The sequence below is a fragment of the Pseudomonas sp. LF020 genome (assembly GCF_053456425.1).
The window spans coordinates 399763-629052 of sequence record NZ_JBRFIX010000001.1; the positions used below are offsets into that span (position 1 = coordinate 399763).

Below are 229290 nucleotides of genomic sequence, written 5' to 3' on the forward strand. Positions count from 1 at the left end.
CTGGGATTCGTACCTTAGACTCCTCGCTTTCATATCCACGCCAAGATTTAATGCATCTCCCTACGGCTATGGCGGCTTTTTCTGCGGAGATGCCTTTCGATTTCCTCAGCGCCTTTAATTGTTCAGGTCGGATCTTCTGTACCATCGTGTTTGCCCTCGTTTGATGTGCAAAATATACGGCAATCAACTTCGAGCCGAATAGAGGAAACGGCTTCCTCTTGACGATGCTTTGGAATTGTGGGTGAAAAATCTATTCGTCATGAACACCATGTCGAAAGCTAGACTAAGCTGCGGCGCAACTCCACCAGCCCCGAGTAAATTCGCAACATGCCAATCACCGCTTTTTCATCGTCCCGTGGTTTTTAGTTTGACGTGGAGCAGCTCCCGGCTCGCATGTCAGAGGAGTGAGCGCAGTCTGGCTTGGACAAGGGCGTGGCCATTACTGAAGTGTGGAAGTCCCACATTGCGACTGACCTCGAATGCGCGTCGTGCTTTCGCTACGGTGCCGAGGTTGTTCGGGCCGGCAGGTCATAATAGACGGACAGGTCGTTCGCCCCCGGCATATTTGCTGCTGCATAAAGGTCTGTCAGAATATTTTCAACAGGGCCAGCACCTGCCGAGTCACGGGGAAAAGGATCATCAGGGATATGGATCTAGTTGATACGCTGCGAAACAAAATTCAAGTGCTGGGCAACGAGGAGTGCGTCCCAGGTCTCAAAGCGGTTTTGCTACATATCGAAACGGCTTTCCAGCATTTATCAAGAGGTCAAGAGCAGGGTGAGGATACTGCGTTTACCGACTCGATTTATCGTACCAATCAAGCCTTTGAAGGCAGTGTCAAAGAAGCTTACAGGGTTCTCGCTGGAAAAGATCCTGACCGAAAAAAGCCCTTCGAAATTGAGCGCTACCTCGAAAAAACAAGTCTATTTAGGCCACGGGTACTGTCGCAACTGACGACCTATCGAACGGAGTGGAGGAACCCTTCGGCTCATGACTACAAATTGAATTTTGATGAGAGCGAGGCGTTTCTTGCGATCGTATCCGTCTCTGCTTTTTCATGTCTTCTACTCGATCAAATCACTGAGCGAGTCGCGTTCAATGCCGCTCAGGCTGAAGCCGAACGGGAGCTACAAGCCGCCATCGAGGCTATTCAGGCTGCGAAACATGCAGGGCTATTGGACTGGGTAGCTGAGCTGTTTGCGCGTTTCCTGTCCCACTCGGCCGAAGATTCTAAATCTGGCCCAGCGCTTCGCGAGGCGCAGTTGATCGGTGGCGTTTCAGGTTATATGAGCACCGTATCACCTGAGCTCGTAGTCCGATCCCAAGAGCGTATGGGCCATACGCGAGCAGACCTAATTGTGGAGTTCGGTGAAGACAGGGTGGTGGTCGAATTTAAAGCAAGGTATCACCCAGAGCTTTTACGATCGGCGCTGATGCAGCTGCAGGCGATCATGCGCTCGCATAAGGGAGGGCTGACAAAGGGTCTAATTGTCATGGGCTCTCACGGTACGATGAAGCACATACATCTCGCACCAGTCATCGCAGGAGCTGAGTTCATTGCGCTGGTGCCCATTGACGCTAGAGTACCCGAGGAAATGCAAGCATCTTCAGGGCAAGGTAGCCTTTTGTAGCCTGAATCAGCCAAGCACCTGATCCTTTCCCGATCTATTATCGAAGTGTCCCCTTCGGCCATCTAAGGGGGCATCACCCACGATAGGCTAGACCCCCGCTTGCCAAGCTACAGATTTAGACGACACCACCCTTTAGTTTCTGGTGTGAGTCGCCCATGCAGGTTTATATGAGGAAACCCGCCATTTGCCGAAAACGAATCACTCTAGCGTTCAATGTCGCTATCGCTTCTTCGGGCCTCGAGCCCCGGCTCACCTAATCAGCCGAGTATTTCCTTAATGATGGATGCAACGTTCCTAGCATCGTCTATCCCCCGGTGATAGATACCCTGCCAAACCAAGCCCAACGACTCTACTGTTTGCTTAAGGCTTTTCGGCTGATCGTCGTATAGGCCTTTATGCCACTTCCTGACGTTGAAGTGCTGCAGACCGGCGAGCAGGGAAGGGCACGCAGCGAATCCGGCATCACGCTCAAGCTGTCTTGCATCATAGTCACCCCATGACGCCCAAGCCGCATCCGGATAACGCGCAGCAAACGTTCGTAGTTCTTCACCAACCTCTTGATAGGTTAAAGCGTCGTCCACGTCCGCCTGCTGAATGGATGTCAGCCTCTTACAGAAATCAGTAAGGGTAGGGTTGATCTGCGGTCGAACGAAGCGTTGGAGTTCATCGACGATCTCAAGCGTTTCCAAGTCGATTACCACCAGGCCAATCTCGATCGTCTCCATCTGATCAGGGACGACTGCGAGCGGCCTTGGTGATTCCGAGTCGCCCACTTCATCACAGGTTGCCTCAAGGTCAACGCAATAGAGGTGGCGGTATGGCGCGAGGAGGTTCTGGATTGCTTGGAGGTGAAGGAGCTTTGCTTCAATGCTCATGACAAAGGAGACCTTGCTTGGAGCTTGTTGAGATTAACCGCCCCATCTCTGCTTGCCTGCCAAGCCATCGCACTTAACCTTGCTGTGTTGGATCGGCCTTGGTATATCGCTCGCGCCATTTTCGCTCCTCCTCTTTTAGATCGATTCCGTCGACGCTCAAAAAAAACTCATACTGGCTATATCTTCTAATTCGGATGAGTTCTGGGGCGTGACGACAAGGTAAGCTGAGATCCAGCTTTTCACCGCCAAATGCCTCTACTGCCACAGATAGGAGTTCACCTAGGTTACTCCACGCCTCAAACGCAATGTCTAGAAGGTCTCGGTTCGGAAATTGTGGAATCATCCATGTGCGCCAAAGAGCCGGGGCGGAATCGCAATCGGGGCCTAGTCCGCGTAAGACTTTATTCGTTTTGCACAAGGCTTTATAACGCTCGTAAGCTGCATCCGAAGTTTCCCAAGGATGCACCTGAAACGGAAAGACGACCTTGATTTTAGCCCCTTCCGTTGTACCAATCCGTCCATGGCTATTTAGGTTCAGCGCTCCATGGTGGACGATAAAATCCCGCTGCTTACCCAGTGTGTATATGAAGTCATTTTTTGAAAAAATATCGAATTTCGGTTTGATTTTTGCCTTTACCTCACGGTGTTTCTGCAGGTCATTACTCAATGCGTCAGGCACTTCCTTAACCGCGCGCAAAAAAGAGTTGCACGAATAGCGGAATGGCTCCGGTTCGTGATAGTGAGCTTCCATCTGATGTAAATGCCAGTGACATTCATTCCATCGGTCGAGAGAAAGCTCTAGATATCTATGCGGGCAATTTTCCATTGTCGATAGCTCCTCTTACCGGTAGGTATGTCCGTTTGACTTTGTCGGTTTTACTCAGGCGTCATTAGCACCGCAAGCGTCATATTGAAGAACTCTTCGTTCTTGCTGATTGTGTCCAAAGCGCCGCGCACGTTGCCGGCGACTTCTGCTGAGCCACGCTGCTCAATCCAAAGCGTTAGTTCCATGATCGTGGCTTCGAGGGCGAGTTGGTTATGATTTGATCTTGAATAACAGGGAAGGGAGTAGCTCAGAGTTCGACATTGTGATTCCTCCGTGGAAGAGCTCAGCGTAGCAGCACGAAAAGCAGAGGATGGAAAAGGGTTAATGACGTTATGGACAAGCTGTAAGCACCCCTCCGATAGACGATCGATTATTGCAGTTCTATAGTCTGCTTTCTGAACGCGCCAAGGGTCGCTACCCAGTTACGTGAGATCAAGTGAAGCTTATTGGCAAGGTCGCAGCAGCACTCAGGTGTGAAGAATGCCGGCAAATCCTCTTGAGCACTAACATACTCAAGAATGTTGCCGTGGCACAGGGTGTGCCGAACCCTGACGAGTTCCACGTTCTGGCGGGTAGGCAAATTGGCTTCGAAATCGTGCTCATCTGGAAATGCTAATGCGTCGATTGATATGCCATTGGCCCTAGCTTGGCGCAGCAGTGAGTTACTGAGCAGCGAGATATCGTCAACGTTGTCGATACGGGCAGGGATCTTTACTTGAGCCATCGTATTGCGAAGCGAGCCCTCGATTCCGGTCAGAAATCCAGAGCAAGCCGGCAAGTAGAGTTCATGCTTCAGGGCGTCATACGCCTGGATAAAAAGCCAATGCGTTTCCGCGCCCAGCGAGTGCTGAAGCCAATAGCTACGCTCTTCGAAGTCCGCCTGCTGTTTTTGCAGGAAACTCTCTAGCTCTTGCTTGTCACCCGACAGCTCACGGTGGTCATTCATACCGGATACCTCGTTTCAGCCGACTGATTATGGGGCATCTGCCCCGCCACAGACCTAGGAATCTACAGCGTATCCACGAAACAGAACATCAAAGGGTGTCGGGCTTGGAGATCCATTGCAGCACTTCGTCTACGCCAGCTCGATTTGCCTGCGCACGCACTGTCTTGCCAATTTTGAACGGTGCATCCTCTCTACAACGCTCTGCAAAGCGGACGAAATTCTTATCGGCCGATATGATTATGTCCGCATCAACCAGATGGGTCGCCAGTCGAGTGTCGCCAGGGGTGCCGGTAGTGACTTTGTGCCAAGCTTGAAGAAACTCAAACGATCCACGTAGCCATTGCCGCGGGACTGCTGCGGGATCTAACTCGTGCAGCCATAATCGATTCATCGACTCCGGTGATGAAAGCATAGCGGGCACGTTAATTTCGCTATCGAGCCATTCTCTCACCGCACTCTCATACACCTGCAGTTCCGACTTGAACATATGCAGACTGGGCACCCGCCAGTAATGCACGGGCTTTCCAGTCCAGCCTGGAGTGCCAGCCTCCGGGACATGCCCGACGTACTCTAGGTGTGTATCTCCGCAAGGCTTGGTTTTCTTCATGCGCTCCCTTATGGCGAACGATTGCTCCACTGCCAAGCGTTCTTCTTCGTCCCTTCGAACACTTTCATTAGCTGGTGGAGTTGCGATCTCCCGGCGCGCACGATCCCAGTAGCCACCGGTTCGCCTTACCCAGTCATATCTGACCCGATTGAACTCCCTCAGGTTAGGCTCGGCTATGACCCACTCAGGCCGAAGTTTGAAGATCTCTGACTTGAGCTCAGCGCATTCGCTGAACACCTCAGGCATCAGTCGCTTCCAGTCTTTTTTTGTCAATAGTTGGATAACCTTGCGGCGGGCTTCCGGAACCGGCAGTTGCTGTACCTCATCCACCACGGCAGGGGAAACGACAATCTCAACGCCTGCAGCCCTAGCGACCGCTGCAAGCTCACGGCCAGCATCCTCATTCGCGATGTAGCTCCAGATGTTTGTATCCAAAAAGAATCGCATCAATGCTGTCTCAATCCTGAAGTAGTAAGCGTACTACGCTGTAAAAGCCGCCAAATATTGGATCACTCTAGGTCAAACATCCACTGGAATCCTTCGACTGCGCCTACCTTTCAGAAAGCGTGTCTGCGAGGTATATGCATCTGCAACCACGTCTTCGGCTGGCCCGAAGGGGCGAGCGCTTTGGTACGCAAGAGCAGGGCGGGCAGTTGAGTTTAGGTCGGCATCGCCGCCCGCGTTCACCGCATGGAGTCGCACGTTTCGATAGCTCACCGAAAAGGCTAAGCTAGGCTTCGCGACGTCGGCTATCAGCCTCAGAAGTTTTGGTCAGTCGCAGCAAGGATAGAGTGATGACCGCGATCTCCCCCTTACTACTTGAAGGCCGATTAGGGCTCCCCGGTTTCGAGATCCTCTAAGTTTCTGCATCGGCAAAGCCAGCAGATTAGATTCACTACAGAATGAGATTACTGGGATGGGCAGAGTCCAAAGGATGTGGGAAGAGGAAATGGAGCGCGGCTATTCAAGCGTTGAGGATACCTATGTCTGCGAGAGGTGCATTCAAGACGCGGGGCTGAAAAAATTCGTAAGGAGACACCGTAGTCCCGGTACCTGCTCCTACTGCGATAGATCAGTCAAAGTGTCCGCCATGGATAATGTGATAGAGCACGTGGTGAACAGCCTTTGCTTGGAGTGGGGCGATCCAGCCAATGAAGGACTTCCCTACGAGACCCGAGAAGGTGGGTGGCAAGGTAATGTTTACAACATTTATGAGCTGCTTTACGACGTAGGCCCCGATTGCCCAGAAGAGATTCTAGATACGATTGCCGGGTCAATTCATGACACCGGATGGTGCGAGAAAGACCCGTATTCTCTCCCTCTTCACAAGATATTGGTCTACGGTTGGCAGAGCTTCAGTAAATTCATCACTCACACCGCGCGGTTCGTATTTTTCAGGGCGGTCAACCCAGCATACGATCGTGACCAGCACGACGAAATGAACCCGGTTGACATCCTGGAGACCTTGGGCCGGGTTGTGGGAAGTCTAGGTCTTATCGATACGGTTCCGGGCGGGAAAAAAATTTATCGCGTTCGGATCGTCGACCAAGACGAGTTGATAACGCAGGCCAAGGATCTTGGCCCACCTCCAGCCGAACGAGCAAATATGCCTAATAGGATGAGTCCAGTAGGCATTCCGATGTTCTATGGTGCATTCGATCTCAATACAGCCATTCGTGAGATTTACGAGCCTGACAATGCGAAGGGGAAGAAGATCGCCTCGGGCGAGTTCACTGCTCTTCGAGATCTTAGAGTGGTGGATCTATCGAAGTCGCTTCCTGTTCCCAGCCTCTTCGATCCAACACTCCAGAAGCTGCGTAACTATTACCGCTTCATGAATAACTTTATCGACGATTTCACCAAGCCTATTGAGCGTAGTGATAGAGCACACGCTGAGTACGTGCCCACCCAAGTGGTGACAGAGTATTTTCGACATGTGTATCGGACTGGAGATGGAGCTCAGATAGACGGAATCATCTACCCCAGTTCAAAGACTGGGCAGAAGGCGATCGTGATTTTCGCTGATTCTACTGCATGCATTGATGCCGGAGAAACGCAGGGAAGTGGAGCGCTTCTGAGGTTGGACAGGGCGGTCGATGTCAGCTTGGATGTATATGCAAATGTTGAAGGCATCGAAAATTTTTGACCGGAATAGGCGTTTTGCGCTGGTTGATAATGCCTGGAGTCTGGTGCGCCGGAGCTTCAAGGAAGCGCATTGCGGTCTTCTCATTTATCCTTAGCGTTGCCGAGCTGTCCGCTATCCCATGCTTCCGTGAGTTCGTCTATCCGATCCGCGATCTGAGGCTTTTTCGATAGGACAAGGCAGCGTGTGTTGCCGAAAAATTCCTCCACCAGACTAGCTGACTATATGGCTGCGGCCGCCTGGAACTCAGGTAACATGCGAGTCGCGGCGCATTGCGCTTTGACTGATGGAGTAGTTGCGTGGGAAGGACGTTCGCATTCGTCGATGAGTCTGGCAATCATGACCTGGATACGTCGAAATCGGGAAGCTCAGGCTTCTTTGTGATCTGCTCGATCATCATAACCGAGAAAAATCTGTCGGGGGCCTACGAGCGAGCAGAAGCGCTGCGCTTACAGCACTTTCAAACGGGTGAGATCAAGTCCAGTAAGCTCAAAGCCAAGGATTCGGATCGCCGTCGGAAAATCCTGCTAGATCTATCCGAACTGCCCCTGAAGCTTTATTTCACGGTCGTGGACAAAAGCCGCGTGCACAAGGATGGCGGGCTGCAATTCAAGCAGTCCTTTATCAAGAGTGTGAATAACCTCCTGTACGAGCGCCTGTTCAATCACTGCACCGATTTGCACAGACAGTGGATGAGCATGGAGGGGCTGAGTTTCAGGCTAGCCTGCGGGAGTACGTGGCGGCACGATACTCCGATGATCTTTTTGGGGACTCGGCTTTTCAGAGCAAGAGCAGCGATAGCGATGTCCTGATCCAGGTAGCAGATTTCTTCGCCGGCACCGTGGCCCACATCTATGAAGGCAAGGCTTCAGACGATGTAGTCGAGGTATACAAGAACATCCTGCGTAACCAAACCTTGGGTTTACTGGAATGGCCGCCGAAGTATCAGTCGCTCATCCCCCCGCCGATGAACGAGTCTGCGTATGCGGACTATCGAGTGCATCAGCAAGCATTGAAGCAGGCAGATCAGTTTCTGGCCAAGATTGGAAACCATCCGAACGAGGATGAGCGCCTACAGCTTTGCATCCTTGACTTCTTACGATTTAGAAGTGAATTCGTCAGTGATGAGTACGTATCTACTGATGATATCGTCAAGCACCTAGCGAATAGAGGATTTCAGGGGCTCGGGGATCAGAAAATCCGATCCAGTGGAATCGCGAAGCTGCGTGACTCCGAGGTGATCATTGCTAGCGCTACTAAGGGGTACAAAATTCCCCGAAGCCGCGCAGACATCAATGATTTCCTGGAGCTCGCATCGAGCCAGATTCTGCCGCTTCTTGATCGAGTCAAGAAAGCTCGGGATGTTTATCGACTTAGCAGCGTAGGGGAGTACGACATCCTGGCAGAAGACCAATTCGCCCAGATCAGGAAGTTGCTCTTATCGCTTGAGCCCTTGTAGATTAGGGATTTACGGCGTTGGAGGTCGTGGGACGGGCGTCTGGGTGATCGTACCGTGCTTGATCTCGATGCCCACTCATCCTCGATCTGCCTCACCTCAGCCATGAGCTCTGGGGACAGGTCGTGCTGACGAGGCTCGCTTAGATGGCCCCAATTTGCACCATCCCGCTCAGAGCTGATAGGTATGGAGCTTATTGGTTATGTAGCTGGTCAATCACTGCCAAGTAGCGCTGGAATGGCTCCGCGAGACGTTTGGGCAAAGTGCGGTGCCAAGTACCACGTCGATACTCATTCCAGACGTCTTCTTCAGGACGATGGTTAGTGATACCAAGCCGGTTTTTGTACCCCACCAACGCATTGCCTTTGCCAGCCAGTAATGTGGCAATGGCAATGTGCATAAGGTGACTCGGCACGTCCTGCGGTGTTCTGGGGCGATCCAAGGTAATCGTCAGGCAGCGGTGCTCGTGGAACTCACGCCAATCCGGCCCCGCGATGTCGCCGAGGTTTGCAACTTGCTTGGCTGCTGACTCGCTTTTTCCGTTGACGATTCCCAATAGAACTGTAGGGCTCTGAAGACCGAGTGCCGAACTCACCTGGGCCAACGTCGCTTTTACCCGCTCCAGATGCTCATCAGCGGCAAAAACAATGAACTGGTGCCGGAAGTCATCCCTCTCGATTAACGTAGAGGGCAACTGAACATAAAGCGGATAGAGCAGGTCATTCAGGTAGATGAACGTCTTGCGTCGGCCCTCATCATCGCTGGACTTTGTTGCTGTCAGCGCTTGTCTGGCCCACTGCGGTGTCAACTGATCCAGACTCATGTCGGTGATGTCGATGGATATGAGTGGAAAGCCCATTGAGCGGGCAGCCAAAGCCTTTCGCCCATCAAATGCGTGGCCAAGCTCAATTTCGATACCCGCCAGCACCATCGGATGCCGAAGAATGGGCTTACCGAGCACCGCCACATCAAGGCGGTAGGTGTTGCCAAACGGTGTTTTGATGCTCTGTTCTTGAGTAACGCAATTAGCCCCGAGCAGGAGATTGCCGGCCAGATGATACTGGCTGATCGTTTCATCCCTGTAGTACCAAGGCATGGCGAGCCCTGCGTCGAGTCGGCGCTGAAGCTCATCGGCTATCAGCTGCTTTGCTCGCCTGTGCTCCTCGCTTTCGCCAATATGACGTTGCCGAGCTTGTTCCTGGCTGTCGAAATAGTCCGCGGCTCGAGCACCGCGTTTGCCGGTGTACTTTCTGAAATAGCTGCGCGTTTTCAGCTTTCCATCATCATCGAAACAAGGGCTCACCCAGCTTACGAGGTGGTGGGGTTTGTCCACAGTGACCAAAGGCCACATCTTTCGATAATGCTCCCGGCTTTTAATTTCATAAGCCGTAATCGGAGTTTGGAAGAGGCCTTTCCTTGAAAAGACCACCAGCGCGTCATCCATAGCAATGCAATCCGAAGGTGTATAGCCAAAGAGAATAGCGCTTCGCTATTAGGCCTGAAACGTTTGAATCTGGAAAATGTGAAGTGGTGGGTCAGGGCCGCGACGATAAGTCGGCTTCTTCGGCGTCCATCAGCACCTAGCAGACTTTGAAGGTGGTAAGAGGAGCGGTTGTGTTCAAAACATTCTACGCACGAATTATCACCTGCCCAGCTAAGGGGTGGTGTGCAGTGAATGGAGAGATCGCTCTTTCGGGCAATGAGCCCGGCTACCTGCGCGGCTGGGATGAAACCAGTTCAACTACGCTCCGGTCTTTCAGCTTGGCCTTAAGCACACGGTTCTCTTCTAGCAACACCTCATTTATGGATGCAATGCTCGCGAGCTTGGCTTTGAGTTCATCAATCTCTTGACGGTAGCCTGCAGACTTTTGACGCTCGGCGCTAAGATCTTGATGTTTGACATCCCGCATGGCTCGGCTGGATCGACCCTGCTTCTCTCGTATTGTCTCTGCGATTGCCGGATAGTGATTGTGGATCAGCGCGGTCGACACACCGGCCTCTCGGGCGACGGCAGCGATGGTCAATTTGGCTTCCTTAGTATTAGCGCGTCCATGCTCGATCCGGGAGATGGCCAGCCTGAGATCCTTTTTTCGATCCTCGGCAGGCTTATAGTTGGCTGCTTTGCCCTTGCTCTTCATGCGGTCAGCGCCTCTGGAGGCATGCCAAGTTGTACCAATACGTCCCGGCAGCGATTCAGGTCGCGCTCAACGCGTTGGCGCCCGCCCTCACCAATGTCTTTGCAGTTCAGCAGTCCTTTGAGGTCATCGTAGAGTCGGTGGTAGATGGGCCCATGGATACTCCCGATCACAGAGTGATCGCAACCACTGCAGCGGGTACGCTCAAGGGTGTTGCCGACACAACCGTCGTTGTCTGCCGTACACCAGGCATGGCCATTGCTGCGGATCGCTGTGCTCTCAGAGATGGACTTCAGCATGGAGGCACGATCTTTGAAGATCAGCAGGTTTTCCGATTTTCGTTGCCACCCCTTGATGGAGCGTCCGTAGCCTCCTGCCAAGGATCCATCACCAATCCATCCGTCGACGATACCGAGCTTGATGTCTTCCAGCTCATCTTGAATTTCAGCGTACAGATCAAGATCCAGATGTTGTCCCCAGCTTTCGTCCATGGCGTATCCCAAGGTCATATCCAGCGACCAGTGAGCAAAATGCTCCTTGAGGTAGCGCAGGTCGCCAAAGCGGCTGTGTGCGGCGTAATTAGCGAATTTGCGTCTGAATTGGTGGCTGGTGAGCTTCCATTTCAATCCGCAGTCCTTGGAAAATGCCTTTAAAAGACTGTCCCAACCCGCGTTAGAGAGAGTACGAACTCGATTATCTTCTTTGGGGTAAAAGCCTAGAAACAGAGAGTTACGATGCGCACGCGCTTCAGTGATCTGTGGATCTTGCGCGTTTATTAGACGTCGTTTATTGATTTCGTCGGAAATCATCGCTTGGTACGGCGTAGCCCAGCGCTCCATGACGCGGAGGGCTCGAACTCCTGCCTCTGGGATCATCCAGTCATGGATTCCTTCATCAGTCTTCTCTGATTTAGATCGCATCCAGTGGTAAATCGTCGCGTCATCATCCTCAGTGCGCCGATGCGCCCCCGATTGCAGGTTAGCCAGTTCGTGATTACGGCAGCCTGAGGTGCTCGCCAGAACGATGTAGCAGGCTGTGCGTAGGTCTAATAACGATTTGTTGTACTTCCTAAGTCCACCCTCCCAGCCCATCTCACGCAAGTGTTGGTTTTTAGACCGGATTACGTCGAATCTATTCTGAAACCCGGCTTTCGAGGCGATACTGTCCAAGTCATCGCGCAGATCTAGCAGGAGCTTACCTCGCTCCACCTGCTGATGAGCTTCCTCGAACAAGATGCAGAACTCATCATCGGGAATCAGTAGTGTCTTCACCCCTTTGGGCGTGCCAAGTGTTCCCGACATTGCTCCTGCAGAAGTCTCAGGCCAAGGATGTTGTGGAAGCTTGTCCTCGGTGTATTGGCTCAACTCATACAACGCCTCTACGGCCTTGTATCGAGAGTGCAAGCCCTCTGCTGATAACGGCTTACCGTTTCGAGGCTGTAAATGAGCCTCACAGGCCGTGACATACGTGGCGGCGATCATAGGTGTCACACTACCGAGCTGGCTAAGTTTCAGTCCGTCCAAGTGCCGTAGGAATGGTGACAGGCCAGTGAAGAGACCGGTAATTGTCGCTCCTCTAGGCCGATCAGATCCGTCCCGACCTCGTCTCAGATAACGATAAAACACAGCCTTCACAACCTGACGAAACACTGGTGGCACCGTATCGAAATCAATCCGTCTATCGCTGATCGCAACATTTTTAGGGAAACCAGTGAGATACCAAACGTCATCACAATATCTGCTGATAATCACCCAATGCCCATCAACTTGATTTGCGCTGATGATCAGATTATCTCGCTCTGAATCGGACAGGCCGCGCACCTCTCCAGGTTGAGCGGTGAAGGTCGCAAAAGGTAGTTCTTCTACGATATCGTCAATCATGAGAAGACCTCCAAGCTGCCAATAAAATCAACAGACCAGAACGGGTGCGGTTGGGCACGAGCGCGCTGCTTCGCGGCCTCCACGGCTGCAGGCTTGAAGGTGCCACGGCGAAGTCCTTCCGCAATGATGTAGTCGTCGATCAGTCGAGGGATGTGGGCAAGCTCACGTGCCCACCGACGTTTGTCCATACGGGAGCGTTCAGCCAGAACGCGGAAGTAGAAGCTGAACAGTTTGTAGAGGTCTTCGGCGGTCACTGCGTAGTGCTTACAGCGCACGCAGTTGATGAAGTTCATGCAGGTTGCACCTTCGCGTTTCGGGGCAAACTGACCGTTTACAGGATCTGCACAGCGGCCCGAGGGAATTTCTTTGTAGGTTGCTCCGATAGTCGCAGTTAGAAGCTCCTCCACCAATAACTCTCCCATGAACCGCCAGTTTCGCCGAGCGTCCTCGCTGGGGGCCAGATAGTTCTGGTCGGCTACCCGTGGGGTGTTGCCGAGAGCGTATGCGGTGGTTGCGAGGTCTCCATCACTTAGGTCAAAGATGCGGTTTGCAAAAGTCTTACGCAAGCGAGCGATGTTGATGCGCAACGGCTTTCCGTCGGTGTCCTTCAATCCATACTCAGCTACAAGGCTGGCCGTGCCTGTTTCTAACATGCTTTGAGATAGTGACGTGATCTGACTCGTTGATTTAGCCCGTTTGCGGTACAGCCACACGCGACCCTTGAGGTCGTCCGGAGCTTCTGAATCCAGTGGTTCAGTTAACGTCATCACGCGACGGATCAGCCGTTCCACGTTGACCCTGACGCTGGGCATTGCCTCCAGCACGCGCTCGGTCTTCGACTCAGCTCGAATAGCCACCTTGTTGGTGTTGTAGCCACGGCGCTTCCATAGCGTCAGGAAGACGGTGTCGTCTTTTGGGTGTGGACGTAAGCAATTGCGGCCCATCTCTAGCAATGGAGTGGCATTACGACCGGTATGCAGAGCCACGACCAACAAACTATAGGCCAATAGGTCACTGGTAGGCGGCGTATCACTGATAAAAATGGGTTTTATGGCCTGTCGCAATGCCGTTGCGAACTGTTGTCGCTCACGTTTGGATAGGGGCGTCTCGCCCTTGGACTTGCGATTGACGTTTGGAAAAGGGTTGCGCGGAAAGGTGGCATTATCGCCAGACGTGACTAATCGAAAAATGCCCCGCCTCCCAAGGGCATGAAGCACCGACTTAGCACGCGAGTAATTGCTTTTCTGTGAAGGTGACGATAATGCCTGTCCAGCGAGATGGCCTAGAAAACCGTCGATAAGGCCTCGATTCAAATCAGTCAGCGTCAACTCACGCTCTAAGGCCATCGCTTGGAGTACGCAAAAATCAAGGAGTTTCCCTAATCCATTGTTGCAATAACCCACGACGGTGGTAACCGAAAGGGTGCCCTCTTGCCCTGCTAAGAAGCGCTCAATTTGTCGCTGACAGGCGTAGGTGATGGGGTCAATACCTGAACCGTACCACCGAGCAAAATCGAATGCTCGAGTGTTGGATGAGTTGCGCCCAAATGAGACCACTGTGCTTGCTGGAGGGATAGCCTCAGGCAAGATGATCACGTTGCCTGCCGTGTCGACGCTGTGTTCGACCTGTGGGACGCTGAGGTCAGTCTTGGAGAATACTTTGCGTTTACTCATCAGGCTTCTCCCGCCACTTCGTTCAGCTCGTCGTCGTACGCCAGCACCGCTTCATCAGCCATTTCGTTGACCATGTGCAGATAGATCATGGTGGTTTGTATCGAGCTATGACCAAGCTGACGCTGGAGGAACACCAGCGGATCGATCCCTTTCTGTGGGTTGCGTTGAAGGTTTACCAGGGTGTGGGTCGCGTAAGTGTGCCGCAGCATGTGGGTGTGCACTTCAACGCCCGCTCGCTCTCCTGTCTCTACAATGATCCGATTGAGGCTCTTGCCGTTGCTTCCATAGGGCTCTCCGAGGTGGTTTAGGAGAAGTGCCCTCTGATCCTTACCCAGAGACGCCCGCTCCCCGCGTAGCTTCGTCACGTACCGATAAAGTTCGGCCATGAACTTGCTACTGATCCAGATATCTCGCACCTTGCTGCCCTTGGTTTCCATCCCGCTGCCGTCGAAAGGGTCAAGCCGAATGCGCAGATTGCGTTCGGTGCGCCCAGCCTTGTCCGGGTCGAAAACGTACTCCACCGGGAAGGTAGCCAGTTCGTTACGACGTAGGCCTGTGCGCAGGGCCAGTTGAATCATGATCCGGTGATGTGGATTATCCACTACGGACATAAGTGACTTGGTCTGGGACATACTCAGAAACTTGGGTAGAGGCTTGTGACGACGCGGCATCACATCGTTTACCAAGGCTTTGCCACCACTCGCATTAACGTGCTCAAGGAAGCTTGATTCGCGCTTTACAGTCCGCTCCTCGTGACCGAACGGCAGGCGCTTAACCCAGCCGTTCTCCAAGGCGAACTCGTAGAATTTGCAGATGTACGTCAGTCGCTGGCGGGTAGTGTTGGGGGCCAGTTCGCAAGCCACCAGGCAGTAGTTCCTGTAGGCAGCTACAAGGCTCTTGGCCTCACCACGATCTACGTCCCGCCAATCAAGGTCATGGGCTTGCAGGAAACTGAAGAAGTCGTACAGCGCTCTTCCTGTACTGGGCCAGGATTGCTTCGAGCCGATCTCGCCACGAAGGAGGTAACGACGGAAGAATAGATTGGCCTGAGTGCAGCTCTCCATCGAGTCCCACAACAGAATCGGAAACCCCTGATAGGGTTGCCCTGCGATCTTGAAATCTTTGGTTCCCCACACTAGCTCCATCTTGCTTCCTGTCGTCGACCAATCGCTATGTGACTGTGTAAAGGCTACTGCTGCGACCCTTCACTCCCCATGAACAGATCTATGGCTTCAATAGCACAGAGATCTAACGACTACAACGCTCCAGATCATAGCGTGTTCCTCAAGGTTTGCAGGTGGGCCACCTGGCGACTGAAATCAGCGCTGCTCATGCGCTGTTTCGGCACCGGGCTCAGGGCCTGGCTGATGGCGCGGGTCGGCTGGCGGGTCAGGCGCGACAGCACCAGCCATTGCTCGGCCACGTTCAATTGGTCGAAGCCGGGATAGCGGCGGCGGGCGCGGCGCAGCACGTCCTGTTGCAATGCTTGCAACAGCGTGTGCTGACCGTTGTGGCGCAGAATGAAATCGGCACTGGCGCGCAGGTGCTCCTGCAGCTGCCGGCGGCCACTCGCGGCGGGCGCCTGCAATGGCCCGTGGCGCACAGCAACGTGCCACAGGCCGAGGCCGATCAGCGCCAGCAGGGCGACGATGGCTTGCGGGAAGTAACGCCAGAGCAAGGTCAGCAGACCATCATGCACCGTGTTGAAAATCAGCGTGACGTCAGTGTCGGCGCTCAGGTACCAGAGCAGCCAGGCGTTGTCGTGCTGGCTGATGGCCGGGGCTTTCCACAGTTCGGCATCGGTGACCACGGTGATCGAGCCGAGGCCGTACGGCAGTTGCATCATGTGCGTGGCCTTGGCGCTGTTGGCCCAGGCCTGGGCGAGATTTTTCGGATCCTCCAGATGAAACGCGGTGTCGAAACCGGCGTAGGCGGGAGCGTCCTCGTCTTCCAGATAGAGTTTGGTCAGGTTCGGGTACGGATCATCCGCCAGCTCCGCCGGCGGCTCCTTGAGATCCTTGCTCAGGGACTGGTGCAACTGCACCCGGTCCAGCAACAGATCATCGCTTTGTCTGGCCTGCTTGTCCCACAGCGCTTCGGCCACGAACACCAGGCGCCCACCGGCGCGGGCCCAGTTCAACACCTGATCGACCTGACGCGGGGTCATGCGCGAACGTTCGCCGAACAACAGCAGCGTGTGTCGACGCGGATCGATCTCTGGCAGCACTGCCAGCGTTTCGGCATGGCCGACGTTGAGCCCGCGTTCACGCAAAAACATCTCTGCCGCCAGATAAGGATTGGCCTGGGCCTGGGGCGAAGGGCCGTGATCGATCACTTCCTGATAAGGCCGGGCCTTGAGGTACAGATAAATGCTCAACGCCGCGAGCAAGGCGACGATCAGCCCGCCGAGCAGCCACGCGCTACGCCGGTTCAAGTGCGCGCTCCATGGTCGAACAAGGCGCGCCAGCCGTCACACAATTCCTGTTGCAGATGCGCCGCCGGTACGCGGTGCCCGTAGGCCATGTTCTGCCAGTGCTGCGTCAGGCTGCGACTGAACGCCAGCAGTTCAGGGCGCTGCAGTTGCTCGACCCGCAGCAGCACTTGATGCTCGGTGTCAGCGGGTTTCAAGGTCAGGGCAAAGTCGTGCAGCAGACGGCTGAGCAATCCGCGATAGAGCAGGCCCAGCGCGGCGCGCGGCTGGGTGTGCCAGAGTTGTTCGGCACTGGCGGCGATATCGTCGGGCAGGGTTTGCGGGCTCAGGTCCAGGCCAAACGCTTGCTGCGGTGCAGGTGGCCTGATGCGGGCGGGCAGCTTCGGCCGACGGCTGACGAAGGTGCGCAGGAACTCGCGATAGCGCCAGATCAGCCAGCCCACAGCGGCGATCAACGCTCCCCACAACAGCACTTCAATCAGGCCGGCCAGCGCATTGAAGCGCTGACTGTCCAGCCAGCCGAGCAGGGTTTTCAGCCATTGCGGCGCCTCACCGGGTTTACCCTCGGCCGGGGCTGCCGGGTCGTCGCCAAAGCGATAGCGGGTCACGCTTTCCTTGTTCTTGAACGGTGGTTGTTCGAGCAGCGCCTTGATGCTGTCGTGCGCAGCCTGACTGGTCAGCGGTTGGTGCAGCAGGCGGGGTGCCTCCGGTGCGCTGGCGGGATCGGCCGCAGCCCATACGGGTGGCACCGCCGGCAGCAACAGACAGACCGCCAACAACAAACCCACCGCGCTGCTGTTCAGGCGCTGGCGCAAACGGCGGAATACCAGCTCGATGTCCCACGCTTCCAGTGTGGTGCGCCGGTTCAGATACAGGCTGAAACCGCAGGCGACATAAATCGGTTCCCAGACCACCAGCACCAGCGCGTAGAAGGCGTTGGTCAGGTGCTCCAGCCAACGCCAGTGGTGATCGGCGTCGAGGATCAGCGATTGCCAGTCCCAGTCGGTTTCAATCTGCTGTGGCAGCAACATGTAGAACAGCACCATCAGGCCGATCCACAGTGCGGTTTCCAGATGCATGCCGATGATCGTCAGCCATTGCGCGGCGCCGGCATTGCGTTGCAGCAACACCTGCAGGCGTTGCTGACGGGCGGTACCGTCGAGGCCTTCGAGTTGCAGCACCGGCAGCAGGAAACTGCGACTCAGGCTCAGGCGGCGCCAGGTCAGACTGGCCAGCCATTGCGGTTTGAGCAGCCGCGGGAACTCACGCAGGGCTTGTTTCAGTGTCGGTGTTTCGCCGAACAGGGCCTTGGACAGGATGTACAGCGGCAGGCGTTCGTAGATCGGTTTCAGCCACCAGAAAATCAACACCGCCAGCGACGGCGAATCCCACAGCAACAAGGTCAGCACGGCGAACAGCGGCAGGGTGACGATGGCCCAACTGGTCATCAGCAGGCGTCGATGCTGTTGGCTCATGAGCACGCCCAGGTCCATGGCTTCCCAGCTGGTGCGCGGGCGGATCGCCACCGTGGCGTCACTCAGGCGCATGGCGTGTCCTTCCGGCGAACAGCAGATAGACCGCCACTGCGATCCATAACGCGGCACCGACCGCATATTTGATCGGCGGTGTGACCCCGGTCTTTGACGACCAATACGCTTCGATGAACGCCGCGATCAGCAGGAACAGCATGACGCCGCACACCAACTGCACGCTTTTGCGCGCCGCCTGCACCAGCGCTTCACCACGGGTCAGCCGCCCCGGTGCAATCACTGCCCAGCCGAGCTTTAGCCCCGCCGCGCCCGCCAGGGCAATGGCGCTCAGCTCGAAGGCGCCGTGGCCGATCACGAACGACCAGAACGTCTGCCCGAAACCGATTTCAGTCAGATGCCCGGCCACCGCGCCGATGATCAATCCGTTGTAGAACAGGAAGAACGCGCTGCCGACGCCCAGCAGCAAACCGCTGGCGAAGGTCTGAAAGGCGATGCCGATGTTGTGCATCACGTAATAACCGAACATCACCCAGTCTTCGCTGGCGGCCCGTTCGGCCGAGCGCCCGAGGTGCCCGGCCACCGGGTCGTACATGCTCTGCATGTCGCGCACCTGTTCGGCGGGGATCAGGTTGTAGACCAATTCGGGAAAGACATACACCAGCAAGGCAAAGCCTATCAGGCTGCCGAAAAACACCAGACCGGCGGCCAGCACGAACGGCCATTCGGCGCGCACCAGCCGGGGAAAGTCAGCGAGGATGAAACCCAGCAGGTTGGCGCCGAAACGACTGCGGTGGCGATAAAGCTGCTGGTGGCCGCGCAACACCAGTTGTTGCAGCGAGTCGATCAGAAAACTGCTGTAACCACGCTCCTGTGCCAGCGCCAGATGCTGGCAGAGGCGTCGATAAGCTTTGGGGAAACTGGCCACCTGCGAGGTGTCCTTGCCGTGTTCGAGGCGTTCGAGGGCCAGGGTGAAGCGCTCCCATTCGGCCTTGTGGCGAGTTTCGAAAAGACTCTGCTTCATGTCGGACCCAACAGGCCACGGGCGATGCCGTTGAGCTCGCTGACCGCTTTAGGCGCCGAGAGGTGCAGCGGCTGGGCGAGCAGGGCGGCAAGCTCGTTGACCCGCGCCGGCGACAGTTCAGCCTGGCGTTCGGCGAAGGCGAGCAGGGCGCGTTGTTCGCCGAGGTTGAGCGGCACCGGTGAGCGGCGTGGCTGGGCGTCAGGCAATTGCGGGCGGAGCAGGGCGCGTTCGCTGTAGACCACCAAAGTGCCGGCGGCGATGTCACCGAGGCGTTTGAAGGTGGGATGTTGCAGGCAACTGATGGCGCCGAAGGCATAACCGAACGGCAGCAGATCGACAAAACGCAGCAGGTTGCGCAGCAGCGAGGCCGACCAGCCGATCGGTGTGCCGTCATCGTGGATCACCCGCAGGCCCATCCATTGCTTGCCCGGCGAACGGCCCTGACGCAGCACTTCGAACAGCACCATGTACCACCAGCTGACGGCAAACAGCAGCAACGAACCGAGACCGATGCCGAGCTTGCCGAGAAACGCCAGCACCAGGAGCAGCACGCCGAGGATGGCCCCGCGAATGCCCAGGTCGATGCCGAAGGCGAGGCTGCGCACCATCAGACCGGCCGGGCGCAACGGCAGGTCGATGCCCTCCGGCGTTTCCACTTGATAGCGGGTATCGAGTGGCGGGTTCAGCGGTGCTTTCCGTGGCAGTGCTGTGTTCTCGAGCATGGGCTACCTGATGGGGCCGGATCGGGATGCGAAGTCCGTCCGATGCTAGCAGCCTCTTGGGGGAAAACGACATCACTATGTATTGCACATCGTGTGATGCGCGGTGGTTGAATGACACAGCGCTGGCCGCGACGGCCGTTCAACGCCTAGACTTTGCCGATCTTCAGTTCAGGAACCGCCCGTGACTTCAATCTTCTGGTACGACTACGAGACCACCGGCATCAATCCGCGCAACGACCGTCCGCTGCAGGTCGCCGGGATTCGCACCGACCACGACCTCAATGAAATCGACGAACCGGTCAACCTCTACTGCCAGCCCAGCGAAGACATCCTGCCGCACCCGGCGGCGTGCGCGATCACCGGCATCACCCCAAGTCGTCTCGCCGAACAGGGTTTGAGCGAAGCCGATTTCATGACCCGCGTGCACGCACAACTGGCGGCGCCCGGCACGTGCGGCGCGGGTTACAACACCTTGCGTTTCGACGACGAGATGACCCGCTACAGTCTCTATCGCAATTTCTTCGATCCGTACGCCCGTGAATGGCAGGGCGGCAACAGTCGCTGGGACCTGATCGATGTGGTGCGTGCCGCGTATGCGTTACGCCCGGAGGGGCTGGTCTGGCCAACCGATGACCAAGGCAAGGTCACCCTCAAGCTCGAACGCCTGACGGCCGCCAACAACATCGACCATGGGCATGCCCACGAAGCACTCTCGGACGTGCGCGCCACCATCGCGCTGGCGCGGTTGATCCGCGAGAAACAGCCGAAGTTGTATGACTGGCTGTTTCAACTGCGCAGCAAGCAGAAGGTCATGGATCAGATTCGTCTGCTGCAACCGCTGGTGCATATCTCCGGACGCTTCTCGGCGGCGCGGCACTATGTCGGTGTGGTGCTGCCCTTGGCCTGGCATCCGCGCAATCGCAATGCGCTGATCGTCTGTGACCTGCACCTTGATCCGCAAGGTTTGCTGGACCTGGATGCGGAAGCCCTGCGCCAGCGCCTGTATACCCGCCGCGACGATCTCGCCGAGGGTGAACTGCCGGTGCCGCTCAAACTGATTCACATCAATCGCTGCCCGGTGGTGGCGCCGTTGTCGGTGTTGCGCGCTGACGATCAGCAGCGCCTGGGTCTGGATATGGCGCTGTATCAGGCGCGTGCACTGCGGCTAAGTGACGCACAACAAGTCTGGAAAGATAAAGTCGCGGCGATTTACGCCAGCGAAGACTTCACGCCGAGCGAAGATCCGGAACAGCAGTTGTACGATGGATTCATCGGTGATCGTGACCGGCGTCTATGCGAGCAAGTGAGGACGGCTGATCCGGCGCAATTAGCGCAAGAACACTGGCCGTTCGATGATGAACGTCTGCCGGAATTACTCTTTCGATATCGCGCACGTAACTTTCCCGATACGTTGAATTCCGAGGAGCAAGAACGCTGGAGAATATTCTGCCAGCAGCGTTTGTCCGAGCCGCAAATGGGCGCGCCTAATACCCTGCAATCTTTTGCCGAGGCCGCGCAGCAATGGGTGCTTAGTGCTACGCCGATACAGAATCAAGTGCTCAATGAGTGGCAGAATTATGTCCAGGCATTGCGCAAACGTTTGAATCTTTGAAATCGAACATAGTGTGCCCGTGAAATGCCGGGCATAAAAAAACGCCAGCATATGCTGGCGTTTTTCATGGGCCGCAGAAGCAGTCTGCGACAGGCGTTGCGGCTTAGCCCAGCAGGGTAGCCCAGCCTTCAACCACGTCACCGCCCCACTTGGCTTTCCACTCTTTCAGAGTCTTGTGGTTGCCACCTTTGGTTTCGATGACTTCGCCGTTGTGCGGGTTTTTGTATTGTTTAACTTTGCGCGCGCGCTTGGTGCCGGTAGTTTTGACTGCGGCGCCACGGGTGCCCTTGGTTTTCGATTCCGGATCCAGCAGGGCGATGATGTCGCGCAGGGACTTGGAGTATTCGCCCATCAGGGTGCGCAGTTTGCCTTCGAATTCCAGCTCGGCTTGCAATTTGTCGTCTTGCGACAGGTTCTTCAAACGCGCTTGCAGCTCTTTGATTGCTTCTTCGGTGGCGCGATATTCGTTGATCAAGGACATGGTAACTACCTTATGCGGATGTGTTGAATGGCAGGGACAGTGCCGCAATAATAGTCAGGCTGTTTCATCAAGTAAACATTTAACCGGTTTTTTTATTTGAATTAGTTACGTGGAATAACCGTTGAATTGAATGGTCATTTAAATAATGTGATGCAGTCATCACGAGTATTCACAATTATCTGGCCGAACAGCTTCACTGCAGGACTATAGTTTTGCCGCGCGTGACGTCAGACGCCGCGAATCGGGCCTGCCTGCGGGGATGTGGTCATCAATACTGCAGTTTCCGCGCACAGTCGCTAGAATGGCCGCCTTTGCGAAGTTCTGGAGTTTCCCCCCCATGCGCACCTTTCGGTTGGTGATTTCCTGCCCTGACCGCGTTGGCATCGTTGCCAAAGTCAGTAACTTTCTGGCATCCCACAACGGTTGGATCACCGAAGCGAGCCACCATTCGGATAATCAGAATGGCTGGTTCTTCATGCGTCACGAGATCCGCGCCGATTCGCTGCCGTTCGGTATCGAAGTGCTGCGCGAGAAGTTTGCGCCGATCGCCGAAGAGTTTTCGATGGACTGGCGCATCACCGACACCGAGCAGAAGAAACGCGTGGTGCTGATGGCCAGCCGCGAATCCCACTGCCTGGCCGACTTGCTGCACCGCTGGCACAGCGACGAGCTCGATTGCGAAATCTCCTGCGTGATTTCCAACCACAACGACCTGCGCAGCATGGTCGAGTGGCACGGCATTCCTTATTACCATGTCCCGGTCAACCCGCAGGACAAGGAGCCGGCCTTCGCCGAAGTCTCGCGTCTGGTCAAACAGCACGATGCCGAAGTGGTGGTACTGGCGCGCTACATGCAGATCCTGCCGCCGGCGCTTTGCCGCGAATACGCGCACAAGGTGATCAACATTCACCACAGCTTCCTGCCGTCGTTCGTTGGTGCCAAGCCATACCATCAGGCGTCGCTGCGCGGCGTGAAGCTGATCGGCGCAACCTGCCACTACGTGACCGAAGAGCTGGACGCCGGTCCGATCATTGAGCAGGATGTGGTGCGTGTCAGCCACAGCGACAGCATCGAAGACATGGTGCGTTTCGGCCGTGACGTCGAGAAGATGGTGTTGGCCCGTGGCCTGCGTTATCACCTCGAAGACCGCGTGCTGGTGCACGGCAACAAGACCGTGGTGTTCTGATCGAACCTGCGCGTACTTGAATAAAGAAGGGCCTGGGCGTTCAATCGTCCCAGGCCCTTTTTTCGTTTCAGCCGTTGAGGAACTGCCCGTGAGCGATCCACTGGACAAAGCCACTTCGAAAGCACCTGCCACATTGGGCGAAGGTTGTCTGAGCCGCTACGACCCGGATGACCTCAGTCCGGAAGATGGCACCGAGTTTCCCGGGGCTGCCGAGTTGTGGGAGCAGGTAAAGCCCGAACCGGAGGGAGAAGCCTGAAAAGATCGCAGCCTGCGGCAGCTCCTACAGGGATCGCATTTCTATGTAGGAGCTGCCGCAGGCTGCGATCTTTTCAGGCTTGTCGAATCTCCAACAGTTTCTTGAGCAATGGCCGCCCGAGCATAAACAGAAACACCGGCCCGCCCACCACCAGATAGAAATAGAACGTCACCACCCGCCAGATCAGGATCGCTGCCGCTGCAGTGGATTTGCCGACCATCGGCGCCAGCAGCGCCGCCGAGGTCAGTTCTGCCGCCCCAGCGCCACCGGGTAGCAGGCTCATTTGACCAGCCCCCAGCGACAGCATCTGCACCAGAAAACTCCAGGCCCATTGCAGGTCCGCGCCCAGCCCGCGCAAGGCCAGGTACAGCACGCTGTAGCGCAGCAGCCAGTGCACGCAGGTCAGGGCGAAGACTTTGATCAGGGTCTGCCACGGCAACTTGAGCGTATCGATGAACGCGGCGAGAAAATGCAGCAGCTTGCGTGCCCAGCGCCGGCGAGTGGCGGGCCGCACGTTCAGGCGAGCGAGCAGGCGCCCGCTTAAAAGGATCAGGCGGCGGTGGTAGCGCGCCAGCAGCACGCAACTGAACAGCCCACCGAACAGCGACACCGCACTGACCATCAGCAACCATTCGAGGCGGTCACTGAGGTGCTGAAACAAGGCGTAAATCAGGATGCCGCTCAAGGCACAGAGAAAGAACAGCAGATCGCTCAACTGATCCATGGCAAACACCGCACTGCCACGGGCCGGGCGCACACCGCTGCGCGCCAGCAACGCCATGATCGTCAGCGGCCCGCCACTGCCGCCGGGCGTGGCGCAGTAGGCAAACTCGGCGGCCATCACCACGCCGAGGCTTTTCAGCGGCGTGACCCGCTCGCGTTGATCGCCCAGCAGCAAGCGCAAGCGCAGGGTGTTGATACCCCAGCAGAGCAGAATCATGCCGAACATGATCAGCAGCCATTGCAGCGGGAAGTTTTGCAGGCGCGCACCGATCTCGCCGCCGCCGAGCAACACCGGGATCAGTACAGCAGCGAGCAGGCCGATCAACAGCACAATGCCGCGACTCATGCAGCGCGCTCCATTCGCCCGCGTTGCTTGCTGAGCCAGTCGATTTTGGTCATGGGCGTGCGTCCTTCTGCCAGCAGCCGTTCAAGGGTTCGTAGCCAGTAATCACGCGCGAAAGCGTGGCGCATGTCTACCGGGTGCAAGCCTAGACGAATCACCGCGGCGTCGCGCCATTGCTGTTCGCGTTGCTCGCTGACGATTTTTGACAGGCCCCGGCGCCAGGCGCTGCGCGCACTCCACACCAGACCCGGGGCGTTGATGGCGGTGAAATCCGGCAATTGATAAAAATGTTGCGGGTCGCTGGTGTAGCTCAATGGTGTTTCGCGAAGGGCCTGGCGCGTGCCCTCGCTCATCAACCAGGCCGGGGCGACGAAGCCGTGCAACGGCCAGCCATTGCGCCGGAACAGTTCGATGCCGTCGCGCAGTCGCGCCAGGGCGGCTTCGCGGGACAGGCGATAAAACTCCCCTTCGTGGGTATAGATTCGGCGCATGAACCAGTCGCGCGGCGTGGTTGGTGCCGGCTCGCGGTCGTCATGGTAATAGCCGTGCAAGGCCAGTTCATCGCCACGGGCCAGCCGCTCGCCGAGCATTCGGCAAAACACGGGATGATCCTCAAGTGCGTCGTGACCATGGAAATCCGGTACGACCAGCCAGGTCATCGGCACGCCACCCATTGCGTCGACCGCCTCGACAAATGGCTGATAATCCGCCCACGTCGACGGTGCCACGTCGTGCAGCACCAGCAGCACTGCGCGGTCATTCAAGGAATCAGCCATTGGCCACCCTTGGCAGCGAGTGACCGAGCACCGCGTGGTAATGGCCGAGCAGGCTGTCAACCACGCTGTCCCAGGAATAACGCCGTTCGACGTGTTGCCGGGCTTGTTGGCCGAGTTTTACGCAGCCGCGACTGAACAGCTCGCGCACCGCATTGGCCATGGCTTGCGGGTTGTTCGGCGCACAGAGCAAGCCACAGTCTTCGGCGACGATTTCTTCAAATGCTCCGGCCGCCACCGCGACCACCGGAATCCCGCAGGCCATGGCTTCGAGGATCACCAGACCGAAGGTTTCCTGATCGCCGGCATGCAGCAGGGCGTCGGCGCTGGCCATCAACCTTGCGACGGTGGCGGCGGGACAGAACCCGTCGATCACGCTGACATTGTCCGGGACCACAGCGGGCATCGATGAACCGACCAGCAGCAGGTGGTAGCGCGGGCCGAGACGTTGCATGCATTTGAGCAGTATCGGCAGGTTCTTCTCTTTGGATCCGCGCCCGGCGAAGATCAGCAGGCGGGTGTCTTCGGCAATCCCCAGTTCGGCGCGCAAACCGTTGTCGCGGGCGTCAGGATGGAAGGTTTGCAGATCGACCCCGAGCGGTTGCACGAAGACGTTGCGCACCCCCAGGCCCCGGAGCTTGTCGGCCATCACCTGACTCGGCGCCAGCACCCGGTCGAAGTTGCCATACAGTTTGCTGACGTACGCCTCGACATTCGGCGTGACCCAATGACCCATGCGGTTACCCACCAGCAACGGCAGATCCGAGTGATAAAAGCCGATCACCGGCACGTCCAGTTGCCGTCGTGCATCCAGCGCCGCCCAGGCCGTCAGGTACGGATCGCCGACTTCGATCAGCTCCGGCTGCAAATCCTGCAGGACGTTGCGCCAGGGGGCGAGACGCACGGGGAAGCGGTAACCCTTGCCAAAGGGCAGGGCGGGAGCAGGCACCGTGTAGACGCCATCGTGTTCACTCAAGTGCGCGCCGGGGATCAGCAGGCTGTGGCGAATCCCGGGTTTGACGCCCAGCCGACGATGCTTGGCGTCCAGGTAGGTGCGTACGCCGCCGCTGGCCGGGGCGTAGAACATGGTGATGTCGGCGATATGCACAGTGATCAACCCTCCGCTGCGTTGCACTCCCTTGGTTGACCTTTATCCAGAATAGATGTTCGGTCGGGAATACGCGGTGGGTCTCCAGGGCAAAAAGATCGCAGCCTGCGGCAGCTCCTACAGGGGATTTCTGTTCACCCTGTAGGAGCTGCCGCAGGCTGCGATCTTTTGATCTTAGATGCGGAAACTGCCGACCAGCTGCTTCAGGCGCGAAGCCTGCTGCTCCAGATCCGAACAGGCGCGCAACGTCGCCTGCAGGTTCTCGACACCTTCCTGGTTCAGCGTGTTGATCTCGGTGATGTCGACGTTGATCGACTCGACCACCGCCGTCTGCTCCTCGGTCGCGGTCGCCACCGACTGGTTCATCCCGTCGATTTCGCCAATGCGCTGGGTCACGCTGTTGAGGCGTTCGCCGGCGAGGTTGGCGATTTCCACGCTGTCCTGGCTGTGGCGCTGGCTGTCGCTCATGGTGCTCACCGACTCTCGGGCGCCGACTTGCAGCTCCTCGATCATGGTCTGCACCTGCTGCGCCGATTCCTGGGTGCGGTGCGCCAGGTTGCGCACTTCGTCGGCGACCACGGCAAAACCACGTCCGGCCTCACCGGCACGCGCCGCTTCGATGGCGGCGTTGAGTGCCAGCAGGTTGGTCTGCTGGGAGATGCTGGTGATCACTTCGAGGATCTGCCCGATGTTCACGGTTTTGCTGTTCAGCGACTCGATGTTGGTGCTGGAGGCGCTGAGCATGCTCGACAGTTGATTCATCGCCTTGATGCTGCGATCCACCACTTGCTGGCCGTCTTCGGCCAGACCACGGGCGTCACTGGCCTGGTTCGAGGCTTGCGCGGCGTTGCGGGCGATTTCCTGGGCGGCGGCGCCCAGTTGATTGATCGCGGCGGCGACGCTGCTGGTGCGTGAGGCTTGCTGGTCGGAGTTGTACATCGACGAGTTGGACGCGGCGACCACGCGCAACGCGACCTCGTTGACCTGCCCGGTGGCCGACGACACTTCACGGATCGAGCCGTGAATACGCTCGACGAAACGGTTGAATGCGGTACCCAGCACGCCGAACTCATCGTTATTGACGATGGTCAGGCGCTTGGTCAGATCGCCTTCGCCGTCGGCGATGTCTTCCATGGCGCGGGTCATGACGTGCAGCGGCTGGATCAGCAGGCGAATCAGCATGCCCAGCAGCGCGATGATGATCACCACCGCAATCACCGTGGCAATCACCGCCGAGGTGCGGAACTCACTGAGCATCGAGAAGGCTTTGTCCTTGTCCACCGACAGCCCGATGTACCAGTTCACCGACGGCAGGCCTTTGATCGGGGTGAAGCTGACGATGCGAGTCTTGCCATCGACAGTGATTTCACTGAAGTCGCTGCTGATGTGCGGAGTGTCCTGCGGATAGGCTTCTTTCAGTGACTTCATCACCAGCGCCTTGTCCGGGTGCACGAGGATCTTGCCGTCGGCGCTGACCAGGAACGCGTAGCCCATGCCGGAGAAGTCCCGCGCGGTGAGGGTGTCGACCAGGGTTTGCAGGCTCAGGTCGCCGCCCACCACGCCGACGCTCTGGCCGGCCTTTTTCGAGGCGGTGGCGATGGAGATGATCAACTGGCCGGTGGCGGCGTCGATGTACGGTTCGGTCAGGGTCGAGGCGCTGCTGCTCTCGGCCCCTTTATACCAAGGGCGCACCCGTGGATCGAAGCCGTCAGGCATCTTCACGTCCGGGCGGATGGTGAAGTGACCGGTGGCATCGCCCAGGTAAGTGGCCATGAACGTCGAGGTCAGGGATTTCTGTTCCAGCAGGCTGGCGACGTTGGCCGGTTCCGGATTGATGGCGATGTTCTGGGCGGCGTTCTCGACCAGCAGAATGCGCCCGTTGAGCCAGGTCTGGATGTTGTCGGCGGTGACTTCGCCCATCTCGTTGAGATAGTTGTTCAGGTCATCGCGGATCGCGTTGCGTTGCAGCCAGTCGTTGTACAGCGTGAACGAGGCGAAAGCGGCGATGACGATGAGGGCGGCGGCAAGCAAAATTTTATGGCTGAAGCGCAGGTTTTTGTTCATGGCTTGGGGTTCCGCTAAGGTCTTAATGTCCTGGGCGTGCTTTTATAAAGACGCGCAAAATGGGCAAGGGTGAAACAAACTGATATTTCCGACTCTCCTTAGGGAAATGTCCGACCGACTTTTCAGCAGGTTCTCGCCCTTAGCTATCGGCCACAGCGGATTAAAGATTAACCATAGGTGACAAAATGCCTGACACATCGCAACTCGTTATCGGCGCCGATCTGGCGGGGCAACCGATTGCTCAGGCCATGCGCCTGGCTAACCGCCACGGGCTGATCGCCGGTGCGACCGGGACCGGCAAGACCGTAACTTTGCAACGCCTTGCCGAAGCATTCAGTGACGCCGGGGTCGCGGTGTTCGCCGCCGACATCAAGGGCGACCTGTGCGGCCTGGGCGCCGCCGGCAATCCGCAGGGCAAGGTCGCCGAGCGTATCGCCGGGATGCCCTGGCTCGATTACAAGCCGCAGGCTTATCCGGTGACGCTGTGGGACATTCACGGTGAATCCGGTCATCCGTTGCGTACCACCTTGAGTGAAATGGGCCCGTTGCTGATCGGCAGCCTGCTGGAACTGACCGACAGCCAGCAGTCGGCGCTGTACGCAGCCTTTAAAGTGGCGGATCGCGAAGGCCTGTTGCTGCTGGATCTGAAAGACCTCAAGGCGCTGCTCAATCACCTCAAGGACAACCCGCAGTTGCTGGGCGAAGACGCGGCGCTGATGACCACCGGTTCCAGTCAGGCACTGTTGCGCCGGCTGGCGACCCTGGAACAGCAGGGCGCTGAAGCCTTGTTCGGCGAACCGGCGCTGCAACTCGAAGACATTCTGCAACCGGCCGCCGATGGCCGTGGACGGATTCATTTGCTCGATGCCAGCCGTCTGGTGCACGAGGCTCCAAAGGTCTACGCGACGTTCCTGCTGTGGCTGCTGGCCGAGCTGTTCGAGCAGTTGCCGGAGCGCGGCGATGCCGACAAGCCGCTGCTGGCGTTGTTCTTCGATGAAGCGCATTTGCTCTTCGGCGATACGCCCAAGGCGCTGCAGGAGCGTCTGGAGCAGGTGGTGCGGCTGATTCGCTCGAAAGGTGTCGGCGTGTATTTCGTCACCCAGTCACCGGGGGATTTGCCGGATAACGTGCTGGCGCAACTCGGTCTGCGCATCCAGCACGGTTTGCGTGCGTTCACCGCCAAGGAGCAGAAGTCCCTGCGCGCGGTGGCCGATGGCTTCCGGCCGAATCCGGCATTCGACACCTTGTCGGTGCTGACGGAATTGGGTATCGGCGAAGCACTGGTCGGGACGCTGCAGGAAAAAGGCACGCCGGAGATGGTCCAGCGGGTGCTGGTGGCGCCACCGCAGTCGCGGATCGGGCCGCTGAGCGAAACCGAACGCACAATGCTGATTGCCGGGTCGCCGTTCAAGGGCCGATATGACAAACCGATCGACCGCGAATCCGCGTACGAAATCCTCATGGGCCGCAAGGATCTGGCACCGGATGCGCCAGCGGGTAAGCCGGCAGCCGAAGAGCCGAGCCTGGCCGATCGGGCCGGAGAATTTCTGGGCACGGCGGCGGGGCAAGCCTTGAAATCGGCGATGCGCCAGGCCGCGAACAATCTGGGCAAGCAACTGGTGCGCGGTTTGATGGGCTCGTTACTTGGCGGCAGCAAACGCCGCTAAAAGCAAAGATCGCAGCCTTCGGCAGCTCCTACAGGGGAACGTATTTTCAACTGTAGGAGCTGCCGCAGGCTGCGATCTTTTGCTTTTGCTTCAGGCCTTGTCTTTAGCGTGCGCCGCCAGTCGTTCAAGCGCCGCGCGCAGGCCAGGATCGCTGATCCCGTCGGCCGTGGACTGAATGGTCGCCGCCGCATCGCTCGACAGGTCCATCGTGTGCCCGGCAGCCCCAGGCTGGATGATCGGTGGTCGCACGCTGAACTTGATTCGCGTCAGGTTGGCGAACTCTTCGAACAGCTGCAGTTGCCGTTGCAAGCGTTTTTGCTGGTAGCGCAGGCGTGTAGCCCAATGGCCGTCAGTGACCACCAGCGACAGTTCGCCTTCACGCCACTTGGCCACATGACAGTGTGCGCGGGCGGCGGGTTGCAGCTGGCTTTCAAGCAGGCGTTGCAGATGAGCGAGGCGTTGGGCATGGCCGAGGATGGCTTTGAGCGGCTTGGCTTCGCGTAGCAGAACGGCGGGCGCTCTGGCTGTAAGGGGGCGAAATGCCATGATCGAACACCTGAAGTAACAGAGGCGTCATGGTAGCAGAAAGCAACGGAACCACTCGCCCATTGCTTTTGTCCCTGCTTTACCCATTAAATCAACAACTAACTTCTTGCCTTGATGGGTTGAAGTTGAGCAAAACGCCCTTATTTTAAGTGAGCCCCGTCAAAGCGCAGTGCCAGCATCGTGGAATATCGCCACTTTCCTCACCACCGTTTCCGGGTAGAATGCTCGTTCGCATGCGGCCATGAGGGCTGCACGGGCGACTCACGGGGCCGCCCTCCATCCCTTTAGTGTGGAAGATCCTGCCGATATGTTTGCGCCTTTGTTAAAGAAACTTTTTGGAAGCAAGAACGAGCGTGAAGTCAAACGCATGCTCAAGACGGTGCAGCTCGTCAATGCCTTCGAAGAGCAAATGGTGGCCCTTTCGGACGATCAGTTGCGCGCCAAGACCAATGAGTTCAAGGCCCGTATCGCCAAAGGGGAATCCCTCGACAAGCTGTTGCCTGAAGCCTTCGCGGTCGCCCGTGAAGCCGGCAAGCGCGTCATGGGCATGCGCCACTTCGACGTCCAGTTGATCGGCGGCATGACCCTGCATGAAGGCATGATTGCCGAAATGCGTACCGGTGAGGGTAAAACCCTCGTGGCGACCTTGGGCGTTTACCTCAACGCGCTGTCCGGCAAGGGCGTGCACGTTGTAACCGTGAACGACTACCTGGCCCGCCGTGACGCCAACTGGATGCGCCCGCTGTATGAATTCCTCGGCCTGACCGTCGGCGTCGTGACGCCGTTCCAGCCGCCGGAAGAGAAGCGCGCCGCCTACGCTGCCGACATCACCTACGGCACCAACAACGAATTCGGTTTCGACTACCTGCGCGACAACATGGCGTTCAGCATGGAAGAGAAATTCCAGCGCGAACTCAATTTTGCCGTGATCGACGAAGTCGACTCCATCCTCATCGACGAAGCCCGTACCCCGCTGATCATTTCCGGTCAGGCCGAGGACAGTTCCAAGCTGTACATGGAGATCAACAAGTTGATCCCGCAGCTGGAATTGCACGTCGAAGAAGTCGAAGGCCAGGTCACCAAGGCCGGTCACTACACCATCGACGAGAAGACCCGTCAGGTCGAACTCAACGAAGCCGGTCACCAGTACATCGAAGAAATGCTCACCGGTGTCGGCCTGCTGGCTGAAGGCGAGAGCCTGTACTCGGCGCATAACCTGGGCCTGCTGACCCACGTCTATTCGGGTCTGCGTGCGCACAAGCTGTTCCACCGCAACGTCGAATACATCGTGCAGGACGGTCAGGTCGTACTGGTCGACGAACACACCGGTCGTACCATGCCGGGTCGTCGTCTGTCCGAAGGCCTGCACCAGGCCATCGAAGCCAAGGAAGGTCTGAACATCCAGGCCGAGAGCCAGACCCTGGCTTCGACCACGTTCCAGAACTACTTCCGTCTGTACACCAAGCTGTCCGGCATGACCGGTACCGCCGACACCGAAGCGTTCGAATTCCACCAGATCTATGGCCTGCAGGTCATGGTCATTCCGCCGAACAAGCCGCTGGCGCGTAAAGACTTCAACGACCTGGTGTTCCTGACCGCCGAAGAGAAATACGCGGCGATCATCAACGACATCAAGGAAGGCATGGCCCAGGGTCGTCCGATCCTGGTGGGTACCGCGACCATCGAAACTTCCGAGCATGTGTCCAACCTGCTCAACAAGGAAGGCATCGAGCACAAGGTGCTGAACGCCAAGTTCCACGAAAAAGAAGCCGAGATCATCGCGCAAGCCGGTCGTCCGGGCGCCCTGACCATCGCCACCAACATGGCCGGTCGTGGTACCGACATCCTGTTGGGCGGTAACTGGGAAGTGGAAGTCGCGGCGCTGGAAAACCCTAGCCCCGAGCAGATCGCCCAGATCAAGGCCGACTGGCAGAAGCGTCACCAGCAGGTGCTGGAGTCCGGCGGTCTGCAGGTGATCGCCTCCGAGCGTCACGAATCCCGTCGTATCGACAACCAGCTGCGTGGCCGTGCCGGTCGTCAGGGTGATGCCGGTTCCAGCCGCTTCTACCTGTCGCTGGAAGACAGCCTGATGCGCATCTTCGCCTCTGACCGGGTGAAGAACTTCATGAAAGCCCTGGGCATGCAGCCTGGCGAAGCGATCGAGCACCGCATGGTGACCAATGCGATCGAGAAGGCGCAGCGCAAGGTCGAAGGTCGCAACTTTGACATCCGCAAGCAGCTGCTTGAGTTCGATGACGTCAACAACGAACAGCGTAAAGTGATCTATCACATGCGTAACACGTTGCTGGCCGCCGACAACATCGGTGAAACCATCGCCGACTTCCGTCAAGACGTGCTCAACGCCACCGTCAGCGCACACATTCCGCCGCAATCGCTGCCGGAGCAGTGGGACGTGGCCGGTCTGGAAGCTTCGCTGGAAAGCGACTTCGGGGTGAAACTGCCGATCCAGCAATGGCTCGACGAGGACGATCACCTGTACGAAGAGACGCTGCGCGAGAAGCTGATGGTCGAGCTAATGGCGGCGTACAACGAGAAAGAAGATCAGGCCGGTGCCGAAGCACTGCGCTCGTTCGAGAAACAAATCGTTCTGCGCGTGCTGGACGACCTGTGGAAAGACCACCTGTCGACCATGGATCACCTGCGTCACGGCATCCACCTGCGTGGCTACGCCCAGAAGAACCCGAAGCAGGAATACAAGCGCGAGTCGTTCACGCTGTTCTCCGAGCTGCTGGATTCGATCAAGCGCGACTCGATCCGTGTGCTGTCGCACGTTCAGGTGCGCCGCGAAGATCCGGAAGCCGAAGAGCAACGTCTGCGTCAGGAGGCCGAAGCACTGGCCGCCCGCATGCAGTTCGAACACGCCGAGGCCCCTGGTCTGGAGCAGCCGGAAGTGCTGGGTGAAGAGGTCGATGTAGCCCTCGCCACCGCGCCGGTACGCAACGAGCAGAAGCTGGGTCGCAACGAACTGTGCTACTGCGGTTCGGGCAAGAAATTCAAGCATTGCCACGGGCAGATCCAGTAACTCCCGTTTCAATCGCTGAAATACCCGCGCCGCGACCGGCTTCTGCCGTCGCGGCGTTTTGCCATTTACACCACCGCCATCCCTGTGAGCGGTGCTGACATCATTGAGTAAGGAGCGCATTCATGGCTGTTGGTCTTGGTCCTTTGCCAACGTTGCACCCGGTTGCCGGTTTTGAACTCGGTATCGCCTCGGCCGGCATCAAGCGCCCCGGGCGCAAGGATGTGGTAGTGATGCGCTGCGCAGAAGGTTCGACCGTGGCCGGTGTGTTCACGTTGAACGCGTTTTGCGCCGCGCCGGTGATCCTGGCGAAAAAACGTGTGCAGAACGACGTGCGTTACCTGCTGACCAACACCGGTAACGCCAACGCCGGTACCGGTGAGCCGGGCCTGGCGGCTGCCGAGCGCACCACGGCTAAACTGGCCGAGCTGACCGGTGTCGATGCCAGCCAGATCCTGCCGTACTCCACCGGCGTGATCGGCGAGCCACTGCCGGTCGAGAAGATCGAAGGCGCGTTGCAAGCGGCGCTGGACGACCTGTCGGAAAACAACTGGGAAGCCGCCGCCACTGGCATCATGACCACCGACACCCTGCCCAAGGGTGCCAGCCGTCAGTTCGAGCATGACGGCGTGACCATCACCGTCACCGGCATCAGCAAAGGCGCAGGCATGATTCGCCCGAACATGGCGACCATGCTTGGCTACATCGCTACCGACGCCAAAGTCTCCCGCGACGTGCTGCACAACCTGATGCTCGACGGTGCGAACAAGTCGTTCAACCGCATTACCATCGACGGCGACACCTCGACCAACGACTGCTGCATGCTGATCGCCACCGGCAAGGCTGCGCTGCCGGAAATCACCCGTGCCGAAGGCGAGCTGTTCAACAAGCTCAAACAAGCGGTGTTCGAAGTGTGCATGGACGTGGCCCAGGCCATCGTGCGTGACGGCGAAGGCGCGACCAAATTCGTCACCGTTGAAGTCAACGGCGGCGGCAATCATCAGGAATGCCTGGACGTCGGTTACACCGTGGCCCACTCGCCGCTGATCAAGACTGCGCTGTTCGCTTCCGACCCGAACTGGGGGCGCATTCTGGCCGCTGTCGGCCGTGCCGGCGTGCCGAATCTGGATGTGAGCAAGATCGACGTGTTCCTCGGTGACGTGTGCATCGCCAGCCGTGGCGCACGCGCAGCGACCTACACTGAGGCACAGGGTTCGGCGGTGATGCAGCAGGAAGAGATCACCATCCGCATCGAGCTGGGCCGTGGCGATTGCAGCGAAACCATCTGGACCACCGACCTGTCGCATGAATACGTGAAGATCAACGCCGAATACCGGACCTGATCCAACCTGAGACCGAGTCGCCGCCATCGCGAGCAGGCTCACTCCTACAGGGGATCCGTGTCGTTCACTCATCTACTGTAGGAGTGAGTCTGCTCGCGATGGCGTTGTGTCAGGCAACATCAATGTTGAATGAGCCGGCCTCTTCGCGGGCAAGCCCGCTCCCACAGGGTTCTGTGGTCTACACGACATTTGTGCACGACCGAAACTACTGTGGGAGCGGGCTCGCCCGCGAAAGCGTCGGCCCGGTCACTACAAGTCTTGAAGCTTTCCACTGACGACAAGGCGCCACACCATGTCCCTGCACCTGATCATCGGCGACAAACTGCTTTCTTCCTGGTCGCTGCGTGCCGCACTGGCCGTCGAGCTGACCGGCGCGCCCTACAGCGAAGAACTGATCAAACTCGGCAAGCCCGACACCCGCGAGCGGCTGCTCAAGCATTCGCCGACCGCCAAGGTGCCGTTGCTGCAAACCTCTCGTGGCACTATCGCCGACTCTCTGGCGATCGCCGAATACCTGGCCGAACAGTTCCCGTCCGAGCAGCTCTGGCCAAGTGATCTTTTCGCTCGCGCTCAGGCCCGTTCCGCCTGCGCGCAGATGCACAGTGGCTTTTTCGCCATGCGCAATCACATGCCGTTCAACCTGAGCCACGACGCACCGCTGAACCCGGTGCCGCCGGAAGTGAAGGTCGATATCGAACGCATGCTCGCGCTGTGGGCCGAATGCCGCGCTGCCGCCACAGAGCCTGGACCGTATCTGTTTGGCCGGGTGAGTCTGGCTGATGCGTTCTTCGCCCCGATTGCCGTGCGCCTGCGGACTTACCAGGTGCAGTTGTCGGCGGTTGATCAGGCCTATGTTGAAACCGTCTACCAATGGCCCGCTTTCAAGGCGTGGCAAAAGGCTGGACTGGAGGAGTTGAATCCGTGAAACGCGTACACGTCGCGGCTGCCGTCATTCGGGACGACAGCGGCAAAATCCTCATCGCCCGCCGTGCCGACACCCAGCATCAGGGCGGCTTGTGGGAGTTTCCCGGCGGCAAGGTCGAGGCTGACGAATCCGTCGAAAGCGCCCTGGCTCGCGAGCTTCAGGAAGAATTGGGCATCGTCGTGGGCGCCGCTCGTCCACTGATCAAGGTTCGCCACGACTACCCGGACAAGCAGGTGTTGCTGGATGTCTGGGAAGTCTCAAGCTTCAGCGGTGAACCCCACGGCGCCGAAGGTCAGCCACTGGCCTGGGTCAGCGCGAAAGAACTGACCGGCTACGAGTTTCCGGCCGCCAACCAGCCAATCGTCGCCGCCGCACGCCTGCCCGCTGAATACTTGATCACCCCGGAAGATCTGGAAGCCCCGGCCTTGCTACGCGGCATTCAGAAGGCGATTGCCGGCGGGATCAAACTGATCCAGCTGCGTGCGCCCAACGGCTACGACCCCAAATACCGCGATCTGGCGGTGGATGCAGCCGGTCTGTGTGCCGGCAAGGCGCAGTTGATGATCAAGGGGCCGTTCGAATGGCTCGGCGATTTCCCGTCCGCCGGCTGGCACATCACCGCCGCGCAATTGCGCAAATACGCCGAAGCGGGGCGACCGTTGCCGGCGGAGCGCTGGTTGGCGGCTTCGTGCCACAACGCCGAAGAACTGGCGCTGGCCGAGCAGATGGGCGTGGATTTCGTCACCCTGTCACCGGTTCAACCAACCTTGACCCACCCGGACGCGCAACCGTTGGGCTGGGAGCAGGCTGCTGCGTTGATCGAGGGCTTTGGCAAGCCGGTGTTCATGCTCGGCGGGGTTGGCCCGGCGGAGCGCGAGAAGGCTTGGGGTGTCGGGGCTCAGGGTGTGGCGGGGATTCGGGCGTTCTGGCCAGTAGCTTGATTATGTGCTGAGGCTGATGGCCTCATCGCTGGCAAGCCAGCTCCCACAGGTGTCGGGTGCACCGCAAATGCGGAGAACGATACAAAACCTTGTGGGAGCTGGCTTGCCAGCGATGGCGGCCAATAAAACACTACATTTCTATTGGTTTTGCAGCAGGTTGCCACAAAATCTCTGCAATCCCCTGCCGCCGCGCAATCAACCTTGCGGCCACGAACAACAGATCCGACAGCCGATTGATATACGCCAGGCCAACCCCGGCCAATGGCTCGATCGCATTCAAATGCTGACAACGCCGCTCGGCACTGCGCGCCAGACTGCGGCACACATGGGCCTGGGCAATCAACATCGAACCGCCGGGCAGGATGAAATTCTCCAGCGGCCCCAATTCCTCGTTCCACACATCGATGGCTGCTTCCAGGCGCTCGATTTCCGCCGCATTCAGCGCCTGATATTGCGGCATCGCCAGTTCACCGCCGAGGTCAAACAGGCGATGCTGGCAAGGCGCGAGCACGTCGATCAGTTCATTTAAACCCGGGAATGCCTCACGTTCGGCGATCAATCCGGCCAGCAGCACACCGACCTGACTGTTCAGCGTGTCGACTTCGCCAATCGCTTCGATCCGCGGGTGATCCTTGGGTACGCGGCGGCCATCGCCCAGGCCGGTTTCGCCTGTGTCGCCGGTGCGGGTGTAAATCTTCGACAGGCGAAAGCCCATGGGTTACCTCGGTAGTTGATTGGTTTCGGCGGCGATGGCCGCCGGTTGGGTCAGTGGCAGGCGCAAGGTGAAGCAGGTGCCCTGGCCCGGCGCGGATTGCACTTCCATCTGGCCTTTATGGTTGTTGGTGATGATGAAGTACGACACCGACAGCCCCAGCCCTGTGCCCTGGCCGATTTCCTTGGTGGTGAAGAACGGCTCGAAAGTACGTTTGCGCACGTTCTCGCTCATGCCGATGCCGTTGTCCTCGACCTGGATCTCGGCCCATGGCGGATTGAGCTTGGTGCGCAGGATGATCCGCCCCGGCTCGCTGTCGTCTTCGCGCTGGTGAATGGCTTGCGCGGCGTTTTTCAGCAGGTTGAGCAGCACTTGCTCCAGTTCGTTGGCGGTGCCCGGCACCGGGCCGAGCGCCGGATCGAACTGGCGGATGATCGCCTGGCCCTTGAAGTCGAAACCGATCGCCAGATCGAAGTCGTTGCCGGCAATTTCCACCGCCTGATCAATCAACGCCGGCAGATCGCAGGGCGCCATTTGCCGGGTGCTGCGGCGGCTGAAACTGAGCATGTGGGTGACGATTTTTGCCGCGCGCGCGCCGGCCTGCTGGATGCCGTCGAGTAGTTTCGGCACTTCACGGCTTTGCAGGTAGCGGTTGACCGTGTCCAGTTCGATGCCGAGCTGCTCGGCGGTTTCGAGGTTCTTCGGCAGATCCGCCGACAGCCGCCGACGAATGTTCTGCACGTTGTGCAGGATCGCGCCGAGCGGGTTGTTGATCTCATGGGCCATGCCGGCAGCGAGGCCACCGACCGAGAGCATTTTTTCCGACTGCACCATCATTTCTTCCAGCGACAGGCGCTGGGTGATGTCGTCGATGCGGATCACCACACCACGCCCGGCACCGCCCATCAGCGGGTAAAAGGTCAGGGCGTAATGCTTGGGTTCGTCATCCTTGAACCAGGTCACTCGCTCGATTTTCGCCACCGTGTGCTCTTCCACGGTCTGCTTGAGTTGCGGCAGAAACGGCTTGAGCGGTTCGAAGGCGAGGAAGATCGGCTGGTTCAGCGCTTCATCCAGACGCGTCCCGGAGAGGGCGCTGGCCTCCTGGTTCCACTGGGTCACGTAGAGCTGCTCGTCGAGGGCGATCAGCGCCGAGGGCATGGAGTCGATGATGCTGTTGAGGTAGTTCTGGAATCCGGTGAGCTTCTTCTCGATCTTGCTCCGCACCTGTACTTCCAATTCCAGTTTGCGGTTGGTGTGGCGGGTTTCTTCGGCCAGGCCCTGCGCCTGATCGTAAGCGGCCTGTGAGTCATCGCGGGCGCGCTTGAGTTGCTGTTCGCGGGCCTCGATACGCGAGAGCATGGTGTTGAACGCCTCGGCAAGACTGCCGATTTCATCGTGGTTGCCGCGTGAGGCACGCAGGGCATAGTTCTCTTCACGGGTGACCTGACGCGACAGCTCTTCCAGCTCATGGATTGGCCGGGTGATCAGGCGTTTGATCTGCCGGGCAATCACCAGCCACAGCAGCACACTGAAAATCAGGATGCCGAGGCTGGCAGTCAGGGTGCCGGTGTAGAACGCCATCGGCAGTTCACTGCTGGCCACCAGCAGCAGATGCCCCGGCGCGGTGCCGGGGCGGGGCAGGGTGATCAACTGGTTGCTGCGAAACTCGGTCAGTTGCCAGGCTTCGACGTGCCGATAGCGTTCCGGCAGATTGAGCTTGTCGCCACGCTGCACCTGGGCGATGCGGTCACCCTTGCCGTCATACAGCGCCGCCGCGCGCAACGGCGAATAGCTGTCGAGTTCCTTGAGCAGGCGTTCGGCGCTTTGTGGCGACTCGAGGGCTTGTGCGACCAGGCTCGGGTTGGAGATCAGTCGGCCGATGGTCTGCAGGGCCTGCGGCGCCATGCTTTCCTGGGAGATGTAATAGGCGGCGCTGATAAAGGTCAGGTTGGCGACCAGCAGGACGGTGGTCAACAACACCAGCAGGGCGGCCAGCAGTTTCTGGCCGACCGGCAGGTTTTCAAGGCGCTGGCGCAATGGCATCAGGTTTATCGCAGCAAAGGAACAAGTGGGCAGCGTAGCCGCTGCTCAGTCGCTGGGCAATCCAAGGCTGCGCAGATGGCCGACCAGCCGTTGCTGCAATTGCTTGAGGTGCGGCAGGTTCAGTTGATGACGGCTGGCGACTTTGCAGGCGTGGCCCAGCAGATAGCTGATTTCGGTGCGGCGCTGGTTGGCCACGTCCTGATACATCGACGAGTAATTGGCCGCCGTGGCGTGGATCACCCGTTCGACTTCCTGTTGCAGATCGAGCGCCGCCGCCGGTTGACCGCAACGCTCCAGCAATTCGGCAAGCTCTGCGCACAGCGTGGCGACTTCGCATTGATGCAGTTTCAGCCCGCCGTTACGGCAATCGTGGAGCACGGTCAGTGGATTGATCGCGCAATTGAGCGCCAGTTTGCGCCACAGCCGGGTGAGAATGTCGGTGCTCCATTCGTGGGGGATGTTCGCCGCTTGCAGGTCGTCCAGCCAGATCGGCGCTACCGGATGGCCGGCATCGCCCAGCCAGGTGAAACCGTGGCCGGCAAACACCACGCGCCAGTCGCCGTCGCGGAACGCGCCTTCGGTGCTGGAGGCGCTGATGCAGCGTGCCTGCGGAACCACCGCTGCGACCGCGTCCTGACTGCCGAGGCCGTTTTGCAGCAGGATCAGCTCGGCATCTGCGCTCAGGCGCGGGGCGAGGCGGGCGACGGCGCTTTCGGCGTCATAGGCCTTGCAGGCGACCAGCAGGCGGCGGATCGGCTCTGGATCGTCCACCGTTTGCGCGGGGACAGCATAGGCAGTGGCTGCGCCGTGTTCGACCAGCGTCAGACCGCCCGCCGCCTGATAGCTGCGCAAGCGCTCGGCATCCCGCACGATCAGGCGCACCGGCAGACCGGCCCGCGCCAGACGCGTGGCCCAGAGGGTGCCGAGGCTGCCGGCGCCGAGAACGTGCCAGGGGGTGGACATCAGTTTTTCACTCGGTAAGGTACTGGCATGCAAGGCTCGCCGTATCGGTGGGAAAAGACCCGTTATAATGAGCCGGATTTTAACCGCAAGCCAAGCGCGCTCCATCCTCATCGAGCGCGCCTTTTTATTGGAGAGATTACATGCCGTCGTTCGACGTGGTATCCGAACTGGACAAACACGAGCTGACCAACGCGGTCGAGAACGCCGTGAAGGAACTCGATCGTCGCTATGACCTGAAAGGCAAAGGCAGCTTTGAGTTCAAGGAAAAGGACCTGACCGTCAACCTGACCGCTGAAGCCGGGTTCCAGCTGGAAGCGATGATCGAGATCCTGAAGCTGGCCCTGACCAAGCGCAAGATCGATGTGCAGTGCCTTGAAGTCAAAGATGCTTACGCTTCGGGCAAGCTGATGAAGCAGGACGCCATTCTCAAGGAAGGCATCGACAAGGAACTGGCGAAGAAGATTGTCGCGCACATCAAGGACGCCAAGCTCAAGGTGCAGGCCGCCATCCAGGGCGAGCAGGTACGTGTGACCGGCAAGAAGCGCGATGATCTGCAGGAAGCCATCGCGGCCCTGCGCGCCAAGGAATTCGGCATGCCGCTGCAGTTCAACAACTTCCGCGACTAAGTCCGGTCAGATGATCTGTGGGAGCGAGCTTGCTCGCGAAAGCGGTATGTCATTCAGCCATGAGTTGACTGGCACACCGCCTTCGCGAGCAAGCTCGCTCCCACATTGTTTTATGTATACCTGGCGGTTTCTGCCGCTGATTTTTTACAGCCCGGGTAGCCGGAAATCAGGAGATGGATGATGGATTTGAATGCTGAGGTAGACAACCTGGTCAAGGCGTCCCAGGCGTGGATTCCGATGATCATGGAATACGGCAGCCGCGTGCTGCTGGCGGTGATTACCCTGGCGATCGGTTGGTGGCTGATCAACAAGGTCACGCAAAAGCTTGGTGGCCTGCTGGCTCTGCGCAATGCCGACCTGGCGCTGCAAGGCTTCATCAGCAGCCTGGCGAACATCATCCTCAAGGTGTTGCTGATCGTCAGCGTCGCCTCGATGATCGGCGTGGAAACCACCTCGTTCGTGGCTGCGATCGGTGCTGCCGGCCTGGCCATCGGTCTGGCGTTGCAAGGCAGCTTGGCGAACTTCGCCGGCGGCGTGTTGATTTTGCTGTTCCGTCCGTTCCGTATCGGTGACTGGATCGAGGCGCAAGGCGTGGCGGGTACGGTCGACAGCATCCAGATTTTCCACACCGTGCTGCGTACCGGTGACAACAAGACCATCATCGTCCCGAACGGCAATCTGTCGAACGGCATCATCACCAACACCAACCGTCAGCCAACCCGCAAAGTGGTGTTCGACGTGGGTGTGGATTACGAAGCGGATCTGCAGAAAGCCCGTCAGGTGCTGCTGGATCTGGCCAAGGATGAGCGCGTGTTGCAGGACCCTGCGCCACAAGCGGTCATTTCGACATTGGGTGACAGTTCGATCACGGTTTCCCTGCGAGTCTGGGTTAAAACTGCAGACTATTGGGATGTGATGTTCATGTTTAACGAACAGTCGCGTGATCGTTTAAAGACTGCCGGTATTGATATTCCCTTTCCACAGCGCGTAATTCGTGTGGTTCAGGAATCGGCAACACAATGATAGGTTGCTAATTAAATGCCTGACTTGCTGGTCAGGCATTTATTACAAGTGACAGGCAATAAAAAGGCCCATCCGTAGATGGGCCTTTTTTTATGCTTCGAAACTAACCACTGACAATTACAGGATGTTCAGTGGGTATTCGGTGATCAGGCGGAACTCTTTAACGTCGCCTTCGCCTTCGTCAGCGTTAGCAACGTGCCAGGCTTGACGGATGCGGAAGGACAGATCTTTCGCTGGGCCAGACTGAACAACGTACTTGGCTTCGAAGTTGGTTTCGTGGTGTTTACCGTCTTCACCGTACAGGCCGGCGTAAGCGCTACCCGCTGGAGTGTGGGTACCGTCGATATCCCAACCTTTAACGTAACGAACCATGAAGCTCAGGCCAGGAACGCCGTACTCGGCCATTTTCAGGTCGTAACGGGCTTGCAGGGATTTCTCGCCAGCACCGTTGAAGTCGGAGTACTGGATGGAGTTGGCGAGGAAGATCGAGTCGCCACCACGGTTGTTCTTGCCCACGCCGATGTAGTCGAACGGGGTGTCGCCGTTGACCTTCTGGAAGGCCAGGGTGAAGGTGTGTGCCTTCAGGAACGACAGGGCGGTTGCCAGCGAGAAGGCGGTGTTGCTGATGTCGCCCGCTTTGGCGCTGCCGGTGTCGGTGGTGCGGTAGATGTTGAAGTCGGTGTTCAGCGAAGTGTCACCACCAAACGGGGTAGTGAGGTTCACGTTGGCGTAGTACTGGTTCCAGATGTCTTCCAGCTTGGCGCCGTACAGCGATGCAGTCAGGTTGTCAGTGATGCCGTATTTACCACCGAAGTAGTCGATGTTTTTGGCTTCAACACCCGCGTAGGTGGCGTAAAGGCCGCCTTCACGAGCGTTTTTGTCCTGGCTGGTAGCCGAGTAGAAGTGACCCGCTTCGAGGTCCAGATCTTTGACTTCGCTGCTCTGCAACTGGAAACCAGTGGCAGTTTGCGGAAGGATACGGGAGCCGCCAACAGCGAATACCGGAGCGGTGCTTGGCTGCATGTCGCCGAATTTCAGCTCGGTTTTGGAGATGCGGAATTTAACGGCTGCGCCGGCTTTGCCTTGGCTGTCGTTAACGTCGTGGGCATAACCGTTGGCCTTGACGGTGTCGCTACGGCTCATGTTGCCAGTGCCGGTAGTACCATCACCGCCATCCAGCTTGACCGCGAGGTAACCGAATGCATCGATACCGACGCCTACGGTGCCTTGGGTGTAACCGGAAGTGAAGTTACCGAGAAAGCCCTGGGTCCAGTCTTTCTGGTCGTGGCCACCGTTCTTGTTGTCGCGGTTGAAGTAGTAGTTCTTCAACGTCTCGGTGAGTTTCGCGCCTTCAACAAAACCTTTGGCTTCTGCCTGGTCATCTACAAACGGGGCGGCCGTAGCCAACTGAGTACTGGCTGCTGCTGCAACTGCCAGTGCGATTGTGCTCCACTTCATCACGCGCATCGTGATTTGCTCCTTTGGTTTTAGAAGAGTACTGCCGTCCCACCTGTTTTATTATCTGGGCGGCTCTTTCTTTTTGTGTCGGCGCAAACTTATATCACGCCGACATTGTTGGCGATACTTGCACATACAACCTTTCATGTTCTTTACGACGAGGTCGCAAATAGCTTGGTCGATGTCGCAAATTCACATTACCCATGCAGCCGGGCTGACAACTTTATCGCTGTTTCTGGGCCTTTTTGCATCGGTAAAAAAGAGTCCCTGGCAAAACACTTGAATCTCCATTGGGGCAACCCTGCCACCGTATTTGGTTGGTCTCAAGCTGCCACTTCACGTGCTGCGCTTATAGACCATGTGTGTCTGAATGCAACAAGCGTGCACAAAGTGCAGGGTTGCCACGTTTATTTTTCTGAACACCCGCCTGTAGCCGTAAAAACCTCATAAAAACGGGGGTTCAAGCCCTTTTGTATCAGGGGCTTGACGCATACCTTTACATCGTGTTGTCACGTTCGAAGGGTGGCGTGGCAACCAAAAACGTTACCGGTTCACCCCATAAGTGAGTATTTGGCGGATGCCCGACGCACTGAGCGTAGACGCACTGTGCGCTTTTGGTGCAAAAAATTTACAGGCTGTACCGGATTCATACAGTGTGTGGTCACTCTGCTGTCGGGTTGATCTGGGCGTCTCGGGCATTTGTTCGTGCTTGAGGGCAAACCTGGCGCTGTGATGGTGCACGGTCCGTATGAATGCCTCTTGCAAGGGCCTGAGTGGGCTGGCTTCGTGAACCTCGGCGCATTCGCAGGTATGCTGCCTGCCTGTCGCTTGGTGCGTCGCCCGTCGGGATGGCCACTAAGCTGAATTGTGTAGATCAGCCGGGAGTGCATGCAGTGTTTGCTTTAGATTCACGACTTCAACAGGACACCCTGACCATCGGCGACTTCCCGCTCTGCCGGCTGCTGTTGTCCAACGATGCCAATTACCCGTGGTTCATCCTGGTGCCACGCCGCGACGATATCAGCGAGTTGTTTCAGTTGGATGTCGCCGACCAGCAGCAGTTGTGGCAGGAAACCACCGCGCTGGCCGAGTTGCTCAAGGACTTGTTCGACGCCGACAAGCTGAACGTCGCAACGCTGGGCAACGTCGTCAGCCAACTGCACATGCATGTGATCGTGCGCAAGCGTGACGATGCGGCATGGCCGGCGCCAGTCTGGGGCAAACATCCGGCAAAGCCCTACAGCGCCGAGCAGGTAGCGGCCATTCGTGAGCGGTTGCGACTGGTGTTGACCGAACACTTCACGTTTCTGGAGAGCTGAACCATGAACCTTGAAGAACGCGTTACCGATCTGGAAAGTCGTCTGGCCTTCCAGGACGACACCATTCAGGCATTGAACGACGAACTGGTGGCGCAGCAGCGGGTGATCGAGCGCCTGCAGCTGCAGATGGCCGCCTTGCTCAAGCGTCAGGAAGAGATGGTCGGGCAGTTCGACTCTTTCGAGGAAGAGGCGCCACCGCCGCATTACTGATGCCAGGCACGTTTGTGCAGGCGTAAAAAAACCGCGATCAGCCTGGCTGCTCGCGGTTTTTTATTACCTTGGATCAGCGACGCGGCAGGGCGGCGATCACGTCCTCGGCTTGCAGGCCTTTGTCCCGGTTCATCACCGAGAACTCCACGCGCTGGCCTTCGACCAGTACGCGGTGGCCTTCGCCACGGATTGCACGAAAGTGCACGAAAATATCATCGCCGGAATCCCGGGAGATAAAGCCGAAGCCCTTGGAGGTGTTGAACCACTTGACGGTACCGGTATCACGATTGCTCATGTCATAGCTGACAGGTGCGGCAGCCGGTGAAGATTTGTAGAAGCTCACAGCCAGATGCACAACCACGGCAACCAGGGCGATCACCAGGCTGAACAACACGGCAGGTTGACCGGCGATGACTGGCATCGGTGCGATCAGGGTCAGGGTTTGCAGGACGACAGTCAGCACGAGAAGAGCGCTGACCAGATTTTGCAGATGCTGGCGCGGGCCTTTGTTCCAGTAAGGAATCACTGGAGCGATGACCAGGTTCAGCAGGCCGAAAAAGGCCAGGTAAAGTGCATCGGGTTGTTGCAGGTAAGGAACGGCTTCGGATTTCAAGCTAGGTATGAACGACAGCAGCAAGGCCGCTGCGCCCATTAGCAGGTGGACGATCTTCAACATTTTGATTGGCTCACGTTATGACGGCTCACAAGGAAGAGCTGAAGGCGCACGGTTCGCTTCGGAACAATAAAGAGGCGTTGGACACGTGCCCGGCATCAGCCTATGCGCGACACCCCCGAAAAACGGGGCTTAGCGACACACTGCCTATTTAACAGCAAAGCCTGCAGCGACTCAAATTACCCCGGCCAGCGGCACCGGCCCGGTCGATTTGTCGCACGGCGAGTGAAGATTGCCGGCTGCGAGGTGGCGGCTGTCTTGCTAGAGTGGGGCTGCACCTGTTGGATGAATTCAATCGCCTTAGGGGGTAAACATGGCAATCGATATCGGTATCAGTGAAGAAGACCGCAAGTCCATCGTCGAGGGGCTGTCGCGCCTGCTGTCGGACACCTACGTGCTGTATCTGAAAACCCATAACTTCCACTGGAACGTCACCGGGCCCATGTTCAGGACCCTGCATCTGATGTTCGAAGAGCAATACAACGAGCTGGCGCTGGCGGTGGATCTGATCGCCGAGCGCATCCGCGCTCTGGGTTTTCCGGCGCCGGGTGCCTACGCGACTTACGCACGTCTCTCCTCTATTAAAGAAGAAGTCGGCGTGCCAAGTGCCGAGGACATGATCAAGCAGTTGGTCGACGGCCAGGAAGCGGTCACGCGCACCGCTCGCGGCATCTTCCCGTTGCTGGACAAAGTCAGTGACGAGCCGACGGCCGACCTGCTGACCCAGCGCATGCAAGTACACGAGAAGACTGCGTGGATGCTGCGCGCGTTGCTCGAGGCCTGATAATCCGGTGCGCGGATATCCGGGGGTAATGGATGTCCGCGTGCTGTTTCAAATCTTACTGAACATGTCGGCTTATCCTACGTTGCTGGGCAACTAGTCATCTGGCGCTGGCTCTGCGTCTGCGTTTTTATGAAGGCACAGGATGTTGTCTTTATAAAAGCAGCGATGACAAAGGAGTGTCAGCGATATGGTGGGTGCAGACAGGCAAAGCGAACATGGCGTTTCGCAGCAGGCTCTGAAGGTTGATCCGTTTGTCAGCGATTTCGACTTCGAGCTGATCCGGCCGCTGGCGAGATCAGTGCGGTTGAACGGGTTTGCCACGTGCTTGAGGCTCGAGCAGGTTTACTGGAACATTCTCGGTGACATGGCCGGGCACAACGGCTGTTCGGTTAGCACGCTGCTGTCCCATGTGGACCGCGAAGTGCACCTGCGCCACGGCGGGGTGAAAAACTTCAGTGGTCTGGTGCGGGTGGTGTGCGTGATGAATAGCCTGCGCGATACCCCGGCGGCCGTCATGCCCTGAACGGGCAATACTTGAAATGACGTGGCGGGCTGTGCAGTCTTACGGCTGCACAGCCCGCATTTAATGGATATAATCCCGCTCTTTCGCCGCAAAGCCCTGCGCGCGGTGGCAATCTGATCGCCGAGACACCCCCATGCCGATGTACGATTATCAATGTGCTTCCTGTGGTCATCAGTTGGAAGCCATTCAAAAGATCAGCGAGGCACCGCTGGTCGACTGCCCTGCCTGTCAGGCGCCAGAGCTCAAGAAACAGCTGTCCATGCCGGGTTTTCGCCTCAGCGGCAGCGGTTGGTACGAAACCGATTTCAAGACCGGAGCCAAGAAGAATCTGGCCGGTGGCGACAAATCTGACTAGGGTTCAAACCCTGGTCGAACGACACGCGTGAGATTTCGCAGTGCTTGAGTGCGACGGAATCTCCACCGAATTTCGAATTACGAGAAGCGAAACCACTACCATGATGCGCAGCCATTATTGCGGCCAACTGAACGAAAGCCTGGAAGGCCAGGAAATTACCCTTTGCGGATGGGTTCACCGTCGTCGCGACCACGGCGGGGTGATTTTCCTCGATATCCGTGATCGTGATGGTCTGGCTCAGGTGGTGTTCGATCCGGATCGCGCCGAGAGCTTCGCCGCCGCCGATCGCGTGCGCAGCGAATACGTGGTGAAGATCACCGGCAAGGTACGTCTGCGTCCGGCCGGTGCGACCAACGCCAACATGGCGTCGGGCATGATCGAAGTGCTGGGCTACGAGCTGGAAGTGCTGAACGAGTCGGAAACCCCGCCGTTCCCGCTCAACGAATACTCCGACGTCGGCGAAGAAACCCGTCTGCGCTACCGCTTCCTGGATCTGCGTCGTCCGGAAATGGCCGAGAAGCTGCGTCTGCGTTCGCGCATGACCACCAGCATCCGTCGCTTCCTCGACGAGAACGGCTTCCTCGACGTCGAAACGCCGATCCTGACCCGCGCGACTCCGGAAGGCGCCCGTGACTACCTGGTGCCGAGCCGTACTCACGCCGGTTCGTTCTTCGCGCTGCCGCAATCGCCTCAGTTGTTCAAGCAACTGCTGATGGTGGCCGGTTTCGACCGTTACTACCAGATCGCCAAGTGCTTCCGCGACGAAGACCTGCGTGCCGACCGTCAGCCTGAGTTCACTCAGATCGACATCGAGACCAGCTTCCTCGACGAAAAAGACATCATGGGCCTGACCGAAGGCATGATCCGCAACCTGTTCAAGGAAGTGCTGGATCTGGAATTCGGCGAGTTCCCGCACATGACCTTCGAAGAAGCCATGCGCCGTTACGGTTCCGACAAGCCGGACCTGCGTAACCCGCTGGAACTGGTCGACGTTGCCGATCAGTTGAAAGAAGTCGAATTCAAGGTGTTCAGCGGCCCGGCCAACGATCCGAAATGCCGTATCGCGGCACTGCGCGTTCCAGGCGGGGCGAGCATGCCGCGCAAGCAGATCGACGACTACACCAAGTTCGTCGGCATCTACGGGGCCAAGGGCCTGGCGTACATCAAGGTCAACGAGCGCGCTGCCGGTGTTGAGGGTCTGCAATCGCCGATTGTGAAAAACATCCCTGAAGCCAACCTGAACGTGATCCTCGATCGCGTCGGTGCGGTTGACGGCGATATCGTGTTCTTCGGCGCCGACAAGGCCAAGATCGTCAGCGAAGCCTTGGGCGCGCTGCGTATCAAGCTGGGTCACGACCTCGACCTGCTGACTTGCAAGTGGGCGCCAATGTGGGTCGTCGACTTCCCGATGTTCGAAGAAAACGACGATGGCAGCTTCTCGGCGCTGCACCACCCGTTCACCGCGCCGAAGTGCTCCCCTGAAGAGCTGGAGGCCAACCCGGCCGGCGCTCTGTCCCGCGCCTACGACATGGTGCTCAACGGCACCGAGCTGGGTGGCGGTTCGATCCGTATCCATCGCAAGGAAATGCAGCAAGCGGTGTTCCGTCTGCTGGGTATCAATGAAGCGGAACAGGAAGAGAAGTTCGGCTTCCTGCTTGACGCGCTGAAGTACGGTGCACCGCCGCACGGTGGTCTGGCCTTCGGTCTGGACCGTCTGGTGATGCTGATGACCGGCGCCCAGTCGATCCGTGAAGTGATCGCCTTCCCGAAAACCCAGAGTGCTGCGGACGTCATGACCCAAGCGCCGGGTGTGGTGGATGCCAAGGCACTGCGCGAGCTGCACATTCGTTTGCGCGAAACGCCAAAGGCTGAGTAAGACGGGCCTGAAGGCGCATCTTCGGATGCGCCTTTTTTCTTTCTAGAGAGAGCAGGTCGAGATTTTTTGTTTGCTGGCCGCTGCGTGAGCAGGGCGGGCAACGTTTCAAGAGAATTCGGAGCGAGTTATGGCAGGTCATTCCAAGTGGGCGAACATCAAGCACCGCAAAGAACGTCAGGATGCCAAGAGAGGCAAGATCTTCACCAAGTGGATCCGTGAACTGACCGTTGCGGCCCGCCAGGGCGGCGGTGATCCGGGTTCCAACCCGCGTCTGCGTCTGGCCCTGGACAAGGCCCTTGGCGCGAACATGAGCCGCGACATCATCGATCGCGCCGTGGCGCGTGGCGCCGGTGCGACCGAAGCGGACAACGTTGAAGAGCTGACCTACGAAGGTTACGGCCCGGGTGGCGTGGCGGTGATGGTCGAATGCATGACCGACAACCGCAACCGTACCGCTGCAGCCGTCCGCCATGCATTCAGCAAGTGTGGCGGCAACCTCGGCACCGACGGGTCGGTCGCGTACCTGTTCGAGCGCAAGGGACAGATCAGCTTCGCCCCGGGCGTCGACGAAGACGCCCTGACCGAAGCGGCGCTGGAAGCCGATGCCGACGACGTCGTTAGCCATGAAGACGGCTCGATCGACGTGTTCACCTCGTTCACCAGCTTCTATGCGGTGCGTAACGCGCTGGAAGCGGCCGGGTTCAAGGGTGACGACGCGGAAATCGTCATGCAGCCGACCACCAGCGCCGAACTGGATCTGGAAGGCGCGGAGAAGGTGCTCAAGCTTATCGACATGCTCGAGGATCTGGATGACGTGCAGAACGTCTATTCAAACGCAGACATTCCGGAAGACGTGGCCGCTCAGCTCGGTTAAGAGCGACTACGATTCAATGTGGGAGCTGGCTTGCCAGCGATGGCGTCGGCACATCAGGCAATGATGGCGCCTGACACTCCGTCATCGCTGGCAAGCCAGCTCCCACATTTGTTTTTGTGTTATTTCGAACCAGCAGGCGTTATGACTTTAATTCTGGGTATCGACCCCGGCTCGCGCATCACCGGTTACGGGATTGTTCGCGATACCGGACGCGGCGGCTGCATCTATGTGGCCTCGGGCTGCATCCGAACCGGCGCCGGCGAGCTGCATGAGCGGCTGCAAATCGTTTATCGCGGCGTGCGTGAAATCATTCAGACCTATGGCCCGGTGACCATGGGCATCGAAAAAGTGTTCATGGCGAAAAACGCCGACTCGGCGCTCAAGCTCGGGCAGGCTCGCGGTGCGGCGATTGTCGCAGGCGCCGAGGAAAGCCTGGAGATTGCCGAATACACCGCCACCCAGGTCAAGCAAGCCGTGGTCGGCACCGGCGCTGCCAATAAGGAGCAGGTGCAGATGATGGTCATGCACATGCTCAAGCTGACCAGCAAACCGCAGATCGATGCCTCGGATGCCCTGGCCATCGCCATTTGTCACGCGCATACACGTTCCAGCCTGCTGCCGCACGGCTTGGGAACCGCACGCAGTCGTGGCGGGCGCCTGCGTCTCTGATAGCATCAGCAATCATTTTTGCGGAATGCGGATTTCGCGCCTGGGTCGTCGGCCCGATTTTCGCCTTCCATCTGTCGCCAGCCCTTGGCTGGTCAACGCTCAAGGATCTGAAACGTGATTGGACGCTTGCGCGGCACCCTGGCTGAGAAACAGCCGCCGCACCTGATTCTGGATGTAAACGGCCTCGGGTATGAGCTGGAAGTGCCCATGACCACCCTTTATCGTCTGCCGTCGGTCGGTGAACCGCTGACGCTGCACACCCATTTGGTCGTACGCGAAGACGCGCAATTACTCTATGGCTTCGCCGGCAAGCGCGAGCGAGACTTTTTTCGCGAGTTGATCCGTCTCAATGGTGTCGGGCCGAAATTGGCCCTGGCCCTGATGTCGAGTCTGGAAGTCGACGAGCTGATCCGCTGCGTGCAATCCCAGGATACTTCGGCGCTGACCAAGGTCCCGGGTGTCGGCAAGAAAACCGCGGAACGCCTGCTGGTTGAACTGAAGGATCGCTTCAAGGCCTGGGAAACCTCGCCGGCCATGTTCGCCCTGGTGCCGAACCAGCCGGACGGCCCGGCGCCGGTCAACACCGCTGAAAACGATGCGGTCAGTGCGTTGATTTCCCTGGGCTACAAGCCGCAGGAAGCGAGCAAGGCGATTACCGCCATCAAGGACAAGAATTTGAGCAGTGAAGACCTGATCCGCCGCGCCCTGAAGGGAATGATTTAAGTGATTGAAGCTGATCGTCTGATCGCCGCCGCGCACAGCCCGCGCGAGCGCGAAGAAGTCCAGGACCGGGCCATTCGCCCGGTCAGTCTGGCCGACTATATTGGCCAGCCGACCGTGCGCGAGCAGATGGAACTGTTCATCCAGGCGGCGCGTGGTCGCAGTGAATCGCTGGATCACACGTTGATCTTCGGCCCGCCGGGTCTGGGTAAAACCACGCTGGCCAATATCATTGCCCAGGAAATGGGCGTGTCGATCAAGAGCACGTCCGGTCCGGTGCTAGAACGTCCGGGGGATCTGGCGGCACTGCTGACCAATCTTGAGCCGCACGACGTATTGTTCATCGACGAAATCCATCGTCTGTCGCCCATCGTTGAAGAAGTGCTGTATCCGGCGATGGAAGACTTCCAGCTCGACATCATGATCGGCGAAGGGCCGGCGGCGCGCTCGATCAAGCTTGATCTGCCACCGTTCACCCTTGTCGGCGCCACCACCCGTGCCGGCATGCTGACCAACCCGTTGCGTGACCGCTTCGGTATCGTCCAGCGTCTTGAGTTCTACAGCACGGCGGATCTGGCGACGATTGTCAGTCGGTCGGCGGCGATTCTCGGTCTGCCACTGGATCCGGAGGGTTCTTTCGAAATCGCTCGTCGTGCCCGTGGTACGCCGCGGATCGCCAACCGTCTGCTGCGTCGGGTGCGCGATTTTGCCGAGGTCCGGGCCAAGGGTCATATCACCAAGTCGGTGGCCGATCTGGCGTTGAATCTGCTGGATGTCGATGAGCATGGCTTCGATCATCAGGACCGGCGCTTGCTGCTGACCATGATCGAGAAGTTCGATGGCGGTCCGGTGGGCATCGACAGCCTTGCGGCTGCCATCAGTGAGGAACGCCATACCATCGAAGACGTGCTGGAGCCGTACCTGATTCAGCAGGGTTACATCATGCGTACGCCACGCGGCAGGGTGGTGACGCGGCATGCGTACCTGCATTTCGGTTTAAACATTCCGTCACGAATGGGCGAGATGCCCGTGGCAGACGAGTTTCTCGATGCCGTGGACGATTGATACACATTTTTTCGCGATTTATTCAGCGTTTGTACTGTCACAGGACGGTACTTTTGCGGTAAAGCCTTAAACACTGAAAAAACAGTTGCCTGGCCGGATTGGCAACCCGAGGAGTAAGCACTAGAGTATGCGCGCGCAAAACGGGCTTGAGCCGTTCGCACATCGTTGTCGCGTTTATTACGAGGACACCGATGCGGGCGGCATCGTGTATTACGTTAATTACCTCAAGTTTATGGAACGGGCTCGAACCGAGCGGCTCCGGACGCTGGGCTTTGCCCAGTCGGAACTGGCCGGAGAGGACCTGTTGTTTGTCGTGCATTCCAGCGAAGCGCGCTACCACGCGCCGGCGCGACTGGACGACGAACTGCTGGTAAGCGCTGATGTAATCGAATTGAACCGTGCCAGCCTGCGCTTCAAACAGCAGGTCAGGCGGGCCACGGATAATGTGCTGCTCTGTGAAGGGCAGTTTCTGGTGGCCTGTGTGCGCACCGACAGTTTGAAACCCCGGGCCATGCCCGAATCCTTGCGTGCGGCCTTTGCCGACGCGGGCGGCACGGGTACACACTCAAAGCAGGAGATAAAGCGTGGAAGCTAACGTCGTCGACCATTCCTCCATGTGGAGCCTGGTCAGCAATGCCAGCATCGTGGTGCAGTTGGTAATGTTGACCCTGGTGGCCGCATCGGTGACCTCATGGATCATGATCTTTCAGCGCAGCAATCTGCTGCGCGCCGGTCGACGCGCCCTGGAGAGCTTCGAAGAGCGCTTCTGGTCGGGTATCGATCTGTCCAAGCTGTACCGTCAGGCCGGCAGCAACCCGGATCCTGATTCGGGCGTGGAGCAGATCTTCCGTGCCGGTTTCAAGGAATTCTCCCGTCTGCGTCAGCAGCCAGGTGTTGATCCGGAAGCGGTGATGGAAGGTGTGGCCCGTGCCATGCGCGTTGCCATCTCCCGTGAGGAAGAGAAGCTGGAGCAGAGCCTGCCGTTCCTTGCCACCGTTGGTTCGGTCAGCCCGTACATCGGTCTGTTCGGTACCGTGTGGGGCATCATGAACTCCTTCCGCGGTCTGGCCAGCGCCCAGCAGGCGACCCTGGCCACCGTGGCCCCGGGTATCGCCGAAGCCCTGATCGCCACCGCGATCGGCCTGTTCGCCGCGATCCCGGCCGTTATCGCTTACAACCGTTTCTCTGCCCGCAGCGAAACCTTGCTGAGCCGCTACTACACCTTCGCCGATGAGTTCCAGGCGATCCTGCACCGCAAAGTGCACACCAGCGAAGAATAAGCAGGTATTTCCCGATGGCTTTAATCGCTCGAGCCCGAAACAAGCGCAAGCCGGTCGCCGAGATGAACGTGGTGCCATACATCGACGTGATGCTGGTGCTGCTGGTTATCTTCATGGTGACCGCGCCGATGCTCAATCAGGGCGTGAAAGTGGATCTGCCCAAGGTTTCCAGCGAAGCCTTGCCGCAGGACAACAACACTCAGGTGCTGACCATTTCGATCAAGGCTGACAAGACCTACTACTGGAACCTTGGCAGCGAAGTCGATACTGAAAAGCAGCAGGACAGGGCCATGACGCTGCCACAGATGACTGACGCGGTGACCAAGATCATTCGCGCCGGTACCGAAGGCGGCAAGCGTACCCAGGTCTTCATTCGTGGCGACAAGTCGGTCGACTACGGCGCCGTCATGGGTGCCATGGGCGGGTTGCAGAAAGCCGGGGTCGGTAATGTTGGTTTGATTACCGAGGCCCCCTGATGCAGCAACAGCGAGAGCCGTCCGCCTCGGAAAGCTACTTCTGGCCCAGTGTTCTGGCGATTGTCCTGCACGTGCTGGTGTTCGGCATGCTGTTCGTCAGTTTTGCCTTCACACCCGAGTTGCCGCCGGCCAAGCCGATCGTCCAGGCGACCCTGTACCAGCTGAAATCGAAAAGTCAGGCAACCACCCAGACCAATCAGAAGATTGCGGGTGAGGCGAAGAAATCCGCCGCGCGCCAGACCGAAGTCGAGCAGATGGAACAGAAAAAGGTCGAGCAGGAAGCGGTGAAGGCTGCGGAACAAAAGAAAGAAGAAGCGGCTCAAAAGGCCGAGGAAGCCAAGAAGGCCGACGAGGCGAAGAAAGCGGACGAGGCGAAAAAGGCTGATGAAGCCAAGAAAGCCGACGATGCGAAGAAAGCCGAGGCCAAGAAGGCAGAAGAGAAACAATTGGCTGATATAGCCAAGAAGAAAGCCGAAGAAGAGGCCAAGGAAGAGGCCAAGAAAGCGGCCGCTGAAGAAGCCAAGAAGAAGATCGTCGAAGACGCGAAGAAGAAAGCCGCCGAAGACGCCAAGAAAAAAGCTGAAGCTGAGGAGGCGAAGAAGAAAGTCGCCGACGAAGCGAAGAAGAAAGCTGCTGCTGATGCTGCGAAGAAGAAATCGCAGGAAGCGGCACGTAAATCCGCCGAAGAGAAAAAGGCTCAGGCCCTGGCAGATTTGCTTTCCGACACGCCACAGCGTCAACAGGCCTTGGCCGATGAGCAGGGTGACGAAGTTGCGGGCAGTTTCGATGACCTGATTCGTGCGCGGGCAGCGGAAGGTTGGGCGCGTCCTCCTTCGGCACGCAAAGGCATGACGGTCGTGCTGCAAATCGGCATGTTGCCGGACGGTACGGTGACTTCGGTCAGCGTGGCCAAGTCCAGTGGCGATGGTCCGTTCGATGCGTCGGCAGTCGCGGCAGTGAAGAATATTGGACGTTTGACAGAAATGCAGGGAATGAAGCCGAGCGATTTCGCTCCGTATCGTTCATTCAAGATGACATTCACACCTGAGGATCTAGCCTTGTGAGAAACCTTCTTCGAGGAATGCTGGTCGTGATCTGCTGCATGGCAGGGATCGCGATGGCTGATGAAAAGAACATTCTGGTCACCAGCGGCAGCGATCGGGCCACCCCGATCGCCGTCGTACCGTTCGGCATGCAGGGCGGTGCCGTGCTGCCGGACGACATGGCAGAAATCATTGGTAACGATTTGCGGAACTCGGGCTACTACTCGCCGATTCCAAAGCAAAACATGATCAGCCAGCCAAGCCAGCCGAGCGAAATCATCTTCCGTGACTGGAAGGCGGTGGGTGCTCAATACATGATGGTCGGCAGCATTGCTCCGGCAGGCGGTCGTCTGCAGGTGCAATGGGCACTGTTCAACGTGGCCACCGAGCAGAAAGTGGCTGACGGCAGTGTTTCCGGTACCACCGAGCAACTGCGTGACATGGCGCACTTCATCTCTGACCAGTCGTTCGAAAAACTCACCGGTATCAAAGGTGCGTTTTCGACCCGTCTGCTGTACGTGACAGCCGAGCGTTTTTCCGAGAAGAACACTCGCTACACCCTGCAGCGTTCGGACTACGACGGTGCCCGTGCGGTAACTCTGCTGCAATCGCGCGAGCCGATCCTGTCGCCGCGTTTCGCCCCGGATGGCAAGCGTATCGCTTACGTGTCGTTCGAGCAGAAGCGTCCACGGATCTTCATGCAGAACATCGACACCGGTCGCCGTGAGCAGATCACCAACTTCGAAGGCCTGAACGGCGCGCCAGCCTGGTCGCCGGATGGCAATCGCCTGGCTTTCGTACTGTCGAAAGACGGCAACCCGGACATCTATGTGATGAACCTGGGTTCGCGTCAGATCACTCGCGTGACGGCAGGTCCTGGCATCAACACCGAACCGTACTGGGGCAAGGATGGTTCGACCATCTACTTCACCTCGGACCGTGGCGGCAAACCACAGATCTACAAAACCAGCGCCAATGGCGGCGGTGCCGAGCGTGTGACCTTCATTGGCAACTACAACGCCAACCCGAAGCTTTCGGCGGATGAAAAGACGCTGGTGATGATCCATCGCCAGGATGGTTTCACCAATTTCAAGGTGGCGGCCCAGGATTTGCAGCGAGGTAGTGTAAAGATCCTCACTGATAGCACTCTGGACGAGTCACCCACTGTTGCGCCCAACGGCACCATGGTAATCTACGCCACCCGCCAGCAGGGCCGGGGAGTCTTGATGCTCGTGTCCATTAATGGACGCGTGAGGCTCCCGCTTCCTACCGCACAAGGCGAAGTCAGAGAACCGTCCTGGTCCCCTTACCTGAACTGACGCGGCGCTTTACGTTTTACTTAACACACTGGGGTTCATTAGGAGTTTCACGATGGAAATGCTGAAGTTTGGTAAATTTGCTGCGCTGGCTCTGGCCATGGCTGTAGCTGTAGGTTGCTCGTCCAAAGGCGGCGACAACGCCGGTGAAGGCGCTGTTGATCCAAACGCTGGTTACGGCGCAAACACTGGTGCCGTTGACGGTTCCCTGAGCGAAGAAGCTGCTCTGCGCGCAATCACCACCTTCTACTTCGAATACGACAGCTCGGACCTGAAGCCAGAAGCCATGCGCGCTCTGGACGTTCACGCCAAAGACCTGAAAGCAAACGGCGCTCGCGTTGTTCTGGAAGGCAACACCGACGAACGTGGTACTCGTGAGTACAACATGGCACTGGGCGAGCGTCGTGCGAAAGCCGTTCAGCGCTACCTGGTACTGCAAGGTGTTTCCCCAGCTCAGCTGGAACTGGTTTCCTACGGCGAAGAGCGTCCAGTTGCTACCGGCAACGACGAGCAGTCCTGGGCTCAAAACCGTCGCGTCGAACTGCGTAAGTAATTCGATATGCGAACGTGCCGTCGTGCTGTAACTGTCCTGGCTCTCAGTCTCGCACCGCTTGCGGTGTGGGCTGCGGTTCCTGTGGTCGATGACAACTCCGGTTATAACAATAGCGGGAGCAGTTATCCGCCTGCGGGTTACGGTACGAACGGCGCCTATGCCGGGGGAGCGGCTTCGGCCCCTGCCTCGGCACAGGGCATGCTGTTCAACCAACTGCAACAGATGCAGGATCAGATATCGCGCCAACAGGGTGTGATCGAAGAACTGCAGAATCAGGTTGCGCGCATGAAGCAGGAATCCCTGGAGCGATACCAGGATCTTGATCGGCGCATAGGATCCGGTGCTGCACCTGCCGCGACTCCTGAGAATTCTTCTGCCGGTGGCGACGCAAGTGCTGTTGCCGGTGCTGCCGCTGGCGCCGGGGCTGCTGCCGCCCAGGCACCTGCTGCAAGTAGCGAACCGGGTGATCCGGCCAAGGAAAAGCTGTATTACGATGCCGCTTTCGACCTGATCAAAGCCAAGGACTTCGACAAGGCCAGCCAGGCTTTCTCGGCATTCCTGCGCAAATACCCGAACAGTCAATACGCGGGCAATGCCCAGTACTGGTTGGGCGAAGTCAATCTGGCCAAGGGTGATCTGCAGGGCGCAGGTCAGGCTTTTGCCAAAGTTTCGCAGCTTTATCCCAAACACAACAAAGTGCCGGACTCGCTGTACAAGCTGGCTGATGTAGAGCGCCGCCTGGGTCATACCGACAAGGTCAAAGGCATTCTGCAACAGGTGGTTTCCCAATACCCGGGGACCTCCGCTGCTCAGTTGGCCCAACGCGATCTGCAACGCATGTAAGTGTGTTTGACCCGTTTGGAAGAAACCCGCGCTTGTCGCGGGTTTTTTCGTTAGAATTCACGCCCTTTTTCTGAAACACGCTTCTGGTGATCTACGCGTTGGCGGGGTTGCCGGAAGTGCCTGACGGAGGCGGACAGCCTGTTTAGCTGTTACGCCCGTGGCGACTATGCAAGACACATTGAGAATTACCGAAGTTTTCTACTCGTTGCAGGGGGAAACTCGGACAGCCGGGCTGCCCACGGTTTTTGTGCGCCTGACCGGTTGCCCGTTGCGTTGCCAATACTGCGACAGTGCCTATGCGTTCAGCGGCGGTACGATTCGTACCCTCGACGACATCCTCGAGCAAGTGGCCGGATATCGTCCGCGCTATGTCTGTGTAACCGGCGGTGAACCGCTGGCACAGCCGAACGCCATCCCTTTGCTCAAGCAGTTGTGTGATGCCGGATATGAGGTCTCCCTGGAAACCAGTGGTGCCCTCGACATCTCGGCAGTAGATCCGCGCGTCAGTCGCGTGGTCGACTTGAAGACGCCCGATTCCAAAGAGGCGCACCGCAACCGCTATGAAAATATCGAACTGTTGACGTCCAACGATCAGGTGAAGTTTGTCATCTGTTCGCGGGACGACTACGACTGGGCGGTCTCGAAGCTGATCCAGTACGGTCTCGATCGACGTGCGGGTGAAGTGCTGTTTTCCCCAAGTCATCATGACCTCAATGCCAGGGATCTGGCGGACTGGGTGGTGGCAGACAACCTGCCAGTGAGGTTGCAACTGCAACTGCATAAATATCTATGGAATGACGAGCCGGGGCGCTGATATGACTGAACAACTGAACACTCACGAAAAACGTGCGGTCATCCTGCTGTCGGGTGGCCTCGATTCGGCCACGGTGGTGGCGATGGCCCGAGCTGAAGGTTACGCCTGCTACACCATGAGTTTCGATTACGGCCAGCGCTCTCATGCGGAGCTGCATGCCGCCGCGCGCGTCGCCCGCGATCTGGGTGTGGTCGAGCACAAAGTAATCGGCCTGAACCTCAACGGCATGGGCGGCTCGGCGCTGACCGACACCAGCATCGACATCCCGGAAGAGTTGGGCGAGGGCATCCCGGTGACCTACGTGCCGGCGCGCAACACGGTGTTCCTGTCGCTGGCATTGGGCTGGGCGGAAGTGCTCGGCGCCCGTGACATCTTTATCGGCGTCAACGCGGTGGACTACTCCGGTTACCCGGATTGCCGTCCCGAGTTCATCGAATCCTTCGAGCGCATGGCCAACCTGGCGACCAAGGCGGGTGTGGAAGGCAACGGTTTCCGCATCCAGGCACCGCTGCAGAACCTGAGCAAGGCGCAGATCGTCCAGGCGGGCGTGAAGCTCGGCGTCGATTATGGCCTGACCGTTTCCTGCTATCAGGCGGACGATAACGGCCGCGCCTGCGGTAAATGCGACAGCTGCCGCCTGCGTGCAGAGGGCTTTGCAGCGGCCGGTGTAAGCGATCCAACACCTTATTTTTGATTTTTTTCAAAAAGGTGTTGAATAGTCCTTAAAAATCAGTATTATACGCGCCACCACACAGCGGGTCGTTAGCTCAGTTGGTAGAGCAGTTGGCTTTTAACCAATTGGTCGTAGGTTCGAATCCCACACGACCCACCATATTTGGCGGTTTAGAAAATCCGGAAGGCCCACGAAAGTGAGGATTTCCGGGTTTTTTTTTGCCTGCGATTTCGCGGGCTCCCGCGTCTTGAGGCTGGATCAGGCGCCGCTGCGAAAGTCTCGAATGCGCGACGCCTGCGGCCATCAGAGCAGGTAGGCGATACCTTGTGTCGGGAGGGCATGAACCTGAGTCATCAGGTAATCGCGCAGTTGGCACATCTGCTGCGACTTGGGGCTGGCTTTCAGCCAGGTCATATAATAGCCATCCCCTGTCGCCACAGCGCTTTTGAATGGAAGCCGCAACTGGCCGGCCTGAATCTCCTGAACAACCAGCACCAGATCTGCCACGGAGATTCCCATACCCTGTACGGCAGCGGCAATTCCCTGATCCAGGGTGTCGAACAACTGGCCGCGCTCTATATTGGTGGTATCAAGGCAGCCCATTCTTTTCAGCCATCGTCGCCAGTCTCGCCGGTCAGTGGAGGGATGCAGCAATTCATGATCGTTGAGCGACGACAGTTTGAGGTCTTCCGGCTCCAGATACCCAGGACTGCAAATGGGGATCAGCCATTCATCAAACAGTTTAAAGCTCTCCATGGCCGGGCCGAAATTGCCATCCCCCAACAGAATCGCGCAATCATAGGGCTCGGAGTAGAAGTCGACCTCGTCAACATCCATCCAGACACTGGAGAGTTGCACAGAGCAATGGCTGTTGTGTTTATTGAATTTATCCAGCGCTCTGAGAAGCCAGCGAATCGTCAGCGTCGAAGGTGCCTTGAGGCGCAGCCGATGACGATCCACCTTCAATAGCTCACAAGCACTTTCGATGATCTTGAAGCCGACCTTCAACTCGTCTGCGAGCAGTCGCCCATGTTCGGTCAGGCTGATTTTTGGTCCGTGGCGTTCGAAAAGGCTGCAACCGAAAAGTTCTTCGAGGGTTTTAACATGATGACTCACCGCACTTTGAGTGACCGATAGCTCGCTGGCTGCCTTGCTGAATGAGACAAAGCGCGCTGCGACCTCAAATGCGCGTAAGGAATACAGTGCGGGAATCCGTTCCGTCATACAGGTTTCTACCATGAGTAAAACTAATAAGAGATCATAATCTAACTCGTTTTACAACGATCCCGGCCTCTCCCAGAATGCGTCTTCTAAAAAAGGTATATGCATATAACTTTTTTTGAGCATCATCATGGAGATGCAATGGTAGCTATACACGGACGTTGTTTTAACAAGCTGGATTGGCTTGAGAATCTGCAGGTGTATGAGTCGCTCAAGACGACTTGGGTAACATCGGCATTAGACGTGTTCGAAAGTGTCGTACGCCAGGCCTCTTTTCCCTGTCTGTTTGGGATGAAAGCGGTGAAGTCTTCGAATATCGAACTTTTGTTTGTCAGTAAAGAGTCTGACGTTACCGACTTCATGACGGGGCTTGCTTCTTATTTGAAAAAGGTGAATGCCTGGCCACTGAAATGTAGAGTCGGCAAGCCCTTGATCGTACTGTTGGAAAACAACGAGTTTGATTCTCTTGAACAAGAGCAACTTTATGCCTGGGATCTTTTGCAGAGGCTGCACAACCAGGATCCCGGGCCATGGCCAAGAGAGATTTCGGCCGACCTGAGTAGCGAAAAATGGTCATTCTCTTTCATGGGGATACCTCTTTTCGTGAACATGAACTTTCCCCGGCATCGCCTGATGAAAAGCAGGAACCTGGGGACGCATATCGTATTCGTGATCAATCCTCGAGAAAATTTTGACCAGGTGGCTGCCGGTAACTCGCTGAGCGGACAACGTATTCGTGCACGTATTCGTTCCCGTTCTGATGCCTACAACGGAGGCGTGTACTCCAGAACGCTCGGTGTTTTTGGTGATCCGGGCAACTTTGAAATCAAACAATACCAACTTGAAGAACCGGGATCACTGAGTCATGAGCGATGCCCTTTTCGAATGAATATCGATTAACCGACAGCGGGGCCAGCAAGGCGTGAATACTGCATTAGCCATTACCTATATCTTGACCGTCATGCTTTTGATAGCGACGCCTGGCCCCGTCGTCGCGCTAGTGGTCGCGACTGCCAGCGCTGCCGGGCCGAGAAAGGCGTTCTCGACGGCGATAGGCACGAACTGGGCCTCCTTGGTGCTGATTGCACTGGCCTCTTACATCATCGTTGCCAGCGCTGCTGTCAATGTCGTGTTGTTGAACATGCTCAGCTTGCTGGGTTGTCTTTTTATCGGTTACCTGGCGCTTGATGCGCTGAAGAACAATCCGGCATCTGCGGAGGCACAATCCCCGGATAAACAAGCGATGCAGGGTGGTCTGTGGCACGGGTTCATCGTGGGTATTTCCAACCCCAAAGACATTATTTTCTTTATCTCATTCTTTCCCCAGTTCATCCAGATTACCTCTTCCTCGAAGCACAGCCTGATCCTGCTCTCGTTACTCTGGGTTGTGATCGATTTTGCCATTCTGGGTTTATATATTTTCATGACCAGGAAACTGCTGAGTAAAACCAGCAGCCACTTGATTTCCAGGGGCTCGGGTGTCGCATTGCTTTTGATTGCCTTGTCCGGGCTGATCTATAACGTGCGCGAACTGTTCAATTTGTCATGAGTTGACTGCTTGTACGGTCTGGTTATCCGAAGCAATTCAATGCCATCAATCAAGGATCGAATAATGGCCGGTAGTACTTCTGCGTTACCTGATGACGAAGTGCCGAGTTTTCTGGCGATCTCTTCGACGGAACTCGCGACGCTGCGATATAGCCCTCGTCAATGGTTTTTCAGGCTGATTAACCAGGAACAGAGTCATGGGCTGATGGAGTTGGTCTGGAACAATATCGATCAATATCTGAATCCTCATCGCGCGGTGGGCGAGGTTGCAGATCTTGCTGCGTTTATTGTTGCGGGACAGCGCGATATCCAGGCACTCGGGGCGCAAATTCGTCAGGACATGCCAGACACTCTTCACGATGCGCCGCAGCGACGTCATTTTTACTATCAATATGCGCCGTTGTTTAAAACCCTCGGTGGCTGGCTTTGCGGCGTGACTTCGATCGCCTACGCGTGGCGCAAGGATGGTGGTTTGCTGCTTCAGACACATGCTCGGCTGGTCGGGGGAGGGTATCCGTCCTTGAGCCAGAGCTATTTGTTCGAGCAGGCCGCACGGCAGGCGGGGGTGCACTTGAATGAAGTATTCGCGAACAGTTTCAGTCATGACCCGAACATAGAGGGCGCCGCTTACGAGCTACCGGTGTTCTTGCTAGGCCTGGCAAGTTTTCCAGCGACACGGTTCGCCGAAACCCTGGGCGTCAATCTTGCAATGTGCGGTTATCTCGATCAGCTCAACATCCTGTGTGCGCAAGCGGGCAACCCTGTCTTTGGCTGGTCATCCAGCGACCGGTATTGGCCGGCGGCGGCGGAGGCCATTGACTATTTCCTGGCGCAGGTCGATTCGCAGGCGCATGACCGGATCGCCACAGGCTTTGCTTGCGCACTGAGTCTGATTCAGAAAAGTGAAAAACGCCTGGCCAGCGAACTCAAGGATGAAGCGCGTTTCAGTAATGCGGCGGCCATGCTCGCATTGATTGAAAAACTGGGTCCTCATGGCTGCGGTTATCACAAGCGTGGGCAACTGGCCGACCAACCGATCGACCATTGGCTGGATCCGCAAACCTTCAATGCGCAGGCGACGATTCAGGCGCTGGCGAACTCTCGTTACGTCAGGGCTGGCCAGCCGGGAAAAAGCGCGTTGATGAATCTCATCAGTCACCCGAAAGGCAGGATGTTCGGGGTTTTTTCTGCGCAAGATATTCAAGTCGTCGATACCTGGATCGCATCGCTGAACAGAGAGAGTTTGAGTGTTGTTGCTCCGCCGCCGCTGACCGCTCCATCTCCTGAGCAATCGGCAACGCTTTGCGAAAAAGCACTGGCTCAAGCCCGGCAACTGGCACTGGCCAAGTATTCCGATTATTCGCTACAGCAGCTTTACCCCCTGTTCCTTCATATTGACAAGGCGCCTGATGCCCTGCCGGCAGCCAGGCTTTTTGCCGAGCGGTGGTTGGCACACCATCAACAGGCTGTGCGCAGTGAAGGACTGCCGTTCAGTGTTTACAGCCATCAACGATTGGATCAGTGGTTAGCCGCGCAGCACAAGCGACAGGTTGAAAGCTACCGACCATTGACGCAGGCACCCGAAGAAAGTCGCGAGGAGATTATTGCCGACGCGACGCGGCTGGCGCCCTTGACCCTGATCGATGGTGCCTGGCTGCGAAACATCGTCAAGCCGGCGATTGTCACCAGTCCGGTCGGCGCATTGCTATACCGCACTCTGATCGACGAGCTCGGCCAAGGCGATACAGCGCTCCATCACGGCAATATCTACCAGGAGCTGTTGATCAGTATGGGGGTCGATGTCGGGACGTTCACGGCTCGGTCCTTTGCTGCATCCACGCATTTTGACGATGACTGTCTGCAGGTTCCGGTGTTCTGGCTCGCCATTTCACTGTTTCCGCAAAGTTTTCAACCGGAAACCCTGGGTTTGAATCTCGCCATGGAACTGTCGGGTGTGGGAGGCGAGTATCGCCGTTCGGCTGACGTCTTGCGGCACTACGGCTTCAACTCGATGTTTACCGACCTCCACAACACCATCGACAACGTGGTCAGTGGCCACACAGCCTGGGCCATCGAGGCGATCAAACTACATCTGGATGATGTGGCGCAGAACGGTGGGCAAACGGAACTCGCTCACCATTGGCAGCGCGTCTGGGTCGGCTACCGTGCGTTGAGCCCGCCCGAAGCGTCACTGCTGGCCACGCTGCGTGACTTTACCCGACGCAGTTACAACAAAATCACACAACGGCAGGATGCATTATGAGCTACGGATTTCTATCTTTCATTTTGGCGGTACTGGTCATCAACCTGGCGCCCGGGCCAGCGATGCTGTACGTGATGAACCAATCGCTCAAGCATGGCGTAAGGACCGGTTTGCGGGCGGCGGCGGGCGTTGAGTTTGGAGTGTTTTTCTACGTGTTGCTGGCAGCATTCGGCCTGGTACTGATTTTCAAGGAAGTGCCGCTGCTGTATCGCGCAGTGCAGATTGCCGGGGCTTTTTACTTGTTGTATCTGGCCTATATTTCCTGGCCCCGCCGTCCTGTTGGCGGTACGGCTGAAGGCAGCGAAATCCCGCCAGCGCCAGCCAGCTATGCGTTTAGCAAAGGCATGCTGATCAACCTGTCGAACCCCAAGATCGGCCTGTTTTTTATCAGTCTGCTGCCGCAATTCGTGCCGTCCGATGCGAGTCCTGCGTGGCTGCATTTTCTGCTTTACGGGCTCATTTTCAATATCGGCGGGATTCTGGTGAATATGACGGTCGGGCTGACCGCGCATTCATTGCGAGGCGCCATCCAGCGCGCCACCTGGTTTGACTATCTGCCGCCCGTGCTGTTTTTCGCCATTGCGATTTTCGCCTTCGTGCAGGGGGTGGTATGAGTTACATTCTTGGAATCTCGGCGTTCTACCATGACAGCGCGGTGGCCCTGCTGAAGGACGGAAAAATCGTCTGCGCATTGCAGGAAGAGCGTTTTTCACGGGTCAAACAGGACAAGCGCTTCCCGGCCAAAGCCTTGCTCGCCTGCCTGGATCAGGCAGGTATCACGCTGGCGGATATCAGCTGGCTGGCCTATTACGAAGACCCGAGCATCAAGTTCGAGCGAATCTGCAACACCTACAAGAGCAATTTCCCGCGAGGCGCTCTGGCGTTCGCGCAAAACTACACCCGCTTCGTCGCGCGAAAGGACGTCAAGGGCATCATCGCTCGCGAACTGCAGACGCTATTTCCCGGCGTGGCAATGCCCCCGTTGTATCTGTGTCAGCATCATTTGAGTCACGCGGCTTCGGCGTTCTATCCGTCACCGTTCCAGGATGCCGCTGTGTTGTGTGTCGACGGTGTAGGGGAGTGGTCGACCACCACCGCCTGGCATGGCACCGGTAATCGTCTCGAACCGCTGTTCGAGGTTCGTTTCCCTCATTCTCTTGGCTTGTTGTATTCGGCATTCACCTATTACTGCGGGTTCAAGGTTGACTCCGGGGAATACAAGCTCATGGGGCTGGCGCCCTACGGTGAGCCGAAATATGTCGAGACCATTCTGGAGCATCTTATCCGGATCGAAGACGACGGCATTTTCACGCTGAATCGCCAGTACTTCGATTATGAGGTGGGCGAGCGGATGATCAGCGATGCCTTTGAGACCTTGTTCGCTGGCCCGCCGCGCGAACCCGAGGCTCTCATCACTCAACGGGAAATGGATTTGGCGGCCTCCATCCAGGTGGTCACCGAACAGGTCATGCTCGGACTTGCCCGCAAGGTCAAGGCAATGACCAACGCCGAGCATTTGTGCCTTTCCGGTGGTGTGGCCCTGAATTGTGTGGCCAACGGCAAACTGGCCAGATCCGGGTTATTCAAAAGTTTGTTCATCCAGCCAGCCTCGGGGGATTCCGGGGGCTCTCTTGGCGCCGCGTTGCAATGCCATTTTGAAAAGACCGGGATGCAACGTCAGGCGGACGGCACCGAGGACAGCATGCAAGGTGCCTATCTTGGCAATGCTTACAGTGATGACCAGATCGAACAGTACCTGTGTGAGCTGAAAGCCAACTATCAAAAGCTCGATCCGTTGGCCTTGATCGAGGCGACGGCCGCGCGGTTGGCCGAAGACAAAGTCATCGGATGGTTTCAGGGGCGCATGGAATTTGGCCCACGCTCTCTCGGCTCGCGATCGATTCTGGGGAACCCTCGCTCGGAACACATGCAGAGCGTCATGAACCTGAAAATCAAGAATCGTGAGTCGTTTCGCCCGTTTGCCCCAGTGGTTCTGGCCGAAAAGGCGCACGAATGGTTCGATCTGGATCAACCGTCGCCCTACATGTTGATCGTCGCGCCGGTACAGCCTGACAAGCGAGAGCCAAACGTGAATGACGTCGGCTATATCGGTATCGAGAAGCTCAAGCTCAAGCGCTCGCAAATACCGGCAGTGACTCACGTGGACTTCTCCGCTCGGGTGCAGACCGTGGATGGCAGACACAATCCGCGGTTTCGACAGTTACTCAGCTCATTTGCCGAGCGGACGGACTGCCCGGTACTGATCAATACCTCGTTCAACGTTCGGGGGGAGCCGATCGTTGAAAGTCCGGAAGACGCCTACCGCTGCTTCATGCGCACGGAAATGGATTGTCTGGTGATCGGTCAGTTTCTGCTGACCAAGTCCGACCAGCCTCAATGGAATGAAGAGACCGACTGGAGAACGCACTATGCCCTTGACTGACAAACCCGAACTGAATCACCACCAGGCGGTGCAGGAGGTCTACAGGTGGACCCCGCAAATCCGTGATTACGATAGCTTCATGCACATCGGCGCGCGCTGGGTGCCCTATACCATGTACTTCCATGAAAAGAACTTTCGTTCGCCGACGATCAATACCGACGCATTCGGATTTCGTTACAGCGAATATCAAGGCCAGCGGTTTTCGGTCACTGAGCTTCCGGCCAATGGCAAGATCAACTTGCTGGTGGGCGGTTCGACCGCACTGGGTGTGGGCGCTACGCGCGATGCGTTTACCGTGGCTTCCAGGCTCAGCGAGTTGACTGGCGAGGTGTGGCTGAATTTTGCCGGCCGGGGCTACAACTCTACCCAGGAATTATTGATGTTCCTCATGCATCAGAAGCGTCTGGGCGATATCGGTCATGTCGTGGTGTTCAGCGGCATCAACACCCTGGCTCTGGAGGGTATCCCCGACGAGTTCGCCAGCGAGCATGGGCGTTATTACTACTCGTTTGAATTTCAGCATTACATGAATAAATTCAATGAGGACATGCAACGCAAAAAGAACTCGTTCAGTTCCAAGGGGGGCGAGTCCTGGCTGCAGCGCTGCAAGAAAGCATTGTTCTATGAAAACCCGGCGGATGAAGTCATCACCGACGAGGGGATCTCGCTGGACGAACGTCTGGAGCGCGCGGCTGATTCCATCACCGACGCATTGAAGCAATGGCAACTGCTGCTGTCGGGCAGTGGCGCTACCCTGAGCTTCGTCCTTCAACCCCTGTCCCACTGGTGCCGGGATCAACTGACGGCGGATGAAGAAGCTGTATTCCATGCCATCGACAGCTGTCCGAACAATTTCTACCGGCTATTCAGCGGCGTACTGGGCAAGGAAGTGCACGCGCCGTTTTTCGCGCATATTCAGGCGAAGGCCGGTGACATCCGCTGCCTGGACATGAATTCCATGCTCAGGCAGTCGCCGGTCTTCAACGAAACCCTTTTTGTCGATCGCGTCCACTTCAATGACCTGGGCAACGAGCAATTGGCAAAACTCATCAGTGCCGAACTAGGCCTCTATCGGGAGCAACAGCATGGGCATCATTCGAAAAATCTTGAGTCTGTTCAAGCGTAAGAAAAAGAAACGTGGCGGTTCCATCTACCCGCTGCGCTAGATCGGCAAATCCGGCAGGCAAGATTGCAGGTATTTACGCGATCTGCTGTATCTGGCGGTTCGGCAAATCCGGAGGTCTCCATGCGCGTGAGATTTCCGGATTTTTTTTGCCTGTGATTCAGCTGCCTGTCCTTTCATTGTTGCCTGCGCCGACACAGGTCAGAATCATCTTTTGTATCAACGGGATATTCTGTAGCCTTGCGCAGCTTCAACGCTGTCCGTGCCTGATAAAACTCACTCTCCCGGCGGTACCCTCAAGCGGTCCGGAGCCGGGTGTATACTCGACTTTCGCGCGAAAGCGCCTGCAGGTCTTGCGAACATGACGCAGATTTCCGAACGCCTTCTGGTTCAAGCCCACCTCGATGCCAAACAGCCCAAACCGCTGACTGCCGAGGAAGAGGCCTACTACCGTTCCGCCATCGCCGCCGAGCTCAAGGCTCAGGACGCGGTGCTGGTGGCCCACTTCTATTGCGATCCGGTGATTCAGGCCCTGGCCGAAGAAACCGGCGGCTGTGTGTCCGACTCCCTCGAAATGGCGCGCTTCGGCAACGCTCACCCGGCCAAGACTGTGGTGGTCGCCGGGGTGAAGTTCATGGGCGAGACCGCGAAGATCCTCAACCCGGAAAAACGCGTGCTGATGCCGACCCTGGACGCGACCTGCTCGCTGGACCTGGGTTGTCCGGTGGACGAGTTCTCGGCGTTCTGCGATCAGCACCCGGAGCGCACGGTGGTGGTGTACGCCAACACCTCGGCTGCGGTCAAAGCCCGGGCTGACTGGGTGGTGACGTCGAGCTGCGCGCTGGAGATCGTCGAAAGCCTGATGGACAACGGCGAGACCATCATCTGGGGCCCGGACAAGCACTTGGGCACCTACATTCAGCGCAAGACCGGCGCCGACATGCTGCTGTGGGACGGCGCGTGCATCGTCCACGAAGAGTTCAAATCCAAGCAGCTCGAAGACATGAAAGCGCTGTACCCGGACGCCGCGATTCTGGTGCACCCGGAGTCACCGACTTCGGTGATCGAGCTGGCAGATGCCGTCGGTTCCACCAGTCAGTTGATCGCTGCCGCGCAAAGCCTGCCGAACAAGACCCTGATCGTCGCCACCGACCGTGGCATCTTCTACAAGATGCAGCAGCTGTGCCCGGAAAAGGTCTTCATCGAGGCGCCAACCGCCGGTAACGGCGCCGCGTGCCGCAGTTGCGCACATTGCCCGTGGATGGCGATGAACACCCTTGAGCGCACGCTCAAGAGCCTGAAGGAGGGGACGAACGAGATCTTTGTCGATCCGGCGTTGATTCCGCAGGCGATCCGCCCGTTGAAGCGCATGCTGGATTTCACTCAGGCGGCGCGGATGAAGCTGGCGGGTAACGCCTAAGCTCTAAAGACAAAAGATCGCAGCCTGCGGCAGCTCCTACATTTAATCCCTGTAGGAGCTGCCGCAGGCTGCGATCTTTTTTATGGGCGCTATTTTTGTTTCTTTGGAACTCGCACCACGCGGGTATCGGAATAGATGTCGTGCCAGGTGCGTTTCTGCTTGTCGTACAGCGACCAGAGGAATCCGAGCCCTGCGCACAGCCATGAAGCGATCGACACCATGAAGCGCAGCAGCGCCTGCCACAGGCTGATCGCGCTGCCATCGGCGTTCTGTACGCGGATGCCCCACACCTGCATGCCCAGTGTCTGCCCGCCGTGGGTCCAGAACTTGGCGAAGAACGCGAACAGCACCAGCAGCAGCACTGTGGAATACAGTGGGTCACCGTCCATTTTCCCGGCGTCGGTCAATACGCGCAGGCGCTCTTCACCGATGATTGCTGCCTGGATCAACTTGTAGACGAATCCGGTGACGATCAGCAGGGCGGTGCACAACAGGAAATCATAGAACATCGCGGCCAGGCGCCGGCCGAGGCCAACAGCAGGAAAGTCGCCCTGGGGAGTGAGCAGGTTCTTCGACATGGCAGCCTCTGGACGCAAAATGAAGCGCCATTTTACGGATTCGCGCGCACAAAAAAGCCCCTGATATCAATATCAGGGGCTTTTTCGTTACAGAAGATTAACCTTCTGCTTGTACTTCATCAGCCTGCATGCCTTTCTGGCCTTGCACAGCAACGAAGGTCACTTTCTGGCCTTCTTTCAGGCTCTTGAAGCCGTTGCCCTGAATAGCGCGGAAATGCACGAACAGATCCGGACCGCTTTCTGGAGTGATAAAACCAAAACCTTTCTCGTCGTTAAACCACTTGACGGTACCGCTCTGACGTGTCGACATTTCTTATTTCCTTTGACGCATAAATTGATGACAGTCTCTTTCTCATGAAAGAGTACTGGGGCTGGTTGCAGGAGAGTAAGAAGACGTCGAGCGGGATGTAGCTAACTTGTAGGCTACTGCCCAGGTCACGATTCCAAGCTGACCCATGCAAACACAGTGGACAAACTCTACGCCAACTACGGGAGAAAAAACAAGCCCCGCGAAGGCCCCGGTTTTCCTGCCCCTGCTGGCAGTTAGTCAGCCTACTAGTGCGGCTTGGACGAATAGCTTGTTCAAAAGTTTTCGAACGTTATAAGCAAAGTTCATAATCGAATCAGATGTTAGAAAATGCACTTTTTTGTGGCGATTACGTTACACATTAGTGCACGCATAACGCAATCGCGTTACTTATAGAAACAATCAATCAGCCACGATAGTAGCGTTGTGGAACAAATGGCATTTTGCTTACAAGCATTTGCACCTTTTTCCCACGAACGATGGCCCAGACTGGCGTATCCAGGGTGACATAAGCGCTGTCGAGGTAACCCATGGCCAACGGCCCGCCCAGGGTCGGACCAAAGCCACCGCTGCACACGCTGCCGATGATTTCGCCGGCTTCGTTGACGATTTCAGCGCCCTCACGCACCGGTGTGCGTTCCTGCGGCAGCAGGCCGACGCGTTTGCGCGCGACGCCGTTCTGTTGCTGAGCGAAAACTGTCTCTGCCCCAGGGAAGCCACCGGCCCGCGCGCCGTCGGCACGGCGAGGCTTGGAGATCGCCCACAACAGGCTGGCTTCGATCGGCGTGGTCTCGGTGTTCATGTCATGGCCGTAGAGGCACAGGCCGGCTTCCAGGCGCAGGGAGTCACGGGCGCCGAGGCCGATGGCCTGGACTTCCGGTTCGGCGAGCAGCGCGCGGGCGAGTTTTTCTGCGTCGGCGGCGGGTACCGAGATTTCGAAGCCGTCTTCACCGGTGTAGCCCGAGCGGCTGACGAAGCAGTCCACGCCCAGCAATTGCACGCGGTTGAACTGCATGAATGTCATCTTCGCCACCTCTGGCGCAAGACGCGCCAGCACAGTGACCGCAGCCGGACCCTGCAACGCCAGCAGCGCGCGGGCTTCGAACAGCTCTGTAATGGTGCACTGATCGCCGATGTGTTGTTGCAGATGCGCCAGGTCCTGATCCTTGCACGCGGCGTTGACCACCAGGAACAGCTCGTCGTTACCGAGGTTGGCGACCATCAGGTCGTCGAGGATACCGCCGTGGTCATTGGTGAACATCGCGTAGCGCTGCATGCCCACCGGCAGGTCGATGATGTCCACCGGCACCAGGGTTTCCAGGGCCTTGGCGGCATTGGCGCCGGTCAGGCGAATCTGGCCCATGTGCGAGACGTCGAACAGCCCGGCCTGCTCACGGGTGTGCTGGTGTTCCTTCATCACGCCCAGCGGGTATTGCACCGGCATGTCGTAGCCGGCGAACGGCACCATGCGGGCGCCGAGTTCGATATGCAGAGCGTGCAGCGGGGTTTTCGACAGTTGTTCGGTGGACATGCGTGGCTCCTTGAAAGTTTGAGTTTGGGGGCATGGGGCTAGATTTAGATCAAGGTCAAAAGCCCCTCACCCCAGCCCTCTCCCGGAGGGAGAGGGGGCTAAGCGCGGTCCTCTACCACAGGGAGAGGACATAAATCAGCATTCGATAATGTTGACCGCCAGACCGCCGCGGGCGGTCTCTTTGTATTTGCTTTTCATGTCGGCGCCGGTCTGGCGCATGGTGCGGATGACTTTGTCGAGGGAGACGAAGTGTTGCCCGTCGCCGCGCATGGCCATGCGCACCGCGTTGATCGCTTTCACCGAGCCCATGGCGTTGCGCTCGATGCACGGCACCTGCACCAGGCCGCCAATCGGGTCGCAGGTCAGGCCGAGGTTGTGTTCCATGCCGATTTCCGCCGCGTTCTCGACTTGCTGCACGCTGCCGCCAAGGACTTCACACAAGGCACCGGCAGCCATCGAGCACGCCACGCCGACTTCGCCCTGACAGCCGACTTCAGCGCCGGAGATCGAGGCGTTTTCCTTGTACAGAATGCCGATGGCGGCGGCGGTCAGCAGAAAACGCACCACGCCGTCGTCATTCGCACCGGGGATAAAACGCATGTAGTAATGCAGCACTGCCGGGATAATCCCTGCCGCGCCGTTGGTCGGCGCGGTGACCACGCGGCCGCCGTTGGCATTTTCTTCGTTGACGGCGAGGGCGTAGAGGTTGACCCAGTCCAACACCGACAGCGGATCGCGCAGCGCCGATTCCGGGTTCTTGCACAGTTGCCGATGCAGCGCCGCCGCCCGGCGTTTGACCTTCAATCCGCCCGGCAGAATGCCTTCGTTGCGACAGCCAGCGGCGACGCAGTCCTGCATCACTTGCCAGATTTTCAGCAGGCCGGCGCGGGTTTCCGCCTCCGGGCGCCAGGCACTTTCGTTGGTCAGCATCACCTGGCTGATCGACAGACCGTAGGTGGCGCAATGGTCGAGCAAGTCCTTGGCACTTTTGAACGGGAAGGTCAGCGGGGTGGCGTCCTCGACGATGCGGTCAGCGCCGGCGGCATCCTCATCGACGACGAAACCACCGCCCACCGAGTAGTACTCGCGGCTGCGGATCTGAATACCCGCCGCATCGAACGCGCGGAAGATCATGCCGTTGGGGTGAAAGGCCAGCGGCTTGCGGATCATCGCCAGGTGTTCTTTTTCGTTGAACGCAATGCTGTGTTCACCGAGCAGATTCAGCCGGCCATTGCCGCGAATATCCTGCAGGCGCGCGGCGACGGTTTCGGTGTCGACGGTGTCCGGGTGTTCGCCTTCAAGGCCAAGCAGCACGGCTTTATCGCTGCCGTGACCTTTACCGGTGGCGCCGAGGGAACCGTAGAGTTCGACGCGCACGCTGGCGGTGGCCGTCAGCAGGTTTTCACGGCGCAAACCTTCGGCGAAGCGCGCAGCGGCCCGCATCGGGCCGACGGTGTGGGAGCTGGAAGGGCCGATGCCAATCTTGAACAGGTCGAACACGCTTAACGACATGAGTGGTTCTCCGGTTTCTTGTTATAGGGATTGGCGGAATATCAGGCTGAGTACATCCCCTGTAGGAGCTGCCGAAGGCTGCGATCTTTTGATCCTGGTTTTTTAGAAACAAGAGCAAGATCAAGATCAACAGATCGCAGCCTTCGGCAGCTCCTACAGGTAAAGCGATAAAGCGGTCGAGCGGCGGGGCGGACGAACCGCCCCCGTTCTTTTAAGCGTAGCTTTCGATCGACGGGCAGGCGCAGACCAGGTTGCGGTCGCCAAACACGTTGTCGACGCGGCCGACCGGCGGCCAGTATTTGCCTTCGATCAACGACGCCACCGGATACACCGCCTGCTCGCGGCTGTACGGGTGGGTCCATTCGCCGACCAGCTCCGCTGCAGTGTGCGGGGCGTTTTTCAGCGGGTTGTCGTCCTTGTCCAAAGTGCCGTTTTCCACCGCGCGGATTTCCTCGCGGATGCGGATCATGGCGTCGCAGAAGCGGTCCAGTTCTTCCTTGGATTCGCTTTCGGTCGGCTCGATCATCAGCGTGCCGGCGACCGGGAACGACATGGTCGGGGCGTGGAAGCCGAAGTCGATCAGGCGCTTGGCGACGTCATCGACGCTGATGCCGCTGCTGTCTTTCAGTGGACGCAGATCGAGAATGCATTCGTGCGCCACCAGACCGTTGCTGCCGGTGTACAGCACTGGATAGTGCTCTTCCAGACGACGGGAAATATAGTTGGCGTTGAGAATTGCCAGTTGCGAAGCGCGCTTGAGGCCGGCGCCGCCCATCATGCGAATGTACATCCAGGTGATCGGCAGAATGCTCGCGCTGCCGAACGGCGCTGCGCAGACCGCACCTTCCTTGCGTTGCATCTGGCTGTGACCCGGCAGGAACGGGGTCAGGTGCGACTTGACGCCGATCGGGCCGACGCCCGGGCCGCCACCGCCGTGAGGAATGCAGAAAGTCTTGTGCAGGTTCAGGTGGCTGACATCGCCGCCGAACTTGCCCGGTGCACAGAGGCCGACCATCGCGTTCATGTTGGCGCCGTCGATGTACACCTGGCCGCCGTTGTCGTGAATGATGCCGCAGATTTCGCGGATGCCTTCTTCGAACACGCCGTGGGTCGACGGGTAGGTGATCATCAGCGCGGCGAGGTGTTCGCGGTGCTCGATGGCTTTGGCGCGCAGGTCTTCGATGTCGACGTTGCCGCGAGCATCGCACGCGGTCACCACCACGCGCATGCCGGCCATGTTGGCGGTAGCCGGGTTGGTGCCGTGGGCCGACGACGGGATCAGGCAGATGTCGCGGCGCTCGTCGCCACGGCTCTGGTGGTAGGCGCGAATCGCCAAGAGACCTGCGTATTCACCTTGCGAACCGGCGTTCGGTTGCAGCGAGATCGCGTCGTAACCGGTGGCGGCGCAGAGCATCGCTTCCAGTTCATCGGTCAGTTGCTGGTAGCCGGCGCTTTGTGCGGCCGGAGCGAACGGGTGCAGGGCGCCGAATTCGGCCCAGGTCACCGGGATCATTTCGCTGGCGGCGTTGAGCTTCATGGTGCACGAGCCCAGCGGGATCATAGTGCGATCCAGTGCCAGGTCCTTGTCCGCCAGTTTGCGCAGGTAGCGCATCAGCTCGGTTTCCGAGTGATAACGGTTGAATACCGGGTGGCTGAGAATCGGTGACTGACGTACCAGCGCAGCCGGGATGGTGCTTTGTACCGAAGCGGCCAGCGCAGCGAAGTCCGGCAGGGTTTTGCCGTCGGCGAACAGGCCCCAGAGGGTTTCGATGTCAGCCTGGGTGGTGGTTTCGTCCACCGACAGGCCCAGACGCTGAGTGTCGATTACGCGCAGGTTGATCTGTGCAGCGTGCGCCTTGTCGTGCAGCGCGGCAGTCTGTGCGCCAGTGGCGACGGTCAGGGTGTCGAAGAAATGCGTCTGCTCGACTTTCGCGCCCATTGCGCTCAGGCCCTTGGCCAGAATCGCGGTCAGGTGATGCACGCGGTTCGCGATCTGGGTCAGGCCTTTCGGGCCGTGGTACACGGCGTACATGCTGGCGATGTTGGCCAGCAGCACCTGCGCGGTGCAGATGTTCGAGGTGGCCTTCTCGCGGCGGATGTGTTGCTCGCGGGTCTGCATCGCCAGACGCAGGGCCGGCTTGCCGAAACGGTCAACCGAAACACCGACCAGACGGCCCGGCATGTCACGCTTGAACGCATCCTTGGTGGAGAAGTAAGCCGCGTGCGGGCCACCGAAGCCCAGCGGCACGCCGAAGCGTTGCGCTGAACCGATGGCGACGTCCGCACCGAACTCGCCGGGAGCGGTCAGCAAAGTCAGGGCCAGCAGGTCGGCAGCGACGGCCACCAGCGCGTTGGCGGCGTGGAAACGCTCAGTCAGTTCGCGGTAGTCGAACAGATCACCGTTGCTCGCCGGGTATTGCAGCAGCGCGCCGAAGAATGGCGTCACGTCGCTCAGCTCACGCTCATCGCCGACCACCACGTCGATGCCCAGCGGCTCGGCACGGGTGCGCAGCACGTCGAGGGTTTGCGGGTGGCTGTGGATCGAGGCGAAGAACTGGTGGCTGCCCTTGTTCTTGCTCAGGCGTTTGCAGAAGGTCATGGCTTCGGCAGCGGCGGTGGCTTCGTCGAGCAGGGAAGCGTTGGCGATCGGCAGGCCGGTGAGGTCGCTGATCAGGGTCTGGAAGTTCAGCAGCGCTTCGAGACGGCCCTGGGAAATCTCCGGCTGGTACGGGGTGTAAGCGGTGTACCAGGCCGGGTTTTCCAGCAGGTTGCGCAGGATCGGCGACGGCGTGTGGCAGTTGTAGTAGCCCTGGCCGATGTAAGTCTTGAACAGTTGGTTTTTGCCGGCGATGGATTTGATCATCGCCAGCGCATCGGCTTCGCTCAGGCCATCGTCCAGGCCGAGCACGCTGGTGCCCTTGATGCTTTCCGGGATCACGCTGGCGCTCAGCGCTTCGAGCGAGTCGAAACCGAGGCTGTTGAGCATGGCTTGCTCGTCACCGGCGCGCGGGCCGATGTGACGGGCGATGAATTCATTGGCAGTGCCGAGGTTTACTTGGGTCATGTCGCTACTCCTCAGGCTTCGGCTTGGGCTTTGATCAGACGGTCATAGGCGTCCTGATCAAGCAGTTTGCCGACAGCGGCGGCGTCGCTTGGCTGGAAACGGAAGAACCAGCCTTCGCCCAGCGGATCTTCGTTGACCAGTTCCGGAGCATCTTCCAGCGCCGGATTGACCGCCAGAACTTCACCGTCCAGAGGCATGTACACGCCGCTGGCGGCTTTGACCGATTCCACGGTGGCGGCTTCGGCGCCTTTTTCGTAAGCCTGCAGTTCAGGCAGTTGCACGAACACCACGTCGCCTAGGGCGTTCTGCGCGAAAGCGGTGATGCCGACAGTAACGCTGCCGTCAGCTTCGGTGCGCAGCCACTCGTGATCTTCAGTAAAACGCAACTCGCTCATGGAAACTCCTAAGGGGGCCAGACTCGTCTGGTGGACGCGATGGAAGGCTTGGCTAGAAAGCCCTGATTTTATGAGCGGTTACTTAGCAAGAACGCGGCCAAATTGTATTTATCTATATAAATCAAATGGTTATGTGTTTCTGATTGTGGTGGGAATGAGGCCTCTGTAGCGAAATCGCTACAGCTCGGGACGGGGAGAAAAGCTGAAGCGGATCAAAGCCTTGCACAGCGGTGATTGGAGGAGGGTGTAGCGATATCGTTCCGCTGTAGCGCTTTCAGTACAGATGGAGGTCGCTTTTGAACGGATTTCGAATCCGTCACATCACCCTGTGGGAGCTGGCTTGCCAGCGATAGCGGTGGATCAGTCACCATCAATGGTGCATGTGCCGACGTCATCGCTGGCAAGCCAGCTCCCACAGGGGGAATTTACGGTGAATTTAAGACTTGCCCGGAATGCCGTACTTGCGCAGGCGATGGGCGATTGCCGTGTGCGAGGTCTGCAGGCGGCTGGCCAGTTGGCGGGTCGAGGGGTAGCTGACGTAGAGCTTTTCCAGCAGCGCTTTCTCGAAGGATTCGACGGCCTGTTCCAGGCTGTCGACGTCGCTGTCGGTCTGCCGCGCCACTGAGGTGCCGGCGATGTCGAGGTCACCAATGTCGACCAGACTGCTTTCGCAGATCGCCGCCGCGCGGAAGATCACGTTCTGCAATTGGCGCACGTTGCCCGGCCAGCGATTGCCGAGCAGCGCCGGATAGGTGCCGGGGGCGAGGCGGCAGACCGGGCGCTGGATCTGCGCGCAGGCCTGCTGCATGAAGTAACGCGCCAGCAACAGAATGTCCTGACCTCGCTCACGCAGCGGCGGCACTTCGACGTTGAGCACGTTGAGGCGGTAGAACAGGTCTTCGCGGAACAATCCCTCGCTGACCATTTTTTCCAGATCGCGGTGGGTCGCGCTGAGGATCCGCACGTTGACCTTCACCTCTCGATCACCGCCCACCCGGCGGAAGCTGCCGTCATTTAGAAAGCGCAGCAGTTTGGCCTGCAAGTACGGCGACATCTCGCCGATCTCGTCGAGAAAAACCGTGCCTTGGTTCGCCAGTTCCATCAGCCCCGGTTTGCCCCCGCGAGCGGCGCCGGTGAAGGCGCCGGGGGCGTAACCGAACAGCTCGCTCTCGGCGAGGTTTTCCGGCAGCGCCGCGCAGTTCAGCGCGAGAAACGGCGCACTGTGTCGCGCACTGATCGCGTGGCAGGCGCGGGCCACCAGTTCTTTACCGGTGCCGGTTTCGCCTTGAATCAGCAGCGGTGCGTCGAGGGCTGCGACTCGTTGCGCGCGGGCCTTCAGCGTGCGGATCGCCGGGGATTCGCCGAGCAGCGCATCGAAGCCTTCGGCGTGGTCATGGTGCAATGCCGAGAGCTGTTCACCGATGCGGTTTGGCTGATAAAGGGTCAGCAGCGCACCGGCGTCGGTGATCGGCGTGGCGTCGAGCAGCAGGGTCTGGCCGTTGACGGTGATCTCGCGCAGCGGCAGGCGGAAGCCTTGTTCGAGCAGGGCTTCCAGCAGCCCCGGATCGTTGAACAGCTCAGAGACACTTTCCCCCGCCGGTTCACGCCCGTACAACGCAATCAGTGCCGGGTTGGCCAGCAGGACTTTGCCGGCGCTGTCCAGTGCCAGCACTGGATCGGTCATCGCCGCGAGCAACGCGTCGAGCTGCAGGTGCCGACGCTGGCCGGGGAGGATGTCGACCACCACCACGGCCTCCACGCCGCGCACCCGGAACAACGCATCTTTGAGCTCTTCGAGCACTTGCGGGCTCAAGGTCGGCGCGTCGATGTAGACGTTGGGCGGGATCATTTCCACCGCATCCAGATTGAGATTACGTCCACCGAGGATCGCCAGGACTTCCTGGGTGATGCCGACGCGGTCGATGAAGCTGACGTGGATACGCATGGGAGCGGTTCAGTGTTCTGCGATGCGGAGGGGGCAAGTATGCCTTGATGGGGGACTGGGGTGAAATCTTGAGATTGTTGTCGTGCTGGAGATCTACCCCTCACCCCAGCCCTCTCCCCAGAGGGGCGAGGGGGAAAGGGAGCAGATTGGGGGCTTTTCAAAACTTGAGTTCGGCTCGCTATTTCAGGTCGGTGTACCTTGAGCGAGCAACTCGGTCAGTCCCCTCTCCCTCCGGGAGAGGGTCAGGGTGAGGGGGCTTTTGGGGTTACTCGAAATGCTCGGGATTAACCGGATCTCCGGATTGCATATTCAACTTCTGCCGAATGTCCTCAAACATCAGATCGTAATGCTTGTGCACCGAGCCGATCTGGCTGTGAGCCTTTGGAATCCCGTACTTTTCGGCAATCCGTGTCACGTCGCGGGCGAAGTTGTAAGCCTCTTCCTTGGGCAGGAAAAACGCTTCCTTCATGTCCTTGCCCTGCATGTTGCCGTGCAGGGTGAACTGTATCCCTTTGCCTTTTTGCGGATCGGTGAACACTTCATAATCGAGACACAGGTCGTAACTGACGTCATCTGGCGTCAACGCATGTCGCTCGATGTGCAAATGACCGGGGTTGAATATGGCCATGGGTTTCTCCTTCTCAAGGCATGGGAGAAGGGCAGACCCTGGGCCTGCCCCCGGAGTTTCTAATTATCGATAGCTGATACCGGATTTCGCCGTACTGACCCGCGTACCCGCAGTGCCCTGAACGATGGCTTCGATGTCCGCCAGCGAGCCGATCACCGCGACCTTGCCAGTATGGCGCGCGAATTCGCAGGCTGCCTGCACCTTCGGCCCCATGGAGCCGGCGGCGAAACCGAGGCGTTCCAGTTCATCCGGATGCGCCTCGGCGATGGCTTTCTGCGACGGCTTGCCGTAGTCGATGAACGCCGCGTTGACGTCGGTGGCGATCACCAGCAAGTCGGCTTCCAGTTGCTCGGCGAGCAGCGACGAGCACAGATCCTTGTCGATCACCGCCTCGATGCCCTTGAGGTTACGGTTTTCGTCGTACATGGTCGGAATGCCGCCGCCACCGGCGCAAATGACGATGCTGCCCTTGTCCAGCAGCCACTTGATCGGGCGGATTTCGAAGATGCGTTTCGGCCGGGGACTGGCCACCACACGACGGAATTTGTCACCGTCGGCGGCAATCGCCCAGCCTTTCTCGGCGGCGAGTTTTTCCGCTTCGGCCTTGTCGTAGACTGGGCCGATCGGTTTGGTCGGGTTCTGGAAGGCCGGGTCCTTGGCGTCGACTTCAACCTGGGTCAGCAGGGTGGCGAACGGCACTTCGAAGTCCAGCAGGTTACCCAGTTCCTGTTCGATGATGTAGCCGATCATGCCTTCGGTTTCGGCACCGAGCACGTCCAGCGGGTAAGGGGTGACGGAGGTGTAGGCCGCCGCTTGCAACGACAGCAGGCCGACTTGCGGGCCATTGCCGTGGGCGATGACCAGTTGGTTGCCGGGATGGATCTTGGCGATTTGCTCGGTGGCGATGCGGATGTTGGCGCGCTGGTTGTCAGCGGTCATCGGCTCGCCACGACGGAGCAGGGCGTTACCGCCCAGAGCTACGACGATACGCATGGTGCATGTCCTTCTGGAAAACAGTGAAAGCTCGCAGGACGAATGCGGTCCCTGTGGGAGCCGGGCTTGCCCGCGATGGCGGTGGATCAGGCAACATTGTCGCTGTCTGACACACCGCAATCGCTGGCAAGCCAGCTCCCACAGTGACCGTGTCGTGTCAGTGGGAGCTGTATTGGTTTACAGATCAGCCAGGGTCGAGACCAGGATCGCCTTGATCGTGTGCATGCGGTTTTCCGCTTGCTCGAAGGCGATGCAGGCGGGCGACTCGAACACGTCGTCGGTCACCTCGATGCCGTTGGCCAGGTGCGGATACTGTTCGGCGATCTGTTTGCCGACCTTGGTATCGCTGTTGTGGAACGCCGGCAGGCAGTGCATGAACTTGGTGCGCGGGTTGCCGGTGGCTTTCATCAGCTCTTTGTTGACCTGATACGGCAGCAGTTGCTGGATACGCTCGGCCCACGCTTCTACCGGTTCGCCCATCGATACCCAGACGTCGGTGTGGATGAAGTCGACGCCTTTGACCGCGGCTTTCGGGTCTTCGGTGAGGGTGATGCGGGCGCCGGATTCTTCCGCGTATTTCTTGCAGCGATCCACCAGATCGTCATGCGGCCACAGCGCTTTCGGCGCGCAGATGCGCACGTCCATGCCGAGCTTGGCGCCAACCAGCAGCAGCGAGTTGCCCATGTTGTTGCGCGCGTCGCCGAGGTAGGCGTAGCTGATTTCGTGGATCGGTTTGTCAGCGTGTTCACGCATGGTCAGCACGTCGGCGATCATTTGCGTTGGGTGATATTCGTCGGTCAGGCCGTTGAACACCGGGACCCCGGCGAACTTCGCCAGCTCTTCGACGATTTCCTGTTTGAAGCCACGGTACTCGATGGCGTCATACATGCGACCCAGCACGCGGGCCGTGTCTTTCATGCTTTCCTTGTGACCGATCTGCGACGAGTTCGGGTCGATGTAGGTGACGTTGGCGCCTTGGTCATACGCCGCCACTTCGAATGCGCAACGGGTACGGGTCGAGGTTTTTTCGAAGATCAGGGCGATGTTGTTGCCCTTCAGGTGTTGCTGCTCGGTGCCGGTGTACTTGGCGCGTTTCAGATCGCGGGACAGGTCGAGCAGGTAACGCAGCTCACGTGGGGTGTGGTGTTCCAGGCTGAGCAGGTTACGGTTGTGGATGTTAAAAGCCATGATGGATCTCCTTGGGTTTCGGTTATCCCCTTGGCCGCGCTCGATAAGGCGCGGCCAAGGCTCAAAGATTAGTAATCGATTGGGTCACGCACGATCGGGCAGGTCATGCAGTGGCCGCCGCCGCGACCACGACCGAGTTCGCCGGCACTGATGGTGATGACTTCCACGCCCGCCTTGCGCAGCAGGGTGTTGGTGTAGGTGTTGCGGTCGTAGCCGATGACCACGCCCGGTTCCACCGCCACCACGTTGTTGCCGTCGTCCCATTGCTCGCGTTCGGCGGCGAAGCTGTTGCCGCCGGTTTCCACCACGCGCAGTTTCGGCAGGTTCAGGGCTTTGGCCACGGTGTCGAGGAAACTGCCTTCTTCGCGGCGGATGTCGATGCCGCCCTGTTTGCTTTCGTCAGGGCGCAGGGTGAAGGCGACGATCTGGTTGACCACTTCCGGAAAAATCGTCACCAGGTCGCGGTCGCAGAAACTGAACACAGTGTCCAGGTGCATCGCGGCGCGAGACTTCGGCAGGCCGGCGACGATGACTTTTTCCACGGCCTTGTTCTTGAACAGGTTCAGCGCCAGTTGGCCGATGGCCTGACGCGATGAGCGTTCGCCCATACCGATCAACACCACGCCGTTGCCGATCGGCATCACGTCGCCGCCTTCAAGGGTCGAGCTGCCATGGTCCTTGTCCGGGTCGCCGTACCAGATCTCGAAATCGGCGTTGGTGAACTGCGGGTGGAATTTGTAGATGGCGGTGGTCAGCAGGGTTTCCTGACGTCGCGCCGGCCAGTACATCGGGTTCAGCGTCACGCCGCCGTAGATCCAGCAAGTGGTGTCGCGGGTGAACTGGGTGTTGGGCAGCGGCGGCAGGATGAAGCTGGAGTGGCCGAGGAAGTCGCGGAACATCTGGATGGTCTTGCCACCGAAGCTGTCCGGCAGATCATCGGCCGACACGCCGCCGATCAGGTATTCGGCGATGTGCCGCGGCTCGAGGCTCTTCAGCCAGGATTTCACTTCGCTGATCAGGCCCAGGCCCACCGAGTCGGCGGTGACCTTGCGCTCGAGGATCCAGTCCAGCGCTTCGGGGATGGCGACGATGTCGGTCAGCAGGTTGTGCATTTCCAGCACTTCAATCCCGCGTTCACGCATCTTGGTCACGAAGTCGAAGTGGTCACGCTTGGCCTGGGCCACCCACAGCACGTCGTCGAACAGCAGTTCATCGCAGTTGTTCGGGGTCAGGCGCTGATGGGCCAGACCTGGGGAGCAAACCATGACTTTGCGCAGTTTGCCGGCTTCGGAATGGACGCCGTACTTAACTTTTTCCGTGGTCATTGCAGTGATCCTCCAGATTACAAATCAAGGGTTACAAGGTCAGGAAGCCGTCGTAGAGGCCGTAGGCTGCCACCAGGGCACCCACGATCACTGCGGCGAAAATCAGCTTCTCGACGTTAGTGAAAATCGGTTGTTTGAGTTCCAGCTTGGCCTTGGCGAACAGGATCGCGCCGGGTGCGTAGAGCAGGGCCGAGAGCAGCAGATACTTGACCCCACCGGCATACAGCAGCCACACCGCGTAGATCAGCGCGATGCCGCCGATAATCAGGTCCTTGCGACGCTCGGCGGCAAAACCCTCGTAGGTTTCACCGCGCACTGCCAGCAGCAGGGCATAGGCCGCCGACCACAGGTACGGCACCAGAATCATCGAGGTGGCGAGGTAGATCAGCGACAGGTAAGTGCTGGCCGAGAACAGGGTGATGATCAGGAACAGCTGGACCATCGCGTTGGTCAGCCACAGGGCGTTGACCGGTACGTGGTTGGCGTTCTCGCGGCGCAGGAACTCCGGCATGGTGTGGTCTTTGGCGGCGGCGAACATGATCTCCGCGCACAACAGCACCCACGACAGCAGCGCCCCCAGCAGCGAGATGATCAGCCCGACGCTGATCAGCACCGCGCCCCAGTGACCGACCACGTGTTCCAGCACGGCGGCCATCGACGGGTTCTGCAGTTTGGCCAGTTCCGGCTGAGTCATGATGCCCAGCGACAGCACGTTGACCAGCACCAGGAACAGCAGCACGGTGATGAAACCGATGACGGTGGCTTTACCCACGTCCGAGCGTTTTTCCGCCCGTGCCGAGAAGATGCTCGCGCCCTCGATGCCGATGAACACCCACACGGTGACCAGCATCATGTTGCGCACCTGGTTCATCACGCTGCCCAGATCCGGGTTTTTCACACCCCAGATGTCGGCGGTGAAGATGTCCAGTTTGAAAGCGAAGATCGCGATCAGCACGAACAGCAGCAGCGGCACGACCTTGGCGACGGTGGTCACGAGGTTGATGAACGCCGCTTCCTTGATCCCGCGCAGCACCAGAAAGTGCACGGCCCACAGCAGCACCGAGGCGCCAATCACCGCAGCCACCGTGTTGCCTTCGCCGAAAACCGGAAAGAAATACCCGAGGGTGCTGAACAACAGAACAAAGTAGCCGACGTTGCCCAGCCAGGCACTGATCCAGTAGCCCCAGGCGGACGAGAAACCCATGTAGTCGCCAAAACCGGCCTTGGCGTAGGCGTAGACACCGCCGTCCAGGTCAGGCTTGCGATTGGCGAGGGTCTGAAAGACAAAAGCGAGGGTGAGCATGCCGACAGCGGTGATGGCCCAACCGATCAGCACCGCGCCGACGTCGGCGCTGGCGGCCATGTTTTGTGGCAAAGAGAATATCCCGCCACCGATCATTGATCCGACTACCAAGGCAACCAGTGCACCTAGTCGTAGTTTTCCGGGAGCTTCAGACATTGCATGACTCCATTGCAGGAGAGAAGAGTTCACAGCGTAATGCTGTTGTCTGTTCAAACAGCTGACTTGGATCAGTTCATGGCCACATTCCATTGTTAATGAATGACTTATGAAACAACTGAAGGCATAACGCTATCGTCTGGAATGCCCGTCCTAGAGGCCTTTGCCTGTTGTGGTTGGGAATTGGTCTTATTACTTTCGAATTATCACGCTAGTTGTTTTTCAGCTTTTGGCAAATTTTCAGCATCTGTTTTCAGTACAGAATTGATTTATTAGGATTCGCGCACAAAACTGTCTTAGCGTGCTAGGCGTTAGCGTCAGTCGCTATATATAAACGGGTGTTAGTCGGCATTACCTGATAAACGACATCTGGCATTAGCCGTTTAGTTAATAGTTGTTACAAATGAATTAAGGGAGACTGGAATGTCGCAACCGACGCAAAAGCTGCGACTGGGTGCGTTGATCGCCCTGGTGGTGGGTTCGATGATTGGCGGGGGGATTTTTTCCCTGCCGCAGAACATGGCGGCCCGCGCCGATGCCGGGGCGATCCTGATCGGCTGGGGGATCACCGCCATCGGCATGCTGACCCTGGCGTTCGTGTTCCAGACCCTGGCCAACCGCAAGCCCGAGCTGGACTCCGGGGTCTACGCCTACGCCAAGGCCGGATTCGGCGACTACATGGGCTTTTCCTCAGCCTGGGGTTACTGGATCAGCGCGTGGCTGGGCAACGTCGGTTATTTTGTTCTGCTGTTCAGCACCCTCGGCTACTTCTTCCCGGTATTCGGCCAGGGCAATACGCCGATCGCCATCGGCTGCGCCTCGGTGCTGTTGTGGGCTGTGCATTTTCTGGTGATGCGCGGGATCAAGGAAGCGGCATTTATCAATCAGGTGACCACGGTCGCCAAAATCGTGCCGCTGATCATGTTCATTGTGATTGCCGCCGTGGCGTTCAAGGCCGACATCTTCACCCGCGACATCTGGGGCCGCAGCAACCCGAGCTTCGGCGGAGTGATGGATCAGGTGCGCAACATGATGCTGGTGACGGTGTTCGTGTTCATCGGCATCGAGGGCGCCAGCGTGTATTCGGCACGGGCGGAGAAACGCAGCGATGTCGGTCGCGCTACGGTGATCGGTTTTCTTGGCGTGCTGGCGCTGCTGGTGCTGGTCAACGTGCTGTCGCTGGGGATCATGAGTCAGCCGGAACTGGCGACCCTGCAGAACCCGTCGCTGGCGGCGGTGCTGGAACACATCGTCGGGCCATGGGGCGCGTTGTTGATCAGCATCGGTCTGGCGGTTTCCCTGCTCGGCGCATTGCTGTCGTGGGCGCTGCTCTGCGCCGAAATTCTCTTCGCCACGGCCCGGGACAAGACCATGCCGGCGTTTCTGAAAAAGGAAAACGCCAATCATGTGCCGGTCAATGCGCTGTGGCTGACCAACGTGATGATTCAGATTTTCCTGCTGATCACGCTGTTCTCGGCGGGCACGTACACCAGTCTGATTTATCTGGCGTCGTCGATGATTCTGGTGCCGTATTTGTGGTCGGCGGCATACGCGGTGTTGCTCAGCGGACGTGGCGAAACCTACGAACATGCCTCGGCCGAACGTACCAAGGATCTGCTGATTGGCGGCATCGCCCTGTGCTACGCGGTGTGGTTGTTGTATGCCGGCGGGGTGAAATACCTGCTGCTGTCGGCGCTGCTGTATGCGCCGGGGGTGGTGCTGTTCGCCAAGGCCAAGCATGAGCAGGGCGAGCCGCTGTTCACCACGGTGGAGAAGGGCATTTTTGCCTGCGTGCTGATCGGCGCGGGGCTGGCGGCGTATGGCTTGTACAGCGGTGTGCTGTCGCTGTGAGGCTGACGCTGGCTTATCAGCCGCCCTATGACTGGGACGCGATGCTCGGGTTTCTTGCGGCGCGGGCGGTGGTCGGAATGGAAACCGTGGTGGATGGCATTTACTCGCGCAGCATCGGCCTGCGCGGGGTGCAGGGTACGGTGTCGGTGTGGGCGGGCGCGGGTGATGCGCTGGAAGTCGAGCTGGATTGTCCTGATCCGGCCGTTGTGCCGGAGATCATTCAGCGTTTGCGCCGGATGTTTGATCTGGATACCGATCTGGCATTGATGCATCGGCATCTGGCGAATGATCCGCTGCTCGCACCCTTGATTGCCGAACGCCCGGGGCTGCGGGTGCCGGGGGCGTGGGACGGTCTGGAGCTGGCGTTTCGGGCGGTGCTGGGGCAGCAGATTACCGTGGTGGCAGCGATTCGCCTGGCGGGCAAACTGCTTGCGCACTATGGCGCGCCCTTGCGCTCGAAGGTGCCGGGCCTGACGCATGTGTTTCCCGAGGCCGGTGTGTTGGCGACGGCGGACCTGGCGGCGCTGGGCATGCCGAAAAGTCGCGGGCGAACGTTATCGGGTCTGGCGCAAGCACTACTGGATGATCCGCTGCTGTTCGAGCCGGGGCGCGCGGGCGGCGTGGCGCGGCTGCTGGCGTTGCACGGGATTGGCGAGTGGACGGCGCAGTACATCGCATTGCGGCAGTTGCGCGATATGGACGGCTTTCCCTATGGCGATGTCGGCTTGCTGCGGGCGCTGGAGGTGCTGGAAGGTGTGCGACCTGCGGCGCGGGAACTGGCGGATCGGGCTGAGGCCTGGCGGCCTTATCGCGGGTATGCGGCGCAGGTGTTGTGGACGTCTTTGAGCCGGGCTGACTGATCAATATTGTGTGCTGGTCGGACAGGCCCCATCGCTGGCAAGCCAGCTCCCACAGTGTCTGTGTCGAGCACAGAGTGTGTGAACACCTCTGAACCTGTGGGAGCTGGCTTGCCAGCGAAGAGGCCTGCATGGTTCACCAGAACGGGCGATGTGAACCCAATTCGCTGGCCGGCAACGCCCAGTGCAGCGGCGTCCCGCTGATTGTCACCGGCGCCAGTAATCGATGCGCCGGCCCCCAGGGTGTCTGCTCCACCTGCGGTTTTTGATCCTGCGCATCTTCAGCCCGCAACGCCTCGTTCGACCCCGGCCCGTGCTCGATCAACAGCCTGGCGGTACGCGCCAGTGACAAGCGCGCCGAGCCTCCCCGGCCCGTCTGCAATCGCTCCGTCAGAAGCTGTATCGCACTGGCCGCCATCAAATACCCGGTGCCGTGATCCAGCCCCTGCACCGGCAACGGCGTCGGTTTATCGGCATGCTTCCAGCGCTGCCCGGCCTCGGCGATGCCGCTGCTCATCTGCACCAGGCTGTCGAAGCCACGACGGTTCTGCCACGGGCCGCTCCAGCCGTAGGCGTTGAGGCAGACGTCGATCAAACCCGGCGCCAGTTGTCGGCGGCGTTCGGCGCCAAAACCGAGATGTTCCAGGGCATCGGCGCGGTAGCCGTGCACGAGAATGTCGGCGTCCTTCAACAGGTTTTCGAACACTGCACGATCGGCCGGCTGCTGCAGATCCAGTCGCGCACAGCGTTTGCCCAGGGTCATGTCCGGGATGACGCCCGGCTCGTTCCAGCTCGGCGGATCAATGCGCAGCACATTGGCGCCCAGACCCGCGAGAAAACGGCTGGCGGTGGGACCGGCGAGTACGCGGGTCAGGTCCAGCACCTTGAGCCCGGCCAGCGGTTGCTCCACCGAGCCTTGCCATGGTTTGAGTGTTTCGTCCTGATCGGCGCTGAAATGCACCAACGGCTCGGCATTCACCGCCAACCCCTGCGGATGCTGCTGCCATTGCGCCCAGCTGCGCATTTCGGCAGCGCAGCCGTTGGCCTCGACCACCGCCTGTTCCAGATCGGTGCTGCGCCATTGCGCGACTTTCGCCGCCATCGTGGTGCGATCGACGCAGGCACCGAGCACGCGCTCAGCCGCGGCGCGGTGATGCGGGGCGTTGGTGTGCAGGCGGATCCAGCCGTCTTCGGTTGCGTAGTCGCCGGCAATCGGATCCCACAGCGGCGGGATGTCCCAGCCGATCGGTCGCAACGAGGTGGCAAACCAGAACGAGGCCAGACGCCGATCAACTTCCACGGCGGGCAGGCGCCCGGTCTGTTGCTGGAGCAGTTCGCTGACGGCCTGACCGGCAGCGGCGATGCTGGCGCAGGCCAGGTCGCTGACGGCGAACGCCGAGGGCAGTGCGCCACTGGCGGTGAACGGAATCGGCGTGTTGGGCAAGCCGAGTGCGGCTTGAATGGACGTGAGTAAATCAGTCATCGAAGGCCCTCCGGGAGAGAGGGCGATGATAGTGCAAAATAATCTCGAGGCAGATGAAATCCCCGAACAACGAACACTGCCCCCTGTGGGAGCTGGCTTGCCAGCGATGGCGGTGTGTCAGTCACTCATGTACTGATTGATTCACCGTCATCGCTGGCAAGCCAGCTCCCACAAGGGGACTGTGGTGATTTTCAGACGCGGAACTGATCCATCAGCTTCATCTGCTGGCTCGCCAGGGCATTGAGCTGACTGCTGATCGCCGCCGATTCAGTGGCCTGTTCGGTCAGCGTTTCAGTCACGGTACGAATCGCCGAGACATTGCGGTTGACCTCTTCGGCCACGGCGCTCTGCTGTTCGGCGGCGCTGGCGATCTGCAGGTTCATGTCGCTGATCACGGTGACCGCGTCGCTGATCTTGCCCAGCGCGTCCACGGCCTGACGGATCTGCCCGGCGTTGTTGTGCGCCTGAGTCTGGCTCGAATGCATGGTGGCAACCACGCCACGGGTGCCGGTCTGGATGCGTTCGATCACCACGCGAATTTCTTCCACCGAATCCTGAGTGCGCTTGGCAAGGTTGCGCACCTCGTCCGCCACTACGGCAAATCCGCGACCGCTTTCGCCGGCGCGGGCGGCTTCGATGGCGGCATTGAGCGCCAGCAGGTTGGTCTGTTCGGCGATGCTGCGGATTACCTCCAGCACCGAACCGATCTGCTCGCTGTTGACTGCCAGCGCTTCGACTTCGGTCACCGCTTTGCTGACTTCATCGGCCAGTTGATTGATGTCGCGGGTGCTGCGCTCGATGATCGACATGCCGTCCTTGGCCGACTGGTCGGCGCCCTTGGCGGCGTTGGCCGCGTTCGACGCGCTGTTGGCGACGTCGTGGGCGGTGGCGCTCATTTCGTTGGACGCGGTGGCGACCTGATCGATTTCGCGGAACTGCACCTGCATGCCTTCGCTGGTCTGGCGGGCGATTTCCGAAGACTGATCGGCAGTGCCACGCGCTTCGGTGATGCTCTGTTTGATCTGGGCGATGGTCGGTTGCAGCTTGTCGAGGAAACGGTTGAACCAGTTCACCAGTTCGCCCAGTTCATCCTTCTTGCTGTAGTTCAGGCGCTGGGTCAGATCGCCTTCACCGCTGGCGATGTTCTTCAGCATTTCGGCGACATTGTTGATCGGGCGGGTGACACCGGAGGCGGTCAGCCAGATCAGCAGCAAGCCAATCAAACCGGCAACCGCAGCCACCGCCAAGGCGGTGAGCACACCGGTTTCCTGCGCATCGTCGAGCACCGCTTGCAGCTTGACCGAGTCGGCCAGCAGCACCTGTTTCGGCAGGTCGATGACCACGCCCCAGGCCCGCGAATTGCCAATCGGATCGACCGGATACACCGCGCGAATCAGCTCGCCCTGTTCGAGAATCTTCGGCGTGCCGCTGCTGACCAGTTGCAACAGGTCCTTGCCGTCGTCGCCGAGGGTATCGCTGATCTTTTTGCCGACCCTGGTCGCGTCGGAACTGTCGGCAGCGAGCACGCCGCTGCCGGAGACGATCAGCATGTGCCCGGCGTTGTTGAACAGGTTGCGCTGCGACTCCACGGCCGCCGCTTGCAGGGCATCGAGGGCGATGTCGACCCCGACCACACCGATGGCCTTGCCGTCGACAATCAGCGGCACGGAAATGGTGGTCATCAACATTTCCTTGTTGCCCACGGTGTCGGCATACGGGTCGAGCAGGCAGGTGCGCTTGTTGTCGCGAGGGCAGGTGTACCAGCTGTTGTACGGCGTGCCGCTGACGCTGAGGGTGGTCTTGGTCATGTCTTCTTCGACCATGATCGTGTTCAGCGCCGAACCGGCGGCACGGCTCCAGTAAGTCGCAAAGCGCCCGGCTTCGTTGGATTGACGCGCGGCATCGTTGACGAACTCGCTGTCCTTGCCGTCGAGGCCGTTGGGTTCGAAGGCGAGCCAGATGCCGAGCACCTTGTCGTTGCGCTCGAACGCGGTTTTCAGGCTCTGGTTCAACTCTTCACGCAGGGCGCCGGCGTCCAGCGAACGCTTGGCGGCCAGCACGCGCATGTCCTTGATCTGATCGGCTAGCGCGGTGATCACCGTCAGGCTTTCGCCAAAGGTTTTCTGCACCCGCACCGCCTGCTCGGCCGCCTTGGCCTGCAACAGATTCTGCACACTGGCAGTGAGCAGTTGGTTGCTGGAGTTGCTGACCAGTTCGTCGTTCTGGTTGGTCTGGTAAATGTTCATGCCGACGATCAGCGCAACCACACCCAGCAGGCACAGGCCGGAGAGCAGGACGATTTTCAGGCGAATGGAGAGAGAGTCGAACATGGGGCGATCTCGTGAATGAATGAGCAGGTGGCCACGGGATGAACTACCCGGTTCGCCAAATCCATTCAGCGCCATGCATTGCTCATCGGCGCGCGGCGAAACTGCATGAGGTACTTGCCGACGAACGGTCAGCGCTAAACGTTTGCGCAGGGGAATGTGCTGAAAAGGCGATTAATTACAGGGAAGTTTCAGCCTGATGAACGCCGAAGAGATGATGAGGCTGTTGTGGCGAGGGAGCTTGCTCCCGCTGGAGTGCGCAGCGCTCCCCAGCATTCTCACTGACCCACCGCATGCGGAGGTTTTGCGACGGCTTCGCCGCCGAGCGGGAGCAAGCTCCCTCGCCACAGGGGGATCTGTGAGTCAGGAAGAGGCGATGGTTTCCGGCCGCGACCAGATCCACAGATTGCCCAGACTCATCCCGGCAATCGCCAGATACACCGGCCAGCCGTGATCGAGCATCACCAGCATCAGCGTCGCGCACAGCAGCATGCTGACGGTGGCGCTGACCTTGGCCTTGCGCGCGATGATCTTGCCGTTGCGCCAGTTGCTCAGGATCGGCCCGAACAGTCGATGATTTTCCAGCCAGGCACTCAGGCGCGGCGAGCTGCGGGTCGCGGCCCAGGCGGCGAGCAGGATGAACTCGGTGGTCGGCAGACCGGGTACGACGATGGCGATCAGGCCAATGCCGAGGCTGACGTAGGCCAGCAGGCCGAACAGCAGGCGGGCGAGTTTGGAGGAGGCGGGTTGCGGCATGGGCTCGGCGGTTGCTTCTGAAGCGGGACGGGAATCTTACAAGCTTACACAGTTCCCCTGTAGGAGCTGCCGCAGGCTGCGATCTGTTGATGTTGTTTTCAAGATCAACAGATCGCAGCCTGCGGCAGCTCCTACAAGGGGATTTGTGTGGTGTCAGGCCGGTTCGGCTTCGGTGGCGTAAGCCTGTTCCAGCAGCACGGTGAAGCGGTTGAACGCGTCGATCGCGCCTTGCTCGACTTCAGCTTCCTCTTCGGCAGTGAACTGCAGCGAATCAAGGGTGCGCACGAAGCTTTTCCAGCCTTCAGCACGGCCGCCTTCAGGCTCACCCAGGTGGCGCGCGCCGAAGGTTTCGCTCAGCTCCAGCGCCACCGCGCGTTTGATCAGGAATGCCGCGCCCAGCTTCGAACCTTCGGAAACGAAGATCCAGCCGAGGGCACGGGCCTTGCTCGGGTTTTTCAGCGCGCCGGCCACGGGTGCCGGGATGTCGGTGTCGAGATCTGCGAGGTCAGCCTTGGCCGCATCCGCGCGGCATCGGGCCGGCAGATCCGGGACGATGGCAGTCAGTTCGGCGTTGTTGTAGAGGTCAACCAGCTCCGCCTGGAACAGGTACTGCGCGACCACGAAACGCGCGAAGTTGGCGCGGGTTTCGAACGGCGCGTGGGCCTTGACCAGCGCATCGAGTTTGCTGTGCGGCTCGTGGGTGATCTGGTTCAGACGTTGTGAACGCAGGGCTTTTTCCGAAGTGGTCATGGGAGGTCCTTGATAAAAGAGGCGCTTGCTAACGAGACGAACAAGAAGACGTGCGAGCGTAAAAAAACCTCACTGCGCAATGCGCATGCATGCGCAGTGAGGTCGGCCCGGGTCAGATGTCCCAGATCAGGTTGATCGCGAAGTTGCGGCCCGGTTGGGTCAGGCGGTCGAGGTTGGCCGGGCTGATGACCGAAGCCTCGCCCACACCGTCGTAACCGCGTACGTCATCCCACAGCCAGTATTTCTTGTCGGTCAGGTTATAAATGCCGCCGCTGACGGTGACGTCATCGGTAACCTTGTAATAACCGGCCAGGTCGAGAATGCCGAAGCCCGGCGATTTGAACTGGCTGCTGACGCCGTCCGGCGACTTGAATTGCGTGTCGTCGACGCGATCCTTCTTCTTCACCACGGTCCAGCTCAGCAGGCCACCGTAGTTGTCCTGGTCGTAACCCAGGCCGAACACGCCGGTCAGCGGGTTGACGCTGTTGAGCGGCTCGCCGGTGTCGTTGTTGCGACCGTAGGCGTAAGCGATCGAGCCTTGGGTGTAGAGGCCTTGCGGCGCGCCGAACGCATCGAGGTTCAGACGACCTTTGACTTCGGCGCCCTTGATGGTCGCGTGCTTGATGTTGCTCGACTGGAAGGTCAGCTCGTCATAGCCGGGAGTAACGGCGTCTTCGTTGATGAAATCGCGGTACTTGTTATAGAACACCGCCACATCGAACGAGCCTTGCTCGAAGTTGCCGCGCAGACCGGTTTCATAGCTTTTGCTTTTCTCCGGTTCGAGGTTCGGGTTCGGCGCCACGTTGTAGCCGGTGGTGCTGTTTTCGAAGCGCCCGTACAGCGCTTTGGCGGTTGGCGTGCGGAAACCTTCGGCGTACTGGCCGTACCAGGTATAGTTATCGGTCAGGGCGTAGGTCAGGCCGAATTTGGGCGAGACTTTGTGCCAGGTCTTGTTCTCGTCGCTGACCGTGCCGTTGCCATCGGCGGCCACGGTGTTGAGGAATTCCTGGGTGATGTGCGGCTTGAGCTGGGTGTAGTCGTAGCGCAGGCCCGGCAGGAAGGTCCACTTGTTCCAGCTGATCTGATCCTGGGCGAACAGGCTGTAGGTGTTGATGGTCGGGTCCGGGAAGTCGCTGGATTTTTTCAGCACGTCTGCCGCGCTGGTGGCGCCGATGGCGGTGCAGCCACGGCCGACTGCCAGGCACTTGCCGTCGCCGCTGCGCGAGCCGGTGACCTTCTGCTGCTTGATCGTGGTGCCGTAGGTCAGCACGTGATCGGTGTCACCGATGGCGAAGGCCTTGTCCAGTTGCGCATCGAATACCCACTGTTTTTCCTCGTAGATTGTGTCGCGAGTGCGCAGCACTTTACGGGTCATCGGGTAGTAGAACTCCTCGGTGCTCTGGTCAGTCTTGGCGACCTGATGGTTGAGGCTCCACTTCACGTTATCCGCCAGCAGGCTGTCGAGGGCAAAGCTGTGTTCGAGGCCGAAACGTTCACGGGTGATGGTGTCGTTGCCGGTGCGCCACTGGTACATGCCGCCGGGCAGTACGCTGTTGGGGATGGTCGGGGCGCCATTGAAGTACGGGCCGCCGTAGGCACTTTTCTGATCGGTGTCGCGATCGTCCTTGTACTTCTCGTAGGTCAGGCCCAGACGCGAATCTTCGTTGTAGTTCCAGCCGATCTTCGCCAGAACGTTGGTGGCCTTGACGTCTTCCGGGTTGGCGGCGGTGCGCGCCAGGCCAGTGCCGTTGTTGCTGCCGTAGGAATCGGTTTCGTGACCGTCGCGCTGGCTGAAGTGCAGCAAGCCGTCGAACTGCTCGGCACGACCGGCAACGGTGGCGGATTTCAGCCAGCTCTCATCGGCGGAGCTGTAACCGGTTTTGAGGCGAGCGCCGACGTCTTTGCCGGGCTTGATGATGTCGTCCGGGTCGAGCGTGTAGTAGCTGACGGCGCCGCCAATGGCGTTGCTGCCGTACAGCACCGAGGCCGGGCCACGGAGGATTTCCACGCGTTTGACGATTTCCGGGTCGACGTAATTGCGCTGGGTCTTGGCGTACGGGCCGTTGAAGAAACCGTCCGGCACTTCGACGCCGTCGACCTGCGTCAGGATGCGGTCGCCGTCGATGCCGCGGATGTTATAGCCGCTGATACCGCCACGCTGGCCGGCGCCGCCGACGGACACGCCCGGCTCGTAGCGCACCAGATCCTTGATGGTGTTGACGTTGTTGCGGTCCAGATCCTGACGGGTCTGCACGGTGACGGTGGCCGGCACGCTGTTGACCGATTGTTCCTGGCGGGTGGCGCTGATGGTCACCTGATCCAGATTGAGCGTGCCGCTGTTATTGCGCTTTTCCAGCACCACGTTGTTGTTGCTCAGCTTGCGGAAGCTCAGGTTGGTCCCCACCAACAGGCGCTCCAGGGCTTTTTCCGGCGGCAGCGAACCGCGCACGCCCGGCGACGAAACACCCTGACCCAGTTCTGCCGGCAAGCCGACCTGCCAGCCGGTCACGCTGGTAAAGGCATTGAGCGCCGACACCAGCGGTTGCTGGCCGATCGAGAACGAATAATCACCCATGTTGCGCGCCGGTTGTTCGGTGGCAGCCATCAGCGGTGCGGTGCCGGCCATGAGGATGGCGGCCGTCAGCAACGACAGTACGCGGGAAGGGGAAGCAGTCTGGCGGGTAAGGCGAGAGGACATCGATAGCGCTCCGTGTCGCACGAATCTTTATAGGTGCTGATTCGCGTCAGAAGATGCGAATTAATTGCATTGGCTATAACGAGACGAACGGGCTTTCGCTATCGAGTAAAAATAATTCTCATTTAGTTCAAAATCACCAGCGCGGGGAATTCCTGCAGGCGCGCCGAGGTGATGTGAGCGAGGGAACGCACGACGTCCAGCGGCTGGTCGAGACGGTAATTGCCGGTGACGTTGACGTCGGCCAACTGTTCGTTGGTGTTGATGATCCAGCCCGGGTAGTAGCGGCGCAGTTCGGCCAGCACCTTGTCGAGCGGACAGTTCTCGAAAATCAACCGGCCCTGGACCCAGGCAAGATCGGTTGCTGTATCCAGTTTGGCCGGATGATCGAAACCATTGGGACCGATGCGAATGCTTTCTCCGGCGGACAAGCGCACCCGCGCGTCGTTGTGCGTGGCGCGCAGATCGACATCGCCGCGCTGCACATTGACCTGCGCGACGCCGTCCAGATAACGCACGGCGAACGCGGTGTCGCGCACGCTGGCCTGTACCGGGCCGGCATCGATTTCCAGCGGTTGACCACGGTTGCTGGCCACCTCGAAAAACGCTTCGCCCTGATACAGCCGCGCCACGCGCTGGCGCTCGTTGATGGTGCTGGAGAATGCCGAATTGGTGTTGAGCAGCACCCTGGAGCCGTCCTCCAGTTGCAGACGCTGGCGCTCGCCGACCACGGTCAGGTGATCGGCCTGCAGGCGCATCGGCAGATTGCTGAAACTGAACAGGCCCAGAATCAGCACCGCAGCAGTCGCCAACGGTTTCCAGTGCGGACGCAACCGCTTGAGGACGGTGACTTTCGCCGGTTTCGCCGCGAGGCTCTGCGCACATTGCACCACTTGCGGCCCATCCCAGATCGCCTGCGCCTTGGCGAACGCCTCGGCATTCAACGGATCGGCCGCCAGCCAGGCGTGAAACTGCCGGGTCTGCTCGTCGTCCGCACTGCCGAGCACGATGAGCCAGTCCAGAGCCTGGTCCATTGCACTTGCAGCGTCCTGCGCCGTTGCGGGCGAAGGCGAGCGGTGGGTGTCCGTCACGGTGTGTCCTCGGCAGTGTCTGTGCACGGCTGTTTTTTAGTGAAGCGTAAAAGTCGGGCAAGGGTAGCAAAGCCCGATGATCAGTGCAGTCGATCCTGTGGATGACAGCAGACGCCCATGGCCTCAGTCGCCATTCAAGCGCTCGGCGACACCGATGCAGATCGACATGATCAGCTTGAGTTCCTTCTGCACGGTGCTGAGGGACACATTCAGCTCGTCGGCGATTTCCTGATAACTGTGCCCGTGCAGGCGGCTGAGGATGAAAATCTGCTGCTGACGCGGGCTGAGTTGACTGAGGCTCACGTTCAGGCGCTCCAGCAATTGTTCGGCGTGGGCGGCGTCTTCGGCGCTGCTGGCGGGTGCGGCGACGCTGTGCACCACGTCCTGTGGCACGTCATCGACCATGGTCCGCGAATGGATCTTGCGCGCACGCAGGTGATCCAGCGCCAGATTGCGCGCGGTCTGGAACACGAAGGGTTCAAGGTGATCGATGGCGCGCTCGCTCAGCGCCCGCGTGACGCGCAGGTAGGTCTCCTGCAACAGGTCTTCGGCGGTGCTGTGGTTGTTGACCATCCGCTCGATCGTGCGCAGCAGCGAGGTGCGCTGAGAGAGGAAGACGTGATTGAAGCGCGATTGACTCACGGGGGAACCTGATCCATTTCGAGCGAATGATAATGCTTATCATCTAGTCGACTGGTCAAGTGTTGTTTTTCAACGAAGCAGGCAAATGTAGGAGCTGCCGAAGGCTGCGATCTTTTGATCTTGTTTGTAAAAAATCAAAATCAAGATCAAAAGATCGTCCGAACGCGGCCCGAGCCTTCGGCAGCTCCTACAGGGGCGGCGTAGCTTTATTCGGCGTTGCACAGCGCCAGGCAGTTATCCAGCATGCGGTTGGAGAAACCCCATTCGTTGTCGTACCAGGCCAGCACCTTCAGCAGTTTGCCGCTGGCTTTGGTGTGGTTGGCGTCGAAGATCGACGACAGCGGGTTGTGGTTGAAGTCGCTGGAAACCAGCGGCAACGTGTTGTAACCCAAAATTTTCGAATGCTGGCTGGCGGCTTTCATCAGCGCGTTGACCTCGTCGGCCGTGGCTTCCTTTTTCAACTGCACAGTCAGGTCCACCAGCGACACATTGATCACCGGCACCCGCACGGCCATGCCGGTCAGTTTGCCCGCCAGTTCCGGCAGCACCAGGCCTACCGCTTCGGCGGCGCCGGTCTTGCTCGGGATCATGTTCTGCGTGGCTGAACGCGCACGGTACGGGTCGGTGTGATAGACGTCGGTCAGGTTCTGGTCGTTGGTGTAGGCGTGAATGGTGGTCATCAGACCGCTTTCGATCCCCAACTCGCGGTGCAGCACCTGCGCCACCGGCGCCAGGCAGTTGGTGGTGCACGACGCGTTGGAGATGATCTGGTGCGACTGGCGCAGAATGTCGTGGTTCACGCCGTAAACCACAGTGGCGTCGGCGCCTTTGGCCGGGGCCGAGATGATGACTTTGCGCGCACCGGCAGTAAGATGCGCGGCCGCTTTGGCGCGGTCGGTGAACAGACCGGTGCACTCGAACACCACGTCGATCTTTTCCGCCGCCCATGGCAGCTCGGCCGGGTTGCGAATCGCGCTGACCGCAATACGGTCGCCATTGACCGTCAGGCTCTCATTGTCATGGGCCACTTCGGCGTCGAATGTGCCGTGAACGGTGTCGTATTTGAGCAGATGGGCGTTGATGGCGCTGTCGCCCAGATCGTTGATGGCGACGATCTGCAAATCCTGTCGATAGCCTTGGGTATACAGTGCGCGCAGGACATTTCGGCCGATGCGGCCAAAACCATTGATTGCGATTCGAAGAGTCATTGAACAGCGCCGCCGTCGTTTTGTTGTTGGAATTACAAGATTATTCGCATAAAAATAGAAAACAAGCCTTTTTAGTGGCAATATTTTGTTTTATCTACAACGAGTGACCTGAATCAACTGGTCCGAATGGTCAAAAAAGCCGTCTGTCATTCCAACAACAACGGCGTTTGATCAGCATAGACAATCAGGTCGCCACATCCGTTAGCCTGGAGTTCTACACATGCATCCCCGCGTTCTTGAGGTCACCGAACGGCTTATCGCCCGCAGCCGCGCCACGCGTCAGGCTTACCTTGCACTGATTCGCGGTGCCGCCACTGACGGGCCGATGCGCGGCAAGCTGCAATGCGCCAACTTCGCCCACGGCGTGGCCGGGTGTGGCAGCGAAGACAAGCACAGCTTGCGGATGATGAACTCGGCGAACATCGCCATTGTTTCTTCGTATAACGACATGCTCTCGGCGCACCAGCCGTACGAAGTCTTTCCCCAGCAGATCAAGAACGCCTTGCGCGAAATCGGCTCGGTCGGCCAGTTCGCCGGTGGTACGCCGGCGATGTGCGATGGCGTGACCCAGGGCGAGCCGGGCATGGAGCTGAGCCTGCCGAGCCGCGAAGTGATCGCCATGTCCACAGCGGTGGCGCTGTCGCACAACATGTTCGACGGCGCGCTGATGCTCGGCATCTGCGACAAGATCGTGCCGGGGCTGATGATGGGCTCGCTGCGCTTCGGCCATCTGCCGACGATCTTCGTCCCGGGCGGGCCGATGGTCTCGGGGATTTCCAACAAGGAAAAAGCCGACGTGCGGCAGAAATATGCCGAAGGCAAGGCGACCCGCGAAGAGCTGCTGGAATCGGAAATGAAGTCCTACCACAGCCCGGGCACCTGCACCTTTTACGGCACCGCCAACACCAACCAGTTGCTGATGGAAGTCATGGGTCTGCACTTGCCGGGCGCGTCTTTCGTCAACCCGAACACCCCGCTGCGTGATGCCCTGACCCGCGAAGCCGCGCATCAGGTCACGCGCCTGACCAAGCAGAATGGCAACTTCATGCCGATCGGCGAAATCGTCGACGAGAAGGCGCTGGTCAACTCGATCGTCGCGCTGCACGCCACCGGCGGCTCGACCAACCACACCCTGCACATGCCGGCCATCGCCATGGCCGCGGGTATTCAATTGACCTGGCAGGACATGGCCGACCTCTCCGAGGTCGTACCGACCCTGAGCCACGTCTACCCGAACGGCAAGGCCGACATCAACCACTTCCAGGCTGCCGGCGGTATGTCGTTCCTGATCCGCGAACTGCTCGAGGCCGGCCTGCTCCACGAAGACGTCAACACCGTGCTCGGTCATGGTCTGAGCCGCTACACCCAAGAGCCGTTCCTCGATAACGGTGAGCTGGTGTGGCGCGAAGGTCCGACCGACAGCCTCGACGAAAACATCCTGCGCCCGGTGGCGCGCGCGTTCTCCGCCGAGGGCGGCTTGCGGGTGATGGAAGGCAACCTCGGTCGTGGGGTGATGAAGGTCTCCGCCGTGGCCTTGGAAAACCAGATCGTCGAAGCACCGGCGATGGTGTTCCAGGATCAGCAGGATCTGGCCGATGCGTTCAAGGCCGGTTTGCTGGAGAAGGATTTTGTCGCGGTGATGCGCTTCCAGGGCCCGCGCTCAAACGGCATGCCCGAGCTGCACAAGATGACGCCGTTCCTCGGTGTGCTGCAGGATCGCGGCTTCAAGGTCGCGCTGGTCACCGACGGGCGCATGTCCGGTGCGTCGGGGAAAATCCCGGCGGCGATCCACGTCAGTCCCGAAGCTTATGTCGGTGGTGCTTTGGCGCGGGTGCAAGAGGGCGATATCATCCGCGTCGATGGCGTCAAAGGTACTTTGGAACTCAAGGTCGACGCCGCCGAATTTGCAGCGCGCGAACCCGCCAAAGGCCTGTTGGGCAACAACATCGGCAGCGGCCGCGAACTGTTTGGCTTCATGCGTTTGGCCTTCAGCTCGGCGGAGCAGGGCGCCAGCGCCTTCACTTCTGCCCTGGAGACGCTTAATTGAAACTGGCTTTGGTCGGTGATATCGGAGGCACCAACGCGCGGTTCGCGCTGTGGAAAAACCAGCAACTGGAATCGGTTCAGGTGCTCGCGACAGCCGACCACGCCAGCCCGGAACAGGCGATCAGCCTGTACCTGGGCGGCCTCGGTCTGGCGCCGGGTTCGATCGGTTCGGTGTGCCTGTCGGTGGCGGGGCCGGTGAGTGGTGATGAATTCAAGTTCACCAACAATCACTGGCGCCTGAGCCGCACGGCATTCTGCAAGACCTTGCAGGTCGAGCAACTGCTGCTGATCAACGATTTCTCGGCGATGGCGCTGGGCATGACCCGTTTGCAGCCCGGCGAATTCCGCGTGGTCTGCGCAGGCACGCCCGAGCCTCTGCGTCCGGCGGTGGTGATCGGCCCGGGCACTGGCCTGGGTGTCGGTACTTTGCTCGATCTGGGCGAAGGCCGGTTTGCCGCGTTGCCGGGGGAGGGCGGGCACGTCGATCTGCCGCTGAGCAGTCCGCGAGAAACCCAGCTGTGGCAGCACATTCACAACGAGATCGGCCACGTCAGTGCGGAAACTGCGCTGAGCGGTGGTGGTTTACCGCGAGTTTATCGGGCGATCTGCGCAGTGGACGGACATGAACCGAGGCTTGATACACCGGAAGCAATCACCGCCGCCGGTCTGGCCGGTGACCCGATTGCCCTGGAAGTGCTGGAGCAGTTCTGCTGCTGGCTCGGCCGCGTGGCGGGCAACAACGTGCTGACCACCGGTGGTCGTGGCGGCGTGTACATCGTTGGCGGGGTGATTCCGCGCTTTGCCGACTTCTTCGTCGAAAGCGGCTTCGCCCGCAGCTTCGCCGACAAGGGCTGCATGAGCGATTACTTCAAGGGCATTCCGGTGTGGCTGGTGACGGCGCCGTATTCGGGGCTGGTGGGTGCCGGTGTGGCACTCGAACAGGCTTGAGACCGAGTCGCTTTCATCGCTGGCAAGCCAGCTCCCACAGGATTGAAGACAATCTCAGGATGTGTACAAGACCTTGTGGGAGCTGGCTTGCCAGCGATGAGGCCAGAACAGGCAACAAATTTCCAAGGTTCATCAGGCATAATCCGCCCCAATTCCAACAACAAGGATGCCTTCGAAGTGAGCTCAGTCAACAAGTCGATATTGTTGGTCGATGACGACCAGGAAATACGCGAGTTGCTGGAAACCTACCTGACCCGTGCCGGGTTTCAGGTGCGGGCCACCGCCGATGGCGCCAGTTTCCGCCAGGCACTCAACGAGGCGCCCAGCGATCTGGTGATCCTCGATGTGATGCTGCCCGATGAAGACGGTTTCAGCCTGTGCCGCTGGGTGCGTCAGCATCCGCGTCAGGCGCAGGTGCCGATCATCATGCTCACCGCCAGTTCCGACGAAGCCGACCGAGTGATCGGGCTGGAGCTCGGCGCTGACGACTACCTCGGCAAACCGTTCAGCCCCCGCGAACTGCAAGCCCGAATCAAGGCGTTGCTGCGCCGTGCGCAGTTCGGCCAGGAACGCAGCGGCAGCGACGTGCTGGCCTTCGACGAGTGGCGGCTGGACATGGTCAGTCATCGACTATTCCACACCGACGGCGAAGAAGTGATTCTCTCCGGCGCCGACTTCGCGCTGCTGAAGTTGTTTCTCGATCACCCGCAGGAAATTCTCGACCGCGACACCATCGGCAACGCCACCCGAGGCCGTGACCTGATGCCGCTCGATCGCATCGTCGACATGGCCGTCAGCCGCTTGCGTCAGCGCCTGCGCGACACGGAAAAACCGCCGCGACTGATCCGCACCGTGCGCGGTAGTGGCTACCAACTGGCAGCCAATGTGGTTGCCGGCAATGCTCACTGAGTCGCTGCGCGGGCTTGCCAGCAAAGTACCGGTGCCGCGTTCGCTGCTCGGGCGGATGCTGCTGCTGACGTTGCTCGCGGTGCTGTTCGCACAGACCTTGTCGAGCGTGATCTGGGTTTCGCAATTGCGCGCGACCCAGCTCGAAGGCCTGGTCACCAGCGCCCGCAGCCTTGCCCATTCGATGACCGCCAGCGTCAGCTATTTCCGCTCGTTGCCGGTGGCGTACCGCCCGCTGGTGCTCGACCAGTTGCGCAGCATGGGCGGCACCCGTTTCGTGGTCACGCTCAACGACAAACCGCTGGGCATGGAGGTTCTGCCGATCACCCCGCGCAAAGCTGCGGTGATTCAGGCGGTGGACGAAGTACTGCGTCAGTCCCTGGGCCATGACACCGATATCTCGGTGACCTTCGTCAGCCCCGAGGATCTGCGAATCTTCAATGCCGGGCTGAAGCTCGATGAGCTGCCGCGCTCTTGGGCGCATTACGCGCTGACCCTGGAACCGGTGAATCCGCCGGTGCTGGTGACGCAGATTCAGATGGCGCCAGGCGAATGGCTGTACATCGCCTCGTTGCTGCCCGAACCCTACACCAGTCTTGAAGAGCAAGGCCTGCCGGCACAGCAGGTGTGGTTCATCGTCCTCACCAGCGGCTTTTTGCTGCTGTTCATCGGCCTGCTGGTGCACTGGCAGAGCCGGCCGCTCAAGCGTCTGGCGCGGGCGGCGCGGGATCTGTCGCTGGGTGCCGATGTCGAGCCGGTGGCCGAGGGCGGCGGCAGTGAAGTGGTGGAAGTGGGCCGTGCGTTCAACACCATGCGCGAACGCATCAGCCGTTACCTGACCGAACGCAGCCAGTTGTTCAGCGCGATTTCCCATGACCTGCGCACGCCGATCACCCGTCTGCGCTTGCGCGTCGAACTGCTGGAAGACGAGAAACTTCAAGCCAAATTCGGCCGCGATCTGGATGAACTGGAGCTGCTGGTCAAAGGCGCGCTGCAGTGCGTGAAAGACACCGACATCCACGAGAACATCGAGCCGGTGGATCTCAATCATGTGCTCGACTGTCTGGTGGAGCCGTATCTGGCGCCCAACGGCAACGGCCGCGTGACTCAGCACGGGCGGGCGCTGGCGACCTATCCGGGCAAGCCTTTGGCGCTCAAGCGCTGCATCGGCAATCTGATCGACAATGCGCTGAAATACGGGCAGAACGCGCATCTGCACATCGACGACGATGAAAGCGCCTTCGTGCTGCACGTCGACGACGAAGGCCCGGGGGTGCCGGAACAGCGGCTGGAGCAGGTGTTCGAGCCGCACTTTCGCTTGGCCGGGCAGCAGCAGGGTTATGGTCTCGGTTTGGGCATTGCACGCAACATCGCCCACAGCCATGGCGGTGAAGTGACGTTGCAGAATCTGCGTGAGGGTGGGTTGCGGGTGACCCTGCAGTTGCCGCGTAGTGTTGACTGATACTTTCCCTGTGGCGAGGGAGCTTGCTCCCGCTGGACTGCGCAGCAGGCCGTCTTTTGGGTGCCGCTTCGCGCCACAGCGGGAGCAAGCTCCCTCGCCACAAGTAATATGTGAATGTCACGATCCGGTGACAAACCCCGTCCCCTTCGTTACAAGCCCACCCCGGCCCGTTGTTTAGACTGCCCGCAGTCATAACAACAAAAAAGGGCCACTCATGGACACCTTCCACCCAGGCTTCAGCAGTTGGCTGAACGCCCCTGCCCACCAGCAATGGCTCGCCGACGAAGGTCTGCGCCTGCTGGCATTCGCCAAAGCGGCAAAACTGCCCGAAGGTTTCGGCAACCTCGACGAACGCGGCCGTTTGCCGGCGAACGCACAAGCCGAAACCATGAACACCGCGCGCATGACCCACAGCTTCGCCATGGCCCATATTCAGGGTCTGCCGGGGTTCGCGGAGCTGGTCGATCACGGCATCGCGGCGCTGCGCGGTCCGTTGCGGGATGCGCTGCACGGTGGCTGGTTTGCGGTCGCCGAGCATCGCGATGGCAACACCGGCAAGAATGCCTACCTGCATGCCTTTGTCGCGCTCGCGGCCAGCTCGGCGGTGGTCGCGCAACGTCCCGGCGCCCAGGCGCTGCTGGATGATGCGATGGACATCATCGACACGTATTTCTGGAGCGAAGAAGAGGGCGCGATGCGCGAATTCTTCAATCGCGACTGGCGCGAAGAAGAAGCCTATCGCGGCGCCAACAGCAACATGCACGCCACCGAAGCATTCCTCGCGCTGGCCGATGTCACGGAAGATCCACGCTGGCTGGTGCGCGCACAACGCATCGTCGAGCGGGTGATTCACGGTCACGCCGCCGCCAACGGCTACATGGTCATCGAGCATTTCGATCGCGACTGGCAACCGCTGCGCGAGTACAACCGCGACAATCCCGCTGACGGCTTCCGCCCTTACGGGACCACGCCGGGCCACGGTTTCGAGTGGGCGCGGCTGCTGTTGCATCTGGAAGCGGCGCGGGTTCAGGCCGGGATGCTCACGCCCGGCTGGCTGGCGACTGATGCGCAAAAACTCTTCGAGCAGAATTGCCGAAACGGCTGGGACGTCGATGGCGCGCCGGGGATCGTCTACACCCTCGACTGGGACAACAAAGCCGTGGTGCGTCATCGTTTGCACTGGACCCATGCCGAGGCCAGCGCGGCGGCCAGCGCCTTGCTCAAACGCATCGGTGATGCGCAATACGAAACCTGGTACCGGCTGTTCTGGGAATTCTGTGAAGGCCATTTCATCGATCGCTGTGACGGCAGCTGGCATCACGAACTCGATCCGCAAAACCGTCCGAGCGCCGATATCTGGCCGGGCAAACCCGATCTGTATCATGCCTGGCAGGCGGTATTGATCCCTCGTCTACCCTTGTCACCGAGTATGGCGACAGCTCTGGCGCAAATATCCCGGGCTGTTCCTGTGTAACCATGTGGTGACATTTGCGCGTCCCTTCGTTACCTGCGAAGGGAATCGCCCTGTTTAAACTCCTGTGCAGCGCAAGCACCAGACTTGCATGCATAACAACAAGAAAGGTACATCTCAGATGAATGCGATTTCTCGCCTCGCTACTGTCATTTCTGTCGCCTCCCTGTTCCCGCTCGCAATTCTGCCTCTCAGTGTTTCCGCTGCCGAATCCAAAGGTTCGGTCGAAGTCGTGCACTGGTGGACGTCCGGTGGCGAAAAAGCCGCCGTTGATGTGCTCAAGGCGCAAGTTGAAAAAGACGGTTTCACCTGGAAAGACGGCGCTGTCGCCGGCGGTGGCGGTGCCACGGCCATGACCGTGCTGAAAAGCCGCGCCGTGGCCGGCAACCCACCGGGCGTCGCCCAGATCAAAGGTCCGGACATTCAGGAGTGGGCGTCCACCGGTCTGCTCGACACCGACGTCCTGAAAGACGTGGCCAAAGAAGAGAAGTGGGACAGCCTGCTCGACAAGAAAGTCTCCGATACCGTGAAGTACGACGGTGATTACGTGGCCGTGCCGGTGAACATTCACCGGGTGAACTGGCTGTGGATCAATCCGGAAGTCTTCAAGAAAGCCGGCATCACCAAGAACCCGACCACCCTCGAAGAATTCTACGCCGCCGGCGACAAGCTCAAGGCGGCGGGCTTCATCCCGCTGGCCCACGGCGGTCAGCCTTGGCAGGACAGCACCGTGTTCGAAGCCGTGGTGCTCTCGGTCATGGGCGTTGATGGTTACAAGAAAGCCCTGGTCGATCTGGACAACAAGGCGCTGACCGGCCCGGAAATGGTCAAGGCGCTGACCGAGCTGAAGAAAGTCGCGACCTACATGGACGCCGACGGCAAGGGCCAGGACTGGAACCTGGAAGCGGCCAAGGTCATCAACGGCAAGGCCGGCATGCAGATCATGGGTGACTGGGCCAAGTCCGAATGGACCGCTGCCAAGAAAGTCGCCGGCAAGGACTACGAGTGCGTAGCCTTCCCGGGCACCGACAAGGCGTTCACCTACAACATCGACTCCCTGGCGGTGTTCAAGCAGAAAGACAAAGGCACTGCGGCTGGTCAGCAGGACATCGCCAAAGTCGTGCTGGGTGAAAACTTCCAGAAAGTCTTCAGCATCAACAAGGGCTCGATCCCGGTTCGTAACGACATGTTGAACAACATGGACAAACTCGGTTTCGACTCCTGCGCACAAACCGCTGCCAAGGACTTCCTGGCAGACGCCAAGTCCGGTGGCCTGCAGCCGAGCATGGCGCACAACATGGCAACCACGCTGGCGGTGCAGGGCGCGTTCTTTGATGTGGTGACCAACTACATCAACGACCCGAAAGCCGATCCGGCCGATGCGGCCAAGAAACTGGGTGCGGCGGTTCAGTCGGCCAAGTAATGCTTGGCCCCTGTAGGAGTGAGCCTGCTCGCGATAGCGATCTGTCAGATAAAGGATTCATCAACTGACACACCGCAATCGCGAGCAGGCTCACTCCTACAAGGGGAATGCTCTCGTAAATCATTATTCTGGATTTCCCCATGAGTTCTGTTGCTGTGTTCAGCAAAGCCTCGCCGTTTGATGCACTGCAGCGCTGGCTACCGAAACTGGTGCTGGCGCCGAGCATGTTCATCGTGCTGGTGGGCTTCTATGGCTACATCCTGTGGACGTTCGTGCTGTCGTTCACCACCTCGACGTTCCTGCCCAACTACAAGTGGGCCGGTCTGGCGCAATACGCCCGGCTGTTCGACAACGATCGCTGGTGGGTGGCGAGCAAGAACCTCGCGGTGTTCGGTGGCATGTTCATCGGCATCACGTTGGTGATCGGCGTGCTGCTGGCGGTGTTCCTCGACCAGCGCATCCGTCGCGAAGGCTTTATCCGCACCATTTACCTATACCCGATGGCGCTCTCGATGATCGTCACCGGTACCGCGTGGAAATGGCTGCTCAACCCGGGCATGGGCCTGGACAAATTGTTGCGTGACTGGGGCTGGGAAGGCTTCCGTCTGGACTGGCTGATCGACCCGGATCGCGTGGTGTACTGCCTGGTGATCGCTGCCGTGTGGCAAGCCTCGGGCTTCATCATGGCAATGTTTCTCGCCGGCCTGCGTGGCGTTGATCAATCGATCATCCGTGCCGCGCAGATCGATGGCGCGAGCATGCCGACCATCTACTGGAAAGTGGTGCTGCCCAGCCTGCGTCCGGTGTTCTTCAGTGCGGTGATGATTCTGGCGCATATCGCGATCAAGAGCTTTGACCTGGTCGCGGCGATGACAGCGGGAGGCCCGGGTTATTCCTCCGACCTGCCGGCGATGTTCATGTACTCCTTCACTTTCAGTCGCGGCCAGATGGGCATGGGCTCGGCCAGTGCGATTCTGATGCTCGGTGCGATTCTCGCGATCATCGTGCCTTACCTGTACTCCGAGCTGAGGACCAAGCGTCATGACTAGTCTCGCTGCCAAACCCGCCTTCAGCCTGAGTCGCGTGGCGATCTACGCGGTGCTGATTCTCGCGGTCCTGCTGTACCTGATTCCGCTGGTGGTGATGCTGCTGACCAGCTTCAAGACCCCGGAAGACATCAGCACCGGCAACCTGCTGAGCTGGCCGACCGTGGTCAGCGGCATCGGCTGGGTCAAGGCCTGGGCCACGGTGGACGGCTACTTCTGGAACTCGATCAAGATCACCGTGCCGGCCGTGGTCATCTCCACCGCCATCGGCGCGCTGAACGGTTATGTGTTGTCGTTCTGGCGCTTCCGCGGTTCGCAGTTGTTCTTCGGTCTGCTGCTGTTCGGCTGCTTCCTGCCGTTCCAGACCGTGCTGCTGCCGGCCTCGTTCACCCTCGGCAAGATGGGCCTGGCGAGCACCACCACCGGCCTGGTGTTCGTGCACGTGGTCTATGGTCTGGCGTTCACCACGTTGTTCTTCCGTAACTACTACGTGAGCATTCCCGATGCGCTGATCAAGGCAGCACGGCTGGATGGCGCGGGGTTCTTCACGATCTTCCGGCAGATCATTCTGCCGATGTCGACGCCGATCATCATGGTCTGCCTGATCTGGCAGTTCACCCAGATCTGGAACGACTTCCTGTTCGGTGTGGTGTTCTCCAGCGGTGATTCGCAACCGATCACGGTGGCGCTGAACAACCTGGTCAACACCAGCACCGGCGCCAAGGAATACAACGTTGATATGGCAGCGGCGATGATCGCCGGCCTGCCGACCCTGCTGGTCTATGTGGTCGCAGGCAAGTATTTCGTGCGCGGGCTGACGGCCGGCGCAGTCAAGGGGTAATCATGGCAACGCTCGAACTTCGCAACGTCAACAAGACCTACGGTGCCGGCCTGCCGGACACCCTGAAGAACATCGAACTGTCGATCAAGGACGGTGAGTTCCTGATCCTGGTCGGCCCGTCGGGCTGCGGCAAGTCGACCCTGATGAACTGCATCGCCGGCCTCGAAACCATCACCGGTGGCGCGATCATGATCGGCGATCAGGACGTCAGTGGCATGAGCCCCAAGGATCGTGACATCGCCATGGTGTTCCAGTCCTACGCGCTGTACCCGACCATGAGCGTGCGCGAGAACATCGAGTTCGGTCTGAAGATCCGCAAGATGAGCCAGTCGGCGATCGACGAAGAAGTCGCGCGCGTGGCCAAGTTGCTGCAGATCGAACACCTGCTCAACCGCAAGCCGGGCCAGCTCTCCGGTGGTCAGCAACAGCGCGTGGCGATGGGCCGTGCGTTGGCGCGCCGGCCGAAGATCTATCTGTTCGACGAACCGCTGTCCAACCTCGACGCCAAGCTGCGCGTCGAGATGCGCACCGAAATGAAACTGATGCACCAGCGCCTGAAAACCACCACCGTTTACGTGACCCACGACCAGATCGAAGCGATGACCCTGGGCGACAAAGTGGCGGTGATGAAAGACGGCATCATCCAGCAGTTCGGCACGCCGAAAGAGATCTATAACGACCCGGCCAACCTGTTCGTGGCGAGCTTCATCGGTTCGCCACCGATGAACTTCATTCCGCTGCGTCTGCAACGCAAGGACGGGCGCCTTCTGGCGCTGCTCGACAGCGGCCAGGCCCGTTGCGAACTGCCGATGAGCATGCAGGATGCAGGGCTGGAAGATCGCGAAGTGATCCTCGGCCTGCGCCCGGAACAGATTGTCCTGGCGAACGGCGAGGGCAGTGGCCTGCCGAGCATCAAGGCCGAAGTGCAGGTCACCGAGCCGACCGGTCCGGACACCCTGGTGTTCGTCAACCTGAATGAGACCAAGGTCTGCTGCCGTCTGGCGCCGGACGTGGCACCGCAGGTCGGCGAGACCCTGACCCTGCAATTCGATCCGTCGAAAGTGTTGTTGTTCGATGCCAGGACTGGCGAGCGTCTGGGCGTTGCGGGCCAGGCGCAGACCGAAGCGCGGTCGGCGAACGTGGCGCAGTTCAAAGGCCGCTAAGAAATCAATGCAGGAATGCGGTCATGTGGGAGCTGGCTTGCCAGCGATGCAGGCAACTCGGTTCACAGTGGAACTGAGTCGATGCCATCGCTGGCAAGCCAGCTCCCACAGGGATCGGATTCCAAACAGGAGCACGCGCTGGATTGCCTGTAATCCAGCGCAATTTATGTAAACCGCGTTGGAAAAAAACAGTTAATAACAATAAAGACGAGGATGTAGGGATGAAAAAGAAACACGTCAATGCCCGGTTGATCTGCCAAGTGTCAGCTGCGGCGGCATTGGTGCTGGCCGGTAACGCCATGGCGGCGGATGCCTTCAGCTCCGACTCGAAATGGATGACCGGTGACTGGGGTGGCGAGCGGACCAAGCTGATCGAGCAGGGTATCGACATCAAGGCCGACTACGTTGGGGAAATGGGCGCCAACCTGCATGGCGGCTACAACGACGACAAGACCGGTCGCTACAGCGATCAGTTCGGTCTGGGCGTGGCGCTGGACCTGCAAAAACTCTGGGGCTGGGACAACACTCAGGCCAAGATCCAGCTGACCAACCGTAACGGCCAGAACATCTCCAACGACCGCGTTGGCGATCCGCGTGCCGGCACACTGTCTTCCTCGCAGGAAGTCTACGGTCGTGGCCACATGGTGCGCTTGACCCAGTTGTGGATTCAGCACCAGTTCTTCGACAACAAGCTCGACGTCAAGGCCGGTTACTTCGGTGAAGGCGAGGACTTCAACACCTTCCCGTGCGACTTCCAGAACCTGGCGTTCTGCGGCTCGCAAGTGGGTAACTGGGCGACCAACATCTGGTACAACTGGCCCGTCAGCCAGGCCGCGATCCGCGTGAAGTACAACATCAACGACGAGCTCTACGCGCAGATCGGTGCGTACAACCAGAACCCGTCGCAGCTGGAACACGGCAACGGCTTCAAGCTCAGTGGCAGCGGCACCGCCGGTACTGTTCTGCCAGTCGAACTGGTCTGGTCGCCGAAGGTCAACAGCCTGCCGGGCGAATACCGCATCGGTTACTACAAGAGCACGGCGGATGCCAATGATGTCCGCGAAGACGTCAACGGTTTCGACGCGGCGACCACTGGCGACGCGTACAAGACCCACAGCAGCAAACACGGCTACTGGTTCGTCGCGCAGCAGCAACTCACCAGCCACAACGGTGATGCGACTCGCGGTCTGAACATTGCCGCCAACGCCACGTTCCACGACAAGGACACCAACTTCATCGACAACTACCAGTCGGTGATGTTTGTCTACAAAGGCCCGTTCGACGCACGTCCGAAGGATGACGTCGGCATTGGTGCGGCGCGTATCCACGTCAACGATGACGTGAAGAAAAACGCCGAGCTGCTGAATGCTTCCAACGGAGTGTCGGACTACGACAACCCGGTGTTCTCGCCGATTCGTGAAACCGAATACAACTACGAGATCAACTACGGCTTCCACGTCACCAACTGGCTGACCGTGCGTCCTAACCTGCAATACATCACTCACCCGGGTGGTGTGGATGCAGTGGACAACGCTTTGGTCGCTGGCCTGAAAATTCAGTCTACGTTCTAACGTTGTTGCGATAAGCTCCTCTCCATGTGCGCATATTTGCGGACAGCCAAGGCTGTCCGCTTTTTTTTGCGAAGTTCAGTGGATCGCTTTTGTGGCGAGGGAGCTTGCTCCCGCCCGGCTGCGCAGCAGTCGTAATCCGGCAAATGCAGTCTGACTGACACACCGCAGTGAATGGTTTCAGGGCCGCTTCGCAGCCCAGCGGGAGCAAGCTCCCTCGCCACAAGAGCAATGTGGATTGTTGAGTACCCCCATGATTTTCAGGACCGTGGCCAATGCATGAGCATCCGCTGCAACGCTTCTTCAAATCCCTGCGCGAACGACCGGTGTTCGCCTGGGAGCGCTATCAGATGCGCGACGTGCTGGTGATCGACCATCCGCTGTGTCAGGCGGTGTTCAGTCGGCAGGGCGCGCAGTTGCTGCACTTTCAGCCGCGCGGGCAGAAACCGTGGTTGTGGTGTGCGGCGAAGTGGCCGCACGTTGGCGCCATTCGTGGCGGCGTGCCGGTGTGCTGGCCGTGGTATGGCCGCCATCCGAGCGAAAACGCCTGGCCATCCCATGGCTGGGCGCGCCTGCTCGACTGGAAACTGCTCGACAGCAGCAGTGCCGAAGATGGCGTGCGCCTGCATTGGCAGTTGCAGTTGTGCGACTGGCAGGTCGACCTGCATGCGCACCTCGGTGAACGTATGGAATTACGTCTGAGCACCGAGCATCAGGATGACATGCCGTGCCAGTTGAGCCAGGCTTTGCACGCTTACTGGCGTATTGGCGATGTCGGTGAGATAGCGCTGTCTGGCCTCGAAGGTGCGCAGGGTTACGACCAGTTGAGCCGCCAGTCCTGCCAGCAGGAAGGCGAGTTGCGTGTCGATGGTGGTTGTCAGCGGGTGTTCCAGCACGACGGCGAATTACAGCTCAAGGATCACGCCTGGCAGCGCGAGTTGTGCATTGATACCGGTGACAGTGGCGACACCGTGGTCTGGCATCCTGGCTCGCGACCCCTGTTGGGCGTGAGCTGGGATGAAGTGACGGAGTTTGTCTGTGTCGAAGCGGCGGCGGGCGGTACCGACAGCCTGCATCTGGCGCCGGGGGAGAAAGCACATTTGAGCTTGCAGGCGTGGGCTGCTGCCTGAGTTTGTACTGTGGCTGCTGGCCCCATCGCTGGCAAGCCAGCTCCCACAGGTTTGGTGGCGGTCATGGATTTTGTGGACGACCCGGACACTGTGGGAGCTGGCTTGCCAGCGATGAGGCCGGATCATTCAATAAAGAACTATCAGGCCTCAGTTGAACTCATCGCCCACCGGATACCGGCTGGCATTCAAGCTCTCCTTGATCTTGCGCAGATGCGGCTGGAAATCCACTCCGCGACGCAGCGTCATGCCGGTCGCCAGCACATCCAGCACCGTCAACTGAATGATCCGCGAAGTCATCGGCATATAGATGTCGGTGTCTTCCGGCAGCGGAATGTTCAGGCTCAGGGTGCTGGCCTTGGCCAGCGGCGAATTTTCGGCGGTCAGGCCCAGCACCGAAGCGCCGTTCTCCCGGGCGATGCGCGCCACTTCCACCAGTTCGCGGGTGCGCCCGGTGTAGGAAATGATCACGAACAGCTCACCCGTATGCGCCACCGAAGCAATCATTCGCTGCATCAGCACGTCTGCGTGGGCGGTGACGGCGAGGTTGAAACGGAAGAATTTGTGCTGCGCATCCAAAGCCACAGGCGCTGATGCACCGAGGCCGAAGAAGTGGATCTGCCGGGCCTGAATCAACAGGTCGACGGCGCGGCTGATCAGGTTCGGATCGAGCGCCTGGCAAGCGCTGTCCAGCGAAGCGATGGCGCTGCCGAAAATCTTCTGCGTGTAAGCCTCGGGATTGTCATCGGCCTCCACCGCGCGGCTGACATACGCCGCGCCACTGGCCAGGCTTTGCGCCAGTTGCAGCTTGAGTTCAGGGTAGCCGCTGACACCGAACGAACGGCAGAAACGGTTGACCGTCGGCTCGCTCACCGATGCGGCCTGGGCGAGGGCGGCGATGCTGAAGCGAGTAGCCTGCTGCGGGTTGAGCAGGATCACCTCGGCGACTTTGCGTTCGGCCTTGTTCAGCTCTTCAAGGCGACTCTGGATCTGTTCCAGTAAATTTCGCACGCGGTCCATATGGAATTCCTAATTCACCTGCGCAAAGGTGCGCCGGGCTATGCAAATTGGGCCTTTGATGTGGCCCGTAACGGTGGCCTATCCTACTGGTGGCTCCGACCGACCACCACTCGGAATCTGTATTTTGCGAAAATGTTGTGGTTATTACTACATTTTCCCTTGAGTGATGCCTTGAAAAAAGGTATTTGTAGCTTAACTTGATAAAAGAACAAACATCATGCCTTCGATTACGGTTGAACCGTGCACCTTTGCCTTGTTCGGCGCTCTGGGCGATCTGGCCCTGCGCAAGCTGTTTCCTGCCCTTTATCACCTCGATGGCGCCGACCTGTTGCACGAGGACACGCGGATCATTGCGCTGGCCCGTGAACCCGGCTCCGAGCAGCAGCACCTGGCATTCATCGCCGCCGAACTGCGCCGTTACGTCGGCAAAGAGCTGGACGAGGCCGTGGCCGAGCGCTTTCTGGCGCGCCTGAGCTACCTGCACGTCGACTTCCTCAAGGCTGAAGATTATGTGGCGCTGGCCGAAGCGGCCGGCAGCGCGCAACGCATGATTGCCTACTTCGCCACCCCGGCAGCGGTGTATGGCGCGATTTGCGAGAACCTGGCGAAAGTCGGTCTGGCGGAAAACACTCGCGTGGTCCTGGAAAAGCCGATCGGCTCCGATCTGGAATCCTCGCGTAAAGTGAATGACGCCGTGGCGCAGTTCTTCCCGGAGAACCGCACCTACCGCATCGACCACTACCTGGGCAAAGAAACCGTACAGAACCTGATCGCCCTGCGTTTCGCCAACAGCCTGTTCGAAACCCAGTGGAACCAGAATTACATCTCCCACGTGGAAATCACCGTGGCCGAGAAGGTCGGCATCGAAGGCCGGTGGGGCTACTTCGACAAGGCCGGCCAGCTGCGCGACATGATCCAGAATCACCTGTTGCAGCTGCTGTGCCTGATTGCGATGGACCCGCCAGCCGACCTGTCCGCCGACAGCATCCGTGATGAAAAGGTGAAAGTGCTCAAGGCGCTGGCGCCGATCAGCCCGGAAGGTCTGACCACCCAAGTGGTGCGCGGTCAGTACATCGCCGGGCACAGCGAAGGCAAGTCCGTGCCGGGCTACCTCGAAGAGCCGAATTCCAACACCCAGAGCGACACCGAAACCTTCGTCGCCCTGCGTGCCGACATCCGCAACTGGCGCTGGGCCGGCGTGCCGTTCTACCTGCGTACCGGCAAGCGCATGCCGCAAAAGCTGTCGCAGATCGTCATCCACTTCAAGGAACCGTCGCACTACATTTTTGCGCCGGAACAGCGCCTGCAGATCAGCAACAAACTGATCATCCGTCTGCAACCGGACGAAGGCATTTCTTTGCGTGTGATGACCAAGGAGCAGGGCCTGGACAAAGGCATGCAACTGCGCAGCGGGCCGCTGCAACTGAATTTCTCCGACACCTGGCGCAGCGCGCGGATCCCCGATGCCTACGAGCGGTTGTTGCTGGAAGTGATGAACGGCAATCAGAACCTGTTTGTCCGTAAAGATGAAATCGAAGCCGCGTGGAAGTGGTGTGACCAGTTGATTGCCGGCTGGAAAAAATCCGGTGACGCGCCCAAGCCGTATGCGGCCGGGTCGTGGGGGCCGATGAGCTCGATTGCACTGATCACGCGGGACGGGAGGTCGTGGTATGGCGATATCTGATGTGAAACTGCCGGCGGGCGTGAATGCCCACGAATTCAAGAGCCCGGTGCTGTTGGCCGAAGGTCTGGCGCTGAGCGTCGCCAAGCAGTTGAGCGATGCCATCGCCGCACGTGGCAACGCGGTGCTGGTGGTCTCTGGCGGCCGCAGCCCGGTGGCGTTTTTTCAGCACCTGGCCAAGCAGGAGCTGGATTGGTCGAAGGTCGTCGTGACCCTCGCTGACGAACGCTGGGTACCGGTCGAACACGCTGACAGCAACGCCGGTCTGCTCAAGCAGTACCTGCTCAAGGGGCCGGCGGCAAAAGCAAAGTTCCTAAGCCTTTATAGCGCGGCGGCCAACGTCGAGCAGGCTGCGGAACAGGCCGACCGTCTGCTCGCGGAATTGCCGCCGATTGACGTGCTGGTGCTGGGCATGGGCGATGACGGTCACACCGCGTCGCTCTTCCCCGACAGCCCGAACCTGACTGAAGCCTTGCAGGCTGACGGCAGCCGTCGCTGCTGGCCGATGCTGGCGCCGAGTGTGCCGCGTCAACGCCTGACCATGAGCCGTGCGCTGCTGGCTTCGGCGAAGCACAAGATTCTGTCGATTTCCGGTCAGTCGAAACTGACCACCCTGAATGCCGCACTGGCATCCGACGACGTCGCGGCCATGCCGGTGCGCGCGTTTCTGCAACCCACGTTAGAGATTTACTGGTGCCCATGAGCCAAGGAACAGCCGCTATGAAAAATCCATCCCCTACCGTTTCCATGGCGGACAAAGTTGCCCTGATCGACAGCCTCTGCGCCAAGGCGCGGATTCTGCCGGTGATCACCATCGCCCGTGAACAGGACGTGCTGCCATTGGCCGACGCTCTGGCCGCTGGTGGACTGACCGCGCTGGAAGTGACCCTGCGTTCGCAGTTCGGTCTCAAGGCGATCCAGATCCTGCGTGAGCAGCGTCCGGAGCTGGTGACCGGTGCCGGCACCGTGCTTGATCGCAACATGCTTGCGGCGGCGGAAGCGGCGGGTTCGCAGTTCATCGTCACCCCGGGCATCACCCGTGACCTGCTCGAAGCCAGCGTCGACAGCCCGATTCCGCTGTTGCCGGGCATCAGCAACGCCTCCGGCATCATGGAAGGCTATGGCCTGGGCTATCGCCGCTTCAAGCTGTTCCCCGCAGAAGTCAGCGGCGGTGTAGCAGCAATCAAGGCCCTCGGCGGCCCGTTCGGCGAAGTGAAATTCTGCCCGACTGGCGGCGTCGGCCCGGCCAACATCAAGAGCTACATGGCGTTGAAAAACGTCATGTGCGTGGGCGGCAGCTGGATGCTCGATCCCGAGTGGATCAAGAACGGCGACTGGGCGCGCATTCAGGAATGCACCGCCGAGGCTCTGGCGCTGCTCGACTAAACGTTTTACCTGACACTTCGTTGTGTGTTCTACGGCTTTACGGTGCGCTTGGTCGGTGCACCGTTTTTTTTGCCCGAAAAAAACCAAACCCCTGTAGGAGCTGCCGCAGGCTGCGATCTTTTGATGTTGTTTTTTAATCAAGATCAAAAGATCGCAGCCTGCGGCAGCTCCTACATAGTCATTCGTTACGCTGCGATACATAGTTACCGCACGGGCCTTTGGACGTGGCGTTAACCTGCGTTCTCTTATGGAGAAGAGAACGCGTCATGGAACGAGACACTTCAACCGCACCGTCACCATCGATCTATCAGTTGGCCCCCGAGCAGATCGCCGGGCCTTACTTCCGCAATCCGAAGTTGCTGCGGCGCAACATCAGCGAAGGCGCCGAGGGGCTGCCCTTGCTGCTGCGCCTGAGTATCGTCGACGCGATGACCGGCCAGCCGGTGAGCGGGGCACTGGTGGACATCTGGCATTGCAATGCACGGGGCGCCTATTCGGGGTGGAGCCGGATCAATCCGGATCTGGAGGTCGACTCCGATGCCATCGGCTCAGTGCCGCGCACCGACGATGACACTTACCTGCGCGGCAGCCAGTTCTGCGATCAGCAGGGGCGGGTGCGCTTCACCACCATCTATCCGGGGTTCTATGCCGGTCGGGCGCTGCACATTCACGTGGCGGTGCGCATGGTCAGCGGCAGTGAATATCTGGAGGAGCGCAACGTGGCCTGGGTTGGCCAGCTGTATTTCCCCGAAGTGGTGTCACGCGCGGTGCTCAATGCCCGGGACTATCGCGGGCGTGCCTCGGCACCGTTGAACAATGCCGACGACAGCTACTACGCCAACATGGGCGGCGAGGGGTCGACCCTGACCGTGTGGCCGATCGGCCGCGACTCTCACGAGGACGGATTTTTCGGCCACCTGACCATCGGCATCGATACGTTCGCCGCCTCGTCGCAGATCAAGCCCGAGGACTTCGACAAGTTCACCGTGTGAGCGGATCAGCGCAGCTCGTTGAGTGCACGGGTCAGCAACTGCATGTCAGCCGCAGTGGTGGTCAGCCCCGGCGTGATACGGATGCTCGGTCCGCTCGCTGCGCCGTTGCGCACCACAGTGAACAGGTTGTACTCGTTGAGCAGGCGCTCGACCATTGCCTGTTGATCGGCGTGGCGTGTGAAACGCATCGAGGTGATCCCGCAATACAGGCGCGGATCGTCCGGGGTCATCACTTCGATCCCCGGCAGGTGGCGCACCGCGCTGACCCACAGATTGCGCAGGTAATTGAGTCGCGCCCCTTTGGCCGCCGCACCACCGAGCGAACGGTGCTCCTCGAACACCAGCGGCAGCGACATCAGCGCCGGAATGTTCGGCGTGCTGTACGGGGTGCGGGCGCGGATGTCGCTCGCGGGGAAGTGCATTTCGCCCATGTCCGGGTCGATGTCGGCCAGACGCTGCGGGGCGATATACAGAAAGCCCAGGGTCAGTGGTGCGCCGATCCATTTGTGCAGGTTGAAACCGGCGAAGGCGATGCCCATGGCTTCCAGATTGAAGTCGATCTGGCCGAGGGCGTGAGCGCCGTCGAGGATGATGTCCACGCCATGCTGTTTCGCCAGCGCGGCGATGGCCTGCACCGGCATCACCAGACCGGTACGGTGGGTGACATGGGTCAGGGCCATCAGCTTGAGTTTCGGATAGCGGATGAAGGTTTCGCGGTAGCTGTCCAGCAGGCTGTCGAAACTCGCCGGATGCGCATGATTGATCTCGATTACGTCGACGCCGCGATGGCGTGACAGCCAGCGCATGGCGCCTTTTACCGTGTCATATTCCAGGTCGCTGATCAGCACCTGATCGCCCGGTTGCAGGCGGTTGTAATTGCGGATCAGTGACTGCAGCGCATCGCTGGCGTTGCGGGTAAACGCCACGCTCTGCGCGCGCACACCGATGGTCTCGGCCAGTTGCGCACGGATCTCCAGGCTGTCGTGCTGTTCGAAACGCTGGCGCACATACACCGAGTTGCGGGTGTTGATCAGCTCGATGTTGCGCTGGTAGTCCTCGATCACCGTGCGCGACATGCGTCCGAAGTAACCGTTCTCCAGGTTCAGCGGGCCGGTTTGCGCTTCGTAGCGATCGGCGAAGGTTTGCCAGAAAGCTTCGTCACGGGCGCGGCGGGTGTTGTCAGGCATGGTCGAGGCTCTTGGGAGGAGGGCGCTTCAGTGGCGCGGGGCAGGTTTGCCGTGTTTGGCGCGTAGTGGTTCGAGCAGATCCGACAGGCCGTTATGGTCGATTTCCTGCATCAGCGCCAGCAGTCCGCCGAGTTCGCCGTGAGGAAAACCTTCGCGGGCAAACCAGTTGAGGTAAGGCCCCGGCAGGTCGGCAATGATCCGGCCCTTGTACTTGCCGAAGGGCATTTCACGGGTGATCAACAGCTCAAGCTTTTCAGGATTCATCAGTGGCAATCATCTGGATTCAGAACAGTCAGGAAAATACAGGCATTCTGCATGCAGGCCAAATGACAGATCATGCAAATAACCGTGATACAGATAGTTCAAATATCTTTAACTTATTGAAATATAACGATTTATTTTTGAATGAAAAGCTGGCACGCACACTGCAATAACCCTTGCATCTTCAACCAACCGCAAGGAATTGAAAAATGACTGACATGAATAAAGAAGCCATCTCTGTACTCAACGACCTGATCGAAACCTGCAAGGACGGCCAGGAAGGGTTCAAGACTTGCGCTGAAGACATCAAGCACCCAGAACTGAAAACCCTGTTCGTGACCCGTTCTGCCGATTGCGCGACTGCCGCCGCTGAACTGCAGGCTGAAGTGCGCAAGCTGGGCGGCGATCCGGAAACCTCTACCAGCGTCAGTGGTGACCTGCACCGTCGCTGGGTCGACGTCAAAGCCATGTTCACTGGCAAGGACGAGGAGGCTGTACTGAACGAAGCCGAGCGCGGTGAAGACCACGCGCTGAAGGCTTATCGTGAAGCCATCGAGAAAATCAACAAGCACGGTCTGGTCGGCATTCGTGACCTGGTTGAGCGTCAGTACCACGGCGTACAACGCAACCACGACCAGGTGAAAGCCCTGCGTAACCAGGCTCGCGCTCGTTCGTAAGCGTTCGCAGGTTACAAAAAACGCCAGCTTGTCTGGCGTTTTTTATGCGTGAGGGGAAAGCAAAAGATCGCAGCCTGCGGCAGCTCCTACAGGGGAACGCATTCCAAGGTGGGAGCTGCCGAAGGCTGCGATCTTTTCAATCAGCCGATGCTGATCGCCGGCAACGTCGGCAAGGTCACGGTCTGCTGCTTGCGCGGTGCCAGAATCTCGGCCTCGCCATCCACCACCAGCTCATCGCGCTGGTTGAACACGCGAGTGGCGATGCGCACGCGAAACTTCGGCAGTTTCTCGAGGATTTCCAGGCGCACGGTCAGGGTGTCGCCAATCTTCACCGGCTTCTGAAAGCTCATCTGCTGACCGATGTAGATGGTGCCCGGCCCAGGCAGTTCGCAGGCAACGGCGGCGCTGATCAGCGCACCGCTGAACATGCCGTGGGCGATGCGTTCCTTGAACATGCTGGCGGCAGCGAACTCGGCGTCCAGGTGCACCGGGTTGTGGTCGCCCGACATTGCGGCGAACAGCTGAATGTCGCGCTCTTCGACAGTCTTGCTGTAGCTGGCGGTCTGGCCGACTTCGAGGGCTTCGTAAGGGATGTTGGTAACCTGGGTCATCGGTCTTGATTCCTGTGACGGATTAAAGTGAATCCACAAAAAATTATTCGCTGCGATGCGGGCGGCGATGGCTCAGCGCCTGGTCGATCCAGGTCAGCACATCGGCAACCACTTCGTCGCGATTGGTTTCATTGAACAATTCGTGCCGCGCCTGCGGGTAGATCTTCAGTTGCAGGTTCTGGCTGCCGGCCGCGCGCAACGCCTCGGCCAGATCTGTCAGACGCTTGCCTTCGCTCACCGGATCACATTCACCGCCGATCACCAGCAGCGGCAGGCCCGGGTCGATCTGGGCGAGATTGGACGCTTTGCTGATCTGCTGCAAGCCGCCGAGCAGGTCGATCCACAATTGATTGGTGCAGCGAAAGCCGCACAACGGGTCTCTGGCATACAGATCGACCTCGACCGGGTCGCGGCTCAGCCAGTCGAACGGCGTGCGCGCCGGTTTGAATTTGTTGTTGAACGAGCCGAACGACAGCCACTCGATCAGCGCACTGCGGCCCTTGCCACCCTGACGCAGTTTTTCGAATCGGGCGATCTGTCGCGCCGCGCCGTAAAGCGCCACCGGCTGGAAGTTCGAACCGCTGAGAATCGCCCCATGCAGGCTGGCGCTGTGATGCAGCAGGTAACCCTGGGCGAGGTAGCTGCCCATGCTGTGCCCGAGCAGGATGATCGGTACCTCGGGATGCTGCTGGCCGATGTGCTGATTGAGATTGGCCAGATCGCCGATCACCTTGCACCAGCCGTCGTCATCGGCGAAATGCCCGAGTGTCCCGTGTTCGGCGGTTTTGCCATGGCCGCGCAGGTCCGGGGCGTACACACCGTAGCCTTGTTCGCAGAACGCATTCGCCAGCCGTTCATAGCGCGCGCTGTGTTCGGCCATGCCGTGGGCCAGCAGGATCAGCGCTTTCAAGGGCGCGGCCGGCAACCACTGGTTGACGAACAGGCGGCTGCGGTCACTCGCGTCCAGCCAAAAGCCTCGGTGGATCATGGCAATTCCTTTTTATCGAGCGGTATCGGCCCGCAGTCGTAGCATTGTATAGCGCGTCCGATCAGCTCACGCCACGGCAGGAAGATTCATACGATCAATGTCGCCATCGCCCATATTTGCCTCAATGGCCATAACTGCTAGTGTCCGTGAAGCTCCGCTTTTTGCTTTGTGCCCTTAGGGATCAGCGCGAAACCACAGAAAAGCGGCTCCCGGATCGATTCAGGTAAAGAGGACAAGAACAATGCAACCTGATTTCTGGAATGACAAACGCCCCGCCGGCGTACCACTGGACATCGACATGGGCGAGTTCAAGTCGGTGATCGAGGTGTTTGAGCGTTCCTGCAAGAAATTCGCCGACCGGCCGGCCTTCAGCAATATGGGCGTGACCCTGACCTACGCTGAACTCGAGCGCTACAGCGCGGCGTTCGCCGGTTACCTGCAAGCCCACACCGATCTGGTGCCGGGGGATCGCATCGCGGTGCAGATGCCCAACGTGCTGCAATATCCGATTGCCGTGTTCGGTGCCTTGCGCGCCGGGCTGATCGTGGTCAACACCAACCCGCTGTACACCGCGCGCGAGATGCGTCACCAGTTCAAGGACTCCGGTGCCCGCGCGCTGGTGTACCTGAACATGTTCGGGCAGAAGGTCCAGGAAGTGCTGCCGGACACTGACATCCAGTACCTGATCGAAGCGAAGATGGGCGACATGCTGCCCACCGCCAAGGGCTGGCTGATCAACACCGTGGTCAGCAAAGTGAAGAAGATGGTCCCGGACTATTCGCTGCCGCAGGCGATCTCGTTCAAGAGTGCGCTGCGCCTGGGCCGTGGTCTGGGGATCAAGCCGCTGAAAGTCGGTCTCGACGACATCGCCGTGTTGCAATACACCGGCGGCACCACCGGTCTGGCCAAGGGCGCGATGCTGACCCACGGCAACCTCGTGGCGAACATGCAGCAGGTGCGCGCGTGTCTTGCGCAGTTGGGCCCGGACGGTCAGCCGCTGCTGCGCGAAGGGCAGGAGGTGATGGTGGCGCCGCTGCCGCTGTACCACATCTATGCCTTTACCGCGAATTGCATGTGCATGATGGTGTCGGGCAACCACAACGTGCTGATCACCAACCCGCGGGACATTGCAGGCTTCATCAAAGAGCTGAAGAACTGGCGTTTCTCGGCGTTGCTCGGCCTGAATACGTTGTTCGTCGCGCTGATGGAGCACCCGGACTTCAAGACCCTGGATTTCTCCAGCCTCAAGCTGACCAACTCCGGCGGTACCGCGCTGGTCAAGGCCACCGCCGAGCGCTGGGAGCAGATCACCGGTTGCCGCATCACCGAAGGTTACGGCCTGACCGAAACCTCGCCGGTGGCCTGCACCAACCCGTATGGCACCCAGTCGCGCCTGGGCACCGTCGGCCTGCCAGTGCCGGGGACGCTGCTGAAAGTCATCGATGATGAGGGCGTCGAGCAGCCGATGGGCGAGCGCGGCGAGTTGTGCATCAAGGGGCCGCAGATCATGAAAGGCTACTGGCACAAACCCGAGGCCACCGCCGAAGTGCTGGACGCCGAAGGCTGGTTCAAGTCCGGTGATATTGCGGTGATCGACCCGGACGGTTTCGTGCGCATCGTCGATCGCAAGAAGGACATGATCATCGTCTCCGGTTTCAACGTGTACCCCAATGAGATCGAAGACGTGGTGATGGCTCACCCGAAAGTCGCCAACTGCGCGGTGATCGGTGTGCCGGACGAACGTTCAGGGGAGGCGGTGAAGCTGTTTGTGGTGGCGCGGGAAACCGGGGTCAGTCTCGAGGAACTGAAGGCGTACTGCAAAGAAAACTTCACCGCTTACAAGGTGCCGAAACACATCGTGCTGCGTGAGTCGTTGCCGATGACGCCGGTCGGCAAGATTCTACGGCGGGAGTTGCGCGATATCGCCTGATCGGTGAATGGCCGCGCGTTGCGCGGATCGCGGGCAAGCCACGCTCCCACAGGGATCTCCATCAACCTTGTGGGAGCGGGCTTGCCCGCGATGCTTTTTGGGCGGTGAAGTCCCGGAAAACCGGGGCTTTCAGGCGGGTATAGGATTTTTGCTCTAAAATGACTGTTAGAAAGTCTTGAGTCATTAAAGTGACCATGGAGGCCGCTTTTGGCTCTAGTCGGCCCTCGGCAAAGCTGCTACTCTCGGCGCGCTTTGTGACTTCTCGGCCTGTAGAAAAGCCAGATTCACCAATACAAAACACACACCAATAATAATCGCATCAAATGCGGTGAAGAATTCGCGTTGCTGAGGAGTGGGCTTCCATGATCGAAGACTTTTGGAAGGATAAATACCCGGCTGGAATTGCTGCCGACATCAATCCAGACGAGTACCCGAATATTCAGGCAGTGTTGAAGCAATCCTGCCAACGCTTCGCCAACAAGCCGGCTTTCAGCAACCTGGGCAAGACAATCACCTACGGTGAACTGTACGAATTGTCCGGTGCGTTTGCCGCGTATCTGCAACAGCATACCGACTTGCAGCCCGGTGATCGAATCGCCGTGCAACTGCCTAACGTTCTGCAGTACCCGGTGGCCGTCTTCGGTGCAATCCGCGCCGGGCTGATCGTGGTCAACACCAACCCGCTGTACACCGCGCGGGAAATGGAACACCAATTCAACGACTCCGGCGCCAAGGCGCTGGTGTGCCTGGCCAACATGGCGCACCTGGCGGAAGCCGTGGTGCCGAAAACCGGGGTCAAGCACGTCATTGTCACCGAAGTCGCCGACCTGCTGCCGCCGGTCAAGCGCCTGCTGATCAACAGCGTGATCAAGTACGTGAAGAAGATGGTCCCGGCCTATCACCTGCCCAAAGCCGTCAAGTTCAACGACGTGCTGAGCAAGGGCCAGGGTCAGCCGGTGGCCGAAGCCAATCCGCACAGCAGCGATGTCGCGGTGCTGCAATACACCGGCGGCACCACCGGTGTGGCCAAGGGCGCGATGCTGACCCATCGCAACCTCGTTGCCAACATGCTGCAGTGCAAGGCGCTGATGGGCTCCAACCTCAATGAAGGTTGCGAAATCCTGATCACCCCGCTGCCGCTGTACCACATCTATGCGTTCACCTTTCATTGCATGGCGATGATGCTGATCGGCAACCACAACATCCTGATCAGCAACCCGCGCGACCTGCCGGCGATGGTCAAGGAACTGTCGAAGTGGAAGTTCAGCGGCTTCGTTGGCCTCAATACGTTGTTCGTCGCGTTGTGCAACAACGAAGGTTTCCGCAAGCTGGATTTCTCCAACCTGAAAGTCACCCTGTCCGGCGGCATGGCCCTGCAACTGGCGGCGGCCGAGCGTTGGAAAGCAGTGACCGGTTGCTCGATCTGCGAAGGTTACGGCATGACCGAAACCAGCCCGGTGGCCACGGTCAACCCGATCCAGAACATCCAGATCGGCACCATCGGCATTCCGGTGCCGTCGACCCTGTGCAAAGTCATCGACGATGCCGGTGTCGAGCAGCCTATGGGCGAAATCGGCGAGCTGTGCGTCAAGGGCCCGCAAGTGATGAAGGGCTACTGGCAGCGTCAGGACGCCACCGACGAAATCCTCGACAGCGAAGGCTGGTTGAAGACCGGTGACATCGCGCTGATCCAGCCGGATGGCTACATGCGCATCGTCGATCGCAAGAAAGACATGATCCTGGTCTCTGGTTTCAACGTTTACCCGAACGAACTGGAAGACGTGCTGGCGACCCTGCCGGGCGTGTTGCAGTGCGCAGCCATCGGCGTGCCGGACGAGAAGTCGGGCGAGGCGATCAAGATTTTCATCGTGGCCAAGCCGGGCGTGACCCTGACCAAGGAAACCGTGATGGAGCACATGCGCGCCAACGTCACCGGTTACAAGGTGCCGCGTTCGGTGGAATTCCGCGATGCGCTGCCGACCACCAACGTCGGCAAGATCCTGCGCCGCGAGCTGCGCGACGAAGAGCTGAAGAAGATCAAGGCGAAGAACGCCGCCTGAAGCAAAAAGCCCCGCAGATGCGGGGCTTTTTGTTGAAGATCAAAAGATCGCAGCCTTCGGCAGCTCCTACATTGAACTCTGTAGGAGCTGCCGAAGGCTGCGATCTTTTGCTTTATGCGGTAGTTACTGGCGGAACGGCGCGAAATTCACGTTGGTCCCCGCCGGGCGCATGTCCTGCAGATACGAATCCTTGTCCGCACTCAATTCCAGGCTCAACGCCGCCTTGCGCTTGCCTTCGTTGCGAATCACCAGGCCTTCGAGTTTTTCCCGCAAGAACACGGTCGGCACTTTCAGGTGCAGCAGTTCGTCGGTGGCCGGGGTGTGCATCAGCAGGTGAATCCACTCGTACTGACCGACCGCCAGGCGCGTCACTGGCAGGTCGAACCACCAGATGTTGCGGTTGCGGTTCAGTTCGGCGAAGTGGCAGTTGTTGGTGCCGAGCACAGCGCCGCCCAGTTCCTGGTTGCGACGGGCAATGGCCTGCTTTTTATCGAGTTTCATAACATTCCTGCGGGATCTGATCGTTGGCGCACGGCGCCCATAGGTGCGCATTCTCGGGGCTTGCGTGGCAAACATAAAGCCCAACCTGCATGGCACGACGAAATGAACGGCAAAAATAAATGAAACTCGTGGCAAACCCGCCCGGTCAATCATTACGTACTGACTTTTCCCCTTCAATGCACCAAGGAGAAACACCATGAGTAGCACTGGCGATAAAGTAAAAGGCATGGCCAACGAAGCAGTCGGCAACGTCAAGCAAGGCGTCGGTAAAGCCACCGACAACACCAAGCTGCAGGCCGAAGGCAAGGTTCAAGAGAAAAAAGGCGAAGCCCAGCAAGCAGTCGGCAAAGCCAAAGACGCCATCAAGAAAGGTGTCGACAAGGCGTAATCCGGCCTTGAACGAAACGCACGAGCGGCCATCCAGGGATGGCCGTTCTTGTGTCAAAAGCTTGCGCGCGCCACCAAGGGTCGCCAAGTAGACTACCGTGATGTAAAAACCGCCCCTGAGTCGCCACGACTTCAACCTGTAATGCGGCGAAAGGAGACGCGAATGATTTTTCCGGACATGAAAGGTCTGCCACTGCACCGGGTGATGGTGCGCACGGTCACTGAATTCGTCGACGACGAGATGTCGACCTATGCCTCGGCACTGGCCTACCAGATGCTGTTCTCGCTGTTCCCGTTCATTCTGTTTTTGATCGCGCTGATCGGTTTCCTGCACCTGCCGGACTTCTTCACCTGGCTGCGCCTGCAGTCGGAACTGGTATTGCCGCCGCAGGCGCTGGAGCAGGTCAACCCGGTGATTGATCAGTTGCAGCAGTCCAAGGGCGGCTTGCTCTCCATCGGTATCGTCATCGCCCTGTACACCGCGTCTGCCGGCGTACGACTGATGATGAGCGCGATGAACGCCGCGTATGACGTGGTCGAAGGCCGGCCGATCTGGAAGCGCTTCCCGCTGTCGATTTTCTACACCGTCGGCATCGCCGGCATGTTGCTGGTAGCCGCCGCGCTGATGGTGCTCGGGCCGCAGGTGATGGGCTGGATTGCCGCGCAGGTGGGTCTGGAAGATTTCATTGTCACGGTGTGGACGATTGCGCGCTGGCCGGTGATCGTGATCCTGATGATGGTCGCCGTGGCCCTGATCTACTACGTGATGCCCGACGTCAAACAGGAATTTCGCTTCATTACGCCCGGCTCGGTGCTGGCGGTGGTGGTGTGGATCGTTGCCTCGCTGGGCTTTGCGTTCTATGTCAAAACCTTCGCCAACTACAACGCGATGTATGGCAGCATCGGGGCGATCATTGTGCTGTTGCTGTATTTCTATATTTCCGCCGCCGTGCTGTTGCTCGGGGCGGAGATGAACGCGGTGATCGAGCACATGTCCAGCGAGGGCAAGGACGAGGGCGAAAAAGTCCCCGGCGAACTCGATGAACATCCCAAACAACATGTCTCTGGCCTAGGGCGTGACCACTCGCTCAAGCCGGACACTGACGAAGTCTGACCATGATCCGTGAAATTCTGAAAATGGGCGATGAACGCCTGCTGCGCATTGCTCCACCCGTGCCGCCGGAAATGTTCGACAGCCCCGAGCTGTGGCAACTGATCGATGACATGTTCCAGACCATGGAAAGTGTCGGTGGCGTCGGCCTGGCTGCGCCACAGATCGGCGTCGACCTGCAACTGGTGATCTTCGGTTTCGAGCACAGCGAACGCTACCCGGACGCCGAAGCGGTGCCGCAGACGATCCTGATCAATCCGCTGATCACGCCGTTGAGTCCGCTGACCGAAGAGGGTTTCGAAGGCTGTTTGTCGGTGCCTGGCCTGCGCGGCGCGGTGGATCGGTATCAGCAGATTCGCTACGAAGGCTTTGATCCCAAGGGCGAGCCGATCGTACGCGTGGCGTCAGGCTTTCACGCGCGGGTGGTGCAGCACGAGTGCGATCATCTGATTGGCCGCCTGTACCCGTCGCGCATCACCGATTTCAGCAAGTTCGGCTTTACCGAAGTGATGTTCCCGGATCTCGATCCCGCAGCCGACGATTAAGCAAAATCAAAAGATCGCAGCCTTCGGCAGCTCCTACACTGATCTCTGTAGGAGCTGCCGAAGGCTGCGATCTTTTGAGCTTTTGATCTTCAAACAAGCCCCATCGCAATCATCGGCTTGCTCCGCGCATACCGGCTCAACCGTTCGGCCAGCGCATAGGGCAGGGCGGGGTCAAAGCTGAAACCGCGTCGCTCATAAAACCCGCGCAAATCCGGATGGCAGAACAGCCACACCGGTTCCTGCAGATCCTTCACCGCCGCCGCAATCAACTGCCCGGCGATCCCTTGCTCACGGCAACCCGGATCGACAAACAGCCCGGTCAGCCAATACCCGCCCGCCACTGGCCGTAGGCACAACGCGGCGACGATGTCCTCGCGCCGCGCCACCCACAACTGCGCATCGCGCACCGCCTTCATCGACGATTGGTGGCGGCGGTAAAACTTGTTCATCAACGGCCACAAAGGCTCGTCGAGCAGGCTGTATCGGGTATCGGGCATGGGATCGGACTGGCGGCGGGCAAAGTGCCGATTATAAAAGAACGCGCGACGCGCGATAGGTGTATACCTGAGCCTACATCCCTGTGAGTGGAGTACGCATCATGTCCAAAGGTATGGATTCAAAGAAAGCCGCGAAGAAGAAACCGGCCAAGACCGCTATTGAAAAACGTGCAGAGAAGAAAGCCAAGAAGGTCGATATTTTCGGTCATTGATCACGTCCTTCGGGAGCCCGTCCCCCGGGCTCCCGTTTCAGCGCAAAAATAATCTGCAAGATTGCTCGGCTTCGTTGCACAGAAGGGGAAGATTCCTGTTCCGAGCCACGCCATGCCGAATTACTTCGACGCCGACCATCGCCAGCAGATCGAAACCCTGCGCCAGCGCTTCACCGCCCGCACCGAGTGGCCTACGTGGCTGCTGCTGATCGGGGTGTATGGCGGCTGGTTCGCGATTATCCTCAATAGCGTCTGGCTGGGTCGCGGCTGGAGCACATTGCTGCTGATTCCGCTGTTGGTGCTGTGGCTGTCGGTGCAGCATGAATTGCTGCATGGGCATCCGACCCGCTCGGTGCTTTTCAATAAAATCCTCGGTTATGCACCCTTTGCGGTGTGGTACCCGTACACCTTGTACCGAGACAGCCATCTGCTGCATCACCGCGATGAACACCTGACGGTGCCCGGCGTTGATCCGGAGAGCCGTTACCTGACAACGTCGCACTGGCAAGGCAGTTCGCTATTCGAGCGAGGCTTGCACTGGCTGAACAAGACCGTACTTGGGCGTTTTGCGATTGGCGCGCCGCTGGCGTTGCTGACGCTGGCCGCCGAAGAGCTGCAACGCCTGAAAAACCGTGAGCGCCAGGCCTGGCTGATGTGGCTGACCCACGGTGCTTTCACCGTGTTGATGCTGTGGTTCATCGCCCGGTACAGCGTATTGCCGGTGTGGCATTACCTGCTGCTGATCAGCGTGCCGGCGCTGTCGATCGCGATGATTCGCTCCTACTATGAACACCGCCCGCACGCACAGCCGGAGCAGCGTACCGTGCTCAATGAGGCCGGCTGGCCGTGGCGCTGGCTGTTTCTGAATCTGAATTTTCATCTGGTGCACCACGATCTGCCGGGGCTGGCGTGGTACGACTTGCCGGCGGCCTACCGGATGCGCCGCGAGCAGTGGGTGGCGCGCAGTGGTGGATTTTTGGTGCAAGGTTATGGGCAGTTGTGGCGGCAGCACGGGTTCAGGCCGATCGACAGTCCGCAGCATCCTTTCCACTAATCTCAAAAACACCACAAATCCCTTGTAGGCCTTCGCCTGCTCGCGATAGCGGTGTGTCAATCAACGAAAAAGGTTACTGACACACCGCTATCGCGAGCAGGCGAAGGCCTACAGTGGAAATCTGTTGTCCGGGAATAAAGTGTATGACCCAACACCTCACCGAACTGCTGATGTACACCGCCCCCGAGCCCATTCGCGCGGCCAACGAACGCTGGATCGCCCGCATCCTCGAACACCTTGGCCGCTCCCGCCTGGACGCCGCCAGCCTGTCGCTCCCCGAACTCTGGTTATCCCCGGATCTGCTGCTGACCCAAACCTGCGGCTATCCACTGATGACCTTGTTGCGCGGTCAGGTACGCATCGTCGCTCGTCCGCGCTACGAACTGCCCGACGCCAGCGCCGGCCATCACTGCAGCCTGATCCTCAGCCGTGCTGACGACAGCCGCAGAACCCTGGCGGATTTTCGCGGCAGTCGCGGGGTGATCAACAGTGAAGACTCCAACAGCGGCATGAACCTGTTGCGTCAGCGCCTGGCGCCGCTGCAGCGCGACGGGCAGTTTTTCGCCACGGTCGGCATCAGTGGGGCACACCGCGAAAGTTTGCGCTGGTTGCGGGACGGTCACGCCGACCTGGCGGCCATCGACAGCGTGACCTATGCCTATCTCGCTCAGCATGCGCCGGAAGAAGTCAGCGGTTTGCGGGTAGTGGCGCGCAGTGCGCTCAGCCCGACGTTGCCGTTTATCACCGTTGCTAACGCCACTGATGAGCAGATCGAACAGATGCGTCGGGTTATGAATCTTGCGTTGCGTGAACTGCCGGATGTGGCGCAGATCCTTGGTTTGCCTGAAGTGTTGCCTGCCAGTGAAAGCGATTATCGGGTTGTGCTCGACTATCAGCGTGAGGCTGTAGAGTTGGGCTATGGCTGCTTGCGCTAAAAGATCGCAGCCTTCGGCAGCTCCTACATTGGAATGTGGTCGACCTGTAGGAGCTGCCGAAGGCTGCGATCTTTCGCTCTTATATCGCCAAAAAGAATATAAAAATGAAATATAAATATTATTAATGCATAAGGCGCCTTGCTACGATCGCGCCACCGGATCACCGGACATTCAGCGACCCCTTACCCAGGAGCCCCTATGTCCGGCGCCGACACCGTTCACCGCAATCATCTCGACGCACTGTTCCGCGCCCACTACCGCTGGCTGTGCACTTACCTGCGCCGGCAGCTGCACGACGCCGAAAGCGCGGAAGACATCGCTGCCGAAACCTTCGCGCAGTTGCTTCAGTCACCCAGTGTCACGGCGATCCGTGAACCCCGCGCCATGCTCACCACAATTGCCCAACGCCTGCTCTATCAGCGCTGGCGCCGGGCGGATCTGGAGCGCCGGCATGCGCAGCAGATCGACATCGATGTCGCCACTTCGCCTGAAGAACTCGCCCAACTGAGCCAGACCCTCAAGCGCCTCGACCGCAGCCTGCAACGCCTGCCCGGCAAGGTTCGTTCGACCTTCCTGCTGGCGCGGATCGATGGCCTGACTTATCCGCAAATCGCCGCCGAACTGGGCATTTCCCAGCGTTCGGTCAGCGCTTACATGAGCCGTTCCCAGGCCCTGTGCGATCGCCACAGCGCCAACCAAATCCTGACAGACAAGAGGTCCGCATGAGATCGATCAAAACCCTGCTCGGCCGTTCGTTGCTGGCGCTGAGCCTGAGCGTCGGCGCTGTTTCGGCGGCGGAAAAAGCCGCACCGATCCACTTCGGTGACATCACCTGGGAAAGCGGCAGTTTCATCACCGAAGTGCTGCGCCTGATCGTCGAGAAAGGCTATGGCTACCCGACCGATACGCTGCCGGGCAGCACCGTCAGCCTGGAAGCGGCGCTGGCGAAAAACGATATTCAGGTGATCGGCGAGGAATGGGCCGGGCGCAGTCCGGCGTGGGTCAAGGCGGCCAATGAAGGCAAGGTGTTCGGCCTCGGCGACACGGTCAAAGGCGCGACCGAGGGCTGGTGGGTGCCGGAATACGTGATCAAGGGTGACCCCGAGCGCGGTATCAAACCATTGGCCCCGGAGCTGAAATCGGTCGCCGACCTGCCGCGCTACAAGGACGTATTCCGCGACCCGGAAGATCCGAACCGTGGGCGTTTCCTCAACAGCCCGACCGGCTGGACTTCGGAGATCGTCAACAGCCAGAAACTCAAGGCATATGCGCTGACCGACAGCTACGTCAACTTCCGCACCGGCTCCGGCGCGGCGCTGGATGCCGAGGTGGCGTCGTCGATCAAACGCGGCAAACCGGTGCTGTTCTATTACTGGTCGCCGACGCCGCTGCTCGGGCGCTTCAAACTGGTGAAGCTCGAAGAACCGCCGTTCGATGCCGAAGCCTGGAAAACCCTGGCCGATGCCAGCAACCCGAACCCCAAGGGCACCCGCTCGATGCCGGCAAGCCTGGCGATCGGCGTGTCGGCACCGTTCAAGGCGCAGTATCCGGAGCTGGTGACATTCTTCGAGAAAGTCGATTTGCCGATTGATCTGCTGAACCAGACCCTGGCCGGAATGAGCGAAAAACGCCAGCCACCACGGCAGGTCGCCGAAGCATTTTTGCGCGACCAGCCGCAGGTGTGGCAGGCGTGGGTGCCGGGGGAGGTGGCGAGCAGGGTGACGGCGGGGCTTTGAGTTTCAACTGTTTGATCTGTGGCGTTTGAGCTACCGCCTTCGCGAGCAAGCTCGCTCCCACACTGGGTCCATGGCTTGCCCGAATCCAGTGTGGGAGCGGGCTTGCTCGCGAATAATCCACCGGCCTACGCCGCTTCTGCCGCCAACGCCGCCACCACAGTCGGCCGCTGCTCAATCCGCGCCTGAAACCGCGCCAGCGCCGGCCACTGCGCCAAATCAATGTCAAACAACCCGGCCCAGCGCAACACCACAAACAGCAGCGCATCCGCCACGCTGAAGCCGCTCGGCAGCAGATACTCCTGCTGCTCCAGCACCGCGACCAACACCGAAAAACGCCTGAACAACTTCTCCTTGATCACCTCGACCGGCAACCGCTCATCGAACAGCGCGCCGAGGCCGCCGTGGATCTCGCTGGAAATGAAATTCAGCCACTCCTGCAGACGCAGTCGTTCGAAACTGCCGGGTGCCGGCGCCAGCCCTGACTGTGGTTGCAGGTCCGCCAGATACTGCAGGATCACCGGACCTTCGGTCAGCACCGCGCCGTTGTCCAGTTGCAGGGCCGCGACATAGCCCTTGAGATTGATCGCCAGGAAGTCTTCACCGCTGGCGGTGCGCTTGCTGCGGTTGTCGACGCGGATCAGCACGAAGGGCAGCTTCAGTTCGCGCAGCACAATGTGCGGCGCCAGCGAACAGGCTTGCGGGGCGTAATACAGCTTCATCGGCAGCTCTCTGGTGAGGATTTGGCGCCAGTGTCATAGTGCGCCGCCCCCTCGGTAAAATTAATCTTTCAGAAAGCAGCCATAAGGACAGCTACTGGCATGATGAACCTGATGCATTGGCGGCTGGTGGTCGCCGTGGCCGATCACGGCAACATCACCCGCGCGGCCGAGCGGGTCGGCATGACCCAGTCCGGGGCGAGCCAGGCCCTGGCGCTGATGGAAGAAACCCTCGGCGTGCAACTGTTCAGCCGCGAAAGCCGACAGACATTGCCCACCGCCATCGGCCTGCCGGTGATCGAGCAGGCGCGGCTGATGCTCAGTGCGCTGCAGACCATTCGCCAGACCGTCGACAACGTACGCCCGATGCTGCGCGGGACGATTCGTCTGGCGAGTTTTCCGATGGTGCTGGCGAGTTTTCTGCCGCCGCTGCTGCGGCAATTCAATCGTCTGTATCCGGGCATCGAAGTGGTGGCGCTGGAGGTCAGCGACGACGAGGTGGAAACCCTGCTCGCGGCCGGTCTGGTGGATGTCGGCGTGGTGCTCAACCCGGCACCCGAGCGCAACGCCGGGCCGTTGGGTCGTGATGAATGGGTGGCGGTGGTGCCGGCAGGGCATCCGCTTGCACTGCGAGGAGCCGAACAGGGCGTCAGCCTGCAAGAGCTGACGGCGCTGCCATTTGTGCTGGCCACCGGCGGTTGCTCGACCAACGCCCGCAGCCTCGCCGCCGAAGCCGGATTGCAGTTGCAGGATGTGCGGGTCGAGGTGCGCGAATGGAGCAGCGCCTTCACTCTGGTGCGGGAAAACCTCGGCGTGACCCTGGTGCCGGAAATGACCTTGCCGGCCGAGCGTCAGGGCTTGCGGGTGATTGCCCTGCAGCCACGTATCGAACGGGTGTTTTCGCTGGTGCTGCCTGCGGGGCAGACGCCGTCAGCGGCGGTGCAGGCCTTGCTGGATCTGCTGGCGGATACGGCGGTCGCTGCCACTCGCTGAACCGTTTCTTGTGCAAAAAGTGCCAGATACTGGCCGACTAGTGGCCTTGCGCAAGGCTTCGCGCTGGCTATGCTGAGCTGTAACTAACTATGTCGACCGTCATCGGTTAGCCGTGATTTCAACGCTGCCAGAGTGCGCATTCAAAGGCACCGGACACTGAACCAACAAGGAGCCTGTTTTACATGGAAGTTCTTCTGCACGTTAGGGCTGGCCCGCTCGCGGGCTATCAAGAGAAGGATGTCTTGATTAGAGCGTCGCTGCATGGACTCTTTGATTAAACGTCATTTATCACCTGACAACTTCCTCCTGTGGAGGAATGCGTGTGCCTGTTCTGTGGAACGTAGTGGTGGATTCTGAAAGACCTGAACTTTCATCAAATCAAAAGACCGCGCGGAAGGTGATACAACCATGTTCAACCTACATCACAAGGCTGACCTGCAGCAGATCGAGCGTTTCAGCTGCGCCTTGACCGAAGCCAACGCCAAGCTGGAGGCGATCAGCCGTTCGATGGCGATGATCGAATTCACCCCCGAAGGCATTGTTCTGGATGCCAACGAAAACTTCTGCAAGACCATGGGCTACAGCGCCGAGGAAGTGCGCGGCAAACATCACCGGGTGTTTTGCGAAGAAGCGTTTTACCGCAGCGAGGAATACGCCAGATTGTGGCGCGACTTGGCCCGGGGTGAGCCGATCAGCGGCACGTTTCTGCGCTTGAACAAGTCCGGCAAGGAGATCTGGCTCGAAGCCAGTTACATGCCGGTTTATGGTCCGGACAAACAAGTCAAAAGTGTGATCAAAGTGGCGGCGGACATCACCGCCCGGGTCAACAAAGAGCACGAAGAAGAAAGCATGCTCGCGGCAATCAGCCGTTCGATGGCGGTGATCGAGTTCACGCCCGAAGGCAACGTGATTACCGCCAACGACAACTTTCTGAAAACCATGCAGTACTCGCTCAACGAAATCGTCGGTCACCACCACAGCATGTTCTGTCACCGTTCCGAATCCGAATCGGCGCAGTACAAGGCGTTCTGGGCGTCGCTCAATCGCGGCGAATATCACTCGCACCGTTTCGAACGCAAGAACAAGTCCGGGCAGATGGTTTATCTCGAAGCCTCGTACAACCCGCTGTTCGACACCAAGGGCCGGTTGTACAAGGTGGTCAAGTTCGCCAGCGACATCACCAGCCAGATGACGACGCTGCAAAACGCCGCGGAATCGGCCCACAGCACCTCGGTCCAAAACGACGCCTGCGCGCAAAAAGGCTCACAGGTCGTGCAACAAACCGTACAGATCATTCAGGACATTTCCCGCGACCTCAACGAAGCGGCGCTGAGCATCGATGCGGTCAGCAAGCAATCGGACATCATCGGCACCATCGTCCAGACCATCCGCGGCATCGCCGATCAGACCAACCTGCTGGCGCTCAACGCCGCCATCGAAGCGGCCCGGGCCGGTGAGCACGGACGCGGCTTTGCGGTGGTGGCGGACGAGGTGCGCAGTCTCGCGGCGCGTACCAGTCAGGCGACCCTGGAGATTGTCGAAGTGGTGCGCAAAAACCATGACCTGTCGCTGAGCGCGGTGTCGAGCATGCAGTCGAGCCTGAGCCGCACCGGGCTGGGTGTGGAGCTGGCGAACGAGGCGGGGGAGGTGATTCTGGAGATTCAGCAGGGATCACGGCATGTGGTGGATGCGATCGGGCAGTTCAATGCGACGTTGCAGCTGAACTAGTAGTTACGCCAAACACCTGTAGGAGCTGCGGCACGCTGCGATCTTTTGATTTTGTTTTTTAAGATCAAAAGATCGCAGCGTGCCGCAGCTCCTACAGGGGTTTGCAGTCAAAGCGCCGCGAGAAACTTGTCCGCCAGTTTGTCGCTGTCCTTGAGGTCATTGACGTTCTCTTTGTCCGCCTGCGCCAGTTTCATCTTGTCCTGCAGACGCTCGGCAATCTCTTTGCCGATGGCCAGTTGTTTCTCCGGCGGCATGGCTTTGATGTCGTCTTCGGTGATGCCCATGCTCTGAAGGATACTGTCGCGCAGACGTTGTTCCGGCGACTTGCTCATGTAGTCCTTGAACGCGTCGGTGGCCGAGGTGCCGGTGGTGCTGCCGGCCGCTGTGGCATCGGTAGTTTGCAGACCGACGCGAGTCTTGGCGAAGGCCTCGTCGACGTTATCGCTGATGCGCGTAGCGGCGGCCACTTGCTGGGTAGCGATCTGCGTGGCCGAATCCTCGACCTTGGAGGTTGCATCGGTGGCTTGCGACTGAGCCTGGTTCTGCAGCGATTGCAGCATGGCGCCGTGCAGGCCGCTTTGCAGACCGGCAGCGGCGGTCGTGGTCGCGTCATCCACTGGCCGCTTGGGCAAGTGGACGAGCTGCTGCTGTTTGGCACTGACCAACATCATGATGGAGACCTTTGGATAATTGCTGACGGGCCTGACGCAGCAATTACCGTGCCTTTGCGAAGAACCACATGATTTCAACGAGTTACGCGACTTGTGCGCCGAGCAGAGCGGTCATCCCTTGCCGTCAGGCGGCAGAGGATGACCGCGGGGCGGTCAGCGATGGGCAATGTTTTCCAGTGCCAGATTGCGCGTGCGCGGGCCGAACCCGCCGATGGTCAGCATCACGATCAGCATGCTGCTGACAATGAACGCGAGCACCCCGGGCGTGCCGAAGTGATCGAGGAACAGCCCGATCAACAGGCTGCTGAACACCGTCGACAAACGGCTGAACGAATAGCAGAAACCCACCGCCCGCGCACGGATGTTGGTCGGGAACAGTTCGCTCTGGTACGAGTGATAACTGAAGCTCAGCCAGGCGTTGCAGAAGGTGATCATCACCCCGCAAAAGATCAGGCCGAAGGCGCTGGTCTGCAGCGCGAACAAGGTGCCGAACGTCATGGCGCCGAGGGCCGAGCCGACGATCTGCCACTTGTTCTCGAAACGGTTGGCGAACTTTACGAATAGCAACGGCCCGAGCGGGTAGGCGAGGGTGATGATGAAGGCGTACATCAGGCTGTGGGTGACGCTGACGCCTTGGCCGGAAAGCAGCGCCGGCAGCCAGTTGCCGAAACCGAAGAACCCGATCGCCTGGAACACGTGAAACACGATCAACATCAACGCCCGACGCCGGTAGGGCGGTTGCCAGATATCGGCGAAGCGGCCCTTGCCCTCGACATCCACAGGCACCGCTTCCGGGGCGTCCAGCGGTTGACGGTGATCTTTTTCGCAGCGGGCCTCGATGTCGTCGAGAATCCGGTTCGCCTCATCGAACCGCCCATGCTGCGCCAGCCAGCGCGGCGACTCCGGCAGGCGCTTGCGCAGCCACCAGATGAACAGCGCAAACACCGCGCTCGCCAGCACCACCCAACGCCAGCCGGACACACCGAACGGCGCCTGCGGCACCAGCCACCACGACATCAGCGCCACCGCCGGCACCGACAGAAACTGCACGAAAAACGCAAAGGCAAACGCCGAGCTGCGCATGCGTTTGGGCACCAGTTCCGAGAGGTAGGCGTCGATGGTCACCAGCTCGATACCCAGCCCGATCCCCACCAGAAAACGCATGCAGATAATCCCCAGCGCCGAGCTCTGGATGCCCATCAGCACCGTGGCCACCGTGTACCAGACCAGCGCAAAGGTGAAGATCGCGCGGCGGCCGAAACGATCGGCCAATGGGCTGAGCAGGCTGGCGCCGAGGAACAGACCCAGAAAGGTCGCCGAAGCGAATGCCGCTTGATCGGAAAAGCCGAACACGCCCTGATTGCCGGTGGCGAAAATCCCGTCACGGATCAGTCCCGGACTGATGTAGGCGGTCTGGAACAAATCGTAGAGTTCGAAGAAACCGCCAATCGACAACAGCGCCACCAGCCGCCAGATGGTGGCGACGGCGGGGAGGCGGTCGATGCGGGCGGAAATCTCGGCGGCGCGTATCGGGTCGATGCCGTCGCGTTGCGCGGCGGCGGGGGCGTGAGCAGTCATCGGCGGATCCATTTTTTATTGATGGAAAAGCTTAGCCTGCTATCAGAGTTGATGGATTGTGAATATCGGCGGTTTGCCCCGGAATACCGCCGATTTCTTGCAATAACTGCTTACGAGTTAACGATTTATGCCGCAGCGGCGGAATCGGGCAGCGCCGACGCCGGCAAGCCGAAGATGCGATCGAACAGCCAGTTGAAGGCGAACGTGTAGCACGGGATGAAGATAATCAGTGCCAGATCCAGCAGGAACGCCTGCACCAGACTGATGTTCATCCACCAGGCAATCAGCGGAATCAGGAACACGATCAGCGTCAGTTGAAAACCCACCGCGTGGGCGACGCGCCGTTTGACCGTGCGTATGCGGGATTTCTGGCGGCTTTCCCAATGCTCGAACAGCGAGGTGTAGATGAAATTCCAGGTCACCGCGATGGTGGTGATGATCACCGCCAATGGGCCGGTGCTGCCGGGCGAGGTGCCGGACAACAGCGCCAGACCGAGGGCGGAGAAAGTCATGCCGATCACTTCGTAGAGCGACACATAGACCAGTTTGCGTTTGACGCCTTGCATGGAAATTTTGCCTCTGTCTTGAACTCGATGGCCAGCGGGACTGGCGGAGGCGGCGAAAGATAGCTTCAATAGCGGTGACAGAAAAAGTCAGTAGCTTTCAGTTTTGGTGATAGGTGGTGGTTTGAATTTCAACAGCGACAGCATCGAATTGTTCCTTGCCGTGATCGAGCGCGGCTCCTTCTCTGCAGCCGCCCGCGCTTTGGGTCGGGTGCCTTCGGCAGTGAGCATGGGCATCGGCAATCTGGAAGCGGAACTCGGTTATCCGCTGTTCGACCGCAGCCATCGTGAACCGCAACCGACGGCGATGGCGCTGTCACTGGTGCCGCATGCGCGGCTGATCGCCGAACAGCTCAAGCAGTTGCAGGTGCACGCGGTGGAGTTGTCCCTGGGGCTGGAGAGCAAGCTGTCGATTGGCGTGGTCGCCGACATCGAGCGTCGGCGTTTGCTCGCCGCGATCAAGGTGATTGCCGAGCGTCATCCGCTGCTCGACATCGAAGTGCTGACCGCGCCGCAGGACGACGTGCTGGCGATGCTGCACAGTGGCCGCGTCAGCGTGTGCCTGGCGTTCGCCGGGTTGAGCATGAACGTGCTGGAGCGTTTTCAGTTTGTCGGCAGCGAACGGATGATTGCCACGCTGGCGGCGAACAGTCCGTTGTTGCAGGGGCAGGATCTGTTCCTCGAAGACCTGGTGCACGTGCGGCAGATCTTCGTCGCCAGCCGTGATTTGCCGATCAGCGAACCCCGGCCGCTGGTGGCCGAATCGCACTGGCGCACCGACACGCTGGAGACGGCGCTGGAGATGGTCGAGGCGGGGTTGGGCTGGGGCAATTTCCCGTTGTCGGTGGTGCAGCCGTGGCTGGACAGTGGGCGCTTGAAACGCCTGAATTTCCGCAATATCGAAAACGGCCTGGTGCTGCCGGTGCATGCGGTGTGGCTCAAGAGCCAGCCGTTGCAGAAGGGCGCATCGGCCCTGGTCGAACTGCTCAGCCACTGATACATGCACAGGGTGGGTGTACCAAAAAACTGTGGGAGCTGGCTTGCCAGCGATTGCGGTGTATCAGTCAACACTGTATCGACTGACCTGACGCCATCGCTGGCAAGCCAGCTCCCACAGGGATTGCTTCCGACAGGATTTCAAAGGTCAGGTACTCTCGCGAATCTTCAGTTCAAAACCCATGTCTTCCACCGGCCGCGCCACGCTGTTGCCGGCCATCAGCGTCAGCATCTGCTCCGCCGCACGCCGGCCGATCGCTTCGCGCGGGGTGTTGATGCTGCTCAGGCGCGGGACCATGTGTTCGGACATCGGCAAGTCGTTGAAACCGAGGATTGCCACTTGCTCGGGGATCTTGATCCCGTTGCGCAACGCTTCGAGCAGGGCACCCTGCGCCAGGTCGTCGTTGCCAAAGAAGATCGCATCGACGTCCGGATGCGCCGCCAGCAATTGCAGGAACAGTTCACCGCCCAGGCCCACGGACGAGGCGCGCGGGGTCAGTACTTCCAGATCCGGGTCGTAGCGCCCGGCCTTCTGCAAGGCTTTGCGGAAACCTTCGCCACGCAGCAACGTGCGCTGATCGAGTTGCGCGCCGATGTAGGCCAGGCGCTTGCGCCCTCGAGAGAGCAAATGCTCGGCGGCGGTTTCGCCAGCGCTGAGCTGCGAGAAACCCACGCAATTCACTCCGGCAGCGCTGTCCAGTTCCATCATGTACACGCAGGGAATGTTGCTGGCCTCGATCATCCGCCGCGAACTTTCGGTGCGATCAAACCCGGTCAGCAGAAAACCACGTGGCTGATAGGCCATGTAGTTGCGCAGCAGGTTTTCTTCTTCATCGCGCGAATAGTGGAAGTTGCCGATCAGCACTTCGAAGCCCTTGGGCGTGAGCACCCGATGAATGGCTTCCAGCGTATCGATGAACAACAGGTTGGACAGCGACGGCACCAGCACCACCACCGAATGGCTCTGCGCTGAGGCCAGGGCGCGGGCGGCTGGGTTGACCACGTAGTTGAGTTCGAGCGCGGCTTTTTGCACTTTTTCCACCAGTTCGGTGGCCACGGTGCTGACCCCACGCAGGGCGCGGGAGGCGGTAATCGGACTGACGCCGGCCAGGCGGGCAACTTCATTAAGGGTGGGACGGCCGGTGGTGCGAGTGTTTTTATCGTTTTTAGGGGTGGTCATCGGGCGGCTTGCCAAACAAAAATCAAGGCACTAAGGTAGCGCTGTCCTGATGCAGCTGCAAATGCGTAAGCGAGGTCCTGCCTGATCCTCGCTTTTTGGCGTTGGGCGAAAACCTGCTGCAACCCAAAAAAACGACAAGAAGGCGTCGGCAACTTCTGCCTGTGCACTAGAGTCATAGCTAGCAAAGGTAGCGCTGTCTGCGCGCTGAGGTGTTATATGAGTCATCCCATCACCGCCCTGGTCATCATGGGCGTTGCCGGTTGCGGCAAGACGTGCGTCAGCCAGGCCCTGTGCCAATTGAGCGGCGCCACTGCCATTGAAGGCGATACTTTTCATCCGGCCGCCAACATCGAAAAGATGAGCGCGGGGATCCCCCTGAACGACGACGACCGTGCCGGCTGGCTCGACAGCCTGTGCGTTGAGCTGCGTCGTGTCGATGCACTCGGCGAGCGCCCGGTGCTGACCTGCTCGGCCCTTAAACACAGTTATCGCGAAGTGCTGCGCAGTGCCTTGCCGGGCCTGGGCTTTGTGTTTCTTGAGCTGACCCCTGAAGTCGCTGCCGACCGCGTGTCCCATCGCCCGGGCCACTTCATGCCGGCGACGTTGATCGAAAGCCAGTTCGCCACCCTCGAATCGCCGGTTGGCGAGCCGCTGACCCTGGCGCTGAATGCTTCGATCCACAGCGTTGAAGAACTGGCGGCCCAGGCGCACGTCTGGTGGCAGGCCCACGGTCTGAAGCAGGCGGTATGAGTGTGTTGAAAGAGCTAGCGCTGTCCTCACGAATTCTGTTTAACCCGCTTTAATAACAACAACAAGCCAGGAGACACCCCCAATGTTTGGCATGTCCCACGACGCCTACCTGCTGCTCGATGCAGTGGTCACGGTGATCGGACTTATCATCCTGATCACCAAATTCAAGATTCACCCCTTTATCTCCCTGACCATCGCGGCCGCGTTCCTCGGCCTGACGTCGGGCATGCCGATCGGCACCATCATCAAGGCGTTCCAGGACGGCTTCGGTGGCGTGCTCGGTTTCGTCGGCATCATCCTCGCGCTGGGCACCATGCTCGGCAAAATGATGGCCGAATCCGGTGGTGCCGATCAGATCGCGCAGACCCTGATCCGTGCGTTCGGCAAGGACAAGGTGCAGTGGGCGATGATGTTCGCCGCGTTCCTCGTCGGTATTCCGCTGTTCTTCGAGATCGGCTTCGTGCTGCTGATTCCGCTGGTGTTCATCGTTGCCCGCCGCACCGGTGTGTCGATCATCAAGATCGGTATCCCGCTGCTTGCCGGTCTGTCCGCGGTACACGGTCTGGTGCCGCCGCACCCGGGTCCGCTGCTGGCGATCGGGGTGTTCGGCGCCGACATCGGCAAGACCATCCTCTACGGTCTGATCGTTGCGCTGCCAACGGCCATCATTGCCGGACCGATCTTCGGTACATTCATTGCCAAGCACATCCCCGGTCATCCGAATCAGGAACTGGTCGATCAACTGGCCCGTGAAACCGATTCGCAAAACCTGCCGAGCTTCGGCATCACCCTGATCACCGTACTGCTGCCGGTGTTCCTGATGCTGCTGAAAACCTTCGCTGATGTGGCGCTGCCGGACGGTCACTTCTTCCGCACCTGGATGGACATGATCGGTCACCCGATCTCGGCACTGCTGCTGGCCTTGCTGCTGTCGCTGTACACCTTCGGTCACAAGCAGGGCATCGGCTCGCAACAGATGCTCAAGTGGCTGGACGCAAGCCTGGCGCCGACCGCCGCGATCATCCTGATCATCGGTGCCGGTGGCGGTTTCAAGCAGATGCTGGTGACCAGCGGCGTGGGCGACGTGATCGGCCACATGGCGGTCAGCGCGCAGATCTCGCCGATCCTGCTGGCGTGGCTGGTGGCGGCGGTGATTCGTATTGCTACCGGTTCGGCCACTGTGGCGACTATCACGGGCGCGGGCATCGTGGTGCCGGTGGTGGGGATGATTCCGGGCGTCAACCGTGAGCTGCTGGTGCTGGCCACTGGTGCCGGTTCGTTGATCCTGTCTCATGTGAACGACGCCGGCTTCTGGCTGGTGAAGCAGTACTTCAACATGACCGTCGCCGAAACCTTCAAGACCTGGACGGCGATGGAAACCATCCTGTCGGTGGTTGCGTTGGGCTTTATTCTGCTGTTGTCGCTGTTCGTTTAAACGGCGTTTTGCAGGCACAAAAAAACCGCAGCGATGCGGTTTTTTTGTGGGTGATGACCCCTGTAGGAGCTGCCGCAGGCTGCGATCTTTTGATCTTGATCTTTAAAATCAAAAGATCGCAGCCTGCGGCAGCTCCTACAGGGGGGATGTGTCAGGCGGTTTTCGGGGTCAGGCCGTCGGCCCGGAACATCCCGCGAATCCCGCGCACGGCCTGCCGAATCCGGTCCTGGTTCTCGATCAGCGCGAAGCGCACGTGATCATCGCCATACTCACCAAAGCCCACCCCCGGCGAGACGCAGACCTTGGCCTCGGCCAGCAGCTTTTTGGCGAACTCCAGCGAACCCAGATGCGCGTAAGCCTCGGGAATCTTCGCCCAGACATACATCGAAGCTTTCGGGTTCTCGACCATCCAGCCCAGCTCATGCAGGCCTTTGACCAGCACGTTGCGGCGCTGGCGATACTGCTCGGCGATGTCGCGCACGCATTGCTGATCGCCTTCCAGCGCGGCAATCGCCGCCACTTGCAGCGGAGTGAAGGTGCCGTAGTCGTGGTAGCTCTTGATCCGCGCCAGGGCGTTGACCAGTTCCGGGTTGCCGACCATGAAACCGATGCGCCAGCCCGCCATGTTGTAGCTCTTGGACAGGGTGAAAAATTCCACCGCAATGTCCTTCGCGCCTGGCACCTGCATGATCGACGGGGCTTTCCAGCCGTCGTAGACGATGTCGGCGTAAGCCAGATCGTGCACCACCAGCACGTCGTACTGCTTGGCGAGGGCGATCACCCGTTCGAAGAAATCCAGCTCCACGCATTGCGCGGTAGGGTTGGACGGGAAACCGAGGATCATCATCTTCGGCTTCGGGATCGAACCGCGAATCGCCCGCTCCAGTTCATCGAAGAAGTCCACACCGGGCACCAGCGGCACCGAACGCACCTGCGCACCGGCAATCACCGCGCCGTAGATGTGAATCGGGTAGCTCGGGTTCGGCACCAGTACCGTGTCGCCCTGATCCAGGGTCGCCAGCATCAAATGCGCCAGGCCTTCCTTGGAACCGATGGTGACGATGGCTTCGCTTTCCGGGTCGATATCGACTGCGTAGCGTTCCTTGTACCAGTTGGAAATCGCCCGGCGCAGACGCGGAATGCCCTTGGATGTGGAATAACCGTGGGTGTCTTCGCGCTGGGCAACTTGTACGAGTTTTTCGACGATGTGCGGCGGTGTGGCCCCGTCGGGGTTGCCCATGCTCAGGTCGATGATGTCTTCACCACGGCGCCGCGCGGCCATCTTCAGCTCGGCGGTGATGTTGAAAACGTAAGGGGGGAGTCGATCAATGCGCGCAAAGCGGCGCGGCGAACCTTGTTCAGCCATTGTTGCCTCGGATAACGTAAGCGCCCGGAACCGTCCGAGCGACGCTGGTCACTGCGGTGACCTGTGGCGGAAGATAAGGGCTGTGATGGCAGGCTGTCCAGCCTGCGTGCAAACAAATTTTTCCCAAGGAAATCGGTAGATGGAATTCACCAGTGGCTTCTTGCTGAGCCTTTCGTTGTGCCTGGACATCGGCGTGGCCAACATCGCGATGATCACCCTGGCGATGCAGCGCGGCTACTTTCAAGGCTTCGCGCTGGGCCTGGGCACCTGTGTCGGTGACCTGATCTACGCGGTGCTGGCGCTGGCCGGAATGACCGTGTTGCTGCAATACGAAAGCGTGCGCTGGGTGCTGTGGATCGGCGGGTCGGCGCTGCTGATCTACTTTGCGGCGAAGATGATCTACTCGGCGATTCACCACGAGGCGCAGTTGGCGGCGACGGCGGAGGTGGGGCAGAACTCCCATCGCAAAGAGTTCTTTCGTGGGATCTTCCTCGCCATGTCCTCACCCAGCGCGATTCTGTGGTTCGCCGCAGTCGGCGGTACGCTGATCGCGCGATCCGGTGGCAGCGGCCCGCTGAGTTCGGCGCTGTTCCTCGGCGGTTTTCTCTGCGCCGGGCTGCTGTGGTCGGCCGGCCTGTGCTTTGCCGCGAGCCACGGCGGCAAGTTGCTGGGTGACAAGCTGCTGCGCTACTCCTACATGGCATCGGCGGCGATCTTCTGCTATTTCGCGGTTTACGTGATCGTATCCGGTTATAACGAGTTCGTTGGCTCCGGGGCCGCCGACCAGTTGCACGCCTTGTGACATTGCGAATCGGGTTTGGCTTCTATACTCAGCAGCCGAACCCCTCTTTTTGTTCCAGGAGTCGAGTCATGGATGAGCAAAAACGCGTCGAAGTGGCTGAACCTCGCTTCGAACATGGACACTTCCTGCTGATTGCAGGTTTTCGTGGTCGATTTACCCAGGACACTGCCAAGGACATCCCCGCATTGTGGGAAAAGTTCTTGCCGCATCTGGGAAAGATTCAGGGACAGAAGAACGAAGTGACCTACGGCGTCTGCAGCAATTTCGACGGCCAGGGTGGCTTCGATTACATCGCCGGTGTGGAAATCAGCAAGCTCGATGACCTGGACCAGAAGGTCTACCAGTGGGTCGAAGTGCTGCCCCGGCAATACGCCGTGTTCGAGCACAAGGGACCGCTCGATCAACTGCCGCAGACCCTGCAATACATCTACAAGACCTGGCTGCCGACCTCCCACTACGTGGAACTGAATGCCCCGGAGCTGGAACGCTACAGCGCCGATTTCAATCCGCGACTGCACACCGGCAAACTGGAAATCTGCGTGCCAGTCGATACCAAGGCCTGAGTCAACCACCATGAGGCGGATCACTGATCCGCCTCATGCCGTTCAACCGCGCTTGCCCTTGGACACCCGTCGCGCCCGCAACAGGTCGATGCCCAAGGTGATAAAGCCGAACGTACTGATGCCCAACACCATCAACAGGCCGATTTCAACGCTGCTCATAAGCGGTTTCCCCCCAAGGGTGATCAGAGACACCCCTGAGAAATAGCCCGCCCCGAACCCGAAGAAAAGCGCTTATACGCAAGCTTTACGCCGCCCGCGCAGATCGATATGCATGCCTTATTCCTTTATGCTTTCGGCACTTTCTTCTGCTGATTTCCGAGCTGCCATGAACACCGTCATCCGCAACGTCACCGCCGCCGACCTGGACCGCTGCTACGCCATCGAAACCGTGGCCTACGAAGGCGATGAAGCCGCCACCCGCGAGAAGATCGCCACACGCATCGCCACCTGGCCGGACGGTTTCATCGTCGCCGAAGTGGATGGCGTGGTCGCCGGTTTCATCAACTCGGGTGCGGCGTTTGAGGTGCAGATGTCGGACGAGGCGTTCAAGGAACTGATCGGCCACGACCCGCAAGGGCCGAACGTGGTGATCATGTCGGTGGTGGTGCACCCGGACTACCAGGGCCAGGGCCTGGCCAAACGCTTGATGGCCGAGTTCATCGAACGCATGCGCGGGCTGGATAAAGCGACGATTCATCTGATGTGCAAGGAACAGCATATTCCGCTGTATGCCGGTTTCGGCTTTGCCTACATCAAACCGTCGGAGTCGGATCACGGCGGCATGGCGTGGCACGAGATGATCCTCACTTTGTAAGACATCACACATAACCTGTGGGAGCTGGCTTGCCAGCGATAGCGGTGGGTCAGTCGACAGCAATGTTTGATGTGCCGACGCCATCGCTGGCAAGCCAGCTCCCACAGGTTCTAGCGGTGTTTGCAATTCCCCGTTTAGTAAAGGGTGTCGATTACCCGTTTTGGTGCTTCACGATCGTAGGTCTCGGCATCGAACTGCCCGTCGTTCAAACGCTTGTGAAATGCGCCCGCAGAGGGCAGGGCCGAGCGCGGCAAGTGGGTCTCGGGGTTCCACGCATCCGAACGCACAAACGCTTTCGAACAATGGAAAAACGCCGCCTGCACCGTCACCAGCAACACGGTTTTCGCCGGTTTGCCGTTCACCGCAAAGCTTTCCAGTAGCTCAGGGTCGGCGCTGATGGTCGCGGTGCCGTTGACCCGCAATGTCTCGCCGATACCCGGAATGATGAACAACAGCGACACCCGTGGATCGTGCAGCACATTGCGCAGGGTATCGATGCGGTTGTTGCCCGGGCGATCCGGCAGGGCCAGGGTATTCTGGTCGATGATCCGCACGAACCCCGGCGCATCGCCACGGGGCGAGTTGTCGAGGCCGTCGGCGCCCACCGAGCTGACGATCACCAGCGGCGAGACCCGCACCATCGCCTGATAATCCTCGTTGAGAAAACCGATCTGCTTGCGCATCGCGCGGTCGTGGGGCAGGCCGTAAATAGCTTCCAGTGCTTCGATTGAATCGATCATCGTGCATCCCTCGATGATTTAGAAAAACAGTCCCATACGCCGTTCGTAACCGACCCGGCCCTTGTACGCTTCGCCGCTGTCGACGAAACCGTGTTTGGCGTACAGCGCGATGGCGGCATCGTTATCGGCATCCACCGACAGTTCCAGCCCCTTGATCTCCGGCCATGCTTCACGCGCCACCTCGGGCAGCGCCTGCAGGCAAGCCTTGCCGTAACCTTTGCCCTGCGCCCGGTGGTCGACCTGCAGGGCGTGCAGGGTGGCGCTGTGTTCATTGGCCCAGGCCGGCAACACGGGCGGGCGCTTGAGCAGCAGGAACGCCACCGGCACCTGGTCGGCCAGCAGGGCAAAGCCTTTGACGCCGGGACCAGGTTTGGACAGCAGCGTGTGCAGCGCGCCGTGAATGTCGCCGGAGAACTTGATCTGCTCGGGATGGATCTCAATCGCCTCGACCTGCTGACGCTGCAAGGCGTTCAGGCTGTCGTACGGCACGAGTTGGGCTGACACGGGAATTTCCTTTTTCCTACAAAGATGAGCCTCGGATTCTAGCGATTTTGTGTTCGGCGGAAATTTTTTGTTTCGACTGTCGATTGGCTCGATGGCCGAACGACTAAGGGTGTCTTCACAACAAAAACCACGGAGAACACCATGAGCGCACAGACTGAAATCCAGACCCTGATCAACACCTACCGCGACGCGGTGATGACCAAGAACGTCGACAAGGTCATGACGTTGTACACCGACGACATCGTCTCCTTCGATGCGATCAAGGCCCTGCAATTCAAGGGCAAAGCGGCTTACCGTGCACATTGGGAAGCCTGCATGGAGATGTGTTCAGGCCCGCACGTTTTCGAGTTTCACGAGATCGCTATCGAGACCGCCGACAACCTCGCCTTCGCCCATTGGGTCACGCATTGCGGCGGCACCAACGACAAGGGCGAAACCCAGAGCTGCTGGATGCGCGCCACCGCGTGCTATCGGCAGGTCGGCGGGACTTGGAAAATCGCTCACGAGCACTGGTCGGCACCGTTCGATCCGATGAGCGGCGCCACGCTGTTCGATGTACAACCCTGATCTTCAGCCATAGTTGATCCGTTCGAATCAGGAGAAAACCATGAAGTATCTATGCTTGGTCTACAGCGACGAGCGCCTGCTGCACACCTCGCCCGACAGCCCGGAAGACGCCGAGTGCTGGGCCTATGCCGAGTCGATTCAGGGCAGCGGGCGGATGGTCGCGGCCGAAGCGCTGGAGTCGGTGCAGACCGCGACCACGGTGCGCATGCGCAACGGCAAGCTGTCGATCACCGATGGCCCGTTCGCTGAAACCAAGGAGCAACTGGCCGGTTTCTACCTGATCGATGCCAAGGATCTCAACGAAGCGATTCAGGTCGCCGGCCACATTCCGGCGGCCCGGGTCGGCAGCGTCGAAGTGCGCCCGGTGCGGCAGTTGAATGTCTGAGGTCCGGGCGCGGGTCGAGCAGGTCTATCGCGAAGACTCGCGGCGGATCCTGGCGACGCTGATTCGCCTGCTCGGCGATTTCGACCTCGCCGAAGAAGCCTTGCACGAGGCGTTCTTCATCGCGGTCGAGCGCTGGCAGCGCGACGGCGTGCCGGACAACCCGCGCACTTGGCTGGTGTCCACCGGGCGCTTCAAGGCCATCGATGTGTTGCGCCGCCGCGCCCGTTTCAAGGCCTCGCAGCCGTTGTTGCTGGCACAGCTCGAGGAACTGGAACAGGCCGACTGGAGTGGCGAAGACGTGGAAGACGACCGCCTGCGGCTGATCTTCACCTGCTGTCACCCGGCGCTGGCGGCGGACGCGCAAGTGCCGCTGACCCTGCGGGAAGTCTGCGACCTGACCACCGAGGAAATCGCCCGGGCGTTTCTTTCGGCACCGGCGGCGATTGCCCAGCGCATCGTGCGCGCCAAGGCGAAGATCCGCGATGCGAAAATCCCTTATCAAGTACCGAGCCTGAACGAGTTGCCGGAGCGCCTCGACAGCGTGTTGCGGGTGATTTATCTGGTGTTCAACGAAGGCTATTCGGCATCGATGGGCACTGAATTGATCCGTGAAGACCTGACCCGCGAGGCGATCAGGCTCGGGCGTTTGCTCATGGAATTGCTGCCGGAGCCGGAAGTCATGGGCCTGCTGGCGTTGATGCTGCTGCATGAGTCGCGGCGCCCGGCGCGGACCTCGGCGCAAGGGGAGTTGATTCTGCTCGATGATCAGGACCGCTCGCGCTGGGATGCCGGGTTGATCGCCGAGGGTTGTGCGCTGATCGAACGTGCGCTGAGCACGCGGCGCTTCGGGCCTTATTGTCTGCAAGCGGCGATCGCTGCGGTGCATGCCGAGGCGCCTTCAGCGGCGGATACGGACTGGCAGCAGATCGTTGGTCTGTACGACGTACTGTTGCGTGCAGTGCCGTCGCCGGTGATTGAATTGAACCGCGCAGTGGCAGTGGCCAAGCGCGATGGAGCGTTGGCGGGGTTGACGCTGATCGAGGGGATTCTCGATCGTGGCGAATTGCAGGATTACCACCTCGCGCATTCGGCACGGGCGGAGTTTTGTCGGCAGTTGGGTCGGGTGGAGCAGGCGCGCACGGCTTACCTGCGCGCCCTGGAGCTGACCCGGCAGGAGCCGGAGCGGCGGTTTATCGAGGCGCGGCTGGCGCAATTGGATTGATCTGAAATCTTCGGTGGCAGTGCCGACCCCTTCGCGGGCAAGCCCGCTCCCACAGTGTCCGTGGTGTACACAAAACCTGTGACCACTGCAGAACCCTGTGGGAGCGGGCTTGCCCGCGAAGAGGCCAGTCCAGCCACCAGCAAACCATCAGGCCTGCTGCCGAGTCGCTGCCCGCACACAAAACCTGTGACCACCGCAAAACCCTGTGGGAGCGGGCTTGCCCGCGAAGAGGCCAGTCCAGCCACCAGTAAACCATCAGGCCTGCTGCCGAGTCGCTGCCGCACACAAAATCTATGACCACTGCAGAACCCTGTGGGAGCGGGCTCGCCCGCGAAGAGGCCAGCCCAGCCACCAGCAAACCATCAGGCCTGCTGCCGGGTCGCTGCCGCACACAAAATCTATGACCACTGCAGAACCCTGTGGGAGCGGGCTTGCCCGCGAAAAGGCCAGTCCAGCCACCATCAAACCATCAGGCCTGCTGCCGGGTCGCTGCCAGAACGATCTCGCGGATGCACACGCCCTGCGGCTGCTCATAGGCATAGGCAATCGCCTTCGCCACGTCCTCGGCGCTCAACACCGTGCCGCCCATCTCCTGCTTCCACGCCTGGTAGCCGGTCTTGATCGCTTCATCGGTGGTGTGGCTGAGCAACTCGGTTTCCACCGCGCCCGGGGCAATGGTGGTGACGCGCACGTTGTGCGGCGCCAGTTCTTCGCGCAGGTTTTCCGACAGACCATGCACCGCAAACTTGGTGCCGACGTAAGCCACGTGATTCGGGAACGTCTTGCGCCCGGCCACCGAGCTGACGTTGATGATCGTGCCGTGCTTGCGCTCGACCATACCGGCGACCACGGCATGCACGCCATTGAGCAGGCCTTTGACGTTGACGTCGAGCATCTGATCCCACTGCGCCGGATCCTGCTCGCTCATCGCGCCCAGCAGCATCACGCCGGCGTTGTTGATCAGCGCATCGGCCGGGCCGAATTGCGCTTCGGCTTCGGCGACTGCCACGAGCAGGGCGGCGCGATCAGTGATGTCGACCTGACGGCTGAGGCTGTTCGGCAGCCCCAGTGCCTGCAGGCGTTCAATCCGGCGCGCAAGCAGCAACAGCGGATGACCGGCAGCGCTCAAGCGTCGGGCTGTCGCTTCGCCAATGCCCGAACTGGCCCCGGTGATGATGATCAATGGCTTGCCCATGATTGAACTCCTGAAATAAGAAAATCAAATGACTGAATGCCGGGCGCAGTATATTTAGCCCGTTAACGGCTGAAAAATGCCTTATTCCACTGTCTGTCATCGGAATCAACTATGGATATCCGCCACCTCAAAGCCTTTCTCGCGGTGTTCGAAGAACGCAACATCACCGCCGCGGCACAGCGTTTGTTCATCAGTCAGCCGACGCTGTCGGTGACCATCAGGCAGCTTGAAGACGAACTCGGCGCGACGTTGTTCGTGCGACAACCCCGTGGGGTCGAGGTCAGTGCCGAGGCTCGGCTGTTGTACCCGCAGGCGCGGCGCATGGTCGCTGAATCCGAAGCCCTGAGCCGGATGTTTCGCGGCGGCGAAAACCGCGTGGCGCTGACGCTGGGCATCGAAGGCGACATCGCTGCCAGCCACATCGAAGCCTTCGTGCGCATGGCGCATCAGGCCTTGCCCAATCTGCTGCTGACGCTGGAGGAGGGCTGCCACGGTGACGGGCGGCTGGCGGTGGAGGAGATGTGCTGCGAGGACGAACTGTTCCTGCCGCTGTGGGAAGAACCTTACGTGATGGCGCTGCCGCTGGACCATCCAATGGCGGCGGCGCAGGCGGGGTGGGCGCCGATCGATGACTGGATCACCTGCCCGCAGCATCCGTCGCATCAGCGCTTGATGGCGTTGTACGGACGCTCGCCGCAAGCGCTGGCCGGGTATGCGGGGTCGTTGCAGCAGGCGTTGCACATGGTTGCGGCGGGTGTCGGCGTGGCGATGTTGCCGCAGTCGCTAGTCAGCGGACATGTGCGGGTGGTGGCGCGGGCGTTGCACTTGCCGGCACCGACGCGCCGGGTCGGGTTGTGTTATGCGGCGCAGGCGCTGGAGTTGCCGGCGATGCGTGGGTTGCAGGGGTACTTTCAGGAGAACCGGCCGGTGGAAATTGCAGCGGCCTGAAGATCAAAAGATCGCAGCCTGCGGCAGCTCCTGCAATGAAATGCATGCTTCTGTAGGAGCTGCCGAAGGCTGCGATCTTTTGCTCTATTCCAGCATCTTGCTCAGGAGCCAACTCCCCGCCGGCCCCGGCGGATAAATCCGCGACCACAATGCATCGACATACACCGGCCGAGGCCAGCCACGTACGGTCAACTCCACCAGTGTGTCGTTGCCAAAGCGCCCCACCAGCCAGCGCGGCAACGCCGCCCAGCCAAAACCCATCTCCGCCATTTCCATCAACATCAGGTAACTCGGCGCCGACCAGACCCGGCCTTTGCCGCGGCTGTCGTAGGGATTGACGATGGTTGCCAGACGCAACTCCCGATGCTGCTCCAGCACCTGCTGATCGACCTGTTCGAGGCCGGTCAGCACGTGGTCACGTTTGACGAACAGCGCGATATCGGTGCGCTCGGCGACCGTCGAGGTCACCAGGTCCGGCGGATAGCTGTCGCGCATCTCCGCAAACGCCAGATGGGCGCGGCCACGCTGCACCAGTTCGATCAGGTCGTCGCATTCGGCGATCAGGCATTCCAGCTCCAGGTCCGGATAACGCTGCTCGAAATCGACCAGTGCTGCTTCAAAACGCGCTGACTGGTAGGTGTCGGAAATTGCCACGGTCAGCTTCGGCTCGACGCCCTGGGCCAGTTGCCGGGCGCTCATTTCCATGCGACTGGTGGCCGCCAGAATCGCCTCGGCCCGTTGCAGCATCACATGGCCAGCCGGGGTCAGGGCCGGTTTGCGGCTGCTGCGGTCGAACAGCAGCAGGTCCAGATCGATCTCCAGGCTGGCCACCGCCGCACTGATGGTCGATTGACTGCGCCCCAGCTTGCGCGCCGCCGCCGAAAACGAACCCTGAGTGGCCGCCTGGACAAACGCCAGCAGCACTTCCTGCGAAGCCATGAACTATCGCCTTGATCGATGGTTATTGGTTATGAAGTATCGGGGTGAGGGTGGATCATGGCAACCACTTCACTCAAGGAGTCAGGCCATGACTGCCAGCAAATCCATCACTGAACGTATCCTCCAGGCCATCGGTTTCGAGTGTCTGGCGATTCTTATCTGCACGCCGTTGCTGGCGTGGATCATGGACAAACCACTGCTCGACATGGGCGCCGTGACCGTGCTGATCGCCCTGCTGGCGCTGGCGTGGAACGTGGTGTTCAACGGCTTCTTCGACCGCATGCTCAAGCGCCTGAACGTCGGCCACAATGCCTGGACGCGGGTGGTCCATGCGCTGCTGTTCGAGGGCGGGTTGATCGTGATGGGTGTGCCGCTGATTGCCTGGTGGCTGTCGGTCAGCCTGTGGCAAGCGTTCTTGCTCGACATCGGCGTACTGCTGTTTTTCCTGCCGTACACCTATGTGTATCACTGGGGCTATGACGTGGTGCGCGAGCGGTTATTGATGGCCCGTGCTGCTTAAGTCTGGAACACAACCTGTGGCGAGGGAGCTTGCTCCCGCTCGGCTGCGCAGCAGTCGTAAACCCGATAAACGCGGTCTTTCTGTCAGACCTGCATTGGCCGGCTTTTGGGGGCGCTTCGCACCCCAGCGGGAGCAAGCTCCCTCGCCACACTGTTTGGGCTTAGAGGAACATCCCGCCCGACGCCTCGACCCGCTGCCCGTTGATCCACTGCGCACCCGGCGCCAGCAGCATCGACAGCGCGCCACCAATGTCATCCGGCTGCCCGGCGCGGCCCAGTGCGGTGTTGTTCGCGACCATCGCGTTCAACGCGGCGTTGTCGCGCACCGCGCCGCCACCAAAATCGGTCTCGATCGCACCCGGCGCGAGAATGTTCACGCCGATCTGCCGCGCGCCCAACTCTTTGGCCTGATAGCGGGTCAGCACTTCCATCGCGCCTTTCATCGCCGCGTAGGCGGCATAACCCGGCAGGCTGAAGCGGGTCAGGCCGCTGGAGATGTTGATGATGCGCCCGCCGTCATTGATCAGCGGCAGCAGTTGCTGGGTCAGGAAGAACGGCCCCTTGAGCTGGATGTTCATCAGCAGGTCGAACTGTTCCGGGGTGGTTTCGGCGAACAGCGCGTGGACACCGATCCCGGCGTTGTTGATCAGGAAGTCGAAGCGCGGACGCTCCAGTTGCTGCAGCGCGTGCTCAACCCGCGAGGCGAACTCGGCAAAGGTCTCACTGCGACCAACATCCAGTTGCAACATCACGGCTTTGGCGCCGCGTTGTTCCAGTTCAGCCACCAGCGCCTGGGCTTCATCGGCGCGGCTGTTGTAGGTGCCGATGATGTCCACACCTTCGGCGGCGAGGTGCAGCGCGGCGTTTTTGCCCAAGCCACGGCTGGCGCCGGTGATCAATGCGATTTTGCGACTCATGTGAAATCCTCGATTGCGGTGAGTGGTGATGGGCAAAGTTTATTTATCCGCCATGGGGTGATAAACAGACTGAAACCGGAATCACTGATCGACTCAACCGAACAATCAACGGGTGTCCTGATGAACAAACTGGAACTGCTGCGCACCTTCGTCCGGGTCAGCGAACTGTCGAGTTTCACCCTCGCCGGCGAGAGCCTCGGGTTGCCGCGCTCGACGGTGTCCGAGCATGTGCAGGCCCTGGAAACCCTGCTCGGCACGCGCCTGCTGCAACGCACCACGCGCAAGGTACAGGCGACGCAGGACGGCCTGGTGCTGTACGAACGCAGCAAGGATCTGCTGTCGCACATGGACGAGATCGAGGGACTGTTCCGCCAGGATCCGGCTTCGCTGAGCGGACGGATTCGCGTCGACATGCCGAACATCCTCGCGCGGCGCCTGATCATGCCGCTGCTGCCGGAGTTCATGGCGCGCCACCCGAATCTGGAACTGGAAATCAGCAGCACCGACCGCCGGGTCGACCTGCTCAGCGAGGGTTTCGATTGCGTGGTGCGCATCGGCGCGCAGCCGGATCAATCGGTGGTGGCGCGGCACTTGGGCGACTTCCCGATGATCAACTGCGCCAGCCCGGCGTACCTTGAGCGCTACGGCGTGCCGCAGACGCTGGAGGATCTGGCGCAGCATCGGCTGGTGCACTACGTCGGGGTGCTCGGTTCGCGCTCGGAAGGGTTTGTGTATGAACAGGACGGTCAGGTGCGGCGTCTGCCGATGGCTGGCAGTGTCACGGTCAACAGCACCGACGCTTACGAATCGGCCTGCCTGGGCGGCTTCGGTCTGATTCAGGTACCGCGCACCGGCATGCAGCCGCATCTGGATAACGGAGAACTGGTGACTGTGCTGCCGCAGTTCACGGCGCCGGCGATGGGCATTGCCATCCTGTATGCGCGGCAGCGGCATTTGCCGCTGCGGGTGCGGGTGTTCATGGAGTGGTTGGGCGATGTCATCCGTTCGACGCTGTGAAGGCATCCCCTGTAGGAGCTGCGGCACGCTGCGATCTTTTGATTTTGTTTTTTAGAGCAAAATCAAGAGATCGCAGCGTGCCGCAGCTCCTACAGGGGATTTGTGGGATCAGAAGATCTGGGTGAACAGCCAGTACAGGCTGCCCGACAGCAGGATTGCCGCCGGCAAGGTCAGCACCCACGCCATCAGCAGATTGCGGATGGTCTTCATCTGCAAACCACCGCCATTGGCGACCATGGTCCCGGCCACGCCCGATGACAATACGTGGGTGGTCGACACCGGCAAGCCGAACATGTCCGCCGCGCCGATGGTCAGCATCGCCACGGTTTCCGCCGAGGCGCCTTGGGCATAGGTCAGGTGGGTCTTGCCGATCTTCTCGCCGACCGTCACCACAATCCGTTTCCAGCCAACCATGGTGCCGAGGCCCAGGGCGATGGCCACGGCGATCTTCACCCACAACGGAATAAAGCGTGTGGCGTTGTCGATCTGCTGTTTGAACAGTTGCAGTTTGTCAGTGGTGTCGGCGTCGAAGTTGCCGACCTTGTTCTTGTCCATCAGGCGAATGCTTTCGCTGGCCAGGTACATGTCGTTGCGCACGTTGCCCATGGCTTCGGCCGGAACTTTCGACAGCGAACCATAGCCTTTGACCTCTTCGCCAATGTGCCCGGTGAGGGCGGCGAGGGCGGGGATCAGTTGTGGCGTGGCTTGCTTGCTGCGCACGTAATCAGAGAGCACCGGGCGCGGATCGGCGGGTGCCGGTTGAGGCGCACTTTTCACCAGCGCTTGCTGGGTGACCTCGGCGACAGCGGCGAACTGCAACGCCTGATCGGCGGGCATGGTGCGGTTCAACGCGTAAGCCATCGGCAGGGTGCCGACCAGAATCAGCATGATCAGGCCCATGCCTTTCTGCCCGTCGTTGGAGCCGTGGGCGAAGGACACACCAGTGCAGGTGGCTATCAGCAAACCGCGAATCCACCACGGCGGCGGGTTGTTGCCTTCTGGCGCCTTGTACAGCGCGCGATTCTTGATGAAGGCGCGCATGGCCAGCAGCAACAGCGCCGCGCAGCCGAAGCCCACCAGCGGTGACAGCAACAGCGCATAACCGATCTTGGTCGCCTGCGCCCAGTCCACGCCGCTGGTGCCGTCGCGCCCGTGCATTAAGGCGTTGGCCACGCCGACGCCGATGATCGAGCCGATCAGGGTGTGGGAAGAGGAGGCCGGCAGGCCCAGCCACCAGGTGCCGAGGTTCCACAGAATCGCTGCGATCAGCAGGGCGAAGATCATCGCGAAACCGGCGGACGAACCGACCTGCAAAATCAGCTCCACCGGCAGCAGGGCGATGATGCCGAACGCCACCGCGCCGCTGGACAGCAGCACTCCAAGGAAGTTGAAGAACCCCGACCACACCACCGCCACATTTGGCGGCAGCGAGTGGGTGTAGATCACCGTCGCAACTGCGTTGGCGGTGTCGTGGAAACCGTTGACGAACTCGAAGCCCAGCGCAATCAACAGTGCCACGCCGAGCAGCAGGAACGGGGTCCAGGTGGTGACGGTGGTACCCAGTTCATGCATGTCGTGCATCAGGCTGTAAGCGGTGAACAGCATGCCCATCGCGAGCACCGCGAAAAAGATCACGTAGGTGAACGGGCCGGTTTTCTTGTCGAGGGCTGGCCTGCCGCTGGGGGCGGACGTCTGGCGGGCGGTCAGGGAGGGAGTAGCCATGAGCGGACAATCCTGAGCGAGGGAAGGAGTGTCGGTCATGATCGTTGCTAAATATTACAGAGAGACTGCGGCAGGTCAGTGTTTGGCGGATTAGCTCACCGCTGGTCTAAAGATGAGTTCCCCTGTGGCGAGGGAGCCTGCTCCCGCTGGGGAGCGAAGCTCCCCTGAAACCATTCACCGCGCTGTATCAGAGAAACCATTTCGCCTGGTTTGCGACTGCTGCGCAGCCGAGCGGGAGCAAGCTCCCTCGCCACAGGGGACGGTGTTGCCCTAGTAATCCCCACGCTTGCGAAACGCCCAGCGCCCGGCAATCACGGTAAACGTCGCCACCAGCGCCACCAATATCCAGAAGCCCTCGGGATCCGTCGACAGCGGCACACCCCCCACGTTCATCCCGAAGAAGCCGGCGATGATGTTGATCGGCAGCGCCAGCACCGTCACCACGGTCAGGGTGAACAGTGTGCGGTTGCTCTGTTCGTTGAGGTTGGCGGCGATCTCTTCCTGGAGCAGTTTGATCCGCTCGCCCAAGGCAGTGAGGTCGTTGATGATCAGTGCGAACTCCTCGGTGGATTTGCGCAGCTCCTTGACATCCTCCTTCTGCAGCCACGGCGGCGGCCGGTTGAGCAGGCGCAGCAAGGAGCCCGGCTCCAGCGCCAACAGCCGTTGCAGGCGCACCAGCACCCGGCGGTTGGCGCCGAGTTCGGCGCGGTTGGTCGACAGCCGTGAGGAGAGCAATTCGTCCTCGACCTGATCGACGCTCATGCTGGTCTTGCGCACGATCTGCGTCAGCACTTCGCCCTGATCACGCAGCAGGTGCACCAGCAGCTCCGACGGCGAACGAAAGCATTCACCGGCCTTCACCGACGAGCGCAATTTGTCCACCGAGTGCAGCGGTTGCAGGCGTGCGCTGACGATCAGTTTGCTGCGCACGCAGACCCACAGAGTCGACACGTCCGAGGAAACCATGCTGCTGAGGTTGAACACCACGTCGTTGACCACCGCCAGCAAGGCCGAGTCAACGTGTTCGATGCGCGTCGAGCGCGAACCTTCGTGCAGCGCCTCGAAAAACTCTTCAGGCAATTGCAGATGACTTTTCATCCAGCGCTCGCACGCGGCGTGGGCCAGGTTCAGGTGCAGCCAGAGAAATTCATCAGTGTCGCTGTCGTCTTGCAGACAACGCAGGGCGGTCGCCGAATCGACTTCGCGGCCACGTTCACCGGGACGAAAACGGAAGCCGTAAAGCAGACCGAACAAATCAGGATCGCGATGACTGAGGTCGAGGCTGTGGTTCATGGAGGCTCGCTGCGAGGAGGGCGTCTGGCGCGGAGTTTTCAGATTCACCTGAGCCGGATCATCGCAATGTCACATGACGTTTGTGTGACAGCAAAATGACGTCAAATCAGCGGCTTACCGGCGGTCGGATTTTCTTCAAGAAGCGCTCTGGTACGCCGATCACGCTTAGGTTACGTTGCGCGCGCTTGGCCATGAGCCAAGGCGCGCCGACACGGATGTCCGGCAAAATTCCACGCCTTACCGGGCGTGCCTCATCCCTGTCCTTGAGTATCTTGCGATGCTGCAAAAATCCCTGAGAGCGCAAATTCTCGCCCTGCTGAGCGGCAGCCTGCTGGCGATGCTGTTGATCGCACTGGCCTGCTTTCACTACCTGTCCAACGGCGTGCAGAACTACAGCCAGTTGATCGCCGGCCCGTTGCATACCTCGCAGTTGATCGACGAGGCCAACCTGCAATTCAAGGTACAGGTGCAGGAGTGGAAAAACGTCTTGCTGCGCGGCAAGCAACCGGCGGACCTGGGCAAATACTGGAGCCAGTTCGAAGATCGTCAGCGCGATGTGCAAAACATTCTCGGTGAACTGGCCGGCCAGAAAGGCCTTGAGCCGGCGCTGAAAAGCCGCATCGAACGCCTGCGTGACGAACATCGTCAACTCGGCGCCGCGTACCAGAAAGGGCGCGATGCCTACGTGGCGGCTGGTGGTGATCCAACGGCTGGCGACAACGCCGTCAAAGGCGTGGACCGTGCCACCAGCGATCAGATGAGCGAACTGGTCGCCGAGCTGCGCAAGCAGGGTACCGAACAGTCGGCGCAGATCAGCGCCAGTGCTGACAGCACCGTGCTGCTGGGCATTGTGGTGATGCTCGGCTCGGGCCTGTTGATCGGTTTGCTGAGCCTGTGGCTGGTCAACCGCAACCTGATCGATCCGATCCGCAAGCTGATCGATTACGTCACTCAATTGAGCCGTGGGCGCCTCGCCGAGCGGGTCGCCAACGACCGTCAGGACGAACTGGGCAACCTGGCCGCCGCGGCCAATACCCTGCGTGATTTCCTCGCCGAAACCTTCACTCATCTGCAACGCAGCGCCAGTGATCTGGACAGCGCCAGCGGCGAACTGAATGCCATTGCCACGACCATGGCCGGCGGCACCAACGAGCAGTTCAACCGCACCGATCAGGTGGCCACGGCGATGAACGAAATGTCCGCCACCGCCCAGGAAGTCGCCCGCCATGCGGCGGATGCGGCGCGCGCTGCCGACGATGCCGATCAGTCCGCCCAGCAGGGTGAAAAGGTCATGCAGGGCACCATCCACACCATCACCAAGATGCGTGGCGAGATTGCCAACACCGCTGAAGTGATTCGTCGTCTGGAAAGCGACAGCGGCCGCATCGGCAAAGTGCTGGAAGTGATCCGCGGCATCGCCGAACAGACCAACCTGCTGGCGCTCAACGCGGCGATTGAAGCGGCGCGGGCTGGTGAAGCCGGGCGCGGTTTCGCGGTGGTCGCCGACGAGGTGCGCAATCTCGCTCAGCGCACCGCAGAGTCGATCATCGAGATCAACCAGATCATTCAGAACGTGCAGACCGGTGCCGTGGACGCCGCGCAAGCGATCGAAAGCGGTCAGGCGCGCAGCGATGAAAGCGTCGAGCAAGTGACCCAGGCCGGTGCGATGCTGGAGCGCATCACCCACGCGGTGGAAGCGATCCGCGACATGAACCGCCAGATCGCCACCGCCGCCGAAGAGCAGACCTCGGTGGCCGAAGACATCTCGCGCAACCTGACCGAGATCACCTCGATCGCCAGTACCAACCTCAACAGCGTGCAGCGCACCGAAAGCGCCAGCCAGAACCTGCACGGCCTGTCCGGGCAACTCAATGAAGTCACCGCGCGCCTGAGCGCCTGACGTCCGCCGACGTGTACCGGTTCGGTTACCGAGTCGGTACACAGTCGATCTCAAATCCCTGCGACTGCCGCCGATGGCCGGTTATCTAAAACCGGCATTGGAGCCATCCCATGGTCAGCATCACCTCTGTTTCGATCAATCAGACCGTCAGCACCGCCACCAGCAAAACCAAAATCAGCGACGCCAGTGACGACACCTCGACCACTGCAACCAGCAGTGCAGGTGCCAGCGCCGACACCAGCAAAGTGACGGCCGGCGGTGGCGCGGCTCCGGCAGGCGACAGCAGTTCCAGCAGCAGCGATGAATCGGATTCGGTGAAAGAACTGCGCAAGCAGATCGCCGAGTTGCAAAAGCAATTGCAGGAACAACAGCAGGCATTGCAAGCGGCTCAGGCCAAGCAGGAAGACGCTGATGCCAAAGCGGCTGACGTGGCCTCCGCCGAGTCGCAAATCTCCAGCACTTCGGCTTCGTTGCAGACGGCCACGGCGGCGTTGTTGCAGGCGTTGCAGGAGTCCGGGTCGAGCAGCTCGGGGTCGTTGGTCAGCACTTCGGCCTGACAACTTCGGAGCACTGCAGAACCAATGTGGGAGCGAGCTTGCTCGCGAAAGCGGTGTGCCAGTCGACTCATGTGTGGCAGACACAACAGCTTCGCGAGCAAGCTCGCTCCCACAGGGATCCAAGGTGTGCTTTTCAGGCTGTGGGCAGGCTGAAGGTGAACAATGTGCCGCTCTGTGCGGTGGACGCCACATGCAAATACCCGCCATGGGACTGGGCGATCTGGCTGGCGATGTACAGCCCCAGACCGAGCCCGGCCTGGGGCGCGCTGCCGGCCGGGCGCGAGTAAGGCTGGAACAGGTGCGGCAGGATCGCCTCGGGAATGTGCCCCTGATTCTTCACCCCCAGCATCAACGCGCCGTGCTCGACTTGCGCGATGACCTCAATGTCACCCGCCGGGTCGCCATGGGCCACGGCATTGGCCAGCAGGTTCGACAGCAGTTGAGCAATTCTCGCGCGGTCACAGGGCAAGCCCTGCAAGTCACCGATGGACGCATGAATCGTACGCTGCGGATGCACATTGCGAATCTCCGTCACCACCTGTTGCACGGCTTCGGTCAAATCCGCGCAGGGCTGGATATCCACCGGAATGCCTTTGCCCAATCGCCCGCGAGCGAAGTCGAGCACATCATCCACCAACCGCGTTGCCCTTTGCGCACTGCCAAGGATATTGCGTAGCCGCACTTCGATGGCCGGATCCGGATGCTTGCGCAGAAGCATTTCGGCGCCAGCGCTGATGGCGAACAACGGGTTGCGCAAATCGTGGCCGAGAACGGCGATGAATTGTTCGCGCAACTCGGCGGTTTCGCGCTCCTGCAACAACGCGGTTTCGGTGCGCTGCGCGTTTTCCTCGGCTTCGATCTGCAACGCGAGCATCCGCGCGAACGACTCCATGGTGCTCTGGATGCTGCTCGACTTGAGTTGTGCCGGGTTCGGATCGAGCGCGCAGATCGTGCCGAAAAACCGCCCGTCAGTGCGGAACACCGGCACCGAGATATAGCTCTCGAACTTGTACAGGCGCGGGGTGTGATGATCGCGGTAGAGCGGGTCTTCGCTGGCCTTGTCGATCACCACTGAGACATGCGACTGACGGATTTCGTGGCACAGGGTGGTGACCAGATCCAGCTCGCCACCGACCTGCAGGCCGAAATCCAGCTGATCGAGGACGGCGCAGGCTGTCCACGAATCCTCGTTGACCCGTGCCACGGCGGCAAAGCGCAGGCCGGTCAGTTCGCGGATCACCTGAAGGATCGCCGGAACCGCGCTGATCCGTCCGATTGTCGCGATGTCTGCTGCCGCTGTCTGCCCCATGCCCATCGTTCTCGGCTGCAATCGTTATCTGATGGTCGCCATACTAGCGGTCTGATGGCGGTTTTGGCATCCCTTCAGGCTGCATCCGCGTGATTCGCCGGGCAACGGACGCAAAAAAGCCGCACGATCGCTGATCGTGCGGCTTTGCGTTGGCGGTGTATCAGGTGTCTTGCTTGTTGCTCAGCACCTTGCCGGTGGTGGCATCGAAGTCGACGTCGAACTCTTTGCCATCAGCGGTTTTCAGCTCGACTTCGTACTCGTAACCGTTGAAGTGGTTATCCAGATCGGTGTCGGTGATGGTCGCACCCGGGTGCAGTTTCAGCGCCTCGGCGTTCATCGATTCCAGCGACTTGATCTTGCCTTCCTTCACCAGTTGCGGGATCTGGTCGACGCGTACATCGGCCTGAGCCAGGCCAGCGGTGAGGGTCAGGGCAGCAGCGGTAAACAGGGCAGTCAAAGTTTTCATCGGGTCATTCCTTGGGTTGTTCGTTGAAGTGGGCTCAGGTTAACCACCGCAACTTAATTCACCCTTAAAACCCCCGAATACAAAACGGGCAAACCATGCCCGACACAAAACCTGTGGGAGCGTGGCTCGCCCGCGATGAAGGCGCCCCGGTTTTGGAGATCAGAACCCGTTGTTCTTCAACACCTGATCCACACTGGCACTGGCCGGACGCTTGTAGAACTTCAACAGTTCGCTGGCGCGGTTGGTGAAGATGCCATCAACGCCAGCCGCCATGACTTTCTCGAAGTCCACCGGCTCATCGACGGTATAGACGTGCACCAGCATGCCCTGATCGTGGGTGTACTGGTTCATCCACGGTTGCACCAGATCCGAATAGCTCTGGTCGCCACCCTTGGTCAGCTTCGCCGAAGGACCGGTGCCGATGGCGCCGTGAGCCTTGGCGAAATCCACCCACTGCTTGAGTTCGGCGTCGGACTTCGGTTCCTGCTTGCCGTAGAACACGTTCTTGTCCTTCTCGCCGGACTCGGCAAAGGTCACCTTCGATTTCGGCTCGATGCTGCCTTCGCCGACCCACAGCAACAGGATCTTCGGCACTTGCGGCATTTCCTTCTGCAGCAGTTCGAGGCTGTTTTTCTCGAAGGTCTGCAGGATCACCTTGCCTTTGCCCTGGCCGACGCCCAGCTCGCTTTTGGCCAGTTTCGAACCCGCCGGGCTCAGCCAGCCGCGATCCTGCAGCTTCGCTTTGAGGTCATGCTCGATGCCCGGAAACAGCTGCGGCTCTTTGGTTTCGATGTACAGGCCTGGCTTGTGTTTCGGGTTGGCCTGGGCGATGTCGATGATTTCGTCGAGGGTGAGGATTTTCAGCCCGGCGTAGGATGGACGCGCGCGATCCGGGTAGGCCTTGTTGTACCAGCTGCCGGCGTCGAGGGTTTTCAGTTCGGCCATTGTGAAGGCGTTGGCCGGGCTGTCCTTGCGCTCCGGGAATTTGGTCGCGACGTCGGTGGTGCGTTGCAGGTTGTTGTCGTGCAGGGCGAACAACACGCCGTCCTTGCTGCGCTGCAAGTCCATTTCCAGGTAGTCGGCGCCGAGATCGCGGGCCAGTTTGTAGGAAGCGGCGGTGGATTCCGGTGCGTCGAAGGATGCGCCACGGTGCGCGATCACCGCCGGGTGCGGGATGCCGTGGGCGGCGGCCAGCGCGTCGATGTCCGTCTGGGCGGCGTGGGCCTGACCGAGACCGAGCATCAGGCTCAGCAGGAGGGCGCTTTTGGTGAAAGTGGCGGGCATGTTCGAGTTCCTTTCGCAGGGCATTTTCAAAGACGTACCTTTTAACAACTGAATCGATTGCGTGCTATCGCCAGACCGACATAAACGTATTAAAAGCGATTTTTCCTGCACTTTTGTGGCACGGTTTGCAGTACGCTTGCCCGTGGCAGATGCCCCGGCAGAGGGCGTGCCGATTCCGTTGCCCTGCGTGTAAACCATCGATGATTTTTCGTGAGGTTTACCATGCGCATCACTTCCCAACTCATCTGTCAGGCCGCCGATGACCTCAAGGGTTTTGTCGGCCTCAACCGCAAGACCGGCCAGTACATCGTGCGATTCAGCGAAGATTCGTTCGGCATGGACGTGGCCGATGACGGCATTATTCCCACCAGCGAATTTGTCTGGGCGCCAGCGACGTCGCAGACCATGACGCTTAAACGCGAGTTGATTCAGTTGCTGCTGGATCAGAACATCGATGAGCGGATCAACATCACCGAGCCGTTGCGGGTGTACATGAGCAAGGTTGAGGTGCCGGAGATTGTGGCGGTGCGCAGTCTGGTGAAGGGCTGAAGTTTTTGTATTGACGCTACTGGCCTCTTCGCGGGCAAGCCACGCTCCCACAGGTTTTGCGTTGTTCTGAAGATCACGCTGTACCTGTGGGAGCAAGGTTGAGGTGCCGGAGATTGTGGCGGTGCGCAGTCTGGTGCGGGGCTGAGGTTTTTGTATTGACGCTACTGGCCTCTTCGCGGGCAAGCCACGCTCCCACAGGTTTTGCGTTGTTCTGAAGATCACGCTGTACCTGTGGGAGCTGGCTTGCCAGCGATGAGGCCGGTGGGAACGCCATCAAGCTCACTGCCCAAACCGATACTCCCGCTCCACCCGACACACCCGGGTCTGAAACTTCGAATACCACTGTGCCCGCCCACGCGCCTGAATCACCCGGTGTTCGGGATGCTCGCGCCAGGCTAGAATCGCCGCCTCGCTCTCCCAGTACGAAATGGTGATCCCCACCCCGTCTTCCCCGCGAATCGAATCAATGCCGAGAAACCCCGGTTGCTGGCTGACCAGCTCCATCATGCGCTCGGAGGCCGCGGCATAACCGTTGTCACCCTCGGTGCGGGTCGAGGTGAAAATCACCGCAAAGCAAGGCTCGTTCGGCTTCATGGGCGTTGCTCCGCACACGCATCGACAAATGCTCGCACCAGCGGCGGAACCTGGCCCTTGAGCGCCGCGCGTTCCGGTTGAAACAGCGTGGCGACAAAAAACACATGGTCGGTCAACTCGATGGCGCGCAAGTCGCCCGCCGAATCGTGCCCCACGGCGCGTAGCTGATGAGTCAGCAATTCTTGTTCGAACTGCGGATTCACCCCGAATCGGCAGCGATAGCCTTCATGAATCTCGGACGTTTCGTACGCTTTGGCGATCAACGAGCCTGCGACCAGATGAATGCTGTCCACCGCCTCCACCAGTGAACAGGTCAGTGGCGCGAGCACGGCTCGCGGTGAATCCGGTGATGTTTCGCCATGCTCGGCATCGGCCCAGCCCAGCACATTGCGGGAAAACTCCAGCACCGCATGCTGAAAACCACCGCAGGTGCCGAGGAAAGGACGCTGTTGTTCGCGGGCAAAACGGATGGCCCTGAGTGCACCGGCTTCGCTTTTGTAGGGGCTGGCCGGGACGCACCAGAAACCGTCGAAGTGATCCAACGCGGTGTCGGCGAGAATCTGCTCGGTGGGCAGCCACTGAAATTGCACATTGCGCCCGGACTGCTCGGCGATCATCCCGAGTGCGAGGGGAATCGCCTGGTGGGCGGTGACTTGCGGGTCGTAGTCGCCGATCAGGGCGATGGAAATGGCGTCCATGGGATTTCCTTGATTTGAGTGAGTGAACCTCTGTGGAGAGGGGATTTATCCCCGACGGGGCGCGAAGTGGCCTTTAAACAAGGCCTGCTGCGCAGTCCATCGGGGATGAATCCCCTCACTACAGTGAGGGTGTGCAGTTGTCGATCACCGGGGCTCACTATAGATTGGCGTTCACGCACTCAATATTGGCGTTTTCCCAAGTGATCAATGCAGCGACGCACTATCGGCTCGACTACCCGGATCTGGCGCTGATCCTCGCGTTGGTGCGCGGCGGCTCTCTGGCTCGGGCTTCGCAGCTGCTCAGAGTAGACGTGTCGACGGTGTTTCGCGCGGTACGGCGTCTGGAGTCAGCGCTCGGTCAGCAATTGTTCGAAAAGAGCCGCGCCGGTTACCTGCCGACCACCCTCGCGCAGACTCTGGCCGAGCAAGCCGAACGCGCCGAGCAGGCACTGGAAGCGGCGCGGATCGGAGTCGAGCAGGGCGGGGAAGTGGTCAGCGGCACGGTGCGCCTGACCTGTACCGATTCGGTGCTGCAAGGGCTGCTGTTGCCGGCGCTGACGCAGTTCATGCCGAACTATCCGGCGCTGACAATTGAACTGAGCACCTCCAACGATTTCGCCAACCTCAGCCGCCGCGACGCCGACATCGCCCTGCGCCTGACGCGTACACCGCCGGAGCATCTGGTCGGACGGCAACTGGCGAAGATTTCCTACCGGGTCTGCGCCAGCGCGCGTTATCTGCAAACCGTCGATGCATCGGATTTGGCGGCGCTGACCTGGATCGCTCCGGACGAGTTTCTGCCGGATCATCCGACCGTTGCCTGGCGGCGCCAGCAGTTGCCTGGCGTGACCCCGAGTTATCGCTGCAACAGCATGCTGTCGGTGACCGAACTGGTGCGCGGTGGACTCGGCGTGGCAGCGTTGCCGGACTTTCTGATCACTGAAGGTTTGCAGGCCCTCAGCGAACCGTTGCACGGCTACGACACCGCGCTGTGGTTGCTGACCCGCCCGGATTGCCGGGCATTGCGCTCGGTGGTCACTCTGTTCGATGAGTTGGGGCGGGCGCTGCGGTTGCCGTGATCAGCGTTGCGGGTTCTGGCAGATGTGCGCATGCAGTTCGCGGGTCAGGCCTTCGATGCGTTCAGTCAGGCTCTTGGTCATTTCGGTGAGCTGGGTGTTCTGCTCCAGCAGCTCCAGCAATTGTGCGGTGGTGTTCGCCGCTTGCGCCTGACGCTCGGTGTTGGCCGTCGCCAATGCTTCACGGTGTTGCGCATCGGCGTCCGCTTGCGCCTTGTCCCGTGCGGCCTGCCGGGTTTGTGCCAGCAGGATCAACGGCGCGGCGTAGGCCGATTGCAGGCTGAACGCGAGGTTGAGCAGGATGAACGGGTACACGTCGAAAGTGGTGATGCCCGTCACGTTGAGTACAACCCATAACAGCACGATCAGGGTTTGCGCGCCGAGAAACGCCGGCGTGCCGAAGAACCGCGCAAAGGCCTCGGCACGCAGGGCGAACTTGTCGTCGCCGAAAGTGGTGTTGAGGTGGGCGTGGGGGCGGTGAAAGCGCAGATGGTCGACAGGGGCGGTGGTGGGCGTTTCGGGTTTTTCTGTGGTCATGATGGGCTCGGCAGGCTTCAGGGGCTTTGGGTCACTATAGCCTTGTGCTGAGGCTGACGGCCCCTTCGCGGGCAAGCCCGCTCCCACAGGTTCTGGGTTGATCACAGGTTAGATGATCGACTCGATCATTGTGGGAGCGGGCTTGCCCGCGAAAGCCGCGACGCGGTCTTTTAGCCCGGCACCCGTTCATTGGCAAACATGCTCCCACATTGGAACGCATTTCCCTGTGGGAGCGGGCTTGCCCGCGAAAGCCGCGACGCGGTCCCTCAGCCCGGCGCCCGTTCATTGGCAAACATGCTCACCGCCTGTACCGCTTCACTGGCGCCATCGCGGATCTGCAGAATCACGCTGCCGGCCTGGTCCGCCAGTTCAACGCCTTGCGCCGCCCGCCCGCGGGTGCCTTCCATGCTCTTGATCGCCTGCCGGGTTTCGCTCTGGATCAAACCGATCATGTTGGAAATCTCCGCCGTCGAGCCACTGGTGCGCGCCGCCAGTTGCCGCACTTCGTCCGCTACCACCGCGAACCCGCGACCCTGGTCACCGGCGCGCGCCGCTTCAATCGCCGCGTTGAGCGCCAGCAGATTGGTCTGGTCGGCAATCGCGCGGATGGTGTTGACGATCTCGGTGATCTGCTCCGAACGCTCGCCAAGTTGCGCGATCAGCGTTGATGACTGCGCGATATCGTCAGCGATTTCACGCATCTCGCTGGCCGCCTGCTGGATCACCTGAGTGCCTTGCTCGGCGACTTTCCGGGTTTCCACCGAGATGTGATAAGCGGCGCTGGCGCTGCGCGCATCGTGCTCGTGCTGCTCGACGCGGGCGGTGACGTCCGTGGCAAATTTCACCACCTTGCACAAGCGCCCGGCGGCGTCATACACCGGGTTGTAGTTGGCCTCCAGCCACACACTCTGGCCGCGCTTGTCGACACGTTCGAACTGGCCCTGGAACAACTCACCCTGATTCAACCGGCGCCAGAAATCCTCGTAGGCGCTGCTGTTGACCAGTTCCGCGCGGCAGAACAAACGGTGATGTTTACCCTTGAGTTCAGCGAGCGTGTAACCCATGCGCGTCAGAAAATTCTGGTTGGCCGTAAGAATACTGCCGTCGATGTCGAATTCGATCACCGCCATCGCTCGGTCGATCGCCTGCAGCTTGGCATTGGCCTCGCTTTCCTGCTGGACTTTGGTCGTCACGTCCATCGCGAACTTGACCACTTTGACCACGCGCCCCGACGCATCCTTGATCGGGTTGTAGTTGGCTTCCAGCCAGACCGGCTGGCCCTGGCTGTTGATCCGCTCGAAGGTACCGGACTGGAACTGGCCGTTTTTCAGGCGCGACCACAGTTCGGTGTATTGCGCGCTGCGGCCAAACTCCGGGGTGCAGAACAAGCGATGAGGCTGGCCGATCACCTGCTCGGCGCGGTAACCCATGGTTTTGAGGAAGTTGTCATTGGCCTTTAACACCACGCCTTCAAGATCGAACTCGATCACCGCCATGGAGCGATTGATCGCTTCAAGCAGGCCGTTCTGTTCGGTGATGGTGTGTTGAAGGTCGTTGAGTTCGGACTGGTGGCGTTTGAAAAACATAGGGGCAGTACCTGGAAGTAGGGAAAGACGAGGTTTGTGTCCCTGTTTCCGCGCTGGCAGAGCAAATGCCGGGTTGGCATTGGTCATTGACTGCAAAGTGCCAGCATCCAGGCTGACGAGCAGATCTTATACAAACTGATTTAAGTTGTACAAGAAATTGCGAATCAACATGTTTGCAGTTTTTTCAAGACTGAGAGGAGGCGCGTCTTCTTAACCCGGATTGCTCAGCGCCACACTGATGGTGTTGCGCCCCGTGTGTTTGGCGGTGTACAGCGCTTTGTCGGCGTCATCCAGCCAGGCAACCGCGTCGCTATACGACGGCTGAAACCGGGCCAGACCAATACTCAGGCTGACGCGCAGCGCTGGCACATCCGGGTGCCGGTATTGGTCCAGCGCCTGACGCAATCGTTCCATTTGCGCCTCGGCTTTATTGAGTGGCTGATCGGGCAGGATCAGGCAAAACTCGTCGCCGCCATAACGTCCGGCCCGTTCACCTTCGGCCAGCAGCCCGTTGAGTGCCTGGCTCAGCTCACGCAGCACGGCGTCGCCAACGAGGTGCCCGTATTATCGTTGATGGTCTTGAAGTGATCGATGTCGATCAGCGCCAGAATATCCTGGGTGTGGTGTTGCCGGCACAGCATGAAATGCGTGTACAGCAGATCCTTCCAGGCGCCGTGATTGAGCAACCCGGTGAGGCTGTCGGTGCGGCTCAGGTCCCTGAGCGCACGTTTGTGTCGTGCAAGTTTGATCGCCAGTTGGTAACAGACCATGCCCAGGGCCAAGGGGTACAAGGTCAGCATCGGCAGACAGGCCCAGACTTGGATCTGCGTCATCGTCAGGCTGAACTTGAAGCCGAACAGTAACCAGCCCAGCAACACGCCGGCGATTTGGGCCAGAGCACCCAGCAGGAACAGACGTCGTCCACCGGCGGCGACATTGTTCATGGTCATCATCGACAGGATGGTCACGGTGGTCAGCGGGTTGAACTGAAAACACGCGGTCCAGAAACCGCCGCACAACGAGTCGTACAACAGGTTGCGGCGTTCGGCGTGGTAGGGGAAGGTCGAGCGGGTTGAAACCTGATAGGCCAGATGCGGCCAGAGAAAACCGTTGAACACCAGCAGCGCCCAGAGCCAGGTCGGCATGTGCAACGGATACAGCGCGGCCGCGACGCTGAAAAAGCCGACGCCCAGACCGATGGTCCTTGGCAGATAAATGCGTCTGGCGAATGACAGGCCCTTGCCGCGTTGGTTTTCCATGATGTCCTGCGCCAGATTCATCCTGAAATACTTTTAAGTGTTTATTCAGGTTGACCGTTCGTCGGTAAATTGTCGGACATTGTCATTTATTCCACCGGGAATAATCAGTGTCCTTTCGAGCCATTTAATCGTGGTGGGCACAGGAGAGGAGCGGTCTAGAGCTGGTATCGCGCCAGGAACATCTCCAGTGCCGACTCGGCCACAGCTTTCTGCGTGTCCGCATCCAGTGGTGGCAGGCCCATGGAAATCTGCGGCCAGAACCCGAACGATTTCAACAGACCCTGCATCTGTTGCGCGGCGAATTCCGCCTCCACGGCTTTCAGTCGACCATCCGCCTGAGCGGCGCGAATCCACACCGTCAGGCCTTCTTCCCGCTCGCCCATGCGCGCCACCATGTCCTGCGCGCGTTCCGGGGAATGGATGGTGGCGGCAATCGCCACCCGGGCCAGTCCGAGAAAGTTGTCATCGGCCATCATCTGCAGTTTAGCCAGCAACATGGGCAGCAGTTGCTCGCGCAGCGGCTGATCCGCGCGATAGGACACGGTTTGCTCGTCGGTGATGCGTGCCCAGAGTTGGTTGAGAATTTCGGCGAACAGCTCTTCCTTGCTGGGGAAGTGGTTGTACACCGTGCGCTTCGACACCCCGGCGGTGGCTGCGATCTTGTCCATGCTGGTGATCTCGAAACCGTTGGCCCGGAACTCGGCAATCGCCGCCTGAATAATGGCTTCGCGTTTGCGGTCGGTGAGGCGCTTTGGAGCTGTCATAAGTACGCTTCGGCAGAGAAAGAGTGGAATTACACTTGGCAGTTTACTTGTCATCGAGTTTCATGCAACCTAGAAACTACACCGCCCAGTGTAATGTTGCGTTAATCCGCGCAACCTAAAAACCAGACAGTTCGGCTGATGCGTGCGTGCCTTGGCCATTTATCGTCCCACCGTAAAAAACCGTGAATTGCGCGGTTTTTCTGGAGTCTCTCAGTCATGGCCAATCCAGATTTTTCTGCGGATCAAACTTCCACGCCTGAAGCCTCTCGCCAGGATCAAGGGCTATTTCGCAACCATGCGCCGGTGCAACGCGAAGGCCTGCGCAAGATGCTGCGGATCATGTGGAACATGATCTTCCACAAGCCGCGCAACACCCGACCGGCCGCCGCGATCCCGGTGCAACCGCTGACTCGTGAAGACCTGCTGGCCGCGCCCAACCACAGTGTCTACCGCCTCGGTCATTCAACCCTGTTGCTGAAAATGCGCGACAAATTCTGGATCACCGACCCGGTCTTCGCCGAGCGCGCCTCGCCGGTGCAATGGGCCGGTCCGAAACGCTTTCACCAGCCGCCGATCAGCATCGACCAGTTGCCACCGATCGAAGCGGTGATCCTGTCGCACAATCACTACGACCACCTCGATCACCAGGCAGTGCTGAAACTCGCGGCCAAGACCAACTACTTCCTGACCCCGCTGGGCGTCGGCGACACCCTGATCAAGTGGGGCATCGAAGCCAGCAAAGTCCGCCAGTACGACTGGTGGCAGGGCACCGAAATCGCCGGCATCCGCTTCGTTGCCACCCCGTCGCAGCACTTTTCCGGCCGAGGCCTGTTCGACGGCAACAGCACCTTGTGGGCTTCGTGGGTGATGATCGATGGCGACACGCGAATTTTCTTCAGTGGCGACAGCGGCTACTTCGACGGTTTCAAACGCATCGGCGAACAGTACGGCCCTTTCGACCTGACCCTGATGGAAACCGGTGCCTACAACGTCGAATGGCCACACGTGCATATGCAACCCGAAGAAACCCTGCAAGCGCACCTCGACCTCAAGGGCCGTTGGCTGTTTCCGATCCACAACGGCACCTTCGACCTGGCGATGCACGCCTGGCATGAACCGTTTGATCGGATTCTGGCGCTGGCGTGGGAACGCAGTGTTTCGATCACCACGCCACGAATGGGCGAGGCGTTTAACCTGATGCAGCCGCAGCGGGGGCACACGTGGTGGCTGAATATGGAGCAAGATGTGTCGGAAAACGCCCCAATTGCTGGTAGCGGCTACAAGTCAGGATGACTTTTCCTACTGTCGGTAGTCCAGCTAGCTGACAGCTCTTTCCTATGTCCTCGGTAGGCTTGGTCGCGAGTGAATGAGTCACTCGTGATGAGCCTAAACAAGGACGATGTACATGAAAAACTTCTTTAAACGTCGCGTGAATACGCTGACGAAATCCATATTGGTCGCACTGGCAGCGACAGGTGCCGCTGCCACCGCCCATTCGGCAGCCGATCTTCATTACGCCAGCGTCAGTGAACTCAGCAAAATGATGGCCGACAATAAGCTCACTGCTGTTGAACTGGTTGAACACTTCCACCAGCGAATTGCCGAGCTGGACAAGCAAGGCCCTGCTATCCACGCCATCATCGAACTGAATTCACAAGCCATCGAAATGGCTACCGCGCTGGATAACGAGCGTAACGAGGGACAGTCGCGTGGTCCGTTGCATGGTATTCCGGTACTGCTCAAAGACAATTTTGATACCGCCGACAGCCTGCAAACCAGTGCCGGCTCCTTGGCCATGGTCGGTCAGCCGGCAGCCAACGATGCCTTTGTGGTTAAACAGCTGCGGGATGCCGGCGCGATTATTCTGGGTAAAGCCAACATGAGCGAATGGGCTTATGTGCGGGAGATGGGGTTGCCCCATGGTTGGAGCGGACGTGGTGGGCAAGGGAAAAATCCACACGCATTGAGCGAGGAAATCTGCGGTTCCAGTTCGGGGTCGGCCGCTGCCGTGGCGGCCGGTTTCGCGCCGATCTCCTTGGGCACGGAAACCAACGGTTCGATCACTTGCCCGGCATCGGCCAATGGTGTGGTTGGCGTCAAGCCCACCTTGGGTCTGTTCAGTCGAAGCGGGGTGGTGCCAATCACCCGTCTGCAAGACACCCCTGGTACTTTGACACGTACTGTCCGCGATGCGGCAATGATGTTCAACGTGTTGCAAGGCATGGATGCTGCGGACTCCGCGACATCGGCCGCCCCGACAGGAATCGACTACACGGCGTTACTGGCAAACGATGCCCTGCAAGGCAAGCGTATCGGTTATCCCGCCGCTTACGAGGGGACGGGCGGCGTGGTCCTGACTCCTGGAGTGGAGTTTCAAAAGGCAATGGCCACACTCGAGAAACAAGGTGCGACGCTCGTGCCAGTGACCGTTCGTTTACCTGATATCGATAATTTCGTACCCGGTCTGATGGGTGCGATGAAATACGAATTGCCTGAATATCTCGTCAGCCGTTCCGGCCTGCCGATCCAGTCGCTGCAGGACCTGATCGACTTCAATCAGCTCAATCCCGGCCAGGAGGGCTATGGGCAGGCCACGCTCGAAGCGATGCATGCGCTGGACATGACTCACGAACAGGCCAGCGCTTTGATCTTGGCCATCAGTAAAAACTTCAAGGACGCCATCGACGAGCAACTGCGGGAGCACAACCTCGACGCCATGGTTGCCGAAGCGGATGGTTACTCGCAATTTTCTGCCGCAGTGGCGGGTTACCCGGCGGTAACCCTGCCATCGGGCATGGGCGATAACGGCATACCCACGTCTGTGTTCTTTTTCGGCGAACCATGGAGCGAGCCGCAACTGTTCGCTATGGCCTACAGCTATGAACAAGCCTCGGCCGAACTGCGGCACCCTGCGTTCAAGTAATCATTGCACCTAAGCAAAATCCCCACGCTCTACAACGTTCTGCTGCATGGCCTGGGGATTCAATTTGCGACCCGGCGCAAACCCGGGAAAAAATACCAGCCCCTGCGCCTCGAACCGGTAAGCCAGCGCCAGCCGCGCCGCATCCGCCACGTCCTGCTGCGCTTCAAACCGCTGAATATCGTCCACCGCAACCTGCGCCTCGCGCGACAGCTGTTCCACGCTCCAGCCCAGCATCGCTCGGGCCTGGACGCAGTGCGTCGGGGTGAACTGGAAAAGGGCAATGCGTTCGAGGATGTGGTTCATCGCAAGAGAGGCCATGGTGTGCTCCGGGCTCAAGAGTGCTGATTGAAAATGTACTGTGTTTTTGTACAGTTGTTTTCGGCCGGGATCAAACGCATTTTTTGATTTGCCCTAGTTCGCCGCCTCCAACCAGACGGACGGTGCCTGTCCGAGGATGCGCCGGAACATCGTCGAGAACGACGCCGGGCTCTCATAACCGAAATCCAGGGCGATCCGCGTCACCGCCTCACCGGCGGCCAACCGCGCCAGCGCCAGCACCACGCAGGCCTGTTGCCGCCACTGGCTGAAGCTCAACCCGGTCTGCTGCCGAAACAATCTGTTGAAGGTGCGCAAGCTTATGTGCAACTGCTCGGCCCAGTGTTGTGGCGACTGGTGGGCGTTGGGTTGATCCAGAAAGTTCTGACACAAAGCCAAGAGCTTTCCGTCAGTCGGCAGCGGAATGTGCAAGGGCAGGGGCGCACTGCGCGCCAGTTCATGCAGCAGCAAGTCAACCAATACGCCGTCGCGTCCTTCGAGGTCATAAGTCAGCGGCACTTCCACCGCTTCCATCAACAAGTGCCGCATCAACGGCGAAACGCTGATCACCTGGCAGCGCTGGCCCAAGTCCACCGCCCCCGGCTCGATGTACAGACTGCGCGTGCTCACCCCAAGCATCAGCACCTCATGCGCCACTCCCGGCGGAATCCACACCGCCCGTTGTGGCGGCACCACCCAGTTGCCGTCATGGGTGCGGACCTGCATCACCCCGGTCGCGCCGTACAACAATTGCGCCCGCCGGTGTGTATGAAACGGCAACAGATGGCCGTGGGAATAATCCGTACCGATCGCCACCACCGGGCGCGGCGTGTCATCCAGCAGGTTGATCGAAACATTGCGCATCGAGCGTTTCCCAGTAGTTGGCGTAAATGCAAACATTATTGGCTGAGTTGCTGAAGCAGGCCAAGCCGCGTCGCTCTATCGTAGACCGCTCCACCACCGGAAGACGCGCCATGTTCTACCTACTGCTGACTATCTTCGGCTGCCTGACCGGCATCACCGCCGTGCTCTTTGGTTTCGGCGGCGGCTTCGTCGTCGTGCCGCTGCTCTACCGCATGCTCAGCGCCAGCCATGGCGCCGACGACCCCATCGGCCAATCGGCCATGCACATTGCCGTCGCCACCTCGACCTGCGTGATGATCGTCAACGCCCTGATCGCCACCGGCAAACACCGCCGCGCCGGCAACCTGATCCGCCATTACCTGTGGCCGCTCGGCGGCTTCATCGCCCTGGGCGCGATCATCGGCGCGATCGCTGCGGTGTGGGTCAGCGGCGAGGTCATCCGCTACGCCTTCGTCGCCTACCTCGGCGTGACCATCATCGACTGCTTGCTCAGACGCGGCTTCCTCACCCGCAACGAAGGCGTCATCCCACGCCGATTGGATCGCAAGGAAACATCCGCCGGCGGTGTAGGCATCGGCGCCATCGCCACGTTCCTCGGCGTAGGAGGAAGCGTTATGACCGTGCCGCTGTTGCGCCGCTGCGGGTTGAGCATGTCCCAGGCCACGTCCATGGCGAACCCGCTGAGCGTGCCGGTGGCCGTGGCCGGGACGCTGACCTACATGGCGCTGGCCGGTTTCAGCGAGACGGATCTGGGCGCATGGTTTGTCGGGTATGTGGATTTGCTGGCGTTTGCAGTGCTGACGCTGGGGTCGTTGGTCGGGATTCGGTTGGCCACGCCGTGGATCGGGCGGATACCGGATCGGGTGCATGCTTGGGTGTACATCGCACTGCTGATCATCGTGATGCTGGGCATGCTGCTCAAGTAGAGCCTCGATTCCTGCACGCATCCTCTGCATACTTCGCAGCCTCATTCATTCAGGGATCGATCCATGCTCAAGGGACTGCTGCGCCTGGCGCCATATGCTGCGGCGCTGTTCACACTGATTTCCACCGCCCATGCCGAAGATGGCCGACACGTGTTCACCGGTACGCTGGGCAAGATGCCAATTGTGCTGGAGCTCAACACCACACAACGGGACGAAGTGACCGGCCGTTACTTCTATGAGAAGTATCACCGCGACCTGGAACTCAGCGGCTCGCTGCAGGACAGCACGTTGAACCTGGTTGAAGGCAACAACCGCTATGGCGACGACAAACCGTTGCCAACCTTGAAGCTGAAATCCACCGCCAATGGTTGGCAGGGCGAATGGCAAAATCCCAAGGGCAAGAAGCTGCCGGTACAACTGACCGAAGCTAAACTTCCCGCGCCAACTGCAACGACGTTGCCCTTTATTGCCACTTTGCCGAAGAGCGATCCCTACGAGTATTTGCGCTTACAGGGACTCAAGCTCAAACCGGAGAAGAAAGAAAACTTCATGGGCTACGACCTGCAATGGTGGACGGAGCCTGAGTCGAAGATTTCGCTGTTCAGTGTCGAGTCTGGCTATACGAAGGAAGAGCAGCAGCGGATCAACAACCACTTGCTCGGACGGCTCTGGACTGAAGTCATCGACTATCACCGCTGCATGATGGATGGCGGGGAATATGCCGAGTTCGATCAAGGGGCTGCCCCGGAGTTTCTCTCGCCGGATGTGGTCAGCCTGGACATTTCCACCGGTTACAGCTGCGGCGGTGCCCACCCGGATTTCGGCAGTTCGCCAATCAACCTCGACGTCCACACCGGCGAATTGTTGAAACTCAAAAATGTACTGTGGATCGGTGAACCCAACAGCGCGGCCACCGAATATGATCAGATGAAAGTCATGGCACCGTGGCTGGTCAAACAGTTCACCACGCTCTATCCCGAAGAGATGAAGAAGCCCGCCGAAGATGACGGCAGTTGCGATTACACCGATGAAAGCGTCTGGGGTTATTCCAACTGGCACTTCACACCGAAGGGGATTTACCTGGGCGCTTACTTCGCCCGTTACCAACGTAACTGCGACAACCCTGATTGGTCAGTGCTGCCGTACTCGCTGGTCAACCAGCACCGTGGCGAAGCCAAACTGCAATTGCCCAAAGGCTAACCATCACGCCAACCCCGGCGCCTCCCGCACAATAAAGTGATCCAGGTTCTCGATGTTGGCACTGAACACCCCGAACGTCTGTTCGGGGTTCTTCTTGCTCGGCACCTGCTTCAACTCCGGCGTCACGCCATAGAAGAAACAGAACAACTCCTTGTCGCTGTCGATCGCATGCTTGATCTCTTCCAGAAACGCCTTGCGCTTGCGGTAGTTGTCGATCAACTTCTTGCTCAAGTACACGTTCACCGAATACGGCTTCTTCTTCGCCTCATCCGCCTGCTTGAACCAGACCTTCTGCTCGAAATCGATGCGAAAACTCTGGGTGTAATCCTTGATCTCCTTGATCTTGCCCCAGTAAATCAGCCCCTTGTTGTCCGTCAGATACTCGATCTTCTTGAAGAACGAGCTATAAGGCGCCGTGTGCTCGCCGATCTTCAACGGCATACGCTTGAGCAACTCCTTGTCGGCGAAGTTCGACACAAAACACTCCACCGGATGCGCAAACACACTGGTCTTGTCCGGCGCCGTCTCACGCCCCGGCGACTCCTTGGAACTCACCTGCGCCACCCGCACCGGATCATCCCGCAACACATCCGCCGCCCCCGCAGGCGCAGCTGGCTTGCGCACATACTCACGCCGCGTCAGCAACAACTCCGACGGAAAATGCTCCTCCCGCCCGTCATCCGTTTCGCCATCCACCGCCTCAACCCCGGATGCCGACGCCTTCAAACTCACATACGGACAACCCGCTACATGCTGCGTACCGGGCAAGTTCTTGAAGTGCGGCGTGCGCACGTAATTCACGTTCTTGGCGTTGAAAGTGCCCAACTCGTTAGATGCATCGAACGCCGCACGACAGGCGTCGTTGGGGCACTGGAAATGCTCCTTCGCAGAATCGAACGCCACCGTCTCATCAAAATTGAGATCGCGAACGTCATAGATCGACAACTTGTCGTCGAGGCTGAGGCAGTAGGCGAGATCGAATTTCATGGTGGGGCTCGGGTCCTTGAGTGGGGGAGGGGTATTAATAGCGGGAGGCGGCGCGGCTTGCACTGATTGTTTTCAGGATGATGCAAAACCTGTGGGAGTGAGCCTGTTGGCGATTCCGGGCATCAACCAGATTTCAATCCTCACCCCGCCACTGCAGGCAGCACATCACCCCTGTGGCGAGGGAGCTTGCTCCCGCTGGGCTGCGAAGCAGCCCCAAGCATTTTGAGCCAAAAAAAATCCGCTGCTTGAACCTCAAACAGCGGATCTTCAAACCATCAGCAACCACGCAACAATCGCGAAGCCTTACGCCACCAGGTTTCCTGCCGATTGAACGGATCTTCCGCCAGCAAACACGGCATGTCCCGCAACCGAATCCACGGCTCATCCTGCCAGTGCAACGTACTCAGAGACATCTGCGGCCAACTCAAGACACTCAATATCGGACGCTCAACCGAACGCGCCGGACGTGCATCACGCAGAGCAGGCACAACCTGATGCGTCAGCCACTCACGAAGCTGCCGGTACTCAGGACAGTAGTGATAGATCAGCAGTGCATACACACCGGACTCACTCACCATCATGTGGTCCTCGGTTTCGCCATAGGTCTCCACGCACATCATCTGACGCTGATCAGCGTCGAGTTTGCGCAACTGGCGCTCATCAAGATGTTTACCCATCAACCGGCCCAACTCATGGACGCAGAACCACGCCTGATTCTCGACCAGAAGGGCATGCAGGTGGGTTTTGTTTCGGGTGAAACGAGTCGGGAGAAGTGGTTCAGACATGGCATGCCTCCTGACCTGGATGCACGGGATTTGAACGGCGGGTACAGCGATTCACCTTCATCATGAAGGTTGGATAGTCAGGCATTTCCATTTACCTCTGGCTGCTTTCTTAGGGCATTCGTTAGGGTGTCGGGAGCTAAGAAACCCACCAGAGACGGGCCGGACATATTCCCCTTTCGGGTCTTGTATTCGCCCACTCCCGACATAACGGGACTTTTCGCAGGCGTAGAGAAACCGCAGACGAAAAAAGCCGCATGACTGTCGGGTGCGGAGGACCGCTCTGGATAAGGCGTTTCTTAGGCGCCAGAACAGCAGCCTAGGGCGTCAAAGTGGCTTGGTCAATCCTATAAAATTGATCATCGACTATTTGCCCGATGCCGTAGGTCTACGCATTCAAACCGAATACAAAACGGATTTCATTGTGTAGGACTTCTCTGTCTTTGGTGTGGCACTCCCAAACGATTACTACTTTCCAACCAAGCGCCTTCAGCTTCTCCTGAACCTGCAAGTCCCGCTCAACATTCTTCGCGAGTTTAGGAAGCCAAAAGTCGGGTCTGCTTTTTGGTGTGTACGCATATTTGCAGCCCGGGTGTCGGTGCCAAAAGCAGCCGTGGACGAAGATACATAATCGGTGTTTGGGGAATACCAGATCAGGAGAACCTGGCAGATCTTTTCGATGCAGGCGATAACGAAACCCCAATTCATGGCAAATTGAACGCACGATCATTTCAGGTTTGGTGTTTTTGCTCTTGATCATTGACATCATCTTGGAGCGGTGTTCGGGGGAGACAATGTCTGCACTCATCCAATAAGGCACCCGCGCTAGTCTATAGATTCGATTTATTGATCGAGACACTTGATCGAACAGCGAATTTGCCTTCCGACCCTCAGATTGAAGGACATCCTAACTCGCCGCCGACATAGGGGCGAATGGAATAGACAAACTGTAACCGCGTCGTTGACAACCGGTCAGTTATGCAAAAAGAGGGCATGGCCGCTTGGTCGCTCATGATGAATTCTCACTCACGCGGCTATCGACCTATAGCAACAGTGCACTAGTAGATAATCAAAGGATCTTTGAAAAGACTGAAAAGATATCGTTTTCTGACGGCGAGGAAATGTATGCGAGCAACGAAAGGCTTGCAATTCATGACTGCTCGGGAAAGGTGTTTTGCAAGGTTGCCGGCGCTATGCCACTATCCCGGTCCCTGACTTGGATGCAGCCGATATTCCTGATTCAAGTCGTCTTCCGAATACAGAAGGGATGCTAATGGCTGATTACATTATTGACCCAGCGTACGACAAATGTCGCGCGTTCATTGATGGTTGGCGCCTGAAAGGCAGGAGTTGGGAAGATATTGCCAAGCTCGGCCGAATGGGAGAGTCACTTGATAAAGTCAATGACTGGCTCCTTTTACAGGAGGAAATGGACGACTGGCCTTCGCTAGGCAATAGCCCGGAAGAGCGCTTTGAATGCTGGAAGGAGATTGTTCGGCACAAGGAGCAGGCGGAACAGCAATCTGTCGCCGCGGCGAGCCCCTTGATCATTGTAGGGGCGGAAGAGGCCGAGCCCGGCATGGCAGTGCCACAAGACGGGCGAAGTGCATGGCAGCTCTACAGAAAATATCTGATCGCGCAGGGCTGGAAGGGAACCTCGGTCGATAATATTCAGAGATCTGCCGTGCGCGTCCTGCAGCACCTTCGGCAGACAACAAAAGATCGCATGCCTGTGAAAGGGTTGGTGGTCGGTCATGTACAGTCCGGTAAGACGGCCAACATGGCGGGCCTGATTTCCATGGCAGCCGACTATCGATGGAACCTGTTCGTCGTGCTCACCGGGACACTCGAGAACCTACGGGTACAAACCAGCAAGCGTCTAGTCGGCGACTTGTTCCAGCATGATGCTAACGTTAGTTGGAAAGCGATCGAGCATCCGTCGAGAAACAGCCCTTATGGCGCTCGTGCACAGGACATGCAGTTCGACGCTGGCCGACGAGACCGTCACCTTGTTGTTTGTTTGAAGAACCCGGCCCGGCTGAGGCATCTTATTGACTGGATCGAGGCGCATTCTTTGGGGATGTCGCAGATGCGGCTCGTAGTGATTGATGACGAGGCGGATCAGGCGGGTATCAATTCGAATGACGTTTCGAAGGACGAACGTACTGTCATTAATGAACTCATCCTGCGGTTGATCAGTTTGCCGCTTCAATGCGTGAACTACGTCGCGTTCACAGCCACACCTGCCGCCAACTTTCTGAATGAAGGACCAGGCGATACTCTGTATCCCATGGATTTCATCGCGGCTCTGCCGCAGGCGGACGAACATTTCGGCCCTGTGCAGATTTTCGGTTACGCCGAACATAACAAGGAGCCGCTTGGAATCGTTCGTGAAGTCTCCGATGAAGATCTCAAACAGATTGGTAGGCTTCACAAGGGAGAAAACCTGATACTGCCGCTTGCGCTGCAAGAAAGTCTGATTTGGTACCTATGCTGCGTCGCCGTGATGAGATTGTCTGGCGCTGCAAAGCCCGTAAGCATGTTGATCCACACCAGCGCGAGGCAGCTTCATCATGATTACATGAGCGAAGCGGTGCAGGCGGCGCTCGAAACGTGGTCGAAGTATGGCGATGATGAATTAGCCGATACTTTAAGACCTGTGTGGGATAGGGTTTCGTCAGGTCTGGATGTTGCGCAGTTTGCCGAGCGCTTTCCCGACTACGGACGGCTCTCCGAGCTTTGTGAGCTGCCGACGTTTGATAGTTTCTTTGCAGAAATCCGGACACTTCTCGATACGGTAACGGCTATCCAGCTGGATGCAGATTCCAAACGGACGTACCACCGCGGTATCCACGTGTGTGTCGATAACTGCGCCAATAACGGGGTGACAGATGAGAACGAAGTTCGGAGGTTGTTCTATCCTGACACGGAGCAAGGCCTTGATTTTTGCACGGCGTTCATTGTCATCGGCGGCGGGACGCTTTCCCGAGGGCTGACTATTGAAAATCTGGTCAGTACCTTTTTCCTGCGCGGTTCCGCGCAAGCAGATTCCCTCATGCAGATGGGTCGCTGGTTTGGTTACCGAAAGGGCTATGAACTGCTGCCTCGTATCTGGATGTCCGATGATACGAGAGTGAAGTACGAGTTCATGACAGTGGCGGAGGAGGAGCTTCGTGACGATCTGCAGCGCTTCATGCATGGCGGCGCCAAGCCTGAGGAATTCGGGCCTCGTGTCCGCGTACATTCGCGCCTCGCTTGGATTCGCCCAACAGGTGCGAACAGGATGCAGCGCGCTATCAAGGCAGAATTCGACTTTTCGGGAATAAACCGACAAACAACCGTTTTCCATGACGGCGATGATGCTGCCGCGGTGCTGGATGCCAATTTGTCGTCAACGGAGAGATTTCTGAATTCGGCAGGCACAAACCTAACAAAGTCCGACTTGAAGGGAGCCAACAGCCTTGTTTGGCGTAACGTTGACGTCAATCAGGTAGCCGATTATCTGGGAGGCCTGTCATTTCATCCCGGGAATCAATTCTTCTCCGACATGAAAGCCTTTCTGAAATGGCTCGATGAGCACGCTGAGAACGCCAGCTACACGAATTGGAATGTCGTGGTGGCGGGCAGCACCCCCAAACCGGATAACAGCTGGGAGGTTTCTGGTAAGGCTGTTGGTCGGGTCAACCGTAGCCGCTTCGCTGACAAACGTTCGGATGGTGGCGTGTCCATTGGTGCACTGCGAGATCCGAAGGATCTGCTGGCTGATACCCAAGGCCTTGAAGAGCGTGACTTTTCGAAAGCCGGTTTTACCAATTTAGAGGTGGCAAAGCTTCGCAGCAAAGGTGGTGTCGGAACAGTACCTCAACTGCTGATCTACCTCATCGACAAAGACAGTCCCTATGATCCTTCTAGAAAAGTCGCTGCCGCGCCTCGCCGAGAGAGGGATTCGCTCAATGCCAAGGCGCACATCGTAGGCATCAGTCTTTATCTGCCTGGTTCCCAAGGCAAGCAAAAAAACTACGTCACTCATGTAACGGTCAATATCCCGGAAACCTTCACAGTATCGGAAGGTAATCTCGAAGAAACGATAGACGGGATCTGACCCATGAAGTATCACAGCCTTCAACTGCAACCCATGCAGGAATCTGGTGCATTCCTTCTTCGCGCGCTGCAGAACGAAGAAACGCCTCTTCTGGATCTGCTGGTACGTGAATCCATTCAGAATGCGCTCGACGCAGGACGCCACGGAAATCGAGCGACTCCGGTTTCGGTGGATTTCCATATTCGCGAGCATTCGCTGGATGCCATTGCCTCGACGTTCAGCGAAGGACTGAATCTACAGATGCTCGAGAAGCGTTATCCGCGCACTCCGAAACTGCTTGAAATTCGTGATTCGGGTACCGAGGGGCTGACTGGGCCTATGACCTTCGATAGCGTGGAAGCGAATGGTCAGCATGGCAACTTTCTGAAGCTTGCGTTCGAGATCGGTCGGACTCGTGCGGACGACGGTGCGGGTGGCTCGTGGGGATTGGGCAAGACCTGTTACTTCCGCATGGGTGCTGGTCTAGTTATCTACTACAGCCGGATCAAGACGGTCGAAGGGTACGAAGAGCGGCTGGTAGCTTCGCTGGTCGAAGATGAAAACCGTGTTGACCGCCTGCAGGTCACGACGCAAACCGGTATTGCCTGGTGGGTGGCGAATGATAGTTTGCGAGCAATCACCGCGCCGGAGCACGTTCACGAAATCTTGGAGGCATTCGGTGCTCACCCTTTCACCGGTAAAACAACTGGAACGGCAATCATCATTCCACTGCTCAAAGAAAACCTTTTGCCGGTGTTCGATGAAGAAAGAGGGCCGGCGCCATGGTGGTGCAGCAGTTATGAAGATTACGTGAATGTTGCGATTCAGCGCTGGTTCAATGCGCGGCTGGACAACCCCTTCTTCGCCAGTGGTAGATATCTGAGCGCATCGGTGAATGGCAAGGAGATCACTAGTGCGGACATGTTGCCGATATTTCGAGTGAGCCAGTGCTTGTATGACCGTGCAGTAGGAAAGGCGCCTGTGGAGGAAGATTATCTGACTGCTAGGGGCGTCAAGAGCAATGATCTACTCCGCAGACCTGTTCAGTTGCGCGGTGAATTTGTTAGTGGCAGTCAGGCGGGCTTGCTGCTTGCCTTGGCGGTAACCCCGCGCCAGTTGCAAATGGATGCGCCAGACAACGCTCCCAGCCCAGAAACCTGCATCTTCTCCAAAACAGACAGCGGTGCGCCCCATCGACCTATCATGACCTTCATGCGCTCGCCCGGTATGAACATATGTTGGGATGACAGTATTGATTCGCGAGGCTGGACCGGTGGATTCGCCGGTTTTGCGGACGGACGATACGTTGTGGGACTCTTTCTACCCGATTCGGACCAGCAGCTCCAGCCATCCGAAGCTCGAGGGTTACGTTCGACCATACAGAATCTCGAAGGGTATCTGAGGAGTTGCGAGCGTGCGGATCATGCAGAGTGGGTAGACATAAACGGAGGGCGAGTCGTTGAAAAGATTCGTGCCCAGTGTGGCCGTGCCTTGAAGGATTTCGGCGTACCGTCCCAGCCTAGCGTGACTGTCAAACCTTCCATGCGGATGTCACGCAAACTTGCCGAGCTCGTGCTGCCGAGTCGTGGGTTTGGTGCGGATGGGCGGTTTGGCAAAGCGGCACCCCGTGCGGCCATTGGACAAGTTTCCAGAGGAGGTGCGGTGCCTACGCCCGAGCTGGAGATAATGGAGGTTAGGCATACAGCATCCGCCATCGTCATGAAATGGTGTTTGAGATGGGGGATGCTGCAGCCAAATATACCTAGGGAAATCACCGTTTCTGTAGATTCCGAAGCCGGGCCAATTAGCTTTAGTAACTGGCTCGATAGCGGACTCGGCACGTTCCCGTTTCAACTGGACTCACCCCGCATCAGTAGTGTGATCCCTTCTATAAAAAGCACGGAAACTGCGAATGGAACCGGTGTCATGCTGAGGGTTGGTGCTGCGTTTGTTCAACCGGGGCTCGTGCTGGAGGGGGAGCTCCAGGTCAGGATGACTGACCTTGGTGGCAAGTTGTTGCGGCCGGTAATTGGAGTTCGGATTTCGGATGCAAATGGAGCGGCGGAATGAGTACTCGACTGCCGCTATATCGAATGCTGAATGCGCCACTTGGCGGTGGAAGCGAGTCGGAAGTGAACTATGTCTTCCGGTCACATGACGGTCTTGATCCGGGCGCGACGGCGATGAGTGGTGATCAATATGCCTTGGGTAAGGATAGTGATTGGAACCCGGCTGAACATCCCTTGATGGTTGAATGTTTGATCAAGAGGGCGCCGCTGATGGAGGCTATCTTTGGTCCCGACGGTGTAGCGAGCACGGACGCTAAGGTGTTGCTGGCGCTGGAATGGACATCTGCAGATTCCTGCTGGCGAACGCTTGGGGTAGTTCATGACCTGATGCACGACGAAGAGGGCGGGGCTGTGCTGCTCAACATCGAACTGGAGCCCGGGACTGTCAGAGGTAGCGGTTTTCTCTCGGTTCAAGCGTTTTTAGGCCAATACAACGCAGCATTCTCTCCCGGATTTGCGCATCAGTCAGGTTCACGACTAGGTCCGCTGGCACAACCAATCGAAATCGTAATTGACGGCGATGGCTCCCTTTTTCCGGTGCTAGAAGAGTCTTTGGGCGCAGAGGGACCGCTGTGGCAGTTGAGAGCTTGTTGGAGTGATCCGCAGGACGAGCCTTTCTCCAGCGACTACGTGGCCCTTGTACTTAACAACGCACATCCGCATTTCGAACAATTGCGCGACCGCCGTGGTTTAAATATCGAGCAGTCGCCGTTGATGCGTCAGGTGTTCGCAGCTTGGCTTGCGCTGGTCATTGCCCAAGTCAAGGAAGACATGGGGGTACAGTTCGATGCGTATCTAAGCGTGCCCGATGCCGATGAAGGCATCGCGAGTATCGCAGACGCAGTGCGCTCTTTCATTCGAATGGGGAATCTGAATACAGGCTCACTTCCGGATCTGTTCATATCTACTCAATGCTGGCTTGATCAACGGGTCCGGGAAGTGGAGAACGTGGTATGAGTTTCCCGACACTGAACTCTAAACTGTCGCAGCGCCACTTTGACGAGATGGTCAAAAACGATGCGTTTCTCCCCGATATATCCAACCCGGAACTGGAAAAAATACGCTGTCAACTACTTGCCAGTGTGTCGCTGTATGATCCAACCGCAAGGAGCAACGCTTCAGGTCCTGGCGCCTATGACATGAAAGTTGGCCTTGCCCTATACCGAATATTGGCAGAGGCGGGCATGGACATCCGCACCGCCGCAGATGATGGGTGGTGGCGCTTTCTTACCTTGCGCGTTCTACCGGATTTGGTGAAAAGTCGTTGGGGCGGTACCCCGCCTGTGCGGTTCTGGAAGGGGCGAAGCCGCATCTATTTAAGGGCGATGTGGTGGACCGTTCATCTGACGTGGCAGGGCTCCGAGGAAAGCACTCGAAAAGTACTGGAGAGTGTGACCACGGATACGGTCGTACAATTGGTCGAGCGGCCTGGCAAAGGCGGTTTCAGGATTGATCTGACACGGCTGATTTTCAGGATGCGAAGGTTGCGCACACCATCTCAGGATCAGTTCAGGGCAATCATGAAGCTAAATACAGCGCAGATTGTGCTAAAGGAGCCCGTATTCTGCGCAGGCGGTTTGTCTGGCTACGTCGACGCACTATTTGCCGACGTGGGATGCGCACCCATCGATTTGAATAGTGATCATGACTGATTTACTGAAAGAGATTCAGGAAGGCTTCGCTAACCTTGACCAGAGTGGCCGTATTTTGCCCATCAAGGCGATGCCTGCAGCGTGCCCAGCGTGGGTCTTCCGTGAAGGCGACAGGTTCGGCGTTGCCGTTGAGTGCTCCGAACCCTTGGAGATTTCAGAAGGGTTTGCTGGCGCCAAGCTCCGGACGGTGGAACGGGTTGTCGCGGGAAAGCATCAGAGGTTCCTGCGGCTGGAGTCATCCATTGAATGGCTCCGTAACGAGTTCGGTTTGATCTGCGAGCATATGATCAGCGTTGAATCCGGGATTGCTGTACGTCAAGCGCTGCTGGCAGACCCGTTAGCCTGGTGGCAACGGTGGCGGCATTTGCTGGGCAATGCATTAGTCGACAAGCATGGTTATGACGTACTTGCTGAACTGCTGGCCTTGGAAGCGCTGGTCATCAAAGGAGCTACCTATGAGTGGAGCGGCCCCTTCGGCGGCGTAGTTGATATCAAGACTCCGACGACAGATTACGAGGTCAAGTCAACGATCAGTCGCTACGGCTCTGTGATCAATATCTCCGGGCAGTTCCAGCTGGCCGCTTCATCTGGTAAACCGTTAAAACTGGTCCACTTCAGGTTTGAGCCGGTCAATGATGGTCTGTCGATCGATCTAATCTGTGATCGTCTCATTGCGCTCGGCGTAGACGCAGTCATGCTGGAGGGCGCGTTGCAGCGGCTCGGGATGGAGGCAGGATGTTCCGCTCGGAAGGAGGAATACAACCTGCTCGAAGCACGGTCCTATACTGTTGATGACAGCTTTCCCCGAATATCGCCTGCAAGCTTTATAGGTGGAGTGCTCCCAGAAGGCGTTGTTCAGTTTGAGTATAGAGTGGATCTTTCCGGTCTGACGTCTCAGCCTTATTAGAGATTGACTTTAGTTTCCTACCAAGAGTCGATTCGACGCACCAGCCGCCTGTACGGAGGATGTGATCGTCGCGAGCGTGGCTGAAGTGCGCTGCTGTTCTAATCCTGGTAGAGTGTCGCGACTCGGCAGCCTACGCAGTTGCCATTCTTGATTTTTTGACAAATGATGCCCATGACTCAATATCAGAACCTTCTTTTCCCGCCGAGGACAATCGCTGAGCCAGCTGTTGCAGTTGAGGACGCGATCCAGATCGTCGACCTTTTCGCTGGCCCCGGTGGCTTGGGTGAGGGTTTTTCATCCTCCGGTGATGGCCGTCATTTCGATATCATTGTTTCTGCCGAAATGGATCCTGTCGCTAGGAGGACGCTTAAGCTGCGAGCTTTCTACCGCTTGCTCAAGCGCGAGTACCCTGAAGGACTCAAGGATTACTACCAATACTGCAATGGTGAGGCAGCAGAGCCTAGCACCCCTGAAACAGCAGAGTTCTGGAGTCGGGCCGATCAGGAGGCACGGCAAATAACCTTGGGTTCGGATGCTGGCGACAAGGAGTTGAATGGTCTCATCAACGCCAGATTGAAAAAGGACGGGCGTCCGTGGGTCTTAATTGGCGGTCCTCCATGCCAAGCGTATTCACTCGCTGGTCGATCCAGAAACCAAGCAAAGCAGGGTTATATTCCCGAGAATGATCATCGGCACTTTCTGTATAAGGACTATTTACGCATCATCAAGGATTATCGCCCCACTGTTTTCGTTATGGAAAATGTGAAGGGGATCTTGTCTTCAAAAGTTGGAGGTAAAGGGATCTTTGCTCAAATTTTGGAAGATTTGGTGGATCCTACAAAAGCATTAGATAACGAAGAGGGCGGACAAAAATACAAGATATGTTCTCTGGTTTCCGAAGAGTCTTTCAGCTCTGCGGATTGTATGGATAAGATAAATCCGAAGTCTTTTATTATCGAAGCAGAAAAATACGGAATTCCACAGGCTCGCCATCGTGTCATCCTTCTGGGAATAGCGCTCGACGAGCACGGTAATGTTCCGCCCCATGATCTTTTGGAGACCACCGACCCCGTATCGGTGAGGCAAGCTATTGGTGGTCTGCCCAAGCTTAGAAGCAAGCTGTCAAAGCGTTTGGATTCTCAAGAGGCTTGGTATCAAGCCGTTGCTGACGAAGTAGATGATTTGCTGCATCACGCAGAACTTGAAAGTGGCGAACTGATTGCGCCTTTACGAGATACTCGGCAAGCGCTTTTCAATTCGCCAAAGAGTTCAGGTGGCGAACGAGTGTTAAAGGAGCAGGGTCAAGGTAATACAGGTATACCATCCTTGGATGCTTGGTATCAGGATCCCAAGATCAAGTATTGGATGAGCCACGATGCCCGAAGCCATATGCTGTCGGACCTGCGGCGATATGCGTTTGCGAGTACTTTCGCTGAACACCACAAATACTCGCCCAAAGGGCATCAACAATTTTCTCTCCCTGGTCTCGCTCCCGCTCACAAGAATTGGGAAAGCGGTAAGTTTAATGACCGTTTCAGGGTGCAGCTTGCAGAGCTTCCTGCAACTACTATCACTAGTCATATCTCTAAGGACGGGCACTACTTTATTCACTATGACTCTGCGCAGTGTCGAAGCTTGACCGTTCGCGAGGCTGCGCGACTTCAGACATTCCCAGACAACTATTATTTCGAAGGGAATAGAACCCAGCAATACCACCAAGTTGGTAATGCGGTGCCACCATTGTTGGCAAAAAAAATAGCGAAAACTGTTTATGATGTTGTCTGTCGTCGGGTTGCCGAATGTCTAAATGTTGCGGACAAATGATCTGCGCAAAATGAGTTGCCCTTTAGTGCTGTAGAACACGGATCGCATTTGAACCCGCGTGCGTAGATAACCTTTGCGAACTCTTGCTATGATTTCTAGAGTTTTATCGCAGAGATCGTCAATGATGCGCTATATTCAAGATTAATCTTGATATAAAGATATTTTGCTTCCTGAAGGTCTCGGCGACTACGTCGGTAATTTCAATCTAGTGGGCGTGGTAGTTGAATTAATATTTCTTATTCAATAAAAAAGCCCCGATCGGATCGGGGCTTTTCTTATTTTAATTTGTCGATTTAATCGTCAAATTGCGGAAGGCTCAAGGGGATTAATCCCAGCTCAACGCACCACCGGTTTGATACTCAATAACCCGCGTCTCAAAGAAATTCTTCTCTTTCTTCAAGTCCATAATCTCGCTCATCCAAGGGAACGGGTTAGTCGTCCCTGGGTACTCTTCTTTCAAACCAATCTGCGACAAACGACGGTTGGCGATGAACTTCAGGTAGTCCTCCATCATCGCCGCGTTCATGCCCAGTACGCCGCGAGGCATGGTGTCGCGGGCGTATTCGATTTCCAGCTGCGTACCCTGCAGGATCATCTGGGTCGCTTCTTCTTTCATTTCGGCATCCCACAGGTGTGGGTTTTCGATTTTGATCTGGTTGATCACGTCGATGCCGAAGTTCAGGTGCATGGATTCGTCGCGCAGGATGTATTGGAACTGCTCGGCGACGCCGGTCATTTTGTTGCGGCGGCCCATGGAGAGGATCTGGGTGAAGCCGCAGTAGAAGAAGATGCCTTCCAGTACGCAGTAGTAGGCGATCAGGTTGCGCAGCAACTCTTTGTCGGTGTCCGGGGTGCCGGTTTCGAACTTCGGATCGGAGATCGAACGGGTGTACTTCAGGCCCCAGGCTGCCTTTTTGGCGACCGACGGGATCTCGTGGTACATGTTGAAGATCTCGCCTTCATCCATGGCCAGCGATTCGATGCAGTACTGGTAGGCGTGGGTGTGGATCGCCTCTTCGAAGGCCTGGCGCAGGATGTACTGCCGGCATTCCGGGTTGGTGATCAGGCGGTACACGGCCAGGACCAGGTTGTTGGCAACCAGGGAGTCGGCGGTGGAGAAGAAGCCGAGGTTGCGCATCACGATGCGGCGCTCGTCGTCGGTCAGGCCTTCCGGGTTTTTCCAGAGGGCGATGTCGGCGGTCATGTTGACTTCTTGCGGCATCCAGTGGTTTGCGCAGCCGTCCAGGTACTTCTGCCAGGCCCAGTCGTACTTGAATGGTACGAGTTGGTTGAGGTCGGCGCGGCAGTTGATCATGCGCTTTTCGTCAACGGCGACACGGGCGGAGGCGCCTTCGAGTTCGGCGAGGCCTTCGGCGACGTCGAGGGAATCCAGTGCGGCCTTGGCGCGGGCCACGGCGGCCGAGTCGTCGGCGGTCACGGCGCGGGCTTCCAGCGCTGCGGCGCCGCCAGCGCTGTCGAGGCGGTCCATGTTGGCTTCAGTAGCGTGGCCGGCGTTGGCGCCTTTCACGGTTGCTACTTCACTGTCTTCTTTGTCGAATTCGTCCCAGCTCAGCATGACGTGTCGTCTCCTGCGTGAGGGCCTGTCGCCCCGTGTGAAACCTGATTGGTTGGTTTTTCACACGGTCGTACAGACCGCGTTGGATCTTAAGGAATCGTTTTTTGCAGTCGCTAAACGCACGCATAAAACATTGTCTTGTACGGGTTTCTGAAAGCCTCTGATGGGCGCTGCTTGCGTTGAACGCTGCTGCGGGGCTTCAGACTGGCTAATCATCCCTGTAAGGGAATATTGCTGACCCGATTAGGTCGGCATTATAGGGAAAAAAAGCAGTTTAGGTGGCACCATTCTGCGTAGAAACGGGTGGAGCGGGAGGGGGATTTCGGTCGGAGCGAGGGTTTACGGGGCTCAGAAAGGAATTGCCGAATGCAAATTTTTTTTGCGTGGTGTTGCTCGTGGCAGCTACTTGGTTAACAAATAACCAGAAAACCGGGTTTTTCACTATATCTTGTGTTTTGCAACCCTTTTGAGCGACTCCAGACACAACTGAGCCCGACCGAAGTCGGGCTGGAATCGACCCTCAAATGAGGCGCTGAGCGATCCGATTCGGTGCAGTCTCGATCATCAATTGGTGCATCCGTTACCCATCACGCTGTAACGCAGGATATGACGCTGACCCTTGGAGTCGTCGTATTCCATTTTCATCGGTACAACTTCGCAGACGTTTGGAACTTCGCTCATGGACACTACGTTAGCGATGTCCAGGTGAGTGGAGTAAGTGTATTCCTCGATCACCGGTTGTTGCTGTGCGACATCAGTCGGGACCTCGTCTGCCATGGCGGTTGCGCACAGACTGCTGAGGGCCAGAACCAATAAAGCTTTCATTTCAGATTTACCTTTTTGAGGTCGAGTGGGGTCACGCAACCTTTTTAGGGTTGCGTGTGGAACTTCATCGTTTGCAGTTATTGCTTGAGAACTGGATTAACGGCCTTCGTGGGGGCTGTAACTTTGTTAATCGCGTTTGCCTTGTCGGCGATGCGGATTTTAGGGAGGTGGGGTGGGGGTAAACAGGTGGGGTTTTGATAAACACTTTTCGCGGTTTTGGTAACAATCGCCGCAAAACACCGCCCAACCCTTGTAGGCGCTGCCGAAGGCTGCGATCTTTCGTCTTTGATTTTGCAAGGCAGGATCAAAAGATCGCAGCCTGCGGCAGCTCCTACAACCATCGTCGAATGGTTCTATGGGGCCGGCCCGGCTACAACGGGGTCATACAAAAACAACTATTTCACCGAGGTAAGAAAGATGAGTGCGGCTTCTCTGTATCCCGTTCGTCCCGAGGTTCTGGCCAATACGCTGACTGACGAGGCGACCTACAAAGCCATGTACCAGCAGTCGGTCGTCAACCCTGACGGTTTCTGGCGCGAGCAAGCCAAGCGCCTCGACTGGATCAAGCCTTTCACCACGGTGAAGCAGACTTCCTTCGACGATCACCATGTCGATATCAAGTGGTTCGCCGACGGCACCCTGAACGTTTCCTACAACTGCCTCGACCGTCATCTGGCCGAGCGCGGCGATCAGATCGCAATCATCTGGGAAGGCGACGATCCTTCCGAAAGCCGCAACATCACCTACCGCGAACTCCACGAACAAGTGTGCAAACTGGCCAACGCCCTGCGTGGTCAGGACGTGCACCGCGGCGACGTGGTGACTATCTATATGCCGATGATCCCCGAGGCCGTGGTCGCCATGCTGGCCTGCACCCGGATCGGCGCGATTCACTCGGTGGTGTTCGGCGGCTTCTCGCCGGAAGCGCTGGCGGGGCGGATCATCGACTGCCGCTCGAAAGTGGTAATCACTGCAGACGAAGGCATCCGTGCCGGCAAGAAGATCTCGCTGAAAGCCAACGTCGACGACGCGCTGACCAACCCGGAAACCAGCAGCATCCAGAAAGTCATCGTGTGCAAGCGCACCGGTGGCGACATCAAGTGGAACCAGCATCGCGACATCTGGTACGAAGACCTGATGAAAGTGGCGGGCACTGTCTGCGCGCCGAAAGAAATGGGCGCTGAAGAAGCGCTGTTCATCCTTTACACCTCGGGTTCGACCGGCAAGCCGAAGGGCGTGCAGCACACCACCGGCGGTTATTTGCTGTACGCGGCGATGACCCACGAGCGCGTGTTCGACTACCGTCCGGGCGAAATCTACTGGTGCACTGCCGACGTCGGCTGGGTCACCGGCCACAGTTACATCGTCTACGGCCCGCTGGCCAATGGCGCGACCACCGTGTTGTTCGAAGGTGTGCCGAACTACCCGGACATCACCCGGGTGGCGAAGATCGTCGACAAGCACAAGGTCAACATCCTCTACACCGCGCCGACTGCGATCCGCGCGATGATGGCGTCGGGCACGGCCGCCGTTGAAGGCGCGGATGGCAGCAGCCTGCGTCTGCTCGGTTCGGTAGGCGAGCCGATCAACCCGGAAGCCTGGGACTGGTACTACAAGAACGTCGGCAAGTCGCGTTGCCCGATCGTCGATACCTGGTGGCAAACCGAAACCGGCGGCAACATGATGAGCCCGCTGCCGGGTGCGCATGCACTGAAACCGGGGTCGGCGGCGCGTCCGTTCTTCGGCGTGGTGCCGGCGCTGGTCGATAACCTTGGCAACATCATCGAGGGCGAGGCCGAGGGTAATCTGGTGATTCTCGATTCGTGGCCGGGTCAGGCGCGCACGCTGTATGGCGACCATGACCGCTTCGTCGACACCTACTTCAAGACGTTCCGTGGCATGTACTTCACCGGTGACGGTGCGCGGCGTGATGCCGATGGTTACTACTGGATCACCGGGCGCGTGGATGACGTGCTCAACGTCTCCGGCCACCGCATGGGCACCGCCGAGATAGAAAGCGCCATGGTCGCCCACCCGAAAGTCGCCGAAGCGGCGGTGGTCGGTGTGCCGCACGACATCAAGGGGCAGGGCATTTATGTCTACGTCACCCTGAAAAACGGCGAAGAGCCGAGCGAGCAACTGCGCCAGGAACTGAAGAATTGGGTGCGCAAAGAGATCGGCCCGATTGCTTCGCCGGACGTGATCCAGTGGGCGCCGGGGCTGCCGAAGACCCGTTCGGGCAAGATCATGCGGCGGATTCTGCGCAAGATTGCTACGGCTGAGTACGATGGGTTGGGGGACATCTCGACCCTGGCGGATCCGGGTGTGGTGCAGCATTTGATTGATACGCACAAGACGATGAATGTGGCGTAAGCGTTAGCTTCACAGAAGCCCTGTCCGGTGATGCCGGGCGGGGCTTTTTTGTGTCTGGAGGGTTTGTGCTGGCCGGGCTGGCCTCATCGCGAGCAGGCTCGCACACAGGTTTGTGGTGTGTTGCAGGTTTGAGTTCCTGCGCAATTGTGGGGTGGCTGGACTGGCCTCATCGCTGGCAAGCCAGCTCCCACAGGTTTCCCAGGTGTGAACGGAATTTCAATCTCAATCGAAATCCGTGTGGGAGCTGGCTTGCCAGCGATAGCAATCTGTCAGACGCCGCAGTAATCCCCTGTCAGAAAGCCAAACCACCCAACCAATAATTATCGATTTCTCGCGTAAGACCTTTCCCGCTGTTACCCACCCGCATCCGAGTAACCAAATGTGTAACCGCCCGCCCCGCAGCGGGGCGAAGGGAAACGCAATGCCCCGTTTTAGAGCCTCAAAACCCCCGGTGAAAAATAAGACACAACGCTGCGCTTGCCGGATTAGAAGGGTTTGCGAATAATAGGCCCGCAATTTGCAGCATAGATCGGTTCACTGTCTTTCGCTCTTGCATGAATTTGCAAGGCTGTCAATGCGCTCAAGCGGGTTTCTCTGTGCATCTGTAATTAGTTGTCGCATTGAAGAAATATCGGCTTCGGGCCTGTCGTTAGAATGCCGATCACTCGCTCATCGTGGCTGACGTTGAAACCCCGAGGGTTTCAATGGGAAATTTCCCACCGATGCTGCACCGCTTTCCCGATTCACCCATTCGCATATTGGGCTGTCGCTCACTCTGCCGTTTTTGCCCTTTACCGATGGAGTCCCAAGATGAAGAAACTTGTGCTGCTTGGCGCCCTGGCACTGTCCGTGCTGTCGCTGAATTCCTTCGCTGATGAAAAACCTCTGAAGATCGGTATCGAAGCGGCTTACCCTCCGTTCGCTTCCAAAGCGCCGGACGGCAGCATCGTCGGTTTCGACTACGACATCGGCAACGCCCTGTGCGAGCAGATGCAGGTCAAGTGTGTGTGGGTCGAGCAAGAGTTCGACGGTCTGATCCCGGCACTGAAAGTGCGCAAGATCGACGCGATCCTGTCGTCGATGTCGATCACTGAAGACCGCAAGAAGTCCGTGGACTTCACCAACAAGTACTACAACACCCCGGCCCGTCTGGTCATGAAGCAAGGTACCGTTGTCAGCGACAACCTGTCTGAGCTCAAAGGCAAGAACATCGGCGTGCAACGTGGTTCGATCCACGAGCGTTTCGCTCGCGAAGTCCTGGCCCCGCTGGGTGCCGAGATCAAGCCATACGGCTCGCAGAACGAAATCTACCTCGACGTGGCCGCCGGTCGCCTCGACGGTACCGTGGCTGATGCCACCCTGCTGCAGGACGGCTTCCTGAACACTGATTCCGGCAAAGGCTTCGCCTTCGTTGGCCCGCAGTTCACCGACGTCAAATACTTCGGCGACGGCGTAGGCATCGCGGTGCGCAAGGGTGACGCGCTGAAAGACAAGATCAACGCAGCCATCACGGCCATCCGTGAAAACGGTAAATACAAAGCCATCCAGGACAAATACTTCGCCTTCGATATCTACGGCAAGTAACACGTCTCTGCGACAAGTCAGAAATGGCGCAAGCAACAGGATCTCTGCGGTTTGCGCCATTTTTTCATCCCAACTTTCGAGGACCTGAATCATGTTGAAAGGCTACGGGGCTGTCATCCTCGATGGCGCATGGCTGACGCTTCAGCTCGCCTTGTCGTCCATGGCCCTGGCCATCGTTCTCGGGCTGATCGGGGTCGCATTGCGTCTGTCGCCGATTCGCTGGCTGGCGTGGCTGGGCGATCTGTATTCCACGGTGATCCGCGGGATTCCCGACCTGGTGCTGATCCTGCTGATTTTCTACGGCGGTCAAGACCTGCTCAACCGCGTCGCGCCGATGCTCGGCTATGACGACTACATCGACCTGAACCCGCTTGCCGCCGGTATCGGCACCCTCGGTTTCATTTTCGGTGCATATCTGTCCGAGACGTTCCGCGGTGCGTTCATGGCGATCCCCAAGGGCCAGGCTGAAGCGGGCATGGCGTACGGCATGAGCAGTTTTCAGGTGTTCTTCCGGGTGATGGTGCCGCAGATGATTCGCCTGGCGATTCCTGGCTTCACCAACAACTGGCTGGTTCTGACCAAGGCGACCGCGCTGATTTCGGTGGTCGGTCTGCAAGACATGATGTTCAAGGCCAAGCAGGCGGCAGATGCCACCCGCGAGCCTTTCACCTTCTTCCTCGCAGTGGCGGCGATGTACCTGGTGATCACCAGTGTCTCGTTGCTGGCGCTGCGTCACCTTGAGAAGCGCTACTCGGTAGGCGTAAGGGCGGCTGATCTATGATCTTCGACTACAACGTCATTTGGGAGGCCATGCCGCTGTACCTCGGCGGCCTGCTGACCACCCTCAAACTGCTCGCGCTGTCGCTGTTGTTCGGTCTGTTGGCGGCACTGCCGCTGGGCCTGATGCGCGTCTCCAAGAACCCGATCGTCAACGGCGCCGCGTGGCTCTACACCTACGTGATCCGCGGCACGCCGATGCTGGTGCAGCTGTTTTTGATCTACTACGGTCTGGCGCAATTCGAAGCGGTACGTGAAAGCTTCTTGTGGCCGTGGCTGTCCAGCGCGACGTTCTGTGCGTGCCTGGCGTTCGCGATCAATACCAGCGCCTACACCGCCGAAATCATCGCCGGCAGCCTTAAGGCCACGCCGAACGGCGAGATCGAAGCCGCCAAGGCCATGGGCATGTCGCGCTTCAAACTGTACAAGCGCATTCTGTTGCCATCGGCCCTGCGCCGGGCGCTGCCGCAGTACAGCAACGAAGTGATCATGATGCTGCAGACCACCAGTCTGGCGTCCATCGTGACCCTGATCGACATCACCGGTGCGGCCCGTACCGTCAACGCGCAGTATTACCTGCCGTTCGAGGCGTACATCACCGCCGGCGTGTTCTACCTGTGCCTGACCTTCATTCTGGTGAAGCTGTTCAAGCTGGCCGAGCGCCGCTGGTTGAGCTACCTCGCCCCGCGGAAGCACTGATATGGAACGCATCGACCACGTATTGCCGTGGAGCCATCTGGGCAGCGAGCGCAAGATTTCGGTGTTCCGGTTTGGGAGCGGCGAGCGCAAGGCTTACATTCAGGCCAGCCTGCACGCCGACGAACTGCCGGGCATGCGCACCGCCTGGGAGCTGAAAAAGCGCCTCGGCGAACTCGAAGCCCAAGGTCTGCTCAACGGTGTGATCGAGCTGGTGCCGGTCGCCAACCCGCTGGGCCTCGGTCAGTTGCTGCAAGGCAATCATCAGGGGCGTTTCGAGGCGGGCAGCGGCAAGAATTTCAACCGCGATTTCGTCGAGCTGAGCGCGCCGATTGCGGCGGCATTGGCTGACAGCCTTGGTGACGATCCGCACGCCAACATTCGCCTGATCCGTCAGGCCATGGCTGATCATCTGGCGGCATTGCCCGAGGCGAGCAGCCAGTTGCAAGGCATGCAGCGCGTTTTGCTCAGCCACGCCTGCACCGCCGATGTGGTGCTTGATCTGCATTGCGACGCTGAAGCGGCGCTGCACATGTATGCGCTGCCGCAGCACTGGCCGCAGTGGCGTTCGCTGGCCGCACATCTGAATGTGAAGGTCGGTTTGCTGGCGGAAGATTCCGGCGGCAGTTCCTTCGATGAAGCGTGCTCGTTGCCGTGGTTGCGTCTGTCGCGGCAGTTCCCGGACGCGCAGATTCCACTGGCGTGCCTGGCGACCACCGTCGAGCTGGGCGGTCAGGCCAATACCGACCGCGCTGATGCGGTGGCTTGGGCTGAAGGCATTCTGGCGTTTCTCGCCGAGCAAGGCCTGATCACCGGCGAGTGGCCGAAGCCGGCCAGCGAACCGTGCGAAGGCATGCCGTTCGAAGGCACTGAATTGCTGTTGGCGCCGCACCCCGGTGTGGTGAGTTTTCTGCGTAAACCCGGCGAGTGGGTTGAAGCCGGGGAAGAGATTTTCGAAGTGATCGACCCTGTGTCCGATCGGGTCAGCACGGTGTGTGCTGGTACGTCCGGGGTGCTGTTTGCCATTGAACGGCTGCGCTATGCCCAACCCGGTTTCTGGCTGGCCAAGGTGGCGGGGCGCGAAGCGCTGCGTCACGGGCGCTTGCTCAACGACTGACTGACTGTTTTTGTGAGAACCGACCGCATGTACAAACTTGAAGTCCAAGACCTGCATAAACGCTATGGCAGTCACGAAGTGCTCAAGGGCGTGTCCCTGAAAGCGGCAGCCGGCGATGTGATCAGCATCATCGGCTCCAGTGGCTCCGGCAAAAGTACTTTCCTGCGCTGCATCAACCTGCTCGAGCAGCCGCACGCGGGCAAGATCCTGCTCAACAACGAAGAGCTGAAACTGGTGGCGAACAAGGACGGCGCGCTGAAAGCCGCTGATCCGAAACAGCTGCAGCGCATGCGTTCGCGCCTGTCGATGGTGTTCCAGCATTTCAACCTGTGGTCGCACATGACCGCGCTGGAAAACATCATGGAAGCGCCGGTTCACGTACTGGGCGTTTCCAAGGCTGAAGCGCGCGAGAAAGCCGAGCACTACCTGAACAAGGTTGGCGTGGCCCATCGTAAAGACGCGTTCCCGGGGCACATGTCCGGTGGCGAGCAACAGCGTGTGGCGATTGCCCGTGCGCTGGCGATGGAACCGGAAGTGATGCTGTTCGACGAACCGACTTCGGCGCTCGACCCGGAACTGGTCGGCGACGTGCTGAAAGTCATGCAAGCGCTGGCTCAGGAAGGTCGCACCATGGTCGTGGTCACGCACGAAATGGGCTTCGCCCGTGAAGTGTCGAACCAGTTGGTGTTCCTGCACAAAGGCGTTGTTGAAGAGAGCGGCAACCCGCGCGAAGTGCTGGTCAATCCGCAATCGGAGCGTTTGCAGCAATTCCTGTCGGGTAGCCTCAAGTAATCAGAGCTGCCGATATGCACCCGAATAGTGCATGCTTCGCAGCCTGAAGGCTGGCTCCGATCCCCTGTAGGAGCTGCCGAAGGCTGCGATCTTTTGATCTTCAACAACAAGATCAAAAGATCGCAGCCTCGTTTCACTCGTCAGCTCCTACAGGTGATCTGCGCCGGACTTATGATTTGCGTTCATTTACGGGCTAGCATTGGCCCATGCCTTCATCACCGTTCTTCGTTTCGGATTGCCCGCCCATGACTGCCCATCGAATTGGTTTCCTGATTTGGCCCAGCACTAAAGCTCTGACGCTGGCGCTGGCGGAGGAGGCCTTGCGGGTTGCTCAGCGTGTGCACCCGGACGTGGTGTACGAACTGTCGTTCCTGCAGGCCGAAGCCAATACCGAAGCGGCGGCCGACGGCGCATGGCAACTGCCCGGCGAAGCCTGGACCGGCAAGCTGGAAAACTTCCAGAAACTGTTCCTGCTCGCCGATGAGCCGCCGACCACGCTGGCCCCGGCCCTCAGCAGCGCGCTCAAGCAACTGGTGCGTGCCGGTTGCGTGATCGGTGGACTGTCGGCGGGTGTCTATCCGTTGGCGCAGCTTGGTCTGCTCGACGGTTATCGTGCGGCCGTGCACTGGCGCTGGCAGGACGACTTCGCCGAACGTTTCCCGAAAGTCATCGCCACCAGTCACCTGTTTGACTGGGATCGCGATCGCCTGACCGCGTGTGGCGGCATGTCGGTGCTCGACCTGCTGCTGGCGGTGCTGGCCCGTGATCATGGGGCAGAACTGGCCGGTGCGGTGTCCGAAGAACTGGTGGTCGAGCGCATCCGCGAGGGCGGCGAACGCCAGCGCATTCCACTGCAGAACCGCCTCGGTTCGAGCCATCCGAAGCTCACCCAAGCGGTGTTGCTGATGGAAGCCAACATCGAAGAGCCGCTGACCACCGACGAAATCGCCCAGCATGTGTGCGTGTCCCGTCGGCAGCTCGAGCGGATCTTCAAGCAATACCTCAACCGCGTGCCGAGCCAGTACTACCTGGAACTGCGCCTGAACAAGGCCCGGCAGATGTTGATGCAGACCAGCAAATCGATCATCCAGATCGGCCTGTCCTGCGGTTTCTCCTCGGGGCCGCATTTCTCCAGCGCCTATCGCAACTTCTTCGGCGCCACGCCGCGTGAAGATCGTAACCAGCGGCGCAGCAGCAGTCCGTTCGAGCTGTCGTCGGTGCCGCCGGAGCGCGGTTGACGCACCCCGGCGGCCCCCCCACGGAACGTCACTCATCGACCCCCGAATCTTCGGACGTGGACACCTCCATTTCTGCCCGTTCGATGACGGCTTCCACGCCAAAATCGATGCGGTGTTTTCGGAAGTAGGCGATCAGCCGTTGCAGGCTGAGCTCAGAGAGCGGATTGCCCCGCAGGCTGAATTTTTCCGCACGCTCTTCTGGCAACTCCAGAATATCGCTGGGAACCTGGGTGATTGCGTTGTCGCTCAGGTCGGCGATTTCCAGATGTTCGAGTTGCAGCATGCCCGGCGGCAGACCGGTAATGCCGCTGTTGTCCAGCATCAGCGTTGACAGGTTGGTCATCTGGCTGACATCCGGCGTCTCGCCCAACGGGTTGTCGCTCAAGTCCAGATGATCGAGGCGCTCCATTTGCGCAAGCTCAAGGGCGTTTTGCGGCGTGAGCGTCAGCTCGCACTGTGAGAGCGACAAATAGGTCAGGTCAGCCATGCGAAACACCGCCGGCGGAATGTGTTCCAGTCGATATTGGTAAATCGTCAGTCCCCGGAGGCTGGCAAACGTCTCGACAAACCTGTCCACTCCAAACGTCTGGCCCGGCAGGCTTCTGAGGTACAGATGGGTGACATGGCTGAAGTCGGCATTGAGCACTGGCAAGTCGCCGCTGATGATGGTCGTCAGGTTCAAGTCATGCAGTGGCTGCAGGTTCTGATCCAGATCGTCCTGCTCGGTTTCCCGGCGCCAGCACTGCTCGATGAGCGATTTGAATTCGTTGCGTGCGGCGTGCTCATTCAGCACTTGCTCAATCGTGAAGGGCTCGCCACTGATCGGGTGCAGGGCCGGATGGTCGATCGCCCAGGTGTCGAGGTGGCTACTCAAGTCGCTGTATTCCCGCTCAAGTCGTGCAAGTTCGACTCGCCCCTCGGCCAGGTCGCCAGGTAGCAGATAAAAGAACTCACTGGCCTGTTCCCGATCCATGTGCGTGTACAGCGTCTGTACGCGCAGCAAATCAGCTTGTTCGGCCATTACGCCGAAGTCCTGTCGGGTGTCGTTGAAGTGGCGTTTGACGCGCTCCCGGTCTGTGCTGGCGATCGGGTTGCCGCTCAGATCGAAGCCTTCCGGAACATTGCTGGGCAGCTTGAAGAGGGCGGGAGGCAATGACCGGATCTGATTGTCGTTGAGCAGCGCGGTACGCAATTGCGGGCGCGTGAGCAGGCCGGTTGGCAGTTCGGATATGCCGGTCTCCGACACATCGATGTAATTCAGCCGGGGCATTTTTTCGACATTGGGCGTGAGTCCGAGCGGGTTCCTGAACAGGTCGAGAGTTTTCAGTTGGTTCAGCGCCGCCAGCGTTGCCTGGCTTTCGGCGGTCAGGGTGATGCCGCAGTCGCTGAGAATCAGCTCGCGCAGTTGTGGTGAGCGACTGACTGCCTCCGGCAGGTCGCCGAGCTGGAAGTTGCGCAGCGCCAGACGGCGCAGGCCGGAGAAACTGTCCAGAAAACGCTGCACGCCCTGAGTGCTGCCGACACCCTCGATGGTCAGGTAGTCCACGTGACTGAAGTTCACCTCCAGCGCTGGCAGCTCTCCCAGGATTGGCTGTGACAGGCGCAGATCAATGGTCTGATCGGTGTTCTCCGGCAAGCAAACCTGCTGTTTCCAGCAGTCCAGAATGTCGACCAGCATCTGCCGTCGGCGATGGCGCTGGATCGCATGTTGCTCGGTGTTGAGGCGGGCGCCGGTCTCCGGATGAACCAGGGGAATCCCCTCGGCCCACGAATTCAGAACCTCGCCGAGGCGGCTGCGTTCAGCGATCAGACGGCTCAACTCCACTCGCGGGCCGTCCGGATGGCGTTGCAGACGCTCGACGAATGCGTTGAGCTCCTCGGGCAGCAGGTGCGGCAGCAGCCAGTGGGCATGGGCGTGCAGTGTTGGCGTGTTGACGGGCATGCGTCGATAGCCGCTGGTTCCGCCACGCAGGCGCATCACCGTTGGATCGTAGGCGTGTTTGCGAATCGGGTTTTGCGAGAACAGTTCCAGCAACGCTTGACGGTCGAGCGCGTGGTCACGAATCAGTTGCCTGAGCAGCAGATCTTGCGTGATGTGAATGTTCAGCGCCGAACGTTGTGCGTCGGGCAGAGCATGCAACAGGCTCGCATACAGAGACCCCGGCACGCTGAGCGACTCACCGGTAGCGTCGAACGGCTGATAGTCGCCCTGTTCAGTGAGTACCAGCACTTTGCGAGTGAGCGCGTCCTGTGCGCCGAGGCTGTCGATCAGTGGCCCGCTATGGCTGTAGTGCCTGAGCTCCAGTCGGATCGACGGCGACCAGCCCGGCAAGCGTGGCAGCGAATGGAGGGCCAGCCGATCGGTATCCAGATTATTGATCGTCGCTTGCAGCTCCAGTCCTTCGAGGGCTCGAGTCGTGCGCACTTGCAGACCCGTTTCCTGCGTCAGAGCGACCAGTCTTTCGGAGAGTGTTCCACGCTGTAATTGCAGGTATTCGCCGTCACTTGCGGTTTCCAGTATCGACTGCGCCAACGCCTTCGGCAGGCCGGGTTCGGCATCCATCAGTACCTGTACCAGCGGGCTGGCGCCCCGCTGCAATTGGCGATACCGATCCTCGAACAGGTTTTGGCGTTTGCGCTGTGCCAGCTCGGCGACGGTGCGCCGCAAGCGGTTTGCGCGGACTTCGGCCGAGGGGGCGGGCGTATGCAGTGCTTCGCTCAACAGCGTCCTTCGTTGCGATTCTGTCAGGCGTTGCAGGCAGGTCTTGAGCAGGTCGCCACCGTCCAGTCGTGAGCCCTCGATTTGTACGAAGGGCACATCGACGACAGGGCTGCGCCACAATGTTCTGCCCTGACGGTCGATCAGTTGCAGGCCTTGGTCAGCAGGCCAGTCGCCGTTGTCGAAAAGCAGTTGCAGTTGGGTGGCGGGGTCGGCCTTGAGGTAATTCTCGGCATGCGGGCTGCCGATCTGCTCGATGAACAATTGAATGTCCTGATCGATCTGCCAGCGCAGCAGCGTGTCACTCAGTAAGGGTGGCAACTGTTCGCGCTCGACGTGCATCTGGCGCAGGGTGTTTTCCTCGCAGCCACTGATATTCAGCAGTCGTTCCTGCAGAGCGGCGGGAAGGCGCTGCATCTGCGCACTGCTGCGGCTCAGCACAGTGGCGCGATCCCAACCCAGTGGCTGGTCAATTTCGGTTTGCCAGGCGCCTGCGGTGTTGTGCCTGAGTGCGGGTTTGTAAGCCTTGGGACGCGTCGGATGGTCGATGCGATAGGCGCCCGTTTCGGCATCAAGGCTGACGGCATACATCTTGTCTTCGAGGGCCAACAGGTTCTTGCCCTGGTGGGCTTGCAGGCCCAGCGCATCGGTTCTGGCGTCTTTGGGCGGCGTGCCGGGCCACTCGTAAGGGCGCAGGTCGGGTTTCCAGTAGCGGGGCTTGCCATCGGCTGCCTTCACCGGAATAAAGCGGTCGATAAACTGGACGACATCGGCAGGTAAAACCGCGCGAAACTCGCTGACGGCGATCGCGCCGCCAGCGGCGAAAGTGCCGACCTGCACCATGGACTCCACGACACCGATCAAATGCGCGAACGCTTCGCGGGATTGCCCTTCGGCCCAGTCGACGATGCTTTCGAACGTCTCGTCGAGCAGTTGGTAGGCCGTGTAGGCGAGCATCAGCTCGCCGAGAAATGGCACAAATGGCAAGGCGACGAACACGGCGATATCGAGCAGTGCCTGTGCGATGTCCGTAAAGGCATCCCAGAGTGCCCAGCGCGCCTTGCGATCGACCATGGCTGTCGAGACGGCGATGGCGCGGGCATCGTTGAGCATTTTGTCGAGCTTGCGTTGGTAGAGATATACCCACAGCTCACCCTGGATCGGGGTCGCGACGATCTGCAGAAAAGGTCGCGCGGCCGGATGCTCGCGCCAGGTCGGGCGTGGATCGCCGGCCGGCACGGGTTGCCAAGTGACGGGGCTAAGCAGCGACTGTAACTGACCGAAGAAAGCTCCGCGCTCGGCATGGTCGATGAAACGGCTGAAGAAGATCTGATAGTCCGGATCGCGCAAGCGTTGCGCCAGCTCCTCAGCGAAGGCAGCGGAACTGGCGTACTCCTTGACCGGGTGTTGCGGGTCATCGGGAATGTAAACCACAACTCGCGCTGCTGCGTGTGCTGCTTCAAGATTCGGGGCGAACAGTACGATGCCGGTCAGGCTGACTTTCATCATCGTCAGCGCATGGCACTGCCACGCCTGCCGATTGAGGCGCAAATGCTGCAAACCCTCGAGCAGCCCGAGAATCAGCCGATGGACATCGGCTCCCAGCAGCTTTTGCATATAGGCCATTTGCAGGGCGGCGACCAGTGCGGCTTTGTCGCTGGCGCAAACCTGTGGTTGCAACACGGCGGCAACCAACGGATTGCTGACGCCCAGGTTGTCTTGCAGATAAGTGTAATAGCGGCGGCCGATATCCAGTTCGCGACACAGGCGGGTGAAGTCAGGGATCGGCATCGCCTTGAGGATGTTCGGCAGCACGCTGAACCGGCCTTCGGGGGAGGGCTGGCTGATATAACCTGAGGCGGACTCAAAGGCGTCAGCGGCGGTCTCGCTGCTCTCAAAATTGTGCAGCGCGGCGTCCAGCAACGAGACGGTCCAGGTGCGTGCGGCGCCGGATTTGATGCGCAGCCACGGAACATGGTCGGGCAGATACAGGCGCAGGAAGGTCTGCCTGACATCCAGGTTCAAGCCAAAGCGCTTTTCCAGTTCGGCGCGCAGCAGTGGTTCGGCGAAGGTTCTGGCGTCTTGCAGTCGGGCAAGGCTTCGTTCGACGCGGTTGTGTGCGGTCCAGTGCGCGGCATTCAGCGCGCGCAGTTTTGCATGCTCGGTGCGTGATGCCTGGTTGAGGCTGGGGGGCAGTAGCGGACTGGCCCGTTTCAAAGCCGCGCGCTTGTGTGCCGCCGCCTGGCTCAGCCATGTCGGGATGGCCTGGAGTAGCGGTTGGTAGTGTGCGTCCTGCCGGGGTCGCAGCAGTGGGTCGGGCAGCGTCGCGAGGGCGGGTGTGGTTTCTTGAATCATGGGATGAGGCCGTTTGCCTGGAAAAGGTCAGTAGCAAACACCAGCCATTGATTCGATGTGCGGTACATATATACCGCACGCCACAAAACTCTCTTGATTAAGATCCCCGGTACGTCTGCGCAAATGACGGCGTGCAGTTTAAACTGCGCCTTTGCGACGCTATATGTCGCATTGCCGTAAACCCGGGAAAATCCGGGGTTTGCGCTATAAGAAGTTGTCGCTTGGCGGCAAGGCCGGGCTGAAAACTGTCCTTACAATCCCCCCATCGCTCGCCAGTTTCAGGCGGGTGTTCCTCTTCAGGAGACTCCGATGTCCGTTGAGCACGCTGCGGTACAACGCGCCGATTTCGACCAGGTAATGGTTCCCAACTACGCGCCTGCCGCTTTCATTCCGGTGCGTGGCGCCGGCTCCCGCGTCTGGGACCAGAGCGGTCGCGAGCTGATCGACTTCGCCGGCGGGATTGCCGTAAACGTATTGGGCCACGCGCATCCGGCGCTGGTCGGTGCCTTGACCGAGCAGGCGAACAAGCTGTGGCACGTGTCCAACGTGTTCACCAATGAGCCGGCCCTGCGCCTGGCGCACAAGCTGATCGACGCCACGTTCGCCGAGCGCGTGTTCTTCTGCAACTCGGGCGCCGAAGCCAACGAGGCCGCGTTCAAGCTGGCCCGTCGCGTGGCGTTCGACCGTTTCGGCAGCGAGAAGTACGAAATCATCGCCGCGCTCAACAGCTTCCACGGTCGTACTCTGTTCACCGTCAACGTCGGTGGCCAGTCGAAGTACTCCGACGGTTTCGGTCCGAAAATCACCGGTATCACTCACGTTCCTTACAACGATCTGGCCGCGCTGAAAGCGGCGGTTTCCGACAAGACCTGTGCGGTCGTGCTCGAACCGATCCAGGGCGAGGGCGGTGTGCTGCCGGCCGAACTGGCTTACCTGCAAGGTGCCCGTGAACTGTGCGACGCGCACAACGCGCTGCTGGTGTTCGACGAAGTGCAGACCGGCATGGGCCGTACCGGTCACCTGTTCGCCTATCAGCATTACGGCGTGACCCCGGACATCCTGACCAGCGCCAAGAGCCTGGGCGGTGGTTTCCCGATCGCGGCGATGCTGACCACCGAAGAGCTGGCCAAACATCTGGTCGTCGGCACCCACGGCACCACTTACGGCGGCAACCCGCTGGCGTGCGCGGTTGCCGAAGCGGTGATCGACGTGATCAACACCCCTGAGGTGCTGAACGGCGTCAACGCCAAGCACGACAAATTCAAGACCCGTCTGCAGCAGATCGGCGAGAAGTACGGCCTGTTCACTCAGGTGCGTGGCCTCGGTCTGTTGATCGGTTGCGTGCTGAGCGATGCCTGGAAAGGCAAGGCCAAGGACATCTTCAACGCCGCTGAAAAAGAAGGCCTGATGATTCTGCAGGCCGGCCCGGACGTGATCCGTTTCGCCCCGAGCCTGGTGGTGGAAGACGCCGATATCGATGCCGGTCTGGACCGCTTCGAACGCGCGGCTGCTGCACTGACGCAAGCCTGATAGACCCTTCGACGCCTGAGGATTCGGGCGTCGAACCCAATTTTGATACCGGACAGATTCAACTGTCGGAGTCAGCCTTTGTGGTGAGGGGATTTATCCCCGATGGGCAGCGAAGCGGCCCCCAAAATCTTGGGGCTGCTGCGCAACCCATCGGGGCGGTGCGACGTTTCGCTAAATCCCCTCACCACAGGGCTCACTCCCACAATGTCCGGTGTTTTTTCTGTGATTTTTATAAGAGAAAGGAGTGACACCATGCTGGTGATGCGCCCTGCGCAAATGGCTGATCTGGGCGAGGTACAGCGTCTGGCTGCGGACAGTCCGATTGGTGTCACTTCCTTGCCGGATGACGTGGAACGTCTGAGCGACAAGATCGCTGCGAGCGAAGCCTCGTTTGCTGCCGAAGTGAGTTTCAACGGTGAAGAGAGCTACTTCTTCGTCCTCGAAGACACCGCCACCGGCAAACTGGTCGGCTGCTCGGCGATCGTCGCCTCGGCCGGTTACTCCGAGCCGTTCTACAGCTTCCGTAACGAGACTTTCGTCCACGCGTCCCGCGAGCTGAAGATCCACAACAAGATCCACGTGCTCTCGCAATGCCACGACCTGACCGGCAACAGCTTGCTGACCAGTTTCTACGTGCAGCGCGAGCTGGTGGGGTCGCCGTGGTCCGAGCTCAACTCGCGTGGCCGCCTGCTGTTTGTCGCCAGCCACCCGGAGCGTTTTGCTGATTCGGTGGTAACCGAGATCGTCGGCTATAGCGACGAAAACGGCGACTCGCCTTTCTGGGATGCAATCGGGCGCAACTTCTTCGACCTCAACTACGCCGAGGCCGAGCGCCTGTGTGGCCTGAAGAGCCGCACGTTCCTCGCCGAACTGATGCCGCATTACCCGATCTACGTGCCGCTGCTGCCGGATTCCGCTCAGGAAGCGATGGGCCAGGTGCACCCGCGTGCGCAGATCACCTTCGACATCCTGATGCGCGAAGGCTTCGAGACCGATCATTACATCGACATTTTCGACGGTGGCCCGACCCTGCATGCGCGTGTTTCGGGGATCCGTTCGATCGCGCAGAGCCGCGTAGTGCCGGTGAAGATCGGCGAGCCGGTCAAAGGCGCCGGGCGCCAGTATCTGGTGGCCAACGCGCAGTTGCAGGATTACCGCGCGGTGCTGCTGGAACTGGACTACGCGCCGGGCAAACCGGTGACCCTGGATCTGGAAGCAGCCGAAGCCCTCGGCGTCGGTGAAGGTGCCAGCGTGCGCCTGGTGGCGGTTTAACGCCTTAGCGAGTTTCACGGGTGGCGAAGGCGGCCCGTTTGAGGAGATAGCATGATTGTTCGTCCCGTACGCAGCAGCGATTTATCCGCGCTGATCGACCTGGCCCGCAGCACCGGCACCGGCCTGACCACCTTGCCAGCCAACGAAGAACGCCTGACTCACCGGGTCGGCTGGGCCGAGAAGACCTTTCGCGGCGAAGCCGGCCGTGGCGATGCGGACTACCTGTTCGTGCTCGAAGACGACAACGGTCGTGTGGTGGGGATTTCCGCCATTGCCGGTGCCGTGGGCATGCGCGAGCCTTGGTACAACTTCCGCGTCGGCCTGACGGTCAGCGCCTCGCAAGAGCTGAACATCTATCGCGAGATTCCGACGCTGTTCCTCGCCAACGACCTGACCGGCAACTCCGAGCTGTGCTCGCTGTTCCTGCACGCCGATTACCGCAGCGGTCTGAACGGCCGCATGCTGTCCAAGGCGCGCATGCTGTTCATCGCCGAGTTCCCTGAGCTGTTCGGCAACAAGATCATCGCCGAGATGCGCGGCGTCTCCGATGAAGCCGGACGCTCGCCGTTCTGGGAGAGCCTCGGTCGGCACTTCTTCAAGATGGAATTCAGTCAGGCCGATTACCTGACCGGCGTTGGCAACAAGGCGTTCATCGCCGAACTGATGCCGAAATTCCCGCTGTACACCTGCTTCCTGTCGCCGGATGCGCGCAACGTCATCGGTCAAGTACACCCCGACACCGAGCCGGCGCTGGCGATGCTCAAGGGCGAGGGTTTCAGCTATCAGGGCTACGTCGATATCTTCGACGCCGGCCCGGCCATCGAATGCGAAACCAGCAAGATCCGCGCAGTCCGCGACAGCGAAGCGCTGGTGCTGGCGATTGGTACGCCGGGCGATGACGCCACGCCGTTCATCATCCATAACCGCAAGCGCGAAGACTGCCGCATCACTGCTGCGCCGGCCCGTCTGGCTGCCGGCACGCTGGTGGTCGATCCGCTGACCGCCAAACGTCTTCAACTCAACGCCGGTGATCAAGTGCGCGCCGTGGCGTTGTCCGCTGCTCGGGAGTCGAAATAATGAATTCGCTATACATCGCAGGTGAATGGCTGGCCGGTCAGGGCGAAGCCTTTCAGTCGCTAAACCCGGTGACCCAGCAAGTGCTGTGGTCGGGGGAGGGCGCCACTGCCGCTCAGGTCGAGTCGGCCGTGCAGGCAGCGCGTCAGGCCTTTCCGGGATGGGCGCGGCGTTCGCTGGACGAGCGCATCAGCGTGCTCGAAGCTTTCGCTGCGGCACTGAAAAACCACAGCGACGAGCTGGCCCGCACCATCGGTGAGGAAACCGGCAAGCCACTGTGGGAAGCCGCGACCGAAGTCACCAGCATGGTCAACAAGATCGCGATCTCGGTGCAGAGCTACCGCGAACGTACCGGCGAGAAGAGCGGCCCGCTGGGCGACGCCACCGCCGTACTGCGCCACAAGCCACATGGTGTGGTGGCGGTATTCGGCCCTTACAACTTCCCGGGCCACTTGCCGAACGGCCACATCGTGCCGGCGCTGCTGGCCGGTAACAGTGTGCTGTTCAAGCCAAGCGAACTGACGCCGAAAGTCGCCGAGCTGACGGTCAAGTGCTGGATCGAAGCCGGTCTGCCGGCCGGCGTTTTGAATTTGCTGCAAGGTGCGCGTGAAACCGGCATCGCGCTGGCGGCGAACCCGGGCATCGACGGTCTGTTCTTCACCGGTTCCAGCCGCACCGGCAATCACCTGCATCAGCAATTTGCCGGGCGTCCGGACAAGATTCTTGCGCTGGAAATGGGCGGCAACAATCCGCTGGTAGTTGATGAAGTGGCTGATCTGGACGCAGCGGTGTACACGATCATTCAGTCGGCTTTCATCTCCGCCGGTCAGCGCTGCACCTGTGCCCGTCGTCTGCTGGTGCCGCAAGGCGCGTGGGGCGACAGCCTGCTCAAGCGTCTGGTGGAAGTCAGCGCGACCATCGAAGTCGGTGCGTTCGATCAGCAACCCGCGCCGTTCATGGGCTCGGTGATTTCCCTCGGCGCGGCGAAAGCGCTGATGGATGCCCAGCAACACCTGCTGGCCAATGGCGCGGTGTCGCTGCTGGCGATGACTCAGCCGCAAGCGCAATCGGCGTTGCTGACTCCGGGCATTCTCGATGTGACCGCCGTGGCCGAGCGTCCGGACGAAGAACTGTTCGGCCCATTGCTGCAGGTGATTCGCTACGCCGATTTCGCTGCGGCGATCAGCGAGGCCAACGACACCGCTTACGGCTTGGCGGCGGGTTTGCTGTCGGATTCCGAAGATCGTTATCAGCAGTTCTGGCTGGAAAGCCGCGCCGGTATCGTCAACTGGAACAAACAACTGACCGGTGCCGCGAGCAGCGCGCCGTTCGGCGGCGTCGGTGCATCGGGCAACCATCGCGCCAGCGCCTACTACGCGGCGGATTACTGCGCGTACCCGGTGGCCTCGCTGGAAACGCCGAGCCTGGTGTTGCCGGCTGCCCTGACGCCTGGCGTGAAAATGGTGTGATGCCTATCGCTGGCAAGCCAGCTCCCACAGGATCGCAGGCGTTCACACATTTTGTGTACGACGCGATCACTGTGGGAGCTGGCTTGCCAGCGATGGCCGCGCCGCGGTCTTAAAGAATAGTTACTGAAGCCTATAACAACAGATTCTCGTGGAGCCTCGCTGATGAAATCCTATGAAGTCAATTTTGACGGTCTAGTGGGGCCGACCCATAACTACGGCGGTCTGTCCTACGGCAACGTTGCGTCCCAGAGCAACAGCCAGCAGTCTTCGAACCCGAAGGAAGCGGCGCTGCAAGGTCTGGCGAAAATGAAAGCGCTGATGGAAATGGGCTTTCAGCAAGGCGTGCTGGCGCCGCAGGAGCGTCCGGACGTGGCCGCTCTGCGCCGTCTGGGTTTCAGCGGCACCGACGCGCAAGTGATCGAGCGCGCCGCGAAAGAAGCCATGCCGCTGCTGGTCGCCAGTTGCTCGGCGTCGAGCATGTGGGTGGCCAACGCCGCCACGGTCAGCCCGAGTGCCGACACCGCTGATGGCCGCGTGCACTTCACCGCCGCCAACCTCAATTGCAAATACCACCGCAGCATCGAACACCCGACCACCAGCCGTGTGCTCGGTGCGATGTTCGCCGATCAGCAACACTTCGCCCACCACGCCGCGTTGCCGGCGGTGGCGCAGTTCGGTGACGAAGGCGCGGCCAACCACACGCGTTTCTGCCGTGAGTACGGCGAGGCCGGTGTCGAGTTCTTCGTGTTCGGGCGCAGTGCGTTCGACACCCGTTACCCGGCGCCGCAGAAGTACCCGGCGCGCCAGACCCTGGAAGCCTCGCAAGCGGTGGCGCGTCTGCACGGTTTGCGTGATGAAGGCGTGGTTTACGCGCAGCAGAACCCGGCGGTGATCGATCAGGGCGTGTTCCACAACGACGTGATCGCGGTGGGTAACGGCGAGGTGCTGTTCTATCACGAGGACGCGTTCCTCGACACCGAGCAGATGCTGGCCGAGCTGCAGGGCAAACTGGCCAAGGTTGGCGGCAAGTTCCAGTCGGTCTGCGTGCCGCGTTCGGCGGTCACCGTGGACGACGCGGTGCGCTCCTACCTGTTCAACAGCCAGTTGCTGTCGCGTCCTGACGGCTCGATGCTGCTGATCGTGCCGGAAGAATGCCGTGGCAACGAACGCGTGTGGAACTACCTGCAAGGTCTGACCAGCTCCGGCGGTCTGATCCGCGAAGTCAAAGTCTTCGACCTCAAGCAAAGCATGCAGAACGGCGGTGGCCCGGCGTGCCTGCGACTGCGCGTCGCGCTCAACGAAACCGAGCTGGCGGCGGTCAACCCAGGGGTTATCATGACGGCCCCGTTGTACGGTTCGTTGACCGCATGGGTTGAAAAGCACTACCGCGACCGCCTGAGCGAAAGCGATCTGGCGGACCCGCAGTTGCTGCTTGAATGCCGGACGGCACTGGATGAACTGACGCAAATCCTTAAACTGGGCGCGGTTTATCCCTTCCAGATCAATTGATGACCGGCGCGTCGCCGAACGCGGCGCGCGGCTTGTCTCCCCAAGAGAGTAAAAACATGAGCGATTCCCTGCAGCTGATCCTTGAAGACACCGACGGCAAGCAACTGGAAACTTCCTGCACCCGCGTCGCGGTCATGTGGCAAGGCAGAGAGCTGTGGATCCAGCAGGACGGCCGTGGCCAGCTGTTGATCGGTGTGGACGTCGAGGAAGGTGACGAAGAGTACGCCAACCTCCTGCTGCGCCCATTGGCAACTAATCTGGTAAGTCTGCAACTGGAAATGGAACCGGCTGAAGTCGGCGACGAAGATCACGTGCACGGCCCGGATTGCAACCACGATCACTAAGGAAACCGCTCTATGCTCGCCCTCGGCAAACTGCTTGAACTGACCCTCGCCGGCCGCGAACCGGCGGAGAAGACTCAACTGACTGTCGAAGGCGTGCGCATGCGCTGGTTGAGCGAGGGTGCGCTGGAAGTCCGGCCGCCCGAAGCGCGTGACAATGGCCTGGACCTGCTGCTGTCGGCAGGTATCCACGGCAACGAAACAGCGCCGATCGAGTTGCTCGACCGGCTGCTGCATGACATCGCTCGCGGCGATCTGAAGCCGCGTGCACGCATTCTGTTCCTGTTCGGCAACCCCGAAGCGATCCGCAAGGGCGAGCGCTTCGTCGAGCAGGACGTCAATCGGCTGTTCAACGGCCGGCATGAACAAACCAGCGGTTCCGAAGCCATCCGCGCCTGCGAGCTGGAACGCCTGGCGGCGAGTTTCTTCAGCCTGCCGGACCGTCAGCGTCTGCACTACGACCTGCACACCGCCATTCGTGGTTCGAAGATCGAACAGTTCGCGCTGTACCCGTGGAAGGACGGTCGTCAGCATTCGCGCCGCGAACTGGCACGTTTACGCGCTGCCGGCATGGAAGCGGTACTGCTGCAGAACAAGCCGTCGATCGTCTTCAGCTCCTACACCTACGACAAGCTCGGTGCCGAGGCTTTCACCCTGGAACTGGGCAAGGCACGGCCGTTCGGACAGAACGAAGGGGTGGATGTTTCACGTCTGGAAACCCGTCTGAAGCAGATCATCGAAGGCAATGAGCCGGATCTGGCTGCAGAAGGTCTGGATGGTTTGCAGCTGTTCAGCGTCGCCCGGGAAATCATCAAGCACAGCGATGCATTCCGCCTGAACCTGCCGGCGGACATCGAGAACTTTTCCGAACTGGATGTGGGTTATGTGCTGGCCGAAGACCTGGCCAATACCCGCTGGGTCATCGAGGAGGAGGGCGCGCGGATCATCTTCCCTAATCCCAAGGTCAAGAACGGCTTGCGCGCGGGCATCCTGATCGTGCCAGCCACCGACGAAAACCTCGCCTGACGCCATCCTCATCTGACAAAAAGCCCTGTAGGAGCTGCCGAAGGCTGCGATCTTTTGATCTTTTTTCTTAGAAGATCAAAAGATCGCAGCCTCGTTTCACTCGACAGCTCCTACAGGTTTTGCATTTGGATCAGACGGCGACTGCACGCGGCTCTGTGCGACGCAGCGCGCGAACCTTCTGCAACGTATCCGCGCAAGTGCGCGCCGCTTCCTGACCCTTGTGCACGAAGTGTTCGAAGAAGAACTTCTGATGTTCGTCACCGGCATGGAAGTGGTGCGGGGTCAGGGACACCGAGAACACCGGCACTTCGGTTTCCAGCTGCACCTGCATCAGGCCGCTGACCACTGACTGGGCGACGAACTCGTGACGGTAGATGCCGCCGTCCACCACCAGGGCTGCGGCGACGATACCGGCGTAACGACCGGTCTTGGCCAGCAACTTGGCGTGCAGGGGCATTTCAAAGGCGCCGCCGACTTCGAAGAAATCGATGTCCGATTCCTGATAACCCTGGGCCAGCATCTCGGCGACGAAGCCTTTACGGCTCTGGTCGACGATTTCCTTGTGCCAGCAGGCCTGGATGAACGCAACGCGCTCGCCGTGAGGGTGTTTGGTTTTGCTGTCGATAGCGGTGGGTTGCATGTTCTGACTCCTGTTTGTGTGAAAAACAGGGCGTTATGAATCGAAAGGGATTCAAGGGTACGCACGAGCACACAAGCGCGCGGGCGGCCCTTTGGTGTCAATCCCGTTCTCTCTTCATCCGGACTATGACCGTCGGCCCCGGAATCACACCGGGTCTGCTGACCTTGCCGCCGATCACAGCCTTTGCCGTGTTCGTCGCCAAGCGCTCGCGGGCTATGCGCATTGCGCGCAATTACCGCCGGTGGGGAATTGCACCCCGCCCTGAGAACGTTTTTGCCGCCCTTTGTCGGGCGGCGCAGCGTTTTTATCACATATTTTCCGGCCTTGCACAGAACCATGTGGGCGCGGGCTTGTTCCGGGCGGCGTTCCCACAGGGTTGTGCCCTCTCAAGGAATAAGTGCCTTTTTACTCGCTCAAGGGTTGATTAATCCGCGCCATGACCGCAGTAATTCACCTTCCAAAAGGGATTTCCCCTGCTGACTCCGAGGCCAGGTTCATGAGCGTTATCGATCTTCGCAGCGACACCGTCACCCAACCGACTCCTGCCATGCTCGACGCGATGACTGCGGCGGCCACCGGTGACGATGTGTACGGCGAAGATCCGACGGTCAATCGTCTGGAGGCGGAATTGGCAAAGCGTCTGGGTTTCGCCGCCGCGCTGTTCGTGCCGACCGGCACCATGAGCAATCTGCTGGGACTGATGGCGCACTGCGAACGTGGCGACGAATACATCGTCGGCCAGCAGGCGCACACCTATAAGTACGAAGGCGGTGGCGCGGCGGTACTCGGTTCGATCCAGCCGCAACCGCTGGAGTTGCAGGCCGACGGGTCGCTGGATCTGGATCAGGTCGCGGCGGCGATCAAACCCGATGACTTCCACTTCGCCCGTACCCGTCTGCTGGCGCTGGAAAACACCATGCAGGGCAAAGTGCTGCCGCTGGATTATCTGGCCCGAGCGCGCCGATTCACTCAGGATAAAGGCTTGCAACTGCACCTCGACGGCGCGCGCCTGTACAACGCGGCGGTCAAGCTGGGCGTCGATGCACGGGAAATCACTCAGTACTTTGATTCGGTGTCCGTGTGCCTGTCCAAAGGCCTTGGCGCGCCGGTCGGTTCGGTGCTCTGTGGCACTGAGCATCTGATCGGCAAGGCCCGCCGCCTGCGCAAAATGGTCGGCGGCGGCATGCGTCAGGCCGGGTTGCTGGCAGCGGCGGGGCTGTATGCGCTGGATCACCACGTCGAGCGCCTGGCGGATGACCATGCCAACGCGCAGTTTTTGGCTGAAGGCTTGCGCGAAGCCGGGTTCAGCGTCGAGCCGGTGCAGACCAACATGGTTTACGTGCAAATGGGCGATCAGGCTGAAGCGCTCAAGGCGTTTGCCGCCGAACGCGGGATCAAGTTGAGCGCCGCGGCGCGCTTGCGCATGGTCACGCACATGGACGTCAGTCGCTCGCAAATCGAGCAAGTGATCGCGACATTCGTCGAGTTTTCGCGCAAGTGACAGCGTTAGCCGTCCAATTGACCGTTACTATCGTATAAACACGCTGTACCCCGCGCGAAGGGCCGATATAATGCGGCCCTTTGCCGTCGTTTCGTCTGTTGACGTTTCGTACAGGCCTTTGGCCGCAGCCTCCGTGGAAGAACCTAATGAAAAGCGCAGAAATCCGTGAAGCCTTCCTTCGCTTCTTCGAAGAGCAAGGCCACACCCGTGTAGCCTCCAGCTCTTTGATTCCGGGCAACGACCCAACCCTGCTGTTCACCAACGCGGGGATGAACCAGTTCAAGGACTGCTTCCTGGGCCAGGAAAAGCGCGCGTACACCCGCGCAACCAGCAGCCAGAAGTGCGTGCGTGCCGGTGGCAAGAACAGCGACCTGGAAAACGTCGGTTATACCGCTCGTCACCACACCTTCTTCGAAATGCTCGGTAATTTCAGCTTCGGTGACTATTTCAAGCACGACGCGATTACCTTCGCCTGGACCTTCCTGACCGGCGTCCTGAAACTGCCGAAGGAAAAACTCTGGGTCACCGTCTACGCCTCCGACGACGAAGCGTATGACATCTGGACCAAAGAAATCGGCGTGCCGGTGGAGCGCATGATCCGCATCGGCGACAACAAAGGTGCGCCTTACGCGTCCGACAACTTCTGGACCATGGGCGATACCGGCCCGTGCGGCCCGTGCACCGAGATTTTCTACGATCACGGCGACCACATCTGGGGCGGCCCACCGGGTTCGCCGGAAGAAGACGGCGACCGTTACATCGAGATCTGGAACAACGTGTTCATGCAGTTCAACCGCACCGCCGATGGCGTGTTGCATCCGTTGCCAGCGCCGTCGGTCGACACCGGCATGGGCCTGGAGCGGATCAGTGCGGTGATGCAGCACGTCAATTCCAACTACGACATTGACCTGTTCAAGAACCTGCTGAAGGCCTCGGCCGAAGCGATCGGTTGCGAAAATGGCGATCAATCGTCGCTCAAAGTGGTGTCCGACCACATCCGTTCTTGCGGCTTCCTGATTGCCGACGGCGTGCTGCCGTCCAACGAAGGTCGCGGTTATGTGCTGCGCCGGATCATTCGTCGCGCCTGCCGTCACGGCAACAAGCTGGGCGCCACCGGCAGCTTCTTTTACAAGATCGTGGCTGCGCTGGTCGCCGAGATGGGCGAAGCCTTCCCGGAACTGAAGTCGCAGCAGAGCAACATCGAACGCGTACTGAAGGCCGAAGAAGAGCAGTTCTCCAAGACCCTGGAGCACGGTTTGAAGATCCTCGAGCAGGATCTGCTGGAACTCAAAGGCACCGTGGTGCCGGGCGACGTGGTGTTCAAACTCTACGACACCTACGGTTTCCCGATGGATCTTACGGCCGACATCGCTCGCGAGCGCGGCCTGACCGTCGACGAAGTCGGCTTCGAGCGTGAAATGGAAGCCCAGCGTGTTCGTGCGCGTTCCGCCAGCTCGTTCGGTCTGGACTACAACACCCTGGTCAAGGTGGATGTGGCCACCGAGTTCACCGGCTACAAAGACACCAGTGGTTCGGCAAAAATCGTCGCCATCTATAAAGATGGCCAGTCGGTCGACGTCTTGAATGAAGGCGAAGAGGCGGTGATCGTGCTGAACCAGACGCCGTTCTACGCTGAGTCCGGCGGTCAGATCGGCGACTGCGGTTTCCTCCAGGCGGGCAGCGCGCGTTTCGACGTCCGTGACACCACCAAGACCGGCGGCGCGTTCCTGCACCACGGCGTGCTGGATTCGGGCAGCCTGACCATCGGCGCGCCAGTGGAAACCCACGTCGATGCCGAGGTGCGTCACGCGACTTCGCTGAACCACTCGGCCACGCACCTGCTGCACGCTGCGCTGCGTCAGGTACTGGGCGAGCACGTTCAGCAGAAGGGTTCGTTGGTTGATAGCCAGCGTCTGCGCTTCGACTTCAGCCACTTTGAAGCGATCAAGCCTGAGCAGATCAAGGCGCTGGAAGACATCGTCAACGCCGAGATCCGCAAGAACTCCGCGGTTGAAACCGAAGAGACCGACATCGAAACCGCCAAGCAGAAAGGTGCGATGGCGCTGTTCGGCGAGAAGTACGGCGACAACGTGCGCGTGCTGAGCATGGGCGGCGATTTCTCCGTCGAGCTGTGTGGCGGTATCCACGCCAACCGTACCGGCGACATCGGCCTGCTGAAAATCATCAGCGAAGGCGGTGTGGCATCGGGCGTGCGTCGTATCGAGGCAGTCACCGGTGCTGCGGCACTGGCCTACTTGAACGCTGCTGAAGAACAACTCAAGGAAGCGGCCAACCTGGTCAAAGGTAGCCGCGACAATCTGATCGACAAGCTGTCGGCTGTGCTGGAGCGCAACCGCGCGCTGGAAAAGCAACTCGAGCAGTTGCAGGCCAAGGCCGCCAGCGCCGCGGGCGACGATCTGTCGAACTCGGCAGTCGACGTCAAAGGCGTGAAGGTTCTGGCCGCACGTCTGGATGGTCAGGACGGCAAGGCGCTGCTGGCGCTGGTCGATCAGCTGAAAAACAAACTCGGCCGCGCAGTGATCCTGCTCGGCAGTGTCCATGAGGAAAAGGTCGTACTGGTTGCAGGCGTGACCAAGGACCTGACTGGCCAACTCAAAGCCGGTGATTTGATGAAACAGGCTGCTGCGGCAGTGGGCGGGAAGGGCGGTGGTCGTCCGGACATGGCGCAGGGCGGCGGTGTCGACGCCGGCGCACTGGATGGCGCACTGGCGCTGACCGTTCCATTCGTCGAGCAGGGTTTATAAGACGGCCCGCCGGACCCGCAGTCTAGTGGCGGGCCCGGCGGCTGTTCGAGTGATTATTGGGCGCCCTTCATGGGCAGAGGCGGCTTTGAAATGGCTTTGATCGTACAGAAATTTGGAGGCACCTCGGTCGGTACTGTCGAGAGAATCGAGCAGGTCGCCGACAAGGTTAAGAAATTCCGCGATGCCGGCGAAGACCTGGTGGTTGTGCTGTCTGCAATGAGCGGCGAAACCAACCGTCTGATCGATCTGGCCAAGCAAATCAGTGGCGACGTGCAACCGGTTCCGCGTGAGCTGGACGTGATCGTTTCCACCGGTGAGCAGGTGACGATTGCCCTGTTGGCCATGGCGCTGATCAAGCGCGGTGTGCCGGCGGTGTCGTACACCGGTAATCAGGTGCGGATCCTGACGGACAGTGCGCACAATAAAGCGCGTATCTTGCAGATTGATGACCAGAAGATTCGTGGTGATCTGAAAGCGGGTCGCGTGGTGGTTGTCGCCGGTTTCCAGGGCGTCGACGAGCACGGCAACATCACCACCCTCGGCCGTGGCGGTTCCGACACCACGGGCGTGGCACTGGCGGCTGCCTTGAAGGCTGATGAGTGCCAGATCTACACCGACGTCGATGGTGTCTACACCACTGACCCGCGTGTGGTGCCGGTCGCTCAGCGACTGGACAAGATCACCTTTGAAGAGATGCTGGAAATGGCCAGCCTCGGTTCCAAGGTGCTGCAGATCCGTGCGGTGGAATTCGCCGGCAAGTACAACGTTCCGCTGCGCGTACTGCACAGCTTCAAGGAGGGTCCGGGCACCCTCATTACTATTGATGAAGAGGAAACCATGGAACAGCCGATCATTTCCGGCATCGCTTTCAACCGCGATGAAGCCAAGCTGACCATCCGTGGCGTGCCAGACACCCCGGGCGTGGCGTTCAAGATTCTCGGCCCGATCAGTGCCGCGAACATCGAAGTCGACATGATCGTGCAGAACGTTGCGCACGATAACACCACCGACTTCACCTTCACCGTGCACCGCAACGACTACCAGGCCGCACAGACCGTGCTGGAAAACACCGCTCGCGAGATCGGTGCCCGGGAAGTGGTGGGCGACACCAAGATTGCCAAGGTCTCGATCGTCGGCGTCGGCATGCGTTCCCACGCAGGCGTGGCCAGCCGCATGTTCGAATCCCTGGCGAAAGAAAGCATCAACATCCAGATGATCTCGACGTCGGAAATCAAGGTTTCCGTAGTGATCGAGGAGAAGTACCTGGAACTGGCCGTGCGCGCCCTGCACACGGCTTTCGAACTGGACGCGCCGGCCCGTCAGGGCGAGTAATCCGGTCATCTGAAGGGCGCGGTCTGACCGCGCCCTTTATTTTTTGAATGGCGCGAGCCCTGAACTGTTCTTTTGCTCGCGCTGGTCAATACTCAGGCATGTAGGGCTACGATCGCTCCGGTTGTAGGTCGGGTGCCTTTTTTTTGCAGACTGTTGTCCCTGAAATGAAATGCGTGAGGAGAAAGGTATGCTGATTCTGACTCGTCGGTGCGCAGAAAGCCTGATTATCGGTGATGGCGAAATCACCGTGACCGTGCTCGGCGTCAAAGGAAATCAAGTGCGCATCGGCGTCAACGCCCCGAAAGAGGTTGCCGTGCACCGTGAGGAAATTTACCTGCGTATAAAGAAAGAGAAGGACGAAGAACCAAGCCATTAATTTTTATCGATTTTTATGTTTGCAAACGGGGAAGAAGGTGGTTAATATACGCCCCGTGTTGCGGAGAGCTGGCCGAGTGGCCGAAGGCGCTCCCCTGCTAAGGGAGTACACCTCAAAAGGGTGTCGGGGGTTCGAATCCCCCGTTCTCCGCCATTATTTGCTTAGTACGTTGTAATCTGGCTTTTTCTGTAAGTTCTTGAATTTATTAGAAAAAGTGGTTGGAATAGAGATTAGACGGGCTATAATGCGGCGCAACAAATGCACTCGTAGCTCAGCTGGATAGAGTACTCGGCTACGAACCGAGCGGTCACAGGTTCGAATCCTGTCGAGTGCACCATTTAAGAGTTGTTTATAGCGATATAAAGAACTTGGCTTCAGCCAGTTGTGGTCTGGTCTAAAAACACAAATGCACTCGTAGCTCAGCTGGATAGAGTACTCGGCTACGAACCGAGCGGTCACAGGTTCGAATCCTGTCGAGTGCACCATTTAAGAGTCGTTTGTAGCAATACAGGCAACTTGGCTTCAACCAGTTGTGATCTGGTCTAAAAACACAAAATGCACTCGTAGCTCAGCTGGATAGAGTACTCGGCTACGAACCGAGCGGTCACAGGTTCGAATCCTGTCGAGTGCACCATATTCAAGAAGCCCGCGTTTAACGCGGGCTTTTTGTTGCCTGCGATTTGGCTTTTCCTTTCACGCATCCCTGCTCGTCAAAATCGACTTGAGCACTGCGGCCTCGTTTCAGGTCGTAGCGATAGCTCGTTGTCGACGTCCGAATATTCACCTTGTCCGGTTTGCCGAGCGCGCTTTCGACATCCTGTTGGCTCATGCCGGCAATCACCCGTCGGTTGATGATCGCTGCGCGGCGCTGACGGGCATCGATCAGGTTGCCGCATTTGTCCTCGAGGCGGCCAACAATACCCGGTTCACGTCCCCTGATTGTCATACCGGATATTTCCTCGTGGTTGTGTTCCGGCATGATCGGTATGACGGATCCGGGCGAGTAGGGATGAACCTGTTGCTCTGAAAGCTGCTCGTCGCTCGCGCAGCTCAGGCTGGTGAAGGTGATGCCGCCGTCGGGCGCTTCGCAACGGTGAAGGCTGGTGGCGGCCCCGGCGGGCGGCAGGCAGAGCAGGCTGGCGACTACAAAACGGGATGTTCTGGATAGCATTCGACGTCCTCCATGACGGTCTACGCTCAAGGGTAGTCGCTACATTTTTCAGTGCCGTTGTGTTTTCTTTTCAAGATGAGTCGTCGCATCTGGACGGGTCAGGACAGCGCTCAGCTTTGTCGCGCAAGCGCTTGTTTCAACCGCGATTTTTTAACGTTTAAAACCGTCAGGCGGTGTATCATTGCGCCCGTCAGCCCCGCCGGGGCTTATGGAAAACCTCCATGGACTTACCCAGTAGTTACTCAGTAGCCCGTTTCACCAATCATGAATTGACTGATTGATCCTTCCGGCGTGCCCCGCTGCTGGGAGTGGAGTTCGCCTATGTCCGAAATCGAAGTAAAGAAAACCCAGGAAAGCCTGCAGGATCGCCTGGCTCAGGTCGTTGAGCTGCTGCAGCGCCAGAAGGTTGTCGAAGACCTGACTCATCGCCAGGAAGGCGCGCATCACGACCGGGTCGAAAACCTGGTTCACCGGCAGAATCTCGTCGAGCTGCAACGCAAACTCGATGATCTGCACTCCGCCGACGTTGCCTACATCCTTGAAGCCTTGCCGCTGGACGACCGTCTGACGCTCTGGCAACTGGTCAAGGCTGATCGCGACGGCGACATTCTTCTCGAAGTATCCGATTCCGTTCGTGAAACGCTGATCGCCGACATGGACGATCACGAGCTCCTGGCTGCGGCCAAGGACATGGACGCCGACGAACTTGCTGACCTGGCCTCCGAGCTGCCGCGAGACGTCGTCCATGAGCTGATGGAGACGCTCGACCAGCAGCAACGCGAGCGCGTGCGTTCGGCCCTGTCCTATGACGAGGAGCAGGTCGGTGCGTTGATGGACTTCGAGATGGTGACCATCCGTGAGGATGTCAGCCTCGAAGTGGTTCTGCGTTACCTGCGTCGTCTCAAAGAGCTGCCGGGCCACACCGATAAACTGTTCGTGGTCGATTACGACGGTGTGCTCAAGGGCGTGCTGCCGATCAAGCGTCTGCTGGTCAACGACCCGGAGAAACAGGTTGCTGAAGTCATGGCCAGTGATCCGGTGAGTTTTCACCCGGACGAAGACGCCTATGACGCTGCTCAGGCGTTCGAGCGTTACGACTTGATCTCGGCCCCGGTGGTCGACAAGAACGGCAAGCTGATCGGCCGTCTGACCATCGACGAAATGGTCGACCTGATTCGTGAGGAGAGCGAAAGCGAAGTCCTCAACATGGCGGGTCTGCGCGAAGAGGAAGACATCTTCGCCTCGGTCTGGAAATCCCTGCGCAACCGTTGGGCGTGGCTGGCGATCAACCTGATCACGGCCTTTGTCGCGTCGCGGGTGATCGGTCTGTTCGAAGGCTCGATTGAAAAACTGGTGGCGCTGGCAGCGCTGATGCCGATCGTGGCGGGTATCGGCGGTAACTCCGGTAACCAGACGATCACCATGATCGTGCGTGCCATGGCGCTCGACCAGGTCAGCACCGGCAACACCTCGCGTTTGATGCGCAAAGAGCTGGCGGTGGCGTTGATCAACGGTCTGGTCTGGGGCGGGGTGATCGGCGTGGTCGCCTACCTGCTTTACGGCAGTTGGTCGCTGGGTGTGGTGATGACGGCGGCGATGACTCTCAACCTGCTGCTCGCGGCGCTGATGGGAGTGTTGATCCCGATGACGCTGGCCAAGATGGGCCGCGACCCGGCGATGGGCGCCAGTGTGATGATCACGGCCATGACCGACAGCGGTGGCTTCTTCATCTTTCTGGGGTTGGCGACGATCTTCCTGCTCTGATTCATTGCCATGCAAAAGCCCGCCAATTGGCGGGCTTTTTTGTGCCTGTGTATTTATCTGTGCCGGTGTATTGATCTGTGGTGAGGGGATAAATCCCCTCACTACAAAGTCTGTCTCGGATTGTCGTGATTAAAATCCGGGCAAAAAAAGCCAGCACTTAAGCTGGCTTGAGATGTTCGATGTAGATCAGGACGCGTCTGCGGCCATCTCGGCGTCGTGAGCGATCAGCGACACCAGAGCGTTCTGTTGACGGTGAGATAGCTGACGGAAGCGTTGCAGAAGCTCGCGCTCGTGCAGCGACAGCTCCGGGCTGTCCAGGCGCATGCTCAGCTCTTCGCCCAGTGCGCCTTCCTGAATAAGACTCTGCTCAAGGCGCGCAATGATTTCGGAGTTCATGCTGCGATGATGATTGCGAGCCACCTCGGCAATGCGTTCACGCATCCCGTCTGGCAGACGTACGACGAACTTGTCAGCCGTACGGCTGGAATAAATTGCCTGTTTCAATGGGCGCATATATTTAACCGGTTAGTTCAGGGGAGCGGTTCTCGGGATTGGCCGCAGGATGTGTGGTAGGACAAGCATCCGCGCCAAATGGTTCAACCTGAATTGTTAAGAGGCGCGCATCATGCCTCAAAATTGCCAGATCATTGGCGTCAATTCTGTGACAAATATTGAGCTGGGTAAAGGCGTAATGCCAGCACCAATTATCAGAAATGCGGACTGGTTTGAAATCTTTGCCCTGGCCCGCATCACTGACCGCTTCCGGGTGCACATCTGTTGATGTCCGATGACGTCAGAACGTGCATGCTATGCGGATTTCAATCCTTGTTCCTTACCTGTACAGGATAGTGGCAATCTGCCGATTTACTAGGGCAAACACCCGTTGGAGGGCGTTTTCAGGATGGATGGCAGGCTTATTTATCTGATGGGACCCTCCGGTTCAGGCAAGGACAGCCTGATCGAGGCCGCGCGTGAGTCTTTGCGCGAGTTGAACTGTGAAATCATTCGCAGGGTGATTACCCGATCAGCGGAATCGGTGGGTGAGGATGCCATTGGCGTGACGCCCGAAGAGTTCGAGCGACGCCAGCAAGCCGGGGATTTCTCGCTGGCCTGGCAGGCCAATGGGCTGGCTTATGGCATTCCCGCAGAAATGGACGAACGGTTACGCGCTGGGCAATCCGTGCTGGTGAACGGCTCGCGCGCCAATCTGCGTCAGGCGCTTGAGCGCTATCCAACGCTGCTGCCGGTACTGCTGACGGTCAAGGATGAGGTCTTGCGTGAACGTCTGCTTAGACGTGGCCGGGAGACGCCCGAGCAGATCGATGCGAGGCTGGCGCGCAATGCGCTGTTCAAGGACAGAAGGGCAACTGACTTGCCCGTGCATCTGATCGACAATTCCGGCGACCTGACGGATGCCGTCAAGCAACTGCTGGACTTGATCCGGCTTAACGCAGCACCGGATCAAACTTGATCTTGCGCCCGGCCACCAGGGCCAGCACAAACAACACCGCAAACACGCCGCAGCCAATCAGGGGCAGGGTGACTGAGGTTTCCTCGAACAGCGAAAAATGCACAACGCCACTCAATAAGGCGAGGATCAGAAATCCTGCGGCTGATCTGGACATGCTGTACTCCTGAAGATATTTCAAAAAACCAGACGTTCGGTGTCGCGCGTCGGCAGTGCTTGCTCAGGCTCATTGACCGCCTGTGCCGCGAAGTCGCTCTGGTCACTCAGCACCGCCCACTGCGGCGCTTTCTGCACCTGCAAGTAATGCGGCATACGCTGAGCCACCGGTTCAGCACTCTCGGGAACAAAATGAAAGCCGACCAAAACCGCCAGTGCGATTGCGTTTGCAAGCAAGAGAGTGCTGTTCATGGGGCCGACTCCGTTTGTGCTGTTATACGAACAGACAAAGCACCCGGCGTGCCAACAGTCTAACCGCTGTGAAGTCCTTTAAAAACAAGGATTTGCAAGGGTTTTTCCCAAGCTTCGGGTTGCAATCTGCAATGATGGCTTTTTCGCGGCAGTGCAAATTGCACGGTAAATGTTCCCGCAGTATCGCAGGGCGCCTGCCTACACTTAAAAAGCCCACGGACGACATGACAAATCAGGGGCTGGCCGTTAACATGCACGCCGTCCGTCGCGCCGTGTCCGGCCACGACAACTCAGTGTCTCAGTAGCTCAATTGGATAGAGCATCCCCCTCCTAAGGGGAAGGTTGGCAGTTCGAACCTGCCCTGGGACACCATATATTTCAAGGCTTCCGATAATTTCGTCACCGCACGTTTGAAACTCATGGGTGCATGGCGGGTGCAGCTGTCCTCGCTGTGCGTTTTTCTCTTCTCGTCGGCACGGATGCGAAATGGCGAAAAAATATCCGCTTTTTACGGAAATGCCACTGCAAACGGCGGAAGAGCTTTGGCTGGCTTTGTCTCCGACAAATGAATTAAGGCCCGGGCCATACAACTGCATCTTTCGAGGCCAAGCTGATTCCCGCTGGCCATTGATTCCTTCCATTCTTCGCCCGAGAAACCAGCCTCCAATTACCGTTGACGGAAAAATGGTCGACGCGAGTTTTATGGTTTTTCTCGAGCTGGAGTATCTGACCAGCTTTGCTCATCATTGTGACAACATCGGAATTGCAATTCCGAATGACTCTCAGGAGTTTCGGCGCGAAGTGATGAACACGCAGAGGGCCGACCGATTCTTCAAGCAACCTTCTCTTTGGCCGGATGAGCGCATTCTCGATCTGATGGCAATGGCGCAGCATCATGGTGTCCCGACGAGATTGCTGGATTGGACAACCAAGGCTTACACGGCTGCGTATTTTGCAGCTAGCTCGGCGTTAAGCAGGTTCAACGAGTGGGAAGAAAACGACTGTTTGGCAATTTGGGCTTTGGATATTGAGCTTATAGCGCACCATCCCGAGGTGATTTTGCATAGGTCACCGGGAGCCGTGAGTCGGCACCTCGCTGCACAAGGTGGGCTGTTTACTGTTCATCCGCATTCAGGGTTTCGCAATGGCACGTTCGTCGTTCAAGGGTTTGAAAACTACTTGTCCGATCTTCCCAACAGCCCCCTCATAAAAATCACGATTCCAGTGTTTGAATCATCGAAACTGCTCAAGCTCTGTTCTCAAGCGGGTTTCAGTGCTGCGCACATTTACCCTTCCGCGGATGGTGCAGGCCGCGCGGTAATCGATGGGATGAATATCGATGGGGCTGTGATGAGGTGGAACGGCAATAAAATCCGAGTCAGATAGTTAAGAGACCAAATCCCGAATTCTTAGTACCGTTGTCGTTGAGCAGTTCGCGTGCCTGGCCGTGGCCCGGATGCCAAGGCCCGCTCCGAGCAGTTCCTTTACCCGCTTGTGCAAGGTTTCATCGACTGGCCGCCCTTGGTACTTGCCAGCAGCTTTTGCCTTCTCGATACCTTGGGCCTGGCGCTCGCGCCGCTGCTCGTAATCCTTGCGCGCGATCGCTGCCATCATTTCCACCAGCATCGAGTTGATTGCGCCCAGCATCCGCCCGGTAAATTCGTCGCCTTTGGTGTCCTGCATTCCTTGGTGGCTCGTCGGCAGGTCGAGCGCGACGATGCGCAGTCCTTTGGAGTCGATCGCAGCCTTGAGCTTCTGCCAGTCCTCCACAGGAAGGCGCGAGAGGCGATCTATCGACTCCACCAGCAGGACATCACCCTTGCGCGCGTCTTTGAGCAGGCGCAACAACTCAGGCCGATCAGCCGAGGCGCCGCTGGCGTTCTCCAGGTATACGCTTGCGATGACTTTGTTGTGATCGGTGGCGAATTGCTCGAGCGATGCCCGGGCGCGGCCGGCGTCCTGCTCTTCGGTCGATGCTCGGAGGTATGCGCGGATAAACATGACTTGCCGTCCGTATCAGTTAAGGTGTTCTACTAATACTGTTGCACTATGAGTGTCACTTATCAAGCGGGATACGCGAATAAACACGAATTTACGCGTATCAGCTCAGGCATACATGACACTTCAAATAAATAATTGTGGGCACTCTGCGTAAGGGTGTCCTTGTAATCATTTTTGTGCGTTTTTTAATACGTACTGGTATCGTGCTATCACGACAGTCTCGTCACGGAAAATAGATAGAGGGGGCAAAATGAGCGATTTCGAACAGCAGCCGTTTGCAGACGTAGAGTTTGCTGAAAATCCGGAGCAACGGTGCCCTTGCGTGCTTCTGCTGGACACATCGGGCTCTATGAACGGTGCGCCCATTCAAATGCTGAACGATGCTTTGCAGTCGTTCAAGGATGATCTCTACGCCGATGCAATGGCCGCGAAGCGTGTGGAATTGGCAGTCGTGACTTTTGGTCCTGTCAATGTCCGCACTGAGTTCACAACAGTCGATGGTTTTTTTCCCGAGGTCTTGGAAGCAAGTGGTGTGACGCCCATGGGGGAGGCCGTTGTGCGTGCATTGGATCTTCTGCGTGAGCGAAAAGATCGTTACCGCTCTAATGGCGTTAAATATTACCGCCCTTGGATTTTTCTGATCACCGATGGTGCGCCGACTGATGATTGGCAAGAGGCACGGCGTCGTGTACATGAAGGGGAAGAACGTAAGGAGTTCATGTTCTACTCCGTTGGTGTTGATGGTGCGGATATGTCCGCTCTCTCGAAGTTGGGTACACGTCAACCACTGAAACTCAAGGGACTGGCGTTTCGAGAGCTCTTTGCTTGGCTCTCCAGTTCTTTGAGCGCTGTATCGCAATCGAATCCAGGCGATGCAGTACCACTTGCCAATCCTACTGGTCCAGAGGGTTGGGCAATTGCTGGATAGTCCTCGTTGGCGTTGGGCGGCTGCCTCGTGTGTTGGCACGTCCCATCAACGTATGGGTACTCGAAAGCAGGATGCTTTCAGTGTGGTTCGGATCAACCCGCATACGTTTTGCGCTGTAGTCTCTGATGGGGCGGGAAGCGCGAGTTACGGTGGGCAAGGTGCGTCCATAATTTGCCGCAGCCTAATAGCCAACTTCCGTTCATGGTTCAAACAACATAACTGCTTGCCACATAATGAAGTGATCCTGTGTTGGATAGATCTGGTCAGGGATCTTCTCTCCGAGGTCGCAGCGCGGCGTGGACTAACTCGACGGCAGTTTGCAGCGACATTGGTGATGCTGGTGGTTTTCAAAGGACGTGTCCTAGCTTTGCAGGTTGGCGATAGCGCGCTTGTCGCTCGTAAGGCTGGAGTATGGGAAGCTTTGTGCTGGCCAGAGAATGGTGAGTTTGCTTCGACAACCTATTTCGTTACGGATGATCCTGAGGTTCGGTTGCATACCTTCAATAAGGATTTTGAGTATGACGCCTTCGCTTTGTTTTCGGATGGGTTGGAGGCGGTCGCTTTGGAGCAGGCAACGCAACAGCCTTTTGCTGGGTTCTTTGATCCAATGCTGAAGCCGGTCGATCAAATGGATGGAGAGGGGCGCTTGGTTGAATTGTCAGGAGCACTGGCGCGATATTTAGAAAGTCCTGCGCTCTGCGAGCGTACAGATGATGACAAAACACTGATCCTCGTTTCATGTCGATGAAATCGCCACCGGTATGGATTGCCGGTAAGAATGAGCAGCTCGATAAACGTCTCGGCAAAGGGGGCGAGGGAGATGTCTATGCGCTATTGGGGCACGCTGATCGTGCCGTAAAAATCTACAAAGCTGAGCTTCGGCGCTCCCGCGAAAGTAAGGTTAGAGCTATGGTCGAGGGGCGGCTGGCAGACGCGACCACTCTTGTAGCTTTTCCATCTGAAGTGGTTACTGACTCATCTGGCGACTTCGCAGGTTTTTCAATGCGACTTGTTGCGGGGTACAGGCCACTCCATGAACTTTACAGCCCCAAGTCGAGAAAAATCCATTTTCCAAAAACAGACTATCGGTTTCTGGTGCGAGTGGCACAAAACGTTGCGCGTGCCGTCGCGACGGTACACCAAGCTGGCTGCATTATTGGTGATCTCAACCATTCTGGAGTTCTTGTTGCGCAGGACGCCACCGTCGCACTGATTGATGCCGATAGCTTTCAGTTTAGTTTGAAAGGGCAGTCCTACCCCTGTGTTGTTGGTATGGAGGACTTCACACCTCCTGAACTCCATGGTGTTAGCTTTAGTAGCG

At 59.1% G+C, this 229290-nt stretch carries 207 protein-coding genes, 6 tRNA genes, 9 pseudogenes and 1 riboswitch (2 of these 223 cut by a window edge); of the genes and pseudogenes, 128 read left to right on the plus strand and 94 right to left on the minus strand.

Annotated elements, in window-relative coordinates:
• Positions 1-145, minus strand: the start of a protein-coding gene (locus ACU680_RS01850) for an AAA family ATPase (RefSeq protein ID WP_448178506.1). Its footprint begins 911 nt before the window's first position; only the first 145 of its 1056 coding nucleotides appear in the window; the start codon lies at positions 143-145; its stop codon lies off the left edge, out of view.
• Between the two features lie 502 nt (positions 146-647).
• Between ACU680_RS01850 and ACU680_RS01855 the strand changes: the two genes are divergently transcribed.
• The gene (locus ACU680_RS01855) at positions 648-1631 is read left to right on the plus strand and encodes a hypothetical protein (protein ID WP_448178507.1); all 984 of its coding nucleotides are present in this window, start codon (positions 648-650) and stop codon (positions 1629-1631) included.
• 257 nt (positions 1632-1888) lie between these two features.
• Here the strand turns inward: ACU680_RS01855 and ACU680_RS01860 are convergent, their stop codons facing one another.
• From ACU680_RS01860 to ACU680_RS01880, 5 genes and pseudogenes are all read right to left on the minus strand, one after another.
• Positions 1889-2506 (minus strand): 3'-5' exonuclease, encoded by a 618-nt coding sequence (locus ACU680_RS01860; protein WP_448178508.1) that lies wholly within the window; start codon positions 2504-2506, stop codon positions 1889-1891.
• 73 nt (positions 2507-2579) lie between these two features.
• Positions 2580-3332 (minus strand): hypothetical protein, encoded by a 753-nt coding sequence (locus ACU680_RS01865; RefSeq protein WP_448178509.1) that lies wholly within the window; start codon positions 3330-3332, stop codon positions 2580-2582.
• Between the two features lie 50 nt (positions 3333-3382).
• Positions 3383-3593, minus strand: a pseudogene (locus tag ACU680_RS01870) (hypothetical protein).
• Positions 3594-3702: 109 nt separating this feature from the next.
• Positions 3703-4278 carry a hypothetical protein gene (locus ACU680_RS01875; protein WP_448178510.1) on the minus strand — a complete coding sequence of 192 codons (576 nt, stop codon included), beginning with the start codon at positions 4276-4278 and terminating at the stop codon, positions 3703-3705.
• Positions 4279-4366: 88 nt separating this feature from the next.
• Positions 4367-5332 carry a hypothetical protein gene (locus tag ACU680_RS01880; protein ID WP_448178511.1) on the minus strand — a complete coding sequence of 322 codons (966 nt, stop codon included), beginning with the start codon at positions 5330-5332 and terminating at the stop codon, positions 4367-4369.
• Between the two features lie 502 nt (positions 5333-5834).
• On the opposite strand from ACU680_RS01880, the gene ACU680_RS01885 reads away from it, so the two are divergent.
• Positions 5835-7031: a HEPN-associated N-terminal domain-containing protein gene (locus tag ACU680_RS01885; RefSeq protein ID WP_448178714.1), complete on the plus strand. Its 1197-nt coding sequence runs from the start codon at positions 5835-5837 to the stop codon at positions 7029-7031.
• An 80-nt stretch (positions 7032-7111) separates the two neighbouring features.
• Here ACU680_RS01885 and ACU680_RS01890 read toward each other — a convergent pair.
• A pseudogene (locus ACU680_RS01890) lies at positions 7112-7240 on the minus strand (AbrB/MazE/SpoVT family DNA-binding domain-containing protein); the annotation flags it as partial.
• Between the two features lie 87 nt (positions 7241-7327).
• Here ACU680_RS01890 and ACU680_RS01895 point away from each other — a divergent pair.
• Entirely contained in the window at positions 7328-7840 is a 513-nt protein-coding gene (locus ACU680_RS01895; protein ID WP_448178512.1) for a DUF3800 domain-containing protein, read from the plus strand.
• Complete coding sequence (locus tag ACU680_RS01900) at positions 7765-8487, plus strand: hypothetical protein (protein WP_448178513.1); 723 nt, start codon at positions 7765-7767, stop codon at positions 8485-8487. Before ACU680_RS01895 ends, ACU680_RS01900 begins: the two co-directional genes overlap by 76 nt.
• A 190-nt stretch (positions 8488-8677) precedes the next feature.
• On the opposite strand, the gene ACU680_RS01905 is transcribed toward ACU680_RS01900, so the two are convergent.
• The 9 genes from ACU680_RS01905 to ACU680_RS01945 all read right to left on the minus strand — a co-directional run bounded on the left by ACU680_RS01905 (position 8678) and on the right by ACU680_RS01945 (position 19836).
• Positions 8678-9928: a hypothetical protein gene (locus ACU680_RS01905; RefSeq protein WP_448178514.1), complete on the minus strand. Its 1251-nt coding sequence runs from the start codon at positions 9926-9928 to the stop codon at positions 8678-8680.
• Positions 9929-10193: 265 nt separating this feature from the next.
• Positions 10194-10622, minus strand: coding sequence for a TetR family transcriptional regulator C-terminal domain-containing protein (locus ACU680_RS01910; protein ID WP_448178515.1), 429 nt, complete (start codon positions 10620-10622; stop codon positions 10194-10196).
• Positions 10619-12499, minus strand: a complete 1881-nt coding sequence (locus tag ACU680_RS01915) for a site-specific integrase (protein WP_448178516.1) — start codon at positions 12497-12499, stop codon at positions 10619-10621. Before ACU680_RS01915 ends, ACU680_RS01910 begins: the two co-directional genes overlap by 4 nt.
• The gene (locus tag ACU680_RS01920; RefSeq protein ID WP_448178517.1) at positions 12496-14172 is read right to left on the minus strand and encodes a hypothetical protein; all 1677 of its coding nucleotides are present in this window, start codon (positions 14170-14172) and stop codon (positions 12496-12498) included. The genes ACU680_RS01915 and ACU680_RS01920 overlap by 4 nt, the downstream gene beginning before the upstream one ends.
• Positions 14172-15317, minus strand: coding sequence for a tyrosine-type recombinase/integrase (locus ACU680_RS01925; protein ID WP_448178518.1), 1146 nt, complete (start codon positions 15315-15317; stop codon positions 14172-14174). Before ACU680_RS01925 ends, ACU680_RS01920 begins: the two co-directional genes overlap by 1 nt.
• Positions 15318-15442: 125 nt before the next feature.
• The gene (locus tag ACU680_RS01930) at positions 15443-16606 is read right to left on the minus strand and encodes a DUF4350 domain-containing protein (protein ID WP_448178519.1); all 1164 of its coding nucleotides are present in this window, start codon (positions 16604-16606) and stop codon (positions 15443-15445) included.
• The gene (locus ACU680_RS01935) at positions 16603-18150 is read right to left on the minus strand and encodes a DUF4129 domain-containing protein (protein WP_448178520.1); all 1548 of its coding nucleotides are present in this window, start codon (positions 18148-18150) and stop codon (positions 16603-16605) included. Before ACU680_RS01935 ends, ACU680_RS01930 begins: the two co-directional genes overlap by 4 nt.
• A complete protein-coding gene (locus ACU680_RS01940; RefSeq protein WP_448178521.1) occupies positions 18137-19114 on the minus strand; it encodes a stage II sporulation protein M in 978 nt (325 codons plus the stop codon). The genes ACU680_RS01935 and ACU680_RS01940 overlap by 14 nt, the downstream gene beginning before the upstream one ends.
• Positions 19111-19836, minus strand: a complete 726-nt coding sequence (locus ACU680_RS01945; protein WP_448178522.1) for an RDD family protein — start codon at positions 19834-19836, stop codon at positions 19111-19113. Before ACU680_RS01945 ends, ACU680_RS01940 begins: the two co-directional genes overlap by 4 nt.
• 181 nt (positions 19837-20017) lie before the next feature.
• On the opposite strand from ACU680_RS01945, the gene sbcB reads away from it, so the two are divergent.
• On the plus strand, positions 20018-21448 hold the full coding sequence (gene sbcB, locus ACU680_RS01950; protein WP_367085529.1) for an exodeoxyribonuclease I: 1431 nt from the start codon (positions 20018-20020) through the stop codon (positions 21446-21448).
• Positions 21449-21551: 103 nt separating this feature from the next.
• Here sbcB and mvaT read toward each other — a convergent pair whose 3' ends face one another.
• Entirely contained in the window at positions 21552-21929 is a 378-nt protein-coding gene (gene mvaT / locus ACU680_RS01955; RefSeq protein WP_003227581.1) for a histone-like nucleoid-structuring protein MvaT, read from the minus strand.
• Positions 21930-22266: 337 nt separating this feature from the next.
• Here mvaT and purU point away from each other — a divergent pair, with 337 nt between their 5' ends.
• Together purU and ACU680_RS01965 are read left to right on the plus strand one after the other, a co-directional pair.
• Positions 22267-23115: a formyltetrahydrofolate deformylase gene (gene purU / locus ACU680_RS01960; RefSeq protein WP_003227580.1), complete on the plus strand. Its 849-nt coding sequence runs from the start codon at positions 22267-22269 to the stop codon at positions 23113-23115.
• 88 nt (positions 23116-23203) lie between these two features.
• Positions 23204-23371: a hypothetical protein gene (locus ACU680_RS01965; RefSeq protein ID WP_166496444.1), complete on the plus strand. Its 168-nt coding sequence runs from the start codon at positions 23204-23206 to the stop codon at positions 23369-23371.
• 73 nt (positions 23372-23444) lie between these two features.
• Here ACU680_RS01965 and gpgF read toward each other — a convergent pair whose 3' ends face one another.
• The 5 genes and pseudogenes from gpgF to ACU680_RS01990 form a co-directional block, all read right to left on the minus strand.
• Positions 23445-24440: a glucosaminyl phosphatidylglycerol flippase gene (gene gpgF / locus ACU680_RS01970; RefSeq protein WP_448178523.1), complete on the minus strand. Its 996-nt coding sequence runs from the start codon at positions 24438-24440 to the stop codon at positions 23445-23447.
• Positions 24437-25213: an N-acetylglucosaminyl phosphatidylglycerol deacetylase gene (gpgD, locus tag ACU680_RS01975; RefSeq protein WP_448178524.1), complete on the minus strand. Its 777-nt coding sequence runs from the start codon at positions 25211-25213 to the stop codon at positions 24437-24439. Before gpgD ends, gpgF begins: the two co-directional genes overlap by 4 nt.
• Positions 25206-26318 carry an N-acetylglucosaminyl phosphatidylglycerol synthase gene (gene gpgS, locus ACU680_RS01980; protein WP_007965918.1) on the minus strand — a complete coding sequence of 371 codons (1113 nt, stop codon included), beginning with the start codon at positions 26316-26318 and terminating at the stop codon, positions 25206-25208. Before gpgS ends, gpgD begins: the two co-directional genes overlap by 8 nt.
• Before the next feature lie 174 nt (positions 26319-26492).
• The gene (locus ACU680_RS01985) at positions 26493-27257 is read right to left on the minus strand and encodes a methyl-accepting chemotaxis protein (RefSeq protein WP_371859049.1); all 765 of its coding nucleotides are present in this window, start codon (positions 27255-27257) and stop codon (positions 26493-26495) included.
• A gap of 93 nt (positions 27258-27350) precedes the next feature.
• Positions 27351-28382 (minus strand): annotated as a pseudogene (locus ACU680_RS01990) (HAMP domain-containing protein); the annotation flags it as partial.
• 185 nt (positions 28383-28567) lie between these two features.
• On the opposite strand from ACU680_RS01990, the gene ACU680_RS01995 reads away from it, so the two are divergent.
• Positions 28568-30049: a helicase HerA-like domain-containing protein gene (locus tag ACU680_RS01995; protein WP_448178525.1), complete on the plus strand. Its 1482-nt coding sequence runs from the start codon at positions 28568-28570 to the stop codon at positions 30047-30049.
• 90 nt (positions 30050-30139) lie between these two features.
• Here the strand turns inward: ACU680_RS01995 and ACU680_RS02000 are convergent, their stop codons facing one another.
• Positions 30140-30595: a DUF721 domain-containing protein gene (locus ACU680_RS02000; protein WP_400763770.1), complete on the minus strand. Its 456-nt coding sequence runs from the start codon at positions 30593-30595 to the stop codon at positions 30140-30142.
• A 307-nt stretch (positions 30596-30902) separates the two neighbouring features.
• On the opposite strand from ACU680_RS02000, the gene secA reads away from it, so the two are divergent.
• The 4 genes from secA to ACU680_RS02020 all read left to right on the plus strand — a co-directional run bounded on the left by secA (position 30903) and on the right by ACU680_RS02020 (position 36844).
• Positions 30903-33638, plus strand: coding sequence for a preprotein translocase subunit SecA (gene secA, locus ACU680_RS02005; protein ID WP_007962079.1), 2736 nt, complete (start codon positions 30903-30905; stop codon positions 33636-33638).
• A 122-nt stretch (positions 33639-33760) separates the two neighbouring features.
• Positions 33761-34978 (plus strand): bifunctional glutamate N-acetyltransferase/amino-acid acetyltransferase ArgJ, encoded by a 1218-nt coding sequence (argJ, locus tag ACU680_RS02010; RefSeq protein WP_258675798.1) that lies wholly within the window; start codon positions 33761-33763, stop codon positions 34976-34978.
• A 292-nt stretch (positions 34979-35270) separates the two neighbouring features.
• Entirely contained in the window at positions 35271-35903 is a 633-nt protein-coding gene (locus ACU680_RS02015) for a glutathione S-transferase family protein (RefSeq protein ID WP_448178526.1), read from the plus strand.
• The gene (locus ACU680_RS02020; protein WP_448178527.1) at positions 35900-36844 is read left to right on the plus strand and encodes a Nudix family hydrolase; all 945 of its coding nucleotides are present in this window, start codon (positions 35900-35902) and stop codon (positions 36842-36844) included. Before ACU680_RS02015 ends, ACU680_RS02020 begins: the two co-directional genes overlap by 4 nt.
• Before the next feature lie 130 nt (positions 36845-36974).
• Here the strand turns inward: ACU680_RS02020 and ACU680_RS02025 are convergent, their stop codons facing one another.
• Genes ACU680_RS02025 through ACU680_RS02035 form a run of 3 tightly spaced genes read right to left on the minus strand, consistent with a single transcriptional unit; the run spans position 36975 to position 40562 of the window.
• On the minus strand, positions 36975-37559 hold the full coding sequence (locus ACU680_RS02025; RefSeq protein ID WP_448178528.1) for a cob(I)yrinic acid a,c-diamide adenosyltransferase: 585 nt from the start codon (positions 37557-37559) through the stop codon (positions 36975-36977).
• A gap of 3 nt (positions 37560-37562) precedes the next feature.
• Positions 37563-39599, minus strand: a complete 2037-nt coding sequence (locus tag ACU680_RS02030; protein WP_007962086.1) for a sensor histidine kinase — start codon at positions 39597-39599, stop codon at positions 37563-37565.
• Between the two features lie 45 nt (positions 39600-39644).
• Positions 39645-40562 (minus strand): putative 2-dehydropantoate 2-reductase, encoded by a 918-nt coding sequence (locus ACU680_RS02035; protein WP_448178529.1) that lies wholly within the window; start codon positions 40560-40562, stop codon positions 39645-39647.
• 140 nt (positions 40563-40702) lie between these two features.
• Between ACU680_RS02035 and ACU680_RS02040 the strand changes: the two genes are divergently transcribed.
• Both ACU680_RS02040 and ACU680_RS02045 read left to right on the plus strand, forming a co-directional pair.
• Positions 40703-41188 carry a YajQ family cyclic di-GMP-binding protein gene (locus ACU680_RS02040; protein ID WP_003227548.1) on the plus strand — a complete coding sequence of 162 codons (486 nt, stop codon included), beginning with the start codon at positions 40703-40705 and terminating at the stop codon, positions 41186-41188.
• A gap of 180 nt (positions 41189-41368) precedes the next feature.
• Positions 41369-42211, plus strand: coding sequence for a mechanosensitive ion channel family protein (locus tag ACU680_RS02045; protein WP_007912753.1), 843 nt, complete (start codon positions 41369-41371; stop codon positions 42209-42211).
• A 117-nt stretch (positions 42212-42328) separates the two neighbouring features.
• Here the strand turns inward: ACU680_RS02045 and ACU680_RS02050 are convergent, their stop codons facing one another.
• A complete protein-coding gene (locus ACU680_RS02050) occupies positions 42329-43678 on the minus strand; it encodes an OprD family porin (protein WP_108592213.1) in 1350 nt (449 codons plus the stop codon).
• Between the two features lie 884 nt (positions 43679-44562).
• Here ACU680_RS02050 and ACU680_RS02055 point away from each other — a divergent pair.
• Both ACU680_RS02055 and ACU680_RS02060 read left to right on the plus strand, forming a co-directional pair.
• The gene (locus ACU680_RS02055; RefSeq protein WP_400763788.1) at positions 44563-44988 is read left to right on the plus strand and encodes an HIT domain-containing protein; all 426 of its coding nucleotides are present in this window, start codon (positions 44563-44565) and stop codon (positions 44986-44988) included.
• 3 nt (positions 44989-44991) lie between these two features.
• Complete coding sequence (locus tag ACU680_RS02060; protein ID WP_007962092.1) at positions 44992-45198, plus strand: SlyX family protein; 207 nt, start codon at positions 44992-44994, stop codon at positions 45196-45198.
• A gap of 73 nt (positions 45199-45271) precedes the next feature.
• Here the strand turns inward: ACU680_RS02060 and ACU680_RS02065 are convergent, their stop codons facing one another.
• On the minus strand, positions 45272-45874 hold the full coding sequence (locus ACU680_RS02065) for a cold-shock protein (RefSeq protein ID WP_003227539.1): 603 nt from the start codon (positions 45872-45874) through the stop codon (positions 45272-45274).
• Between the two features lie 310 nt (positions 45875-46184).
• On the opposite strand from ACU680_RS02065, the gene ACU680_RS02070 reads away from it, so the two are divergent.
• The 18 genes from ACU680_RS02070 to ACU680_RS02155 all read left to right on the plus strand — a co-directional run bounded on the left by ACU680_RS02070 (position 46185) and on the right by ACU680_RS02155 (position 59894).
• Positions 46185-46655 carry a Dps family protein gene (locus ACU680_RS02070; protein ID WP_007912745.1) on the plus strand — a complete coding sequence of 157 codons (471 nt, stop codon included), beginning with the start codon at positions 46185-46187 and terminating at the stop codon, positions 46653-46655.
• Positions 46656-46842: 187 nt separating this feature from the next.
• On the plus strand, positions 46843-47178 hold the full coding sequence (locus ACU680_RS02075) for a ribbon-helix-helix domain-containing protein (RefSeq protein ID WP_448178530.1): 336 nt from the start codon (positions 46843-46845) through the stop codon (positions 47176-47178).
• Between the two features lie 133 nt (positions 47179-47311).
• The gene (locus ACU680_RS02080; RefSeq protein WP_003227532.1) at positions 47312-47533 is read left to right on the plus strand and encodes an FmdB family zinc ribbon protein; all 222 of its coding nucleotides are present in this window, start codon (positions 47312-47314) and stop codon (positions 47531-47533) included.
• Between the two features lie 100 nt (positions 47534-47633).
• Positions 47634-49409, plus strand: a complete 1776-nt coding sequence (aspS, locus tag ACU680_RS02085) for an aspartate--tRNA ligase (RefSeq protein ID WP_003227530.1) — start codon at positions 47634-47636, stop codon at positions 49407-49409.
• Between the two features lie 127 nt (positions 49410-49536).
• Positions 49537-50283, plus strand: coding sequence for a YebC/PmpR family DNA-binding transcriptional regulator (locus ACU680_RS02090; RefSeq protein ID WP_003227527.1), 747 nt, complete (start codon positions 49537-49539; stop codon positions 50281-50283).
• 141 nt (positions 50284-50424) lie between these two features.
• Entirely contained in the window at positions 50425-50952 is a 528-nt protein-coding gene (gene ruvC, locus ACU680_RS02095; RefSeq protein WP_007951206.1) for a crossover junction endodeoxyribonuclease RuvC, read from the plus strand.
• Positions 50953-51066: 114 nt separating this feature from the next.
• Positions 51067-51675 (plus strand): Holliday junction branch migration protein RuvA, encoded by a 609-nt coding sequence (ruvA, locus tag ACU680_RS02100; protein ID WP_003227522.1) that lies wholly within the window; start codon positions 51067-51069, stop codon positions 51673-51675.
• Entirely contained in the window at positions 51676-52737 is a 1062-nt protein-coding gene (gene ruvB, locus ACU680_RS02105; RefSeq protein ID WP_007962024.1) for a Holliday junction branch migration DNA helicase RuvB, read from the plus strand.
• A gap of 127 nt (positions 52738-52864) precedes the next feature.
• Positions 52865-53332 carry a tol-pal system-associated acyl-CoA thioesterase gene (gene ybgC, locus ACU680_RS02110; RefSeq protein WP_027612533.1) on the plus strand — a complete coding sequence of 156 codons (468 nt, stop codon included), beginning with the start codon at positions 52865-52867 and terminating at the stop codon, positions 53330-53332.
• The gene (tolQ, locus tag ACU680_RS02115) at positions 53322-54017 is read left to right on the plus strand and encodes a protein TolQ (protein ID WP_007912733.1); all 696 of its coding nucleotides are present in this window, start codon (positions 53322-53324) and stop codon (positions 54015-54017) included. Before ybgC ends, tolQ begins: the two co-directional genes overlap by 11 nt.
• Before the next feature lie 23 nt (positions 54018-54040).
• Positions 54041-54493, plus strand: a complete 453-nt coding sequence (gene tolR / locus ACU680_RS02120) for a protein TolR (RefSeq protein WP_161794900.1) — start codon at positions 54041-54043, stop codon at positions 54491-54493.
• Entirely contained in the window at positions 54493-55557 is a 1065-nt protein-coding gene (tolA, locus tag ACU680_RS02125) for a cell envelope integrity protein TolA (RefSeq protein WP_007962027.1), read from the plus strand. The genes tolR and tolA overlap by 1 nt, the downstream gene beginning before the upstream one ends.
• A 17-nt stretch (positions 55558-55574) precedes the next feature.
• Positions 55575-56855 carry a Tol-Pal system beta propeller repeat protein TolB gene (gene tolB / locus ACU680_RS02130; RefSeq protein WP_177325710.1) on the plus strand — a complete coding sequence of 427 codons (1281 nt, stop codon included), beginning with the start codon at positions 55575-55577 and terminating at the stop codon, positions 56853-56855.
• A 52-nt stretch (positions 56856-56907) separates the two neighbouring features.
• Entirely contained in the window at positions 56908-57405 is a 498-nt protein-coding gene (gene pal, locus ACU680_RS02135; protein ID WP_003178634.1) for a peptidoglycan-associated lipoprotein Pal, read from the plus strand.
• Positions 57406-57411: 6 nt separating this feature from the next.
• Positions 57412-58248, plus strand: a complete 837-nt coding sequence (gene ybgF / locus ACU680_RS02140) for a tol-pal system protein YbgF (protein WP_448178531.1) — start codon at positions 57412-57414, stop codon at positions 58246-58248.
• A gap of 166 nt (positions 58249-58414) precedes the next feature.
• Positions 58415-59062, plus strand: coding sequence for a 7-carboxy-7-deazaguanine synthase QueE (gene queE, locus ACU680_RS02145; protein WP_007962032.1), 648 nt, complete (start codon positions 58415-58417; stop codon positions 59060-59062).
• 1 nt (position 59063) lies between these two features.
• A complete protein-coding gene (gene queC / locus ACU680_RS02150) occupies positions 59064-59756 on the plus strand; it encodes a 7-cyano-7-deazaguanine synthase QueC (RefSeq protein WP_007962033.1) in 693 nt (230 codons plus the stop codon).
• Positions 59757-59818: 62 nt separating this feature from the next.
• A tRNA-Lys gene (locus ACU680_RS02155) sits at positions 59819-59894 on the plus strand.
• 144 nt (positions 59895-60038) lie between these two features.
• Here ACU680_RS02155 and ACU680_RS02160 read toward each other — a convergent pair.
• Positions 60039-60959 (minus strand): LysR substrate-binding domain-containing protein, encoded by a 921-nt coding sequence (locus ACU680_RS02160; RefSeq protein WP_367085512.1) that lies wholly within the window; start codon positions 60957-60959, stop codon positions 60039-60041.
• A gap of 138 nt (positions 60960-61097) precedes the next feature.
• Between ACU680_RS02160 and ACU680_RS02165 the strand changes: the two genes are divergently transcribed.
• The 7 genes from ACU680_RS02165 (at position 61098) to nadA (ending at position 69753) form a co-directional block, all read left to right on the plus strand.
• Positions 61098-61856, plus strand: coding sequence for a YqcI/YcgG family protein (locus ACU680_RS02165; RefSeq protein ID WP_448178532.1), 759 nt, complete (start codon positions 61098-61100; stop codon positions 61854-61856).
• A gap of 22 nt (positions 61857-61878) precedes the next feature.
• Positions 61879-62505 carry a LysE family translocator gene (locus tag ACU680_RS02170; protein ID WP_448178533.1) on the plus strand — a complete coding sequence of 209 codons (627 nt, stop codon included), beginning with the start codon at positions 61879-61881 and terminating at the stop codon, positions 62503-62505.
• Positions 62506-62568: 63 nt separating this feature from the next.
• A complete protein-coding gene (locus tag ACU680_RS02175; RefSeq protein WP_448178534.1) occupies positions 62569-64767 on the plus strand; it encodes an iron-containing redox enzyme family protein in 2199 nt (732 codons plus the stop codon).
• Complete coding sequence (locus ACU680_RS02180) at positions 64764-65381, plus strand: LysE family translocator (RefSeq protein ID WP_007962045.1); 618 nt, start codon at positions 64764-64766, stop codon at positions 65379-65381. Before ACU680_RS02175 ends, ACU680_RS02180 begins: the two co-directional genes overlap by 4 nt.
• A complete protein-coding gene (locus ACU680_RS02185; RefSeq protein ID WP_400763874.1) occupies positions 65378-67210 on the plus strand; it encodes a carbamoyltransferase family protein in 1833 nt (610 codons plus the stop codon). The genes ACU680_RS02180 and ACU680_RS02185 overlap by 4 nt, the downstream gene beginning before the upstream one ends.
• Complete coding sequence (locus tag ACU680_RS02190) at positions 67197-68336, plus strand: SGNH/GDSL hydrolase family protein (RefSeq protein WP_448178535.1); 1140 nt, start codon at positions 67197-67199, stop codon at positions 68334-68336. Before ACU680_RS02185 ends, ACU680_RS02190 begins: the two co-directional genes overlap by 14 nt.
• A gap of 358 nt (positions 68337-68694) precedes the next feature.
• Entirely contained in the window at positions 68695-69753 is a 1059-nt protein-coding gene (nadA, locus tag ACU680_RS02195) for a quinolinate synthase NadA (RefSeq protein WP_448178536.1), read from the plus strand.
• Between the two features lie 89 nt (positions 69754-69842).
• Here the strand turns inward: nadA and ACU680_RS02200 are convergent, their stop codons facing one another.
• The 12 genes from ACU680_RS02200 to arcD (ACU680_RS02255) form a co-directional block, all read right to left on the minus strand.
• Positions 69843-70331, minus strand: coding sequence for an RDD family protein (locus tag ACU680_RS02200; protein WP_448178537.1), 489 nt, complete (start codon positions 70329-70331; stop codon positions 69843-69845).
• Positions 70332-70428: 97 nt separating this feature from the next.
• Positions 70429-70641, minus strand: a complete 213-nt coding sequence (locus tag ACU680_RS02205) for a cold-shock protein (protein WP_003237709.1) — start codon at positions 70639-70641, stop codon at positions 70429-70431.
• A gap of 403 nt (positions 70642-71044) precedes the next feature.
• Positions 71045-72169, minus strand: coding sequence for a glycine cleavage system aminomethyltransferase GcvT (gcvT, locus tag ACU680_RS02210; RefSeq protein ID WP_448178538.1), 1125 nt, complete (start codon positions 72167-72169; stop codon positions 71045-71047).
• A gap of 135 nt (positions 72170-72304) precedes the next feature.
• Positions 72305-73681 (minus strand): L-serine ammonia-lyase, encoded by a 1377-nt coding sequence (locus ACU680_RS02215; RefSeq protein ID WP_448178539.1) that lies wholly within the window; start codon positions 73679-73681, stop codon positions 72305-72307.
• Positions 73682-73892: 211 nt separating this feature from the next.
• A complete protein-coding gene (gene gcvP, locus ACU680_RS02220) occupies positions 73893-76745 on the minus strand; it encodes an aminomethyl-transferring glycine dehydrogenase (protein ID WP_448178540.1) in 2853 nt (950 codons plus the stop codon).
• Between the two features lie 11 nt (positions 76746-76756).
• Positions 76757-77140, minus strand: a complete 384-nt coding sequence (gene gcvH / locus ACU680_RS02225; RefSeq protein WP_064391754.1) for a glycine cleavage system protein GcvH — start codon at positions 77138-77140, stop codon at positions 76757-76759.
• A 436-nt stretch (positions 77141-77576) separates the two neighbouring features.
• Positions 77577-79085, minus strand: coding sequence for a transcriptional regulator GcsR (gene gcsR / locus ACU680_RS02230; protein WP_448178541.1), 1509 nt, complete (start codon positions 79083-79085; stop codon positions 77577-77579).
• 265 nt (positions 79086-79350) lie between these two features.
• A complete protein-coding gene (locus ACU680_RS02235) occupies positions 79351-79713 on the minus strand; it encodes a DUF5064 family protein (protein WP_041068604.1) in 363 nt (120 codons plus the stop codon).
• Positions 79714-79776: 63 nt separating this feature from the next.
• Entirely contained in the window at positions 79777-80706 is a 930-nt protein-coding gene (arcC, locus tag ACU680_RS02240; RefSeq protein WP_448178542.1) for a carbamate kinase, read from the minus strand.
• 177 nt (positions 80707-80883) lie between these two features.
• On the minus strand, positions 80884-81894 hold the full coding sequence (locus tag ACU680_RS02245; RefSeq protein WP_003227481.1) for an ornithine carbamoyltransferase: 1011 nt from the start codon (positions 81892-81894) through the stop codon (positions 80884-80886).
• A gap of 68 nt (positions 81895-81962) precedes the next feature.
• Positions 81963-83219 carry an arginine deiminase gene (arcA, locus tag ACU680_RS02250; protein ID WP_007969294.1) on the minus strand — a complete coding sequence of 419 codons (1257 nt, stop codon included), beginning with the start codon at positions 83217-83219 and terminating at the stop codon, positions 81963-81965.
• 31 nt (positions 83220-83250) lie between these two features.
• Positions 83251-84678 carry an arginine-ornithine antiporter gene (gene arcD, locus ACU680_RS02255; protein WP_400763855.1) on the minus strand — a complete coding sequence of 476 codons (1428 nt, stop codon included), beginning with the start codon at positions 84676-84678 and terminating at the stop codon, positions 83251-83253.
• A gap of 423 nt (positions 84679-85101) precedes the next feature.
• On the opposite strand from arcD (ACU680_RS02255), the gene arcD (ACU680_RS02260) reads away from it, so the two are divergent.
• The gene (gene arcD, locus ACU680_RS02260) at positions 85102-86529 is read left to right on the plus strand and encodes an arginine-ornithine antiporter (RefSeq protein ID WP_007969298.1); all 1428 of its coding nucleotides are present in this window, start codon (positions 85102-85104) and stop codon (positions 86527-86529) included.
• Positions 86526-87389, plus strand: a complete 864-nt coding sequence (locus ACU680_RS02265) for a DNA-3-methyladenine glycosylase family protein (RefSeq protein ID WP_448178543.1) — start codon at positions 86526-86528, stop codon at positions 87387-87389. The genes arcD (ACU680_RS02260) and ACU680_RS02265 overlap by 4 nt, the downstream gene beginning before the upstream one ends.
• Positions 87390-87522: 133 nt before the next feature.
• Here the strand turns inward: ACU680_RS02265 and ACU680_RS02270 are convergent, their stop codons facing one another.
• From ACU680_RS02270 to gap, 9 genes and pseudogenes are all read right to left on the minus strand, one after another.
• Positions 87523-88869: a CoA transferase gene (locus tag ACU680_RS02270; protein ID WP_448178544.1), complete on the minus strand. Its 1347-nt coding sequence runs from the start codon at positions 88867-88869 to the stop codon at positions 87523-87525.
• Between the two features lie 191 nt (positions 88870-89060).
• Positions 89061-89816 carry a methyl-accepting chemotaxis protein gene (locus tag ACU680_RS02275; RefSeq protein WP_371919311.1) on the minus strand — a complete coding sequence of 252 codons (756 nt, stop codon included), beginning with the start codon at positions 89814-89816 and terminating at the stop codon, positions 89061-89063.
• A 102-nt stretch (positions 89817-89918) separates the two neighbouring features.
• Positions 89919-91274, minus strand: a pseudogene (locus ACU680_RS02280) (methyl-accepting chemotaxis protein); the annotation flags it as partial.
• A 285-nt stretch (positions 91275-91559) separates the two neighbouring features.
• Positions 91560-91952, minus strand: coding sequence for a YbaN family protein (locus tag ACU680_RS02285; RefSeq protein WP_007969302.1), 393 nt, complete (start codon positions 91950-91952; stop codon positions 91560-91562).
• A gap of 153 nt (positions 91953-92105) precedes the next feature.
• The gene (locus ACU680_RS02290; RefSeq protein ID WP_448178545.1) at positions 92106-92702 is read right to left on the minus strand and encodes a biliverdin-producing heme oxygenase; all 597 of its coding nucleotides are present in this window, start codon (positions 92700-92702) and stop codon (positions 92106-92108) included.
• Between the two features lie 112 nt (positions 92703-92814).
• Positions 92815-95400 (minus strand): TonB-dependent receptor, encoded by a 2586-nt coding sequence (locus ACU680_RS02295; protein WP_448178546.1) that lies wholly within the window; start codon positions 95398-95400, stop codon positions 92815-92817.
• 122 nt (positions 95401-95522) lie between these two features.
• Positions 95523-96488, minus strand: coding sequence for a FecR family protein (locus ACU680_RS02300; RefSeq protein ID WP_448178547.1), 966 nt, complete (start codon positions 96486-96488; stop codon positions 95523-95525).
• A gap of 123 nt (positions 96489-96611) precedes the next feature.
• The gene (locus ACU680_RS02305; protein WP_027612557.1) at positions 96612-97130 is read right to left on the minus strand and encodes an RNA polymerase sigma factor; all 519 of its coding nucleotides are present in this window, start codon (positions 97128-97130) and stop codon (positions 96612-96614) included.
• 206 nt (positions 97131-97336) lie between these two features.
• Positions 97337-98338: a type I glyceraldehyde-3-phosphate dehydrogenase gene (gene gap, locus ACU680_RS02310; protein WP_095137054.1), complete on the minus strand. Its 1002-nt coding sequence runs from the start codon at positions 98336-98338 to the stop codon at positions 97337-97339.
• A 220-nt stretch (positions 98339-98558) separates the two neighbouring features.
• Here gap and edd point away from each other — a divergent pair, with 220 nt between their 5' ends.
• The 11 genes from edd (at position 98559) to ACU680_RS02365 (ending at position 112342) form a co-directional block, all read left to right on the plus strand.
• Positions 98559-100385: a phosphogluconate dehydratase gene (gene edd, locus ACU680_RS02315; RefSeq protein ID WP_007969309.1), complete on the plus strand. Its 1827-nt coding sequence runs from the start codon at positions 98559-98561 to the stop codon at positions 100383-100385.
• On the plus strand, positions 100382-101332 hold the full coding sequence (locus tag ACU680_RS02320) for a glucokinase (RefSeq protein ID WP_448178548.1): 951 nt from the start codon (positions 100382-100384) through the stop codon (positions 101330-101332). The genes edd and ACU680_RS02320 overlap by 4 nt, the downstream gene beginning before the upstream one ends.
• A 177-nt stretch (positions 101333-101509) precedes the next feature.
• Positions 101510-102241, plus strand: a complete 732-nt coding sequence (locus tag ACU680_RS02325; protein WP_007917879.1) for a response regulator — start codon at positions 101510-101512, stop codon at positions 102239-102241.
• Positions 102231-103700: an ATP-binding protein gene (locus ACU680_RS02330; RefSeq protein ID WP_448178549.1), complete on the plus strand. Its 1470-nt coding sequence runs from the start codon at positions 102231-102233 to the stop codon at positions 103698-103700. The genes ACU680_RS02325 and ACU680_RS02330 overlap by 11 nt, the downstream gene beginning before the upstream one ends.
• Positions 103701-103914: 214 nt before the next feature.
• Positions 103915-105174 (plus strand): D-mannose isomerase, encoded by a 1260-nt coding sequence (locus ACU680_RS02335; RefSeq protein ID WP_448178550.1) that lies wholly within the window; start codon positions 103915-103917, stop codon positions 105172-105174.
• Positions 105175-105292: 118 nt separating this feature from the next.
• The gene (locus ACU680_RS02340; RefSeq protein ID WP_007969316.1) at positions 105293-106594 is read left to right on the plus strand and encodes an ABC transporter substrate-binding protein; all 1302 of its coding nucleotides are present in this window, start codon (positions 105293-105295) and stop codon (positions 106592-106594) included.
• Between the two features lie 140 nt (positions 106595-106734).
• Positions 106735-107643 (plus strand): carbohydrate ABC transporter permease, encoded by a 909-nt coding sequence (locus ACU680_RS02345; protein ID WP_003227452.1) that lies wholly within the window; start codon positions 106735-106737, stop codon positions 107641-107643.
• A complete protein-coding gene (locus tag ACU680_RS02350) occupies positions 107636-108481 on the plus strand; it encodes a carbohydrate ABC transporter permease (protein ID WP_007969317.1) in 846 nt (281 codons plus the stop codon). Before ACU680_RS02345 ends, ACU680_RS02350 begins: the two co-directional genes overlap by 8 nt.
• Positions 108482-108483: 2 nt before the next feature.
• Positions 108484-109644, plus strand: coding sequence for an ABC transporter ATP-binding protein (locus ACU680_RS02355; protein WP_448178551.1), 1161 nt, complete (start codon positions 108484-108486; stop codon positions 109642-109644).
• A 221-nt stretch (positions 109645-109865) separates the two neighbouring features.
• The gene (locus tag ACU680_RS02360; RefSeq protein ID WP_007969320.1) at positions 109866-111215 is read left to right on the plus strand and encodes a carbohydrate porin; all 1350 of its coding nucleotides are present in this window, start codon (positions 109866-109868) and stop codon (positions 111213-111215) included.
• A 272-nt stretch (positions 111216-111487) separates the two neighbouring features.
• Positions 111488-112342: a D-hexose-6-phosphate mutarotase gene (locus tag ACU680_RS02365; RefSeq protein ID WP_007969321.1), complete on the plus strand. Its 855-nt coding sequence runs from the start codon at positions 111488-111490 to the stop codon at positions 112340-112342.
• A gap of 147 nt (positions 112343-112489) precedes the next feature.
• Here the strand turns inward: ACU680_RS02365 and ACU680_RS02370 are convergent, their stop codons facing one another.
• Positions 112490-113350, minus strand: a complete 861-nt coding sequence (locus ACU680_RS02370; RefSeq protein WP_169842436.1) for a MurR/RpiR family transcriptional regulator — start codon at positions 113348-113350, stop codon at positions 112490-112492.
• Between the two features lie 226 nt (positions 113351-113576).
• On the opposite strand from ACU680_RS02370, the gene zwf reads away from it, so the two are divergent.
• From zwf to ACU680_RS02390, 4 genes are all read left to right on the plus strand, one after another.
• Positions 113577-115043, plus strand: coding sequence for a glucose-6-phosphate dehydrogenase (zwf, locus tag ACU680_RS02375; protein ID WP_027612566.1), 1467 nt, complete (start codon positions 113577-113579; stop codon positions 115041-115043).
• Positions 115030-115743, plus strand: a complete 714-nt coding sequence (pgl, locus tag ACU680_RS02380; RefSeq protein ID WP_448178552.1) for a 6-phosphogluconolactonase — start codon at positions 115030-115032, stop codon at positions 115741-115743. Before zwf ends, pgl begins: the two co-directional genes overlap by 14 nt.
• A 17-nt stretch (positions 115744-115760) precedes the next feature.
• Positions 115761-116426 carry a bifunctional 4-hydroxy-2-oxoglutarate aldolase/2-dehydro-3-deoxy-phosphogluconate aldolase gene (locus tag ACU680_RS02385; RefSeq protein ID WP_003227433.1) on the plus strand — a complete coding sequence of 222 codons (666 nt, stop codon included), beginning with the start codon at positions 115761-115763 and terminating at the stop codon, positions 116424-116426.
• 266 nt (positions 116427-116692) lie between these two features.
• A complete protein-coding gene (locus ACU680_RS02390; protein WP_400763818.1) occupies positions 116693-117418 on the plus strand; it encodes an intradiol ring-cleavage dioxygenase in 726 nt (241 codons plus the stop codon).
• Positions 117419-117423: 5 nt separating this feature from the next.
• Here ACU680_RS02390 and ACU680_RS02395 read toward each other — a convergent pair whose 3' ends face one another.
• Both ACU680_RS02395 and ACU680_RS02400 read right to left on the minus strand, forming a co-directional pair.
• On the minus strand, positions 117424-118605 hold the full coding sequence (locus tag ACU680_RS02395) for an aminotransferase class V-fold PLP-dependent enzyme (RefSeq protein WP_448178553.1): 1182 nt from the start codon (positions 118603-118605) through the stop codon (positions 117424-117426).
• Between the two features lie 27 nt (positions 118606-118632).
• Positions 118633-118869, minus strand: coding sequence for a DUF3820 family protein (locus ACU680_RS02400; protein ID WP_003227425.1), 237 nt, complete (start codon positions 118867-118869; stop codon positions 118633-118635).
• A 2-nt stretch (positions 118870-118871) separates the two neighbouring features.
• Between ACU680_RS02400 and ACU680_RS02405 the strand changes: the two genes are divergently transcribed.
• Positions 118872-119039 (plus strand): hypothetical protein, encoded by a 168-nt coding sequence (locus ACU680_RS02405; protein ID WP_367085483.1) that lies wholly within the window; start codon positions 118872-118874, stop codon positions 119037-119039.
• 36 nt (positions 119040-119075) lie between these two features.
• A complete protein-coding gene (locus tag ACU680_RS02410) occupies positions 119076-119543 on the plus strand; it encodes a ferritin-like domain-containing protein (protein WP_003227422.1) in 468 nt (155 codons plus the stop codon).
• Positions 119544-119683: 140 nt separating this feature from the next.
• Here ACU680_RS02410 and ACU680_RS02415 read toward each other — a convergent pair whose 3' ends face one another.
• Positions 119684-120154 carry a MaoC family dehydratase gene (locus ACU680_RS02415; RefSeq protein ID WP_003227420.1) on the minus strand — a complete coding sequence of 157 codons (471 nt, stop codon included), beginning with the start codon at positions 120152-120154 and terminating at the stop codon, positions 119684-119686.
• Positions 120155-120197: 43 nt separating this feature from the next.
• Entirely contained in the window at positions 120198-121142 is a 945-nt protein-coding gene (locus ACU680_RS02420) for an alpha/beta hydrolase (RefSeq protein WP_448178554.1), read from the minus strand.
• A gap of 241 nt (positions 121143-121383) precedes the next feature.
• Here ACU680_RS02420 and fadD2 point away from each other — a divergent pair, with 241 nt between their 5' ends.
• Together fadD2 and fadD1 are read left to right on the plus strand one after the other, a co-directional pair.
• Positions 121384-123072, plus strand: coding sequence for a long-chain-fatty-acid--CoA ligase FadD2 (fadD2, locus tag ACU680_RS02425; RefSeq protein WP_448178555.1), 1689 nt, complete (start codon positions 121384-121386; stop codon positions 123070-123072).
• A gap of 362 nt (positions 123073-123434) precedes the next feature.
• Positions 123435-125132 (plus strand): long-chain-fatty-acid--CoA ligase FadD1, encoded by a 1698-nt coding sequence (gene fadD1, locus ACU680_RS02430; protein ID WP_448178556.1) that lies wholly within the window; start codon positions 123435-123437, stop codon positions 125130-125132.
• A 123-nt stretch (positions 125133-125255) separates the two neighbouring features.
• Here the strand turns inward: fadD1 and ACU680_RS02435 are convergent, their stop codons facing one another.
• Entirely contained in the window at positions 125256-125633 is a 378-nt protein-coding gene (locus ACU680_RS02435; RefSeq protein WP_007969330.1) for a hypothetical protein, read from the minus strand.
• A gap of 196 nt (positions 125634-125829) precedes the next feature.
• Between ACU680_RS02435 and ACU680_RS02440 the strand changes: the two genes are divergently transcribed.
• The 3 genes from ACU680_RS02440 to def all read left to right on the plus strand — a co-directional run bounded on the left by ACU680_RS02440 (position 125830) and on the right by def (position 127676).
• Positions 125830-126021, plus strand: a complete 192-nt coding sequence (locus ACU680_RS02440) for a CsbD family protein (RefSeq protein WP_003227408.1) — start codon at positions 125830-125832, stop codon at positions 126019-126021.
• A 162-nt stretch (positions 126022-126183) separates the two neighbouring features.
• The gene (locus tag ACU680_RS02445; RefSeq protein ID WP_108589055.1) at positions 126184-127134 is read left to right on the plus strand and encodes a YihY/virulence factor BrkB family protein; all 951 of its coding nucleotides are present in this window, start codon (positions 126184-126186) and stop codon (positions 127132-127134) included.
• 2 nt (positions 127135-127136) lie between these two features.
• A complete protein-coding gene (def, locus tag ACU680_RS02450) occupies positions 127137-127676 on the plus strand; it encodes a peptide deformylase (RefSeq protein ID WP_103522058.1) in 540 nt (179 codons plus the stop codon).
• An 89-nt stretch (positions 127677-127765) separates the two neighbouring features.
• Here def and ACU680_RS02455 read toward each other — a convergent pair whose 3' ends face one another.
• Positions 127766-128173: a GNAT family N-acetyltransferase gene (locus ACU680_RS02455; protein ID WP_448178557.1), complete on the minus strand. Its 408-nt coding sequence runs from the start codon at positions 128171-128173 to the stop codon at positions 127766-127768.
• Between the two features lie 324 nt (positions 128174-128497).
• Here ACU680_RS02455 and ACU680_RS02460 point away from each other — a divergent pair, with 324 nt between their 5' ends.
• The 4 genes from ACU680_RS02460 to ACU680_RS02475 all read left to right on the plus strand — a co-directional run bounded on the left by ACU680_RS02460 (position 128498) and on the right by ACU680_RS02475 (position 132110).
• Complete coding sequence (locus tag ACU680_RS02460; RefSeq protein ID WP_448178558.1) at positions 128498-129439, plus strand: fatty acid desaturase; 942 nt, start codon at positions 128498-128500, stop codon at positions 129437-129439.
• Positions 129440-129582: 143 nt separating this feature from the next.
• Positions 129583-130374 (plus strand): phosphate/phosphite/phosphonate ABC transporter substrate-binding protein, encoded by a 792-nt coding sequence (locus tag ACU680_RS02465; protein ID WP_448178559.1) that lies wholly within the window; start codon positions 129583-129585, stop codon positions 130372-130374.
• Positions 130375-130572: 198 nt separating this feature from the next.
• Positions 130573-131100 carry a sigma-70 family RNA polymerase sigma factor gene (locus tag ACU680_RS02470; protein WP_448178560.1) on the plus strand — a complete coding sequence of 176 codons (528 nt, stop codon included), beginning with the start codon at positions 130573-130575 and terminating at the stop codon, positions 131098-131100.
• Positions 131097-132110 (plus strand): ABC transporter substrate-binding protein, encoded by a 1014-nt coding sequence (locus ACU680_RS02475; RefSeq protein WP_448178561.1) that lies wholly within the window; start codon positions 131097-131099, stop codon positions 132108-132110. The genes ACU680_RS02470 and ACU680_RS02475 overlap by 4 nt, the downstream gene beginning before the upstream one ends.
• A gap of 125 nt (positions 132111-132235) precedes the next feature.
• On the opposite strand, the gene gstA is transcribed toward ACU680_RS02475, so the two are convergent.
• Complete coding sequence (gene gstA / locus ACU680_RS02480) at positions 132236-132829, minus strand: glutathione transferase GstA (protein WP_448178562.1); 594 nt, start codon at positions 132827-132829, stop codon at positions 132236-132238.
• Between the two features lie 99 nt (positions 132830-132928).
• Here gstA and ACU680_RS02485 point away from each other — a divergent pair, with 99 nt between their 5' ends.
• The 3 genes and pseudogenes from ACU680_RS02485 to ACU680_RS02495 form a co-directional block, all read left to right on the plus strand.
• Positions 132929-133819, plus strand: coding sequence for a LysR family transcriptional regulator (locus ACU680_RS02485; protein ID WP_448178563.1), 891 nt, complete (start codon positions 132929-132931; stop codon positions 133817-133819).
• 408 nt (positions 133820-134227) lie between these two features.
• A pseudogene (locus ACU680_RS02490) lies at positions 134228-135004 on the plus strand (PAS domain-containing protein); the annotation flags it as partial.
• 111 nt (positions 135005-135115) lie between these two features.
• Positions 135116-135547 (plus strand): annotated as a pseudogene (locus ACU680_RS02495) (methyl-accepting chemotaxis protein); the annotation flags it as partial.
• 107 nt (positions 135548-135654) lie between these two features.
• Here the strand turns inward: ACU680_RS02495 and ACU680_RS02500 are convergent.
• The 3 genes from ACU680_RS02500 to ACU680_RS02510 all read right to left on the minus strand — a co-directional run bounded on the left by ACU680_RS02500 (position 135655) and on the right by ACU680_RS02510 (position 138362).
• The gene (locus ACU680_RS02500; protein WP_448178715.1) at positions 135655-136215 is read right to left on the minus strand and encodes a hypothetical protein; all 561 of its coding nucleotides are present in this window, start codon (positions 136213-136215) and stop codon (positions 135655-135657) included.
• Between the two features lie 156 nt (positions 136216-136371).
• The gene (locus tag ACU680_RS02505) at positions 136372-137796 is read right to left on the minus strand and encodes an MFS transporter (protein ID WP_367085472.1); all 1425 of its coding nucleotides are present in this window, start codon (positions 137794-137796) and stop codon (positions 136372-136374) included.
• Positions 137797-137921: 125 nt separating this feature from the next.
• Entirely contained in the window at positions 137922-138362 is a 441-nt protein-coding gene (locus ACU680_RS02510) for a PACE efflux transporter (RefSeq protein WP_448178564.1), read from the minus strand.
• A 121-nt stretch (positions 138363-138483) separates the two neighbouring features.
• Between ACU680_RS02510 and ACU680_RS02515 the strand changes: the two genes are divergently transcribed.
• The gene (locus ACU680_RS02515) at positions 138484-139356 is read left to right on the plus strand and encodes a LysR family transcriptional regulator (RefSeq protein WP_448178565.1); all 873 of its coding nucleotides are present in this window, start codon (positions 138484-138486) and stop codon (positions 139354-139356) included.
• A 147-nt stretch (positions 139357-139503) separates the two neighbouring features.
• Here ACU680_RS02515 and gntR read toward each other — a convergent pair whose 3' ends face one another.
• Entirely contained in the window at positions 139504-140535 is a 1032-nt protein-coding gene (gntR, locus tag ACU680_RS02520; protein ID WP_123588710.1) for an HTH-type transcriptional regulator GntR, read from the minus strand.
• 216 nt (positions 140536-140751) lie between these two features.
• Between gntR and ACU680_RS02525 the strand changes: the two genes are divergently transcribed.
• Both ACU680_RS02525 and ACU680_RS02530 read left to right on the plus strand, forming a co-directional pair.
• Positions 140752-141285, plus strand: a complete 534-nt coding sequence (locus ACU680_RS02525) for a gluconokinase (RefSeq protein ID WP_007969352.1) — start codon at positions 140752-140754, stop codon at positions 141283-141285.
• Positions 141286-141367: 82 nt separating this feature from the next.
• Complete coding sequence (locus ACU680_RS02530) at positions 141368-142720, plus strand: GntP family permease (RefSeq protein WP_007969353.1); 1353 nt, start codon at positions 141368-141370, stop codon at positions 142718-142720.
• A 151-nt stretch (positions 142721-142871) separates the two neighbouring features.
• Here the strand turns inward: ACU680_RS02530 and alaC are convergent, their stop codons facing one another.
• Complete coding sequence (gene alaC, locus ACU680_RS02535) at positions 142872-144086, minus strand: alanine transaminase (RefSeq protein ID WP_007969354.1); 1215 nt, start codon at positions 144084-144086, stop codon at positions 142872-142874.
• Positions 144087-144225: 139 nt separating this feature from the next.
• On the opposite strand from alaC, the gene ACU680_RS02540 reads away from it, so the two are divergent.
• The 3 genes from ACU680_RS02540 (at position 144226) to ACU680_RS02550 (ending at position 146265) form a co-directional block, all read left to right on the plus strand.
• Complete coding sequence (locus tag ACU680_RS02540; protein WP_367085470.1) at positions 144226-144888, plus strand: LysE family translocator; 663 nt, start codon at positions 144226-144228, stop codon at positions 144886-144888.
• A 68-nt stretch (positions 144889-144956) separates the two neighbouring features.
• Entirely contained in the window at positions 144957-145451 is a 495-nt protein-coding gene (locus tag ACU680_RS02545; protein ID WP_007969356.1) for a GyrI-like domain-containing protein, read from the plus strand.
• A gap of 325 nt (positions 145452-145776) precedes the next feature.
• Positions 145777-146265 carry a GNAT family N-acetyltransferase gene (locus ACU680_RS02550; protein WP_108592605.1) on the plus strand — a complete coding sequence of 163 codons (489 nt, stop codon included), beginning with the start codon at positions 145777-145779 and terminating at the stop codon, positions 146263-146265.
• A 134-nt stretch (positions 146266-146399) separates the two neighbouring features.
• On the opposite strand, the gene ACU680_RS02555 is transcribed toward ACU680_RS02550, so the two are convergent.
• Positions 146400-147005, minus strand: coding sequence for a pyridoxamine 5'-phosphate oxidase family protein (locus ACU680_RS02555; protein WP_448178566.1), 606 nt, complete (start codon positions 147003-147005; stop codon positions 146400-146402).
• A gap of 18 nt (positions 147006-147023) precedes the next feature.
• Complete coding sequence (locus ACU680_RS02560; protein WP_448178567.1) at positions 147024-147509, minus strand: GNAT family N-acetyltransferase; 486 nt, start codon at positions 147507-147509, stop codon at positions 147024-147026.
• 141 nt (positions 147510-147650) lie between these two features.
• Here ACU680_RS02560 and ACU680_RS02565 point away from each other — a divergent pair, with 141 nt between their 5' ends.
• From ACU680_RS02565 to ACU680_RS02575, 3 genes are read left to right on the plus strand one after another with little or no spacing between them, the layout of a single operon-like run.
• Positions 147651-148076 (plus strand): YybH family protein, encoded by a 426-nt coding sequence (locus tag ACU680_RS02565; protein WP_108592609.1) that lies wholly within the window; start codon positions 147651-147653, stop codon positions 148074-148076.
• Positions 148077-148116: 40 nt separating this feature from the next.
• On the plus strand, positions 148117-148461 hold the full coding sequence (locus tag ACU680_RS02570) for a YciI family protein (RefSeq protein WP_003227360.1): 345 nt from the start codon (positions 148117-148119) through the stop codon (positions 148459-148461).
• Positions 148454-149683: an RNA polymerase sigma factor gene (locus ACU680_RS02575; protein ID WP_448178568.1), complete on the plus strand. Its 1230-nt coding sequence runs from the start codon at positions 148454-148456 to the stop codon at positions 149681-149683. Before ACU680_RS02570 ends, ACU680_RS02575 begins: the two co-directional genes overlap by 8 nt.
• A gap of 469 nt (positions 149684-150152) precedes the next feature.
• On the opposite strand, the gene ACU680_RS02580 is transcribed toward ACU680_RS02575, so the two are convergent.
• Entirely contained in the window at positions 150153-150878 is a 726-nt protein-coding gene (locus tag ACU680_RS02580) for an SDR family oxidoreductase (RefSeq protein WP_448178569.1), read from the minus strand.
• 111 nt (positions 150879-150989) lie between these two features.
• Here ACU680_RS02580 and ACU680_RS02585 point away from each other — a divergent pair, with 111 nt between their 5' ends.
• Positions 150990-151826 (plus strand): LysR family transcriptional regulator, encoded by an 837-nt coding sequence (locus tag ACU680_RS02585; protein ID WP_448178570.1) that lies wholly within the window; start codon positions 150990-150992, stop codon positions 151824-151826.
• An 84-nt stretch (positions 151827-151910) separates the two neighbouring features.
• Here the strand turns inward: ACU680_RS02585 and ACU680_RS02590 are convergent, their stop codons facing one another.
• Positions 151911-152765: a LysR family transcriptional regulator gene (locus ACU680_RS02590; protein ID WP_448178571.1), complete on the minus strand. Its 855-nt coding sequence runs from the start codon at positions 152763-152765 to the stop codon at positions 151911-151913.
• Positions 152766-152853: 88 nt separating this feature from the next.
• Between ACU680_RS02590 and ACU680_RS02595 the strand changes: the two genes are divergently transcribed.
• Entirely contained in the window at positions 152854-153285 is a 432-nt protein-coding gene (locus ACU680_RS02595) for a multidrug/biocide efflux PACE transporter (protein WP_448178572.1), read from the plus strand.
• 160 nt (positions 153286-153445) lie between these two features.
• Here the strand turns inward: ACU680_RS02595 and ACU680_RS02600 are convergent, their stop codons facing one another.
• Complete coding sequence (locus ACU680_RS02600) at positions 153446-154201, minus strand: SDR family NAD(P)-dependent oxidoreductase (protein ID WP_448178573.1); 756 nt, start codon at positions 154199-154201, stop codon at positions 153446-153448.
• 120 nt (positions 154202-154321) lie between these two features.
• On the opposite strand from ACU680_RS02600, the gene ACU680_RS02605 reads away from it, so the two are divergent.
• The gene (locus ACU680_RS02605) at positions 154322-155218 is read left to right on the plus strand and encodes a LysR family transcriptional regulator (protein WP_448178574.1); all 897 of its coding nucleotides are present in this window, start codon (positions 154322-154324) and stop codon (positions 155216-155218) included.
• Between the two features lie 108 nt (positions 155219-155326).
• Here the strand turns inward: ACU680_RS02605 and ACU680_RS02610 are convergent, their stop codons facing one another.
• Positions 155327-156940: an inorganic phosphate transporter gene (locus tag ACU680_RS02610; protein ID WP_007963137.1), complete on the minus strand. Its 1614-nt coding sequence runs from the start codon at positions 156938-156940 to the stop codon at positions 155327-155329.
• 270 nt (positions 156941-157210) lie between these two features.
• Positions 157211-158233 carry a transporter gene (locus ACU680_RS02615; protein WP_108591520.1) on the minus strand — a complete coding sequence of 341 codons (1023 nt, stop codon included), beginning with the start codon at positions 158231-158233 and terminating at the stop codon, positions 157211-157213.
• Between the two features lie 856 nt (positions 158234-159089).
• Here ACU680_RS02615 and ACU680_RS02620 point away from each other — a divergent pair.
• The 3 genes and pseudogenes from ACU680_RS02620 to ACU680_RS02630 form a co-directional block, all read left to right on the plus strand.
• Positions 159090-159200, plus strand: a pseudogene (locus tag ACU680_RS02620) (hypothetical protein); the annotation flags it as partial.
• A 228-nt stretch (positions 159201-159428) separates the two neighbouring features.
• Positions 159429-160133, plus strand: a complete 705-nt coding sequence (locus ACU680_RS02625; protein ID WP_410477716.1) for a methyl-accepting chemotaxis protein — start codon at positions 159429-159431, stop codon at positions 160131-160133.
• A 110-nt stretch (positions 160134-160243) separates the two neighbouring features.
• Positions 160244-160690 (plus strand): hypothetical protein, encoded by a 447-nt coding sequence (locus ACU680_RS02630; protein WP_448178575.1) that lies wholly within the window; start codon positions 160244-160246, stop codon positions 160688-160690.
• Positions 160691-160823: 133 nt separating this feature from the next.
• On the opposite strand, the gene ACU680_RS02635 is transcribed toward ACU680_RS02630, so the two are convergent.
• From ACU680_RS02635 to ACU680_RS02645, 3 genes are all read right to left on the minus strand, one after another.
• On the minus strand, positions 160824-161999 hold the full coding sequence (locus tag ACU680_RS02635) for a GAF domain-containing sensor histidine kinase (RefSeq protein ID WP_448178576.1): 1176 nt from the start codon (positions 161997-161999) through the stop codon (positions 160824-160826).
• Positions 162000-162159: 160 nt separating this feature from the next.
• Positions 162160-162465, minus strand: coding sequence for a PepSY domain-containing protein (locus ACU680_RS02640; RefSeq protein ID WP_007963131.1), 306 nt, complete (start codon positions 162463-162465; stop codon positions 162160-162162).
• A 159-nt stretch (positions 162466-162624) separates the two neighbouring features.
• Positions 162625-163749, minus strand: a complete 1125-nt coding sequence (locus ACU680_RS02645; RefSeq protein ID WP_448178577.1) for a glycerophosphodiester phosphodiesterase — start codon at positions 163747-163749, stop codon at positions 162625-162627.
• A gap of 222 nt (positions 163750-163971) precedes the next feature.
• Here ACU680_RS02645 and ACU680_RS02650 point away from each other — a divergent pair, with 222 nt between their 5' ends.
• Positions 163972-164298: a DUF2025 family protein gene (locus tag ACU680_RS02650; RefSeq protein ID WP_367085454.1), complete on the plus strand. Its 327-nt coding sequence runs from the start codon at positions 163972-163974 to the stop codon at positions 164296-164298.
• Between the two features lie 279 nt (positions 164299-164577).
• Here ACU680_RS02650 and ACU680_RS02655 read toward each other — a convergent pair whose 3' ends face one another.
• The gene (locus ACU680_RS02655; RefSeq protein ID WP_448178578.1) at positions 164578-164892 is read right to left on the minus strand and encodes an antibiotic biosynthesis monooxygenase family protein; all 315 of its coding nucleotides are present in this window, start codon (positions 164890-164892) and stop codon (positions 164578-164580) included.
• The gene (locus ACU680_RS02660; protein WP_448178579.1) at positions 164889-165590 is read right to left on the minus strand and encodes a CTP synthase C-terminal region-related (seleno)protein; all 702 of its coding nucleotides are present in this window, start codon (positions 165588-165590) and stop codon (positions 164889-164891) included. Before ACU680_RS02660 ends, ACU680_RS02655 begins: the two co-directional genes overlap by 4 nt.
• A gap of 137 nt (positions 165591-165727) precedes the next feature.
• Between ACU680_RS02660 and ACU680_RS02665 the strand changes: the two genes are divergently transcribed.
• Entirely contained in the window at positions 165728-166669 is a 942-nt protein-coding gene (locus tag ACU680_RS02665) for a LysR family transcriptional regulator (RefSeq protein ID WP_448178716.1), read from the plus strand.
• On the opposite strand, the gene ACU680_RS02670 is transcribed toward ACU680_RS02665, so the two are convergent.
• The 5 genes and pseudogenes from ACU680_RS02670 to ACU680_RS02690 all read right to left on the minus strand — a co-directional run bounded on the left by ACU680_RS02670 (position 166670) and on the right by ACU680_RS02690 (position 170812).
• A complete protein-coding gene (locus ACU680_RS02670; protein ID WP_367085451.1) occupies positions 166670-167203 on the minus strand; it encodes a DUF1003 domain-containing protein in 534 nt (177 codons plus the stop codon).
• A 266-nt stretch (positions 167204-167469) separates the two neighbouring features.
• Positions 167470-167964 (minus strand): methyl-accepting chemotaxis protein, encoded by a 495-nt coding sequence (locus ACU680_RS02675; protein ID WP_448178717.1) that lies wholly within the window; start codon positions 167962-167964, stop codon positions 167470-167472.
• Positions 167965-168015: 51 nt separating this feature from the next.
• A pseudogene (locus tag ACU680_RS02680) lies at positions 168016-168876 on the minus strand (PAS domain-containing protein); the annotation flags it as partial.
• A 123-nt stretch (positions 168877-168999) separates the two neighbouring features.
• Positions 169000-170048, minus strand: a pseudogene (locus ACU680_RS02685) (diguanylate cyclase).
• Between the two features lie 155 nt (positions 170049-170203).
• A complete protein-coding gene (locus tag ACU680_RS02690; protein ID WP_448178580.1) occupies positions 170204-170812 on the minus strand; it encodes a TetR/AcrR family transcriptional regulator in 609 nt (202 codons plus the stop codon).
• A 216-nt stretch (positions 170813-171028) separates the two neighbouring features.
• Here ACU680_RS02690 and ACU680_RS02695 point away from each other — a divergent pair, with 216 nt between their 5' ends.
• Complete coding sequence (locus ACU680_RS02695; protein WP_448178581.1) at positions 171029-172105, plus strand: MBL fold metallo-hydrolase; 1077 nt, start codon at positions 171029-171031, stop codon at positions 172103-172105.
• Positions 172106-172217: 112 nt separating this feature from the next.
• Positions 172218-173735 (plus strand): amidase family protein, encoded by a 1518-nt coding sequence (locus tag ACU680_RS02700; protein WP_448178582.1) that lies wholly within the window; start codon positions 172218-172220, stop codon positions 173733-173735.
• Between the two features lie 9 nt (positions 173736-173744).
• Here the strand turns inward: ACU680_RS02700 and ACU680_RS02705 are convergent, their stop codons facing one another.
• Both ACU680_RS02705 and ACU680_RS02710 read right to left on the minus strand, forming a co-directional pair.
• Positions 173745-174053 (minus strand): helix-turn-helix domain-containing protein, encoded by a 309-nt coding sequence (locus tag ACU680_RS02705; RefSeq protein ID WP_448178583.1) that lies wholly within the window; start codon positions 174051-174053, stop codon positions 173745-173747.
• Between the two features lie 93 nt (positions 174054-174146).
• Positions 174147-174914: an AraC family transcriptional regulator gene (locus ACU680_RS02710; protein ID WP_448178584.1), complete on the minus strand. Its 768-nt coding sequence runs from the start codon at positions 174912-174914 to the stop codon at positions 174147-174149.
• Positions 174915-175024: 110 nt separating this feature from the next.
• Here ACU680_RS02710 and ACU680_RS02715 point away from each other — a divergent pair, with 110 nt between their 5' ends.
• Together ACU680_RS02715 and ACU680_RS02720 are read left to right on the plus strand one after the other, a co-directional pair.
• Entirely contained in the window at positions 175025-175840 is an 816-nt protein-coding gene (locus tag ACU680_RS02715; RefSeq protein WP_448178585.1) for a sulfite exporter TauE/SafE family protein, read from the plus strand.
• 63 nt (positions 175841-175903) lie between these two features.
• Positions 175904-177040, plus strand: coding sequence for a hypothetical protein (locus ACU680_RS02720; protein WP_448178586.1), 1137 nt, complete (start codon positions 175904-175906; stop codon positions 177038-177040).
• Positions 177041-177043: 3 nt separating this feature from the next.
• On the opposite strand, the gene ACU680_RS02725 is transcribed toward ACU680_RS02720, so the two are convergent.
• From ACU680_RS02725 to ACU680_RS02735, 3 genes are all read right to left on the minus strand, one after another.
• On the minus strand, positions 177044-178027 hold the full coding sequence (locus ACU680_RS02725; RefSeq protein ID WP_448178587.1) for a hypothetical protein: 984 nt from the start codon (positions 178025-178027) through the stop codon (positions 177044-177046).
• A 275-nt stretch (positions 178028-178302) separates the two neighbouring features.
• Entirely contained in the window at positions 178303-178812 is a 510-nt protein-coding gene (locus ACU680_RS02730) for a BRO-N domain-containing protein (RefSeq protein WP_448178588.1), read from the minus strand.
• Between the two features lie 385 nt (positions 178813-179197).
• Entirely contained in the window at positions 179198-179617 is a 420-nt protein-coding gene (locus ACU680_RS02735; RefSeq protein WP_448178589.1) for a very short patch repair endonuclease, read from the minus strand.
• A gap of 408 nt (positions 179618-180025) precedes the next feature.
• Between ACU680_RS02735 and ACU680_RS02740 the strand changes: the two genes are divergently transcribed.
• The 6 genes from ACU680_RS02740 (at position 180026) to ACU680_RS02765 (ending at position 189342) form a co-directional block, all read left to right on the plus strand.
• A complete protein-coding gene (locus tag ACU680_RS02740; RefSeq protein ID WP_448178590.1) occupies positions 180026-182911 on the plus strand; it encodes a Z1 domain-containing protein in 2886 nt (961 codons plus the stop codon).
• A 3-nt stretch (positions 182912-182914) separates the two neighbouring features.
• Positions 182915-184960 (plus strand): hypothetical protein, encoded by a 2046-nt coding sequence (locus ACU680_RS02745; RefSeq protein WP_448178591.1) that lies wholly within the window; start codon positions 182915-182917, stop codon positions 184958-184960.
• Positions 184957-185916 (plus strand): hypothetical protein, encoded by a 960-nt coding sequence (locus ACU680_RS02750; protein ID WP_448178592.1) that lies wholly within the window; start codon positions 184957-184959, stop codon positions 185914-185916. The genes ACU680_RS02745 and ACU680_RS02750 overlap by 4 nt, the downstream gene beginning before the upstream one ends.
• The gene (locus ACU680_RS02755) at positions 185913-186611 is read left to right on the plus strand and encodes a DUF6339 family protein (protein ID WP_448178593.1); all 699 of its coding nucleotides are present in this window, start codon (positions 185913-185915) and stop codon (positions 186609-186611) included. The genes ACU680_RS02750 and ACU680_RS02755 overlap by 4 nt, the downstream gene beginning before the upstream one ends.
• On the plus strand, positions 186604-187518 hold the full coding sequence (locus ACU680_RS02760; RefSeq protein WP_448178594.1) for a PD-(D/E)XK motif protein: 915 nt from the start codon (positions 186604-186606) through the stop codon (positions 187516-187518). Before ACU680_RS02755 ends, ACU680_RS02760 begins: the two co-directional genes overlap by 8 nt.
• Before the next feature lie 171 nt (positions 187519-187689).
• Entirely contained in the window at positions 187690-189342 is a 1653-nt protein-coding gene (locus ACU680_RS02765) for a DNA cytosine methyltransferase (protein WP_448178595.1), read from the plus strand.
• A 325-nt stretch (positions 189343-189667) separates the two neighbouring features.
• Here the strand turns inward: ACU680_RS02765 and ACU680_RS02770 are convergent, their stop codons facing one another.
• Both ACU680_RS02770 and ACU680_RS02775 read right to left on the minus strand, forming a co-directional pair.
• Entirely contained in the window at positions 189668-190918 is a 1251-nt protein-coding gene (locus tag ACU680_RS02770; RefSeq protein WP_003227292.1) for a ribonucleotide-diphosphate reductase subunit beta, read from the minus strand.
• 564 nt (positions 190919-191482) lie between these two features.
• Positions 191483-191743 carry a DUF2790 domain-containing protein gene (locus tag ACU680_RS02775; protein WP_108589286.1) on the minus strand — a complete coding sequence of 87 codons (261 nt, stop codon included), beginning with the start codon at positions 191741-191743 and terminating at the stop codon, positions 191483-191485.
• Between the two features lie 417 nt (positions 191744-192160).
• Between ACU680_RS02775 and acs the strand changes: the two genes are divergently transcribed.
• From acs to argR, 7 genes are all read left to right on the plus strand, one after another.
• The gene (gene acs, locus ACU680_RS02780; protein ID WP_448178596.1) at positions 192161-194116 is read left to right on the plus strand and encodes an acetate--CoA ligase; all 1956 of its coding nucleotides are present in this window, start codon (positions 192161-192163) and stop codon (positions 194114-194116) included.
• 810 nt (positions 194117-194926) lie between these two features.
• Positions 194927-195700 carry an ABC transporter substrate-binding protein gene (locus ACU680_RS02785; protein ID WP_007963103.1) on the plus strand — a complete coding sequence of 258 codons (774 nt, stop codon included), beginning with the start codon at positions 194927-194929 and terminating at the stop codon, positions 195698-195700.
• Positions 195701-195791: 91 nt separating this feature from the next.
• Positions 195792-196481 (plus strand): ABC transporter permease, encoded by a 690-nt coding sequence (locus ACU680_RS02790; RefSeq protein WP_003227287.1) that lies wholly within the window; start codon positions 195792-195794, stop codon positions 196479-196481.
• The gene (locus tag ACU680_RS02795) at positions 196478-197176 is read left to right on the plus strand and encodes an ABC transporter permease (protein WP_003227285.1); all 699 of its coding nucleotides are present in this window, start codon (positions 196478-196480) and stop codon (positions 197174-197176) included. Before ACU680_RS02790 ends, ACU680_RS02795 begins: the two co-directional genes overlap by 4 nt.
• Before the next feature lies 1 nt (position 197177).
• Positions 197178-198290, plus strand: coding sequence for a M14 family metallopeptidase (locus ACU680_RS02800; RefSeq protein ID WP_448178597.1), 1113 nt, complete (start codon positions 197178-197180; stop codon positions 198288-198290).
• A gap of 27 nt (positions 198291-198317) precedes the next feature.
• Positions 198318-199082 (plus strand): ABC transporter ATP-binding protein, encoded by a 765-nt coding sequence (locus ACU680_RS02805; RefSeq protein ID WP_003227281.1) that lies wholly within the window; start codon positions 198318-198320, stop codon positions 199080-199082.
• 245 nt (positions 199083-199327) lie between these two features.
• Complete coding sequence (gene argR, locus ACU680_RS02810) at positions 199328-200320, plus strand: transcriptional regulator ArgR (protein WP_400763060.1); 993 nt, start codon at positions 199328-199330, stop codon at positions 200318-200320.
• Positions 200321-200348: 28 nt separating this feature from the next.
• Here argR and ACU680_RS02815 read toward each other — a convergent pair whose 3' ends face one another.
• Complete coding sequence (locus ACU680_RS02815; RefSeq protein WP_448178598.1) at positions 200349-205394, minus strand: dermonecrotic toxin domain-containing protein; 5046 nt, start codon at positions 205392-205394, stop codon at positions 200349-200351.
• A gap of 309 nt (positions 205395-205703) precedes the next feature.
• On the opposite strand from ACU680_RS02815, the gene ACU680_RS02820 reads away from it, so the two are divergent.
• The 7 genes from ACU680_RS02820 (at position 205704) to astE (ending at position 213615) form a co-directional block, all read left to right on the plus strand.
• A complete protein-coding gene (locus ACU680_RS02820; protein WP_448178599.1) occupies positions 205704-206924 on the plus strand; it encodes an aspartate aminotransferase family protein in 1221 nt (406 codons plus the stop codon).
• Between the two features lie 252 nt (positions 206925-207176).
• Positions 207177-208196 (plus strand): arginine/ornithine succinyltransferase subunit alpha, encoded by a 1020-nt coding sequence (gene aruF, locus ACU680_RS02825; RefSeq protein WP_007951057.1) that lies wholly within the window; start codon positions 207177-207179, stop codon positions 208194-208196.
• 51 nt (positions 208197-208247) lie between these two features.
• Positions 208248-209273, plus strand: coding sequence for an arginine N-succinyltransferase (gene astA / locus ACU680_RS02830; RefSeq protein WP_367085431.1), 1026 nt, complete (start codon positions 208248-208250; stop codon positions 209271-209273).
• Positions 209270-210739 carry a succinylglutamate-semialdehyde dehydrogenase gene (gene astD / locus ACU680_RS02835; RefSeq protein WP_448178718.1) on the plus strand — a complete coding sequence of 490 codons (1470 nt, stop codon included), beginning with the start codon at positions 209270-209272 and terminating at the stop codon, positions 210737-210739. The genes astA and astD overlap by 4 nt, the downstream gene beginning before the upstream one ends.
• A gap of 162 nt (positions 210740-210901) precedes the next feature.
• A complete protein-coding gene (astB, locus tag ACU680_RS02840; RefSeq protein ID WP_367085430.1) occupies positions 210902-212248 on the plus strand; it encodes an N-succinylarginine dihydrolase in 1347 nt (448 codons plus the stop codon).
• 56 nt (positions 212249-212304) lie between these two features.
• Positions 212305-212592 (plus strand): topoisomerase II, encoded by a 288-nt coding sequence (locus ACU680_RS02845; protein ID WP_367085429.1) that lies wholly within the window; start codon positions 212305-212307, stop codon positions 212590-212592.
• Between the two features lie 12 nt (positions 212593-212604).
• On the plus strand, positions 212605-213615 hold the full coding sequence (astE, locus tag ACU680_RS02850; protein ID WP_202368786.1) for a succinylglutamate desuccinylase: 1011 nt from the start codon (positions 212605-212607) through the stop codon (positions 213613-213615).
• A gap of 130 nt (positions 213616-213745) precedes the next feature.
• Here the strand turns inward: astE and ACU680_RS02855 are convergent, their stop codons facing one another.
• Positions 213746-214255, minus strand: a complete 510-nt coding sequence (locus ACU680_RS02855) for a 6,7-dimethyl-8-ribityllumazine synthase (protein ID WP_367085428.1) — start codon at positions 214253-214255, stop codon at positions 213746-213748.
• 101 nt (positions 214256-214356) lie between these two features.
• Positions 214357-214528: riboswitch (FMN riboswitch) on the minus strand.
• Positions 214529-214751: 223 nt separating this feature from the next.
• On the opposite strand from ACU680_RS02855, the gene ltaE reads away from it, so the two are divergent.
• The 8 genes from ltaE (at position 214752) to ACU680_RS02895 (ending at position 220863) form a co-directional block, all read left to right on the plus strand.
• On the plus strand, positions 214752-215756 hold the full coding sequence (gene ltaE, locus ACU680_RS02860; RefSeq protein WP_448178600.1) for a low-specificity L-threonine aldolase: 1005 nt from the start codon (positions 214752-214754) through the stop codon (positions 215754-215756).
• A 146-nt stretch (positions 215757-215902) separates the two neighbouring features.
• Complete coding sequence (gene alaS / locus ACU680_RS02865; RefSeq protein WP_448178601.1) at positions 215903-218521, plus strand: alanine--tRNA ligase; 2619 nt, start codon at positions 215903-215905, stop codon at positions 218519-218521.
• A 90-nt stretch (positions 218522-218611) separates the two neighbouring features.
• A complete protein-coding gene (locus tag ACU680_RS02870) occupies positions 218612-219853 on the plus strand; it encodes an aspartate kinase (protein WP_448178602.1) in 1242 nt (413 codons plus the stop codon).
• A 187-nt stretch (positions 219854-220040) separates the two neighbouring features.
• Positions 220041-220229, plus strand: a complete 189-nt coding sequence (gene csrA, locus ACU680_RS02875) for a carbon storage regulator CsrA (RefSeq protein ID WP_002554426.1) — start codon at positions 220041-220043, stop codon at positions 220227-220229.
• Between the two features lie 62 nt (positions 220230-220291).
• A tRNA-Ser gene (locus ACU680_RS02880) sits at positions 220292-220382 on the plus strand.
• 107 nt (positions 220383-220489) lie between these two features.
• A tRNA-Arg gene (locus ACU680_RS02885) sits at positions 220490-220566 on the plus strand.
• 71 nt (positions 220567-220637) lie between these two features.
• Positions 220638-220714, plus strand: a tRNA-Arg gene (locus ACU680_RS02890).
• 72 nt (positions 220715-220786) lie between these two features.
• Positions 220787-220863 (plus strand) — tRNA-Arg (locus tag ACU680_RS02895).
• 18 nt (positions 220864-220881) lie between these two features.
• Here ACU680_RS02895 and ACU680_RS02900 read toward each other — a convergent pair.
• Positions 220882-221400 carry a cell envelope protein SmpA gene (locus tag ACU680_RS02900; protein WP_367085426.1) on the minus strand — a complete coding sequence of 173 codons (519 nt, stop codon included), beginning with the start codon at positions 221398-221400 and terminating at the stop codon, positions 220882-220884.
• Between the two features lie 321 nt (positions 221401-221721).
• Between ACU680_RS02900 and mgtE the strand changes: the two genes are divergently transcribed.
• On the plus strand, positions 221722-223164 hold the full coding sequence (gene mgtE / locus ACU680_RS02905; protein ID WP_007963078.1) for a magnesium transporter: 1443 nt from the start codon (positions 221722-221724) through the stop codon (positions 223162-223164).
• Between the two features lie 186 nt (positions 223165-223350).
• On the opposite strand, the gene ACU680_RS02910 is transcribed toward mgtE, so the two are convergent.
• On the minus strand, positions 223351-223677 hold the full coding sequence (locus ACU680_RS02910) for an Arc family DNA-binding protein (RefSeq protein ID WP_003178899.1): 327 nt from the start codon (positions 223675-223677) through the stop codon (positions 223351-223353).
• Positions 223678-224065: 388 nt separating this feature from the next.
• Between ACU680_RS02910 and phnN the strand changes: the two genes are divergently transcribed.
• Positions 224066-224635 carry a phosphonate metabolism protein/1,5-bisphosphokinase (PRPP-forming) PhnN gene (gene phnN / locus ACU680_RS02915; protein ID WP_448178603.1) on the plus strand — a complete coding sequence of 190 codons (570 nt, stop codon included), beginning with the start codon at positions 224066-224068 and terminating at the stop codon, positions 224633-224635.
• Here phnN and ACU680_RS02920 read toward each other — a convergent pair.
• Both ACU680_RS02920 and ACU680_RS02925 read right to left on the minus strand, forming a co-directional pair.
• Complete coding sequence (locus tag ACU680_RS02920; protein ID WP_095137127.1) at positions 224610-224789, minus strand: PA3371 family protein; 180 nt, start codon at positions 224787-224789, stop codon at positions 224610-224612. The genes phnN and ACU680_RS02920 overlap by 26 nt on opposite strands.
• Before the next feature lie 20 nt (positions 224790-224809).
• A complete protein-coding gene (locus ACU680_RS02925) occupies positions 224810-225040 on the minus strand; it encodes a hypothetical protein (RefSeq protein ID WP_003227247.1) in 231 nt (76 codons plus the stop codon).
• Between the two features lie 295 nt (positions 225041-225335).
• On the opposite strand from ACU680_RS02925, the gene ACU680_RS02930 reads away from it, so the two are divergent.
• Positions 225336-225412, plus strand: a tRNA-Arg gene (locus tag ACU680_RS02930).
• 114 nt (positions 225413-225526) lie between these two features.
• Complete coding sequence (locus tag ACU680_RS02935; RefSeq protein ID WP_448178604.1) at positions 225527-226426, plus strand: FRG domain-containing protein; 900 nt, start codon at positions 225527-225529, stop codon at positions 226424-226426.
• Here ACU680_RS02935 and ACU680_RS02940 read toward each other — a convergent pair whose 3' ends face one another.
• Positions 226427-227041 carry a recombinase family protein gene (locus tag ACU680_RS02940; protein WP_448178605.1) on the minus strand — a complete coding sequence of 205 codons (615 nt, stop codon included), beginning with the start codon at positions 227039-227041 and terminating at the stop codon, positions 226427-226429.
• A 250-nt stretch (positions 227042-227291) separates the two neighbouring features.
• Between ACU680_RS02940 and ACU680_RS02945 the strand changes: the two genes are divergently transcribed.
• The 3 genes in view from ACU680_RS02945 to ACU680_RS02955 are tightly spaced (each overlapping or abutting the next) and all read left to right on the plus strand, a layout consistent with a single transcriptional unit that may run on beyond the window.
• Positions 227292-227969 carry a vWA domain-containing protein gene (locus ACU680_RS02945; RefSeq protein ID WP_448178606.1) on the plus strand — a complete coding sequence of 226 codons (678 nt, stop codon included), beginning with the start codon at positions 227292-227294 and terminating at the stop codon, positions 227967-227969.
• Positions 227914-228717 (plus strand): PP2C family serine/threonine-protein phosphatase, encoded by an 804-nt coding sequence (locus ACU680_RS02950; RefSeq protein WP_448178607.1) that lies wholly within the window; start codon positions 227914-227916, stop codon positions 228715-228717. The genes ACU680_RS02945 and ACU680_RS02950 overlap by 56 nt, the downstream gene beginning before the upstream one ends.
• Positions 228708-229290: the 5' end (the start) of a topoisomerase DNA-binding C4 zinc finger domain-containing protein gene (locus tag ACU680_RS02955; RefSeq protein ID WP_448178608.1), read on the plus strand. The gene runs 1604 nt beyond the window's last position; 583 of the gene's 2187 nt are visible here — the first part of the coding sequence; it begins with the start codon at positions 228708-228710; the stop codon falls past the right edge of the window. The genes ACU680_RS02950 and ACU680_RS02955 overlap by 10 nt, the downstream gene beginning before the upstream one ends.

Bases quoted from the DNA above. Each gene is read 5' to 3' on its own strand.
- ACU680_RS02030 (WP_007962086.1), bottom strand. From the start codon at position 39,599: ATGCCATTGCGCCAGCGCCTTGAAAACCTGCCGGTCGGCCAGAAACTG.
- ACU680_RS02415 (WP_003227420.1), bottom strand. From the start codon at position 120,154: ATGACCCAGGTTACCAACATCCCTTACGAAGCCCTCGAAGTCGGCCAG.
- ACU680_RS02720 (WP_448178586.1), top strand. From the start codon at position 175,904: ATGCTCAAGGGACTGCTGCGCCTGGCGCCATATGCTGCGGCGCTGTTC.
- ACU680_RS02075 (WP_448178530.1), top strand. From the start codon at position 46,843: ATGGTGGGTGCAGACAGGCAAAGCGAACATGGCGTTTCGCAGCAGGCT.
- astE (WP_202368786.1), top strand. From the start codon at position 212,605: ATGCTCGCCCTCGGCAAACTGCTTGAACTGACCCTCGCCGGCCGCGAA.
- ACU680_RS02655 (WP_448178578.1), bottom strand. From the start codon at position 164,892: ATGAAGCCGAACGAGCCTTGCTTTGCGGTGATTTTCACCTCGACCCGC.
- aspS (WP_003227530.1), top strand. From the start codon at position 47,634: ATGATGCGCAGCCATTATTGCGGCCAACTGAACGAAAGCCTGGAAGGC.
- ACU680_RS02410 (WP_003227422.1), top strand. From the start codon at position 119,076: ATGACTGACATGAATAAAGAAGCCATCTCTGTACTCAACGACCTGATC.
- ACU680_RS02815 (WP_448178598.1), bottom strand. From the start codon at position 205,394: ATGATTCAAGAAACCACACCCGCCCTCGCGACGCTGCCCGACCCACTG.
- ACU680_RS02900 (WP_367085426.1), bottom strand. From the start codon at position 221,400: ATGCTATCCAGAACATCCCGTTTTGTAGTCGCCAGCCTGCTCTGCCTG.
- ACU680_RS02540 (WP_367085470.1), top strand. From the start codon at position 144,226: ATGGAATTCACCAGTGGCTTCTTGCTGAGCCTTTCGTTGTGCCTGGAC.
- gpgD (WP_448178524.1), bottom strand. From the start codon at position 25,213: ATGGCTGATTCCTTGAATGACCGCGCAGTGCTGCTGGTGCTGCACGAC.
- ACU680_RS02700 (WP_448178582.1), top strand. From the start codon at position 172,218: ATGAAAAACTTCTTTAAACGTCGCGTGAATACGCTGACGAAATCCATA.
- gcsR (WP_448178541.1), bottom strand. From the start codon at position 79,085: ATGCGTATCCACGTCAGCTTCATCGACCGCGTCGGCATCACCCAGGAA.
- ACU680_RS02730 (WP_448178588.1), bottom strand. From the start codon at position 178,812: ATGTCTGAACCACTTCTCCCGACTCGTTTCACCCGAAACAAAACCCAC.
- ACU680_RS02440 (WP_003227408.1), top strand. From the start codon at position 125,830: ATGAGTAGCACTGGCGATAAAGTAAAAGGCATGGCCAACGAAGCAGTC.
- ACU680_RS02545 (WP_007969356.1), top strand. From the start codon at position 144,957: ATGGATGAGCAAAAACGCGTCGAAGTGGCTGAACCTCGCTTCGAACAT.
- aruF (WP_007951057.1), top strand. From the start codon at position 207,177: ATGCTGGTGATGCGCCCTGCGCAAATGGCTGATCTGGGCGAGGTACAG.
- ACU680_RS02580 (WP_448178569.1), bottom strand. From the start codon at position 150,878: ATGGGCAAGCCATTGATCATCATCACCGGGGCCAGTTCGGGCATTGGC.
- ACU680_RS02660 (WP_448178579.1), bottom strand. From the start codon at position 165,590: ATGGACGCCATTTCCATCGCCCTGATCGGCGACTACGACCCGCAAGTC.
- ACU680_RS02205 (WP_003237709.1), bottom strand. From the start codon at position 70,641: ATGTCGACACGTCAGAGCGGTACCGTCAAGTGGTTTAACGACGAGAAA.
- ACU680_RS02795 (WP_003227285.1), top strand. From the start codon at position 196,478: ATGATCTTCGACTACAACGTCATTTGGGAGGCCATGCCGCTGTACCTC.
- ACU680_RS02050 (WP_108592213.1), bottom strand. From the start codon at position 43,678: ATGCGCGTGATGAAGTGGAGCACAATCGCACTGGCAGTTGCAGCAGCA.
- ACU680_RS02175 (WP_448178534.1), top strand. From the start codon at position 62,569: ATGGCCGGTAGTACTTCTGCGTTACCTGATGACGAAGTGCCGAGTTTT.
- fadD2 (WP_448178555.1), top strand. From the start codon at position 121,384: ATGCAACCTGATTTCTGGAATGACAAACGCCCCGCCGGCGTACCACTG.
- ACU680_RS02180 (WP_007962045.1), top strand. From the start codon at position 64,764: ATGAGCTACGGATTTCTATCTTTCATTTTGGCGGTACTGGTCATCAAC.
- ACU680_RS02000 (WP_400763770.1), bottom strand. From the start codon at position 30,595: ATGGCATTTCGCCCCCTTACAGCCAGAGCGCCCGCCGTTCTGCTACGC.
- ACU680_RS02070 (WP_007912745.1), top strand. From the start codon at position 46,185: ATGGCAATCGATATCGGTATCAGTGAAGAAGACCGCAAGTCCATCGTC.
- ACU680_RS02295 (WP_448178546.1), bottom strand. From the start codon at position 95,400: ATGTCCTCTCGCCTTACCCGCCAGACTGCTTCCCCTTCCCGCGTACTG.
- ACU680_RS01925 (WP_448178518.1), bottom strand. From the start codon at position 15,317: ATGGAGCTAGTGTGGGGAACCAAAGATTTCAAGATCGCAGGGCAACCC.
- ACU680_RS02330 (WP_448178549.1), top strand. From the start codon at position 102,231: ATGCTCACTGAGTCGCTGCGCGGGCTTGCCAGCAAAGTACCGGTGCCG.
- arcC (WP_448178542.1), bottom strand. From the start codon at position 80,706: ATGCGTATCGTCGTAGCTCTGGGCGGTAACGCCCTGCTCCGTCGTGGC.
- ACU680_RS01995 (WP_448178525.1), top strand. From the start codon at position 28,568: ATGCCTGACACATCGCAACTCGTTATCGGCGCCGATCTGGCGGGGCAA.
- ACU680_RS01880 (WP_448178511.1), bottom strand. From the start codon at position 5,332: ATGCGATTCTTTTTGGATACAAACATCTGGAGCTACATCGCGAATGAG.
- ACU680_RS01860 (WP_448178508.1), bottom strand. From the start codon at position 2,506: ATGAGCATTGAAGCAAAGCTCCTTCACCTCCAAGCAATCCAGAACCTC.
- ACU680_RS01940 (WP_448178521.1), bottom strand. From the start codon at position 19,114: ATGAAGCAGAGTCTTTTCGAAACTCGCCACAAGGCCGAATGGGAGCGC.
- ACU680_RS02365 (WP_007969321.1), top strand. From the start codon at position 111,488: ATGCATGAGCATCCGCTGCAACGCTTCTTCAAATCCCTGCGCGAACGA.
- astA (WP_367085431.1), top strand. From the start codon at position 208,248: ATGATTGTTCGTCCCGTACGCAGCAGCGATTTATCCGCGCTGATCGAC.
- ACU680_RS01885 (WP_448178714.1), top strand. From the start codon at position 5,835: ATGGAGCGCGGCTATTCAAGCGTTGAGGATACCTATGTCTGCGAGAGG.
- ACU680_RS02630 (WP_448178575.1), top strand. From the start codon at position 160,244: ATGGTCAGCATCACCTCTGTTTCGATCAATCAGACCGTCAGCACCGCC.
- ACU680_RS02525 (WP_007969352.1), top strand. From the start codon at position 140,752: ATGAGTCATCCCATCACCGCCCTGGTCATCATGGGCGTTGCCGGTTGC.
- ACU680_RS02735 (WP_448178589.1), bottom strand. From the start codon at position 179,617: ATGAGTGCAGACATTGTCTCCCCCGAACACCGCTCCAAGATGATGTCA.
- ACU680_RS02165 (WP_448178532.1), top strand. From the start codon at position 61,098: ATGGTAGCTATACACGGACGTTGTTTTAACAAGCTGGATTGGCTTGAG.
- ACU680_RS02465 (WP_448178559.1), top strand. From the start codon at position 129,583: ATGACCCAACACCTCACCGAACTGCTGATGTACACCGCCCCCGAGCCC.
- edd (WP_007969309.1), top strand. From the start codon at position 98,559: ATGCATCCCCGCGTTCTTGAGGTCACCGAACGGCTTATCGCCCGCAGC.
- ACU680_RS02565 (WP_108592609.1), top strand. From the start codon at position 147,651: ATGAGCGCACAGACTGAAATCCAGACCCTGATCAACACCTACCGCGAC.
- ACU680_RS02605 (WP_448178574.1), top strand. From the start codon at position 154,322: ATGAACAAACTGGAACTGCTGCGCACCTTCGTCCGGGTCAGCGAACTG.
- ACU680_RS02400 (WP_003227425.1), bottom strand. From the start codon at position 118,869: ATGAATCCTGAAAAGCTTGAGCTGTTGATCACCCGTGAAATGCCCTTC.
- pal (WP_003178634.1), top strand. From the start codon at position 56,908: ATGGAAATGCTGAAGTTTGGTAAATTTGCTGCGCTGGCTCTGGCCATG.
- pgl (WP_448178552.1), top strand. From the start codon at position 115,030: ATGGCGATATCTGATGTGAAACTGCCGGCGGGCGTGAATGCCCACGAA.
- ACU680_RS02935 (WP_448178604.1), top strand. From the start codon at position 225,527: ATGGCGAAAAAATATCCGCTTTTTACGGAAATGCCACTGCAAACGGCG.
- ACU680_RS01985 (WP_371859049.1), bottom strand. From the start codon at position 27,257: ATGTACAACTCCGACCAGCAAGCCTCACGCACCAGCAGCGTCGCCGCC.
- gpgF (WP_448178523.1), bottom strand. From the start codon at position 24,440: ATGAGTCGCGGCATTGTGCTGTTGATCGGCCTGCTCGCTGCTGTACTG.
- ACU680_RS02445 (WP_108589055.1), top strand. From the start codon at position 126,184: ATGATTTTTCCGGACATGAAAGGTCTGCCACTGCACCGGGTGATGGTG.
- gstA (WP_448178562.1), bottom strand. From the start codon at position 132,829: ATGAAGCTGTATTACGCCCCGCAAGCCTGTTCGCTGGCGCCGCACATT.
- ACU680_RS02345 (WP_003227452.1), top strand. From the start codon at position 106,735: ATGAGTTCTGTTGCTGTGTTCAGCAAAGCCTCGCCGTTTGATGCACTG.
- ACU680_RS02505 (WP_367085472.1), bottom strand. From the start codon at position 137,796: ATGACTGCTCACGCCCCCGCCGCCGCGCAACGCGACGGCATCGACCCG.
- gap (WP_095137054.1), bottom strand. From the start codon at position 98,338: ATGACTCTTCGAATCGCAATCAATGGTTTTGGCCGCATCGGCCGAAAT.
- ACU680_RS02770 (WP_003227292.1), bottom strand. From the start codon at position 190,918: ATGCTGAGCTGGGACGAATTCGACAAAGAAGACAGTGAAGTAGCAACC.
- gcvT (WP_448178538.1), bottom strand. From the start codon at position 72,169: ATGTCCACCGAACAACTGTCGAAAACCCCGCTGCACGCTCTGCATATC.
- ACU680_RS01875 (WP_448178510.1), bottom strand. From the start codon at position 4,278: ATGAATGACCACCGTGAGCTGTCGGGTGACAAGCAAGAGCTAGAGAGT.
- ACU680_RS02910 (WP_003178899.1), bottom strand. From the start codon at position 223,677: ATGCGCCCATTGAAACAGGCAATTTATTCCAGCCGTACGGCTGACAAG.
- ACU680_RS02610 (WP_007963137.1), bottom strand. From the start codon at position 156,940: ATGGCTACTCCCTCCCTGACCGCCCGCCAGACGTCCGCCCCCAGCGGC.
- ACU680_RS02765 (WP_448178595.1), top strand. From the start codon at position 187,690: ATGACTCAATATCAGAACCTTCTTTTCCCGCCGAGGACAATCGCTGAG.
- ACU680_RS02270 (WP_448178544.1), bottom strand. From the start codon at position 88,869: ATGACTGATTTACTCACGTCCATTCAAGCCGCACTCGGCTTGCCCAAC.
- ACU680_RS01855 (WP_448178507.1), top strand. From the start codon at position 648: ATGGATCTAGTTGATACGCTGCGAAACAAAATTCAAGTGCTGGGCAAC.
- ACU680_RS02160 (WP_367085512.1), bottom strand. From the start codon at position 60,959: ATGACGGAACGGATTCCCGCACTGTATTCCTTACGCGCATTTGAGGTC.
- ACU680_RS02715 (WP_448178585.1), top strand. From the start codon at position 175,025: ATGTTCTACCTACTGCTGACTATCTTCGGCTGCCTGACCGGCATCACC.
- ACU680_RS02690 (WP_448178580.1), bottom strand. From the start codon at position 170,812: ATGACAGCTCCAAAGCGCCTCACCGACCGCAAACGCGAAGCCATTATT.
- ACU680_RS02745 (WP_448178591.1), top strand. From the start codon at position 182,915: ATGAAGTATCACAGCCTTCAACTGCAACCCATGCAGGAATCTGGTGCA.
- ACU680_RS02950 (WP_448178607.1), top strand. From the start codon at position 227,914: ATGCAGTACCACTTGCCAATCCTACTGGTCCAGAGGGTTGGGCAATTG.
- ACU680_RS02920 (WP_095137127.1), bottom strand. From the start codon at position 224,789: ATGTCCAGATCAGCCGCAGGATTTCTGATCCTCGCCTTATTGAGTGGC.
- ACU680_RS02555 (WP_448178566.1), bottom strand. From the start codon at position 147,005: ATGATCGATTCAATCGAAGCACTGGAAGCTATTTACGGCCTGCCCCAC.
- ACU680_RS02940 (WP_448178605.1), bottom strand. From the start codon at position 227,041: ATGTTTATCCGCGCATACCTCCGAGCATCGACCGAAGAGCAGGACGCC.
- ACU680_RS02550 (WP_108592605.1), top strand. From the start codon at position 145,777: ATGAACACCGTCATCCGCAACGTCACCGCCGCCGACCTGGACCGCTGC.
- ACU680_RS02035 (WP_448178529.1), bottom strand. From the start codon at position 40,562: ATGTCCACCCCCTGGCACGTTCTCGGCGCCGGCAGCCTCGGCACCCTC.
- ACU680_RS02385 (WP_003227433.1), top strand. From the start codon at position 115,761: ATGAAAAATCCATCCCCTACCGTTTCCATGGCGGACAAAGTTGCCCTG.
- ACU680_RS02350 (WP_007969317.1), top strand. From the start codon at position 107,636: ATGACTAGTCTCGCTGCCAAACCCGCCTTCAGCCTGAGTCGCGTGGCG.
- ACU680_RS02645 (WP_448178577.1), bottom strand. From the start codon at position 163,749: ATGCCCGCCACTTTCACCAAAAGCGCCCTCCTGCTGAGCCTGATGCTC.
- ACU680_RS02790 (WP_003227287.1), top strand. From the start codon at position 195,792: ATGTTGAAAGGCTACGGGGCTGTCATCCTCGATGGCGCATGGCTGACG.
- ACU680_RS02760 (WP_448178594.1), top strand. From the start codon at position 186,604: ATGACTGATTTACTGAAAGAGATTCAGGAAGGCTTCGCTAACCTTGAC.
- ACU680_RS02015 (WP_448178526.1), top strand. From the start codon at position 35,271: ATGTCCCTGCACCTGATCATCGGCGACAAACTGCTTTCTTCCTGGTCG.
- ACU680_RS02595 (WP_448178572.1), top strand. From the start codon at position 152,854: ATGACTGCCAGCAAATCCATCACTGAACGTATCCTCCAGGCCATCGGT.
- gcvP (WP_448178540.1), bottom strand. From the start codon at position 76,745: ATGACCCAAGTAAACCTCGGCACTGCCAATGAATTCATCGCCCGTCAC.
- ACU680_RS02725 (WP_448178587.1), bottom strand. From the start codon at position 178,027: ATGAAATTCGATCTCGCCTACTGCCTCAGCCTCGACGACAAGTTGTCG.
- mgtE (WP_007963078.1), top strand. From the start codon at position 221,722: ATGTCCGAAATCGAAGTAAAGAAAACCCAGGAAAGCCTGCAGGATCGC.
- ACU680_RS02650 (WP_367085454.1), top strand. From the start codon at position 163,972: ATGCGCATCACTTCCCAACTCATCTGTCAGGCCGCCGATGACCTCAAG.
- ACU680_RS01865 (WP_448178509.1), bottom strand. From the start codon at position 3,332: ATGGAAAATTGCCCGCATAGATATCTAGAGCTTTCTCTCGACCGATGG.
- ACU680_RS02600 (WP_448178573.1), bottom strand. From the start codon at position 154,201: ATGAGTCGCAAAATCGCATTGATCACCGGCGCCAGCCGTGGCTTGGGC.
- ACU680_RS02390 (WP_400763818.1), top strand. From the start codon at position 116,693: ATGGAACGAGACACTTCAACCGCACCGTCACCATCGATCTATCAGTTG.
- alaS (WP_448178601.1), top strand. From the start codon at position 215,903: ATGAAAAGCGCAGAAATCCGTGAAGCCTTCCTTCGCTTCTTCGAAGAG.
- ACU680_RS02785 (WP_007963103.1), top strand. From the start codon at position 194,927: ATGAAGAAACTTGTGCTGCTTGGCGCCCTGGCACTGTCCGTGCTGTCG.
- ACU680_RS02360 (WP_007969320.1), top strand. From the start codon at position 109,866: ATGAAAAAGAAACACGTCAATGCCCGGTTGATCTGCCAAGTGTCAGCT.
- ACU680_RS02190 (WP_448178535.1), top strand. From the start codon at position 67,197: ATGCCCTTGACTGACAAACCCGAACTGAATCACCACCAGGCGGTGCAG.
- ACU680_RS02695 (WP_448178581.1), top strand. From the start codon at position 171,029: ATGGCCAATCCAGATTTTTCTGCGGATCAAACTTCCACGCCTGAAGCC.
- ACU680_RS02215 (WP_448178539.1), bottom strand. From the start codon at position 73,681: ATGTCGTTAAGCGTGTTCGACCTGTTCAAGATTGGCATCGGCCCTTCC.
- ACU680_RS01945 (WP_448178522.1), bottom strand. From the start codon at position 19,836: ATGCTCGAGAACACAGCACTGCCACGGAAAGCACCGCTGAACCCGCCA.
- astB (WP_367085430.1), top strand. From the start codon at position 210,902: ATGAAATCCTATGAAGTCAATTTTGACGGTCTAGTGGGGCCGACCCAT.
- ACU680_RS02945 (WP_448178606.1), top strand. From the start codon at position 227,292: ATGAGCGATTTCGAACAGCAGCCGTTTGCAGACGTAGAGTTTGCTGAA.
- phnN (WP_448178603.1), top strand. From the start codon at position 224,066: ATGGATGGCAGGCTTATTTATCTGATGGGACCCTCCGGTTCAGGCAAG.
- ybgF (WP_448178531.1), top strand. From the start codon at position 57,412: ATGCGAACGTGCCGTCGTGCTGTAACTGTCCTGGCTCTCAGTCTCGCA.
- ACU680_RS02925 (WP_003227247.1), bottom strand. From the start codon at position 225,040: ATGAACAGCACTCTCTTGCTTGCAAACGCAATCGCACTGGCGGTTTTG.
- ACU680_RS02510 (WP_448178564.1), bottom strand. From the start codon at position 138,362: ATGCAAGGCGTCAAACGCAAACTGGTCTATGTGTCGCTCTACGAAGTG.
- gntR (WP_123588710.1), bottom strand. From the start codon at position 140,535: ATGACCACCCCTAAAAACGATAAAAACACTCGCACCACCGGCCGTCCC.
- ACU680_RS02355 (WP_448178551.1), top strand. From the start codon at position 108,484: ATGGCAACGCTCGAACTTCGCAACGTCAACAAGACCTACGGTGCCGGC.
- ACU680_RS02775 (WP_108589286.1), bottom strand. From the start codon at position 191,743: ATGAAAGCTTTATTGGTTCTGGCCCTCAGCAGTCTGTGCGCAACCGCC.
- ACU680_RS02200 (WP_448178537.1), bottom strand. From the start codon at position 70,331: ATGTCGAAGAACCTGCTCACTCCCCAGGGCGACTTTCCTGCTGTTGGC.
- ACU680_RS02670 (WP_367085451.1), bottom strand. From the start codon at position 167,203: ATGACCACAGAAAAACCCGAAACGCCCACCACCGCCCCTGTCGACCAT.
- acs (WP_448178596.1), top strand. From the start codon at position 192,161: ATGAGTGCGGCTTCTCTGTATCCCGTTCGTCCCGAGGTTCTGGCCAAT.
- ACU680_RS02500 (WP_448178715.1), bottom strand. From the start codon at position 136,215: ATGTTGGTCAGTGCCAAACAGCAGCAGCTCGTCCACTTGCCCAAGCGG.
- ACU680_RS02820 (WP_448178599.1), top strand. From the start codon at position 205,704: ATGTCCGTTGAGCACGCTGCGGTACAACGCGCCGATTTCGACCAGGTA.
- ltaE (WP_448178600.1), top strand. From the start codon at position 214,752: ATGAGCGTTATCGATCTTCGCAGCGACACCGTCACCCAACCGACTCCT.
- ACU680_RS01905 (WP_448178514.1), bottom strand. From the start codon at position 9,928: ATGGATGACGCGCTGGTGGTCTTTTCAAGGAAAGGCCTCTTCCAAACT.
- ACU680_RS02420 (WP_448178554.1), bottom strand. From the start codon at position 121,142: ATGATCCACCGAGGCTTTTGGCTGGACGCGAGTGACCGCAGCCGCCTG.
- ACU680_RS02845 (WP_367085429.1), top strand. From the start codon at position 212,305: ATGAGCGATTCCCTGCAGCTGATCCTTGAAGACACCGACGGCAAGCAA.
- ACU680_RS02755 (WP_448178593.1), top strand. From the start codon at position 185,913: ATGAGTTTCCCGACACTGAACTCTAAACTGTCGCAGCGCCACTTTGAC.
- arcD (WP_007969298.1), top strand. From the start codon at position 85,102: ATGTCGCAACCGACGCAAAAGCTGCGACTGGGTGCGTTGATCGCCCTG.
- ACU680_RS02575 (WP_448178568.1), top strand. From the start codon at position 148,454: ATGTCTGAGGTCCGGGCGCGGGTCGAGCAGGTCTATCGCGAAGACTCG.
- gcvH (WP_064391754.1), bottom strand. From the start codon at position 77,140: ATGAGCGAGTTGCGTTTTACTGAAGATCACGAGTGGCTGCGCACCGAA.
- ACU680_RS02395 (WP_448178553.1), bottom strand. From the start codon at position 118,605: ATGCCTGACAACACCCGCCGCGCCCGTGACGAAGCTTTCTGGCAAACC.
- ACU680_RS02290 (WP_448178545.1), bottom strand. From the start codon at position 92,702: ATGACCACTTCGGAAAAAGCCCTGCGTTCACAACGTCTGAACCAGATC.
- ACU680_RS02045 (WP_007912753.1), top strand. From the start codon at position 41,369: ATGGATTTGAATGCTGAGGTAGACAACCTGGTCAAGGCGTCCCAGGCG.
- alaC (WP_007969354.1), bottom strand. From the start codon at position 144,086: ATGGCTGAACAAGGTTCGCCGCGCCGCTTTGCGCGCATTGATCGACTC.
- ACU680_RS02530 (WP_007969353.1), top strand. From the start codon at position 141,368: ATGTTTGGCATGTCCCACGACGCCTACCTGCTGCTCGATGCAGTGGTC.
- ACU680_RS02185 (WP_400763874.1), top strand. From the start codon at position 65,378: ATGAGTTACATTCTTGGAATCTCGGCGTTCTACCATGACAGCGCGGTG.
- ybgC (WP_027612533.1), top strand. From the start codon at position 52,865: ATGCGCGCGCAAAACGGGCTTGAGCCGTTCGCACATCGTTGTCGCGTT.
- ACU680_RS02855 (WP_367085428.1), bottom strand. From the start codon at position 214,255: ATGCAACCCACCGCTATCGACAGCAAAACCAAACACCCTCACGGCGAG.
- ACU680_RS02805 (WP_003227281.1), top strand. From the start codon at position 198,318: ATGTACAAACTTGAAGTCCAAGACCTGCATAAACGCTATGGCAGTCAC.
- ACU680_RS01910 (WP_448178515.1), bottom strand. From the start codon at position 10,622: ATGAAGAGCAAGGGCAAAGCAGCCAACTATAAGCCTGCCGAGGATCGA.
- ACU680_RS02640 (WP_007963131.1), bottom strand. From the start codon at position 162,465: ATGAAAACTTTGACTGCCCTGTTTACCGCTGCTGCCCTGACCCTCACC.
- ACU680_RS02245 (WP_003227481.1), bottom strand. From the start codon at position 81,894: ATGGCTTTTAACATCCACAACCGTAACCTGCTCAGCCTGGAACACCAC.
- ACU680_RS02710 (WP_448178584.1), bottom strand. From the start codon at position 174,914: ATGCGCAATGTTTCGATCAACCTGCTGGATGACACGCCGCGCCCGGTG.
- ACU680_RS02750 (WP_448178592.1), top strand. From the start codon at position 184,957: ATGAGTACTCGACTGCCGCTATATCGAATGCTGAATGCGCCACTTGGC.
- ACU680_RS02570 (WP_003227360.1), top strand. From the start codon at position 148,117: ATGAAGTATCTATGCTTGGTCTACAGCGACGAGCGCCTGCTGCACACC.
- ACU680_RS02635 (WP_448178576.1), bottom strand. From the start codon at position 161,999: ATGGGGCAGACAGCGGCAGCAGACATCGCGACAATCGGACGGATCAGC.
- ACU680_RS02485 (WP_448178563.1), top strand. From the start codon at position 132,929: ATGATGAACCTGATGCATTGGCGGCTGGTGGTCGCCGTGGCCGATCAC.
- queE (WP_007962032.1), top strand. From the start codon at position 58,415: ATGCAAGACACATTGAGAATTACCGAAGTTTTCTACTCGTTGCAGGGG.
- csrA (WP_002554426.1), top strand. From the start codon at position 220,041: ATGCTGATTCTGACTCGTCGGTGCGCAGAAAGCCTGATTATCGGTGAT.
- ACU680_RS02090 (WP_003227527.1), top strand. From the start codon at position 49,537: ATGGCAGGTCATTCCAAGTGGGCGAACATCAAGCACCGCAAAGAACGT.
- argR (WP_400763060.1), top strand. From the start codon at position 199,328: ATGACTGCCCATCGAATTGGTTTCCTGATTTGGCCCAGCACTAAAGCT.
- argJ (WP_258675798.1), top strand. From the start codon at position 33,761: ATGGCTGTTGGTCTTGGTCCTTTGCCAACGTTGCACCCGGTTGCCGGT.
- ACU680_RS02025 (WP_448178528.1), bottom strand. From the start codon at position 37,559: ATGGGCTTTCGCCTGTCGAAGATTTACACCCGCACCGGCGACACAGGC.
- ACU680_RS02065 (WP_003227539.1), bottom strand. From the start codon at position 45,874: ATGTTGAAGATCGTCCACCTGCTAATGGGCGCAGCGGCCTTGCTGCTG.
- ACU680_RS02340 (WP_007969316.1), top strand. From the start codon at position 105,293: ATGAATGCGATTTCTCGCCTCGCTACTGTCATTTCTGTCGCCTCCCTG.
- tolA (WP_007962027.1), top strand. From the start codon at position 54,493: ATGCAGCAACAGCGAGAGCCGTCCGCCTCGGAAAGCTACTTCTGGCCC.
- ACU680_RS02460 (WP_448178558.1), top strand. From the start codon at position 128,498: ATGCCGAATTACTTCGACGCCGACCATCGCCAGCAGATCGAAACCCTG.
- ACU680_RS02285 (WP_007969302.1), bottom strand. From the start codon at position 91,952: ATGCCGCAACCCGCCTCCTCCAAACTCGCCCGCCTGCTGTTCGGCCTG.
- ACU680_RS02435 (WP_007969330.1), bottom strand. From the start codon at position 125,633: ATGAAACTCGATAAAAAGCAGGCCATTGCCCGTCGCAACCAGGAACTG.
- def (WP_103522058.1), top strand. From the start codon at position 127,137: ATGATCCGTGAAATTCTGAAAATGGGCGATGAACGCCTGCTGCGCATT.
- ACU680_RS02335 (WP_448178550.1), top strand. From the start codon at position 103,915: ATGGACACCTTCCACCCAGGCTTCAGCAGTTGGCTGAACGCCCCTGCC.
- ACU680_RS02040 (WP_003227548.1), top strand. From the start codon at position 40,703: ATGCCGTCGTTCGACGTGGTATCCGAACTGGACAAACACGAGCTGACC.
- arcD (WP_400763855.1), bottom strand. From the start codon at position 84,678: ATGTCTGAAGCTCCCGGAAAACTACGACTAGGTGCACTGGTTGCCTTG.
- ACU680_RS02585 (WP_448178570.1), top strand. From the start codon at position 150,990: ATGGATATCCGCCACCTCAAAGCCTTTCTCGCGGTGTTCGAAGAACGC.
- ACU680_RS02590 (WP_448178571.1), bottom strand. From the start codon at position 152,765: ATGGCTTCGCAGGAAGTGCTGCTGGCGTTTGTCCAGGCGGCCACTCAG.
- nadA (WP_448178536.1), top strand. From the start codon at position 68,695: ATGACGCAGATTTCCGAACGCCTTCTGGTTCAAGCCCACCTCGATGCC.
- ACU680_RS02060 (WP_007962092.1), top strand. From the start codon at position 44,992: ATGAACCTTGAAGAACGCGTTACCGATCTGGAAAGTCGTCTGGCCTTC.
- ACU680_RS02475 (WP_448178561.1), top strand. From the start codon at position 131,097: ATGAGATCGATCAAAACCCTGCTCGGCCGTTCGTTGCTGGCGCTGAGC.
- ACU680_RS02800 (WP_448178597.1), top strand. From the start codon at position 197,178: ATGGAACGCATCGACCACGTATTGCCGTGGAGCCATCTGGGCAGCGAG.
- ACU680_RS02080 (WP_003227532.1), top strand. From the start codon at position 47,312: ATGCCGATGTACGATTATCAATGTGCTTCCTGTGGTCATCAGTTGGAA.
- ACU680_RS01915 (WP_448178516.1), bottom strand. From the start codon at position 12,499: ATGATTGACGATATCGTAGAAGAACTACCTTTTGCGACCTTCACCGCT.
- purU (WP_003227580.1), top strand. From the start codon at position 22,267: ATGCGCACCTTTCGGTTGGTGATTTCCTGCCCTGACCGCGTTGGCATC.
- secA (WP_007962079.1), top strand. From the start codon at position 30,903: ATGTTTGCGCCTTTGTTAAAGAAACTTTTTGGAAGCAAGAACGAGCGT.
- ruvC (WP_007951206.1), top strand. From the start codon at position 50,425: ATGACTTTAATTCTGGGTATCGACCCCGGCTCGCGCATCACCGGTTAC.
- tolB (WP_177325710.1), top strand. From the start codon at position 55,575: ATGCTGGTCGTGATCTGCTGCATGGCAGGGATCGCGATGGCTGATGAA.
- mvaT (WP_003227581.1), bottom strand. From the start codon at position 21,929: ATGTCCTTGATCAACGAATATCGCGCCACCGAAGAAGCAATCAAAGAG.
- ACU680_RS02615 (WP_108591520.1), bottom strand. From the start codon at position 158,233: ATGAACCACAGCCTCGACCTCAGTCATCGCGATCCTGATTTGTTCGGT.
- ACU680_RS02455 (WP_448178557.1), bottom strand. From the start codon at position 128,173: ATGCCCGATACCCGATACAGCCTGCTCGACGAGCCTTTGTGGCCGTTG.
- ACU680_RS01920 (WP_448178517.1), bottom strand. From the start codon at position 14,172: ATGAGTAAACGCAAAGTATTCTCCAAGACTGACCTCAGCGTCCCACAG.
- zwf (WP_027612566.1), top strand. From the start codon at position 113,577: ATGCCTTCGATTACGGTTGAACCGTGCACCTTTGCCTTGTTCGGCGCT.
- ACU680_RS02235 (WP_041068604.1), bottom strand. From the start codon at position 79,713: ATGGCCATATTCAACCCCGGTCATTTGCACATCGAGCGACATGCGTTG.
- arcA (WP_007969294.1), bottom strand. From the start codon at position 83,219: ATGACCACGGAAAAAGTTAAGTACGGCGTCCATTCCGAAGCCGGCAAA.
- ACU680_RS01935 (WP_448178520.1), bottom strand. From the start codon at position 18,150: ATGCGCCTGAGTGACGCCACGGTGGCGATCCGCCCGCGCACCAGCTGG.
- ACU680_RS02870 (WP_448178602.1), top strand. From the start codon at position 218,612: ATGGCTTTGATCGTACAGAAATTTGGAGGCACCTCGGTCGGTACTGTC.
- ACU680_RS02470 (WP_448178560.1), top strand. From the start codon at position 130,573: ATGTCCGGCGCCGACACCGTTCACCGCAATCATCTCGACGCACTGTTC.
- ACU680_RS02625 (WP_410477716.1), top strand. From the start codon at position 159,429: ATGTCCGCCACCGCCCAGGAAGTCGCCCGCCATGCGGCGGATGCGGCG.
- ACU680_RS02705 (WP_448178583.1), bottom strand. From the start codon at position 174,053: ATGGCCTCTCTTGCGATGAACCACATCCTCGAACGCATTGCCCTTTTC.
- queC (WP_007962033.1), top strand. From the start codon at position 59,064: ATGACTGAACAACTGAACACTCACGAAAAACGTGCGGTCATCCTGCTG.
- ACU680_RS02275 (WP_371919311.1), bottom strand. From the start codon at position 89,816: ATGCAGGTGCAGTTCCGCGAAATCGATCAGGTCGCCACCGCGTCCAAC.
- fadD1 (WP_448178556.1), top strand. From the start codon at position 123,435: ATGATCGAAGACTTTTGGAAGGATAAATACCCGGCTGGAATTGCTGCC.